202 protein-coding genes, 3 tRNA genes and 2 pseudogenes are annotated in these 230,686 nt (G+C 67.1%); 107 read left to right on the top strand and 100 right to left on the bottom strand.

Going from position 1 to position 230,686, the window contains the following annotated elements; all coding sequences use genetic code 11:
- Positions 1-119: 119 nt before the first annotated feature.
- Positions 120-212 (bottom strand) — tRNA-Ser (locus MF610_RS14420).
- A gap of 167 nt (positions 213-379) precedes the next feature.
- Here MF610_RS14420 and MF610_RS14415 point away from each other — a divergent pair.
- Complete coding sequence (locus MF610_RS14415; RefSeq protein ID WP_242198640.1) at positions 380-1,117, top strand: DUF1134 domain-containing protein; 738 nt, start codon at positions 380-382, stop codon at positions 1,115-1,117.
- 135 nt (positions 1,118-1,252) lie between these two features.
- On the opposite strand, the gene MF610_RS14410 is transcribed toward MF610_RS14415, so the two are convergent.
- Positions 1,253-2,584 (bottom strand): dihydroorotase, encoded by a 1,332-nt coding sequence (locus tag MF610_RS14410; RefSeq protein WP_242198620.1) that lies wholly within the window; start codon positions 2,582-2,584, stop codon positions 1,253-1,255.
- A 45-nt stretch (positions 2,585-2,629) separates the two neighbouring features.
- Between MF610_RS14410 and ygfZ the strand changes: the two genes are divergently transcribed.
- Positions 2,630-3,379 (top strand): CAF17-like 4Fe-4S cluster assembly/insertion protein YgfZ, encoded by a 750-nt coding sequence (gene ygfZ, locus MF610_RS14405; protein ID WP_242198617.1) that lies wholly within the window; start codon positions 2,630-2,632, stop codon positions 3,377-3,379.
- A gap of 382 nt (positions 3,380-3,761) precedes the next feature.
- On the opposite strand, the gene MF610_RS14400 is transcribed toward ygfZ, so the two are convergent.
- Together MF610_RS14400 and MF610_RS14395 are read right to left on the bottom strand one after the other, a co-directional pair.
- On the bottom strand, positions 3,762-4,208 hold the full coding sequence (locus tag MF610_RS14400; RefSeq protein ID WP_242198597.1) for a GNAT family N-acetyltransferase: 447 nt from the start codon (positions 4,206-4,208) through the stop codon (positions 3,762-3,764).
- A 19-nt stretch (positions 4,209-4,227) separates the two neighbouring features.
- The gene (locus MF610_RS14395) at positions 4,228-5,451 is read right to left on the bottom strand and encodes a threonine synthase (RefSeq protein WP_242199212.1); all 1,224 of its coding nucleotides are present in this window, start codon (positions 5,449-5,451) and stop codon (positions 4,228-4,230) included.
- 119 nt (positions 5,452-5,570) lie between these two features.
- On the opposite strand from MF610_RS14395, the gene MF610_RS14390 reads away from it, so the two are divergent.
- Positions 5,571-6,509 (top strand): 3-keto-disaccharide hydrolase, encoded by a 939-nt coding sequence (locus MF610_RS14390; protein ID WP_242198594.1) that lies wholly within the window; start codon positions 5,571-5,573, stop codon positions 6,507-6,509.
- Positions 6,510-6,642: 133 nt separating this feature from the next.
- Here the strand turns inward: MF610_RS14390 and MF610_RS14385 are convergent, their stop codons facing one another.
- From MF610_RS14385 to MF610_RS14365, 5 genes are all read right to left on the bottom strand, one after another.
- Positions 6,643-7,968 (bottom strand): Gfo/Idh/MocA family protein, encoded by a 1,326-nt coding sequence (locus tag MF610_RS14385; protein WP_242198576.1) that lies wholly within the window; start codon positions 7,966-7,968, stop codon positions 6,643-6,645.
- A 453-nt stretch (positions 7,969-8,421) separates the two neighbouring features.
- Positions 8,422-9,804 carry a methyl-accepting chemotaxis protein gene (locus MF610_RS14380; protein WP_242198573.1) on the bottom strand — a complete coding sequence of 461 codons (1,383 nt, stop codon included), beginning with the start codon at positions 9,802-9,804 and terminating at the stop codon, positions 8,422-8,424.
- 417 nt (positions 9,805-10,221) lie between these two features.
- Positions 10,222-10,689, bottom strand: a complete 468-nt coding sequence (locus tag MF610_RS14375) for a hypothetical protein (RefSeq protein WP_242198570.1) — start codon at positions 10,687-10,689, stop codon at positions 10,222-10,224.
- A 51-nt stretch (positions 10,690-10,740) separates the two neighbouring features.
- Positions 10,741-11,241, bottom strand: a complete 501-nt coding sequence (locus MF610_RS14370; RefSeq protein WP_242198566.1) for a hypothetical protein — start codon at positions 11,239-11,241, stop codon at positions 10,741-10,743.
- A 583-nt stretch (positions 11,242-11,824) separates the two neighbouring features.
- On the bottom strand, positions 11,825-13,783 hold the full coding sequence (locus MF610_RS14365) for an ATP-dependent nuclease (protein WP_242198563.1): 1,959 nt from the start codon (positions 13,781-13,783) through the stop codon (positions 11,825-11,827).
- Between the two features lie 283 nt (positions 13,784-14,066).
- On the opposite strand from MF610_RS14365, the gene MF610_RS14360 reads away from it, so the two are divergent.
- A complete protein-coding gene (locus MF610_RS14360; protein WP_242198560.1) occupies positions 14,067-14,426 on the top strand; it encodes a hypothetical protein in 360 nt (119 codons plus the stop codon).
- A 130-nt stretch (positions 14,427-14,556) separates the two neighbouring features.
- Here MF610_RS14360 and MF610_RS14355 read toward each other — a convergent pair whose 3' ends face one another.
- From MF610_RS14355 to MF610_RS14335, 5 genes are all read right to left on the bottom strand, one after another.
- Positions 14,557-15,255, bottom strand: coding sequence for a hypothetical protein (locus MF610_RS14355; protein WP_242198557.1), 699 nt, complete (start codon positions 15,253-15,255; stop codon positions 14,557-14,559).
- Positions 15,252-16,055 carry a hypothetical protein gene (locus MF610_RS14350; RefSeq protein WP_242198539.1) on the bottom strand — a complete coding sequence of 268 codons (804 nt, stop codon included), beginning with the start codon at positions 16,053-16,055 and terminating at the stop codon, positions 15,252-15,254. The genes MF610_RS14355 and MF610_RS14350 overlap by 4 nt, the downstream gene beginning before the upstream one ends.
- Positions 16,056-16,057: 2 nt before the next feature.
- The gene (locus tag MF610_RS14345) at positions 16,058-16,885 is read right to left on the bottom strand and encodes a hypothetical protein (protein ID WP_242198521.1); all 828 of its coding nucleotides are present in this window, start codon (positions 16,883-16,885) and stop codon (positions 16,058-16,060) included.
- A 44-nt stretch (positions 16,886-16,929) separates the two neighbouring features.
- Complete coding sequence (locus MF610_RS14340) at positions 16,930-17,808, bottom strand: 3'-5' exonuclease (RefSeq protein WP_056399254.1); 879 nt, start codon at positions 17,806-17,808, stop codon at positions 16,930-16,932.
- 112 nt (positions 17,809-17,920) lie between these two features.
- The gene (locus MF610_RS14335) at positions 17,921-18,718 is read right to left on the bottom strand and encodes a hypothetical protein (RefSeq protein ID WP_242198519.1); all 798 of its coding nucleotides are present in this window, start codon (positions 18,716-18,718) and stop codon (positions 17,921-17,923) included.
- 188 nt (positions 18,719-18,906) lie between these two features.
- Here MF610_RS14335 and MF610_RS14330 point away from each other — a divergent pair, with 188 nt between their 5' ends.
- Together MF610_RS14330 and MF610_RS14325 are read left to right on the top strand one after the other, a co-directional pair.
- Positions 18,907-19,221 carry an ArsR/SmtB family transcription factor gene (locus MF610_RS14330; protein ID WP_156347383.1) on the top strand — a complete coding sequence of 105 codons (315 nt, stop codon included), beginning with the start codon at positions 18,907-18,909 and terminating at the stop codon, positions 19,219-19,221.
- A gap of 9 nt (positions 19,222-19,230) precedes the next feature.
- Positions 19,231-21,972, top strand: a complete 2,742-nt coding sequence (locus tag MF610_RS14325; RefSeq protein ID WP_242198516.1) for a UvrD-helicase domain-containing protein — start codon at positions 19,231-19,233, stop codon at positions 21,970-21,972.
- A gap of 103 nt (positions 21,973-22,075) precedes the next feature.
- On the opposite strand, the gene MF610_RS14320 is transcribed toward MF610_RS14325, so the two are convergent.
- Together MF610_RS14320 and MF610_RS14315 are read right to left on the bottom strand one after the other, a co-directional pair.
- On the bottom strand, positions 22,076-23,893 hold the full coding sequence (locus MF610_RS14320; RefSeq protein WP_242198503.1) for a hypothetical protein: 1,818 nt from the start codon (positions 23,891-23,893) through the stop codon (positions 22,076-22,078).
- A gap of 181 nt (positions 23,894-24,074) precedes the next feature.
- Positions 24,075-25,067 carry a helix-turn-helix transcriptional regulator gene (locus MF610_RS14315; RefSeq protein WP_056399268.1) on the bottom strand — a complete coding sequence of 331 codons (993 nt, stop codon included), beginning with the start codon at positions 25,065-25,067 and terminating at the stop codon, positions 24,075-24,077.
- A 64-nt stretch (positions 25,068-25,131) separates the two neighbouring features.
- Between MF610_RS14315 and MF610_RS14310 the strand changes: the two genes are divergently transcribed.
- The 7 genes from MF610_RS14310 to MF610_RS14280 all read left to right on the top strand — a co-directional run bounded on the left by MF610_RS14310 (position 25,132) and on the right by MF610_RS14280 (position 33,382).
- A complete protein-coding gene (locus tag MF610_RS14310; protein ID WP_242198485.1) occupies positions 25,132-28,467 on the top strand; it encodes a TM0106 family RecB-like putative nuclease in 3,336 nt (1,111 codons plus the stop codon).
- Between the two features lie 217 nt (positions 28,468-28,684).
- Positions 28,685-28,963 (top strand): hypothetical protein, encoded by a 279-nt coding sequence (locus tag MF610_RS14305; protein ID WP_056399283.1) that lies wholly within the window; start codon positions 28,685-28,687, stop codon positions 28,961-28,963.
- A gap of 13 nt (positions 28,964-28,976) precedes the next feature.
- A complete protein-coding gene (locus MF610_RS14300) occupies positions 28,977-29,777 on the top strand; it encodes a DUF1883 domain-containing protein (RefSeq protein WP_242198483.1) in 801 nt (266 codons plus the stop codon).
- A gap of 120 nt (positions 29,778-29,897) precedes the next feature.
- Complete coding sequence (locus tag MF610_RS14295) at positions 29,898-31,316, top strand: DUF2235 domain-containing protein (protein WP_242198480.1); 1,419 nt, start codon at positions 29,898-29,900, stop codon at positions 31,314-31,316.
- Positions 31,306-32,109 carry a DNA/RNA non-specific endonuclease gene (locus MF610_RS14290; RefSeq protein ID WP_242198475.1) on the top strand — a complete coding sequence of 268 codons (804 nt, stop codon included), beginning with the start codon at positions 31,306-31,308 and terminating at the stop codon, positions 32,107-32,109. The genes MF610_RS14295 and MF610_RS14290 overlap by 11 nt, the downstream gene beginning before the upstream one ends.
- 53 nt (positions 32,110-32,162) lie before the next feature.
- Positions 32,163-33,014 carry a hypothetical protein gene (locus MF610_RS14285; RefSeq protein ID WP_242198471.1) on the top strand — a complete coding sequence of 284 codons (852 nt, stop codon included), beginning with the start codon at positions 32,163-32,165 and terminating at the stop codon, positions 33,012-33,014.
- Positions 33,011-33,382: a hypothetical protein gene (locus MF610_RS14280; RefSeq protein WP_242198468.1), complete on the top strand. Its 372-nt coding sequence runs from the start codon at positions 33,011-33,013 to the stop codon at positions 33,380-33,382. The genes MF610_RS14285 and MF610_RS14280 overlap by 4 nt, the downstream gene beginning before the upstream one ends.
- A gap of 125 nt (positions 33,383-33,507) precedes the next feature.
- Here MF610_RS14280 and MF610_RS14275 read toward each other — a convergent pair whose 3' ends face one another.
- The 4 genes from MF610_RS14275 to MF610_RS14260 form a co-directional block, all read right to left on the bottom strand.
- Complete coding sequence (locus tag MF610_RS14275; RefSeq protein WP_242198465.1) at positions 33,508-34,365, bottom strand: PDZ domain-containing protein; 858 nt, start codon at positions 34,363-34,365, stop codon at positions 33,508-33,510.
- A 267-nt stretch (positions 34,366-34,632) separates the two neighbouring features.
- Positions 34,633-35,379: an SOS response-associated peptidase family protein gene (locus MF610_RS14270; RefSeq protein ID WP_242198462.1), complete on the bottom strand. Its 747-nt coding sequence runs from the start codon at positions 35,377-35,379 to the stop codon at positions 34,633-34,635.
- Positions 35,312-35,647 (bottom strand): hypothetical protein, encoded by a 336-nt coding sequence (locus tag MF610_RS14265; RefSeq protein ID WP_242198459.1) that lies wholly within the window; start codon positions 35,645-35,647, stop codon positions 35,312-35,314. The genes MF610_RS14270 and MF610_RS14265 overlap by 68 nt, the downstream gene beginning before the upstream one ends.
- A 41-nt stretch (positions 35,648-35,688) precedes the next feature.
- The gene (locus tag MF610_RS14260) at positions 35,689-35,892 is read right to left on the bottom strand and encodes a hypothetical protein (RefSeq protein ID WP_242198456.1); all 204 of its coding nucleotides are present in this window, start codon (positions 35,890-35,892) and stop codon (positions 35,689-35,691) included.
- A gap of 136 nt (positions 35,893-36,028) precedes the next feature.
- Here MF610_RS14260 and MF610_RS14255 point away from each other — a divergent pair, with 136 nt between their 5' ends.
- Both MF610_RS14255 and MF610_RS14250 read left to right on the top strand, forming a co-directional pair.
- The gene (locus tag MF610_RS14255) at positions 36,029-36,259 is read left to right on the top strand and encodes a YozE family protein (RefSeq protein ID WP_242198452.1); all 231 of its coding nucleotides are present in this window, start codon (positions 36,029-36,031) and stop codon (positions 36,257-36,259) included.
- A gap of 116 nt (positions 36,260-36,375) precedes the next feature.
- Complete coding sequence (locus MF610_RS14250) at positions 36,376-36,564, top strand: hypothetical protein (RefSeq protein ID WP_242198449.1); 189 nt, start codon at positions 36,376-36,378, stop codon at positions 36,562-36,564.
- Positions 36,565-36,641: 77 nt separating this feature from the next.
- On the opposite strand, the gene MF610_RS14245 is transcribed toward MF610_RS14250, so the two are convergent.
- From MF610_RS14245 to MF610_RS14225, 5 genes are all read right to left on the bottom strand, one after another.
- Positions 36,642-36,794, bottom strand: a complete 153-nt coding sequence (locus tag MF610_RS14245) for a hypothetical protein (protein WP_242198445.1) — start codon at positions 36,792-36,794, stop codon at positions 36,642-36,644.
- A complete protein-coding gene (locus MF610_RS14240) occupies positions 36,791-36,955 on the bottom strand; it encodes a DUF6961 family protein (protein WP_242198440.1) in 165 nt (54 codons plus the stop codon). Before MF610_RS14240 ends, MF610_RS14245 begins: the two co-directional genes overlap by 4 nt.
- A gap of 197 nt (positions 36,956-37,152) precedes the next feature.
- Positions 37,153-37,347 (bottom strand): hypothetical protein, encoded by a 195-nt coding sequence (locus MF610_RS14235; protein WP_242198437.1) that lies wholly within the window; start codon positions 37,345-37,347, stop codon positions 37,153-37,155.
- 122 nt (positions 37,348-37,469) lie between these two features.
- Entirely contained in the window at positions 37,470-38,738 is a 1,269-nt protein-coding gene (locus tag MF610_RS14230) for a Y-family DNA polymerase (protein WP_242198434.1), read from the bottom strand.
- Positions 38,735-39,163: a LexA family protein gene (locus MF610_RS14225; RefSeq protein ID WP_242198431.1), complete on the bottom strand. Its 429-nt coding sequence runs from the start codon at positions 39,161-39,163 to the stop codon at positions 38,735-38,737. Before MF610_RS14225 ends, MF610_RS14230 begins: the two co-directional genes overlap by 4 nt.
- Positions 39,164-39,494: 331 nt before the next feature.
- Between MF610_RS14225 and MF610_RS14220 the strand changes: the two genes are divergently transcribed.
- Positions 39,495-39,974 (top strand): hypothetical protein, encoded by a 480-nt coding sequence (locus tag MF610_RS14220; RefSeq protein WP_242198428.1) that lies wholly within the window; start codon positions 39,495-39,497, stop codon positions 39,972-39,974.
- Positions 39,975-40,223: 249 nt separating this feature from the next.
- Positions 40,224-41,870, top strand: coding sequence for an Eco57I restriction-modification methylase domain-containing protein (locus tag MF610_RS14215; RefSeq protein WP_242198425.1), 1,647 nt, complete (start codon positions 40,224-40,226; stop codon positions 41,868-41,870).
- Here MF610_RS14215 and MF610_RS14210 read toward each other — a convergent pair.
- A complete protein-coding gene (locus tag MF610_RS14210; RefSeq protein ID WP_242198403.1) occupies positions 41,867-43,063 on the bottom strand; it encodes a phospholipase D-like domain-containing protein in 1,197 nt (398 codons plus the stop codon). The genes MF610_RS14215 and MF610_RS14210 overlap by 4 nt on opposite strands.
- 84 nt (positions 43,064-43,147) lie before the next feature.
- Positions 43,148-43,341, bottom strand: a pseudogene (locus MF610_RS14205) (IS5-like element IS711 family transposase); the annotation flags it as partial.
- Between the two features lie 270 nt (positions 43,342-43,611).
- On the opposite strand from MF610_RS14205, the gene MF610_RS14200 reads away from it, so the two are divergent.
- The gene (locus MF610_RS14200; RefSeq protein WP_242198399.1) at positions 43,612-44,451 is read left to right on the top strand and encodes a hypothetical protein; all 840 of its coding nucleotides are present in this window, start codon (positions 43,612-43,614) and stop codon (positions 44,449-44,451) included.
- Between the two features lie 28 nt (positions 44,452-44,479).
- Here the strand turns inward: MF610_RS14200 and MF610_RS14195 are convergent, their stop codons facing one another.
- The 5 genes from MF610_RS14195 to MF610_RS14175 form a co-directional block, all read right to left on the bottom strand.
- Entirely contained in the window at positions 44,480-45,328 is an 849-nt protein-coding gene (locus tag MF610_RS14195) for a GIY-YIG nuclease family protein (protein WP_242198396.1), read from the bottom strand.
- A gap of 76 nt (positions 45,329-45,404) precedes the next feature.
- On the bottom strand, positions 45,405-45,812 hold the full coding sequence (locus MF610_RS14190) for a hypothetical protein (protein WP_242198392.1): 408 nt from the start codon (positions 45,810-45,812) through the stop codon (positions 45,405-45,407).
- Entirely contained in the window at positions 45,809-46,030 is a 222-nt protein-coding gene (locus MF610_RS14185) for a type II toxin-antitoxin system RelB/DinJ family antitoxin (protein ID WP_242198391.1), read from the bottom strand. The genes MF610_RS14190 and MF610_RS14185 overlap by 4 nt, the downstream gene beginning before the upstream one ends.
- A complete protein-coding gene (locus MF610_RS14180) occupies positions 46,027-46,608 on the bottom strand; it encodes a hypothetical protein (protein ID WP_242198387.1) in 582 nt (193 codons plus the stop codon). The genes MF610_RS14185 and MF610_RS14180 overlap by 4 nt, the downstream gene beginning before the upstream one ends.
- Positions 46,609-46,616: 8 nt before the next feature.
- Positions 46,617-47,279: a hypothetical protein gene (locus MF610_RS14175; protein WP_242198384.1), complete on the bottom strand. Its 663-nt coding sequence runs from the start codon at positions 47,277-47,279 to the stop codon at positions 46,617-46,619.
- A 511-nt stretch (positions 47,280-47,790) separates the two neighbouring features.
- Here MF610_RS14175 and MF610_RS14170 point away from each other — a divergent pair.
- Both MF610_RS14170 and MF610_RS14165 read left to right on the top strand, forming a co-directional pair.
- Positions 47,791-48,792, top strand: a complete 1,002-nt coding sequence (locus MF610_RS14170) for a hypothetical protein (protein WP_242198381.1) — start codon at positions 47,791-47,793, stop codon at positions 48,790-48,792.
- A 77-nt stretch (positions 48,793-48,869) separates the two neighbouring features.
- On the top strand, positions 48,870-49,322 hold the full coding sequence (locus MF610_RS14165) for a nuclear transport factor 2 family protein (protein ID WP_242198378.1): 453 nt from the start codon (positions 48,870-48,872) through the stop codon (positions 49,320-49,322).
- Positions 49,323-49,602: 280 nt separating this feature from the next.
- Here the strand turns inward: MF610_RS14165 and MF610_RS14160 are convergent, their stop codons facing one another.
- Positions 49,603-50,370 (bottom strand): COG4705 family protein, encoded by a 768-nt coding sequence (locus MF610_RS14160; protein ID WP_242198375.1) that lies wholly within the window; start codon positions 50,368-50,370, stop codon positions 49,603-49,605.
- A gap of 181 nt (positions 50,371-50,551) precedes the next feature.
- Here MF610_RS14160 and MF610_RS14155 point away from each other — a divergent pair, with 181 nt between their 5' ends.
- The 5 genes from MF610_RS14155 to MF610_RS14135 are packed head-to-tail and all read left to right on the top strand — an operon-like array spanning position 50,552 to position 58,020.
- On the top strand, positions 50,552-51,529 hold the full coding sequence (locus MF610_RS14155) for an efflux RND transporter periplasmic adaptor subunit (RefSeq protein ID WP_242198372.1): 978 nt from the start codon (positions 50,552-50,554) through the stop codon (positions 51,527-51,529).
- Positions 51,529-54,636, top strand: a complete 3,108-nt coding sequence (locus tag MF610_RS14150; protein WP_242198369.1) for an efflux RND transporter permease subunit — start codon at positions 51,529-51,531, stop codon at positions 54,634-54,636. The genes MF610_RS14155 and MF610_RS14150 overlap by 1 nt, the downstream gene beginning before the upstream one ends.
- The gene (locus MF610_RS14145) at positions 54,633-56,009 is read left to right on the top strand and encodes an efflux transporter outer membrane subunit (protein ID WP_242198365.1); all 1,377 of its coding nucleotides are present in this window, start codon (positions 54,633-54,635) and stop codon (positions 56,007-56,009) included. The genes MF610_RS14150 and MF610_RS14145 overlap by 4 nt, the downstream gene beginning before the upstream one ends.
- A gap of 7 nt (positions 56,010-56,016) precedes the next feature.
- A complete protein-coding gene (locus MF610_RS14140) occupies positions 56,017-56,694 on the top strand; it encodes a response regulator transcription factor (RefSeq protein ID WP_242198363.1) in 678 nt (225 codons plus the stop codon).
- The gene (locus MF610_RS14135) at positions 56,695-58,020 is read left to right on the top strand and encodes a sensor histidine kinase (RefSeq protein ID WP_242198360.1); all 1,326 of its coding nucleotides are present in this window, start codon (positions 56,695-56,697) and stop codon (positions 58,018-58,020) included.
- A 303-nt stretch (positions 58,021-58,323) separates the two neighbouring features.
- Here MF610_RS14135 and MF610_RS14130 read toward each other — a convergent pair whose 3' ends face one another.
- Positions 58,324-59,469: a hypothetical protein gene (locus MF610_RS14130; protein ID WP_056399389.1), complete on the bottom strand. Its 1,146-nt coding sequence runs from the start codon at positions 59,467-59,469 to the stop codon at positions 58,324-58,326.
- A 147-nt stretch (positions 59,470-59,616) separates the two neighbouring features.
- Here MF610_RS14130 and MF610_RS14125 point away from each other — a divergent pair, with 147 nt between their 5' ends.
- From MF610_RS14125 to MF610_RS14100, 6 genes are all read left to right on the top strand, one after another.
- Positions 59,617-60,408, top strand: a complete 792-nt coding sequence (locus tag MF610_RS14125) for a hypothetical protein (protein WP_242198305.1) — start codon at positions 59,617-59,619, stop codon at positions 60,406-60,408.
- A gap of 113 nt (positions 60,409-60,521) precedes the next feature.
- Complete coding sequence (locus MF610_RS14120; protein WP_242198302.1) at positions 60,522-60,794, top strand: hypothetical protein; 273 nt, start codon at positions 60,522-60,524, stop codon at positions 60,792-60,794.
- Between the two features lie 151 nt (positions 60,795-60,945).
- Entirely contained in the window at positions 60,946-61,758 is an 813-nt protein-coding gene (locus MF610_RS14115; RefSeq protein ID WP_056399398.1) for a PDDEXK family nuclease, read from the top strand.
- A gap of 26 nt (positions 61,759-61,784) precedes the next feature.
- Complete coding sequence (locus MF610_RS14110; protein ID WP_056501214.1) at positions 61,785-64,091, top strand: hypothetical protein; 2,307 nt, start codon at positions 61,785-61,787, stop codon at positions 64,089-64,091.
- Between the two features lie 359 nt (positions 64,092-64,450).
- The gene (locus tag MF610_RS14105; RefSeq protein WP_242198299.1) at positions 64,451-65,326 is read left to right on the top strand and encodes an ATP-binding protein; all 876 of its coding nucleotides are present in this window, start codon (positions 64,451-64,453) and stop codon (positions 65,324-65,326) included.
- Positions 65,327-65,330: 4 nt separating this feature from the next.
- Entirely contained in the window at positions 65,331-67,214 is a 1,884-nt protein-coding gene (locus MF610_RS14100) for a TniQ family protein (protein ID WP_479687781.1), read from the top strand.
- Position 67,215: 1 nt separating this feature from the next.
- On the opposite strand, the gene MF610_RS14095 is transcribed toward MF610_RS14100, so the two are convergent.
- Positions 67,216-67,899 (bottom strand): hypothetical protein, encoded by a 684-nt coding sequence (locus MF610_RS14095; RefSeq protein ID WP_242198279.1) that lies wholly within the window; start codon positions 67,897-67,899, stop codon positions 67,216-67,218.
- 119 nt (positions 67,900-68,018) lie between these two features.
- On the opposite strand from MF610_RS14095, the gene MF610_RS14090 reads away from it, so the two are divergent.
- Positions 68,019-68,228 (top strand): ComEA family DNA-binding protein, encoded by a 210-nt coding sequence (locus MF610_RS14090; protein ID WP_242198276.1) that lies wholly within the window; start codon positions 68,019-68,021, stop codon positions 68,226-68,228.
- Positions 68,229-68,391: 163 nt separating this feature from the next.
- Here MF610_RS14090 and MF610_RS14085 read toward each other — a convergent pair whose 3' ends face one another.
- Positions 68,392-68,601, bottom strand: a complete 210-nt coding sequence (locus MF610_RS14085) for a hypothetical protein (protein ID WP_242198272.1) — start codon at positions 68,599-68,601, stop codon at positions 68,392-68,394.
- Positions 68,602-68,821: 220 nt separating this feature from the next.
- Positions 68,822-68,897 (bottom strand) — tRNA-Thr (locus MF610_RS14080).
- A gap of 162 nt (positions 68,898-69,059) precedes the next feature.
- Between MF610_RS14080 and MF610_RS14075 the strand changes: the two genes are divergently transcribed.
- The gene (locus MF610_RS14075; protein ID WP_242198269.1) at positions 69,060-70,187 is read left to right on the top strand and encodes a PAS domain-containing protein; all 1,128 of its coding nucleotides are present in this window, start codon (positions 69,060-69,062) and stop codon (positions 70,185-70,187) included.
- A 119-nt stretch (positions 70,188-70,306) separates the two neighbouring features.
- Positions 70,307-74,920 (top strand): NAD-glutamate dehydrogenase domain-containing protein, encoded by a 4,614-nt coding sequence (locus MF610_RS14070; RefSeq protein ID WP_242198266.1) that lies wholly within the window; start codon positions 70,307-70,309, stop codon positions 74,918-74,920.
- A 264-nt stretch (positions 74,921-75,184) separates the two neighbouring features.
- Here the strand turns inward: MF610_RS14070 and MF610_RS14065 are convergent, their stop codons facing one another.
- A complete protein-coding gene (locus MF610_RS14065; RefSeq protein WP_242198263.1) occupies positions 75,185-76,783 on the bottom strand; it encodes an alpha-L-fucosidase in 1,599 nt (532 codons plus the stop codon).
- A gap of 169 nt (positions 76,784-76,952) precedes the next feature.
- On the opposite strand from MF610_RS14065, the gene MF610_RS14060 reads away from it, so the two are divergent.
- The 4 genes from MF610_RS14060 to MF610_RS14045 all read left to right on the top strand — a co-directional run bounded on the left by MF610_RS14060 (position 76,953) and on the right by MF610_RS14045 (position 83,094).
- A complete protein-coding gene (locus tag MF610_RS14060; RefSeq protein ID WP_242198227.1) occupies positions 76,953-78,587 on the top strand; it encodes a DUF5597 domain-containing protein in 1,635 nt (544 codons plus the stop codon).
- Complete coding sequence (locus tag MF610_RS14055; protein WP_242198208.1) at positions 78,587-81,457, top strand: TIM-barrel domain-containing protein; 2,871 nt, start codon at positions 78,587-78,589, stop codon at positions 81,455-81,457. The genes MF610_RS14060 and MF610_RS14055 overlap by 1 nt, the downstream gene beginning before the upstream one ends.
- 113 nt (positions 81,458-81,570) lie before the next feature.
- On the top strand, positions 81,571-82,623 hold the full coding sequence (locus MF610_RS14050) for an aldose epimerase family protein (RefSeq protein ID WP_242198205.1): 1,053 nt from the start codon (positions 81,571-81,573) through the stop codon (positions 82,621-82,623).
- Between the two features lie 87 nt (positions 82,624-82,710).
- Positions 82,711-83,094 (top strand): hypothetical protein, encoded by a 384-nt coding sequence (locus MF610_RS14045; protein WP_242198202.1) that lies wholly within the window; start codon positions 82,711-82,713, stop codon positions 83,092-83,094.
- 283 nt (positions 83,095-83,377) lie between these two features.
- Here the strand turns inward: MF610_RS14045 and MF610_RS14040 are convergent, their stop codons facing one another.
- Positions 83,378-84,295, bottom strand: a complete 918-nt coding sequence (locus MF610_RS14040) for a TraB/GumN family protein (RefSeq protein WP_242198200.1) — start codon at positions 84,293-84,295, stop codon at positions 83,378-83,380.
- Positions 84,296-84,463: 168 nt separating this feature from the next.
- Between MF610_RS14040 and MF610_RS14035 the strand changes: the two genes are divergently transcribed.
- Positions 84,464-87,604: a TRCF domain-containing protein gene (locus MF610_RS14035; RefSeq protein ID WP_242198197.1), complete on the top strand. Its 3,141-nt coding sequence runs from the start codon at positions 84,464-84,466 to the stop codon at positions 87,602-87,604.
- Positions 87,605-87,645: 41 nt separating this feature from the next.
- A complete protein-coding gene (locus MF610_RS14030) occupies positions 87,646-88,410 on the top strand; it encodes an SDR family oxidoreductase (protein ID WP_242198159.1) in 765 nt (254 codons plus the stop codon).
- A gap of 49 nt (positions 88,411-88,459) precedes the next feature.
- On the opposite strand, the gene MF610_RS14025 is transcribed toward MF610_RS14030, so the two are convergent.
- Positions 88,460-88,747, bottom strand: coding sequence for a 4a-hydroxytetrahydrobiopterin dehydratase (locus tag MF610_RS14025; protein ID WP_242198156.1), 288 nt, complete (start codon positions 88,745-88,747; stop codon positions 88,460-88,462).
- 47 nt (positions 88,748-88,794) lie between these two features.
- On the opposite strand from MF610_RS14025, the gene MF610_RS14020 reads away from it, so the two are divergent.
- From MF610_RS14020 to MF610_RS14010, 3 genes are read left to right on the top strand one after another with little or no spacing between them, the layout of a single operon-like run.
- The gene (locus MF610_RS14020; protein WP_242198137.1) at positions 88,795-89,190 is read left to right on the top strand and encodes a metallopeptidase family protein; all 396 of its coding nucleotides are present in this window, start codon (positions 88,795-88,797) and stop codon (positions 89,188-89,190) included.
- Positions 89,187-89,750 (top strand): heme ABC exporter ATP-binding protein CcmA, encoded by a 564-nt coding sequence (gene ccmA / locus MF610_RS14015; RefSeq protein WP_242198134.1) that lies wholly within the window; start codon positions 89,187-89,189, stop codon positions 89,748-89,750. The genes MF610_RS14020 and ccmA overlap by 4 nt, the downstream gene beginning before the upstream one ends.
- Entirely contained in the window at positions 89,747-90,382 is a 636-nt protein-coding gene (locus MF610_RS14010) for a heme exporter protein CcmB (RefSeq protein ID WP_242198128.1), read from the top strand. The genes ccmA and MF610_RS14010 overlap by 4 nt, the downstream gene beginning before the upstream one ends.
- Before the next feature lie 136 nt (positions 90,383-90,518).
- Here MF610_RS14010 and MF610_RS14005 read toward each other — a convergent pair whose 3' ends face one another.
- The 13 genes from MF610_RS14005 to coxB all read right to left on the bottom strand — a co-directional run bounded on the left by MF610_RS14005 (position 90,519) and on the right by coxB (position 105,560).
- Positions 90,519-91,388 (bottom strand): class I SAM-dependent methyltransferase, encoded by an 870-nt coding sequence (locus MF610_RS14005; protein ID WP_242199208.1) that lies wholly within the window; start codon positions 91,386-91,388, stop codon positions 90,519-90,521.
- Entirely contained in the window at positions 91,388-92,782 is a 1,395-nt protein-coding gene (gene thrC, locus MF610_RS14000) for a threonine synthase (RefSeq protein WP_242198125.1), read from the bottom strand. The genes MF610_RS14005 and thrC overlap by 1 nt, the downstream gene beginning before the upstream one ends.
- An 11-nt stretch (positions 92,783-92,793) precedes the next feature.
- On the bottom strand, positions 92,794-93,402 hold the full coding sequence (locus tag MF610_RS13995; protein ID WP_242198122.1) for an SURF1 family protein: 609 nt from the start codon (positions 93,400-93,402) through the stop codon (positions 92,794-92,796).
- On the bottom strand, positions 93,399-93,782 hold the full coding sequence (locus MF610_RS13990) for a DUF983 domain-containing protein (protein ID WP_242198120.1): 384 nt from the start codon (positions 93,780-93,782) through the stop codon (positions 93,399-93,401). Before MF610_RS13990 ends, MF610_RS13995 begins: the two co-directional genes overlap by 4 nt.
- Positions 93,782-94,696: a cytochrome c oxidase subunit 3 gene (locus tag MF610_RS13985; RefSeq protein ID WP_242198116.1), complete on the bottom strand. Its 915-nt coding sequence runs from the start codon at positions 94,694-94,696 to the stop codon at positions 93,782-93,784. The genes MF610_RS13990 and MF610_RS13985 overlap by 1 nt, the downstream gene beginning before the upstream one ends.
- Positions 94,697-94,748: 52 nt before the next feature.
- Positions 94,749-95,282 carry a cytochrome c oxidase assembly protein gene (locus MF610_RS13980; protein WP_339328532.1) on the bottom strand — a complete coding sequence of 178 codons (534 nt, stop codon included), beginning with the start codon at positions 95,280-95,282 and terminating at the stop codon, positions 94,749-94,751.
- The gene (locus MF610_RS19090; RefSeq protein WP_277924127.1) at positions 95,279-95,413 is read right to left on the bottom strand and encodes a hypothetical protein; all 135 of its coding nucleotides are present in this window, start codon (positions 95,411-95,413) and stop codon (positions 95,279-95,281) included. Before MF610_RS19090 ends, MF610_RS13980 begins: the two co-directional genes overlap by 4 nt.
- Positions 95,410-96,309 carry a heme o synthase gene (locus tag MF610_RS13975; RefSeq protein ID WP_242198112.1) on the bottom strand — a complete coding sequence of 300 codons (900 nt, stop codon included), beginning with the start codon at positions 96,307-96,309 and terminating at the stop codon, positions 95,410-95,412. The genes MF610_RS19090 and MF610_RS13975 overlap by 4 nt, the downstream gene beginning before the upstream one ends.
- 169 nt (positions 96,310-96,478) lie before the next feature.
- Positions 96,479-98,773, bottom strand: coding sequence for a TonB-dependent receptor (locus tag MF610_RS13970; RefSeq protein WP_242198066.1), 2,295 nt, complete (start codon positions 98,771-98,773; stop codon positions 96,479-96,481).
- A 164-nt stretch (positions 98,774-98,937) separates the two neighbouring features.
- Positions 98,938-100,329 carry a DUF1501 domain-containing protein gene (locus tag MF610_RS13965; protein WP_242198063.1) on the bottom strand — a complete coding sequence of 464 codons (1,392 nt, stop codon included), beginning with the start codon at positions 100,327-100,329 and terminating at the stop codon, positions 98,938-98,940.
- Positions 100,326-102,101 carry a DUF1800 domain-containing protein gene (locus tag MF610_RS13960; protein ID WP_242198060.1) on the bottom strand — a complete coding sequence of 592 codons (1,776 nt, stop codon included), beginning with the start codon at positions 102,099-102,101 and terminating at the stop codon, positions 100,326-100,328. Before MF610_RS13960 ends, MF610_RS13965 begins: the two co-directional genes overlap by 4 nt.
- A 602-nt stretch (positions 102,102-102,703) precedes the next feature.
- A complete protein-coding gene (gene ctaD, locus MF610_RS13955) occupies positions 102,704-104,362 on the bottom strand; it encodes a cytochrome c oxidase subunit I (RefSeq protein WP_242198044.1) in 1,659 nt (552 codons plus the stop codon).
- Between the two features lies 1 nt (position 104,363).
- Positions 104,364-105,560 (bottom strand): cytochrome c oxidase subunit II, encoded by a 1,197-nt coding sequence (coxB, locus tag MF610_RS13950; RefSeq protein WP_242198025.1) that lies wholly within the window; start codon positions 105,558-105,560, stop codon positions 104,364-104,366.
- A gap of 204 nt (positions 105,561-105,764) precedes the next feature.
- On the opposite strand from coxB, the gene pyrE reads away from it, so the two are divergent.
- From pyrE to MF610_RS13910, 8 genes are all read left to right on the top strand, one after another.
- Entirely contained in the window at positions 105,765-106,346 is a 582-nt protein-coding gene (gene pyrE, locus MF610_RS13945; RefSeq protein WP_242199187.1) for an orotate phosphoribosyltransferase, read from the top strand.
- The gene (locus MF610_RS13940) at positions 106,343-107,071 is read left to right on the top strand and encodes a pyridoxine 5'-phosphate synthase (protein WP_242198022.1); all 729 of its coding nucleotides are present in this window, start codon (positions 106,343-106,345) and stop codon (positions 107,069-107,071) included. The genes pyrE and MF610_RS13940 overlap by 4 nt, the downstream gene beginning before the upstream one ends.
- Before the next feature lie 145 nt (positions 107,072-107,216).
- Positions 107,217-107,624, top strand: a complete 408-nt coding sequence (gene acpS / locus MF610_RS13935; RefSeq protein WP_242198003.1) for a holo-ACP synthase — start codon at positions 107,217-107,219, stop codon at positions 107,622-107,624.
- An 8-nt stretch (positions 107,625-107,632) separates the two neighbouring features.
- Positions 107,633-108,589, top strand: a complete 957-nt coding sequence (gene lepB / locus MF610_RS13930; protein ID WP_242198001.1) for a signal peptidase I — start codon at positions 107,633-107,635, stop codon at positions 108,587-108,589.
- Complete coding sequence (gene maiA / locus MF610_RS13925; RefSeq protein WP_242197998.1) at positions 108,586-109,224, top strand: maleylacetoacetate isomerase; 639 nt, start codon at positions 108,586-108,588, stop codon at positions 109,222-109,224. The genes lepB and maiA overlap by 4 nt, the downstream gene beginning before the upstream one ends.
- 42 nt (positions 109,225-109,266) lie before the next feature.
- Complete coding sequence (locus MF610_RS13920) at positions 109,267-110,181, top strand: hypothetical protein (protein ID WP_242197996.1); 915 nt, start codon at positions 109,267-109,269, stop codon at positions 110,179-110,181.
- Positions 110,181-110,693, top strand: a complete 513-nt coding sequence (locus tag MF610_RS13915) for a DUF2141 domain-containing protein (protein WP_242199183.1) — start codon at positions 110,181-110,183, stop codon at positions 110,691-110,693. The genes MF610_RS13920 and MF610_RS13915 overlap by 1 nt, the downstream gene beginning before the upstream one ends.
- A 12-nt stretch (positions 110,694-110,705) precedes the next feature.
- Positions 110,706-111,899 (top strand): glycosyltransferase, encoded by a 1,194-nt coding sequence (locus MF610_RS13910; protein WP_242197987.1) that lies wholly within the window; start codon positions 110,706-110,708, stop codon positions 111,897-111,899.
- 25 nt (positions 111,900-111,924) lie between these two features.
- On the opposite strand, the gene pepN is transcribed toward MF610_RS13910, so the two are convergent.
- Positions 111,925-114,513 carry an aminopeptidase N gene (gene pepN / locus MF610_RS13905; protein WP_242199180.1) on the bottom strand — a complete coding sequence of 863 codons (2,589 nt, stop codon included), beginning with the start codon at positions 114,511-114,513 and terminating at the stop codon, positions 111,925-111,927.
- Positions 114,514-114,610: 97 nt separating this feature from the next.
- On the opposite strand from pepN, the gene MF610_RS13900 reads away from it, so the two are divergent.
- The 3 genes from MF610_RS13900 to MF610_RS13890 all read left to right on the top strand — a co-directional run bounded on the left by MF610_RS13900 (position 114,611) and on the right by MF610_RS13890 (position 119,009).
- On the top strand, positions 114,611-116,284 hold the full coding sequence (locus tag MF610_RS13900) for a M20/M25/M40 family metallo-hydrolase (protein WP_242197983.1): 1,674 nt from the start codon (positions 114,611-114,613) through the stop codon (positions 116,282-116,284).
- Between the two features lie 145 nt (positions 116,285-116,429).
- Positions 116,430-118,040, top strand: coding sequence for a M28 family metallopeptidase (locus MF610_RS13895; RefSeq protein ID WP_242197929.1), 1,611 nt, complete (start codon positions 116,430-116,432; stop codon positions 118,038-118,040).
- A gap of 141 nt (positions 118,041-118,181) precedes the next feature.
- On the top strand, positions 118,182-119,009 hold the full coding sequence (locus MF610_RS13890; RefSeq protein ID WP_242197925.1) for a Rossmann-fold NAD(P)-binding domain-containing protein: 828 nt from the start codon (positions 118,182-118,184) through the stop codon (positions 119,007-119,009).
- Here the strand turns inward: MF610_RS13890 and MF610_RS13885 are convergent.
- The 3 genes from MF610_RS13885 to MF610_RS13875 all read right to left on the bottom strand — a co-directional run bounded on the left by MF610_RS13885 (position 118,919) and on the right by MF610_RS13875 (position 123,272).
- Entirely contained in the window at positions 118,919-119,830 is a 912-nt protein-coding gene (locus MF610_RS13885) for a DMT family transporter (protein WP_242197907.1), read from the bottom strand. The two genes, MF610_RS13890 and MF610_RS13885, sit on opposite strands and share 91 nt — an antisense overlap.
- Positions 119,827-120,828: a threonine aldolase family protein gene (locus MF610_RS13880; protein WP_242197888.1), complete on the bottom strand. Its 1,002-nt coding sequence runs from the start codon at positions 120,826-120,828 to the stop codon at positions 119,827-119,829. The genes MF610_RS13885 and MF610_RS13880 overlap by 4 nt, the downstream gene beginning before the upstream one ends.
- 284 nt (positions 120,829-121,112) lie before the next feature.
- Complete coding sequence (locus tag MF610_RS13875; protein WP_242197885.1) at positions 121,113-123,272, bottom strand: transglycosylase domain-containing protein; 2,160 nt, start codon at positions 123,270-123,272, stop codon at positions 121,113-121,115.
- Positions 123,273-123,410: 138 nt separating this feature from the next.
- Between MF610_RS13875 and MF610_RS13870 the strand changes: the two genes are divergently transcribed.
- Positions 123,411-123,773 (top strand): nuclear transport factor 2 family protein, encoded by a 363-nt coding sequence (locus tag MF610_RS13870; protein ID WP_242197881.1) that lies wholly within the window; start codon positions 123,411-123,413, stop codon positions 123,771-123,773.
- 401 nt (positions 123,774-124,174) lie between these two features.
- Here MF610_RS13870 and MF610_RS13865 read toward each other — a convergent pair whose 3' ends face one another.
- Both MF610_RS13865 and MF610_RS13860 read right to left on the bottom strand, forming a co-directional pair.
- The gene (locus tag MF610_RS13865; RefSeq protein ID WP_242197879.1) at positions 124,175-124,609 is read right to left on the bottom strand and encodes a DUF3291 domain-containing protein; all 435 of its coding nucleotides are present in this window, start codon (positions 124,607-124,609) and stop codon (positions 124,175-124,177) included.
- On the bottom strand, positions 124,609-125,175 hold the full coding sequence (locus tag MF610_RS13860; RefSeq protein WP_242197876.1) for an HNH endonuclease: 567 nt from the start codon (positions 125,173-125,175) through the stop codon (positions 124,609-124,611). The genes MF610_RS13865 and MF610_RS13860 overlap by 1 nt, the downstream gene beginning before the upstream one ends.
- Before the next feature lie 56 nt (positions 125,176-125,231).
- On the opposite strand from MF610_RS13860, the gene gluQRS reads away from it, so the two are divergent.
- From gluQRS to MF610_RS13830, 6 genes are read left to right on the top strand one after another with little or no spacing between them, the layout of a single operon-like run.
- Positions 125,232-126,131, top strand: coding sequence for a tRNA glutamyl-Q(34) synthetase GluQRS (gene gluQRS / locus MF610_RS13855; protein WP_242197873.1), 900 nt, complete (start codon positions 125,232-125,234; stop codon positions 126,129-126,131).
- A 9-nt stretch (positions 126,132-126,140) separates the two neighbouring features.
- The gene (locus MF610_RS13850) at positions 126,141-126,368 is read left to right on the top strand and encodes a twin transmembrane helix small protein (protein ID WP_242197871.1); all 228 of its coding nucleotides are present in this window, start codon (positions 126,141-126,143) and stop codon (positions 126,366-126,368) included.
- A gap of 4 nt (positions 126,369-126,372) precedes the next feature.
- Entirely contained in the window at positions 126,373-126,939 is a 567-nt protein-coding gene (locus MF610_RS13845) for a cob(I)yrinic acid a,c-diamide adenosyltransferase (RefSeq protein ID WP_242197867.1), read from the top strand.
- Between the two features lie 11 nt (positions 126,940-126,950).
- A complete protein-coding gene (egtB, locus tag MF610_RS13840) occupies positions 126,951-128,207 on the top strand; it encodes an ergothioneine biosynthesis protein EgtB (RefSeq protein WP_380870564.1) in 1,257 nt (418 codons plus the stop codon).
- Entirely contained in the window at positions 128,207-129,178 is a 972-nt protein-coding gene (gene egtD, locus MF610_RS13835) for an L-histidine N(alpha)-methyltransferase (protein WP_242197861.1), read from the top strand. The genes egtB and egtD overlap by 1 nt, the downstream gene beginning before the upstream one ends.
- The gene (locus MF610_RS13830) at positions 129,175-129,999 is read left to right on the top strand and encodes an endonuclease/exonuclease/phosphatase family protein (RefSeq protein WP_242197858.1); all 825 of its coding nucleotides are present in this window, start codon (positions 129,175-129,177) and stop codon (positions 129,997-129,999) included. Before egtD ends, MF610_RS13830 begins: the two co-directional genes overlap by 4 nt.
- Positions 130,000-130,043: 44 nt before the next feature.
- Here MF610_RS13830 and MF610_RS13825 read toward each other — a convergent pair whose 3' ends face one another.
- The gene (locus MF610_RS13825; protein ID WP_242197855.1) at positions 130,044-131,105 is read right to left on the bottom strand and encodes a DUF1176 domain-containing protein; all 1,062 of its coding nucleotides are present in this window, start codon (positions 131,103-131,105) and stop codon (positions 130,044-130,046) included.
- 87 nt (positions 131,106-131,192) lie between these two features.
- On the opposite strand from MF610_RS13825, the gene MF610_RS13820 reads away from it, so the two are divergent.
- The 3 genes from MF610_RS13820 (at position 131,193) to MF610_RS13810 (ending at position 132,734) form a co-directional block, all read left to right on the top strand.
- A complete protein-coding gene (locus tag MF610_RS13820) occupies positions 131,193-132,062 on the top strand; it encodes a 3-hydroxyacyl-CoA dehydrogenase NAD-binding domain-containing protein (RefSeq protein WP_242197852.1) in 870 nt (289 codons plus the stop codon).
- A gap of 65 nt (positions 132,063-132,127) precedes the next feature.
- Entirely contained in the window at positions 132,128-132,541 is a 414-nt protein-coding gene (locus tag MF610_RS13815; protein ID WP_242197850.1) for a hypothetical protein, read from the top strand.
- The gene (locus tag MF610_RS13810) at positions 132,534-132,734 is read left to right on the top strand and encodes a helix-turn-helix transcriptional regulator (protein WP_242197847.1); all 201 of its coding nucleotides are present in this window, start codon (positions 132,534-132,536) and stop codon (positions 132,732-132,734) included. The genes MF610_RS13815 and MF610_RS13810 overlap by 8 nt, the downstream gene beginning before the upstream one ends.
- 181 nt (positions 132,735-132,915) lie before the next feature.
- Here MF610_RS13810 and MF610_RS13805 read toward each other — a convergent pair whose 3' ends face one another.
- The 3 genes from MF610_RS13805 to MF610_RS13795 all read right to left on the bottom strand — a co-directional run bounded on the left by MF610_RS13805 (position 132,916) and on the right by MF610_RS13795 (position 135,116).
- Positions 132,916-133,218: a YggT family protein gene (locus tag MF610_RS13805; protein WP_242197844.1), complete on the bottom strand. Its 303-nt coding sequence runs from the start codon at positions 133,216-133,218 to the stop codon at positions 132,916-132,918.
- 61 nt (positions 133,219-133,279) lie between these two features.
- Complete coding sequence (argB, locus tag MF610_RS13800; RefSeq protein WP_242197840.1) at positions 133,280-134,176, bottom strand: acetylglutamate kinase; 897 nt, start codon at positions 134,174-134,176, stop codon at positions 133,280-133,282.
- A 283-nt stretch (positions 134,177-134,459) separates the two neighbouring features.
- Positions 134,460-135,116: a queuosine precursor transporter gene (locus MF610_RS13795; RefSeq protein WP_242197838.1), complete on the bottom strand. Its 657-nt coding sequence runs from the start codon at positions 135,114-135,116 to the stop codon at positions 134,460-134,462.
- A gap of 130 nt (positions 135,117-135,246) precedes the next feature.
- Here MF610_RS13795 and MF610_RS13790 point away from each other — a divergent pair, with 130 nt between their 5' ends.
- The gene (locus tag MF610_RS13790; protein ID WP_242197835.1) at positions 135,247-136,509 is read left to right on the top strand and encodes a NupC/NupG family nucleoside CNT transporter; all 1,263 of its coding nucleotides are present in this window, start codon (positions 135,247-135,249) and stop codon (positions 136,507-136,509) included.
- 98 nt (positions 136,510-136,607) lie between these two features.
- Positions 136,608-137,015, top strand: coding sequence for an Hpt domain-containing protein (locus MF610_RS13785; RefSeq protein ID WP_242197832.1), 408 nt, complete (start codon positions 136,608-136,610; stop codon positions 137,013-137,015).
- A 279-nt stretch (positions 137,016-137,294) separates the two neighbouring features.
- Here MF610_RS13785 and bfr read toward each other — a convergent pair whose 3' ends face one another.
- From bfr to purL, 4 genes are all read right to left on the bottom strand, one after another.
- Positions 137,295-137,783, bottom strand: coding sequence for a bacterioferritin (bfr, locus tag MF610_RS13780; protein ID WP_242197829.1), 489 nt, complete (start codon positions 137,781-137,783; stop codon positions 137,295-137,297).
- Between the two features lie 103 nt (positions 137,784-137,886).
- Complete coding sequence (locus tag MF610_RS13775) at positions 137,887-138,057, bottom strand: (2Fe-2S)-binding protein (RefSeq protein ID WP_242197826.1); 171 nt, start codon at positions 138,055-138,057, stop codon at positions 137,887-137,889.
- 82 nt (positions 138,058-138,139) lie between these two features.
- Complete coding sequence (locus MF610_RS13770; RefSeq protein ID WP_242197823.1) at positions 138,140-139,384, bottom strand: DUF418 domain-containing protein; 1,245 nt, start codon at positions 139,382-139,384, stop codon at positions 138,140-138,142.
- 41 nt (positions 139,385-139,425) lie between these two features.
- Positions 139,426-141,648 (bottom strand): phosphoribosylformylglycinamidine synthase subunit PurL, encoded by a 2,223-nt coding sequence (gene purL, locus MF610_RS13765; RefSeq protein WP_242197820.1) that lies wholly within the window; start codon positions 141,646-141,648, stop codon positions 139,426-139,428.
- Positions 141,649-141,890: 242 nt separating this feature from the next.
- Between purL and MF610_RS13760 the strand changes: the two genes are divergently transcribed.
- Positions 141,891-142,130: a hypothetical protein gene (locus MF610_RS13760; RefSeq protein ID WP_242197817.1), complete on the top strand. Its 240-nt coding sequence runs from the start codon at positions 141,891-141,893 to the stop codon at positions 142,128-142,130.
- 44 nt (positions 142,131-142,174) lie between these two features.
- Here MF610_RS13760 and MF610_RS13755 read toward each other — a convergent pair whose 3' ends face one another.
- From MF610_RS13755 to aroQ, 5 genes are all read right to left on the bottom strand, one after another.
- Positions 142,175-143,767, bottom strand: coding sequence for a phospholipase D-like domain-containing protein (locus MF610_RS13755; protein WP_242197814.1), 1,593 nt, complete (start codon positions 143,765-143,767; stop codon positions 142,175-142,177).
- A 246-nt stretch (positions 143,768-144,013) separates the two neighbouring features.
- Entirely contained in the window at positions 144,014-144,349 is a 336-nt protein-coding gene (arsC, locus tag MF610_RS13750) for an arsenate reductase (glutaredoxin) (protein ID WP_242197811.1), read from the bottom strand.
- 149 nt (positions 144,350-144,498) lie between these two features.
- Entirely contained in the window at positions 144,499-145,848 is a 1,350-nt protein-coding gene (gene accC, locus MF610_RS13745) for an acetyl-CoA carboxylase biotin carboxylase subunit (protein WP_242197808.1), read from the bottom strand.
- Between the two features lies 1 nt (position 145,849).
- Entirely contained in the window at positions 145,850-146,365 is a 516-nt protein-coding gene (gene accB, locus MF610_RS13740; RefSeq protein ID WP_242197806.1) for an acetyl-CoA carboxylase biotin carboxyl carrier protein, read from the bottom strand.
- Positions 146,366-146,410: 45 nt separating this feature from the next.
- Positions 146,411-146,845, bottom strand: coding sequence for a type II 3-dehydroquinate dehydratase (gene aroQ, locus MF610_RS13735; RefSeq protein WP_242199159.1), 435 nt, complete (start codon positions 146,843-146,845; stop codon positions 146,411-146,413).
- Positions 146,846-146,952: 107 nt separating this feature from the next.
- Here aroQ and thiS point away from each other — a divergent pair, with 107 nt between their 5' ends.
- The 3 genes from thiS (at position 146,953) to MF610_RS13715 (ending at position 148,966) form a co-directional block, all read left to right on the top strand.
- Positions 146,953-147,957, top strand: coding sequence for a sulfur carrier protein ThiS (gene thiS / locus MF610_RS13725; protein WP_277924123.1), 1,005 nt, complete (start codon positions 146,953-146,955; stop codon positions 147,955-147,957).
- Positions 147,958-148,046: 89 nt separating this feature from the next.
- Complete coding sequence (locus tag MF610_RS13720; protein WP_125653978.1) at positions 148,047-148,229, top strand: CsbD family protein; 183 nt, start codon at positions 148,047-148,049, stop codon at positions 148,227-148,229.
- Positions 148,230-148,342: 113 nt separating this feature from the next.
- Positions 148,343-148,966, top strand: coding sequence for a hypothetical protein (locus tag MF610_RS13715; RefSeq protein ID WP_242197803.1), 624 nt, complete (start codon positions 148,343-148,345; stop codon positions 148,964-148,966).
- 39 nt (positions 148,967-149,005) lie between these two features.
- Here the strand turns inward: MF610_RS13715 and MF610_RS13710 are convergent, their stop codons facing one another.
- Together MF610_RS13710 and MF610_RS13705 are read right to left on the bottom strand one after the other, a co-directional pair.
- The gene (locus tag MF610_RS13710; protein WP_242197800.1) at positions 149,006-149,671 is read right to left on the bottom strand and encodes an outer membrane protein; all 666 of its coding nucleotides are present in this window, start codon (positions 149,669-149,671) and stop codon (positions 149,006-149,008) included.
- A gap of 61 nt (positions 149,672-149,732) precedes the next feature.
- Positions 149,733-151,385: a thiamine pyrophosphate-binding protein gene (locus MF610_RS13705; protein ID WP_242199154.1), complete on the bottom strand. Its 1,653-nt coding sequence runs from the start codon at positions 151,383-151,385 to the stop codon at positions 149,733-149,735.
- 232 nt (positions 151,386-151,617) lie between these two features.
- Here MF610_RS13705 and MF610_RS13700 point away from each other — a divergent pair, with 232 nt between their 5' ends.
- The 3 genes from MF610_RS13700 to MF610_RS13690 all read left to right on the top strand — a co-directional run bounded on the left by MF610_RS13700 (position 151,618) and on the right by MF610_RS13690 (position 153,966).
- Positions 151,618-152,319 (top strand): CoA transferase subunit A, encoded by a 702-nt coding sequence (locus MF610_RS13700; protein WP_242197797.1) that lies wholly within the window; start codon positions 151,618-151,620, stop codon positions 152,317-152,319.
- Positions 152,320-152,453: 134 nt separating this feature from the next.
- Entirely contained in the window at positions 152,454-153,326 is an 873-nt protein-coding gene (locus tag MF610_RS13695) for a 5'-nucleotidase, lipoprotein e(P4) family (protein ID WP_242197794.1), read from the top strand.
- 4 nt (positions 153,327-153,330) lie between these two features.
- Complete coding sequence (locus MF610_RS13690; protein WP_242197791.1) at positions 153,331-153,966, top strand: CoA transferase subunit B; 636 nt, start codon at positions 153,331-153,333, stop codon at positions 153,964-153,966.
- Between the two features lie 386 nt (positions 153,967-154,352).
- Here the strand turns inward: MF610_RS13690 and MF610_RS13685 are convergent, their stop codons facing one another.
- Entirely contained in the window at positions 154,353-155,615 is a 1,263-nt protein-coding gene (locus tag MF610_RS13685) for an MFS transporter (protein WP_242197788.1), read from the bottom strand.
- 131 nt (positions 155,616-155,746) lie between these two features.
- On the opposite strand from MF610_RS13685, the gene leuC reads away from it, so the two are divergent.
- From leuC to grxD, 6 genes are all read left to right on the top strand, one after another.
- Entirely contained in the window at positions 155,747-157,183 is a 1,437-nt protein-coding gene (leuC, locus tag MF610_RS13680) for a 3-isopropylmalate dehydratase large subunit (protein ID WP_242197785.1), read from the top strand.
- A 123-nt stretch (positions 157,184-157,306) separates the two neighbouring features.
- Positions 157,307-157,936 carry a 3-isopropylmalate dehydratase small subunit gene (gene leuD / locus MF610_RS13675; protein WP_242197782.1) on the top strand — a complete coding sequence of 210 codons (630 nt, stop codon included), beginning with the start codon at positions 157,307-157,309 and terminating at the stop codon, positions 157,934-157,936.
- Positions 157,899-158,894 carry an NADPH:quinone oxidoreductase family protein gene (locus MF610_RS13670; protein ID WP_242197779.1) on the top strand — a complete coding sequence of 332 codons (996 nt, stop codon included), beginning with the start codon at positions 157,899-157,901 and terminating at the stop codon, positions 158,892-158,894. The genes leuD and MF610_RS13670 overlap by 38 nt, the downstream gene beginning before the upstream one ends.
- Before the next feature lie 428 nt (positions 158,895-159,322).
- On the top strand, positions 159,323-159,646 hold the full coding sequence (locus MF610_RS13665; RefSeq protein ID WP_242197776.1) for a DUF1476 domain-containing protein: 324 nt from the start codon (positions 159,323-159,325) through the stop codon (positions 159,644-159,646).
- Positions 159,647-159,889 (top strand): BolA/IbaG family iron-sulfur metabolism protein, encoded by a 243-nt coding sequence (locus tag MF610_RS13660; protein WP_242197773.1) that lies wholly within the window; start codon positions 159,647-159,649, stop codon positions 159,887-159,889. It begins immediately after the preceding gene.
- Positions 159,890-159,920: 31 nt separating this feature from the next.
- Positions 159,921-160,244: a Grx4 family monothiol glutaredoxin gene (gene grxD, locus MF610_RS13655; protein ID WP_242197771.1), complete on the top strand. Its 324-nt coding sequence runs from the start codon at positions 159,921-159,923 to the stop codon at positions 160,242-160,244.
- Positions 160,245-160,442: 198 nt separating this feature from the next.
- On the opposite strand, the gene MF610_RS13650 is transcribed toward grxD, so the two are convergent.
- Positions 160,443-160,727 carry a CsbD family protein gene (locus tag MF610_RS13650; protein ID WP_242197768.1) on the bottom strand — a complete coding sequence of 95 codons (285 nt, stop codon included), beginning with the start codon at positions 160,725-160,727 and terminating at the stop codon, positions 160,443-160,445.
- A 32-nt stretch (positions 160,728-160,759) separates the two neighbouring features.
- Complete coding sequence (locus MF610_RS13645) at positions 160,760-161,104, bottom strand: hypothetical protein (protein WP_242197765.1); 345 nt, start codon at positions 161,102-161,104, stop codon at positions 160,760-160,762.
- A 403-nt stretch (positions 161,105-161,507) separates the two neighbouring features.
- On the opposite strand from MF610_RS13645, the gene MF610_RS13640 reads away from it, so the two are divergent.
- The 5 genes from MF610_RS13640 (at position 161,508) to nadA (ending at position 166,319) form a co-directional block, all read left to right on the top strand.
- Positions 161,508-161,876, top strand: coding sequence for a BlaI/MecI/CopY family transcriptional regulator (locus MF610_RS13640; RefSeq protein ID WP_242197762.1), 369 nt, complete (start codon positions 161,508-161,510; stop codon positions 161,874-161,876).
- Positions 161,873-163,504 (top strand): M56 family metallopeptidase, encoded by a 1,632-nt coding sequence (locus MF610_RS13635; RefSeq protein WP_242197759.1) that lies wholly within the window; start codon positions 161,873-161,875, stop codon positions 163,502-163,504. The genes MF610_RS13640 and MF610_RS13635 overlap by 4 nt, the downstream gene beginning before the upstream one ends.
- 138 nt (positions 163,505-163,642) lie before the next feature.
- Positions 163,643-164,500: an MBL fold metallo-hydrolase gene (locus MF610_RS13630; protein WP_242197757.1), complete on the top strand. Its 858-nt coding sequence runs from the start codon at positions 163,643-163,645 to the stop codon at positions 164,498-164,500.
- Positions 164,485-165,201: a DUF4230 domain-containing protein gene (locus tag MF610_RS13625; protein ID WP_242197754.1), complete on the top strand. Its 717-nt coding sequence runs from the start codon at positions 164,485-164,487 to the stop codon at positions 165,199-165,201. Before MF610_RS13630 ends, MF610_RS13625 begins: the two co-directional genes overlap by 16 nt.
- Positions 165,202-165,323: 122 nt before the next feature.
- Positions 165,324-166,319, top strand: a complete 996-nt coding sequence (nadA, locus tag MF610_RS13620; RefSeq protein WP_242197751.1) for a quinolinate synthase NadA — start codon at positions 165,324-165,326, stop codon at positions 166,317-166,319.
- Between the two features lie 44 nt (positions 166,320-166,363).
- On the opposite strand, the gene MF610_RS13615 is transcribed toward nadA, so the two are convergent.
- A complete protein-coding gene (locus MF610_RS13615) occupies positions 166,364-167,170 on the bottom strand; it encodes a hypothetical protein (RefSeq protein ID WP_242197749.1) in 807 nt (268 codons plus the stop codon).
- 255 nt (positions 167,171-167,425) lie between these two features.
- Between MF610_RS13615 and MF610_RS13610 the strand changes: the two genes are divergently transcribed.
- Both MF610_RS13610 and MF610_RS13605 read left to right on the top strand, forming a co-directional pair.
- Positions 167,426-168,016 (top strand): DUF1826 domain-containing protein, encoded by a 591-nt coding sequence (locus MF610_RS13610; protein ID WP_242197746.1) that lies wholly within the window; start codon positions 167,426-167,428, stop codon positions 168,014-168,016.
- 42 nt (positions 168,017-168,058) lie between these two features.
- A complete protein-coding gene (locus MF610_RS13605) occupies positions 168,059-168,970 on the top strand; it encodes a LysR substrate-binding domain-containing protein (protein ID WP_242197743.1) in 912 nt (303 codons plus the stop codon).
- Here the strand turns inward: MF610_RS13605 and MF610_RS13600 are convergent.
- From MF610_RS13600 to MF610_RS13565, 8 genes are all read right to left on the bottom strand, one after another.
- A complete protein-coding gene (locus MF610_RS13600) occupies positions 168,880-171,825 on the bottom strand; it encodes an FAD-binding and (Fe-S)-binding domain-containing protein (protein WP_242197740.1) in 2,946 nt (981 codons plus the stop codon). The genes MF610_RS13605 and MF610_RS13600 overlap by 91 nt on opposite strands.
- On the bottom strand, positions 171,822-173,153 hold the full coding sequence (hglS, locus tag MF610_RS13595; RefSeq protein WP_242197737.1) for a 2-oxoadipate dioxygenase/decarboxylase HglS: 1,332 nt from the start codon (positions 173,151-173,153) through the stop codon (positions 171,822-171,824). Before hglS ends, MF610_RS13600 begins: the two co-directional genes overlap by 4 nt.
- Positions 173,154-173,166: 13 nt before the next feature.
- Positions 173,167-174,588, bottom strand: a complete 1,422-nt coding sequence (gene astD / locus MF610_RS13590; protein WP_242197735.1) for a succinylglutamate-semialdehyde dehydrogenase — start codon at positions 174,586-174,588, stop codon at positions 173,167-173,169.
- Entirely contained in the window at positions 174,585-175,781 is a 1,197-nt protein-coding gene (locus tag MF610_RS13585; protein ID WP_242197732.1) for an aspartate aminotransferase family protein, read from the bottom strand. The genes astD and MF610_RS13585 overlap by 4 nt, the downstream gene beginning before the upstream one ends.
- Before the next feature lie 249 nt (positions 175,782-176,030).
- The gene (locus tag MF610_RS13580) at positions 176,031-178,733 is read right to left on the bottom strand and encodes a TonB-dependent receptor (RefSeq protein ID WP_242197729.1); all 2,703 of its coding nucleotides are present in this window, start codon (positions 178,731-178,733) and stop codon (positions 176,031-176,033) included.
- A gap of 310 nt (positions 178,734-179,043) precedes the next feature.
- Positions 179,044-179,229, bottom strand: coding sequence for a hypothetical protein (locus MF610_RS13575; protein WP_242197727.1), 186 nt, complete (start codon positions 179,227-179,229; stop codon positions 179,044-179,046).
- A gap of 151 nt (positions 179,230-179,380) precedes the next feature.
- Positions 179,381-180,466, bottom strand: a complete 1,086-nt coding sequence (locus tag MF610_RS13570; protein WP_242197724.1) for an ABC transporter ATP-binding protein — start codon at positions 180,464-180,466, stop codon at positions 179,381-179,383.
- On the bottom strand, positions 180,463-181,536 hold the full coding sequence (locus MF610_RS13565; RefSeq protein WP_242197721.1) for a LacI family DNA-binding transcriptional regulator: 1,074 nt from the start codon (positions 181,534-181,536) through the stop codon (positions 180,463-180,465). Before MF610_RS13565 ends, MF610_RS13570 begins: the two co-directional genes overlap by 4 nt.
- Before the next feature lie 207 nt (positions 181,537-181,743).
- Between MF610_RS13565 and MF610_RS13560 the strand changes: the two genes are divergently transcribed.
- Genes MF610_RS13560 through MF610_RS13530 form a run of 7 tightly spaced genes read left to right on the top strand, consistent with a single transcriptional unit; the run spans position 181,744 to position 188,901 of the window.
- Positions 181,744-182,946, top strand: a complete 1,203-nt coding sequence (locus MF610_RS13560; protein ID WP_242197718.1) for a glycoside hydrolase family protein — start codon at positions 181,744-181,746, stop codon at positions 182,944-182,946.
- Positions 182,943-184,226 carry an ABC transporter substrate-binding protein gene (locus tag MF610_RS13555; protein WP_242197715.1) on the top strand — a complete coding sequence of 428 codons (1,284 nt, stop codon included), beginning with the start codon at positions 182,943-182,945 and terminating at the stop codon, positions 184,224-184,226. The genes MF610_RS13560 and MF610_RS13555 overlap by 4 nt, the downstream gene beginning before the upstream one ends.
- Positions 184,223-185,098: a carbohydrate ABC transporter permease gene (locus tag MF610_RS13550; protein WP_242197711.1), complete on the top strand. Its 876-nt coding sequence runs from the start codon at positions 184,223-184,225 to the stop codon at positions 185,096-185,098. The genes MF610_RS13555 and MF610_RS13550 overlap by 4 nt, the downstream gene beginning before the upstream one ends.
- On the top strand, positions 185,095-185,934 hold the full coding sequence (locus tag MF610_RS13545) for a carbohydrate ABC transporter permease (protein WP_242197709.1): 840 nt from the start codon (positions 185,095-185,097) through the stop codon (positions 185,932-185,934). Before MF610_RS13550 ends, MF610_RS13545 begins: the two co-directional genes overlap by 4 nt.
- 23 nt (positions 185,935-185,957) lie before the next feature.
- A complete protein-coding gene (locus MF610_RS13540) occupies positions 185,958-187,016 on the top strand; it encodes a glycoside hydrolase family 130 protein (protein WP_242197706.1) in 1,059 nt (352 codons plus the stop codon).
- Entirely contained in the window at positions 187,013-188,011 is a 999-nt protein-coding gene (locus MF610_RS13535; protein ID WP_242197703.1) for a DUF1861 family protein, read from the top strand. Before MF610_RS13540 ends, MF610_RS13535 begins: the two co-directional genes overlap by 4 nt.
- The gene (locus MF610_RS13530; protein WP_242197701.1) at positions 188,008-188,901 is read left to right on the top strand and encodes an aldo/keto reductase; all 894 of its coding nucleotides are present in this window, start codon (positions 188,008-188,010) and stop codon (positions 188,899-188,901) included. The genes MF610_RS13535 and MF610_RS13530 overlap by 4 nt, the downstream gene beginning before the upstream one ends.
- Before the next feature lie 271 nt (positions 188,902-189,172).
- Here MF610_RS13530 and MF610_RS13525 read toward each other — a convergent pair whose 3' ends face one another.
- The gene (locus MF610_RS13525; protein WP_380870565.1) at positions 189,173-191,419 is read right to left on the bottom strand and encodes a glycoside hydrolase family 3 N-terminal domain-containing protein; all 2,247 of its coding nucleotides are present in this window, start codon (positions 191,417-191,419) and stop codon (positions 189,173-189,175) included.
- A gap of 146 nt (positions 191,420-191,565) precedes the next feature.
- Here MF610_RS13525 and MF610_RS13520 point away from each other — a divergent pair, with 146 nt between their 5' ends.
- Together MF610_RS13520 and MF610_RS13515 are read left to right on the top strand one after the other, a co-directional pair.
- Positions 191,566-194,115: a TonB-dependent receptor domain-containing protein gene (locus tag MF610_RS13520; RefSeq protein ID WP_242197695.1), complete on the top strand. Its 2,550-nt coding sequence runs from the start codon at positions 191,566-191,568 to the stop codon at positions 194,113-194,115.
- Positions 194,116-194,172: 57 nt separating this feature from the next.
- Positions 194,173-196,218, top strand: a complete 2,046-nt coding sequence (locus MF610_RS13515; RefSeq protein ID WP_242197692.1) for a hypothetical protein — start codon at positions 194,173-194,175, stop codon at positions 196,216-196,218.
- Positions 196,219-196,240: 22 nt separating this feature from the next.
- On the opposite strand, the gene MF610_RS13510 is transcribed toward MF610_RS13515, so the two are convergent.
- Together MF610_RS13510 and MF610_RS13505 are read right to left on the bottom strand one after the other, a co-directional pair.
- Entirely contained in the window at positions 196,241-196,912 is a 672-nt protein-coding gene (locus MF610_RS13510) for a DUF6445 family protein (RefSeq protein WP_242197689.1), read from the bottom strand.
- On the bottom strand, positions 196,909-198,414 hold the full coding sequence (locus MF610_RS13505; protein WP_277924121.1) for a tryptophan halogenase family protein: 1,506 nt from the start codon (positions 198,412-198,414) through the stop codon (positions 196,909-196,911). Before MF610_RS13505 ends, MF610_RS13510 begins: the two co-directional genes overlap by 4 nt.
- A 92-nt stretch (positions 198,415-198,506) precedes the next feature.
- Here MF610_RS13505 and MF610_RS13500 point away from each other — a divergent pair, with 92 nt between their 5' ends.
- The 3 genes from MF610_RS13500 to MF610_RS13490 all read left to right on the top strand — a co-directional run bounded on the left by MF610_RS13500 (position 198,507) and on the right by MF610_RS13490 (position 202,506).
- The gene (locus tag MF610_RS13500) at positions 198,507-198,932 is read left to right on the top strand and encodes a DUF2946 family protein (protein WP_242197684.1); all 426 of its coding nucleotides are present in this window, start codon (positions 198,507-198,509) and stop codon (positions 198,930-198,932) included.
- Between the two features lie 116 nt (positions 198,933-199,048).
- Positions 199,049-201,148: a TonB-dependent receptor gene (locus tag MF610_RS13495; RefSeq protein WP_242197681.1), complete on the top strand. Its 2,100-nt coding sequence runs from the start codon at positions 199,049-199,051 to the stop codon at positions 201,146-201,148.
- On the top strand, positions 201,145-202,506 hold the full coding sequence (locus MF610_RS13490) for a PepSY-associated TM helix domain-containing protein (protein WP_242197677.1): 1,362 nt from the start codon (positions 201,145-201,147) through the stop codon (positions 202,504-202,506). Before MF610_RS13495 ends, MF610_RS13490 begins: the two co-directional genes overlap by 4 nt.
- A gap of 6 nt (positions 202,507-202,512) precedes the next feature.
- On the opposite strand, the gene MF610_RS13485 is transcribed toward MF610_RS13490, so the two are convergent.
- The 4 genes from MF610_RS13485 to MF610_RS13470 all read right to left on the bottom strand — a co-directional run bounded on the left by MF610_RS13485 (position 202,513) and on the right by MF610_RS13470 (position 209,479).
- Complete coding sequence (locus tag MF610_RS13485; protein ID WP_242197674.1) at positions 202,513-203,487, bottom strand: HAD family hydrolase; 975 nt, start codon at positions 203,485-203,487, stop codon at positions 202,513-202,515.
- Positions 203,487-205,544 (bottom strand): phosphocholine-specific phospholipase C, encoded by a 2,058-nt coding sequence (locus MF610_RS13480; protein ID WP_242197671.1) that lies wholly within the window; start codon positions 205,542-205,544, stop codon positions 203,487-203,489. The genes MF610_RS13485 and MF610_RS13480 overlap by 1 nt, the downstream gene beginning before the upstream one ends.
- 128 nt (positions 205,545-205,672) lie before the next feature.
- Positions 205,673-208,054, bottom strand: a complete 2,382-nt coding sequence (locus MF610_RS13475; RefSeq protein ID WP_242197668.1) for a TonB-dependent receptor domain-containing protein — start codon at positions 208,052-208,054, stop codon at positions 205,673-205,675.
- 168 nt (positions 208,055-208,222) lie between these two features.
- Entirely contained in the window at positions 208,223-209,479 is a 1,257-nt protein-coding gene (locus tag MF610_RS13470) for a DUF5690 family protein (RefSeq protein WP_242197665.1), read from the bottom strand.
- 335 nt (positions 209,480-209,814) lie between these two features.
- Here MF610_RS13470 and MF610_RS13465 point away from each other — a divergent pair, with 335 nt between their 5' ends.
- Complete coding sequence (locus tag MF610_RS13465; protein ID WP_242197662.1) at positions 209,815-210,810, top strand: ligase-associated DNA damage response exonuclease; 996 nt, start codon at positions 209,815-209,817, stop codon at positions 210,808-210,810.
- Between the two features lie 492 nt (positions 210,811-211,302).
- Here MF610_RS13465 and MF610_RS13460 read toward each other — a convergent pair whose 3' ends face one another.
- Complete coding sequence (locus tag MF610_RS13460) at positions 211,303-212,025, bottom strand: hypothetical protein (protein ID WP_242197659.1); 723 nt, start codon at positions 212,023-212,025, stop codon at positions 211,303-211,305.
- Positions 212,026-212,248: 223 nt separating this feature from the next.
- Here MF610_RS13460 and MF610_RS13455 point away from each other — a divergent pair, with 223 nt between their 5' ends.
- The 5 genes from MF610_RS13455 to MF610_RS13435 all read left to right on the top strand — a co-directional run bounded on the left by MF610_RS13455 (position 212,249) and on the right by MF610_RS13435 (position 216,882).
- A complete protein-coding gene (locus MF610_RS13455) occupies positions 212,249-212,683 on the top strand; it encodes a DUF3576 domain-containing protein (protein ID WP_242197656.1) in 435 nt (144 codons plus the stop codon).
- A 10-nt stretch (positions 212,684-212,693) separates the two neighbouring features.
- The gene (leuS, locus tag MF610_RS13450; RefSeq protein ID WP_242197652.1) at positions 212,694-215,234 is read left to right on the top strand and encodes a leucine--tRNA ligase; all 2,541 of its coding nucleotides are present in this window, start codon (positions 212,694-212,696) and stop codon (positions 215,232-215,234) included.
- On the top strand, positions 215,231-215,716 hold the full coding sequence (gene lptE / locus MF610_RS13445; protein ID WP_242197649.1) for an LPS assembly lipoprotein LptE: 486 nt from the start codon (positions 215,231-215,233) through the stop codon (positions 215,714-215,716). The genes leuS and lptE overlap by 4 nt, the downstream gene beginning before the upstream one ends.
- Complete coding sequence (gene holA / locus MF610_RS13440; protein WP_242197646.1) at positions 215,713-216,717, top strand: DNA polymerase III subunit delta; 1,005 nt, start codon at positions 215,713-215,715, stop codon at positions 216,715-216,717. The genes lptE and holA overlap by 4 nt, the downstream gene beginning before the upstream one ends.
- Positions 216,718-216,795: 78 nt before the next feature.
- Positions 216,796-216,882, top strand: a tRNA-Leu gene (locus tag MF610_RS13435).
- 25 nt (positions 216,883-216,907) lie between these two features.
- Here MF610_RS13435 and MF610_RS13430 read toward each other — a convergent pair.
- The 3 genes from MF610_RS13430 to MF610_RS13420 all read right to left on the bottom strand — a co-directional run bounded on the left by MF610_RS13430 (position 216,908) and on the right by MF610_RS13420 (position 222,627).
- Positions 216,908-218,413 carry a hypothetical protein gene (locus tag MF610_RS13430; protein WP_242197643.1) on the bottom strand — a complete coding sequence of 502 codons (1,506 nt, stop codon included), beginning with the start codon at positions 218,411-218,413 and terminating at the stop codon, positions 216,908-216,910.
- Positions 218,410-220,116, bottom strand: coding sequence for an Hsp70 family protein (locus MF610_RS13425; RefSeq protein ID WP_242197639.1), 1,707 nt, complete (start codon positions 220,114-220,116; stop codon positions 218,410-218,412). Before MF610_RS13425 ends, MF610_RS13430 begins: the two co-directional genes overlap by 4 nt.
- 120 nt (positions 220,117-220,236) lie before the next feature.
- Complete coding sequence (locus tag MF610_RS13420) at positions 220,237-222,627, bottom strand: glycoside hydrolase family 127 protein (RefSeq protein ID WP_242197636.1); 2,391 nt, start codon at positions 222,625-222,627, stop codon at positions 220,237-220,239.
- A 182-nt stretch (positions 222,628-222,809) separates the two neighbouring features.
- On the opposite strand from MF610_RS13420, the gene MF610_RS13415 reads away from it, so the two are divergent.
- The 3 genes from MF610_RS13415 to MF610_RS13405 are packed head-to-tail and all read left to right on the top strand — an operon-like array spanning position 222,810 to position 228,443.
- Positions 222,810-225,548, top strand: a complete 2,739-nt coding sequence (locus MF610_RS13415) for a TonB-dependent receptor (protein ID WP_242197633.1) — start codon at positions 222,810-222,812, stop codon at positions 225,546-225,548.
- A gap of 24 nt (positions 225,549-225,572) precedes the next feature.
- Positions 225,573-227,405: a methyl-accepting chemotaxis protein gene (locus MF610_RS13410; RefSeq protein ID WP_242197630.1), complete on the top strand. Its 1,833-nt coding sequence runs from the start codon at positions 225,573-225,575 to the stop codon at positions 227,403-227,405.
- Between the two features lie 3 nt (positions 227,406-227,408).
- Positions 227,409-228,443 carry a DUF2332 domain-containing protein gene (locus MF610_RS13405; protein WP_242197627.1) on the top strand — a complete coding sequence of 345 codons (1,035 nt, stop codon included), beginning with the start codon at positions 227,409-227,411 and terminating at the stop codon, positions 228,441-228,443.
- A 754-nt stretch (positions 228,444-229,197) separates the two neighbouring features.
- Here MF610_RS13405 and MF610_RS13400 read toward each other — a convergent pair.
- The 3 genes and pseudogenes from MF610_RS13400 to MF610_RS13390 form a co-directional block, all read right to left on the bottom strand.
- The gene (locus MF610_RS13400) at positions 229,198-230,091 is read right to left on the bottom strand and encodes a plasmid partitioning protein RepB C-terminal domain-containing protein (protein WP_242197624.1); all 894 of its coding nucleotides are present in this window, start codon (positions 230,089-230,091) and stop codon (positions 229,198-229,200) included.
- Positions 230,088-230,567, bottom strand: a complete 480-nt coding sequence (locus MF610_RS13395) for a plasmid partitioning protein RepB C-terminal domain-containing protein (RefSeq protein WP_277924132.1) — start codon at positions 230,565-230,567, stop codon at positions 230,088-230,090. Before MF610_RS13395 ends, MF610_RS13400 begins: the two co-directional genes overlap by 4 nt.
- 27 nt (positions 230,568-230,594) lie before the next feature.
- A pseudogene (locus MF610_RS13390) lies at positions 230,595-230,686 on the bottom strand (integrase catalytic subunit); the annotation flags it as partial.

Raw genomic sequence — 230,686 nt, 5'->3', positions numbered from 1 at the left:
GGCAAATCAATGCGGAATCATGCCGATCCTTACCGACTGAAAGCACACCCAACGCCAGCTAAAAATTGGCGGTTTTCTGCGGGTTTTAGGCGGTTTTCCGGACTTTCGGATCGCAAAATTGGCGGAGACGGAGGGATTCGAACCCTCGGTAGGAGTAATCCCCCTACGGCGGTTTAGCAAACCGCTGGTTTCAGCCACTCACCCACGTCTCCCAAGCGCGCCGTGCGGCTTGGAGAGCGGGCCTATAGCGGGGGATGTGGCGGTGATCAACTCCCTACGTTGATCGTAATTCGACGCCGGACGGGCGCGCGTTCATTGCAGGGACAGGCGCTTGGCGCCTATCGTGGCGACGATGGGCATGATTGCGGGGAGCCGAGCGATGAAATGGTTGATCGGGTGGATGGCACCCCTGCTGGTGCTGGCGGTGCCGGCGCAGGCACAGGTGCGCACCGTCGACCCCAATGACGCGATCGATGGCGATCTGGCGCCGCAACAGGCGCCGGCGCCGGTCCGTACGCCCGATCCGGTGCCGGCCCCCCGATCGACCGTGCCGCCGGCCTATCAGTCCGCGCCGACGCCCGTTCCGCCGGTGCAGCAGGGCACACCGAGTTCGACCGCGACGACCGCCGCCAATGACACGTTCGAGCGCGACGACCTGATCGGTGCGGCCGAAGGCGTGTTCGGGCGGGGTGCCGAAGGGCTGGCGGGGATCATCGAGAATATCCTGAAGGATCAGGGCAAGCCCAACGCCTATATCGCGGGCCGCGAGGCGGCAGGCGCGTTCGTGGTCGGGCTGCGCTATGGCTCGGGGGTGATGAACCACAAGGTCGAGGGGCAGCGTCAGGTCTATTGGACCGGACCGTCGGTCGGCTTCGACGTCGGTGGCGATGCGACCAAGGTCTTCGTGCTGGTCTACAACCTGTACGATTCGCAGGAACTCTACCGGCGCTTCCCGGCGGCTGAGGGGCGCGCCTATTTCGTCGGCGGCTTTTCGGCGAGCTATCTGCGGCGGGGGGATGTGGTGTTGATCCCGGTGCGGTTGGGCGTTGGTTGGCGGTTGGGTGCCAATGTCGGGTATATGCGGTTCAGCGAAAAGCAGCGGTGGCTGCCGTTTTAAGGCGCAGGGCGGTCCGCAACGGCGGGACTCGCCCCAGCCCGGCCGGCGGGCAACGCCCGACCGACGACGCGGGCTTTGCCCGCGGCGCTTAGGAAGCGTCACCCCGGGACGAGCCCGGGGTGAGGTTCCGGCGGCCTAGTCCCGCCGGAACGCGGTCGATTCGAACCGCACCGGCGCGCCTTGCGCTTCGCCGACCAGTTCGGCCTCCCACATCGCGGTCTGGCCGCGGACGATGGTGCCGACCGGACGGCCGGTCAGCGTGTCGCCGGTGAAGGGTGACCAGCCGGCGCGCGATGCCAGCCAGCTTTCCTCGACGGTCCAGCGGCGCTTGAGGTCGACGACGGTGAAGTCGGCGTCATAGCCGAACGCGATCCGCCCCTTGCCCGCGAGGCCGAAGATGCGCTGCGCCCCGGCGCTGGTCAGGTCGATCAGCCGTGCGAGCGTCAACCGCCCCTCCGCCACATGGTTGAGCAGCAGCGGTAGCAGCGTCTGTACGCCGGGCATGCCGCTGGGCGTGGCGGGATAGGTCTTGGCCTTTTCCTCGATCGTGTGCGGCGCGTGGTCGGAGCCGATGACGTCGGGCACGCCCTGGTTCAGCCAATACCACAGCCCGTCGCGATGTGCGCCGGAACGGATCGGCGGGTTCATCTGCGCATAGGTGCCCAGACGCGGATAGGCGTCCTCGCCGGCCAGCGTCAGATGCTGCGGCGTGACCTCGCACGAGGCGATGTCCTTGTTGCTTCCAAGCACTTCGAGTTCGGCCGGGGTAGTGACGTGGAGGACATGGACCCGGCGGCCGGCTTCGCGGGCGAGGCGCAGAATGCGGCGGGTGGCGATCAACGCGCTTTCGTCGTCGCGCCACACGGGGTGCGAAGCGGGATCGCCGCTGACCCGCTCGCCCTCGCGCGCGATCATCCGCATCTCGTCCTCGGCATGGATCGCCACGCGGCGCTGGCCGGAGCGCAGCACGCGCAGCAGGTCGTCATCCTCCGACACCAGCAGGTCGCCGGTCGACGACCCCATGAAGATTTTCACGCCCGCGGTGCCGGGCAGGCGCTCCAGCTCGGCCAGATGGTGCGCGTTACGCGCGGTGGCGCCGACATAGAAGGCATGGTCGCAATACATGCGACCCTTGGCGCGGGCGAGCTTGTCGGCGATCGCGTCCTCGGTATCGGTCGCGGGCTTGGTGTTCGGCATTTCGAACACGGCGGTCACGCCGCCCATCACCGCGGCGATCGATCCGCTGGCAAGGTCTTCCTTATGCTCCAGTCCGGGCTCGCGGAAATGGACCTGCGTGTCGATGACGCCGGGCAGGATGTCGAGGCCGGTACAGTCGATCGTCCGCCCGGCGTCGCCGGTCACGCCGATGCCGGCGATGCGGCCGTCGGTAATGCCGATATCGACCTGTGCCGGGCCGGAGGGAAGGTGGACGGTGCCACCGGTGAGCTTGGTATCGAAGGTCGCCACTGCCGCCTCTTGTAACCGGGGGATGCGCGGTCCTACCTGTTCGCCATGACCAATGCCACCCCTGCCACCGGCCCTGCAACCTGGCTGGCCGATCGTGCCGTGCTGCGCATCGCCGGCGACGAAACGCGCGCCTTCCTGCAAGGACTGGTGACGCAGGATTTGGGCGTCGTGACGCCCGATACGCCCGCGTGGGCGGCATTGCTGAGTGCGCAGGGCAAGGCGTTGTTCGATTTCCTCCTGTGGGCCGAGGGCGACGATATCCTGATCGACTGCGAGGGCGAGGTGGCCGATGCGCTGGCCAAGCGGCTGACGCTGTACCGCCTGCGCCGCGCGATCACGATCGAGCGGACCGAGCTTGGCGTCCACTGGTCGCCGGTGGGCGAGCAGGGGGTGGCGGACCCGCGGCTGGCGGCGCTCGGCCGGCGGTGGCTGGCGGCACCGGGCGACGCGGCGCACGGCTGGACCGAACACCGCCTGCGCCACGGCGTGACCGAGGGGCGGGCGGAGCTGGGCGACGGGCAGACATTGTGGCTGGAATGCAATGCGCGCGAGCTGCACGGGGTGAGCTTCACCAAAGGGTGCTATGTCGGGCAGGAAAATACCGCGCGGATGAACTATCGCTCGACGGTCAATCGCCGGCTGGTGGTGGTGCCGACCGATGTCGCGGGGCCGCGGACGCGGGTCGTGTATTCGGAACTGGGGCTGGCGGTCGAGCATCGTCGGGTCGACGATCTGGGCGAGGCGTTGCGGCCGGACTGGTTGGTGGCGGCGCTGGTCGAGCCGGCGGAAGGGTGATCGGCTTCGGCTGGTTGCGAACGAGGTCTAACCGTACCACGGCGAAGACCGGGGCCCGGTTGGGGGACGTCGGTACGGTACGGAAAAAGCGTTCCCAACTGGACCCCGGCCTTCGCCGGGGTGCGGGCTGAACGTCGACCGGCGTTCGACGGGGCCGAATGCAATCCTAGAGGTGAAGTGCGTCTCTTGCCACGCGTACCCCCGCGCAGGCGGGGGTTCAGAGCTCCAAACGTCGCTCTGTCGTTACCCTGGACCCCCGCCTGCGCAGGGGTACGGTTTGCATGTCGATAGGACGTAGTATGTTACGCGCGTAGCGCGGGACAGGAGCCGTTTGAGGCCCCAGCCTTCGCCGGGACGACGTTCCATGGCGATGGATCAGGACTTAGCCTAGGCGCAGCCTCCGCTCACACACCCCGTCTTCGCCAATCTCCTCGCCCACCACGACAAACCCGCTGCGTTCGAGGATCGCCTGCGACGCGCCGTTGGTGTCGATCACCGACGCGAACAGCGGGCGTTCGCGTTGTTCAGCAAGGAACATGGCGACTGCCGCTTGCCCGATCCCTCTGTGCCAGTAGTCGCGGCCGAGCCAATAGGCGATCTCCACGCGCCCTTCGGTAGGAAAGGCAGAGACATAGCCGGCGACCGCACCCTCGACCTCCACGGTCCGCGCTACGAACGCCAGTCCGCCAAGAATCCGCTCCCAATGCGCGTCGAACGCCCCGCGCTCCCGCGGCGTGAACCCGGCCATTGCCGCAGCATCCACGTCGCATTGGTGCGCGAAGAACACGGGCAGGTCTTCGGGGAGGACCCGGCGGAGCGTGACCGTCATCGAGCGCCGTGCACCACGGTCACAGCGCGTCGAAGTCGATCGGCGTGTGGCGGTCGAGCGTCGCTGTGGCGGGGGGCAGGGGGTATTTGAGACCCGTGGCGCAGTTGAACAGGACGACCTCCTCCTCCGCATCGACCTCGCCATCGCGCAAAGCTTGCCGGTAGGCGGCCAGCGTCGCACCGCCTTCGGGACACAGCAGCAGCCCGTCGCGCCGGGCGCAGTCGTCGACCGCCTTCAGGATCGCTGGGTCGCCGACCGCCAGCGCCTTGCCGCCCGATTGCCGGACCGCGCGCAGGATCAGGAAGTCGCCGACCGCGCGCGGCACGCGGATGCCCGCGGCGACGGTATGCGCGTCCTCCCAGCGTTCGGCATGTTCCTCACCCGCTTCGAACGCACGGACGATCGGGGCGCAGCCCGATGCCTGTACCGCATACATGCGCGGGCGCTCCGACCCGATCCAGCCGAGCGCTTCCAGCTCATCGAACGCCTTCCACATGCCGATCAGCCCGGTGCCGCCGCCGGTCGGGTAGAAGATCGCGTCCGGCAACCGCCAGCCAAGCTGTGCGGCCAGTTCGAGCCCCATCGTCTTCTTGCCCTCGATCCGGTAAGGCTCCTTCAGCGTCGAGAAGTCGAACCAGCGCCCTTCCGCCGCGCCCTTGGCGACGATCGCGCCGCAATCGTCGATCAGCCCGTTGACCCGCCACACCCGGCTGCCCTGCGCGGCGATCTCGCGCACGTTCACCTCGGGCGTGTCCTCGGGACAGAAGACGATCGTCTCGATACCGCAGCGCGTGGCATAGGCGGCGAGCGCGGCGCCGGCATTGCCATTGGTCGGCATCGCGATGCGGGTGACGCCCAGTTCCCTGGCCATCGCCACCGCCATCACCAGCCCGCGCGCCTTGAAGCTGCCGGTCGGCAGGCGCCCTTCGTCCTTGACCCAGACATTGCTGCCGCCGGCACGAGGAATGGGGATCAGCGGCGTTTCGATCTCGCCCAGGCTGACGATGTTTCCCGTGTGCCGCACCGGCAGCAGCTCGCGCCATCGCCACAGGTCGGTGTCGCGCGCCGACAGCGTATCGCGCGACAAGGCCGCGCCCGCCGCCGCCAGATCGTAGCGCACCAGCAGCGGCCGCCCGGCGCGCGACAGATTGTGCCGCGTGTCGGCGGGATAGCGCTCCCCCGTCATCGAACATTCTAGATGGGTGACGAAGGTCGGCCGGTCGGCGGTCAGATTTTCCTGCATCGGCGCAGTGTATCGCAGCGCGCGCGCCGGTCCAGCCATGAACGCCGTTCCCATGGTAGCGGTAACGCGCTACGAACGCTCGATAATCGCCTGCGCGGGCGGCAACAGGGGAGATGGCGATGCGGTTCGATCGGGCATGGGTGGTGGTGGCGATGCTGGCCGCGCCGGCATGGGCGCAGGAGTCGAAGGAACAGGCGCGGGCGATCGCCGGGGAACCGGCGGCGGCGCCGCAGCGGCTGAAGCTGACCGATGTGCCGGTGGCGACGGGGAAGGCGACTGCACTGTTCGACGGGCGCAGCCTGACCGGCTGGACGCCGTGGCTGGGTTATGCCGATCCGGCGATCACCTATCGCGCGAAGCCGACCGACAAGCCGATCGGGACCAGCCGCGATACCAGAGGCGACTTCGCGGTGCGGATGGTCGATGGCGCGCCTGCGTTGTGGGTGAAGGGCGAGACGTGGGGCAGCCTCGTCCACCGTGCCGATCTCAGCAATTACCACCTGCGGCTGCAGTTCAAATGGGGCGACCGGACTTGGGCCCCGCGCGAGACGCAGCCGCGGAACAACGGCCTGCTCTATCACACGCACGGCACGCCCGGCGAAGTGTTCGGGACGTGGCAACCCTCCGCCGAGTTCGAGATCATGACCGGGTCGACCGGCATGATCGTCGCGGTCGGCCCGAAGCTGCGCGGCCATACGACTGTGGCATTCGACCCGACGCTGATCGCGCCGCACCTGCGCTACCGAATAGGTGGCAAACAGGTCGATATCGTCAACGGCACGCCGACATGGAATGTCGAGGCGGGGCGCGACGCCGAACGGCCGGTGGGGCAGTGGAACACGCTTGACCTCTATGTCGTCGGGGACCGCGCGGTGCATGTCGTCAACGGCGTGCCCGTGGCCGAGGTCCGCGATCTGGCGACGATCGGCCCCGATGGTACGCGCCGCCCGCTGACGCATGGTCGCATCCAGCTTCAGTCCGAAGGGGCCGAGACGTGGTTCCGCGGTATCATCGTCGAACCGATCGCCACGCTGCCGAAGGTGGTTGTGGTGCGGTAAGGTTTATCGGCGGCCCGTATCCCCGCGTAGGCGGGGATCCAGGGTCACGGGCGTCGCGTTCGCCGCTCTGGACCCCCGCCTGCGCGGGGGTACGACAGGGGTGGGTCTTTGGCCGGGAGTAACGCCCGTCTGCCTATGCCGGCAAACGATAGGGCGCGCGGTAGCGCGGCGTGATCAGCGCATTCGCCTGCGCATCGTCCTTGAACTGCCCGGCCGTCGCGTCCCAATGCACCTTGCGGCCGGTACGCCATGCGACATTGCCCATCTGGCACACGATCGCGGTGTTCGCTGCCGATTCGATCGGGCAGGCGGGTGTCCGCGCGCGATCCTTCACGCACGCCACGAAATTGGCGGTATGCCGGTCGAGCCCCTCATCCGACGACTTCGTCACCGGTACGGCGCGGGTCAGCGGCTTGCCGTCGCTGACCTCGGGGATCACTTCCCATTTGCCGCGATCGACGATCAGCGTCCCCGTCTCGCCGATGAACGCCACGCCATGGTCGCGCCCGCCATAGGGCCCCTGACTGATGCCGACGGCATGTTCCCATTCGACCGAATAGTCGCCAAAGTCGTAGATCGCGGTCTGGGTATCGGGCGTCTCCATCGCCGAACCCGGATAGCCATAGGCACCGCCCAGCGAACTGACCGACCGCGGCACGCTGGCCTTCATCCCCAGCAGCGCGATGTCCATCAAGTGCACGCCCCAATCGGTCATCAGGCCGCCGGCATAGTCCCAATACCAGCGCCAGCTGAAATGGAAGCGATTGGGATTGAACGCGCGCGCCGGGGCCGGTCCCAGCCAGCGATCGTAATCGACGCCGGCGGGCGCTGCCTGGTCGGGCTTCGGCTCGACCCGCTTCATCCAGCCCATATAGGCCCATGCCTTGACCTTGCGCACGCGGCCGATCCCGCCGGCATGGACCAGCGCGATGGCGTCGGCCCAATGCTGGTTGCTGCGCTGCCACTGGCCCACCTGTACCACGCGGCCATGGCGTTGCTTCGCGGCGACCATCGCGCGGCATTCGGCGATCGAATTGCCCAGCGGCTTCTCGCAATAGACGTCCTTGCCCGCCGACATCGCGTCGATCAGCTGCAGCGCGTGCCAATGATCGGGGGTGGCGACGATGACCGCATCGACCGTCTTGTCGTCGAGCATGCGGCGGTAATCGTCGTACAGCCTGGGCGCGCGCCCGGTCGTCTTGCGCAGTTCGGCGCCACGCTCCGCCAGCACCCGCGCATCGACGTCGCACAGCGCGACCGGCACGACGTCCGCGCCCTTTATCATCGCGGTGAGATTGGCCCAGCCCATGCCCTTGCAGCCGATCAGCCCGACCTGCAGCTTGTCATTGGCGGACACCCGCCGCCGCTGCGCCGACGCGTTACCCAACGGAACAAGGCCGGCAACCGACGCCGCAACGCCCCCGGCGATCAGCGTACGACGATCGAAGCGCGCAGTCATGGCGGTCTCTCCCGATAGATAATCGGCTGAAACGTAACGGAAAAGGATCGTGCCGCAAGGTGGGAAACGGGCGGGCGGACCCAGCCGTCGATCGTCTGGCGGTGCGGTAGGCTTGGCCGTCAGTGTCAATACGGCTGATGGGTCAAGCGCTGAGGGCTTGGGAGTGACATGGCCCGACGCCAGCGGTCGCTTCGCCATGACGGGCGGCAGTTACTCGTGGTCCGCGGCTGACGTTGCCCAGGCAAACCGGTTCTTCGTGATGCGGATAAGCGACCGGAAAATCCTGCAGGAGGTTCCGTTGAAGTCAGGTGGTCCGAACAGCTTTCGGTTCACTTACTATCCGAGCGATGTCGAGCCGTTCGACATACGGGCCGCCGCCGCGATACGTGAAGCCAGAGCAGCTTATAATGAACCTTTGAGCGGGTGGCGTCCTTCGGCTGGATCGGAGAGAGGTTATCCCTGATCCTCGTAAGCCAGCTGGAGGACGCCCCAGTGCGCGCCGTTGACGTTGATCGACGCAATGACCTGCTTGAGCAGAACGACCCCGCCGTCTGCCAAAGGGCGACGATAGGCCTTCAAACAAAACTGCTTGGTGATCTTCACCTGCTGAGCGGTGTCGGGGAAATGAAAGAACAGGCCGGCACGCGAGTTCTCCTCGTTCCATGCCCTTTGGCCTTGGCGCTGGGGTAGAGAGCGCTCCGGCATCGCAACTGCCCCAAAGCATCGGCGATCGGTGAAGCTCATGCCGAACAGTCCGGGAAACTTCCTTGCGGCTTCCTGATGCGGGCGGGCCAGCGTCGTGATCAGCGCCATCGCAGGATGGGTGAAGAGGGGTGGATCGGAGCCTTCAACCGGACTGTAGGCATCACCCAGGATCGCATGCTTGTCCAGGCGGCCATCCTGAACCGCCTCGCTAAGGCCGTTAGATACCGCCAACGCTGCCTCAACGGCAAAGCGGATGTACGGTCGATCCGGCATATCCGCTCCGCTTTCGGCAAGCGTCTGCAACAGATCGTTTGTATCGTCACTTACCGAAGTGAGACGATCGGACAGGCGCTGGAGGCCCGACGCGTTGTCTGTGGAAGTTTCGGCGAGCTGGCCAAGCCCGGTCCTGACTTCGTCTACAGCTGACACGATCGACGCTACCCGGTCGCTTACCGTTCCGCTGTTTTGCTCGAGACCCTCCATCAACTGGCGGATCTCCGCTACACGCGCCTTTACATCCTGCGTTCCGGTGTGCGTCGCCTGCGCCTTGGAAACGCCCAGCTGCACACGGGATAGCATCGCTTCAGCCTGAGAGGTTAGCGCACCGATCGATGCACTGATGCGCGAGGTGGCCCTGGCGGTTTCCTGAGCCAGCTTCTTCACTTCGCTCGCAACCACGGCAAAGCCGCGTCCCGCGTCGCCGGCCCGAGCGGCTTCGATGGTGGCGTTGAGTGCGAGGAGGTTTGTCTGGCCGGCAATGTCGTCGATTGAGGCGGTCACCTTGCCGACGTCCTCGAGAGCTGCCGTGAAGGCGCCAAGACTTTCATGGATAAGGCTAACCTGACCGATCAGATCGAGTACATCGCCCATAGCCGTATCTATCTGAACCTGCGAATTGGCGAGCAGGCCATGAGCACCAGTCGTGGCGTCCAGCGATTGCTCTGCAGCGATCGATACGTTCTGTGCGTCTCGAACGAGGACATCGGTTTGCGATCCGAGATCGTCGATAGTGCCTGCCTGTGCGGTAACGCGAGTCGCGAGCTCAAAGATGTCGGCTTGCAGGTCCAGCGTCCTGATGCCCAGCTCACCTGATCGGCGGGCGGCTTCAGCGATCGTTCGATCAAGTTCCACGGCGTCTCCTTCCGAATACGCCGGTACGCATATAGCTTTAATGAAGCCCTACTGGGCCGTCTGTGCGGCTGGCTTGAGCGCCATTCTTGTTCGCGTCCGGTCGCGGACGTTCGCCACTGAACCCGCAAAAATGAGGGAACGTCGGAGGTGTCGAGAGCGGCGAATGTCCGCTAACGCATTGGTTACGCAGTTGTTCTTTAAGAAAGTGACACTGCTACTTAAGGACTTCGCAAGTGACACGAGCGTTTATAGCGGCTTAGCCGGAAAATTGCTACTTATGAAAAGCGGTTAGCGGAAAAAGTGCTACTTGGCACCTTCGCTGCCCCGACCCGACTGCGCCACAGGGCGACGCCACCGTGGCCATTACGGGCAGATCGGCGATGATCGGTCTGCTCTACGTCGTATGGTCGGATCTCGTCAGTCCAGTCCACACAGACCCAGGAAGGCATCGTCGAACTCCACCTTGGCATACGCATCTGGGGACTGGCGTCGGTAGGTGTGGAGGAGAACGCCACATTCATCGATCGTGCGAACGAGCGCCGGCTGAGGCAGGCCCGGGAGCAGCAGGACGAGTCGATGGTCCCCAAGCCTCGGCAGAAGCCTTGGATAGAGCTGAAGCTGGCCCATCCCACCGTAGACATCCGCGGCCGAATTACCCGTCTTGATCTCGACTAGGAGGGCACCGGCGGGCGCGGCAATGACCGCGTCTACTTCGTAGCCTGCAGCGTGCCTCGGCTTGTCGATCAGGATGCCAGCCGAACGAAGGAGAAGGGCGAGCTGCTGCCACACCTCGCCCTGCAGCCGCCGCACCTCCTTTGCATCGACCGCGATCCTTGGCCCGACGGTGTAGCCTTCAGCCTGCTCGTCACGCCCAAGTCCCTCCACAGGCGCGGTGTCCGGCAGATCGCCATCGACCTCGGCGTCGCGCAGTCGCGCCTAGGCGCAGCGATCGACGAAGCGGCCGGTCGCATCCCTGATGTCCTCCGCATCGACGTCCAGCCGCGTGACAATGTGCCACTCCCGCTTCTTCCCGCTGGTATCGCCGTTCAGGACGGGGGTCGGTTCAAGGTTTGTGAGACGACGAAAGTCAACCTCCAGGATGTGCGGATTACCCGCGATGGGCGAATTGAGCCGCCCCTGCCTTATCAAGAAGGGCGCTCCCTGCTCGTTGACGGCGATTCCCGTGGTCACGTTAGCGTTGCCTGGTGTGTCGGCCTCGTTGATCTGCACGGCCCAGTAACCGCCCGTCGGGTCGGTCCCAAGCGCCGTCCGCTCGCCCAAACTTTCGCTACGGTTGTCAGCTTGGTTGCGGAAGACGATGCGTTGCTCGGGCAGGCGCCATAGTAGGCCGTCCCTTACGCCAGTCTCTATGAGCGCTCGACGCCATGTCTCGAATCCATGACCGACGACCTTCGGGTCCGAACTCATCGTCAACATCGAACCGCTCCTCCGCATGATCGAAGTGGATCGTGCCCGACTATGACGGCACTCACCTTATCCACCGATACGAGGTTCAGCGCCCTGAAGATGTCGGACCGGCAAGGCGCCACCCTCGCGTCGCCACTCTCCGCAGACAGTTCAGCCGCCTCCAGGGCGTTGGCTATCTCTGCCATGTATGGCTGATCGAATTCAGCCCTCAGGGCGTCACGCCACGACGGCTCCACTAGCAAAGAGAACAGCTGGTCCGTGGAAGATGGCGTAGTCATGGCGCCGAGGTGCGCGGACGCAGGCGTACGATCAAGCCCTCCATTCCATGGAGGGCCAAACATGGACCGGTATGCCATCAACGACGACATTGAACATGTCTTCATGCCTGGCCGATTCACGGGAGTTCCCGGGACGACGTAGCTGGACTAGCAGACGATAAGCATCTCGCTCCGGGGCGCTGATTTCAGGCTCGATATCAGCTGCTTCGTAGCGATCGTCGCCATGATGCTCGGAAGCCGCCTCGGTGACGCCGTTTCCGACTCCACCGGAGCGCAGAACTTCGCTTTACATAGCAGCGATGCCGACGCTCCGATTAGGCGGTGACCGGCATTGGCGCCAGACACGCTTCCAGCAGTTGCCGAAGATCAGGCGCTACTTCGTGACCAGGCACGATGCGATAGGAGTTCAGCAGCTTGTCGTCGTGACCATCGGCCTTCACGACGACCTTCAAGGCCGCCAAGAGCTTCTTACCCTTGACGGTTTCCGGCCGGGCGCCGCCGGCCGCATCCCACAGCGCGTCCGAACTCGGTGAACCGCCGTTGGGGAAGAGTTCCCAGTTGACCACCTTCCGCTTGGCGAAGAACGTGTCCTTTGCCTGCCCGACCTTGGCGGCCGCTGCGACACGCCAGCCTTCGGCGACAGCCTCATCTACACCATAGATGGCCACGAGGTGGGCGGCAGTGCAGAAGTAGGCCTCGACGTCGCATCCGGCCGTAACCCATGCAAACGCGCCGTCCGTCTTGAAGCGTTCGGCCCACGTAGTTGCCTCGTCCGGCGACATGAAGTCGCCGTCCCGGTGAATGATCGCCTTGATCTTGAGCTGTCCGTCCACGAGCAAGCCGTTCAGCAGCTTGTCCTTCGGCAGGTTCTCGATGCCGAAGCAGCGGCACACCGCGAGCTGCCGGGACAGTTCGGGCCATTGACGCAGGATCGCACGAAGCGCCGTGTCGTCCTCATCCTCGACGAAGAACAACGCGGACTTGTCGAGGCCTCCCCAACCTAGGAGGCGACGGATCGCCTCGCCGTCGTCCGTCTCGATCCGGCCGTCGTTCATCCATACCAGCTTGACCGCCGGGCTTGCGCTCCGCGCGATGTGGGGGCTGTGCGTGGTCAAAATGATCTGGGTGTCCGTATCCGCCGCCGCGAGCTCAAGCGCCTCAATGAGCCTCTCCTGCTTGTCGGGATGCAGATGGGCATCAGGCTCGTCGATGAGCATGATCTTCGGCTCGAAGAGAATCAGATACGCGAAGATCTGGATGACCTGCAGCAGGCCGGTGGCCGCGGTCTCCAGCGGCCGGTTCTGATTGCCGAGGCCCGGAGACGTGTACGTGGCCGAGATGTGATAGTCTTCGCGCTCGTCGAACGACACGTCGACCTGAATGCCGGGATGCACGGTGCCGATGTAGGCGTTCAGCTGATCGAGCCGCGCCACGCCACCGTTTCCGTCGGTCTCGGTAACGCGTCGGCTGCGCAGGCTGAGCAGGATGTTCCTCAGCACGCCGCCGGCGTCGCCGCTAGCCGCCTGCCTGCGGAGGGACGGCTGCGCCAGGATGCTCTCGCGTTCGGACAGTCCGGCCAGGCCGGGTATGTAGGCGGTTATGAACTGGACGCGTTGCTTGTATGGCGTCACCGCCGCGCCGCCCTCCATGTAGGCGGTGATGCCGCCACGGTTGCGAGCCGCCCGGATCCTGACCGTCGCCTGCGAACGCTCCTCGCCGATCGGAACGTGACCGAAGATCACCTCCACCGGGGTCGAAGTCTTGTCCGTCTTGAGTTCGCTTTTGTGGGCGGTGCGCAGTGGCTCGCTACTCGGCAGGTAGTCGAGCCGCTCGAACGAGATCATCTCCGTGGTGTTCCGGTGGGCGATGTAGCTCGCCGAGCGTGCGGCCCAGTGAACCGCCTGCAGAACGGAGGATTTGCCCGAGCCGTTCGGGCCGACAAGGATTGTCACCTGCCCGAGCGGTATGACGGCTTCCTGCGTCGCCTTGAAGTTCCGGACGGTGATCGACTCCAGCCGGGTCCAACGTCTCGCCCGGGTGGAGCGGGTGTCGGTCACTCCGGTTGCCGGCTGCCCATCACCCATAGCTGCATCATAGGCGGGCTCAGGTATGTCACTGACGAAGGCCACCGTGCTTGTGAGATCGCCTGCATCTTTGAGAATCTGAATCTCATCCCCGGTTGAGATAGCCGTGGCCGCGGCCCGATCGACAACCGGCTCGACCTCGTTGATTTCGAGTTCAGACGCCGACACGGTTTGCTCGTCATCGTTCAAGTCAGTGCCCCCTCTCGCCGAGGTTGTAGGATCGGAAGTCAACACCGCCAATAGGATATCCGTAGAAGCTCGGACCGCCGGCCTTCCGAAGAAGAGAGATCTGCGACATGGATCCGCTCGGACAGCAACCCCCCGCAACTCCGTTTGAAGCCCGCCGCCCGTCCGGGTCCGCGAGCCAGCGGCCTTAATGGACTGATCGAGGCCGCCAACGTATTCGCTCAGGGGTCAGGCAGCCGATCCGCTGAACTTCGTATATATCAGCTCAGGTGGACTGGGCGGCCGTATGACCCGCTCAACCGCGACCAAGTGGATCGTCCCGGGATTCACCTACTTGGGCATGAGATTCGTCAACGGGCAGACCCTTTTTCACCCCGGACCGAACGGCGAGACTGCCGGTGTCACCTTCATCGCGCCTCGGGACGGCGACTATCGGTTCGTCGGGAAGTTCCAGATCACAGCAAGGTGCGGCAATAGGATCATTGCGGAAGCAAATGGGATACGCGCGCCGCTTGTCGACGGGGATCTGCCGTTCTCGTTCACGAAGCGACTGTCGAGAGGCGAGACGGCATCGTTCGTCGTCGATCCCAATAGGGATGCGGGTTGTGACGAAACATCGATCGAACTCACCGTGGATCGACAGTGATGCTCGGCAACGAGCCGAGCCGCCCACCTGCAGCAAATCAAAGGTATCCTGCACTTGGCCGGCTAGTTTCCGCACGGTCATTGGCCGGACCGATCGTGCCGAACCACCGTGCCCCCCTCCGGGTCGCTGGTCAGGGTCGCCACGGCATCTCGACGTCGACCCGGCCGACGTCGAATGAAAGCCGCGTCGAACCCGCGACCTGCGCCGCCCGCTCGATCACGAAACCACCCGCGCGCAGAAGCGGATGATCCACGACCTCGACGAGCGGACGCCCGACGCATGCGGCCGTGACGGTGGCGGGCAACGATCCCGCCAGCTTCAGATGCGCAGCACCCGCATGGGTCGACACTTCGTAGCCATCGCTGCGCAGGACGATCTCGAGGGAGTCACCCAGGATGGACGCTTCGATCCACTCTCCCGGTGCTCCTTCCGAGATGATCGCGTCACCGACCAGCGGCGTCAGGGGATAGGTAGACGTGCCGGGGTTGGCGAACGACGGGGACGGGGCGACCCGGCGAAACAATGGCGGGGACTGCGGACGGCGCCGCACCTTGCGCACCATCGTGCTCCCCGGCCACCGGTGGCCGGGCCGGATCCGCTGCAGCGCGGACCCGACGTCAGACCCGGCCATGGCCAGCACGTCAGGCACGATCGCCGACATGGAGTGGACCGTAGCGACCAGGTAGGAGCGGAAGCTCGCAAGGCGCATGGTCTCGACCAAACGGTCGAGCATCAGACCCTCCTTGCGCGCCCGGGCTCCGGCCGCGTCGCGGGCGAGCGTCCGCTCGTCGGCGATGGTCAGTTCGGCCATGCTCATATCGGCGATCATGCTTCACCTCCCGGCGCATGCGACGCCACGATCAGGCCGAGGAGGTGCTGCGTGAGCACGTCCGATCCCCTGCGGTGGGCGAGTTCACCCCAGTCGTCCCAACGGTGCACGCGCGTCGCCAACCAGCCGAAGAAGTCGTCGCGGACCTCGGCATCCGTGAACGACGTCGACCACGAGACGCGAAAGGTCGGCATTCGCACGCCGGCGCCGGCCGCCATGCCGGTCAGCGTGACGAGATGCGTTCGCCCGACCTGTTCGCGTGCGAAGAGATGGCGGCGGCGACCGATGGCCTGCTCGAAGGAGCGAAGCGCGCGGTCGCGATCCTCGTGAGCCGAGCCTCGGCCTCGCGCCACGACCGCGTCGACGACTTCCGGCAGGGGCAGATCCTCCCATTCCGGCTCGCGCGTCGCCTGCAGCATCAGCATGACCGATCGACCCTCGGTGCTGAGCGGTGCCTCCAGGCAACTGACCGGACGCCCAAATCTGTCAGCGGTCTCCAGCAGGCCGATGCTGGAAAGCCAGCACATGTAGAATCGCCACATGGCCATATCGCCGTCGAACAGGTCATGCCTGCGCTCGATGGTTCCGGTCCACGGGTCGTCGATCGAGGTCAGTACGCGCAACAGCAGCTCGTGCTGCTCCGGGGCGAAATGGATGTCGGGGAAGTCCATCCGCCCGTTCCAGAACGCATCGCGGACGCTGCGGAAGGTGCGTCCCTGCTCATCCTCCAGCTTGGAGCCGTTTGCGCGCAGCCACCAACCCCACGGCAGGTCCACGCCGGCACGGTTGCGATCCACCATGGTCAGCCCCCCTTCCGCGGATCGAGGCCGATAGCCGGAAGCGGCGGACCCTCGCGCGGCGGGACCGGCTTCCCGTCGGCGATGGCGCGCAACTGGGCGGCGAGGTTCGTGACCTCCCGCACCACGTAGGCGTCGTCCCGATAGACCGCCGCGGTCTCGGCCGCCAGGAACGACCGGGGGCGACCATCGGGGATCGGGACCTGGTCGTAGAGGTGGTTGCAGCCGAAGCCGAACCACCAGACGTGCCCGCCGCTCTCGACGCGATACTCGCTTCCGTGCCTCAGCGGCTCCCACATCTTCGGCGTCACCGGCACGTGGCAGATGCGGCGGGACTCCATGACGAGGCCGCGCTGCGGCGACGGACCGTCCTCGTCGCAGATGCGCGAATAGGTCAGTCCGCCGTGCACCTCGATGCCGAGGTCCGGCGCGACGGCGTCCTGGTCCCATCCCCAAAGCGGATGCCCTTCGGGAACGCCGACGTAGCCGCTGAGGTACGCCTCCTTCCTGTCGCGAAGCATGATGCACTCGTACCCGCTGGCCGGATCCCGCCAGGCGACCTTATCGGCCTCGCCAAGCCACGGGCCGGTCCCGCGCGGTTTGGCGCCATCGACGAAATAGATCTCGGCTGCCGGGATCGTCATGTCGCTGGTCGCGTATGGGCGGTCGGTCACGAGGGTGACGCCGTGCTCGCGGGCGACGCTGCCGCCGTCGCCCGGCAATTTCGCCAAGGCTCGGGGCGACTCTAGGATGGGCGCCAGTGACGTGCCGGTTATCGGTGTCAGCGCCGAACTGTTGGACTTGGGTGACGCGCTCTTCTTCTTGCCGGGCATGATGTTCTCCTTCGATTTTGGTCCGGGGGTGCGATCCTGCTCGCTCAGGCGAACCGTGTTCTCGGGGTGATGCGGACGAGTTCGGGACAGAGCGCCTTGGCGTTGGCCTCGACCGCGTAGACGTTGGCGGCGAGCCAGAACTGTTCGCCGACGAGGTCGTCGTCATCGACCTCCTTCGCCCACATCTTGATGTCGGCGAACCAGCGATAGCCACGGGCGCGCAACTGATCCTTGACGTCGAACGCGGCCCCGCGGGCACGGACCAGCCAGCTGGACCTGCCACCGCGCTCGATCATCTCAGCGAGCGCGGTGCGCCCTTCGGCGTCGCGTCCGCGCAGCATCTGGATCAGCGCGTCGACGTCCGAACTGGCGCGGTGGCCACAGTGGTAGAAGCCCGACTGCAGTAGCAGATACCCCAAGACGCGGCCGTCGAACCCGCGTGCGCGCCAGTCGACCTGGCGCATCGAGCAGCACCAGCTAAGGCCGCGCGCGTCCGGCAGGCGGTTCTCGATCCAGCGGCGGTCGAAGACCGAATTGTGCGCCACGACGAAGCTGGCCGACCTCAGCAGCCGGGTGGCGTCGTCGGTGTCGATCTCGCGACCCGCCACGTCGGCGTCGGTAAGCCCGGTGAGCGCGGTGATGTCGGGATGGAGCGGATCACCCGGATCCTCCCGCCATTCGAACGCCTCGTCGATGTCCGTGATGACGCCGTCAGCGTCGTACCGAAACCGGCGGATCGCCAGCTCGATGATCTTGCCCGTGGCCGGGTCGAGCCCGGTGGTCTCAACGTCCAGCGCGACGCCGACGTGACGACCGCGACCGACGCCGTCACCGGTCGGACCCTCGTGCAGGCGGAGCGGATGGAGGACGCGCGCGTCCCCGTTGCCGGCCGCGGGGCGGCCGACCTCGACTTGCAGATTCATGTCAGTCTCCCCGTGCTGAACAGCGCTGGGGTTGGATGGACGGTGCGATCTCGGTCAGCGATCGCCGGGCGATCTTGGCCGAAGTTGCACTCACACCGTCATCGCCAACCCGTCAGGCCTGGATCACCTGCTGGATGTCGACGGCGAAGGTGCGCGCCGCCGAGGACGCGCAGTCCTCGCCCATCTGCACGATCATCGCCGCCACGGGGCTCGGCACCAGAGCGATCACGAGCGGTGCCGAAGGATGGATGCCGAGGCGGATGTCCGCCGCATCGGCGAGGTCCGGGCCGAAGCGCCCGGCCAGACGCGCGCGCACCTCCGCCGCGCTCCGCGCCACCGAGGCGTGGAACGCCTGCAGCATCCGATTCTCGCGCGTCTCCGCGATGGTCGCGGTGAACAGGCGCAGGCGTGTCGAGCGGGCGACGGCGTCGCGGTCGCTCTGGCTCGATCCCCCGGCACCGGCACCGCCCCCGTAAAGGTAGTCGAACTCGCTCTCGTCGAAGTCGTCGTCCTCGCCGTCGCTCGCGAGCAGCGCGTCGACCGCGGATCGCTCGACATCCAGACCGAGCCCGAGACCGTGGACGAGGATGCCGCGCATGCAGGCGTCGCGGTCGCGACAGGCGTCGATGGCGGCGGCACCGTCGAACACGCGACGCGGCGAGAACATCCAGCTCATCGGATCGTGCCCGACCGCCTCGCGCTGGAACCGGCTCGCGGTCTCGGTCGCCACGAGGGCGACGCGGCCGATGGCGCGTCGCGTGGTCACGACCACCTCGTCGTCGTCGGCGTCGTCATCGAGCGGATCGGGGAACAGCGCTCCGATGCGTCCGATCGGTTTCTTTTCGAGGGCGGCGATACCTATTTCGGGTCCATGGCCGGCGTCGATGCGCTCGGCGGCAATCGCGTTCATATGTCACTCCATCGTCGCCGATGTCCGTCGGGCCGGCGGAGGCGACAGGCGCCGGCGCCACCGAATATGGAACCGAAACGAAATAATACAACGCTTCGCGAATTATTGTAGCGTTAGCGCCGTGCTAACGATATGAGGGAGTGCTTTGCATGGGGGCGGCGCCCGCATAGAACCGTGGAGTGGAAAAGATGCATGCCCTTCAAGTCATGTCGGCGCTGTCGCAGGCGAGCCGGTTCGCGGCGTTCAGCGCGCTCGTCGATGCGCTGCCCCAGGGAATGGCGTCGAGCGACATCGCCACCGCCATCGGGACGACGCCGAACACGATGAGCGCCCACCTAGCCATCCTCGAACGAGCGGGCCTCGTCTCGTCGGAGAAGATCGGTCGAAGCGTGATCTACCGTGCCGAGACCGGTCCGGCCGAGGGGCTCAGCGAATTCCTGGACCACGCGTGTCGACGCGGCAGGACTGCGCGCGGGGACCATCCTGTGACCAAGCCGCGGTAGGCGATAGAAATGCTGGGGCGTGCCCAGACCTACCGTCCGGGCATCTGGGCCCGCATGTTCGGCGGCGGCGCCTGGAAACTGGCTCTCGATAGCCGACATGACGCTCGCATGATGCTTGGCGGTGACGAGATCGCGTGCCTAGACATCACCGCCATCGACACTTCGAAGGCGCTGCTTTGGCATACCGTTGAAATCAGGACGTCGTCACGGATTGAGGCGCTGACCGGTCTGACAGGCAATGCCGCTCGACGTCTTCGGGACGACCTGCTCGCATTCGTGAATGGTCACCTGGGCAGGCTGATCGATGACGACAAGGAGCAATTGCGCGAGGTCGACAGGATCGTTGGCGCCATGGTCGACGCCCATCGGCAGTATTTAGCGCAGTCCGACATCGGCCGCGCCATCGCCGCCGTGCCGGGAGACGTAGCGCGGGCCTTGTCCCATCCCCTGTTTGATGCCGCGCTGATCCCCGCCACGGTACGGCGCCATCTGCCGAATGCGATCGGCCTGCTCACCGATCCCGATGCGCGCACGAAGTACAACGAAGCGTTCGTCACCCATGAATTAAACACCTTTGGAGCTTTCTTCGATGGTCTCGGCGAGTTCCCTCTTTCGGATGAGCAGCGCGAAGCAAGCATTCGGCTGGAGGATAGCAATCTCCTCGTCGCGTCAGCCGGTTCCGGGAAGTCGGCGACGATGGTGGGCAAGGTCGCCTACGTACTGGAAAAGCAGTTGCACGAACCAGGCGAGATACTCGTCATGGCATTCGGCAAGCCGGCGGCCGAGGAACTCAAGGTGCGGATCGCCAAGCAACTTGGACTGGAGCCGGGCGATCTGAAATGCCGGGTCACCACCTTTCACGCGCTCGGGCTGAGCATAATAAAGGAAGTCGAAGGACGGCCCCCGCAGATGGTGAACTGGGTCGAAAGCGCGACCGGGGAGGCGCGCTTCGTCGATGGCATCATCAAGGACTTGGTCGAGAACGATGAGGATTTCCGCAGGCTTTGGGTTGAGATCCTCCTATTGTACCCGAAAGCGCACATCCCGCCGGCGGAATTCAAGACGCCCGAGGAATACCGCGACTACATGGCGGACAACAACGGCAAGCGCCCAAAGGCGATCGCGACCCTTTCGGGCGATTACGTGCAATCGCTGGAGGAAATGCGCATCGCCAACTGGCTATGGATGCATACGGTGGATTTCCAGTATGAGCGCCAGACCCAGACCATGGACGAGGATGGAAGCCCACGCTGGCTGAAACCGGATTTCTACTACCCGGCGACGGGCACCCTCCACGAGCACTTCGCCATCAACGCCAACGGTACGTCGCCGTTCGAGAACTACGTCGAGCATGCGAACCTGAAGCGCGCCGGATACGCCAGGATCGGTGCCGATCTCTTCGAAACCACTTCGGCGCAGGCAAGTGACGGCTCCCTGCTGGACCGGTTGCGCGACGAACTCGTCGATCGGGGGATCCAGTTGGCCGAAAGGTCGGCCGACGATACCCTGAGGGCGGCGGCCCCGCTCGTGCTGGCCCACTACCGTAAGATCATCGGTGTCTGCATCAAGCACATCCGCGCAAGCGACCTCACCCTGGACATGCTGCTGGAGAAGGCGAAGTCGCTGCACGACCGCAACCGCGCCGAGCGCTTCGCCAAGGTCGTTACGAAGATCACGGACGCCTACACGCGCAGGCTGGACCAGCAGCGTCGCATCGACTTCGACTCAATGATCGGAGATGCCGTCAAAATGGTCGAGACCGGTCGCTACCGCAGCCCGTTCTCGCTCATTCTCGTCGACGAGTTCCAGGACATATCGGATCCCCGCGCCAAGCTGATCAAGGCGCTGAAGCATCAGAAACCGTTCACGAAGCTGTTCGCCGTCGGCGACGACTGGCAGTCGATCTACCGCTTCACCGGCTCCGACCTCACGATCTTCACCCAGTTCGAGACGAACTTCGGGGCGTCGTGGCAGGGGCGGCTCGAGCGCACGTACCGCTGCAACCAGATGCTGGCCGACGCGGCCGCGTCCTTCATCCAGCGGAACCCGGCGCAGCTGAAGAAGACGGTGCGGTCCTCGCGTCAGGCGATTCCGCGCTCGATCCGTGCGATCCCGGTCAAGACGGGTAAGAACAAGTCAGCATTCGCCGATGCCTGCCATAGGGTTCTCGACCGCCTGGACACCTTCCTGTCGGGGAACGCCGAACAGTGGCGGCGCCACGATGGGGAGAAGCTGAAGGTGCTAGTGCTGTGGCGCTACAACCTGCTCAACCCGTTTCACGGTAATTCTCCAGAGTTCGCTAACATCGTCGTGACCGGCAAATCTTTCCACAGTTCGAAGGGCCTGGAAGCGGACTACACGATCCTGCTCGACGTTAGCGAGGGCGACTACGGGGTACCAAGCCGCATCGAGGACGACGAGCTGCTGAACCTCGTGATCCCACGCCCGGAGACGTTCGAGTACGCGGAAGAGCGACGACTGTTCTACGTCGCGCTGACCCGGGCCAGCCGCGGCACGTTCCTGCTCTACGATCGCGATCAGCCGTCCCGCTACATCGCGGAACTATGCGATCTCGCAGGTGACGACGTCCGGTTCGAGAGCGTCGATGGAACAAGGCTGTGGCAATGCCCGGTCTGCATAACAGGCGAACTGGCGGACCGGATAGACGAAGGGGGTGCGACCGTGATCGGCTGCAGCGCGCACCCACGATGCCACTACGACCGACCAGGCACACCGGCCAGGCTGGGATAGTCGCGATAGCGCTCCAAACCGTGTGGTTCGAAATGCCACCGATCGACATTGCGCTAGTTCCGGCAGGACATCATGCTCCCGGACACTCCGAATGCAGCGCCAATCAGGGCCGGCAAACAACGAACCCGACGGCACCAATCTCGGCACACGACGAGAAGAAACCTGCAAGAAGCCAGTACAGCTGCACGAAGTGCGGCCTCGGCGCTCCGCCCGCTCTTACCGCCGCGAACGCGGCCTCCACATCCATCCGGCTGAGAGACGATGTCACGATGAGCACTCGCCGCTGGACGTCCGGTGCCCCAGTCGCGTCGGCGATCTTGGCGGCCACCTCGTCGCGCGTGCCGCCGCGGATCCGCTTCCGGATGTCCGTGACGACGCCGCCGTTCGCATATGCCGCGTCCCAACCGTCATGCTTCGACGTCATCCTGTCGCCCGCCATGCCCAGCCGTCCGAGGTTCTTGATCCCTTGCCCGACGGCATCGTGGAAGGCGGATGCGCTCAGGGACGGCGCGCCATGCTTGGCGTGGTAGAAGCTGATCGTCACCGGGGTGGTCGCGGTCGCCACCCCGATGAAGTCCGCCCACTCGTCGCCCAGGTCGTCGCAGACGAGGACGTCCTCCCGCGCGATCGTATCCACGACGGTCCGGAACACCGACCCCGGCGAGAATTGCGTCTGTCCGACCGCAAATCCTCCCTTCTCGCTGGTCGTCGCGGCGAGTGCGGGCTCGGCGATCAAGTGGCGCATAAACGTGGTACCTCCACCGACGATGTCCTCGTCCCGGAACAACGATCCCTGGACGTAGGCCAGCGCGTGATCGCTGAAGAGTACCACGAACATGTCCTCGGCATCGATGTGGCGGACGATGGGGACCCGCTTCGGATCCTGGCCGACGCCGAACGACGCATCCTCCACGAAGACACCTGCCAGAAGCGGACGCTCCAGCCCCCTGAGCGCGATCCTCGCCTTGTTGAACCTCAAGGCGCCCGCAACCACGCCAGCCTCATCGAGCAAGTCGTGATGACCTGGCGATGCCGCCGGCCGCACTTCAAAACTGACAGCGAGGTCTGCGATGATCGCGTCCACATCGGCCCTGCCCAGTTCGTGCCATAGACCTCCGTTCTCACGTACGAGGCGGATGCGCTCGTCGCCCTCCCATATCGCATCGGCCAGAGCCATGGTGTCCACCGCGAAGTAGGTCGGCAGCACACCCGTCGCGATGCCGTCGAGGTCCGCGGGGCGCGCGAACCGGGTGATGAAGGCCGATGCGTCGGCGCCGTCCGCTAGGAGGTCGACGATGTCACGAACCCAGGCGATCGCGCCGACGAGATCCGCCTTCTCGGCACGCATCGCGATCCGGCCGGTACTGGGTGTCGCGGTGTAGCTCCCCCCATCGCGCCGCACACGGTAGTTCTGCGGGATGAATCGGCCGGTGCTGGCCGAGGCTATCGCGTTCTCGAGGTCTTGCGACTCGAGCGTCTTCGATCGCAACGCCAGCCTCGACGTCGTCATATTGCGGAGACTCAGGCGCTCGAATACCGCATCGTGCCGCGCGATGGCCGTCTCGACGCGCCGACGCCCGATGGGAGCGAGGTATGCCTTCCGGAACGCCGCCGTCGCATCAAGCCCCGACCTGAGGATCGCCACGGTGGTGCCGATCTCGACCATGAGAAGGAACCCGTGCACCCGGTCGACCTTGCCGCTGCCCTCATCCAGGAATGGCACCGGGCGGTCGTGGGCGAAGCAGAGCGCCGAATAGCGAGCGTCACCGTCCAGGTTCCGCTCAATGCGAAACACCGGCCGCGCAGCGTTTACGGCATCCGCAAGCAACTCATCGAACATCGCACGAACCGCCTTCTTGGTGATCCGCTTCACACGGCGGGAGAAGTAGGCGCCACGCGCCGAACGGAGCTGGTCGATCATGACCTATAGTCTATCTGTGCCATCGAGGAATGGAACGGAAATTATGGCCAACGGTCAGACGCGAAGATCGTGGACTTGCGGCGTCACTGACCTTCGGCCCGGCGGACGGGTCGGCACTGCGATCAACGCCGATGAGCTGATGTCCTTTATATCTCGGCGCATCGAGTACAGCGGTGAACGGTCATGGTAGCGCTGGGAACCGCCGCCGGTGTCCCTCCACCATCTCCCGCAAGGCCAAAGGGGCGATCACCTCGACCGCATCACCCCATGCGTATAGGTGCCATGTCATCTCCAGATGACCCGATGCCATGAACCGCACTATCAGCGAGCCATCGGCCATCTCCTCAGTCGTCTGCGTCGGATGGAAGACGAACCGCCTGGCATGCGCGGCCGCGTCGGATGTGAACCGCCAGACCACCTCGCCGAACTCGTCCGCGCTCTCGTAGGAGCCGAAGCCCTTCTCGGCGTGGCGCTTCAGGCTGAACCCGGGATCGATCTCGCACATGCCATCGAGCAGGTCCGCACGCTGGATCTCCTCCACCCGGTAGTGCCGCAGGTTAGCCTGCGGACCCTTGGCGGTGTCGCGGGCGACGAGGTAGCGGCGCACCCCGAGAAGGAGACCGTGCGGCGCGACCACCCTCTCGTGCGGTTCGTCCTCGTCCCGTCGCCGATACATGATCCGTAGCAGGTTCGGCCCCTTCAGCGCCTCGTAGATCGCCTCGACCACCCCTTCATCCGCGGCGGGCCGGGGACCGGGACGCGCCGCATGGCCGAGCGCTTCGAGAACCGCCTCCGTATCGACGTCCAGCCGCGTCCCCTGCTCCGGGGGGATCAACGCGCGGACCTTGCGTTCGAGACCGCGCGCATGCGCCGCCTCCTTCCTGAGCCCGGCCATATCGAGCTGGGCGATCGCCTCCGCGAGCGCGACAAGTTCGTCGGCCGACGGCGTCAGCAGCGGCGCGATGGCGCGCGCCGGGATAAGCCATCGTGCGCGACGATCCTCATCGACGCGGCGCTCGGTTTGCGGGAACGCGGCCTGCAAGGCGTCCGTCATCCGCTGAGCGGTTCGTTCCGAGCAGGCGAACTCCTCCTCGATCTCCATCAGCGACACACCCCGCCGCCGCGTCGCCATCATAGCCAGACGCAGCAGATCCTGACCCTTCGCGAACGACATGGCGACTCCACGACAGCTTCTGTCACCCCTATGTGCGCTGAATAGGCTCGAAGGGGAACGACCGATGCGACTGCAGGACGGCGAGATCAGGCTTTCGGCTTCGGACCTCATGCGGTTCAAGGGTTGCCGCCACGCGACCACGCTCGATCTCCGATACATGGAGTTCCGCGACATCACTCCCGCTGCCGATGGCGACGAGGCGGAACTGCTCCAGCGTCAGGGCGATGACCATGAGCTTGCCTTCCTCGCGGAGCTGAAGCGATCCGGCCGCTCGGTGGTCGAGGTGCCGAAGGACGGGATCCCGCTGGAACGGTCCGTGGAACTAACGCGCGAGGCACTGCTGGCCGGGCCAGACGTGGTGTTCCAGGGCGCGCTCCTCGGTGGCGCCTGGGGGGGATACTCGGACTTCCTGGAACGGGTCGATCGCCCGTCCGGCCTCGGCCCGTTTTCATATGAGGTCGTCGACACGAAGCTGAAGCGCAAACCCGACCCCAAGCACGTCCTCCAGCTGGCCCTCTATTCGGACCTGATCGCCGCCGTGCAGGGCGCCCAACCCGAGGCGGCGCATCTGCAGCTGGGCGACGGCTCGCGCTTCACGGTGCGGCTCGCCGAGGTGTCCGCCTACGCGCGGCACGCCCGCACCGTGTTCGAGACATTCCTTCGCGAACGTCCCGTCACCCGGCCGGAACCGGTGTCGGCATGCGCGCTCTGCAGATGGAAGAACCACTGCCGAGAAGAATGGGACCGCAACGACAGCCTCGCGCTCGTGGCCGGCATAACAAAGATACAGCGCGCGAAGATCGAGGCGGCGGGCATCACGACGCTGACCGGACTCGCCAGCCATGCCGAAAGGATACCCAGGCTGGCGCCCGAGACGCAGGAACGCCTTCGCATCCAGGCACATCTACAGATGAAGCGTCGCGCCGGCGGACCGCCCGGCTTCCATCTGCGCGACTTCGTGCCAGGCAAGGGCTTCGGCCTGCTGCCCGAGCAGGATGACGGCGACATATTCTACGACATCGAGGGCGATCCCTACCACGAGGGCGGCCTCGAATACCTTCACGGCATCTGGTACCGCGAAGCAGGCGAGTGGACCTTCCGCGCCTTCTGGGCGCACGACCGCGAGGCGGAGGCGCGCGCCGTCGCCGAACTGCTCGACTTCCTCGTCGACCATCTCCGCCGCCACCCCCGGGCCCGTATCTACCACTACGCCAACTATGAGATCGCGGCGTTGCGCCGCCTCACGGCCGAGCACCGCGTCGGGGAGGCGGCGATGGATCAGCTCCAGCGCGAGCGGCGCTTCGTCGATCTGTTCAAGGTGGTGTCCGGCGCGCTGATCGCTTCGGAAAAGGGCTATTCGATCAAGGACCTCGAAGCGTTCTACATGGAGAAGCGCGACGCCGACGTCGCGACCGCTGGTGCCAGCGTCGTCTTCTACGAGAAGTGGCGGGAGACCGGCGACGACGACCTGCTCGCCAAGATCCACGACTACAATCGCACCGACTGCATCTCGACCCAGCTGCTGCGCGACTGGCTCGTCCGCGACGTCCGCCCGACGGATATGCCCTGGCCGCAGCTGGGTGACGTTCCCAACGCCGGCGCGCTGTCCAACGTCGATGCCGAGGACGCCGAGATCGAGGCGCTGCGCTTCCGCCTCGAACCCGTGCGGGCGCGCCTCGGCGACGCGGTCGCCGATCTGCTGCTCGACCTCAACTTCTTCCACAAGCGCGAGGACAAGCCAGCATGGTGGGCGATCTTCGATCGCCTGGCGCAGGAGAGCGAGGAACTGATCGACGACCTCGAATGCATCCAGGGGCTGGAGGCGATCGCACCGCCGGTTAAGGTCACGGCCAAGTCGTTCGAGCGGACCTACCGCTTCCCGCCGCAGGAGACGAAGCTGCGCTCGGGCAAGAAGCCTTGCATCAAGCCGGCGGCGATGCCCGAGGACATCGACCTGCGCTCGATCGATACCGACGCCAACACGCTGGTGCTGCGTCGTTCGACCTCCAAGGGGCCCTTGCCCGATCACCTGGACCTGATCCCGGCCAAACCGATCGCGAACGGCACCCTGCGCACCGCGATCGCCGCGGTCACCGACGCCATCATCGCCAACGACGTGCGGGCGCGACCGGTGGAGCAGCTGCTGTCCCAGGCCCAGCCCCGCTTCCTCGATGGCCCCCGGCCTGGCGGCGTGATCGATCCCGATGGCGATCTGCCAGCCCAGACCGCAGCAGCAATCGCGGCGATGGACGGAACGATCCTGGCGATCCAGGGGCCGCCCGGCACCGGCAAGACCTACGTCAGCGCACTTGCCATCGTGAACCTGGTTCGATCCGGTCGCCGCGTCGCCGTGTCGTCGAACAGCCACAAGGCGATCGGCAACTTGCTGGAGGCGGTCGCTGCACGTGCTGCGGCGGAAGGCATACCCTGCCGGATCGCCCAGAAATCGACCGGTGATGGCGACGAGGACACCCATCCGGGCATCGTCATGGTTTCGGACAACGACGCGCCCGAGATCGCCGCCGCCCACGTCGTCGGCGCCACCGCGTGGCACTTCGCCCGATATCCCGCCCCCGAGTTCGATCATCTCATCGTCGACGAGGCGGGGCAGGTCTCGCTCGCCAACATCATGGCCATGTCTCGCGCCGCGCGGAACATCGTGCTCGTCGGTGACCCCATGCAGCTGCCGCAACCCCTCCAGGGTACGCATCCCGGTCGCAGCGGCGAATCATGCCTGGAATACCTCATCGACGGGCACCGCATCGTCCCGGGCGATCGCGGCATCTTCATGCCGATCAGCCGTCGCATGCATCCGGCGGTGTGCGGATACATCTCCGCAGCGGTCTACGAGGAAAGGCTGCAGTCCGACGAGGCAGCGGGGATGCAGACGCTGACCGCCCTCGACGGCATGTCTATGATCGGTGCCGGCGTCAGAACCATTACCCATACGGGACGATCGCAGGTCAGCCCCGAGGAGATCGAGGCCATTCGTGACCAGATCACCCGGATCCTCGGTGCGACCTATCGCGGTCGCGACGGCGCATCCCGCATCGTCCATCATTCCGACATCCTGGTCGTCGCGCCCTACAACGCGCAGGTCAACGCATTACGCGCGGCGCTGCCGCCCGCGGTCCGCGTCGGCACGGTCGATCGATTCCAAGGTCAGGAGGCGCCGGTGTGTCTCGTCTCCATGACCACCTCGAGCGGCGAGGAACTACCGCGCGACATCGCTTTCCTGTTCTCGCTCAATCGCATCAATGTCGCCGTTTCTCGCGCGCAGGCATCGGCGGTCGTCTTCGCCAGCCCACTGCTGCTCGAGACGCCGTGCCGGACTGTACAAGAGATGACGCTGGTCAACGCGTTGTGCCTGCTGCGCGAACATGGGGGCAATGCGTTCTGACTCGGGTCGCGGTTCGCCGCACCACCCCTCCCGACTCGATGATTGATAACCTCCAAATTCTGCCATGGCGGCTTGAACCGGGAAGCGTCCGACCGAACGCGCAGATGACGTCCATGGCGAAAGGCGAGATCATTCGTGTCATCGCACGAGTGGGTGACAGGTTCTGACATCCTTGCATGCGAATGTCACGATCGTGGATCGCATAGGAGATTCGGTCGTGAACCTGGGTGGCATCGAGCTTCGGCACATCGTGGACGTGGATGGACAACTGATCGGCATCGACGCCGAGATGATCAACGCGTCCTGTCTCCTTCGCCGGGCGGCCCGTGGCCACGACCGGCGCCTCTTCCTGCTGCGCGCCGGCGAGCGGATCCCTGTCATGCCGCACCAGCACATCCGTCTCAACGAGGAGGAGGTTCTGTTCTTCGAGACGATGCCGGCGCCGACGGTTCTTGCATACGCCGCGTCGCCCTTGCCCACCCGCCTGGCTGCATAAAGGACCGACGAGGATGAACTTCACCCACTACAATCTCGGCCACGTCGAGCGCGGCAGCGTCGTCGCCGTCACCCTGCAGGGCAGTGCCGCCAATGTGCGCCTGATGGATGGGTCCAACTTCAGCAACTACAAGGCCGGCCGGCAGCACCGCTACGTCGGCGGTCTGGCCAAGCAGTCGCCCGTCAGACTGCAGATTCCCAACTCCGGGACATGGCATGTCACGGTCGACATGCAGGGAATGCGCGGCTCCGTCAGGTCCAGCATCAACGTGATCCCCGCAGCAGCTCTGCGCCCGCTGCCGACCATCAACGAGGCGCCGCTGCGCAGCATCCCCACGCTCGTCCGGGACGCCGAGGAGGAACTCGCACCAACGCCGGAGGCACCGGACGGGCGTGTATTCGACGTCTTCATCTCGCACGCCTCGGAGGACAAAGACGAGATCGTACGGCCGCTCGCCAACGCGCTCCGTGATGCCGGCCTGTCCGTCTGGTACGACGAGTTCGAACTCAGGATCGGCGACAGCCTCCGGCGCAAGATCGATCGTGGGCTCGGCAGCAGCCGTTTCGGTGTGGTGGTGCTCTCCAAGTCGTTCTTCGGGAAGGGGTGGCCGGAATACGAACTCGATGGCCTGGTGACGAAGGCCGTCTCCGGTGATCAGGTGCTGCTGCCGATCTGGCACGACGTGACCAAGAAGCAGGTGATCGGCTTCTCCCCGTCTCTCGCAGACAAACTGGCGCGTAGCACGGCGACCCACACCGTCGAGGAGATCGCAGCCGAGATCGCCGACGTGGTCGGACCGACGGGGGCAGCGTGAGTGCGATCCACCGACATCGGGAGATCCCCCGTCGCCGGACTCACGGAACGGGGCGGCGACCGGGATCGATCGACGCCTTGGTTACCCAAACGATGGGTCCGGGCGGCATGATAATCTACGATGATGTGGGAGAAGGCTGACATGGCACGAAACATCGTCATATTCTCGGACGGCACCGGTCAACGGGGCGGCGTGCTCGTCGACGAGCGTCGTAGCAACATCTACAAGCTGTATCGCGCGACCCGGGTCGCGCCCGACAGTTGCGTCAATCCCGCCGACCAGACCGCGTTCTACGATGCCGGCCTCGGGACCCTGCCCGGCGGCATCGACTCACCGGCTGCGCTCGCGCGATCGCTCTACAACCTGGCCAGCCAGGCGACCGGCATGGGGATCACGCGGAACATCGTAGAGTGCTACGCCGCACTCGTCCGCCTGTGGCGGCCTGGCGACCGCATCTTCCTCTTTGGCTTCAGCCGCGGCGCATATACGATGCGGTGCCTAGGCGGCGTCCTGAAGCTGTGCGGCGTCCCGACGACCGGAGAGAAGGGCGCGCCGCTCAAGCGCGATGCATCTTCCGCGCTGAAGATCGCGAAGGAGGCGGTCGCCGTCTACAACTACACGAACTCGCGGCCGGAAAGTGATCGGACCGATCGGCAGAAGGAACTGCTTGGTCACCGCGCGCTATTGGCGGCGCGCTTTCGCAAAACCTACAACTCAGGCGGTTCGGGGGGCGGAGACGCCCGTCCCTGGTTCCTCGGCGTGTTCGACACCGTCGCGTCCTTGGCCAACCCGGTCGCCATCGCAATGCTGACGATGATCGCCTTGGTAATGGTCGCCGCGTGCAGCGTCGTCGCATACTGGGTCACGGGCGAATACTGGCGGTGGTTCGGCATCATCACCGCCACGCTCACCGGCATCGGTCTCGGCTTCAACATCGCCTCCCGCTTCAAGGTTGCCTTCGGGCTGCCGGGCATCCGGTGGTGGCGGACGATCCATTTCGCCAGCGCACGGATGAAGATGTACGACACCGAACTGGACGAGAAGGTGCAGTATGCGCGGCACGCCTTGTCGATCGACGAGGCACGTGCATCCTTCGCCCGCGTCCCATGGGGCATCCCTGGCCAATGGCGGGGTGGCGACCCAGCGTGGTTCGAGCAGCTGTGGTTCGCTGGCAACCATTCCGACATCGGTGGCAGCTATCCAGAGGACGAGTCGCGCCTCTCCGACGTGGCGCTCGACTGGATACTCGGTGCCGCCAGCGCGGTGGGCCTGAAGTACGATCCCACCGTCCTGCGCCTCCATCCCGATGCGCTCGGCATGCAGCATGACGAGACGCGCGGCATCGTCTTCCGCTTCGCGAGGAAGAGGCTGCGCACCTTGAAGACGAATGCGCCGCTGCATCCGTCCGTCCTAGATCGCCTGGCGGCTGACGAAGTGGATCAGTTCGGGCTGTCGGCGCCGTATCGCCCGGAAAACTTGCGCACCCACGACAATGCGAAGGGCCATTACACCGTCAAGGATGTTCCGCATGCCCAGTGACACCATCGGATCATTCCGGTCGATCCTGTTCGCAACGATACTGGTCTTCGGACAGTGCCTACCTGCGCGTGCGGCGCAAGCGCGGAACACCGGCGAACTCCATACCTTCCACTGCCTTCACGGCTGTCCGATCGGGGCGGCTGACATCGACGACATCGTTGTGCGCGAGATCTACACGCTCGCCTCCAACGACCTGACCAAGATGGCAGACTGGGTCGCGTACCGAGTGACACCGACCTCCATCGGCCCCTCGGGCGATCGCAAGTGGGCAGCGGATCCGTGGCTCGATCCCGACGAGGCGCTCGAACCCGACGACTACGAGGGCGCACCACGAGCGCTGGGTATCGACCGCGGTCATCAGGCCCCGCTCGCAGGTCAGTCGGGAACGCCCTTCGCAGCCGACACCAACATCCTGTCCAACATCACGCCGCAGGGTGCGGCGTTGAACCAAGGAGCGTGGCAGCGCCTGGAGGCGCGGGAGAACGATCTCGCCCGCGCGGAGAACATCGCCGTCTATGTACTGACCGGGCCGCTATTCGAACGCGTTGTCGCGCCGATGCCGAAAGCGGATGAGCGCCACCGCGTTCCGTCCGGTTACTGGAAGGTCCTGGTAACGCAGGACGGTCGAATGGCCGCCTTCATCATGGATACGGCCGCACCGCGTGCGCTCGACCACTGCGCCGCGCAGGTGGCGCTCGACGAAGTCGAACTGCGTTCGCGCCTCGGTCTATTCCCGAGGCTGGATAAGCGATCCTTCTCCAACCTGTCGCCGTATCTGGGGTGCCCAGCATGAGAACCGGCTCGTTGCATCTCGTTTGTCGATCGTCCTTCCGGCGGTTCCGGGCCATGATCCTGCTGCCGGCCCTATTGACTGCGTCGTGCGCGACCACGCCGTCCGCCGACCTGAACGGTTTCGGCCGGGCGGCGACGGGACTGCAGGCGGACGTGGGCACCACGTTCACCGAGGCGAACAGGATCGCACGCTCGGTCGAGGTCGATCGCTTCGTCCGGTCAGGCGCCATCGGCCTGTCGGAGCGTCGCTTCCCTCCGGCCGTTCCACCCGAGATCGCGGCCCGCTGGCGAGCGGCGCTTGGGGATCTTGCGCGCTACGGCAACCTGCTGGCGACGCTGACGGACACCGGTCGCGGTGGCGTGCAGACCGACGCCTTCAGGCAACTGGGGACGCAGCTGAACGCCGGCTCGACCGGAGCCGACCTTGATGCAGGGATCACCGCCGGCTTCGCGGCGCTGGCGGGCGCGCTGGTGGACATGAAGGCGCAGGCGAGTGCACGCGACATCCTGCGGCGAACGGATCCGGACGTCCGCAAACTCCTCGTTGCCATGGCCGACGCCGTCGGTGCCGACGATGCGCAAGGCCTGCGCGGGACGGTGGCGTCGAACTGGACCGCGGCACTGTCCGCATACCAGCGCACCTACGCGGTCGCTGCCACCGACAAGGCCGATGCGAGGCAGCGCCAGATCGTCTCCGACTATCTGACCAGCATCGACAGGCGCGACGCGCAGCTCGACGCGCTGGCAGGACTTCGATCGTCTCTTCTCGGCCTTGCTGACGCCCATACCGCTGCCGCCGCAGGATCGCGGCGCCCCTTCGACGAGGTGCTGAAGGACGTGAATGAAAGGGTCGCGCGGACGGAAGCCACATACCGGGCGGTCGAGAAGGCGGGAGAGACGCGATGACGAATGGCCACGGCGGAGTCCCGATGGATGGGGAGAACCCGGACCTGAAGGCCATGCACCGCGACCTCATCGCCTTGGTCAGGCGGTTGGAGGAGTCGGTCGACTCCGCCCCGACCGCTGCGGCGATCGGGGCGATCTCCGATCAGATCGTCGAGGTGAACGCCCGCGTGACGGCGGCCGGACGCTTGTTGCTGGCGGCACAGACGGAGGAGATATCGCGGCACGCTTGCGCGGTATCAGCCGCCATTCCCGGGATCGAGGACGAGATCGAGGATCTGCGGAGATACGAGCGTGTGGTTCGCAGCATCGCCACCGTCCTCGACGTAGCCGACGAGGCGATCCGTGTGGCTACCATGGTCTGCCGCTGAGATCGTAGGATGCGCGGATGGAGCCGTTTTCATCGCCGGTGCCACGTCGGATTCGACGGGGAAGGTCGTCAGCCCCCGACAGCCCCGGATCGCCGAGGGCCACGTAATCGCCGTCGAAGACCGCATCAGCGTGCCAGCAATTTAACCTTCTGCTGATCGAATTCGGCTTGGGTGATGAGCCCGTCAGCCTTCAGCTTGCCGAGCTTGGTCAATTCATCGGCGACGGATAGCTCAGAGGCATTGGCCATGGTCACTGCAACCGGCGTCGCGGCCACCGCGACCACCTCCTCGGCGTATGCCTGACGGTATGCCCGCGTCACGGTCAGTTTCAGGGGCTTGCCGTCGTGCAATACGTCCATGCCGTAAGTGGGCGTCTTCGCCGCCTTCGCCAACGAATCCTGGAAGTCGTCGCCGTCCTTGAAGCGCTTGCCCGCTATCGAGGTGATCTGGTCGCCGACCTGCACGCCTGCCTGTGCAGCGGCTGAACCATCCTGCAGCGAGGTGATCCGCATGCTTGACGTCTTTCCGCTCCGAACAGGCTCAAGACCGACGCCGAGGAATGCGTGGTTGGGGAACGTGGTGCCCTTCGGTAGCTTTCCGCCCGCCGCACTCATGAAGTTCATCGCCCCGTTGTGGAACTGAGGTCCTGAGAAATCTGTGCGCTTCATCTGGCCGAAAGCCATCTGGAGCTCCATCCACCCCGACGCTTGCACGCGAGAAACGCCGGCGACGGTGGACACCGTGTACTTGAAGAAACGTCGCGGTGGCGTCGAGTAGCTGTTGCCCATCAACAGCGTGCCCATCAGCGACTGGCCAAAATTCATCGGCGCTTCGCACACGACCTCCGTGCTAGTCGATGAAGTCACGCTCCAGCTGGCGTCGATGCACTTGGCCGACAGCTTGCCGATCACCTCGGTTGGTGGTTCGGCGAAGAGCATCTCGGTGGCACCTGTCGGCGTCACCGCGAAGAATTCGTCCGCCATTGCTGGCGATGACGTCAGAACGGCGACCGCCACAGCGACCGTATGCATTGCTCGCATTTGTAATTCATCCCCCTGCGCCGGATGTCCCCACACCCGCAATACCGCAGTACACAAGCGGATCGCCGAAGACGCAAGACGAATCCTGCTATGACCGCCGCCCGGACTTCCATTGTGGTTTCCGGTGACCACCTTAACGAACTCCCTTCGGCTCTCTGTCGAAGGAATCGAACGGCAAATGGCTGGCCGGGCTCACATGACGCCGGTTGATCATTCCATCGACATCAACTGCGACGGATAGCCGGACTGCAGCTGCAGGACGTCGTCGATCGACCCGCCTAGCCACCGCTCGTGATCCTCGGCCATCAGGATGACCGGCATGGCCTTCGGGTGCTTCGGCGCGACCAGCGGGTTCGGCTCGGTCGTGCAGAAGGCGTAGACCCGGTCATGATCCTGGTCGGTCTTCCAGACCCCCGCGAAGCACGGCGCGTCCTGGTCCTCGACCGTGAACCACCAGTTCGTGTCGCCTGGCCCGGATCGATCCGCCGCCGCCTTGGGTTCGGAGAAGCGCGTGAACGGCACGAGGCACCGGTGCTCGCTCCTCAGCAGCCACGGCTTCCACATGGTGTTGCCGAGGTTGCGGGCGTTGGTCCACCAGTCGTAGAGGAAGGGCAGCTCGCCCGCCTTCGCCGGGCGCTTGCGGGGCTTGCGGGTCGGGAACCCCCACTTCATCGTGCTCAGCACCCGCACGCCATCCTCCTCGCGGACGACGTATCCCGGCTTGCCCGGCGCGGCGTACGTCTTCTCGACGACCAGTTCGTTGCGCGGGTCATCAATGGCGTCGAAGCGGTCCGTGTATTCCCAACGCTCGACCCTGAGATTGTAGAGGTTGCACATCGCCGAGAAGGTGATGCCGCGCGCGCCGGAGTCAATGCAGGCCCGGCGACCGTCAGGACCGGTAGCGGGATACGAGCCGCTTCCAGGTCGCCTCGTCGGGATACGGCGGTTGCCGATCATCGGGCCGGTCACGCGTGATCTCGGCCCTCGGCCGCACGACGGCGTCGCGCTTCGCCTTGCAGCCGGTGCAGTACATCCGCCGATAGGCCCCCGGCAGACAATCGTCCCAGCCCCGACGCTCGTACATCCACCAGAGCGCCACGGCGTCGAACGACCGCACGTGCCCGCAGATGGGACAGGTCAGCCTGATCGTGCGTCGGTGCAGCGCGCAGTGCTGCAGCGTCCGCAGCCGCCGATCGGCATGATCGAGATCGTCGCCGTTCGCCACGAAATCCCACGACGCCGTTCAGCGGGCGGTCGATCGCAGGATCAGAGTACGACGGACAGCAGCAACTGCTCGCCGGGCGACGCCAGGACGCACCGCGCCTGCTGCGCCGCTCCGACGGCCTGCCGGTAGTGGACCGTCCCGAACCGCTCCGCCTCATCGAAGCCGACCGGCGTCCACTCGTCGCCGGGGTAGCACTCGTCGTAGATCGCGCGCGCAGCCGCACGCAGTTGCAGGTCGTGCTGCATTGTATCGCTCCAGCATGTCGAGTCGCCGTCCAGGGCGGCATCCAGTTAGGTAATCCCAAGCCGCATCGATTCGCAAGAACATTGCAGGAACATCCGTCAGGTGCGATGCACGATCCGACGATTCGGGAGGACGACGATGACCGGCGACGACGACCAGGGCGAGAAGCCCGCCTTCGGCAGATGGCTACTCACCCAGCGCGATCGCGGCGACTGGGTGGACGGCATCGCGGACGCCGCCCGGGCGGACAGGACGTTTCCTAGGAACGGCGATCCCGAGGACGTTCGAAAGCACCTGAGGTCGCAGCAGGCGGACGGCGATGCGATCGCCGCGATCGACGACGCGGAGAGCGATTGGATGGCGCTTTGAACGGCGGCGGGACGCGCGCCGCTCCGCGTCTGGTGCCGACCGGGCACGAACCCGCTGCGGACGCGATCGACGTAGGCGACGACGGGGCGGCCGGAACGGTCCGATGGAGCGTCAAGGTGGACACGGTCACCGATGCCCTCCTTCGCATGCATATCGCCCATAACCCGGGAACGGACTTCGATACGCTGGTCGAGCGGGCGGTGAACCGAGAACTGGATCGCCTGGCGCTGATCGAGGCTGAGCGCAGCAGGACACTTAGGCCGTCAGAGGACATGTGGACGATCACGATCCCTGTCCCGAGATGATGGCCGGCCAGCGCAATCCCTAGCCTCGCGGCGGCTGGCTTTCCTCGGGGGTCGTGTCCGGGTTTGGGTCGGCGGGCCTATCCGAAGCCGAACAGAGCGACGCCGCCGATCACCAAGGCTAGGACGAGGGCCATCGCGTTGACGATCAACCGCCGCCAACGGACAGGCTTGGCATCGCGCCGGATGCGCTCCTCCCAGTCGCCGTACAGTTTCTCGCCGGCACGGGTCACTGGACCGTGCCCTGTCGCAGGCTCTGATACGCCGAGGCTATCGCCTTGAACCTTTCCACACCGGCGGCGTCACCGGCGAGCGCGAGCGCGCCCACCCGGCTGGCGATCCAAACAGGCGTGTTCTCGCCGTGCGCCTTCTCGATGGCCAGCGCCTCGGCCATGCGTTCCCGATTCGGCGTCATACCGGATACGAACCGTGCGGAACCGCAACCGGCTCGGCGCGGCGATCTTCTGATCGGGGTTTCATTCTCGACGTATGACGGAGGACCGAAAGCCAAGGCAAGGTCATTCACTGACCGAGACAGGTCATCATGATCGTCGCGCCGGTGATGGGGCGGCCCCAAGCCGCCCCGGCTGATCATTTCACCGGCGACGCGCCAGGCGTGCCGCACTTCGCGAACTTCCCCTTGGCGTCCTTGCACTTAATCGGCTTCGCCGCCGCCTTCTCGGAGCACTTCACGAACTTGCCTTTGCCGTCGCGGCACGGAGCAGCGGATGCGGGCACCGCGGCAAGAGATACCAAGGCGGCTGCGGCGAGGATCGACTTGAGCATGGCATCACTCCTTCACGGCCTTGATCGGCCGACAGCAACCTAGCGCAGCGGAACCGCTGAGACCAAGTACCGACCCGCTGCGCGCTGTTCCAAGGTCCGTCCGACATTGCGTCCGGGATGCGTCACCGTGCCGAAACAACCGGCACCTCATCGATCCGCGTCGTCCATGCCGGGGACTTGCTGTCCGACCGCGCCTTCCACCCGCGATGGAAACCCTGCGCCCCTGGCACCGCCGTGAAACAGCCGAACCGACCGTTTACCTCGTCGAGCGCCGTCATCAGGCGACCACGGCGTTCCACGTCACCTTCGAACAGGGTGCGCGGACGCAGGTCCGCCGGGACGAGATCATCCAGCATGATCCCCGCCTTGGTGTAGGCGTGCCCATCGCGCCACGCCGCCTCGACGCCCCGCCGTGCCGCCGCCAGAAGTTCGAGCGAATCGTCGGTCATAGGGTGAAGCGACAGGCGACGACTGCCGTGATGCTGGGGTCGGTCCCGCTTGTGCGGGTTGGTGTGGAAGAAGACCGTGATCTGCCCCGCCACCAGTCCATGGGAGCGCAGCTTCTCGCCCGCCCGCATGGCATACTGCGCGACGGCGCCCATCAGCGTCTCGAGATCGACGATCGGGGTCCCGAAGGATCGGGTGACGGCCATGCCCTTCCGCTGCGGCTCGACCATCTCGACGGCGCTGGCCGCGACGCCCTGCAGTTCGGCGACGAGGCGCTCGAGCACTACCGTGCCGAGTCCGCGGGCCTGCTTCATCTGCATGTCGCGCAGGTGACCGGCCGTCACGACGCCCAACGCCGCCAGTTTGGCCGCCGTCGCCCGTCCGATGCCCCACACGTCGCCGACCGGAAAGCGATCCAGCACGAAGCCGCGGATCGCGTCGTCACGCAGGTCCGCCACGCCGTCGAACAGCGGGTTCTTCTTGGCGGCCGCATTGGCCAGCTTCGCCAGCGTCTTCGTCGGCCCGATGCCGACGCAGGTCGGGATCGTCGTCCATCGCTGGACCTGGTTCCGCATGCCATTGGCGTGGGCGACGAGGTCGCGGTCGCCGAACGGCGTCAGGTCGAGGAACGACTCGTCGATCGAGTAGATCTCCACCTCGCTGGCGAAGTCCTCGACGGCGGCCACGACACGGCGCTGCATGTCGCCGTAGAGCGTGTAGTTGGACGAGCGGACGACCACCCCATGCTTGTCGAGCCTGTCGCGGATCAGGTGGATCGGGTCACCCATCTTCACGCCCAGCGCCTTGGCCTCGTTCGACCGCGCGATGGCGCACCCGTCGTTGTTCGACGCGACGACGACGGGGACGCCGACCAGCTTCGCGTCGAACGCCCGCTCGCAGCTGACGTAGAAGTTGTTGCAATCGATCAGGCCGATCGCGGTCATGCCCGGTATCGACGGGCCAACGCGACCACGACGCCCCAGATCTCCACGTTCTCGTCGATACGGATGGCGTCATAGCCCTCCGCCTCCGGTACAAGCCACATCCGATCGCCGCGGCGGCGCAGCCGCTTCATCGTCCGGTCGCCGTAAACTAGCGCAACGACGATGTCCCCGGGCCGCGCGTCCACGGCTCGGCTGACGACGACGAGGTCGCCGTCGTTAATCCCCGCATCGACCATCGAATGGCCCGCGACCCTCATGACGTAGCTCGCCGCCGGATGGTCAACCAGCCAGGCCGCTAGGTCGATCGGCTCCTCCATGTCGTCCTGGGCAGGCGACGGGAAGCCGGCTGGCGTGGTGCAGACGAACAACGGCACCTCGCAGGCGATCACGTCGAACGGCACGTCATGCAGGATCACGGTCGTCATGGGCATGGTTCCAAACGCTGGTTTGGAGGCGTTGTAGGACGACGCGAACAGATTGAGAACAAACTAAAGCGATGTCTTTGTTCTGATTCTATTAGATCAGGTCCACCATACCGCGCCTGACCGGCGCCTTTGTGTAGCGGATATGACGCTTGCGAGGGATTAAGGGCGGGACGCGGCACCGCATGATCCGCCTTATCGTCAAGGGCCGGACATGATGTGGAACTGTCGGGTGAGGGTGGTCCGCCCTGACACAACACCCACGCCGAGAACAAGAAAAATCGCTTGATCTACTATTTCTACTCGAATAACTAATTCGGCTAGGAGACGACTCATGAACCATCGCGCCATCGAGATTGATTTCGACGTCCACAAGCGGATCGAGGCCGAGCGGAGCAGCTTCGCTGAGAGCGCGAACGACGTGCTGCGCCGGCTGCTTGGCATCGGCGCTACATCGGCCCTGGTTCAGGATCCGGCACCCGCGGCAGCGGCCCAGGCTGATGATTTCGGTCGCGCTTGGAATGGCAAGGGAGTGACCCTGCCCGGGGGTACGCAGCTGCGGATGGACTATCGTGGGCAGGTCGTCACCGGCGTTGTCCGCGACGGAAAGTGGCTGATCGAGGGCCGGGAATTCTCGAGCCCGTCCGGTGCAGCTGGTGAGATGTGCCGGACGAAAAGCGGCACGAAGACGTCGTTAGATGGCTGGCGCTACTGGGAGGCGAAGCGCCCCGGCGACGATAGCTGGACGGCGATCAGCACCATGCGCCCCGAGCATGGTCGCATAATGGCGGACATCGTCAACATCGACCTATAACCCCTCCCCGGTGAACGATCGGTCGAAGATCGTTCACCGGGGAGGGTCAACCGGCCTTCGAAGTCTTAGATTGCCATCGATTCCGTCAGTGGGTTAAGGTCGCCCCGACTGCACGAGGCTCGATGGTGGCGAAGCCCGGCGCTCTACGTTGTTCGAGTCGAGTTCGGTGGAGGCTTCAACCTCCGCCCGTACTCAGGGATTCGGGGATCGGGATGCCGGGATGACGCCGCCCTCGATGAGGGAATGACTTTGAAGTTTATCGCGGACCAGACCTCGCAGAAGCTGAGAGGCGGGTACTACACTCCGCTGGATCTAGCCGCCTTCATCGCATCCTGGGTGAAGGAGATCGGGCCGAAGCGCGTGCTCGAGCCGAGCTGCGGTGACGGTGCGTTCTTCCAGGCGATGGCCAATGTGAAGGGCTTCGCGCGGGCCGACTTGGTCGCTTTCGAACTCGACAACGAGGAGGCCGGCAAGGCGTCCCGCCGGGCTACGGAGCTGGGGCTCAAGAAGGCCAGTGTCCGCAGCGAGGACTTCCTCGGGTGGGCGCTCGACAACATGGACGAGGGTGGCGAGCGCTTCGACGCGGTCGTCGGCAATCCCCCGTTCGTGCGGTACCAGTTCCTGCCGCCGACCTTTCAGACGCGCTCGGAGGCGATCTTCAGTGAGCTGGATCTGAAGTTCACGAAGCACACGAACGCCTGGGTGCCCTTCATCCTGGCGTCCATGGCGCTGCTGCGTCCGGGTGGCCGGCTGGCCATGGTGGTGCCGGCCGAGATCATCCACGTCACGCATGCCCAGTCATTGCGCAGCTACCTTGGCCGGCAATGCCGCCGCCTGGTGATCATCGATCCGGAAGATCTGTGGTTCGACGGCACGCTGCAGGGCGCCGTGATCCTGATGGCCGAGAAGCGCTCGAGCGCGACCCAGAAAGAAGAGGGGCTTGGGATCTATCCGGTTCGCGGCCGCGAATTCACGCGCATGTCGCCGTCGGCGATCTTCGAGGCACCGAAGTCCATCAACGGCAAGACCGTCGAGGGCAAGTGGACCAGGGCGTTGCTGGATCTGGAGGCGCGCTCCCTCTTCGACGAGATCGAGGGCCACCGCGACGTCTACAAGTTCAACGACATCGCTCGCGTCGACGTCGGCATCGTGACCGGCGCCAATGCCTTCTTCCTGGTCTCGGACGAAACGGTGGAGGAGTACGGGCTGCAGAAGTATGCGCACCCGATGTTCGGTCGCAGCGGGCATTGCCCCGGCGTGATCTACGACGAGCGGCAGCACGTCGCCAATTCGGACAAGGGCACGCCGACCAACTTCCTGTGGTTCGACGACGCTCCCGCCAAGATGGCGAAGGGTCCGAAGCGCTACATCGAAATGGGCGAGAAGCAGGAGCTGCAGACCCGCTACAAGTGCCGGATCCGGACGCCATGGTTCAAGGTGCCGTCGGTCTACTCGACCGAGGTCGGCATGTTGAAGCGGTCGCACGACACCCCGCGGCTCATCCTCAACACGCTGGGTGCCTACACGACCGATACCGCCTACCGGATCCGGACGAACGGCATCGCTGGCGAGCACCTGGTGGGCTGCTTCATCAACCCCCTGACGGCGCTGAGCGCCGAGCTCGAGGGCCGCCACTATGGCGGCGGGGTGCTCGAGTTGATCCCATCGGAAATAGAGCGGCTGATCATCCCGACGCCGGACGTGAAGGTGGACCTGGTCGATCTCGACCAGTCGATCCGTACCATGCCCACCCACGTCACTTTGGAGAAGCAGGGCCGTACGGTGCTTGGTGCTCTGGGACTGTCGAAGGCGAAACAGGATGCGACGCTGGACGGGTGGCGGAAGCTGCGGGATCGCCGCCACCGCACGTCCAGCGATGACTTAATCAACGCCTAATCGATCTCGATCATGAACTTCGTCGGATCGGCGAGGTCACGGTAGAGCGACATGGCGCGGCCGATCAGGTCGGGGCGCTTCACCTCGGCGGCGACGTCGCCCCACGACAGGCGCGTCATCGCGTTTTTCTGCTTGTAGGACGTCGTGTCCGTGCTGGTCGTGTGCCGGATCTGCATTTCGAACGAGCCGTAGTCGATGCCCTTGAGCACGACTTGGAACGTGCCGGTCGCCTCGTCGACGGTCACTGACCTCGGCGTCCAGGTCAGTGCTGGAAAGACTTCGTCGCGGAAGTAGTGACGGTGGTCGACCTCTGCACCCAGCAATCCCTTGTCGAGGTTGATCGATCCAGTCGGGTTCGTGTTGCTCCCAGTGGGAATGGTCAGGTCGCGCTCGGTCAGATCCTTGCTCGTCCAGACGTGTTCGAACGAAACGCCTGTGCTGCCTACCACGGGCGCGACGACCGGCGCAGCGGCACCGGCAGGAACAGCGATGACCGGCACCGGTGCAGCGGGCGGCTTCGGCGCGGCGGCTTTCTTCGGCGGCTTCTTGATCGCCGGTACGGCCATCTTCATGCGCGGCGTGGGATCGCTGCTGCCTGGCTTGGCCGAAGTGCCCGGCTTCGGCGGCGGCATGTTCGTCTCGTCAGCCAGCAAGCCAGCCGCGAGCAGCGCGTCAAGCCGCTTAATCTTCTTGATCCGGAAGATGTTGTCCGGATGCGCCGCCGTCATTCCATCGAACTGCGCCTCGAGATCTTTAAGGAACTTGCGATCATCCTTGTCGCTCGGATTGAAGTCGAGGACCACGCCCGCCTCGATGTTGTTGTTGAGACCGCCAAGCGTGAGGTTCGCGCTGCCGATCGACAGGCGTGCCAGCTTCTTCCCGCGAACATAGTAGAGCTTCGGGTGGAACAGCAGGTGCCGCGTGCCGGTGTCGACGGCGTGAAGCGCCACCCCGGCGTCAAACAGGCGCTTCATGCCCTGGTACGAAGTGATGTCGTTCCGGATGCCGGCGAAGACGGTGGCCGTGCCCACGTGGGGTGCCATTTTCGGCGCGATTTGGTCCACACCGCTTTCCATCAGGAAAGCGACGCTGATGATCGACCTTTGAATGTCGGCGACGTCGAATAGCTCGCGTACCACGTCGCCATGGGTGCGGGCCGTCAGCCCCTGCAGAATGAATTCATGTGCCGCCAACGGTGGTCTCCCCTCTATCAGAGTTGGTGCGGCCACAGATCGCTCAAGTCCAGCCAGATCGCATGCTCTGAGCTGCGTCTGCATTTAGCGTAGCCAGATCATGGCGCATGCGAGATGGACGAAGCCCATGAAGGCGGGGATCGTCTTCTCGCAGCGCAAAGCGATGCGGCGGAAGCGCTTGAGCATGTTGAAGAAGCATACAACTTTGATGGGCATTCTTTGTAGAGCCGTCAGTCGATGGGTGGTTTTCGAGTGCAGCTGGGATTGACCTTGGGTGCCCTCGAAGCAGGCAGCAGCTTACGTCTTGCTCGTACAGGCTCCACCTTTTCAGGAATTGGAGCCTCCGACAAACCTGGGGCGGTCAGTCCAAGCGATTGGAGGCATCAAGTCAACAACGCCGAAACCGTCGAATTAACTGCGGCAAGCCCCGTTGACGAACGCGCCCGTCCCGGTCGACAACGCCGCTGCTGGCGCTAGACGGGGGGAGTCAGCGATCGCTCTGAGGAGGGCTTTGGCTGTTGGGACATGATGTAACCGCTAGCGACGGCTTGCTGGCCGTGACGCTGGGCATCCTGGTGGCCGCCGCCGCTGCGGCGTATGGTAGCGCGGATGCCCAGAAACGACGCGCCACTCCGCGCTCGGCTGCACGGCCTACACCGAAGCCCGATCCCGTCGGCAACCTTGTGGGCGCGATCGCACTCAACCAGTTGCGCGAAGGCGAGACGCTGTTCGCCGCGTGCGAACGGTCGAGCTTCAAGACGCTCGCCTGGGCTCTGGATGGCGTGCGGTCCAGGATTGCCCTGGAGAAGGGCGAATACGAAACCGAAGCGGAGTTCGCGACCCGCCGCCGCAAGCTGGAGGACGTGCTGAACGGCGGAGCCCAGCTGGTCGTGTGCCAGCCGCTCGACGACAACGAGGACGCGCCGTTCCGCTACGATCCCGAGCGAGAGGTGTTCACCGGCACGTTCCTGACGCACCAAAACGTCTGGCGGGACGTCAAGCGCACCGGCAGCTACGTCTCCAAAACCCGCATGGGCGTGCGCGCCACGGTTCGATCCTCGGTTCAGCTCGAATACGATGTCGACTTGGGCTCCACCCTACGCGACCGGCGGCCCGCCTGCCTGAAGGGCAGCTACCAGTTCGAATACACGGTTGCGATGCCACGCGCGGACGCACCGCTGCTGAAGGCGCGCGGCTACCTCGTCTTCACCGGAAGGCTGCTGGCACCGTTCATAGCCCGCGACGACACCGCCGGTTCGCCGACGCTGGACGATCCGACCGACGTCTACGAGCGGTCGCTCGCGGTGAACTTCGAGCCTGCACAGGTGGCGGTCGTGGGACCGGCCGGTGCGCCTGCGTGGACGTGTCGGATTGCCGAGGGCGACTGATAGCCGCCACTCGGCGCACCACCGCGTATCAACCCAGTTCTGGCAGCAGGACGCCGGCATCCTCCAGCACATCGTTTCCCAACGCGGAGACGATGAAACCGAGGCCCGCCTCGGTCAGCGCCAGCGTCTCAGCGCCGACCGTCGGATCGGCGACCGTCGCCATGCCGCTGGACAGGATGTCGCGACCGACGCCGTTCTCGATTGCCATTGCGATGCCGTCCACGCTCATGAGGCGGGGGACGACCGCCCCGGGCTGAAGCAGCACGTGGTTCGCGACCGCCGACGCGGCGAGCGCCGCCGCCTGACGAGGACTCATGGCGAAGTCCGTCCGGTTCGCGTGGAGCCGCTCCGGCTTGAACCGACTTAGCGGCTTGACCGGCACCGACTTGACCTCACACAGCGTTCGGAACCAGAGGTTCGCCGCGCGCCGTTCCTCGTCCTCGGCCTCGCCCCACAGCGACTGCCGCCGACGCTCGCGCGACTCCTCGGACGGGTTCGATGCACCTTCGCCACCATCCGTCTGGTTCGTCAGCGGACCCCGGCGCTGGTCGTGACGACCGAACAGCGCGATGAGGTGCCGTTCGCGCGCATGTGCCTCCTGCTCGGTCGGGTACGAGCTATCGATGCAGTAACCCACCGCCTCACCACGGCGGTGCATCGCCCGAAGCAGATTCAGCTTGTGCGTCAGGCGGTCGGTGTTCCGGGCCTCCGCCTCGTGGTGGAAGCACCGGTGCCGCACACCCTTGCCGACGTAGAACGGCGTGCCGTCAGCGCGACACAGGACATACACGTAGTGCGGTGCCGACCTCAGCAGCCGTTCACGCGCCGCCGCGACGTTCTCGACAAGGCCGTCCAGCAGTTCGAACCACGCAGTCACGGCTTCCACTCCTCCGATCAGTATGGCGACAGACACCCCGGTGCGTCGCTACGCCCGCCGGTGTCCTCACCCAGCCCTATTCGGCGTCTGGCGACCACAACGCTCTCCATGTCGTCATCGCAGGCGACGTTTCGAACTCGATCTGAAACGCGCCATCACCAATTTGGTCGTACATCCCTCGACCTGCCATGGTGACCGTGGCGCCGCCCAAAGCCATGCCGATGATCGTGACGACCGCGCCTGAGCCGATCCAGACGTCGGGTTCGGGCGTCGCGCGGGGGCGGACGATGCAGTAGTAGCGCAGCTCGGACGCCCGCGGTCCGTCATTCACCTCGGGCAACGCCTCTTCACGACCTTCCTCGATTGCAAGGTCGAGCCCGTGGAATACCTCAAGACGACCATCGTCCAGAAGGACGACGACGTGGGCACCATCCAGGTGCCGCATGATCGAGGTGTCAAAACCTTCACATTCGGCGACGCTCATCGGTCTTCGCGGTTGCGTCCAGTGCGCATCATCGTGTCGGTGGCCACGTTGGCAAACGATGGCACAACCCGCATGGGGATCAGCCCCGTCGGCATCGACCCATGCTTGGCCAGGTGGACGAACAACATGCGGACGGCCGCCTCGTTGGTCAGGCCCGTCCGGTTGAGCACCTCGGCAACCTCCGTCTCGAGGACGGGATCGACTGGAATGGAGATCATGCGTCCATCATAGGCCGATCCGCCGCGGCGCGCAGCAGCCTCATCTGCTCCCACTTCTCTGATAGCAGCCACTCGCGCGTTTCCGGCCAGTCGGCGACCACGGGCCGCGGCCCCCCGTCGTCCACCACCGCAGCGATCAGGAATCCGTGGCCGTCGTCGAAGAAGCCGAGCGCCCATCCCGGTTCGACCTTCGTCCACTCATCCCCCGACCGCCAGCGACAACCGTACATCGGGATCGCGCAGAGCCGCGTCGCTAGATCGTCGGCAAACCCCCGGAGCATCTCCGCCCGATCGATGGACACGTACGTCATCCTGGTATCGGTCGACTTCGACGTGACGCCGAGCGTCATGTCCATCCACTCGATCCCTAGCCCACCTCGGCCCCAGCGACGCGCCATGACGCGGCTGCGCTCACCGAGATTCACGAACCTCGGGACTTCGCCGCGGTGACCGACCTCGTCCGGCATGTCCAGCCGCCCCGCCGTCAAGATCGTCCTGCACATCGCACCGTCACCCCATTGTCGACCATCGTCGGTGAGGTCGGCGGTCGCCGTCTCCCGTGCGATGGCGAAGATCATTCCGTCGATCAGGCCGCCCGCAGCCAGCGCATGTGGCTGTAGCCGCCGACCGACGCGAAGCCGCTGTGACGGAAGCAGACGGTCTCCCCGTCGCTTTGGAAGCATGCCCCGCCCTGGATCGGCGTTCGCCGGGCATCACCATTATCGGCGCCGTCAGCTGCGCGTGTCGTCAGGCGACGCGACGAAATCGCGACGATCTCCACACGGGCGCCCTGATGGGGCACCACGCCGGCGATGTGTTCCAGCACGTCGCCTGGACGAGCCTGCCGAGTGAATTCCGCAAAACTGAGTCGCGGTTGCAGCGATGGTGCATCCCGCAACGCCGCCGCGTGCAGTGACGGGTCGATCTGGGTGCTGGTGTAGAGCGAGACGTTGCGAAGTCCGTGATGCGGCTCCCAATCGTGGCGCGTGAACCGTTTCAGTTCGGCATCGATGAGGCGCCGCGCGGCAGAGCCTTCCTCCCGAACCGACAGGTCGGCTGTGGGGTAGCCCAAGATCGAGACGGTCAAGCTGGAGTGGTACCAGTCACCGCCACAGCGCATCGCCGCCTTCATGCCCGGAAACGTCTCCGCCAGATGCGCCTTGATGCGCTTCAGCAGGTCGGCCCTCTCTTCACCTTCGCGATAGAGGTCGCCGCGAAACTCATGCGCGGTGTGGATATCGGTCTTCAAGGGCTGGTCCCCGGTGGTGGAATCGAGACGGGCGTAAAGCGCATCCGTTGACGATCCGTTGCCGAGCGCCTCCGACCTGTGGTCACTACCATTCGCTGATCGGGCGATCCCGACGTGCGACCAGAATCTCGACCGTGCAGACCACATCCATTGATCGTGCCCGGCCTGTAACCGGGACGACTGACGCGGTCTCCCACCCGCCGGGCCATGCTTCGTTGAATGGGCACATGATTTAAGAACCACGCTTGGCTGAGCGTCCCGAACGGCTACCGGCAGGCTCCGTCTAGGGCCTGTGCCCGGCTTGGCGTCACGACGGCCGCCAACCGGCGGGCGATCGATCCGCAACCTGAGCGTCCACGACGCCGGAATGCGGCGGATGCCGGCATCCGCATAGGCGCCGCCTAGTCCGCCAAGCCGACGGAGAGACCGAGAGCCATCAGGCCGGACCTGCGGCCGCGGCCTACCGCGCCGATGCGACGACGCATCCGACATCACGATTGGAGTGGAAAAGATGGTAGAACCCGAGATCGCGGGCGGCATTGCCGTGTCTGCAACGGATGACCATTCGGCCGCACCGCCCCCCGCGTCGGACGACGGCGACATCGATCTCTCCGGTGTCGACCCCATGCGTCGTGTCGAGGTCCGTCTGCGGATCGCCGTAGTGAGGTCGTTCGTCGCGCTCGCCGCACCCGACGACAACGATGTGCGACGTCACGCCGCGATGCTCGACCTCAGCATCAACCAATTCAAGGCGCTGGTACGCGCATGGCGGTCCCAGCCGTCCGCCGACAGCGTGGCCCAATCGGGACGGTCGAAGGGCAAGCCGCGTCCGGTCGGCCCGCGGCAGCTCGACGCGGAGGTGAAGGCGACCGCCGAGGCCGCCATCGCAGGGCTGAGCCCGACCGCGACCATCGCCCAGGCGACCGCGGCGGTCGCAGCCGCCTGTGAGGCGCGGGGTCTGGCCGCGCCCAAGGCGACGACGGTCTGGAAGATGATGATCGCGGCGCGGCAGATGCAGGTCGATCCCGCCGGATGCGGCGTGGTCGTCGTCGGCCGTTGCTGGATCCGGCTCCCCGTGCTCGACGGCGACGACCTCGTCACGCCCTCGGTCGCGCTCGTCGTTCGCGCCTACGACGCCGCGATAGTCGGGGCCTCGATGCGTTCCGATGCCGCCACTGACGCCGCACTGATCGCGCTCGCGCGCGGTCGATCAGATCTGAAGACCCTTGAGATCGACGAGCGCATGATCGGTTCCGATCCGGGCGCTGCGGGGGCGATCGGGCAAACGTCCCCTGCGTCGACGATCCGACGCCGGCTCTCGCGCGTCCTGGGCAACCGCATCGGCAAGGTGCAGCCCATCTACAAGGCCGGTGCGGAGAGGGGCCCCGAACGCCTGCTGCGCTCGCGCAAGGACCGGCCGCTATCGAAGGCGGACGCCGCCGCCGTCATCCGCGCCGCGATCGCCGCCCACAACGCAGAGCGTAGCATGGGTGGGGCCATCTGGATCGACTAACCGCCCGCCAGCGTGTTCAGTTCTGTTGCGATGCCCCCCTAGCAGAGCCAATATGGGAAAAGCGCATCGGAGAAGACATGATGTACAGGATCGCCGCACCGCTTTTGGCTCTTGTTGCCGCAACACCTGTGTACGCACAGCTTGCTCCTGGCGTTCAAATGCTGCCAGAGATCGGCCAAGCCTACGGGCGGCTGGGCAAAGCGATGATGGCGCACGATGCAAATGGCGTCAGGACGGTCTGGGCTGATGACTTCGTGGTGAACTCGCCAAACAACACGGTCCTCCAACGTGAGGAGGTCATCGCGGTGATGGAGCGTGATTTTCTCGACTACCGGGACTTTCGAAAGCACATCACCTTCGTCGGCGAGAAACCCGAGGTGACGATCGTCATGGGATACGACACGATGATCCCGATCAATGGACCAGGTGCAGGCAAGCAGGTCACGCGGCCATTCACGGATATCTGGGCGAAGCGTACGGGGGGCTGGCAGCTTATCGCTCGTCAGGCGACGATCGCCTTTGCGCGTTGAACTGTTGGCTCCAGTCGATATGACTCGCCGTTCCACGCACGAGTGACTCGCAGGACCGCTCCCTGCCCGTGACTTCCGGTAACTGCCCGCCAGGTTTTGGTGGGCGCCAGACTTCGATCGGACATTCCCCCATTCCCTTAACTCCATGTCGACCAAGCCATTTTGGGAAAACGGTTTCGGGAACGGGTTTTGGGAAAACGGGCCTAATGGGAGCGGATCGACTGAGTCGTCGACATGGTCGTCTCACTGGCCGTTCCCAATCGGGAACTGCGCGATCATCTCAGACAGCGGTATTGCCATGTCGGCCCGGGCGCTGAGGCAGCAGCAGGACAAGCAGAATGACGGCAGCGATCAACACGATCGATGCCACCGGCCGGCTGAAGTCGAGACCACCCTTGGCGACCGGCTTGTCGAGAAAATCGCCCACCGCCGCGCCGAGCGGCCGGGTCAGGATGAACGCCGCCCAGAACAGGATCACTCGATCGGTTGACGTGCGCAGGTAGAGCAACGTCAGCACCAGCAGACCGGCACCGAAGACTATCGCGGCCCCAAGATAGCCGAGCCCGCCCGTGTCGGCGAGCCAGTCCCCGAGCGCGGTTCCCAACGTCTGGGAGAAGGTGATCGTCAGCCAGTAGAACAGTTCGGCGCGCCGGTCCTGAATCGCGTCGGCGTCGATCCGTCCCATCACCATGCGCCAGGTCGCGAGGGATGCCAGCACCAGTGCCAGCAGCAGGAGCGAGCCGCCCGTATAGCCGATCCCGAGCGAGCGCGTCGCATAGTCGGCCATCGTCGTGCCGGCGGTCGTGGAGGCGATGATCGTCGTCCAGTAGAGCAGCGGGTGGAAGCGGCGGGCGACGACCTGCGCCGTGACCAGCGCGAGCAGCAGCGCGGCGAAGATGCCCGTTGCCGCCAGATAGCCCAGCCCCATCGTCATGCTGAGCGTATCGCCACCCGTCTCGCCGAGCGTGGTCGCGAGAATCTTGATGATCCAGAAGCCGAGCGTGACGGCAGGCACCTTGCCGTCCGACCAATGTATCTCGCTGCGCATGGCCGCATGTCCCTTGCCAACAACCGATGGCGCACCGACAGGCTGCCGCGCTCCACAACTGGTGTTCAGGTCAGCGGTCCCTTTCCGAAACGCAAGTCCATCGCGGACCCCGACCCGTGACATTGGGACTTTGTATAGTCGGCTCCAGCGGCCCCCATCGTTGCGCGGCTAGGCCCCCACGATGCGCCAGACCTTCCTTTTGATCCCGATCCTGCTCGCCGGCTGTGGTGAGCAGGCCGCCAAGCCGCCCGCGCCGCCCGCCCATGCCGAAACGATCGCGGATGAGAGCGAGCTGTTGAAGCTAACCCTGACCCCCCAGGCGCAGCAGCGGTTGGGCATCGCGCTGGCGCGGGTGGGTGGCGGATCGGCCATGGCGACGCGCGAGGTGGCCGGCGAGATCGTCGTGCCGCCGATCAGCGCCAACGGCGTGCCGGTCAATTCGACCACCAACCTCCAGCAGATCGGCAGCCAGCAGGCGGCGGCCGACGCCGAGCTGGCGCGTGCCACGGCACAGGCGCGGCTCGCGCGGATCGCGCTCGATCGCGCCGCGAGCCTGGTGCGCGAGGAGGCGGGCAGCGTGCGGGCGCGCGACGAAGCCGCGGCGGCATTGGCCGCGGCGCAGGCGGCATTAGGCGCGGCGCGGCAGCAGCGCCGGCTGCTTGGACCGGCGGTCGCCTCGCTCGGGGCGCAACCCGTGCTGTGGGTTCGCGCGTCGGTGTTCGGCAGTGATATGGGCGAGGTGCGCCGCGAAGCCGCCGCCACGGTCCGCACCCTCGGCGAAGGTGGTGCCCCCCGTTCGGCGCGCCCGGTGCAGGCACCACCCTCGGCGAACACCGTGGCGGGGACGGTCGACCTCTATTACGCGGTCGACAATCGCGACCGTGCCTTCCGGGTCGGCCAGCGCGTGTCGGTCGACCTGCCGCTCGCGGGGCAGACGGAGGGCCTGTCGGTGCCGTCTGCCGCGATCCTGCGCGACATTCATGGCGGCGAGTGGGTCTATCAGAAGACCGCGCCCGATACCTTCGTCCGCCAGCGTGTCGAGGTGGCATCGGAGAGCGGCGGACGGGCGCTGCTGGCGCGCGGACTGTCCACTGGGGCGCAGGTCGTGACCGATGGCGCGGCGGAGCTGTTCGGCACCGAGTTCGGGGCGGCGCACTGATGCTTGGCCGGCTCGTTCATTTCGCGCTGGCGCAGCGCGTCCTCGTCCTCGTCCTCGCCGCGCTGCTGGTGGTGCTCGGGGTCCGCGCCGGGCGCGACGTGCCGCTCGACGTGTTTCCCGAGTTCGCGCCGCCGATGGTCGAAATCCAGACCGAGGCACCGGGTCTGTCGACCGAGGAGGTCGAAAGCCTCGTCACGGTGCCGATCGAGACCGCGGTCAACGGCGTCCCCGGCCTCATGACGCTGCGATCCAAATCGGTGCTGGGCCTGTCGTCGGTGCAGATCCTGTTCGAGCGCGGGTCCGATGTGATCCGCGCACGGCAGATGGTCGGCGAGCGGATCGCGCAGGTGCAGCCGCGCCTGCCGCTCGCGGCGCGACAGCCGGTGCTCATGCCGCCGCTGTCCTCGACCAGTCGCGCGATGAAGGTCGGACTGTCGTCGACCAAGCTCGACCAGATGCAGTTGTCCGAACTAGTGCGCTGGACGATCCGGCCGCGGCTGATGGCGGTGCCCGGCGTCGCCAACGTCGCGGTCTGGGGCCAGCGCGACCGGCAGTTGCAGGTGCTGGTCGATCCCGACCGCCTGCGCGCGGCGGGCGTGACGCTGGCGGAGGTCCGCGCCGCAGCGGGCGATGCGGTGCTGGTCGGGGGCGGCGGGTTCGTCGACACCCCCAACCAGCGGCTTGCGGTGCAGCAGACGGGCACCGTGCAGACCGCGGCCGACCTCGCCCGGGCGATCGTCAAGCAGGCGGGCGAAGCGCCGGTCAGGATCGGCGACGTCGCGCGGGTGGTCGACGGCTTCAATGCGCCGATCGGCAACGCGATCATCGACGACGGCCCCGGCATCATGCTGATCGTCGAGAAACAGCCTACCGCCAACACGCTGGAGCTGACCCGTGCGGTCGAGGCCGCGTTCGCCGAGCTGAAGCCGGGCTTGAAGGACGTGAAGGTCGATACGACCATCTTCCGGCCGGCGACCTTCATCGAACGCTCGATCGACAATCTCACCCGTGCGCTGATGATCGGCTGCGCGCTGGTGGCGGCGGTGCTGTTCCTCTTTACCCGCGACTGGCGGCAGGCGACGATCAGCCTCGTTGCGATCCCGCTGTCGCTGCTCGGCGCGGGGCTGATGCTGCTGTGGTCGGGTGCGACGATCAACGTGATGATTATCGCCGGCCTCGTCATCGCGCTGGGCGAGGTGGTCGACGATGCGATCATCGACGTGGAGAATATCGCGCGCCGGCTGCGGCTGAACCGCGAGTCCGCCGATCCCAGGCCGGCCTTCGCGGTGGTGCTGGCCGCGTCGCTGGAGGTACGCTCGGCGGTCGTGTTCGCCTCGCTGATCGTGATGCTGGTGTTCGTGCCGATCTTCTTCCTCGGCGGGGTGGCGGGCACCTTCTTCCAGCCGCTTGCCATCGCCTATGTGCTGGCAATCGGCATGTCGCTGCTGGTCGCGCTGACCGTGACGCCGGCGATGTGCCTGCTGCTCCTGCCGAACGCGCCGCTGACCGAGGAGCGCGACACCCGCATCGTCGCCGGGTTGAAGCGTCGCTATGTCGGCTTCCTGCCGCGCGTCGTCGGGAGACCGACGCTGGCGGTCGGGATCGTGGCGGGCGGTTTGCTGCTCGCCGGGGTCGGCTATGCAACCTTCAAGGACCAGTTCCTCCCCGATTTCCGCGAGACCGACTTCCTGATGCACTTCGTCGAGAAGCCGGGCACGTCGATCGAGGCGATGGATCGTATCACGATCCGGGCATCGAAGGAGCTCCGCTCGATCCCCGGCGTGCGTAACTTCGGGGCTCATATCGGTCGGGCCGAGCAAGCCGACGAGGTGGTTGGCCCCAACTTCACCGAATTGTGGATCAGCCTAGACGAGAATGCCGATTACGATGCGTCGGTGAAGCGGATCAAGGAAGTGGTCGAAGGGTATCCCGGCCTCTATCGCGACGTGCTCACCTATCTGCGCGAGCGGATCAAGGAAGTGCTGACGGGTGCCGGCGCCACCATCGTCGTGCGTATCTATGGCCCCGACCAGGTGGAGCTGCGCGCGGCCGGCGCGCGTGTTCGCGATGCGGTCGGCGGCATCCAGGGCGTCTCCGACCTGAAGCTGGAAAGTCAGGTGCTGGTCCCGCAAATCCGCATCCGCCCGCGGCCTGCCGAACTGGCGCGGCTTGGACTTACATCGGGCGAGGTCCGCCGACAGGCGCAGGTGCTGGTCGCGCAGGCCAAGGTCGGCGAAATCTACCGCGACCAGCGCGCGTTCGACGTGGCGGTGTGGGGCGAGCCCAAGGTGCGGAACAGCGTCCATGCGCTCCGCGACCTGATGATCCAGGCACCCGTCACCGGCGCGCCGGTGCGGCTCGGTGATATCGCCGATATCGAGATCGCGCCCGCGCCCAATGAGGTGAAGCGCGAGAACGGCCAGCGCCGCCTCGACGTGACGATGAACGTCGCTGGCGCGGACCTCGGCACCGTGGCGCAGGCGGTTGACGCCGCGGTTGCGAAGGTGCCGTTCGCGACCGGCTATCACCCGCAGGTGCTGGGCGAATATGCCGCGCTGAAGGAATCGCGCGGCCGGCTCTGGAGCATCGGCGCGCTATGCCTTGTCGGCATCCTGCTGCTGGTCTGGATGGAGTTCCGCTCGCGCCGCATCACCGCGCTGGTCGCCGTCAGCCTGCCCTTCGCGCTGGTCGGGGGCGTGGTCGCGGTCGCGCTGACCGGCGGGGTGCTATCGCTGGGGTCGCTGGTCGGGTTCGTCACCGTCATCGGCATCGCCGCGCGCAACGGCATCATGCTGCTATCGCACTATCAGCATCTCGAACGCCACGAGGGGATGACCTTCGGCCGCGAACTGGTGCTGCGCGGCGCGGAAGAGCGTCTGGTGCCGATCCTCATGACCGCCGCCTGCGCCGGCCTCGCGCTGGTGCCGCTGATCGTCGCGGGCAACGCGCCGGGGCACGAGATCGAGCATCCGATGGCGATCGTGATCCTGGGCGGCCTCATCTCCTCGACCGCGCTCAACCTGCTGCTGCTGCCCGCGCTCTATGCCCGCTATGGCGAGGAACGCGCCGTGCCGCCTGCCACCGCGCACAAGGAGGCGCTGGCATGATCCGCCGCCTGGCCCCCGCCGCAGCCCTGCTCGCGTCCGCCTGCATGAGCGTGCCCAAGCCGCCGCCCACCGTGGCGCCGGCCAGTGCAACCGGGGCGTTCGCAGCGCTTCCGGTGGCCTCGATCGCGCCCGTTCCCGACGAGTGGTGGCGGCTCTACGACGATCCTGTGCTCGACGGATTGGTCCGCTCGGCCCTGATCGCCAACGCCGACCTGCGCGTCGCCTATGCCAATCTCGACGGCGCACGCGCGGCCTTGCAACAGGCGCGGGCGGCGCGGTTGCCGCAGACGACGATCGAGAGTGCGCTCGGCGTCGACAATCCCGCCGGACAGCCGAGCGCGTCGGGCAACGTGCCGACGACGGATTACGATATCGCCGCAACCGCGAGCTGGGACCTCGACCTGTTCGGCCGGCTGCGCTCCGCTGCGACCGCGGCGGACGCTGATGCCGAGGCGCAGGCGGCCGTCGTCGACGGGCTGCGCGTTGCGGTCGTCGCCGATACCGTGCTGGCCTATGTCGACCTGTGCGGATCGACCCGCGCCATCGCGACCGCGCGCGAAGTCGCCGCGGCGCAGGATCGATCGGTCGGGCTGGTGCGCGAACAGCTCCGCGCGGGCGAGGTGTCGCCGCTGGAAGTCTCGCAGGTCGCGACGATCGCCGCTGCCACCCGTGCCGCCATCGCGCCCCTCGAGGCGCAGCGCGCTAATGCGCTGTACCGGCTCGCCACGCTGCAAGGCCGCCCGCCCGCCGAGGCCCGCGCCTGGCGCTTCACCTGCACCGCTGCGCCGCGCTTGCGCGGAGCAGCGCCGGTCGGCGACGGGACCGTGCTGCTGCTGCGCCGCCCCGATGTGCGCGAGGCGGAGCGCCGCCTTGCCGCTGCGGCCGCGCGGATCGGAGTGGCGCGCGCGGACCTCTACCCTCGCGTCAATCTGGGCGGGGCCGTTGGGCTGCTATCCGGCGGGATCAGCGCGGCGGTGACCCCGCTCGTCAGCTGGGCCTTCCCCAATCAGGCACCAGCGCGCGCAAGGCTGGAACAAGCCCGCGCGACCGAGCGCGCGGCACTGGCCGGATGGGACGTGGCGGTGCTGCGTGCGCTGCGCGAGGTCGAAACGGCGCTGGCGACCTACGACGCCGAAACCCGTCGCAACCGCGATCTGGCGACCGCCTCGCGCGAGGCGCAGGCCTATGCGCGGCGCGCCGCCGCGCGTGTCCGGCTCGGCGACGCGCCCGGCCTGCTCCAGGTCGATGCGCAGCGCGCGACCGCGTCGGCGACGCTGCAACAGGTCCAGTCCGATCTGGCGGTGTCGCAGAACGAGGTTGCACTGTTCCGTGCGCTGGGCGGCGGTTGGCGAACCGACGCGGCTGCGCGATAATCGGGCAATGCGGATATTGATCGTCGAGGATGATAGCGACACCCGCGCCTTCGTCGCGCAGGGGCTGGGCCAGGCCGGGCATCAGGTCGCGGTCAGCGAGGATGGCCGCGACGGGCTGTTCCAGGCGACTGGGGGCGGGTTCGATGCGATTGTGGTCGATAGGATGCTGCCTGGCCTCGACGGGCTGGCGCTGGTGAAGGCGTTGCGCGCGGCCGGCGATGTCACCCCGGTTCTGATGCTGACCGCAGTCGGCGGGATCGCCGATCGCGTCGAAGGGCTGGAGGGCGGTGCCGACGACTATCTGGTCAAGCCCTTCGCCTTCTCCGAGCTGGCCGCCCGCCTCAATGCGCTGGCGCGCCGGCCGGCACCACGCGGCGATGACACGCATCTGCTGCGAGTTGACGATATCGTTCTCGACCTGCATCGCCGCACTGTCGAACGCGATGGCCGGCGCGTCACCTTGCAACCCCGCGAGTTTGCGTTGCTCGCGGAGCTGATGCGCAACCCGCGCCGGGTGATGACGCGCACCATGCTGCTGGAGCGGGTGTGGGATTTCGATTTCGATCCGAAGACCAACATCGTCGAGACGCATCTGAGTCGACTGCGCTCTAAGCTCAACGCCGGCTTCGACGCTGATGCAATCGAGACGGTGCGCGGTGCCGGCTACATGATCCGGGGCGAATAGATGCTCGCCCGCCTCTGGCGCTCGACCTTCGGCATCGTTGTGCTGGTCGCGCTGGCGTTCAGCGCCGCGACCTTGGCAATCGGTGCGGTCGCCTATGAGGTGACGCACGAGGCACTGGAGGAGCAACTGGACCACCGGGTCGCGGTGGAGACACGCGCGCTTGTCGCAGAAGCGCGCGAAGGTGGTCTGACGGCGGTGTCCGAGGCGATCCGTCTGCGCGAGGATGCGCGCAACGAAGCCAGCCTCGATTATTTGCTGATCGATCGCGCCGGCCGGACGATTGCGGCGACGATCATCCCGCTTGCAGCACCAACGCCCGGTTATCAGGAGCATTTCGGGTTCCGCCGCGGCGATGCGACCGGCGTCGGTCAGGCGCTCGTAACGCCGCTGCGCGGCGGGATGCTCGCCGTCGTTGCTGATCGGCGCGACCTTGCCGCGATTGACCGGACGCTGGCGTCGCTGTTCGCGACCGCGCTGGCGGCGATGCTGGCGCTGGGCATCGGCGCGGCCGTGCTGGTGGGATGGCTGACGCGGCTTCGGCTGTCGCGCATCGATGCCACTGCGCAGGCGATCATCGCCGGCGACCTGACGCAGCGGGTGCCACGCGACGGTTCGGACAGCGAGTTCGATCGCCTCGCCGCCACGCTCAACCGGATGCTCGACCGCATGGCCGCGCTGATGGACAATCTGCGGCAGGTATCGACCGACGTGGCGCACGACCTGCGCACCCCCCTTACCCGCCTGTGCAACCAGCTTGATTGCGCCGCGGCCGGGGACACAGACGCGATCGAGGCGGCACGGCGGCAAGCCGACGATTTGCTGGAGATATTCGCCGCGCTGCTGCGCATCGCCGAAGTCGAAGGGCTGGCTGAACGTCGAGCGTTAGGATCGATCGACCTGTCGGCGCTGCTGGAGGACATGGCCGAAACCTATCGCCCCGACTTCGAGGCCGGCGGCCACCTGTTATCGACGGATATTCCGGCCTGCTTGCGTGTCGAGGGCGACCGCCGTCTGCTGGCTCAGGCGCTGTCGAACCTGTTGGAGAACGTGTTGCGCCACACGCCGCCCGGCACCACAGCCACACTGGCTGCGACGGCGACGCAGGATGCGATCGAGGTGACGCTGGAGGATGACGGCCCGGGCGTTGCCCCCGCTGATGAAAAACGCCTGTTTCAGCGTTTCGCGCGCGCCGAGGCGTCACGCACCACGGACGGACATGGGCTGGGCCTTGCCCTGGTTCGCGCCGTTGCCGTCGGTCATGGCGGCGATGCCCTTCTGTCCCGATCCGAGCGGGCCTTCGGTGTCACCATACGGCTCCCCAAATAGAGCGAGAGTCGCTGGCGGTCGGCTTTGGGGTTCTCGAAACCTGAGTGAACGACGGCTTCTGAGAAGCCGCAAGCTTTCCCGTTTGACCATCGTTTTCAAGAATGCTGGTCGAGGTCGGCACGCCGCAATGAGGAGTCACTCGCGCATAAAGTGGCGAGCCATATCGACTGGAGCCAACATTGAGCACGCAAGCGGGAGATATCCGACCGTCGCAACCTTACCCGGAACACGTGATGATCGAGACCCTGATCGGGTCCGCCTGACAGGGCCGATGTGCCACCTCCGGTTGAATAGCGAGTCAGGTCAATTCGAACCGCCCGCCAGCGTCCTCAGCGCGACGAGAAGATCGTCGGGCAGGGTCGCGTCGGGTGCCGGGGGAAGCAGCGCACGACGATCCGCGTCGTGCTCGTCGAGCTGGACCGCGAGGAAGGCGTCCGCGTCCGCCGGATCGAGGCGGAGGCTGCGATCGGCGACCTTCGGCGCACGCGCGTCGTCCGGAACCGTCCGCCCGTACCACATGTCCAGACGGCCGAGGCGATCACCCACCGCCGGTTTCAGGTAACGCCCGAACCGCTTCGGGCTGGTCGACGGCTGCACCGGTGCCTTCACTCCGGCGGACGCCATCCGGGCCTGAAGCGCCACCCAGTGGTCGGCGTCCAGCCCCGCGACCAGCGCCATGCGCGCCACGGCCTCGACCCACGGCAGTCCGTCGAAGAGGCCGGCGTCGATCCGGCGCAGCGCGTCCCCCGCCGCGGCCGCATAGCCGGCCCGACTGTCCGAGACGTCGCCGAGCGCCGCCCCCAGCAGCAGCTGGCTGCCACGGTCGAGCACGGCGAACAGCGTGTAGGGCGAATCGTCCGGACGCAGCAGCGAGCACGCACCGCAGTCGAACTGGATCTCGTTGCCCAGCTGACCCTCGACCTCGCGGCGGCGGAGCTCGTCCTCGACCACGCGACGCAGCATGCTCGTACCGACCTTGCCCCCGCCCGCCTCCTCGAACGCCTGACCCAGGTCCATCGCCATCTGCCTCACGCTCCCGGTCGGCCACTTGCCGATCACCCGAGCCACGATCCGCTGGAGGGCAACCTCGCGGGGATCGGTGCGGCGGGATGACTTGGCGAAGGTTCCGAGCGAACTGAGCGACCTGGCTTCACGCCAGGCTTTGGCCATCTCGAAGAAGCGGTTCAGCGACACGCCGGCATCGGCCGCGGCCTGGGCGGGCGGGATGTCCCCCTCGCCGTCCTGCCATCGCGCGAGCGTCTTCAGGCGCTGCATCGCCTTGGCCCGGCGTTCCATCGACATCGCCGCCCACATGGCAACCTCGGCCGGGGGCGGCGGATCGCCGAGGAAGGGGATGAGCACCGTGTGGCCCGCATCGTCACCCGATTCGGCGGAGCCCGTCCCCGGTCCGGCCGAGCCGTCGTCATCGTCGCGCAGATCGTCATTCATGACCGCGTTCTAGCCGCTCACGAGAGGTCGCGCCACCTTTCTGCACATTTTTCGACTGTCGGAAGACGTTTTTGCACAAGTACCGATTGACACTCCTGGACGGCCCACCTAGTTGGCGGCCTCCACCCAGTCGAGGATTGTGCAAAAATGATTCGCCATCTCCAGAAAGAAGCCGACGTCGCCCGAGCCTCAACGTGGCGTCGGCGCCGACGCATTCAAGAGTCGGCGACCCGCCTGCCGTCGCACAAGCCAGGTCCGGTCGATTGGAACGATGTCGTTCGCCCCGTCCCTGAAGCGGTAGACCCGATGCCGCGAAGGCTTCCCGCGAAGAAGTCGCCCGCGAAGAAGTTGCTTGAGACCGTACCCGCCGCGGTCGCGGAGAACGTCCCCGTCATCCTGAAGCTCATCGAGCGCATTCCGTCCGGCACCGACCCGCTGCGCGACGTGGCGATCTTCAACATCCTCACCGGAATGGGCGGGAAGCCATCCGGGCCGATGACCGCGATGCTCGTCGGAGATCTCGCGGAACGCATCGCCAACGGTTCGATCCGCCTGGATCACGGGGACGGCCACCGTCGGCGCAGGACAGGCGGATGGGAGGCTCCGCACCATTTCGAGGAGATGAAGACATATGTGATCGATCGCGTCCGCGAGGCGCGCCTAGAAGAACCGAACATCTGCGCCGCCAAGCCGTACGAGATGGTTTGCCTCCTGGCGCAGGCAATGCGCGTGCCGAACACCCTCCGCGACAACGATCGATATATCGACGCCGTGTGGACGGCGGGGCATGACGCGGTGTTGGGCCGCCGCCCGACCGCCCGCAGGCTCATGACAGTGCGCGAGGCGCTTTATCTCCGCGAAGTCACGCGGGCGCGACGCCGGTGGAACCGCGGCGTGAGTGGCCCGGTCCGCACGGCAGGTTCCCCAACGGAAACCTGAGCGAACGCCACCGCTCCGCCCGCCTGCAATCGACCTTCCGCGCCGAGCACGAGATCGATCGCCCAGCCCAGCCAAGCGCGGTCCAGCCCAGCCCAACCCGAAGGAACACGACCATGAAGACCATCCGCATGTCCGCTTCGACCGAGAACCGCAACGCCCGCAAGGCGATCACCGCCCTCGGTGGCAACCGTGGCCGGGGGGTGAGGATCCCCCAGGAAATGCAGATCGTGAGCGGCCGGCGCCTGCGTCGCGCAAACCGGTCGGGGAAAGCGCAGATCGGCACCTTCATGCTCGAGGACGATGGCACGCTCCGTCACCTGCCCGTCAACCTGAAGGTCGACGTAGACCCGTACACCCGCCTGATCACAGCCTGGTACGTCGGCTGATCCGCTCGGGCCGCACCAGACGGGGCGGCCCGGCATCCTGGATAAGGATGTCGCACCCTCGGGACCTGCGTCCCCCGCGCCATACCTCCCTGCGGACGGCCGCCGCCGCAGACACCCACCGCCGCACACCCCCGCCAAGACGGAGAACGCAGTGCCACACCAGTCCGAGGTCTTCCCGAAGACGTTCCCCGATGAGGACGAGGGCGGCCGTCGTCTCACGTTCGTCGAGCACGGCTCCGACGCGGCGGCGGCGGCACGGATCGGCGCGCGCATCTACGTGGCGGACGACGGCGGCCCGATCCGCACAATCATGGGCGACGCCCACCGCCACTACACCGGGGAAGAGCATTCGGCGAAGACCGGGCTCTCCAACCCCTACGAAGGCGGCACGGAGCACGCCCTCATCGTCGACAGTGAACTGCGTCCTTCGGTCCTGGACTACCGGACGCAAGGGGCGCGCCTCCGCTACCCATATGGCGGCGGGCGGGCCGAGTGGATCATCGACCACCTGCGCCACGTGCGCGGTCCGGGTGGAGACCATGTGGAGGCAATCGAGTGCAAGCCCGACGTCTCCTACCTCGCCGACCCCGAGGAACGCGCCAAGCTGGAGGCCGCATTCCGCGTCGCCGCCGCGATCGGCTGGCGTCCGCGCGTCATGTACGAACGCCAGATCCGGGGCGGCGGCGAGCGGCAGATCAACTTCGGCCACATCTACGCCCATCAGACCGCGACAGTGCCCGGAGACCGCCTCGACGCCTTCGAGGAATTGGTCCTGCGCACCCCGGACACGACCTTCCGCGAGCTGCGCGAGGCGCTCGACCCCGATCGTCGTCGAGGGACGGCGATGGCGCACGCCCTGATCTGCCGCGGCCGCGTAGACGTCGACCTCGACCTCCACCTCCATGGCAAATCGCGCGTGCGGCTGCTGCCCGAACCCGCCTTCACCTCCCTGATCCGCTTCTGAGGCCCGCTGTGAGCACTCTGACCAGGATGATCGGCTCGCTGTTCGTCGCGGATGGGCGCGAGTGCGTCTATCGCGGTTCCGCGATCAACGGCCGACACATGGTCGGGGACGGCGCGGGCTGGATGTTCGAGATGCCCGATCCGGTCACCGGCATGCCGATGTGGCCGACGACGGCCCAGTTCATCGACGCCATGGCGACCAAGCGCCTCGTCCTGCGCTCGGACCCGCTCCAGAGCGCCGTGCGCAACCGTGCCCGGCGCAAGGAGATGACGCGGGAAGATCTCGTCAAGGCACAGACGAAGGACGGTTCGAAGAGGCTGCGCGACCGTTGGTTCACGCTTCGCGAGGACGCCATCAAGAAGTGGCACGCGGGCGACGGATGCGCTCTCAGCAAACGCGGCATCGATGCCTGGTTCGAGGACAATTACGACGTCGCGGCGCTGAAGGCGGAATATGGCCGCCTGCCCAGCGACACGACCTTTCGCACCTGGGTTCGCACCCGCGGCCTTCCGAACGACTACCGGCCCGCCGACTTCGCGTCGGAGAGCGGGCTTGGTCCGCGTCGCCGCAAGATCGACCCCGTCGTCCTCGCGATCATCAGACACTGGGCGCTGAGCTTTCACTCCAAGCCCAAGCAGTTCGTCAACACCTACTTCCGCAAGGCCAAGGACGACGTCGAGCGCTACGTGCTCGGCAAACCGCTGGAGATGTTCCAGTTCCAGGAGGCGCTCGCCAAGCCGGCGAAGAAGAAGAAGATGTGCACGCGGCGCATCTTCACCAACGAGGTCGGGAAGGCGAAGAGCGCCAAGGGTCTGGGCATCGCCTACAACCAGGCGGCGGCTCGACAGCGGTACGGCGGCGGTGGTGTGGCCCAGGAGCCGACGCGCTTCCTGGAATACGTCCAGATCGACGACACCCCGTTCCCGATGGTCTTCGTCATCGATGCGGTGCGCCGCTTTCCCGTGGGCGTTCCGACCGTCACCATCGCGCTCGACGTCTTCACGCGGGCGATCGTCGGATGGGACATCTCGTTCGATCCGCCCGGCCACGCGACGTACATGCGGACGCTGCTCAGCATCGCCACCCCGAAGCGGATTCCCGAGGGGTTCGAAACCTTTCCGGACCTGGCCGAAGTAGGCGGCAAGATCGTCGGTCACGCCGTCCTCGACCACGCAAAGCACCAGACCGCACGTTCTGCCCAGGATGCGGGCGGCGACATCGGCCAGGCGGTCAGGGCCGCCGGCAGCAAGGAGCCGACCCACAAGCCGCACGTCGAAAGTTGCATCGGCACGCTCGAGAACATCCTGCGCGAGATGCTTCCGGGTGGCACCTGGGACATTCCGCTGATGCGGGAGTTCGATTACGATCCGTCAAAGCAGGCGATCGTGACAATCGAGCAGTTCCGGTCGATCTTCGCCATGGTCGTGGCGAAATACCACACCCACGATCACTCGGGTCATGGCGAGCGCCCGCCGCTAGACGTCTGGACTGAGCAGCGCAACGCCCACGGGCTCGACTGGGTCTACGACATCGATCAGTTCGAGCGCGCCATCGGCAACGTCTACTACCCCAGCTTCCGCGGCGCGGGCGCGGTGATCGAGGGCCTGAGCTACGGCGGCGACGACACCGACGAGCGCTACCCGTATTCCAACGTCGAGATCCTGCACCATCTGGCACTAGCCCGGGGTACGTCGTCGCAGACCAAGAAGCCGACCTACAAGAACGTCAAGATCAAGGTCGACCCGAACGACATCGGTCGCGCATGGCTTTTCGACGAGCATCTGGTCACCTACGTCCCGATCCCCTGCACGATGCGCCGTTACTCCGATGGACTGCCGCTCTGGCTGCATCTGAAGATCAAGGCCTTCGCCAAGGCGCGCGGCCTCGCGTTCGCCGAGGAGAACGACATGCTCTCCGTGCGCGAGAGGTTCGTCAAGGAGGTCGATGCCGTCCTTCCAGCCGCCGGGGTGGCCGATCGCCACGCGGCCGCCCGGCTCGCCGATTCCACCGAGGGACGCGCCTATCTGGGCGATTCCGTCGAGGTGCTGCGCGTCGCCGGATCGGTTTCGGGGATGGAGAGCAGGATCATGCACGACCTGCGGACCAACACTCGCGGCGACGCCACCCGGATCGCGCCGCGCTCGTCGAACCGTGGTGGCGCCAACGCTGGCGGAAAGCGCGATCGGCGCGGGACCCCGGCACCCAACCAGGACCAACCCGAGACCACCCCGGCCCAGCAGGAGAGGCAGGACCGGGAGGACGCCGCCTACCTCGCCCGCAGGCTGGACCCGGGCGGGTCGGACGCTGGCCACCAGTGGCAGGGCTACAAGTAAACGACAACGTGAAGGGAAGGACGACGATGACCAACGCCTCGAAGAAGAGTCAATCCGCATCCGACGCAGCCCTGCCGGACACAGCACCCCCGCCGCCCCGTCGACGCACCCGCTCCAACACAATGCCATCAAAACATGGCACTAGGAGTCGCGCGTCGAGTGCCGGGGTCACGCGGTGCGTAGAGCCGGACGAGAATGCCGTCGACGATTGCGTCACCGGCGAAGAGCCGACGCCGAACATGTCGTCGGATCTCACCTCCGTGTCGACGGAAGCGGCGCCGGCGCAACCGGCCTTGCCCGCGACTCCTGCGGTCCCGGTAACCGCTCCATCATCCCTGGCCCAGATCGCAGGAGAGGGCATGGCGGCGTTCGAGAACATCGTCCTGCCGACGCCAGCACAGGTCGAGTGCATCCGCCAGATGGACACGCTGCGCATCATGGGCCTGTCGCAGCCCGCCGGCCAGCAGCGCCGTGCGTTCCGCTACCTGAACCAGTCCGGCTCGGGGAAGAGCACGTGCGCCAAGCTGCTCAAGCGGCACGTCGAAGGCCAGCCTGGCAGGGATCCTCGGAAGAAGCCGATCCTCCACGTGACGCTGTCGACCACGGGAACGCCGAAAAGCCTGGCCACGTCGATCCTCAACGAGGTCGGTGACGGCTACTCCACCCGCGGCGAGGCGGAACTGCTGCTCGAGCGCGTCAAGACCGCCCTCAACGAGCTCGAGGTCGAGCTCCTCGTCATCGACGAGCTGAACCACTTTAAGCAGAAGCACCTCGCCGAGGACGCCGCGAACACCATCAAGAACATCCTGACCATGGGATGGGTGCCGATCGTCCTGATGGGCACGACGGACGCGCAGACGCTCTTCACCCGCAACCGTGAACTCAAAAACCGTTGCCTCCCGCAGGTCGTCCTGCAGCCGTTCGTCCACACCGACGCGGGCAGTCGCGAGGTATGGACGCAGTTCCTCCACCAGATCGACCTGGAGCTGGTCGGTCGGGGTGTCATGAAGGAACTGTCCGGGCTGGGTGAGCCCACGCTGGCGAAGGACCTCTGCGAGGCGAGCAACGGCCTGATCGGCGAGTTCCACAACATCGTCCTAGCCGCGCTCGAGGCGACGCTGCTCGCGGGGGAGCGGTTCATCGGCCATGCCCGCCTCATGGCCGCCATCGACGCCTGGTGCATCCAGGACGGCACCATCGACCACAACCCGCTTCGCCTGCGCGTGAGCGGCTGACGCGATGCCCGGCCCCGTCCTCCTACGCGTCGCGCCGATCACTGGCGAAAGCCTGATGAGCCTCGCCACGCGCGCCGCGGTCCGCAACGTCCTGCCCTCGTCGCACGTCATCCTCGAGCAGGTCGGGGCACCGCACGCGCAGAACCCAACCGCCGCGATCGCCCCTTCGCTGGACAGGGGCCTGCTCGCGCACATCCTCAGGGTGTCACTCGAGGAGGTGGTCGATCGCTATCACCCGTCCGCGAACGACCCGGGCTTCATCGAGTTCTTCGGCGCCGCCGTCCGCGTCGACGAGATGACGTTCCGGCGCCGCCGCTTCTCGCCGGCGAGCATCGGCATCAGCCCGCACGTCCGGGCGCTCTGGTCGCTGATGATGGTGCCGTGCTGCACGGAGACCTGGGAATACCTCGTCGATGCATGCACCTGCGGGACGGTGCAGGGTTGGCGGCAGGCGTGGAGCCTCCATCGCTGCGACCGCTGCAACACCCGGTTGGACAGGCAGCCGGCCGATGTGGTGGACGGTCCGCTGCGCGATGGGCTTGGCTTCCTCATCGGCCTGCTCGATCCGGACCGGGACCGCCGCAACGCCGCCCGAGCGATGCTGCCGCCCGCTCTCGCCGAATGGGACGGCGGCATGGCCTTCGAGCTCGCGCTGGCGCTGCTGCCGCTGTCCCCGACGGGGTATCGCCTGAAGCGCGGCGCGGCCATCCCGTCCGGTGACCGCAGCCGGTACGCGACCGCGCTGGCGGAGGCGGCGGGCCTCGTCCGCAGGTGGCCGGACTCCCTCGTCCCGGCTCTCCAGGCGGCGGTCGCGACCCGCTCGAGGTCGCGCGCCAATGTCCGTTATACCGGCACCGCGGACTACATCCCGGCGCTGGCCAGCGACATCCTGCCGCCGACCGTCCGCACCGCCATCGAGGACGCGTTGGCCCCGATCACGGCGGAATCCGGCGGGACGCCGGCCGGACAGATCGGGATGATGGACGCGGCGGCGCTGATGGGCCGGCCGCTCCAGGTCCTCGCGCCCGCGCGGCGCGACGGTCACCTGCAGACCCGCATCTGCATCCGCGCCAACCGCGTCTTTCCGACCCTCGATCGGGCGGAAGTGGACCACATCCACGACTTCGCTGCCAACCGCATCAGTGCGGAGAAGGTCTCGGATAGCCTCGACCTGCCGGCCTACGCCATCACCCAGATCGCAGACGCGCGTGGCATATCGGTCGCCGACCACCCCTACGTCATCGCCCACTACGTCGATCCGCAGCTGCACCGGGCGGAGTTCGCCCGCTTCAAGGCCACACTGCGGGCGGCGGCGCTCCCGATGGTCGTGGATCCAGAGGCCTCCGCCGTCGCGCCGGATGAAGACACGCCTCTTGTCAGCCCGATCGTCGACCCGGTCGCGCTCCACCGGGCCGCACGCGCCATCGGCGGCGGCTTCAAGCCGTGGGGCATCATCGTGGACCGCCTTCTGGACGGCACGATCGCGTTCACCGCCACCGGCGACCGGATGGGGAGGATCGGGATCGGCGTGCGGGACGCGCGTTCGCTGCGCACGCTAGCCTTGGTTCCGCCCACCGTCCTGCCGCCGACGTGCTCGCAGCGCGACGCCCTCGAGATCCTCAACCTGCCCGGCAAGCATGCCCACCTGCTGCAGGAGTTCGCCGATGCCGACGACAAGTGGGAGATGGACTGGGAGAAGGTGCTCGCGCTGGCGGCGAACCGTATCACGCTCACCGAGCTGTGCGCACGCACCGGGGTGAACAGCGTCAGGCTGGAGAAGTGGCTGGACGAGGAGGGATGCCCCCGGTCCGATCGGTTCGGCTGGTGGCGGACTGACGCGCTAGACGCGATCAGGCGCATCCCCGCTATCGCAAACGCTGCGGAATAACCTACGGTTTCGGGCCGAACCTACCCGCCGGTCGCTTCGACAGCCCTCGACCCGTGTAGATCGTGAAGCTGACGACCAGGAGGATCAGGCCGCACATCACCTCATACACCGTCAGCAATTGCGGCACCCAGTGCCTGGCCACGAAGCCGCCGCCCCCGCTCGTCGTGATCGTCAGCGCGCTGTAGGTCAGCAGATCATTGAACGAGACCGGCCGCGGCGCGCCGCATTGCCACATGTCGGCAGGCAGCAGCGCGTAGAGGACGGAGAAGTTGAGGATCAGTTCGGCGTAGCTGTTCAGCGCAAGACGCACACGGGTCGGCCACGCCAGCGCGCTCGACGGCCGTCGGTTGATCCGCAGTTTGTCGAACGCGTCTAGATAGAAGGCCAGGAAGACCTCGTTGCATCGTCCGAGGAGATACCAGGTCAAGAGTCCAAGGATTGGCCACCACGTGCCCCAACTGGGGTGACCTGTGCCCCGCCACGTCAGTATGAACGTCGCGACCGCGAGGGTGATGCCGACGATCAGGTAGGTGCAGTTCCTCCGCTTGATCAACGTCGCCCTGGCCAACCGCCGGAGACCGCGCTTCTGCCAGTCGGCGAGAGCGTATGTGGGCGAAAGCGCCGTGAGCAGGATGGTCCGAAGATTCACCACCCCATGTATCCATTCCTGGACGCCGTGCGCCACCCGGGTCTCTCCGCCATAACGGAAATCTCTTCGTATTCGATGGTTGAGCGACGGATACGGATGAGATTGATCGGCCGTGGGTCGATAACACACTGGAACGAACCGAGGAGACAAGTCGGATGAGCAGCAACAGCACCCCGGTCGACGTGAACACCGCGTCCGCCGACGAACTTGACGCTGTCGCCGGCCTGCGCGGCCACGGCCCAGAGGTCGTCCGCTACCGGGAGGAGCGGGGTGGGTTCACCGACCTCCGCCAGTTGGACGAGGTCCCCGGCCTGTCTGGCAAGGTCGACGGGAGCAGCACCCCCCTCACGGTCGGGGACGCCTGAAAACGATGATCACCCGCACTTGCGATATGTAGCCATTATCGCGGCCGCATCGCGGGCGGTCGGTCGATTTACGACCGACCGCCCGCCCCTTTTGCATCGTACGTTGATATCAGCATATCCGGGGCGGACACCGCCGCCTCGAACACGTCGATTCGCATCTAGCTCAGGCTCCCGTGTCATGCCGCGGTGGCCGTGTCGCGATGACGCCATTCGGTATGATCGTCTCGCCAGTCAAAGGATTCGTAGGCGCCCGAAAGAATTCCGGGTCGATCTCCTTCAAAACTTCGATCAACCGACGCCAGTCCTCGTCGGACATACCTTGAACCGTGCGCAGCGCCGCTGTTACGCGGTCGGGATTTTCAGATTCTGGCATTTTGTTACTCCTCATGTTGTAGCTGAACTATACATGATGCAGTCACGCGGTGTCGAAATTGAAATGCGCCGGAGCGTCGCTTTCGGCGAAATCGCCGAACTATACGCTGGCGGCTTAGGACCAATACTTCCGATCCCGAGTCATCGCATTGCCGACTTCGGCCTCCAAACTTCGCTAAAGTAGCAAAAGCGAAGACGCTAAGTAGCAATGTCAGAAAGGGTGGTGCCGCTTACAGGACTCGAACCTGTGACCCCCGCATTACGAATGCGATGCTCTACCAACTGAGCTAAAGCGGCGCAGGCGGACTTGCCGTCTGGAGGCGGGCGCTTACCAGTGGGCGGGGCGGGTGGCAAGCGTCTTTGCGCGCGGCGTCCGCGGCCACGCGGCTTTACCGGACGTTTACCGTGTCGCGTGCACAACCCGGCGCCATGGGGCGGAGTGCCCACAAGGATGCAGCTATGGACATCGTGCGCGGATCGAACGAGCAACCCGGCGGCGACGATCGCGAAGGCGTCGGCGGTGACGTCGTGGCGGTCGGTACCGATGAGCGGCGCATGCATGTCCGCGCCTATAATTACTGGGTGTCGCTACTGGGCGGGCGGCCCTGCCCGCTGATCGACGCGCTGGACCCGGCGGGCATCGCCGATTTCGGGCCGAACAGCGTGCTGCTGGATTGTACGCAGGGGCATGAGGATGCGACGATCCGTTTCCTCGGCCATGCGCTGCGCGAGGAAAGCGGGACCGATTCGTCGATCGTCCGGCTGCGCCAGGTGCCGCCGCGCTCGCTGCTGTCGCGGCTGACCGACCATTATCTGCAGATCATCGCCAACCGCGCGCCGATCGGGTTCGAGGCCGAATTCGTCGGCCATCGCGGGTTTCCGATGCTGTATCGCGGCATCCTGATGCCGTTCTCGTCGGACGGCGAGACGATCGACTATCTCTATGGCGTCATCAACTGGAAGGAAGTGGTCGATACCACCACCCAGTCGCAGCTGGCCGCCGAGCTGACCGAATCGCGCCGTGCCGCACCGCGCCGGAGCGAACCGGCCGCGGCGTGGGCCGACGGGCCGAGCGCCGTGCTGGCCGAACCGGCACCGCCGCGCTCGCTGGTCGATCGGCTGGTAGAGGTCCGCCGGCTGGCCGAGTCGGCACGCGGCAGTGGCGATTCGTCGGCCGCGACGCATGCCGCGCTGGCCGAAGCCTATGACTTCCTGCTGGCCAGCGAGGGCGAAGCGGCAGGCTATGCCGCGATGCTGGTCGGCGCCGGGGTCGCCGTCGATCCGCGGGCGCCGGTCGATGCGCTGGTGCGGCTGACCTTTGGCAGTCAGCATGACGGCCATGCCCGGCTGCTGGCGCGCGCGCACCGCGCCGGGGTGGGTGCAGGCGAGCTGATCGAATGGATCGAACGTACCGCCGGCCGCCCGGCAGCGAACGTACCGCCGGTGACCGTACCGATCGCGGCGGGCGAAAATGACTATGTGCTGTTGCTGGCGCGGGCGGTCGACGCCGGTTCGGTGCAGATCGTCGGACGCGTCGATGGCGAACCCGCCATGGTGGAACAGGCACGGCGTCAGCTAGGGCATTGAAGTGCATTCGATAAACCGGGCATATCCCCGGTTCGTAATATAATTACCGCACTGCGACATTTTGTTCGCAACCGCCACAAGGGTTGAGCCGGCCGGAAAGCCGTCGCATAGCCCCGCCCATGACTCCGCAAAGCAAGCTCGCCCGCCCCCTGGAAACGCTGCTGGTCGACAGTGCGCTCCCCGGCGAAATCGAAGGTCTGGATGCAGCGGCCCGCGCCGATGCTGCGCAGTTCGTGGCGGCGACCGCCGCGCACCGCTCGCCCGGCACGGTCAGCGTCGCGCTGGAGACGCTGGCGCGGGGCGAGCAGCGGCGGATGCGGCTGGCGGTGGTCAACGACGACATGCCGTTCCTGGTCGATTCGATCGGTGGCACGATCGGGGCGCATGATGTCGCGATCGACCGCATCCTGCACCCGGTCGTCACGGTCACCCGCGACGCAGCGGGCACGCTGACGGGGATCGCCGGCGAAGGACGACGCGAATCGATGATCTATATCGAGATGGAGCGTGCCGATGCGCGCGTCCGTCACGCGCTGGTCGCCGAGATCGAACACAATCTGGAGCACGTCCGCGCTGCCGTGACCGACTGGCGCGCGATGCAGGCGGCGATGCAGGCCGATGCCGCGCGGCTGACCGCCGATGCCGCCACCGCAGAGGATGCGGCGTTGCTGAGCTGGTTCGTCGCGGGCAACCTGACGCAGCTGGCGCATGAACGCTGGTCGCGTGACGGGACGGTGTCCGAGCAGCTGGGGCTGTCGCGGGCGCGGCTCGACGTGCCGCTGCTGGCCGATGCGTCGCGGCAGCGGGCGATCGAATGGTTCGATGCGGGCAATGTCCAGCCGCTGCTGCTGAAGTCCAACTGCATTTCGACCGTCCACCGCCGTGCGCCGATCGACCTCGTGCTGGTGCCGATCCGCGACGGCGATACCGTGACCGGCATGTCGATCCATGGCGGGCTGTGGACCAGTGCGGCGTTGCAGGCCGATCCGGCCGAGGTGCCGGTGCTGCGCCGTAACCTTTCCGAGCTGCGTGCGAAGTTCGGTTTCGATCCGTCGGGCCATGCCGGCAAGGCGCTCAGCCACGCGATCTCGACGCTGCCGCACGACCTGACCACCGCCTTCCACCCCGAATCGCTGGAACAACTGGCGCTGACCGCCATGTCGGTGGCCGATCGCCCGCGCTCGCGGCTGGTGCTGATCAAGTCGGCGCTGGGGCGGCACCTGTTCGCGTTCGTGTGGCTGAGCCGCGACGATGTGACGACGCAGCGGCGGCTGTCGATCGGCGACATGCTGGCGCAGGCGTCGAACGCGTCGATCCTGAACTGGTCGATCGCGATGGAGGATGGCGAGGCGGCACTGATCCGCTACGTCCTCGACCTGCGGCAGGACGGGCGGATGCCCGATGCCGCCGATCTCGACCAGCGGATCGAACGCATGGTGCGCGGCTGGCGCCCGGCGGTTGAGGGCGCGCTGAGCGAGCTGGTGCCTGAGGGGGCGACGCGGATGGCGCTTCGCTTCGCCAATGCCTTTCCGGCCAACTATCGCAATTCGAACCTGCCCGACGAGGCGGCGCGTGACATCGTGCGGGTGGCGGCGCTGACCGATGCCACGTCGCGATCGGTGCGGATCGTGTCCGAAGGCGGCGACCGGATGCGGATCAAGGTCTATCGCCGCGGCGGCGCGCTGCCGCTGTCGGATGCGGTGCCGGTGTTCGAGAATTTCGGTTTCCGCGTGATCGAGGAACTGCCGACCCGGCTGGAGGATGACGAAAAGAGCTTCATCCACGACTTCGAGGTTGCGGTCGCATCGGGTGCCGCGCCGAAGTTCGACGTGGCCACCGTCGAGCGCGCGATCGAGGCGGTACTGGAGAACCGCGCCGAAAACGACGCCTTCAACCGCCTGACCGTCGAAGCGGGGATTGCGCCGGCGGCCGTCGTGCTGCTGCGCGCGTGGTTCCGCTATCTGCGGCAGACGGGGGTGAGCTACAGCCTCGCGACCGTGGTCGATGCGCTGCGCCGTGCGCCGGGCGTCGCCACCGCGCTGATCGAGCGGTTCAATGCCGCGCATGATCCGTCGCGGTCGGACCGCGAGGCGGGTGTGGCTGCCGCCGATGCCGCGATCGAGGCGGGGCTGGACGCGGTGTCGGCGATCGACGACGACCGCATCCTGCGCAGCTATCGCGGGGTGGTGGCTGCGACGCTGCGCACCAACGCCTTTGCGCCCGCCGCCAACGAAGCGCTGGCGTTCAAGCTCGACAGCGCGAAGGTGCCGGGGCTCCCGAAGCCGCTGCCGTGGCGCGAGGTGTTCGTCTACAGCCCGCGCGTTGAGGGCATCCATCTGCGTGCCGGGCCGGTGGCGCGCGGTGGCCTGCGCTGGTCCGACCGACGCGACGATTTCCGTACCGAAATCCTGGGGCTGATGAAGGCGCAGCGCGTCAAGAACGCGGTGATCGTGCCGACCGGCGCGAAGGGCGGCTTCTATCCCAAGCAGCTGCCGGCGCCGTCGAACCGCGACGCGTGGATCGCGGAAGGGACGGAAAGCTACCGCATCTTCATCCGATCGCTGCTGTCGATCACCGACAACATCGTCGACGGCAAGGTCGTGCATCCGGCCAGCGTCGCGATCCATGACGGTGAAGACCCCTATTTCGTGGTCGCGGCGGACAAGGGTACCGCGACGTTCAGCGACGTCGCCAACGCGCTGGCGCTGGAACGCGGCTTCTGGCTGGGCGATGCGTTCGCGTCGGGCGGCAGCGTCGGCTACGACCACAAGGCGATGGGCATCACCGCCAAGGGTGCGTGGATTTCGGTGCAGCGCCACTTCCTCGAACTGGGCACCGACGTGCAGACGGACGCGATCGACGTCGTCGGGTGCGGCGACATGTCGGGCGACGTGTTCGGCAACGGGATGTTGTTGTCGAAGGCGATCCGGTTGAAGGCGGCGTTCGACCATCGCCACATCTTCCTCGACCCCGCGCCCGATGCGGCGGCGAGCTGGACCGAGCGCGACCGGTTGTTTGCATTGCCGCGCTCGAGCTGGGCCGATTACGACCCGTCGCTGATTTCGGAAGGCGGCGGCGTGTTCCCGCGCTCGGCCAAGACGATCCCGCTGAGCGAACCGGTCCGGGCGATGCTGGGCGTGATCGAGACGGAAATGGAGCCGAGCGCGCTCATTTCGGCGATCCTGCGCAGCCCCGTCGACCTGATCTGGTTCGGCGGCATCGGCACCTATGTGAAGGACCGCGCCGAAAGCCATCTCGACGTCGGCGATCCCGCCAATGACCGTATCCGTGTCGACGCACAGACGCTGCGCGCGAAAGCGATCGGCGAGGGCGCGAATCTGGGCGTGACGCAGGCGGCGCGCATCGCGTTCAGCGCCGGCGGCGGTCGGATCAACACCGACTTCATCGACAATTCGGCGGGCGTCGATTGTTCGGATAACGAGGTAAACATCAAGATTGCGCTCAACCGCGAGGTGATCGAGGGGCGGCTGGCGCAGGACGACCGCAACGCATTGCTGGCGCGGATGACCGACGATGTCGCGCATCTGGTGCTGGAGGATAACCGCCTCCAGACGCTGGCGCTGTCGGTGATGGAGAATGACGGGCCGGTCGCGGTGCCGAGCTATGTCCGGGTCATCGAGATGCTGGAAGCGGCGGGCAAGCTCGACCGCGTGGTGGAGGGGCTGAGCGCCAACGACGACTATGTCCGCCGTGCGCAGGACGGGCGGGGCCTGACCCGGCCCGAACTGGCGGTGCTGCTCGCCAGCGTCAAGCTCGCACTGCAGGAGGCGATCGAGCACGCCCCGATCGCGACCGATCCCGACATGGCGGGCGACCTGCTCGCTGCCTTCCCCAAGGAAATGCAGGAGACGCAAAAACAGGCGATCCTCGATCACCGGTTGCGCGGTGAGATCGTCGCGACGAAGCTCGCCAACCGCATCGTCAACCGGCTGGGCGTGCTGCACGTCTTTGAACTGGCGGAGGAAGAGGGCGAGGCGCTGGCCGATATCGCGGCGATGTTCGTCGCGGCCGAGCGGCTGTTCGACATCGACGCGCTGTACGACCGGATCGAGGTGGCCGACATTTCGGAACGCGCGCGGATCGCGTTGCTCGACGAAGTGGCGGTCGGCGTGCGGTCGCAGATCGCCGACCTGCTGCGCGCCTTCCCGGCGGGGACCACTCCGGCGCATGCCGTCGCGCATCTGCAAAAGGGGGTGGCGAGCCTTGCCGGGCAGACCAGTTCGCTGCTCCGCGCCGAGGCGGCGCAGCAGCGCGACCGGATCGCGGGCGTGTTGCAGGATGCCGGCGCACCGCAGGACCTTGCCGGACAGGTCGTGCGCCTGTTCGAGATGGACGGTGCGGTCGGCCTCGCCGATCTCGGCCGTCGTCTGAAGCTCGACGAGACGAAGCTGACCCAGTCGTTCACCCATCTCGGCTTCGCGCTGGGGCTGGACTGGGCGCAGGCGGTGGCGGCGCGTATCCAGACCGGCGATCCGTGGGAGCGGTTGCTGATCGCCGGCCTCGCGCGCGATTTCCAGCAGCTGCGCTTCGATTTTCTCAACCGCAATGCCGGCAAGGACCCGCAAGCGGCGGTCGAGAAGTGGCTGGAGGCGAACCGCGACCGCGTGGCGCAGTTCGCCGCGCTGGTCCACCGTGCGCGGCAGGCGCCGGTGGCGGGCGCGGCGATGCTGGCGCAGATCGCCGGTCAGGCGCGGGTGTTGCTGGCGCGGTAATCGCTGCGTCTCTCCGTATCCCCGCGCAGGCGGGGATCCAGAGCCAAAGTCGCTGGCGTTAGCGATTGTCGTCCTGGATCCCCGCCTGCGCGGGGGTACGGGTTGGCCGGCTCGCGACGACCCCCTATTCCCCAACGTTACCCCAGCGAAGGCTGGGGTCTCCTGCGGCGAGGCGCGTGCTTCGTTACCGGGAGATCCCAGCCTGCGCTGGGATGACGTTTGTGGCGGGCTGGAATGACATTTGCGGCAATGGCAGGGGAGGCGCTACACCAACCCCACCCCCTCCAACCGCACCACCGGCAACATCGCCCCGGCCGGCGCCGGCGGCAGGGTGAGCGTCAGCCCCTCCGCCGTCCGCTGCATCCCGACACTTCCCCCGCCAAGCAGCGTCGCCCGCTCGATCCGCCCCGCCGCCTGCGCACCCAGCGCCGCGATCGTCACCGGCGCATCCGGCCAGCCGAGCAGAATGGCGTTCAGTGCTCCGCCTCCCGTCGTGAACCGCACATCGCGCGCGCCCAGCTTGTCGATCTGCCCTTCGTTGAACATGCCGCCCGCCAGATCGGTCGGCCCTTCGCCGAACATCCGCCACGGCCGCGTGCCATAGATCGCCGATCCATTGACGCGCAGCCATGCGCCGATCTGGTCGACGATCCGCTCTTCCTCGCTGTCGATCGATCCGTCGCCGCGCACCGGCACCGACAGCAGCAAATTGCCGTTCTTCGACACGATATCCGCCAGCCGCTGGAGCACCGCGCGGGCCGGCACGTAGGACTTCTCCTCGAACCGCCTGCGGTTATAGTGCCATTCGCCGATGCAGGTGCAGGTCTGCCACGGCTCGGCACGCAACCGGTCGGAAAAGCCACGCTCGACATCGTCGACCAGCACCTGTCGCTGGAACGCGGTCAGCTGCTTGGCGGTCAGCACTACGTCGGCGCGGCCGGTACGCTTCGCGGCATAGTTGTAGTAATGGGCGATCGCCTCCAGCCCGACGGGACCGAACGGCACGCCAAAATCGTCGAAATAGACGAGGTCGGGATCGTAGCGCTCGACCAGCGCCTTTTGCCGCGCCAGCCAGTTGGCGACGAAGCGCGGGTTGGCGGCGGGCGCGAATTCCATCCACCGCCCGCTGGTCGCACCGGCCCATGCGTCCATCTGCGCCTTGGTCGTGAAGCCGTCGGGTGCGGCCATCGTCGCGCCGGTATAGAGGTCCTGCGGGTCGAGCCCGTCCCACCATGTGCCCCGGCCATCGACCTTGGTCAGGCGCGCCGCGTCGTAACGCTGTCCGGCGCGCGGCCCTTCCGGATCGTAATTATAGGCGACCTGATACCAGTGCCATGCATGGCTGCTATGGTTGCTGACGCCGAAGCGCAGACCCTCCGCCCGCGCCGCACGTTGCCAGCCGGCGACGATGTCGCACTTCGGGCCGACACGGGTGCTGTTCCACGGATGCGGGCTGTCGAACAGGTCGAGATTGTCGTGGTGACACGCCATGCCGACGAAGTAGCGCGCGCCTGCCGCCTTGTAGCGCCTGACCAGCGCATCGGGGTCCCACCGCTCCGCCTTCCACTGGCCGATGATGTCAAGGAAGCCGGTATCGGCGGGATGGCCATAGCGTTGGAGGTGCAGGTCGTAGGGGCCGCGCCCCTGTTCGTACATCTGCCGCGCATACCAGTCGCCCGCCTCGGGCACGCATTGCGGCCCCCAATGCGCCCAGATGCCGAACTTCGCGTCGCGGAACCAGTCGGGCACGCGGTAGCCATCGGCGAGCGACGACCAGTTGGCGCGTAGCGGCGCTGCCTGTGCGGCGACCGGGCCGGCGGCGGCGATCGCGGCGGTGCCGCGCAGGAACTGGCGTCGTTGCATCCCATTCCCCTCCTTATGACGGCCGGCTATCCCGGTCCGAAGTGCACGATGGTAGCGCTAAGAATTATTTGTATGACATAGCTACACCCGGTAAAGAATGGTGACAACGCTGTCGGCATCGGGCGAACCGCGTGCCGGAAAATGCGGACCGGACGTAGGAAGGGGGCATATGGCAACGTGGCGCACATGGGCGGTTGCAGGCGCGGCACTGGCGATGGTCGCGACGCCGATCGCGGCGATGGCGCAGCGCGCGCTGCCGCAGCTGGTCGCGAAGGATGGCCGCCACGCGCTGCTGGTCGACGGCGCGCCGTTCCTGATGCTGGGCGTGCAGGCCAATAATTCGAGCAACTATCCCGAGGTCCTGCCGCAGGTCTGGCCGATGGTTGACCGGCTCCACGCCAACACGCTGGAAATCCCGGTGGCGTGGGAACAGATCGAACCGGTCGAGGGCAAGTTCGACTTCAGCTATCTCGACGCGCTGCTGCCGCAGGCGCGGGCGCATCGCGTGAAGCTGGTGCTGCTGTGGTTCGGGACGTGGAAGAACACGTCACCTGGCTATGTGCCGGCATGGGTCAAGACCGACAATGCCCGCTTTCCCCGGATGCGGACCAGGGAGGGCAAGACGCATTACGCGCTGTCGCCGCACGGCGAAGCGACGTTCGAGGCCGACCGCAAGGCGTTCGTCGCGCTGATGCGCTACCTTAAGGACCACGACCCCGACCACAGCGTCATCATGGTCCAGCCGGAGAACGAGGTCGGCGTGTACCAGCAGGCGCGCGACTATTCGCCCGAGGCCAATCGCCTGTTCGCCGGCAACGTGCCGCCCGAACTGGCGAAGCAGACCGGCAGGCGCGGCAACTGGACCCAGGTCTATGGCGACAATGCCGAGCCGGCGTTCAATGCGTGGTACACCGGGCGCTATATCGATCGCATCGCCGCGGCGGGGAAGGCGGTGCTGAACCTGCCGATGTACGTCAACGCCGCCGTCGGCAATCCGTTCGCCCCGCCGGGCAAGTCGGGCGGGGCGAGCGGTGGGCCCGATTGGCAGACGATCGACGTGTGGAAGGCCGCGGCGCCGCACATCGATGCAGTGGCACCTGACCTCTACACCCGCGATGCGAAGAACTATCTGAAGTTCCTCGACCATTATGCGCGGACCGACAATGCGCTGCTGGTGCCGGAAACGGGCAACGCCGCCGATTTCGCGCGCTTCCTGTGGCCGACGCTGGGGCGTGGCGGCATCGGCTGGGCGCCGTTCGGGATGGATGCGACCGGCTATTACAACCACCCGCTGGGCGCGGTGACGCTGGACGATGCGACGCTCGAGGCGTTCGGCAGCAAATATCGGTTCCTGAAACCGATGGCGCGCGGCTGGGCACGGATGGCCTATGCCCATCCCGGCTGGGGCACGGCCAAGGGTGCGCCGGACGAAGAGCAGACCAGGGTCATGGGCCGGTGGCGCGTGTCGGCCAAATATGGCGAATGGCAGTTCGGATCGATGGATTCGCCGTGGCTGAAGGCCGAACCGCCCGCCGCCGCCGCGCAGCCGGTCGGCGGTGCCGCGGTGCTGCAGATCGCGCCCGACCAGTTCCTCGTCACCGGCACCGACGTGCGCGTCACCTTCGATGTGGCCGACAAGGCGCGGGGCGATACCGCGATGCTGATCAAGGTCGAAGAGGGCACGCTCAACGATGACGGCAGCTTCCGCGCGCGCCGGGTGATGAACGGCGACCAGACCGATTACGGATTGAACTTCACCGCCCAGCCGATGCTGCTGCGCGTGACCATGGGAACGTACCGCTGATGAAGACGCTTCGCTGGACCTTGTTGTCGCTGGCCCTGTCGGCCTCGTTCCCGGCGCTCGCCGCCGATGTCACGAAGGTGCCGGGCGGCGTGGTCGTCACCCCCGATGCCGGCCCTGCCAAGCGGGTGCGGGTGCTGGTCTATGGTCCCGACCGCTTCCGCGTGACGGCAGTGCCCGATGCCAGCCTCGACACGCCCGACAGCCTGATGGTGACCGCGAAACCGGCGGGCGATTTCACCGTCAGCCAGGCCCGCGGTGTCGTGGTGGTGAAGGCGGCGGGCGGATCGGCCGAGATCGACCTGGACGACGGGCAGGTGCGCTTTCGCGATGCGGTGGGCAAGCTGACGCTGGAGGAGGCACCGCGCGCCGGCTTCGTGCCGGCGACCGCCGGCGGCGAGAAGTTCGTCGCCGTCCGCCAGCAGTTCAACCGCGGCACCGACGAAGGGCTCTACGGTCTGGGCCAGCACCAGAACCGGCAGATGAATTACAATGGCGAGGACGTCGAACTCGCCCAGCACAATATGGACATCGGCATTCCGTTCGTCGTGTCGACGAAGAATTACGGGGTGCTGTGGGACAATAACGGCATCACCCGCGTCGGCAATCCGCAGCCGTACCGGCTGGTGGGGGAGGGGATGCGCGTCACCTCCGACGGCAAGCCCGGCTGGCAGGCGCAATATTATCTCGGCGACCGGCTGGCGGTGACCCGGACCGAGCCGACGATCAACTACCAGTTCATCAAGGACCAGGCGAACTGGCCCGCCGCCGCCAAGGCGCAGACGGTCGCGCCGACGACGGGGCAGAATACTGCCGGCAATGCGGTGCAGACGCAGAAGGTCGTCTGGACCGGCACCGTCATCCCCTCGGTCACCGGCATTCAGAAATTCCGGCTCTATTCGTCGAGCTATGTGAAGGTCTTCGTCGACGGTAGGCAGGTGCTGAACCGCTGGCGGCAGAACTGGAACCCGTGGTTCCACAATTTCGACCTCCCCATGACCGCCGGCAAGGCAGCGGAAGTGCGGATCGAGTGGGAGCCGAATGCGGGCTATATCGCGCTGTTCCAGAACGATCCGCTGGCGCAAGCCGACCGCCATTCGCTGTGGTGGTCGTCGGACGTCGCCCATGCGCTCGATTATTACTATGTCGGCGGCAAGAACATGGACGGCGTGATCGCCGGCTATCGCGCGCTGACCGGCAAGGCGGCGCTGATGCCGCGCTGGGCCTATGGTTTCTGGCAGAGCCGCCAGCGCTACAACACGCAGGACGAACTGCTGGACGTCGTGCGCGAATATCGCAAGCGGCGCCTGCCGATCGACAATATCGTGCAGGACTGGTTCTACTGGCCCGAGGACCAGTGGGGCTGCCACTGCTTCGATACCAAGCGCTTCCCCAAGCCGCAGCAGATGGTCGACGAAATCCACGTCAACGACGCGCGGATCATGATTTCAGTGTGGCCGAAATTCTATCCGAACACGAAGAACGCGCAGGAACTGGCTGCCAAGGGCTATCTCTATCAGGGCAACTTGTTGGCCAAGGAACGCGATTGGGTCGGCAAGGGCTATCTCAACACCGACTACGACCCCTATGCCCCCGAGGCGCGCGCCATCTATTTCCGGCAGATGAAGGAGGCGCTGGTCGACAAGGGCTTCGATGCGTGGTGGATGGACGCGACCGAGCCGGACATCCATTCGAACCTGTCGATCGAACAGCGCAAGGACCGGATGGGCCCGACCGCGCAGGGGCCGGCGGAGGAATTCTTCAACAGCTATCCGCTGGTCCATGCCGAGGGCGTCGCCGACGGCCTGCGCGTCGCAAAGCCCGATGTGCGGCCCTTCATCCTGACCCGGTCGGGCTATGGCGGTATCCAGCGCGCCAGTGCCGCTTTGTGGTCGGGGGACGTCGCGTCGCGCTGGGACGATCTACGCGATCAGATTTCGGCGGGCGTCAACCTGTCGATGTCGGGCGTGCCCAACTGGACGCACGATATCGGCGGCTTCGCGGTCGAGGATCGCTATAGCAAGAAGGACCCGGCGCATCTGGCCGAATGGAAGGAACTGAACCTGCGCTGGTTCCAGTTCGGCGCGTTCAGCCCGCTGTTCCGCAGCCATGGCGAGACGCCGTTCCGCGAAATCTACGAACTGGGCGCCAGCGACCCGGCGCTGTATCAGGCGCTTGGGCATTACGACCGGCTGCGCTACCGACTGCTGCCCTACATCCTGTCGCTCGCCGCCGAGAACTGGCACCGCGACGGCACGATGATGCGCGGGCTGGTGATGGACTTCGCCGCCGATCGCAAGACTTGGGGGCTGGACGACCAGTATATGTTCGGGTCGGCGTTCCTCGTGGCACCGGTGACGCAGTTCGGCGCGCGCAGCCGGCAGGTCTATCTGCCCGCCGGGGCCGACTGGTACGACTTCGCGACCGGCGCCTATCTGAAGGGCGGGCGGACGGTCAACGCCGCCGCACCGCTCGCTACCATGCCGCTATATGTCCGCGCCGGATCGATCGTGCCGACGGGTGCGGAGGTGCAATCGACCGCCGAGCAGCCCGACGGTCCCTATGTGCTCCACGTCTTCACCGGCAAGGACGGCGCCTACACGCTGTTCGAGGATGACGGCCTGAGCGAAGGCTATCGCAAGGGCCAGTCGGCACAGGTGCCGGTGACGTGGAGCGAGGGCAGCAAGACGCTGACCATCGGCGCACGGCAGGGGAGCTTCCCCGGCATGGTCGCCAAGCGGGCGATGTCGGTGCGCTTCCACACGCCGGGCAAGGCGGTGGCACCGGACTTCGCGGACAATGCCGCGACGACGTTCGTGTATGACGGGCGGGCGGTGAGCGTGCCGTTGGCGGGGCGGCCGGTCATTCGCTAAAGGTCGTCACCCCAGCGAAGGCTGGGGTCTCCCGCGGCGAGGCGAGCGCCTGTGCAACGGGGAGATCCCCGCCTGCGCTGGGATGACGTGTGTGGCGGAGACAGGGAATCGGTATGGCAGGAGCACAACGCATCCCCTTCGGCACGCTGGACGACGTCCCTGCCGAAGCGATCGAGCTCACCGCCGGCGCACTGTCCGCGCGCGTCCTGCCGCTCGGCGCGACGCTCCAGTCGCTCTGCGTACCCGACCGCTCCGGCACCTCGGCGGACATCGTGCTCGGCTTCGACGACGTGCAATCCTATCGCGACCGTCCGTCGTGGTTCGGGGTGACGGTCGGCCGCTATGCCAATCGCATCGCGGGCGGACGGTTCACGCTCGACGGGCGCGACTATGTGCTGGAGACGAACAACGCGCCCAACCACCTGCACGGCGGATCGGACGGGTTCGACCAGCGGTTGTGGGAGGTGGCGGACGTCGGCAGCGACGATGCGGCGGCATGGGCCCGGCTGACGCTCACCAGCCCCGATGGCGATGCCGGCTATCCCGGCACGCTGCACGCCAGCGCGACCTATATGCTGACGCCCGACGCGCTCACGATCGACTATGCCGCGACCAGCGACGCGCCGACCATCGTCAACCTGACCAACCACGCGTTCTTCGACCTGAGCGGCACCGGCGATGTGCTCGACCACCGGCTGACGATCGAGGCGGACGCGTATCTGCCGGTCGACGCCACCTCGATCCCGACCGGCGAACGCCGCGCCGTGGCGGGGACGCCGTTCGATTTCCGGGACGCCCGTGCCATCGGCGAACGCGTGCGCGACGGGCGCGACGGGCAGATCGCGATCGGACGCGGCTACGACCATAACTATATCGTGCGCGGCGATGTGGGCGTGCTGCGTCCCGCGGCGGTGCTGGTCGATCCGGCATCGGGGCGGGTGATGACGCTGTCGATCACCGCACCGGGGTTGCAACTCTATTCGGGCAACTTCCTCGGCGGTGCCGAGCCGGGCAAAAGCGGGCGGCTGTATCGGCAGGGGGATGCGGTGTGCCTCGAGCCGCAGGCGTTTCCCGACACGCCGAACCGGCCGGACTTTCCCTCCGCGCGGCTCGATCCCGGGGAGACATGGCACAGTGCGATGCGGTTTGCGTTCACGACCGCCTGAAACTTGCCGCGCCGCGACAGGCGTCGTTGCAATGAAATATAACGTTGCTTGACGAAGCGGGTTGCGTTTGCGAACGCCTTTAACCCTATGAAGCACCCCCTTCTCCTCGCCGCCACCGCCGCGGCCTTCGCCCTTTCGGCCTGCGGTCAGCAGCAGCCGGAGCAGCTCGACACCCGCGCGCCCGATCCGCTGGCATCGCAGCTCGCCAACCGCGCCCCCGTGGAACTGCCCCCGCCCGTCAAGGCGAGCGTGACGTTCCGCTGCAAGGACAACAGCCTTGTCTATGTCGACTTCTTCGAAGGCGACACCCAGGCCAATTTCCGCGCCAAGCAGGATTCGGCCCCCGTCCGGCTGAAGACCGAGGAAAAGGGCAAGCCGCTGGTCGCCGAGGGCGGCTACAGCCTGACCGGCACGCCGAAGACGATTACCCTGACCCAGCCGGGCAAGACCGCGCAGACCTGCAACGCCTGATGATTTCCGACCGCGGCCTCCTTCCGGGCCGCGGTCGTAGCGAACGTGCCTGACGGCCGGCGGAGCGATCCGCCGGCCGTTTTGTTTTGGACAGGGGTATCGGTCGCCCCGGGTCAAGCCCGGGGTGACGGCGTGAGGGACGGCGAAGTTGCCATTCGCCGAAAGCGTCACCCCAGCGAAGGCTGGGGTCTCTCGCCGCTCCTGTCCCGCGCAATCACGGGGAGACCCCAGCCTTCGCTGGGGCGACGCTGGTGGCTGGCAAAAGGTGCGTGCCGGGAACCCCTCAATACTTCACCCGCGTCGCACGCAGCTTGTAGCGCTTGAGCGCGTCCTGCACGCTGCCGCTGCCCGCCAGATGCCCCGCACCCACCGCGACGAACACCGTGCCCGGACGCTTCATCCGGTCCTCGATCCACTTGGCCCAGCGCGCGTTGCGATCGGTCAGCAGCACGCGCTTGAGTTCGGGCGACACGGTCATCTCTTCGTTCATCGTCGCGGCCAGCGCGTCGGGATCGCCGCGGCGCCACTGGTCGACCATCTTGTCGATCGACGTGCCCGCGGTCGGCAGTTCCTTGATCGTCTCGGTCAGGAAGGTGACCTGTGCCGCGTCGGACAGCGAATCGAAGAATCCGAACTGCTGCTCCAGCGTTTCGAGGCCGGTGACCGGCTTGCCCGCCACCTTGGCCGCTTGCGAGATCGCCTGTTCCGCACCGCTCGCCGGATCGTAGCCCTGCTTCTGCAACGTCACCAGCGTCAGCGTCGACGCGGCGAACCACGGGTCGAGCTGTTCGAGCGCGCCGGCCGGCAGCCCGGCATCGGCGACCGCCTTGGCATAGGCCGGACGTTCCGCCTCGGGCAGCTTTTCGCTGAGCTTCGGGCCGGTGACGTTCACCGCCGACTTCATTACCGCCGCCTGCGCCTGTTCGGGGGTCGGCATCGGGATTTCCAGCACGACCTCGTTCGACTTGTCGAATGCGGTGCGCACCGCGTCGTCGAACCACGACAGGCCGGGCTTCAGGACGTGGATCGTCCCGAACAGATAGATGGTCGTGTCCTTGTCCTTCACGACCCACAGCGCCGGATCGGCTTCGTCCGCGGCCATCGCGGCGGGCGCGGCGGGTGCCTTCGCGGTCTGGGCCCAGACGGGTGCGGCGGTCAGCAGGCTGAACGCGGCGGCATAGCGCAGCAGGATCGAGGACATGCACATCTCCATGGCGCCGGTGGCCGGCGGGTCGTGTCCGTCATAGCAGCGCGGGGGGAGCGACGACAGGAGATTTGCCGTTCGTCGATATGGCAGGAACGTCCGGGTGCGACGCTTCGTTGGATGTTTCTATGGACCTTGTTTCAGGGCCTTGCCGGGAATTCCGCCATGTCGAATGCCACCGCCCCCGACCGATCTGCGCAAGTGGGACGGCGGACCGCAACCGGCCCCGTCGCCGCCCAGCTGGCCCGTGCCGTGGCGGAACGATCGCTGCTGTTCATCGCGTCGGACGAGGTGCGCGCCGCGGCGATCGCCGACCTGCTTGCCGCATTCGTCCCCGATGCGGAGGTTGTCCATCTGCCCGCCAGCGACGCGCTGCCCGGTGACGATGCGCCGGCCTCTCCCGGCAACGCCGGCGCGCGGGTCGCGGCGCTGCGCCGGTTGCGGATCGCCGCTGCGGACGGGCGTCGCTTCGCGTGCATCACCACGCCGGAGGCGACCGCGCTGCGCATCGCCGCGCCGGGCGATTTCGACGCCGCGCCGCCGGTGCTGCGTCCCGGCGATGCGATCGACCTGACCGGCTTTGCCGCGCGGGCGGTGGAGCTTGGCTATGTCATCGACGACCGGGTCGACGAACCGGGCGAGGTCGCGGTGCGCGGCGGCGTGATCGACATTTTTCCCGCCGATGCAATGGGACCGATCCGCATCGCGGTGGAGGATGGCAGCATCACCACGATCCGTCGCTACGATCCGGTCACCCAGCGCGGTGATGCCGATCTGGACGACGTGACCATCGGCCGCGCGGCCGAACCGGCTGCGACCGACGGTGTCGCGCTGCTCGACCATGTGCCCGGTGCCGCGGCGGCGATGGATGGTGACGCCGCCGGACGGCGCGCGCGCTTCCTCGATCTGGCGCAGGACGCCACCCGCCGCCGTCGCCGCGATGCCGCCGCGCTGATCGACGGTGATGCATGGGATGCGCTGCTCGACAAACGCGAAGCTATCGCCTTGACCGATGCCGCCGAACCGCCGCGCTTCGTGACGGAGCGCGCACCGGCGCGTGCGTTCGGCAAGTTCGCGCGCGAGGTACTGGACGGCGGGCGGCTGGTGCTGGCGGGCAGTCCGCGCGACCTGCGGTTCCTGCGCAAGAAGCTGGCGACGCTCGGTCGCACCGAACCGTTGACGATCGCGACTTGGGACGAAGCGGTCGCCGCCGCCCCGGGCAGCGCGATGCTGCTGGTCGCGCCGCTCGATCGCGGGTTCGTGGCCGATGGCGTCACCGTGGTCGCGGGCGGCGACCTGCTCGGCGGGCGCGCCCGCGGCGACGAACTGGCAGCGGCCAGCGCCAATCCGATGTTCGCCGAAGCAGGCGAACTGCGCATCGGCGACGTGATCGTGCATGAGGATTTCGGCATCGGCTGCATCGCCGGGCTGGAGACGCTGCCGGGCGACGCCGGCGACGCGATCGTGCTGGACTATGCCAAGGGCGCGCGGCGGCTGGTGCCGGTGATGGAGGCCGATCGCATCTGGCGCTATGGCGCCGACGCCGATGCGGTGACGCTCGACGCGCTGGACGGGGCGAGCTGGCAGAAGCGGCGCGGCGCGATCGATACCGCGATCGCCGAGAGTGCGCGCGAACTGGCCGCGATCGCTGCGAAACGCGACGAAGTGCGGGTCGAGGCCGTCGAGTCCGATATCGCCGCCTATGAACGCTTCGCCGCGGGTTTTCCCTTCACCGAAACCCCCGATCAGGCGCGGGCGATCGCTGCCGCGCACGACGATCTGGCAGCGGGCAAGCCGATGGACCGGCTGGTGATCGGCGATGTCGGCTATGGCAAGACCGAGGTTGCGTTGCGCGCCGCCGCGATCGTCGCACTGGCCGGCCGGCAGGTCGCGATCGCCGCGCCGACGACGGTGCTGGTCCGTCAGCATGTCGAAACCTTCCGCCGTCGCTTCGAGGGCACCGGGATCGAGGTCGCCGGCCTGTCGCGCCTGTCCGACGCGGCGGAAAAGAAGCGGGTGAAGGCCGGCCTTGCCGACGGATCGATCGGCGTGGTCGTCGGTACGCAGGCGCTGGCGGGCACGGGCGTCGCGTACCACGACCTCGCGCTGGTGGTGATCGACGAGGAACAGCGTTTCGGCGCGAAGGACAAGGCGCGCCTGCGCGACCTGGCCGACCATGTCATGACGCTGTCGGCGACGCCCATCCCGCGCACGCTGCAAAGCGCGCTGATCGGGCTGCAGCAGCTGTCGGTCCTCGCCACCCCGCCTGCGCTCCGCCAGCCGATCCGCACCGCCGTCGCCGATTTCGACGAGGTGACGGTGCGCACCGCGCTGCTGCGCGAACGCAGCCGTGGCGGGCAGAGCTTCGTCGTCGTGCCGCGGATCGAGGATATCGCCCCGCTGGAGGCGCGGTTGCGCAAGCTCGCGCCCGCACTCGACCTGATCGTCGCGCATGGCAAGATGCCCGCGGCCGAGATCGATGCGGCGATGGTCGGCTTCGCGGAGGGCGACGGCGACGTGCTGCTGGCGACCAACATCATCGAGGCCGGGCTGGACGTACCGCGCGCCAACACGATGATCGTCCACCATGCCGACCGTTTCGGCCTGTCGCAGCTGCACCAATTGCGCGGCCGGGTCGGGCGCGGCGGGCGGCGCGGGCAGGTGTTGCTGATGACCGATCCCGACCACACGATCGCTAATGCGACATTGAAGCGCTTGCGCACGTTGCAGGCGTTCGACCGGCTGGGCGCGGGGTTCGCGATCAGCGCGCGCGACCTCGACCTGCGCGGGGCGGGCGACCTCGTCGGTGAGGCGCAGGCCGGGCACATGAAGCTGATCGGCATCGACCTCTACCAGTATCTGCTCGGCCGGGCACTCCGCGCGGCGCGCGGCGAGAGCGTCGACCGCATCGTCCCCGAACTGCATCTTGGCATCGCCGGCCGCCTGCCCGAAACGTGGATTCCGGAGGCGGAAGTACGCCTGATGCTCTACGGTCGCCTCGCCCGGATCGAGGACGAAGGCGCACTGGACCGGTTCGAGGAGGAGCTGGAGGACCGTTTCGGCGCGCTGCCCGAACCGGCGCGGCTGCTGATCGAGCTGGCCCGCGTCCGGCTGCTGGCGCGCGGAGCGGGCGTGGCGAAGGTCGATGCCGGTCCCGCCGCGATCGCGCTGACCCCGCAGCACAAGGGCGCCGCACCCAAGGGCCTGACCGAGAAGAACGGCCGCTGGATCATGCCCGCGCGGATCGACGATCCTGGCGAGCGACTGACCAAGGTCGGCGAGGTGCTGGAGGCGGTGGCGGCGTAAATCTGCTGGCGCTGCGATGCGCGCTGTCCAATGATGCGCGGATGACGCACTCCATCTTCATCACCGGCGGCGGCTCGGGCATTGGACGCGCCGTGGCACAGTTGTTCGCAAGTCGTGGCTGGCGGATCGGACTGGGCGACGTGAACGCCGCCGGCCTTGCCGAAACCGCAGCGCTGCTGCCGGACGGTACGGCGACGTTCGTGTTCGACGTGACCGATCGCGCCGGTTGGGATGCCGCACTGGCGGAGTTTGCCGCAGGCGGCGGGATCGACGTCCTGTTCAACAATGCCGGCATCGCCGCGGGCGGCGTCTTTGCCGAGATGACGCCCGCGTCGATCGAGCGGACCATCGCCATCAACCTGACCGGCGTGGTGCACGGCGCGCAGGCGGCGCATCCGTATCTGAAGGCCAGCGGCGGCTGCCTGCTCAACACCGCCTCGGCGGCGGGCATCTACGGCACCGCCGGCGCGGCGGTCTATTCGGCGACGAAGTTCGGGGTGCGGGGGCTGACCGAGGCGCTCGACGGCGAATGGGCGGCCGACGGTATCCGCGTACGGTCGCTGATGCCCGGGTTCATCGACACGCCGCTGCTCGACGCGACGTTGGCGGGCACCAATTACAATGTCCGCCAGCAGGTCCGCGCCGCGGGTCTCGAGTTCACGCCGGTCGACGTCGTCGCGCAGGCGGCATGGGACGCGGTGTACGGGGACGCGGTCCACACGCCCGTCGGCCCGACCGCCAAGCGCATGCGCTTCGCCGCGCGCTGGATGCCGGGGAAATTGCGCCAGCAGATGCGGCGGCGGTAACGCGGCACCCTGTCGTCCTTCCCGCCTGCGCGGGGATGACGAAATTCGCTTACTCGACCAGCGCGTCGATCGCCTGCGCCATGTCGATATCGCGGTCCGACAGCCCGCCCGCATCGTGCGTCGTCAGCAGCACGTCGACCCGGTTGTAGACGTTCGACCATTCGGGGTGATGGTCGGCCTTTTCGGCCAGCAGCGCCACCTGCGTCATGAACGCGAATGCCTGGCTGAAATTGTCGAAGGTGAAGCTGCGGACGATCGCATCGCGCGCGGCATCATGGTCCCAGTCGGGCAACCCGTCGAGCGCATCGGCGCGTTCGGCTTGGCTCAGCGGTTCCATAGACCCTCCCTTGTATCTTCGTGGTCCCAGCGCCTATTGCTTCCCCTATGTCCGATCAAGCGCGAACCGCCCCCAGCGCCGCCGAGATGGAAGCGTTGGCGCGTGCCGCGCTGGCGCGGATTCCCGAACCCTTTGCCGGCCACCTGTCCGACATCGTGCTGCTGGTCGAGGAGTTCGCCGATGACGAGATGCTGGCGGCGATGGAGATGGAGCCGTATGAGCTGACCGGCCTGTATCATGGCAGCCCGGTTGGCGATAAATCGGCGTTCGACGGCATGCGCCTGCCCGACCGCATCCACCTGTACCGCCAGCCGCTGCTGGCCGAATGGTGCGAGACCGGCGTCGATCTCGGCGACCTGATCCGCCATGTCGTGGTGCATGAGGTCGGCCATCATTTCGGCCTGTCCGACGACGACATGCATGCGCTGGAAGACGCCGATTGACGCTGACCTTTACCGAGGTGACGGGCGCGCGCGGCGGGCGGGTGTTGTTCGCCGGCCTGTCGTTCGCGCTCGGGCCGGGCGGGGCGTTGTGGGTACAGGGGCCGAACGGGGTCGGCAAATCGACGCTGGTCCGCATCGCCGCCGGGCTGCTGCCCCCCGCCGCGGGTAGCGTCGCACGCGGCGGGGCGGTGTCGATGTTGGCCGAAGCCGCGGCGCTCGATGCGCAATTGCCGCTGGCACAGGCGCTCGGTTTCTGGGCGCGGCTGGACGGGACGCGCGACCGGTTGCCGAGCGCGATGGCGGCGATGGGGATCGATCCATTGGCCGATGTACCCGTGCGGATGCTGTCGACCGGACAGAAGCGCCGCGCGGCAATCGCCCGGGTCGTCGCGTCGGGCGCACCGTTGTGGCTGCTCGACGAACCGGCCAACGGGCTTGACACCGCGTCGCTCGACCTACTGGAAGCGGCGATCGCAGCGCATCGCGCAGGCGGCGGCGCGGTGCTGGTCGCCAGCCATGTGGCCGTAGCACTGCCCGATGCGCAGGTGCTGGCGCTGTGATCGCGCTGATCGCCCGCGAGTTGCGCATCGCGTGGAGCGGCGGCGGGTTGTTGTTGCCGGTCGCGTTTTTCCTGCTGGTCGCGACGCTGTTTCCGTTCGCCATCGGGCCCGATGCGGCGTTGCTGGCGCGGATCGGCGGCGGGGTGGCATGGGCAGCGGCGCTACTGGCGGCGCTGCTGCCGATCGAGCGGCTGGTCGCGCACGATGTCGATACCGGGGTGGTCGATCAGCTGGTGGTGCGCGGGTGGAGCGAAACCAGCATCGCCGTGGCCAAGACGATCGGCCACTGGCTGGGCTTCGCGCCTGCGGTGATGCTGGCGGCCGCACTGTCGGCAGCGCTGCTCGGGATCGACGGCACGACGCTGATCGCGCTGGAGGTCGGGCTGCTGCTCGGCACGCCGGGGCTGGCGGCACTCGGTGTGGCGACGGCGGCACTGGTCGCCGGGCTGCGAGGCGGCGGTGCGGTTGCGGGGCTGGTGATGTTGCCACTGGCGCTGCCGCTGGTGATCTTCGGTGCTGGCGGGATCGAGGGCGGGGCAGGGGCGCTCAAACTGCTCGCCGCGACCAGCCTGTTGCTCTGCGTCGGCGGGCCAATCGTGGCAGGCGCAGCGCTACGGATCGCACGCACTTAAATCCTCCCCATACCATGGGGAGGGGGACCAGCCGCAGGCTGGTGGAGGGGCGACGCCGCAGGCGCTGCGTTTGCGGCGTTACCCCTCCACCACTCGCTTGCGCGAGCGGTCCCCCTCCCCGCGGAGCGGGGAGGATTTAGTCCCTACGCCACCGCGCGAAAATCGCCGTCGGCAACGTCAACCCGCGCGTTTCCTCGCGCACGCCCAGCTCGCCGCACTCGACCGTCCCGCCCAGATCGCCCAGCGACTGGCGCAGCAATTCGCCGATCGCCAGCGCCGACATCCGCACCGCATACACCGTCAGGAACAGGAATCGCGACTCGCTGTCGAGCAACTGCCGGCAATCGGCGATCATCGCGGGCAGATGCTCTTCGAGCTTCCACACCTCGCCATTCGGCCCACGCCCCCATTTGGGCGGATCGAGAATGATACCGTCATAACGCCGCCCGCGCCGCACCTCGCGCGCGACGAACTTCGCGGCATCCTCGACCAGCCAGCGCACCGGCTTGTCGGTCATGTCCGACAGCGCGGCATTGCTTCGCGCCTGCTCGACCGATTTCTTCGACGCATCGACATGCACCACCCGCGCGCCCGCCGCCGCCAGCGCCAGCGATCCGACGCCGGTATAGCCGAACAGGTTCAGGCATTCGGGATCGCTCGCCCCGTCCAGCCGCCCACGCATCCAGTCCCACACCGGCGCCATGTCGGGAAAGAACCCCAAATGCCGGAACGGCGTGTTGCTCGCCGAAAACCGCACCTCGCGCCATGTCAGCGGCCAGTCGCGCGGGGGCTGCTTGAAGAACTGCCAGCGCCCGCCGCCATCCTCGTCCGATCCCGGCACGAACTCGCCATGCGCGTCCCACTCGGCCAATGCCGGCGCCCACATCGCCTGCGGTTCGGGGCGGATGAAGCGGTACGGACCATAGCGTTCGAGCTTGCGGCCATGGCCGCAATCGATCAGCCCGTAATCGTCCCACGGTTCGCCGATGAGTGCGATCGGGTCCATCAGGCGCGGGGGCTCGCGCGTTCGGCGATCCATGCCGTCACCGCCTCGAACGTCGCGGGCAGCGTGACATAGCGTTCCTCGCGATCGAACAGGTCGCCAACGCGGGGCGGCAGCGACGCGCGAGTGCCGATCGCGCGTTCGACTGCGTCGGGAAATTTCGCCGGATGCGCCGTCGCCAGCGTGACCATCGGCGCGTCGATCCCGCTGTCGAGCGCGGCGGCCAGCGCGATCGCGGTATGCGGATCGATCGTCTGCGCGGCGTTGTCGCACGCCCAGCGCATCGCCTGCGCCATGCGGTCGCCATCGACCCGCGCGCTGTGGAACAGTGATGCCGCGCCTTGGCTCTGCGCATTGGTCAGCCGCATCGCGCGGCGCCCCTCGAACCCGCGCATCTGCTCGCCCAGCGCCACCCCGTCGCGCCCGCCCAGATCGTAGAGCAGCCGTTCGAAGTTCGAGCTGACCTGGATATCCATCGACGGCGTCGCGGTCGGCGTCACCGTCGCGCTCGAATAATCGCCATTGGTCAGTGCGCGGTGGAGGATGTCGTTGACGTTGGTCGCGACGATCAGCTTCGCGATCGGCAACCCCATCTGCGCCGCGACGTACCCGGCGAACACGTCGCCGAAATTGCCGGTCGGCACCGAGAAGGCGATTGCCTTATCCGGCCCGCCCAGCCGCACCGCGGCGTAGAAATAATAGACCACCTGCGCCATCAGCCGCGCCCAGTTGATCGAATTCACCGCCGACAGCCGGAACCGTCCGGAGAAGGCAGGGTCGTTGAACATCGCCTTCACCAGCGCCTGCGCCGTGTCGAAATCCCCTTCGATCGCGATGTTGTGGACGTTGGGCGACAGCACCGTGGTCATCTGCCGCCGCTGCACGTCGGACACGCGGCCCGCCGGGTGGAGCATGAAGATGTCGATATGCTCGCGTCCCGCCACCGCGTCGATCGCCGCCGACCCGGTATCGCCGCTGGTCGCGCCGACGATCGTCAGCCGCTGCGTCGTGCCGGTCAGAAACTTCTCGAACAGCAGTCCCAGCAGTTGCAGCGCGACGTCTTTAAAGGCGAGCGTCGGCCCGTGGAACAGTTCGAGCAGCCACTGGTCGTGGTCGATCTGCACCAGCGGCGTCACCGCGGCGTGGGTGAACCGGCCATAGGCGGTCTCGCACAATGCGCGCAGTTCGGCCTCGCGCAAGCTATCGCCGACGAAGGGCAGCATCACCCGCACCGCCGTCTCGGCATAGCTGAGGCCCGCCAGTCCGGCGATTTCGTCACGCGTCAGCGTCGGCCATGCATCGGGCAGATACAGCCCGCCGTCACGGGCCAATCCGGCCAGCGTCGCGCCGGCGAAGTCGAGGGTGGGCGCGTCGCCCCGGGTGCTGACATACCGCATGGGGGCTGCGGTTAGCGGCTGCGGCGACGAAGTGCCAGCAAGTATATGATGACCGCCGCCAAGGCGAAGGCGAACCACTGGATCGCATAGGCCATGTGGTTGTCGGGCAGGCTGGCCGGATCGGGCCGGCGGCTGGCGGCGAGACCGGGCGCGGCGCGATCCGACACGATCATCGGCGCGGGCGGCGGGGCGTGGCCGCGCAACCGGTCGAGCAGCGTCGGCCCGCCCGGCGCATGGCTGAGCGTGCCCGCTACCGCGCCGCCGGCCCAGACCGGGCGCAGCTTGGGATCGCTCGCCACGCCCATATCGACCTGGAACCGCTGGCCGGTGGGCGACACGCAGGTAGCGATGTGACGATAGCCCGAAGTGCCTTCGGTGGTCCGGCCGGCACCCATCGTCCAGTCGACGACCCGTGCGCACTCCGCCGTCACTCGCGCGAACAGCAGGTCGTCGGTGATCCGCGCCGGCAGCGGCTGGGCCGGGCGGTCGAGATTGGCGACCGCATGCGCGATCAGCACCGCCTTCTCGGCACGGCGCTGCAACTGCCACAGACCGAGCGCCACCATCGCGGCGACGGCGATCAGGACGATCAGCGTCGGGAGAACGGGCAGGCGCTTCATGGGCGGGGGTCGATGGTGCCTTCGCGTGCGGCGTTGCGATATTCGAGCGCCAGCAACATGCCCTTGGCGACCCGCAGCGATCCGACCACGCCGCCGATGGTCAGCGGCACCCACAGCACGACATGGACCCACCATGGCGGTCCGACCTTCAGGTCGAGCCAGATGGCAAGCACGGTGACGATCCCGCCGAGGATCAGCGTCAGGAACGCCGCCGGGCCATCGCCGACATTGAACGCAGCGAAATCGAGGGTGCAGGCGCTGCACCGGTCGGCAAAGGCAACGGGGCCACGAAACAAGGTCGTGGCCCCGCAGCGCGGACACAGGCCGCGTACGCCGCAATCGAAAGGCGCAGGCCCGCCCGCGCCCGTCTGGTCAGGCATCAGCCACCATGGATCGGCGCGCCCCAGCCGCCCCACACATAGATGACGACGAACAGGAACAACCATACCACGTCGACGAAGTGCCAGTACCACGCCGCTGCTTCGAAGCCGAAATGCTGCTTGGGCGTGAAGTCGCCCTTGTACGCGCGGATCAGGTTGACCGCGAGGAAGATGGTGCCGACCAGCACGTGGAAGCCGTGGAACCCGGTCGCCATGTAGAAGGCGGCGCCATAGTTCAGTCCCTTGAACGGCATCGGCGCGTGAATGTATTCATACGCCTGGATGCACGAGAACAGCGCGCCGAGCAGGACGGTCAGCCACAGCCCCTTCTTGACGCCGTCATTCTCGCCCACGCCGATCGCGCCCCAAAGGCCCTTCAACGCCCCGCCGCGCTGGTTATGGATCAGCGCATGGTGCGCCCACGTCACGGTGGTGCCCGACAGCAACAGGATGAAGGTGTTGAGCAGCGGCAGTTCGAAGGCATTGAGCACTTCGAGGCCGGCCGGCGGCCACTGCGCGGTGACGGCGGTATCGCCCGCCTCGATCAGCGACGTGCCGCCGTCATGGCTCCATTGCACCGCCGCGGGGAACAGCGAGAAGTCGAACCACGACCAGAACCAGCCGACGAAGAACATCACTTCGGACGCGATGAACAGGATCATGCCATAGCGCAGGTGCAGCTGCACCACCGGCGTATGGTCGCCCGCCTTCGCCTCGCGGATGACGTCGGCCCACCAGAAGCCCATGCAGGCGAGCGTGGCGATCAGCCCCGCGCCGAACACCAGCCCGCCCAGCGCCGCCTCGTTCATCCACATGACGCCGCCCGCTGCCAGCGCGAACGCGGCCAGCGAGCTGGCCAGCGGCCAGATGCTCGGGGGAAGGATGTGAAAATCGTGGTTCTTCGCGCCTGCCATCATCCGTCCCTAACGCTGTCGCGCCTGTACCGGCGCGTGAATGGCTGCGACCCTAGCTCTTCGTCGCGCCCGAATCCACCGGGTAAAATGTGTAGGACAGCGTGATCGCGCGAATGTCCTTCGCGTCGGGATCGTCGTGGATCTTGGGATCGACGAAGAAGATGACCGGCATCCGCACCTTTTCGCCGGGCTGCAGCGTCTGTTCGGTGAAGCAGAAGCACTGGATCTTGGTGAAATATTTGCCGGCTTGGGATGGCGTCACGTTGAAGGTGGCGGTGCCGGTGACCGGCCGTCCCGACACGTTTTTCGCGGTGAAGAACGCCATGTCGCGCGCGCCGATATCGACGGTTTCCGATGCGCGTTCGGGCTTGAACTCCCATCCCAGCGCCGGGTTGGTATTGGCGTCGAAACGCACCACGACTTTGTCGCCGATCCCGCCCGGCGCCTCTTGCCCCCGCTGGGTCGTGCCGTTGAAGCCGGTCACCTGGCAGAACATGCGGTACAGCGGCACGCTCGCGAAGCCGACCCCGGTCATGCCGACCACGGCAGCGGCGGACAGCAACGCGGTGCGCAGGTTGCGGGTCACGCGCCCATGCCCGCCCGAATCTTGACGATGGTGATCGCGAACATCAGCACCACGAACGCGCCGAGCAGCCACGCCATCACCTTCGCACGCTCGCGCTGCCGCGCGCGGATACGGTCGTCATGCTCGCTCATAGGGTCACCCACCGGTCGACGACCAGCGCGCCGAACATCGCAAAGAGATACAGGATCGAAAAGGCGAACAGCCGCTTTTCGGGCTTCATCTTGTCGTCTTGCGCCGTCGTGCGCGTCGCGACCTGCACCGCCAGCACGCCGAACGTCGCGGTCAGCAGGCAGGCGACGATGCCGTAGATCGGGCCCGTCAGCCCCAGCGGCCACGGCGCCACCGCGACCGCCGCCATCGGGATCGTGTACAGCCCGATCTGCGTCCGCGTCACCCGCTCGCCCGCGACCACCGGCAGCATCGGCACGCCGGCATTGGCGTAATCGGTCTTCACGAACAGCGCGAGCGCCCAGAAATGCGGCGGGGTCCACAGGAACACGAGGCTGAACAACAGGAACGGCAGCAGCGCGATATCGCCCGTCGCCGCCGCCCAGCCGATCAGCGGCGGAAATGCCCCGGCCGCGCCGCCAATGACGATGTTCTGCGGCGTGCGGCGCTTCAGCCACACGGTGTAGACCAGCACGTAGAACAGGATCGATACGGTCAGGATCGCGGCGGCGGCGATGTTCACCGCCAGGCCCATCAGCACGACCGAAAAGATCGCGAGGCCGACGCCGAAATGCAGCGCCGATTCGCGGTCCATCCGACCGGCGGGCAGCGGGCGACCCTGCGTCCGCTTCATCTTGGCGTCCAGATCGGCCTCATACCACTGGTTCAGCGCGCCCGCGGCGCCCGCGCCCAGCGCGATGCACAGCACGGCGGTGAAGCCCAGCACCGGATGGATCGGCACCGGTGCCGCCAGCATCCCGCACAACCCGGTGAAGACGACCAGCGTCATCACCCGCGGCTTGGTCAGGGCCAGGAAGTCGCGCCAGTCGGCGGGCAGGGTAATCGTCTGCGCGGTCATCGCCGCTGTATAGAGTGTTGCGGGGGCGGGGGAAAGCATTGCCCGCGTCGTCGTCCCGGCGCAGGCCGGGATTCATTGTGTCGGGTGCTATCGATCGAACCGCGACCCTCCCCCCTCCATGGATTCCGGCCTGCGCCGGAATGACGAGCGGGGGGAGGGCAGGGACCTGTTACCGGAACCGACCCGACAACGACACACCCACGATCCGCGGATCGTTGAATACCGCCGCCATATAGTTCTCGATCACGCCCTTCAGGTTCTTTTCGTTGGTGATGTTGCGCGCGAACACCGATAGCTCCCACGCGTCCGACGGCGGGGCATAACCGATCTTCAACCCGCCTTCGAAGTTGCCGTTCGCGGTGAACTCGCGCGCCCGGTACAGCGTGAACTGGGTATAGCCCTGCAGATTCCAGTCGGTCGCGATGAACACCCGGCCGCCATCGTTCAGCGGCTGGTCCCAGCGCGCGGTCAGGTCGACGGTGTATTCGGGCGCATTGGGCAGCGGCTCGCCGTCGATCTGCGCGAACACGTTGCTGCCGACGCGGATCGTCGGGTTCTCGACGGTGCAGACCACCTGTCCGTTCAGCGCGCAGACCTGCGCGAACACCCGCTTGTCGCGGATCGCCGAATGCAGCCAGCTGCCGCCCAGACCCAGCGTCAGCTGAGGCACCGGCTTCCAGTCCAGCTCGGCCTCGACGCCGTACGCCTGCGCCTTGTCGGCGTTGAACAGCACGCCGTTGCCGAACGAATCGTTGCCGTTCAGCTGGATGTCCTTGACCCGGTAGCCGAACACCGTCGCGTTCAGGCGCAGCGTGTTGTCGAGCAGGCTGCTCTTGAACCCGGTTTCGAACGACAGGATCGTTTCCGAATCCGCCGTGGTGAAATCGGCGTTGAACACTGCCGAGCGCCCCTGGATCGTCGGCCCGCGGAACCCGCGCGCGACGCGCGAATACAGGTTGAAATCGTCGCTCGCCTTGTACAGCAGGCTGACGTCCCAGCTCGGCTCGGTCGACGACAGCTTGACGTCGGTGCGCCCGCGATAGGTGACGACGTTCGCCGCGGTATTGGCGGTCTTCACCAGCCGGGTACGCTTGGTATCCTCGGTGATGCGCGCGCCGGCGGTCAGCGTCAGCCGGTCGGTGAAGTCGTAATGCGCCTGTCCGAACGCCGCCCACGACGTGTTCGTATCGCGCAGCCGTACCCAGTTGTTCGGGTTACGCGCGGCGGTCGTCAGGAAGAAGGCGCGCTGGTAGAATTCGGTGACGTCGCGATTGTCGAAATAGAAGCCGCCGACCTGGAACCCGAACGGGCCGGTGCCGGTGCTGGCAAGGCGCACTTCCTGCGACCATTGGTCGAGGTCGCGGATGTTGCCACGGCTCTGACCGAAACCGTTGGGCACGCCGTTCACCGGGAAGAGGGCAGCAGCACCGCCATCGGTATCGCCGCGGCTCGACCCGCTGGTCGTCTCGTACGCGGTGATCGAGCTGAGCAGGACCGGGCCGAAATCGAACCCGACCCGTGCCGACGCACCATAGGTGTTGTACGCCTGCGGGTTGTTGCCGCCTTCGTCCAGCGCCACACGGTCGCGGGGTTCGGCCGACACGTCGTTCGATCCGCGCTTCAACGCCGCCCGGTGGAACACGGTCGAGGTGCCTTCGTACCAGCGGGCATGGCCCGACAGGTCGACGGTGATCGCATCGGTCGGCTGCGCACGGACCTGTAGCCGCAGGTTGCGGTCGTCGAACCCGCCCATCGCGTTCTTCTTGGGCGTCTGGGTATTGTCGGCGCTGAACCCGGCATAGGTATTGTCGATCCAGTCGTCGCGGTGCTGGACCAGTGCCGACACGCGTACCATTAGCCCGTCGGCGATCGGCCCGCCGACGCCTGCATCGAAGCTGGTGCTGTTATAGGTGCCGACCGACGCCTGCGCCCGGCTCTGAAAGGTGTTCGACGGGCGGATCGTGTCGAACTTGATGATGCCTGCCGTCGTGTTGCGCCCGAACAGCGACCCCTGCGGCCCGCGCAGCACTTCGACCTGTGCGACGTCATAGACCGGGTTCGACTTCAGCACGACATGTTCGAGGATGACGTCGTCCTGGATCACCGTCACCGGCTGCGACGCGCCGAGATAGAAGTCGATATTGCCGAGGCCCCGGATGTAGAAGCGCGGGAAGATGCGGCCGGTGGTCGTCTCGGCATAGAGGCCCGGGATGCGGCCCGACAGCGACAGCAGCGTATCCTCGCCGCCCGACTGGAACTGGCGCAGGTCGTCGCCCGATGCGACGCCGACCGACAGCGGCGTGTCCTGCAACCGCTCCTCGCGGCGTTCGGCGGTGACGACGATCTCGTCCAGCCCGGCTTCCTCGACGGCGGCGGGAGCGGGCGTCGCGTTGGTCTGGGCGAACGCCGGGCTGGCGAGCGTGATCATGGCAGCGCCGGCGAGCAGCGGCAAACGGGTCTTCATAACGGTTCCTTCCCTGCGGACGACCGCCTGCCCAAACACGTAAGGCCGCCCGGCGATTCCCCCGAACCACCGGACGGTGTTGTTTCCCTGTGTGGCAGGCCGTCCTGCCCCGCGCGCTAGGCGCACTCTATTTCAATACGATGACAATCGTTTGCCCAACGCGCTCAAACGAAACCCTGCGACCAGCTCGACCGGTCGTAGTTGCCGATATTGGGCAGCACCGTCGTCAAATCGCCGTCCGATACCCCGAACCAGCGGGCCAGCGTCGAGGCATATTGGTCGACCGACATCGTCGGGATCAACCGGCCCTGTCCGACATCGTCGTTGGTGTTGTGGCCGATCGCCGGCGCGGTGCCGTAGAGGCGCTTGCCCTTCACCGCGCCGCCCATGACGAAGTGCATCGATCCCCAGCCATGGTCGACGCCATTGCCGTTGGTCGCCAGCGTCCGTCCGAAATCGGACCCGGTAAAGGTCGTGACCTTGTCCGCCACGCCCAGCGCCTGCGTCGTGTCGTGGAACGCGCGCATCGCCGCGGCCAGCCGCCCCAGCAGCACCGGCTGGGTGGAGGCGAGGTTGTCGTGCAGGTCGAACCCGCCCATCGATACGAAGAACACCTGCCGCTTCGCGCCGATCTCCCCCGACACCGCGATCATCCGCGCGACCATGCGCAGCTGGTCCGACAGCGCATTGCCGGTCGGGAACAGGTTGAAGCCCGCTTCCGGCACACCGGCCAGCGCGTTGGCCAGCTGTGCCTGGGTATCCATCGCCCGCTTGTTCACCCGCGCATATTCCGATGCGAACATATGTGGGTTGGTTTCGGTCATCAGCCGGCCGAGCGTCGCCGCCGCGGTCGCCGATCCATAGAGCGAGGTGCCCCCGCGCAGCAGCGCCACCGGCCCGCCGGTGCCGACATTATACTGGATCGCCTGCCGCCCGGTCAGAAAGACCGCGTTGCCCGACGCGTTGATACAGGTCAGCGTCGCCGCGCCGTTACCCGACTGATACAGGTCGCCGATCCGCCCGCCCCAGCCCGATAGCGCGCCTTCGGGGCTCGACGCCTGGAAAAAGCTCTGCTGGTCGTTGTGGCTGAACAGCTTGGGCGGCACCCGGACCGAACGGTTGAGATATTGCGCACGCGTCGTCGGCTGGACCAGCGTGCCGACGTTCAGCGCCACCGCCAGCCGCCCGGCATCGAACAGCGGGTTGAGCGGCGCCATGGCGGGGGCAAAGGCATAGGCCCGCCCGCCCAGATCGGCGCTCGGCACCAGCGCCGTCGCCTGCAACGCATCGCGGGTCAGCGCCAGGCTGCCGCGCGCCGTGGTGTACAGCGCGTGCGAGGTCGGGTCGTACGGGACCAGCGTGTTGTAATGGTCGTTGCCGCCGTTCAGGAACACGCAGACCAGCGCCTTGTAGTCGCTGGCGGTCGCCGCCGCTGCCTCGCCGATCGCGCCCAGCGTGGTGACCAGGGGCGCCGCGACGCCGGCCATGCCGAGTGCCGCCGAGCGCCGAAGAAAGGCGCGGCGCGATACGTCGTTCAGGATCGTCGGAGCGTTCATTTCAGCACCAGATAGTCGGGCGAGGCGAGGGTCAGCAGGATCGCGACCCCCGTGCGGTTGAGCGTGGCGTTGGTCGCGGTCAGCGGGATGCTGTCGACCGCGGTGCGGATCGCGGTGACGGTGGCCCCGCGCAACTGTCCGGCGGCGAGGATCAGGTTGACCTCGTCGACCAGCTTCTGGCTGTCCGATGCCAGCGCCATCATCGGCGCATAATCGGCCTTCACGTCGCCGGTGCCGCCGCCGACCACCGACTGCATATAGTTGATGTACGCGATGTTGGTCTGTTCGCTGGCGATCTGGAATTCGGGGGCGACCATGCCCGCCTGCGCCATTGCCGTGCCCGGCGGGGTATAGCCCGGCCGGACGAAGCCGAAGACGCTGGGTGCGCGGCCGATCGACTGGCCCAGCCGCTGCGTCGTGCTGGTCGTGTCGCCGATCGCCCATGCGTCGCTGGGGGATGTCACCCCGAATGCCCGTGCCCAATTGGTGAAGCGCTGCACCGGATCGCGCAGCCGCCCGCCGCTGGTGCTGGCGAGCGCCGCGGCATCGTCGCGCGCCTCGGGATCGAGCAGGATCGCGCGGATCACCGCCTTCATGTCGCCGCGCACGCCGCTGCCATTGTTGGCGAACACTGCGGCGACCCGGCCGACATAGCCGCGGCTGGGGTTGGACGTCACCATCCGCTGGATCAGCTGGCGCGACACGAACGGCGCCACGTTGGGGTGGCGGAACAGGATGTCGAGCGCGGCATCGATCGCAGCGAACCCACCGCCCGACACCGTCGCGCCGAGGAAGGTCGCCGATCCGGTCTCGTTGGCCGACGCGGTGATGGTCAGCGGCTGGCGCATCCGGTCGGGGGTGGTGTTGTCGCTCGTCGCGAGGTTCAGCCCGGTGAACACCCGTGCCAGCTGCGACACGTCGTCCTGGGTATAGGTTTCGAGCGGAACGCCGTTCGACGTGCGTACCGTCCCGTCCTGTTCGAGCTGATATACGCCCAATGTGAATAACTGCATCAGCTCGCGTGCGTAATTCTCGTCGGGCAACTGGCCGTTCGCATTGGCCTTGCGGCTGCCGATGAAGCTCAGGAACGATCCCATCGCCGCGTTGCGCGTGATCGCGCCCAGCAGGTCGCGATAGTTTCCGAACGCGTGGTCGAGCAGCAAATCGTTATACGCCGCCATCGCAAAGGCGCGCCACGACAGGTTGATGCCGCCGATGCCGACGACCATGAAGTCGAGCAGTGCCAGCGCGACCCGCTGGCGCAGCGGATCGCCGCCCGCGATCGCCTGTCGCCAGACGCTGGGGTCGTAGCCGTTCTGGCCGTTGATGTTCGCGGAGTTGCTGGCATCGTTATAACTTTTGGACACCAGCCAGTCCCAATGGCTGGTATCGCGCGGCCGGACGAATTGCGCGTCGATCCAGCCGGCGATGCCGCTGTTGAGCACCGAATCGATCGACGACCGGGTGGCGCCCATCGTCGCTTGGGCAAGCAGGCGGCTGGCCCCTTGCGCCGTCAGTGCAGCGGTGGTCGGGGATGGGCTGGGGGTCGGTGTCGGCGTCGGGGCCGGCGCAGGGACCGATACCAGTCCGCCGTCACCGCCGCTCGACCCACCCGAATCGCACGCGGCCAGCAACGCGGCGGCGGCGATCACGCTTCGCCGGTCGATCGAGGTGCGTCGCGCGGCGGCCGTCGCCGGTAATTCGGCGATCGACAATATTTCCGAAATCGTAACCGGACCATCGCCGTCGATGGTCGCGTCGTCGCCCAGCATCGCAATCCCCCAGACCTATGGTCCGGTGGTAGCGTGCTTATGGTTGGGGAATAATTAACGCCGGCAATCGATTGCGGCCAACGGAAGTAAACGATGCGACGACCATTTGGTTCCGCATGATATCTATATTCGTTGCGTAGTCGTACCAACCGGTAAAAAGCAGTTCGGAAAGGTCGTTGCGTGTCCGTTAGTGTCTATATCTACTTTCAAATACGGTCCGACGCCATATAACGTCACCCCAGCGAAGGCTGGGGTCTCCCGCGGCTCCTGCGGTGTGCCTCACCGGAAGATCCCAGCCTGCGCTGGGATGACGTCCGGTTTAACCGGGAAGCATCAACTCCGGGCCGGATCGACCTTGAGGCTTTCGGCACACCATGACCGTCGTATCGGATCGGAACGCCCGCCTTCTACATCACTCCGGACTTGATCCGGGGTCCCGCTTCTTTTCCCGCCGCAGTGGAAAGCGGGATGCCGGATCACGTCCGGGGCAACGACCCGACCGGCGGCTGGCAGGTCGATCCGCCCTACGCCTCCCCGACCCCCAAAAGAAAAACGCCCCGGATTGCTCCGGGGCGTCGTTCGTTTCGAAGGTCGTCGCCGGATCAGTCGATCTTCGGCAGCGTCTCGAACTGGTGGAACGGCGGCGGCGAGGACAGCGTCCACTCCAGCGTCGTGGCGCCTTCGCCCCACGGATTTCCCTCCGCCTTGCGTCCCGCCATCAGCGAGATGACGACGTTGACGAAGAAGAACACCATGCCCAGCGCCATGATGGCATAGCCGGCCGAGGCGATGTGGTTGAAGAAGGCATAGGCGTCCGGATAGTCCGGGTAGCGCCGCGGCATGCCCTGCGTGCCGAGGAAGTGCATCGGGAAGAACATGACGTTCACGCCGATGAAGAACACCCAGAAATGCAGCTTGCCGAGCAGTTCGTTGTACATCCGGCCCGACATCTTCGGGAACCAGTAGTAGAAGCCGGCGAACAGCGCGAACACCGCACCCAGCGACAGCACGTAGTGGAAGTGGGCGACGACGTAATAGGTGTCGTGCAGCACGTCGTCGACACCGCCATTGGCGAGCACCACGCCGGTCACGCCGCCGACGGTGAACATGAAGATGAACCCGATCGCCCACAGCATCGGCGTGGGGAAGCGCAGCGACCCGCCCCACATCGTCGCAATCCACGAGAAGATCTTGATGCCGGTCGGCACCGCGATCAGCATGGTGGCGGCGGTGAAGTACATCTTGGTGTTCACCGACAGGCCGGTCGTGAACATGTGGTGCGCCCACACGACGAAGCCGACCGCGCCGATCGCGACCATGGCATATGCCATGCCGAGATAGCCGAACACCGGCTTCTTGCTGAACGTCGCGACGATGTGGCTGACGATGCCGAAGCCCGGCAGGATCATGATGTACACTTCGGGGTGGCCGAAGAACCAGAACAGATGCTGGTACAGCACCGGATCGCCACCGCCGGCGGGATCGAAGAAGGTTGTGCCGAACTTGCGATCGGTCAGCAGCATCGTAATCGCCGCGGCCAGCACCGGAAGTGCCAGCAGCAGCAGGAACGCGGTGACCAGCACCGACCACACGAACAGCGGCATCTTGTGCAGCGTCATGCCCGGTGCGCGCATGTTGAAGATGGTGGTGATGAAGTTGATCGCACCCAGGATCGACGACGCACCGGCGAGGTGCAGCGACAGGATCGCCATGTCGACCGACGGGCCGGGCTCGCCATAGGTCGACAGCGGAGCGTACACCGTCCAGCCGGTACCGGCACCACCGCCGAAGAACGCGCTGCCCAGCAGCAGCGAGAAGGCGGGGATCAGCAGCCAGAACGAGATGTTGTTCATCCGCGGAAAGGCCATGTCGGGCGCACCGATCATGATCGGCACGAACCAGTTGCCGAAGCCGCCGATCATCGCCGGCATGACCATGAAGAACACCATGATCAGGCCGTGCGCGGTGATCAGCACGTTCCAGAAATGGAGCGCCTGGTCGCCTTCATGGCCCGACAGCCATGGCAGCCACTGGATACCCGGTTCGGCCAGTTCGAGGCGCATCAGCCCCGAGATCGCCCCGCCGATGATCCCCGCGACGATCGCGAAGATCAGGTACAGCGTGCCGATGTCCTTGTGGTTGGTCGACATGAACCACCGGGCGAAGAAGCCCGGCTTGTGGTCCGCATCGTGATGGTGCGTGTCATGGCCATGCCCGTGCGCGTCGAACGCATTGTGGCCGGAAAGGGCGGTATCGGTCATCTTACTGGTCCACATTGCCGACGCCGCCGCCGTTGCCGGTGGCGCGCTGGGTGGAGGGAGAGGCGGCTTCGGTCGCGTTGACGACCGGCGTGCCGGCGTCGCTGGCGGTGTTGCCCGCTTCCGACGTGGCATCGGCGGTATCGGCGCCCGGCTGCGGGATCACCGCGTTGCTCGGCGCTGCGGCTTCCGCCGCGCCGGGCAGCGTGCCGCCCTTGGCGCGGATCCACTGGTTGAACTGCGCCACCGGCACCGCTTCGACCGCGATCGGCATATACGCGTGGCGCGCACCGCACAGCTCGCTGCACTGGCCGAAATACAGGCCCGGCTTTTCGATGGTGAAGCTGGTTTCGTTCAGGCGTCCGGGCACCGCGTCGAGCTTGATCCAGAACGCCGGGATCGCCCAGCTGTGGATCACGTCGGTCGCGGTGGTGATCAGGCGGATCGGCACGCCGACCGGCAGCACGATGCGATTGTCGACCGCCAGCAGGCGGGGACCGTCGGCATCGGTGCGGAACCGCTGTCCGGCCGAAACCTCGTTCTTTTCCTTCAGCATGTTGGCAGTCACCGACACGCCGCCATAATCGGGATATTCGTAGGACCAGAACCACTGGTTGCCGATCGCCTTCAGCGTCACCGCATTGTCGGGCGCGGGCTTGAACTGGCGCGCGAGCAGCCCGATCGAGGGCACCGCGATTAGCGCGAGGATCAGCACCGGGGCTGCGGTCCAGATGATTTCGATCGTCGTATTGTGCGACGTCTTCGACGGGACCGGGTTCGCCTTCTCCCGGAACCGGATCGCGACATAGGCGAGCAGGAACAGCACCAGCAGCGAGATGGCGACGATCACCGGCATCAGGATGTGGTTGTGAAACGCCTTCGCCTCGCGGCCGTTCGGCGTGAACTGCTGCTGCAGGTCGACCGCCCGGTCGGACGGCTGGCCGACATGGTCGGTCGCGATCATCCGCGGCGATCCGTCGGCGTTCAGCGTCGGGTCCTGCACCGCCGCCGGGGCGGGGGCTGCGGCGGTCGCGGCGGGTGCCGCCTGTCCGGTCGGAGCGGCGGCGGCCGATCCGGGGGGCGGTGCGCCCGCCTGCGGCGCCGTCGCCACCTCGGCCGTACCCGGCGTCACCGCTTTCGGCGCGGCGGCATGGGCGCCACCCGCCAGTGCGGCGGCCGCCGCAAGTACCAACATCCTCATCCCAATGCTTCGCATCGTGTCGTGTCACCCCGTTATAGGGCACGCGGTACGCTTCTGAACTGGCGTGGTCGCGTGCGGCGGGCGTTTGGAAACCCTAACTGACCGGGCTATACGCGGCATGTCGTCCCGCCTCAAGCGATGGTTGCGAACCGTCCCGCGCCGGGCGTAGAGGCGGGCGCGACGGCAACGGGCTGGGCAGGCAAGATGAACGACGACGCGATCCTCGACGAATTCCGGCAGGCGCAGGCGCTGCTGGAGGGGCATTTCATCCTGTCCTCGGGCCTGCGCTCGTCGCGCTACCTGCAATGCGCCCGGGTGCTGATGGACCCGCGCCGTGCCGCCCGGCTGTGCGACGAACTCGCCAACCGCCTGCCGGCAGAGGTACGTGCGCGAATCGACGTCGTGATCTCGCCGGCGATGGGCGGGGTGATCGTCGGGCATGAGATGGGCCGCTCGCTGGGCGTGAGCGCGATGTTCCTCGAACGGCCGACCGGTACGTTCGAACTGCGCCGCGGCTTCCGCATCGATCCCGGCACCGGCGTGCTGATGATGGAGGACGTGGTGACCACCGGCCTGTCGTCGCGCGAAGCGATCGCCGCGATCGATGCGGCCGGGGGCGAGGTGGTGGCCGCCGCGTCGCTGGTCGACCGCTCGAACGGATCGGCCGACCTCGGCGTGCCGTTCTTCCCGCTGATCCGCCTCGACGTGCCGAGCTATCATCCCGACGCGTTGCCGCCCGAACTGGCGGTGATCCCGGCGATCAAGCCGGGGAGCCGCGCGGCATGAGCGGCCCCTTGCGGCTGGGCGTCAACATCGATCACGTCGCGACGGTGCGCAACGCGCGTGGGTCGGGCTATCCCGACCCGGTCCGCGCCGCGCTGCTGGCCGCCGAGCATGGCGCCGATGGCATCACCGCCCATCTGCGCGAGGATCGCCGCCACATCACCGATGCCGATATCGCGCGGCTGTCGACCGAACTGACGCTGCCGCTCAACCTCGAAATGGCGGCGACCGAGGAGATGCTGGGCATCGCGCTGCAGCATCGGCCGCATGCCGCGTGCATCGTGCCGGAAAAGCGCGAGGAGCGCACGACCGAGGGTGGGCTGGACGTCGCCGGGCAACAGGACAAGCTGGCGCCGATGGTGCAGGCGTTGGCCGACGCCGGCGTGCGGGTGTCGCTGTTCATCGAACCCGACCCCGCACAGATCGCCGCCGCCGTCGCGCTCAGCGTACCGGTCGTCGAGCTGCACACCGGGCGCTATGCCGAACTGGCGGGCGAGGCGCAGGTCGCCGAACTGCGCCGCATCGCCGACGCCGCCGCGCTGGCGGCGAAGAACGGGATAGAGGTCCATGCCGGCCACGGACTGACATTCGACAATGTCGTGCCGATCGCGGCGATCCCGCAGGTGCGCGAGCTCAACATCGGCCATTTCCTGATCGGCGAGGCGGTGTTCGGCGGGCTGGGCCCGGTCGTCGCGCGGATGAAGGACTTGATGGAGACGGCACGGTGAGGGGGGATTCCTCCCCGGCACGGGGAGGGGAACCAGCCGCAGGCTGGTGGAGGGGGCTGTCCTCGTCCACGGCGGTTGCAGTTGGGGATATCCCCCTCCACCACCGCTTCGCGGCGGTCCCCCTCCCCGTGCCGGGGAGGATGTCATGATCATCGGTCTCGGCTCCGACCTCTGCAACATCGAGCGCATCCAGTCGTCGCTCGACCGCTTCGGCGACCGTTTCCTCCAACGCGTCTTCACCGAGGTCGAACAGGCGAAGGCGGCCAAACGCCCCTTCACCCGCGCCGGTACCCTCGCCAAGCGCTTCGCTGCCAAGGAAGCCTTTTCCAAGGCGGTCGGCACCGGCTTTTCTCGCGGCGTGTTCATGCGCGACATCGGCGTGGTGAACGCACCGTCGGGGGCGCCGACGCTGCACCTGACCGGTGGGGCAAAGGCACGGCTTGACGCGATGATCCCGGCGGGCCACGTCGCACAGGTGCATCTGACGATGACCGACGATCATCCCTGGGCCCAGGCGTTCGTCATCATCGAAGCGGTGCGTGAGACAGAGTAGGACGTTTGATGGCCGATCATCTGGCGCTGGAGGACGACGTCCCCGCGCCGTCGCAGCCGACCCCCGCCACCGCGCATCCGGCGCCGCGCCGCACGCGGCTCGACTGGAAAGGCGAATTGCGCGGGCTGTTCTGGCTGCTGCTGGTGGTGCTGGGCTTCCACAGCTTCATCGCCAAGCCGTTCTACATCCCGTCCGAATCGATGCTGCCGGGGCTGCGCGTCGGCGACCGGCTGGTCGTCAGCAAATATGCCTATGGCTGGTCGTTCGTATCGCCGACCATCCCCAATCCGGTGGCGATGTTCCGCGACATCGTGCTGCGCCAGCCGCAGGAGACGTGGAGCGTCCAGCTGCCCGCGTGGCATGGTCGCCTGTGGGGTTCGATGCCCGAACGCGGCGACGTGGTGATCGTCAAGCCGCCGGGCAGCAACACCGACCTGATCAAGCGCGTCATCGGCCTGCCGGGCGACCGGCTGGAGGTGGCGGGCGGCGTCGTTTATATCAACGACGTGGCGATCCCGCGGAAAGCGATGGGCGACGCGATGATCCCGGTCGACGCCAACACCAAATGCGATCCGATCCAGTATCCTGGCGCACTGGTGCGGACCGACAAGGGTGCGTTCTGCCGCCTGCCGGTGTTTCGCGAAACGCTGTCCAACGGCCGGCAGTACGATACGATTGACTTCATCCAAGGTTCGCAGGGTGACAATTTCCCGGCGATCATCGTTCCGGCGAACCATGTCTTCCTGATGGGCGACAACCGTGACAACAGCGCCGACAGCCGTTTTTCGGAAGCCGAACGGGGGCTGGGCGGGCCGGTGCCGTGGGAAAATATCGGCGGGCGTGCCGAATTCATCACCTTCTCGCTCGACGGCACCACCAGCCTGAACCCGGCGACATGGTTCAGCTCGTTCCGCAGCGGGCGGGCCGGCACGTCGCTGGTCCCGGCGAGCGAGCCCAAGCGGTGAGCGGCTACACGCTCTACGACTATCCCCGTTCGTCGGCGGCGTATCGCGTCCGCATCGCGCTGAACCTGAAAGGGGTGGCGTGGCATGGCGTGCCCGTCTCGCTGTTGCAGGACGAACAGCGTTCGCCCGACCATCTGGCGCGCAACCCGCAGGGATTGATCCCCGCGCTCGACATCGGCGGGGGCACGATCCTCACCCAGTCGCTTGCCGTTCTCGACTGGCTCGACGCGACCCATCCCGCACCGCGCCTGTTTCCCGTCGATCCGCTGGAGCGGGCCCGTGCGATGGCCTTGGCGCTGGTGATCGTCGCCGACATCCACCCGATCGACAATCTGCGCGTGCTGCGGCGACTGGAGGCGCAGTTCGGCGCCGATGCGGCGGCCAAGGCCGACTGGTATCGCCACTGGATCGCCGAGGGGTTGGGAGCGCTGGAGGCGGCGGCACCGGCCGAGGGGTATTTCGGCGGGGATGCGCCGGGCGTGGTCGATTGCTGCCTCGTGCCGCAGCTCTACAATGCCCGCCGCTTCGACCTCGACCTGTCACCCTTCCCACGGCTGGTGGCGATCGATGCGCGCGCGGCGGCGCTGGCCGCGGTGCAGGCGGCGCATCCCGACGCGGTGGCGCCGACGGCATGACGCTGGCCGAAGACGCTGCGAGCGGGTAGGACGTCGCGCGACATGGTAACCGATGCCGAACCCGCGGGCGGGCGTCCCGACCTTGCCGGACTGGAGCCGCTCGAACGGTTGCGCCCGCGCTGGCCGCGCATCCTGGGGGCGCTGCTCTCGGGGCTGATGATCCTTGGGCTGGCATGGGAGCTGTTCGACCATGGCTGGGCCGGGGTCGAACTGGCCGCGCCGGATTCGCCGTGGTTCTATCTGTTCTTTGCGCTCGCCTATTTCGCGCCGCCGCTGTTCGACTTCATCATTTTTCGGCGATTGTGGCGGCTGCCGTTCGACGGGTTCGGCGCGCTGGTGCGCAAGCGGATCGCGAACGACGTCGTCATCGGCTATTCGGGCGACGTGTTCTTCTACGCCTGGGCGCGCGCCCGGTTGAAGATGGTCACCGCCCCGTTCGGCGCGGTGAAGGACGTGACGATCCTGTCGGGCATCGCCGGCAACATCGTGACGGTGGCGATGCTCGCGGTCGCGCTCCCCTTCGCATTCGAGCTGTTCACCGCGCCGCAGCTGCGGATGCTCGCATGGTCGGCGGCGGTCGCGGTCGGCATTTCGGGCGTGCTGCTGCTGTTCTCGCGCCGGGTGTTCTCGCTGCCCGGTGCCATGCTGCGCTGGATCTTCGGCGTGCATGCCGCGCGGCTGGTGCTGGGGTCGCTGGCGTTCGGCATCGCCAGCTATTTCGCGATGCCCAATGTCTCGTTCACTTGGTGGCTGTTCCTCGCCGCCGGGCGGCTGGTGGTGGCACGCCTGCCGCTGTTGCCGAACAAAGACCTTCTTTTCGCCAACTTCGCGATTATGTTTATCGGGCATGGCGAAGCCCTGTCCGACCTCGTCGCATTCATTGCGACGCTCACCCTTTTCACCCACGTGGTGCTGATGGCGGCATTCGGGCTTCCTGCGCTCGCAAGGAAAGAATGATGAAAATGCCCCTGACGCTGCTCGGCGCGGCGTTGCTCGCGGCCAGCCCCGCCGCCGCCCAGTCGATCGGCAGCGATGCCGCCGCGTGCAACACGAACCAGGGTCCGGCGATCCGCGTCAACGTGGTCGGCCTGAAGGATCGCACCGGCCGGCTGAAGCTCGAACTCTATCCGGCGAACGAGGATGATTTCCTGAAGGACGATCGCGACCTGCGCTCGGAGGGCAAGTTCTTCCGCCGGGTCTGGGCCGACATGCCGGCATCGGGCGGGGTGCAGCTGTGCATCCGCGCACCGTCGCCCGGCCGCTACGCGCTGCTGTTCACCCATGACCGCGACGGGCGCAACAAGTTCAATTTCATGCGCGACGGCGCCGGCTTCCCCGGCCAAGCGAAGCTCGGGCGGGCGCGCCCCAAGCTGGCGCAGGCGATCATCACCGTGCCCGCCGGCGTCACGACCACGACGATCCGTGCCCAGTATCTGCGCGGGCTGGGCGGTTTCGCCCCGCTCGGCTGAGCGACCCGCCCGATGCGCGTCGTCGACGTCAACGAATTCTACTCGCCGACCGGCGGGGGGGTGCGGACCTATATCGATCACAAGATGACGATCATGGCCGAACTGGGCCATGAACTGATCGTCATCGCCCCGGCCAGGGAAAACTCGGTCGAGGAACGTCCCGGTGGCGGGCGCATCCATTGGGTGAAGGCGCCGACGCTGGTACTCGACCCCAATTACGGCATTTTCGTCCGCGGCGGCGCGATCCACCAGCTGCTCGACGAACTCCATCCCGACGTGGTCGAGGCGTCCAGCCCGTGGCGTCCCGCGACGATCGTCGCCGACTGGCCGGGCGATGCGGTGAAGGTCTATTTCGCACACAACGATAATGTCGGCGCCTACCCCCTGCGCTGGTTCGAACGGCTGGCCAGCCGCGAGCGGATCGAGGAGGCGTTCATGTGGTGGACGCGCTACATGAAGCGCTATCTCGACCGGATGGACGCTTTCGTCACCAACGGGCCGGCACTGGAGAAGCGCCATGCCGCGCGCGGGCTGACGGTGCATGCGTCGATGCCGCTCGGCATCCAGCGCGGTTTCTTCTCGCCCGAGCATCGCGACCCGGACCTGCGCGCGTCGCTGCTCGAACAATTGGGCCTGCCGCCCGAGGGGCATCTGCTGCTGGGGCTGGGGCGGCACCATGCCGAGAAACGCTGGCCGATGATCTTCGACGCGGTCGAAATGGCAGGCGAGCATCTGCCCGTCGGCATGATCCAGATCGGCAGCGGGGTGCACACCCGCCGGCTCGAACACCGGTTGAAGAACAGCCCGCATATCAAGCTGTTCCGACCGGTCTACGACCGCGTCCGCCTCGCGCGGATCATGGCGAGCTGCGACGCGCTGATCCATGGGTCGGATGCCGAACCGTTCGGGCTGGTCGGGCTGGAGGGGCTGGCGTCGGGTCTGCCGCTGATCGTGCCCGACGAGGGCGGTTGTGCCGAGATCGCCGAGCCCGACTTCGCCGAAACCTACGCCGCGCGCGATCCGCGGTCGGCGGCGGACGCGATCGAGCGGCTGTTCGCGCGGGATTATGATGTGGTGAAAGCGGCAGCCAACGCTGCGGCGACGCGCGTCCGCACCGACCGCGACCATGCGGTCGACCTGATGCGCTATTACGAAGGGCTCGTAGCGGAAAAAGCGCAACGCTTCCCGGAGTGGTTCGCCAGGTAATTACTCCCCGTACCGGGGAGGAGCTTTACGACAACGACTTCCCCACCTGCTCCAGCATATCCTTCGACAGCCCCGGCACCGCCATGATCCGGTCCAGCTCCGCCCGCATCCGCTCGCCCCGTGCGCGGTCGAACCGGCGCCAGCGGCCCAGCGGCGGCAGCATCTTGGCGGCGGTCTGCGGGTTGATCCGGTCGAGCGCGATCAACTGGTCGGCCAGGAAGCGGTAACCGGCGCCATCCGCCCGGTGGAACGCCTTCTGGTTCATGCTGAACGCGCCGATCAGCGCGCGGGCGCGGTTCGGGTTGGTCAGCGTGAAGTCGCGGTGCCCGGCCAGTTCCGCGACCTGTTCGAACGCATCGGCGCGCGTCGACAGCGCCTGCGTCGTGAACCACTTGTCGAGCACCAGCCCGTTGTCGCGATAGCGGTTGTAGAAGATGTCGAGCGCGGCGATGCGGTCGTCCGAATCCGAATTGACCAGCGTCATCAGCGCGCCCTGCCGATCGGTCATATTGTCCGCCTCGCCGAACTGGGCAAAGGCGATGGCGTCGGCGTCGCTCGCCCCCGATGCGGCGATATAGCCGAGCGCGACGGTGCGCAGCCGGCGCTTGCCCTTGGCATCGGGCGTATACTCGAACGCTTGCGCTTCCGTCGCGGCATAGGCGGCGCGCCATTCGGGCAGGAGCGCACGGCCGATATCGCCGCGCAACGCCTCGCGCGCGGCGAAGATCGCGTCGGGATCGACCACGCCCATCTGGTCGCCGATGAAGCTGTCGGATGGCAGCAGCACCGCTTCTGCCACGAACGCGCGGTCGAGCCGGTCGTCGGTCAGCGTGTTGGCGATGGCGTCGATCACCGCGGCGTGATCGCCGTGTCCGCTTGCGACCGAGGCGACCAGCGTATCGAGCATCAGCTGCTGCATCGCCTCGTACCGCGCGAACGGATCGTCGTCATGCGCGCTCAGGAAGGCGAGGTCGGCCGAGGTCCGGTCGGTCTCGACGATCACCGGCGCCGAGAAGCCGCGATTGATCGACAGGACCGGACGTTCGGTCACCGTCTCGAAGGTGATCGTCGCCGCATCCTCGTCGAACAGGAACAGGCGTTCGTCGCTTAACGGCCGGCCGGTTTCCGCGCCGAACAGGCGGAGTTTCAGCGGCAGGACCATCGGCTGCTTGTCCGCCTGTCCCGGCGTCGGCGGCACGCTCTGGCGCAGCGACAGCGTGGCGCGGCCGCCGCCGGGCACATGGTCCAGCGTCGCCGACACCCGCGGCGTACCCGCCTGTTCGTACCAGCGGCGGAAAGCGACCAGGTCGACGCCCGAGGCGTCCTCCATCGCCACCACGAAATCCTCGCACGTCGCCGCGGTGCCGTCATGGCGGCTGAAATACAGGTCGGTGCCGGCGCGGAACGCGGTGTCGCCCAGGATCGTGGCGATCATCCGCACCACTTCCGCGCCCTTGTTATAGATGGTGGCGGTGTAGAAGTTGCTGATTTCCTGATATGCATCGGGCCGGATCGGGTGGGCGAGCGGCCCGGCATCCTCCGGAAACTGCGACGCGCGCAAACTGCGCACAACCTCGATCCGCCTGACCGCAGCCGACCCCTGGTCCGCAGAAAATTGCTGGTCGCGCAGGACGGTGAACCCTTCCTTCAACGACAGCTGGAACCAGTCGCGACAGGTGACGCGGTTGCCCGACCAGTTGTGGAAATATTCGTGCGCGACGACCGCGGCGACGCCGTCATAGTCGTAATCGGTCGCGGTATCGGGGTCCGCCAGGATGTAGCGGCTGTTGAAGATGTTCAGCCCCTTATTCTCCATCGCCCCGAAATTGAAATCGTCGACCGCGACGATGTTGAACACGTCGAGGTCATATTCGCGGCCATAGACGCGCTCGTCCCACGCCATTGACGTCTTGAGCGCGCGCATCGCATGGTCGGTCTTGGGCAGGTCGGGCGCGCGGACCCAGATGCCGAGCTCGACCTCGCGCCCCGATGCCGTCACGAACTGCGCGCGATTGGCGACCAGATCGCCGGCGACCAGCGCGAAGAGGTAGCAGGGCTTGGGGAAGGGGTCGTGCCATTCGGCCCAGTGACGCCCATCGTCCAGATCGCCCGCCGCGACCGGATCACCGTTCGCCAGCAGCACCGGGAAGCGCGCCTTGTCGGCGGTCATCTTCACGCGGTAGCGGGTGAGGATGTCGGGCCGGTCGGGGAAGAAGGTGATGCGCCGGAACCCTTCTGCCTCGCACTGGGTGCACAGATTGCCGCCCGAGGCATAGAGCCCCATCAGCTGGGTATTGCCGGCCGGATTTATTTCGACCTCGGTCACGATTTCGTGCGCGTCACCGGGCAGATCGAGGATCAGCGCACCGTTTTCCAGCCGCCAGTCGTTGCGAGCCGCCCCGTCGACCGCGACCGCCAACGGGGTCAGCCCGTCGCCGTCGAGCCGGAGCGGCCCGTCGCCGTGGCGCACCACCGACAGCGTGGCCCGCACCCGTGTGACCGCGGGGTCGAGGTCGAATTCCAGAGCGATTTCCGGGACCTGCCACACCGGCGCGCGATATTCGCTGCGCCGGATCACGGGCGGGACCATCGGGCTACGCGTCGCATCGACCATCATCATCCTCGACTTTCAATCTGCCACCGGGCCCGCGTTGCGTGGGGCCGCGGCACAAGCTACGCCTGTATCTATGATCGCTTGTCGAAGGATTCCAATGTTCCGTCCAGCCTTGTTGCTCGGTCTTCTCATCAGCACTGCCGCGGTCGCACAGGATGCGCCGCCGGCCCCCGCTCCCGCCGCCCCCACCGCCGCCGAGATGCAGGCGCGCAATACCGAACTGAACGCCGTCCTGCCGCCGGCACAGGCGGCGATGAAGGCGCATGTCATGTTCCTCGCGAGCGACGCGATGCGCGGGCGCGATGCCGGGTCGCCCGAATATGATATCGCCGCCAACTACGTCGCGTCGCAATTCTACGCCGCCGGGCTGCGTCCGGCCGGCGACGCGGGCAGCTATCTGCAGCGGGTGCCGCTGATCCGCATGAACGCCGCCGACAAGGGCACGCTGAGCCTGAACGGCCAGCCGCTCACCTTCGGCGCAGACTATCTGCCCGGCGTCGATCCGCGCGCGGCGGAAGCGGCCTTCAACGGACAGGTCGTCTATGTCGGCTATGGCATCGTCCGCCCGGGCCGCGACGATTATGCCGGCCTCGACGTGCGCGGCAAGATCGTGGCGCTGGTGCGTGGTGCGCCCGAAGGGCTCGACAGCGAGGAATCGGCGCATTTCGGCGGCATCCCGACCAAGGCGGCGATCGCGAAGGCCAAGGGCGCGGTCGGCGTGATCGCGCTCCAGACCCCGGCGGTGGCCGAGCGCATGTCGATGGCGAAGATGGCGGCCGGCTATCAGAGCCCGAGCGTCAGCTGGGCCGAAGCGAACGGCACCGGCCATGTGATGGGCGGCGGCGTGCCGACCATCGCGACGCTCAGCCCGGCGGGTGCCGAAAAGCTGTTCGCCGGATCGGGCACGACATGGACCAAGGCGGCGACGGCGCTGTCGGGCAAGGGACCGTTCCGTGGTCTCGCACTGAAGCCCGCCCTCGCCGCGACGCTGAAGACCGAGATCAAGCCGCTGCCGAGCTACAACGTCGCCGGTATCCTGCCCGGCAGCGATCCCACGGTCGCGCCGGAAACCGTCGTGCTGTCGGCGCATCTCGACCATGTCGGCGTGGGTACGCCGAACAAGAAGGGCGACACGATCTACAACGGCGCGATGGACAATGCGGTCGGCATCGCCTCGCTGATCGAGGAGGCGAAGCGGTTCAAGGCGGCGGGCAAGGCGCCGCGCCGCTCGATCCTGTTCCTCGCGGTCACCGCCGAGGAAAAGGGGCTGGTCGGATCGGACTATTTCGCCAACAACCCGACGATCGAGAAGGCGCGGATCGTCGCCGACGTCAATCTCGACATGCCGATCATCACCTACAAGTTCACCGACGTCATCGCGTTCGGCGCGGCGCGCTCGACGCTGGGCGATATCGTGAAGCGCGCGGCGGCGACGGCAGGCGCGACCTTCTCGCCCGATCCGATGCCGGAAATGGCGCTGTTCGTGCGCTCGGATCACTATCGTTTCGTGCAGCAGGGCGTGCCGTCGGTGTTCCTGTGGCCGGGCACGTCGGGGCCGGGCAAGGCGGCGGTCGATGCGTTCTTCGCCAACAACTATCACCAGCCGTCGGACGAAGTGGTGCAGGGCCCGCCGATCGACTGGGAATCGGGCGAACGCTTCATCAACGTCAATTACCAGATCGCCCGCGACATCGCCGACGCCCCACAGCGTCCGGCGTGGAACAAGGGCGATTTCTTCGGCACGCTGTATAACGGGTACGGCGCGAAGTAAGCGGGGCGGGGATTCGCCCCCGCTTCCGCATACCGTCGCCGCAGCGCAGGCTGGGGCATTCCCGTGGTGGACGTTGCGCTTCGCCACGGGGAGATTCCAGCCTGCGCTGGACTGACGATTTTTGCGCGACCCAAAGGAATTGTCGATGCGTGCCCTGCTCCCCCTGTTGCTACTGGCGGCGCCTGCCACCGCCCAGACCGCGCCGCTGACCCCGGACGAAGCGGCGATGCGCGCGCATGTCGCGTTCCTCGCGTCCGACGAGATGAAGGGGCGCGAGCCCGGCACGCCCGAATATGACCGCGCTGCCGCCTATGTCGCGCAGCAGATGCAGACCGCCGGACTGCAACCGGCGGGCGATGACGGCAGCTACCTGCAAAAGGTCCCGCTCGCCTCCGCCGTGCCGGTGGGGCAGGGCAGCCTGACCGCCGCCGGGCGGCCCGCGCTCGCCTTCGGCACCGATTACCTGACCTCGACCAGCTTCCTCGACCCCGATTTCAAACGGACGGGCGAGGTGGTGTTCGTCGGGCGCGGGGTGGTCGATCCGGCGCACGGGATCGACGATTATGCCGGGCTGGACGTGCGCGGCAAGATCGTCGCCTATCTCTATGGCGCGCCTGCCAGCCTGCCGAGCGAGATCCGGGCGCATCTGGCCAGCGGCGATACCAAGCGCGCCGCCGCGGCGACGCATGGCGCGATCGGCGTGATCCAGATCGAGAATACCGAACAGACGCATCGCTATCCGTTCAGCTATCTGATGTCGATCTATCGCAGCCCGCGCATGACGTGGGTGGCGAAGGACGGCCGCCCGCATGTCGCCGGTGCCGCGGCCCCCTCGATCGCGTCGCTGAGCGCGGCGGGCGCGGCCAGGTTGTTCACCGGATCGAAGCTCGACTGGGCGGCGGTGGTGAAGGCAGATGCCGCCGGCCAGCCATTGCCGCGCGGCACGACCGGCGTGACCGTGACCAGCCGTCAGCGTTCGAAGGTCACCCGCTTCGCCAGCAGCAACGTCGTCGGCGTGCTGCCCGGCAGCGACCCGGTGCTGAAGGGCGAATATGTCGCGCTGTCGGCGCATCTCGACCATATCGGCATTTCGACCGATCCGACGCTGCCCAAGGGCGCCGACCGGATCAACAACGGCGCGATGGACAATGGCGTCGGCACCGCCGCGATGATCGAAGTGGCGAAGCAGTTCGCCGCCGATCCACGCAAACCGCGCCGCAGCCTGATTTTCGTCAGCGTGACGGCGGAGGAAAAGGGGCTGATCGGCAGCGAGTATTTCGCCACCAACCCGACGGTGCCGAAGGGGGCGATCGTCGCCGACGTGAATCTCGACATGCCGATCCTGTCGTACCGGTTTCAGGACATGGTCGCGATCGGCGCCGACCATTCGACCGTGGCGCAGGCGGTGGCGCGCGCGGCGGGCAAGCGCGGTATCTCGCTCAGCCCCGATCCCGAGCCGGAAGAGGCGATCTTCGTCCGGTCCGACCATTACAGCTTCGTCAAGGCGGGCATTCCGGCGGTGTCGCTCGACACCGGATGGAAGGGACCGGGCAAGGCGGCGGTCGCCGACTTTCTGGAGCATCGCTATCACCAGCCGGGCGATGACATGAACCAGACGTTCGACTGGACGGCGGGGCGGATGTTCGTCGCGATCAACCACGACATCGCCCTCGACCTCGCCGACGCGACCGAACGGCCGAAGTGGAACAAGGGCGATTATTTCGGGGTGCTGTATGACGGCTATGGCGCAAAGTGATCCGCGCTACGCTTCCAGACCGGTTGCCAGAAACGTCATCCCAGCGGAGGCTGGGATCTCCCCATGGCCGAAACGCGCTCCTTGCCGCAGGAGGCCCCAGTCTGCGCTGGGGCGACGCTATGGACGGATTGCGCTAAGCCGATGCGCCTCCTGATCTTTGGGCTGGGCTATGCGTCGCGTGCGATCGCCGCGCGGCTCGAACCGCATGGCTGGCGGGTCGTCGGTACCACCCGCGACGGCCGCGACGGCAGCATCGCCTTTGCCGACCACGACCGCATCCGGTTCGAGGGGCGACAGGCGACGGCGATCCTGTCCAGCGTACCGCCCGATGCCGACGGCGATCCGGTCCTCGCCACCTATCGCGACGTGTTGACCGGACCGACGCTCGCCTATCTGTCGTCGACCGGCGTGTACGGCGATGCCGATGGCGGCTGGGTCGACGAGCGCACACCGATCGCCGGTCGCCGCGCCAATCGCAACGCGGCGGATGCGGCATGGCTGGCGCTGGGGGCGCGCGTGTTCCGCCTGCCCGGCATCTACGGCCCCGGTCGCTCGCCGCTAGACCGCGTCGCTGCGGGCGAGGCGCACCGCGTCGATCGCCCCGGACAGGTGTTCAGCCGCATCCATGTCGCCGACATCGCCGAGGGGGTCGCGCGGGGCCTGTCGGCGCCGGCCGGGGCATATAACCTGTCCGACGATTGCCCCGCGCCACAGAACGACGTCGTCGCCTATGCCGCGCAGCTGCTGGGACTTGCGCCGCCGCCGTTCGTGCCGCTGGAATCGCTCGGCCCGATGGCGCGCGCTTTCTATGCCGAGAATCGGCGTGTGGCGAACGGGCGGGCGAAGCGGGTGCTGGGCTGGCGCCCGGCCTATCCCGACTACCGGTTCGGCCTGCGCGCCTTGAGCGCCACCACCAGCCCGGCCAGCGCCAGCAACGCGCCGCCGCCCGCGAGCGGCGACCAGCGGTAACCTTCGAACAGCGTCGACAGCAGCATCGCGATCACCGGCACGACCACGCCGTTATACGCCGCCTTGGCCGGGCCGATCGTGCGGATCAGCCCGTAATACAGGGTGAAGGCGACCGCCGAGGCAACGATGCCGAGGTACAGCAACCCGCCGACATAGGACCAGCGCCAGTCGAACACCGGTGCCCCGACCGTCGCGCCGGCATAAGCCGCGTCGATCGCCGCGCCGATCAGCATCGATACCCCGAGCAACGGCACCATCGGATAGGCTTTCGCGGTCGAGGTCGCCTGCATGACATTGGCGACCGACGCGGAAAACACGCCGGCCAGCGCGATGGCGAGCCCCAGCACCACCGCCGAACCATTTTCGGGATGTTCGCGCGCCTCGTGCAGGAACAGCAGCGCGACGCCAGCGAGCGCGATCACCGACCCGACCAGCAACTGCCGCCCCATCCGCTGGCCGAGGAAGATGCGCGCGAGGAGCGCATTGGGCACCACCAGCAGCGCGTACATCAGCGCGACCAGCCCCGACGTCACATATTGTTCGGAGCGGTAGACGAAATTGAAGTTGAGGCAGAACTGCGCGAAGCCCAGGCCCAGCGCGAAGAGCAGCCCGCGGCGGTCGAGCGCGATGCGGTCGCCGCGCCACCATGCCCAGAGCAGCATCGTCACCCCGGCGATGACGAAGCGATAGGTGACCGACCACGACGCCGGGACCACGCCCAGTTGGTCGCGGATCACGATCCACGTCGATCCCCAGATCAGCGTGACGATGAAGAAGGGGATCAGGACCGCCGGGGTCGCCGAACGCGGGGTTCCGCTCATAGGTTGGCGATCGCCTGCGCGAGTGGGGCGACGGTCGCCGTATCCTGGTCCCACGCCACCACCAGCCGCGCCTGGCCGGCGCCCCAGTCATAGAAATCAAACCCTTGCGCGCGCAAGGCGGTGGCCTCCTCGGCGCTCAGGCGCAGGAACACCTCGTTCGCCTCGACCGCGTGGACCAGCCGGTCGCCGGCGGCCCGTGCCAACATCGACGCCCCGATGTTGGCACTGCGGGCATTGGCCAGCCACACGTCACCCTCCAGCATCGCCAGCAACTGCGCCGCCAGAAACCGCCCCTTCGACGCCAGCAACCCCGCCCGCTTGCGCCGATAGTGCGCAACCTTCGCCAACTCCGGCCGAAAGAAAACCAACGCCTCCGCCGACATGCCGCCATTCTTGATGAAGCCGAACGACAACGCGTCGACACCGGCTTTCCACGTCACGTCGGCAGGCATGCAGCCCAGATGCGCAACGGCATTGGCGAACCGCGCGCCGTCCATGTGCAGGCCGAGACCGCGTGCCTTGGCCAGATCGCCGATCGCCGCGACCTCATCGGGAGTGTAGACCCGCCCGGCCTCGGTCGCCTGCGTGATCGAGATCGCGTGCGGCTGTACCTGATGCACGTCGTTGCGGATCGTCGACAGGAACGCCGCGATCGTTGCGGGCGAGAGCTTCGCGCCGTTGCCGTCCAGCAGCATCAGCTTGGCGCCGTGCGTATAGAATTCGGGCGCGCCGCCCTCGTCATTCTGGATATGCGCCTCGCGGTGGCACACGATGCCGCCATGCGGCGGGCACATCGCGGTCAGCGCGAGGCAGTTGGCCGCCGTGCCCGAGGGAACCCACAACACCGCGACCTCGCAGCCGAACAACTCGCCGAACCGCGCGTCGAGCCGCCGGCTCAGCGCATCGCCGTCATAGGCGGTGTCCTGCCCGTTCGCAGCGACGATCGCGTCGAGGACGGCGGGACAGGCAGGGGCGGCGTTGTCGGAAAAGAAGCGCATTGCAGCGTGTTGGCGGTGCAAGGGGCGGGGGTCAATGCCGGTTGCCGCACGCGAGCGGTGGACTCTTCGTCACCCGGGCCTTGAGCGGGGGGGCCGCTTCTCCTCAAGGGTTGCAGAAGAAGCGGGACCCCGGATCAGTCCCGGGTGACGGTTTGGTAGGGGCGCGCGATATCTCTCTGGTCACTCCCGCGGAGGCGGGAGGCCATATGCGCTGGCGTTCACGGTCATGTCACGGGCGTGGCGGCTATGGATTCCCGCCTGCGGGGGAATGACGAAGAGGGGCGTTATTGCTCGTCCTCCTCCGGGGCGCGCCGCTCCTCGGGCGGTACCGGCTCATCCTCGCGGCGGCGGCGTTCGCGCGGGTCGAAGCGGACCTGTCCGTCGCGGTCGAGCGAGACGTCGAAGCCCAGGCCCTCGACCGTTACCGGCCCTTCGTCGGGAATGCCCAGCACGTCCTGTACCGCGTCGATCGCATTGTCGATCGGTTCGGGTTCGGGTGCTGGCGCCGGGATTGGGTCGCGGATGTTCAACGCCTGGCGCATGAAATCGCGCCAGATGCGCGCGGGCAGGCCGCCGCCGGCCAGCCCCGGATTGGGCGTGTTGTCGTCATTGCCCAGCCACACCCCCGCGACGATCCCGCCGGCATAGCCGACGAACAGTGCGTCGCGATTGTCCTGCGTCGTGCCGGTCTTGCCGAACGCATCGACCGGCAGGTTGGCGGCGATGCCGGTGCCCTGCCGGATCGAGGCGGCGAGCAGCGTGCGCATCCCTTCCAGCTCCTGCCGTGACAGCGTCCGCCGGGTCGAGCGCAGCCGGTCGAGCCAGCTCGGTTCGTTCGCTTCCGCCAGCCCGCGCGGGATCACCGGTGCCTCGCCTGCCGCTATCGCGGCATAGGCGCTGGTGAGTTCGAGCAGCGATACCGTCGAAGTGCCGAGCGCGATGGAGGCTTCGTTGGCGATCGGCGTCGAGATGCCGAGATCGCGCGCGGCGCGGATGACGTTCTTGACGCCGACTTCCTTGGTCAGGCGCGCGGCGGCGACGTTGCTCGACCGTTGGAACGCGCGCTCCAGCGAGATCGTGCCGAGATAGCGCCCGTCGCTGTTGCGCGGCTTCCATTCGCCGATCGTCACCGGTTCGTCGAGTACCTCGCTGTCGGGGGTCAGCCCCGAACGCATCGCGGCGAGATAGACGAACAGCTTGAACGTCGACCCCGGCTGGCGCCGCGCCTGCACCGCGCGGTTGAACGGGCTGGTGCCGTAATTCTTGCCGCCGACCATCGCGATCACCCGGCCGTCGGGGCGCATCGCGACGATCGCGACCTGCGTCTGCTTCAAGCCGGCGTTGCGCACCGCGCGTTCGGCGGCACGCTGCATGCGGATTTCCAGCGTCGTCGTGACCTTGCGATCCGCCCCAACGCCGCCTTCGCGGTCGCGCGCCTGTGGCAGGACCCAATCGGCGAAATAGGTGCCCGAGGGCAGCGTGCTGTTGTCGGTGACGCGCAGCACCGCGGGCTTCACCCGGTTCGCTTCGGCCGGGGTCAGGTAGCCGGCCGCCTCCATCGCGCCGACGACCACCGCCTGCCGCGCACGAGCGCCCTTGAGGTTGCTGGTAGGCGCCAGGCGCGACGGCGCCTTTACTAGTCCCGCCAGCATCGCCGATTGGCCGACGGTCAGGTCCTTCGGCGCGCGGCTGAAATAGTGGCGCGCGGCTGCGTCGAGGCCGTACGCATTGTCGCCGAAATAGGCGTTGGACAGATACCGGGACATGATTTCGTCCTTGGTCAGCCACGCCTCCAGCCAGAAGGCGATCAGGACCTCGCGAATCTTGCGTGCTGCCGTCCGATCCGAATCGAGGAACGCGTTCTTGGCGAGCTGCTGCGTGATTGTGCTGGCGCCCTGTCGCACGCCGCCCGCCGCGGTGTTGGTCCACATCGCCCGCGCGATACCGCGCGGATCGATGCCCCAATGGGTGCGGAAGCGGCGGTCCTCGATCGCCATGAAGGCTTCGGTGACGTGCGCGGGCAGCTTGGTCGCGTCGACCGGCTTGCCGATGTTGGCGCCGCGCTCGGCGATCGGCGTGCCCTCCGCCGACAGCAGCGTGATCGACGGCGGGGCGGGCGGTTCGAGCGATTTGGAGAGCGGCGCGGTCAAAGCGAGCCAGCCGATCGCGATCACCAGCAGGACGATGAAGACGCCGAAGCCGCGCATGATCCAGCGCAGCCACCAGCGCAAGGGCCGCTTTTTCCCCGGCGAAACCGGCGCAGACGGGGGAGGCGGCGGATCGCCGGCACCGGGGAAGCTGCGGTCGTAGTCGGCCAGTGCCTCGTCGAACGCCGCCAGCCGCCGCCGCCGTTCCAGCGCGTCGCCGGTCAACGGGGTCGACAGGCGACCGATCCGGCTGGGATCGATCGGGCCGGAGGGCGGGGACGGGGGATCGTAAGCCATGGTACTGACCGTGTATTATCGGTCTGATACAGCCTCGGCAAGCGCGGTTGCGGCGGGGTGAGGGTGCGGGGCGGACGGTGTCCGGAACCACACGGGCGCACCGAACGCTAGGGGCCGGTAATGTTTGGGAGAATCGCCGTGGACGACGATCGCATCTGGAACTTCGAGGAAAGCCTGTGGACCGCTGACGCGGCCCATTACGAGGAATCGGTCGACGACGAATGCCTGATGGTGCTGCCGAGCCCGCCGTTCGTGTTCACCGGCCGTCAGGCGATCGACGCGGTCAAGGACACGCCGCGCTGGGAACAGGTGTCGTTGACCGAACGCCAGGTCGCGCGACCGCAGGAAGGGCTGATCGTCGTCGCGTACAAGGCGGAGGCGCACAAGGGTGGCGAGGCGTACGTTGCGTATTGTACTTCGACCTATCGCTGGATCGAGCATGAGGTTTGGACGGTCGTGCAGCATCAGCAGACGCCGCCGCTGACGTCGAAGGGCGGGTGAGCAGCGCTTGGCGTCGTCATTCCCGCGCAGGCGAGAATCCATTGCCGCTGACGTTTGCGAACGAGTCGTCGCCGTTGCGTGTATCGGTCCCCGCCTGCGCGGGGACGACTGGGGGGGCGGATACGTCGCCCCAGCGCAGGCTGGGGCCTCGAGCGGCTCTTGCCCCGTGCTGTAACCGGGAGATCCCAGCCTTCGCTGGGATGACGTTCTGGTTCGATGAGGCTGAATGGCACCTTCGGGTCGATCCCATCGTCATCCCGGACTTGATCCGTGGTCCCGCTTCTTCCTTCCGACCGCAGTAGGAAGCGGGACCCCGGATCAAGTCCGGGGTGACGGGAAGGCAGGCGTTTTGCTCCAGACGACAACGATCGCGTGGGTGACGTTCGAAGGTCGATCCGCCCCTACCGCCCCACCGCCGTCAACATGACCCCGCTGGTCGTCCGCGGCGGATCGAACGTCATCGGATCATGCCCTACGGCCGGATGATGCACCTTCGACACCCGGCCTTCGTCGCGCATTCGACGGTCGGCCTCTTCCCATGTAGGCAGGGTGGTGTCGTCCTGTGTCCAGTGGGCGATGCTCGCCTGATCGCACCACCGCAGCAGCTTTGGCATCGCCCGGCGGTGCGGCCCGGTGGTCATGTATGCGCGCATCGTCGCGGCATCGTCCCACAGCGTCATCGTCCAATAGGTCCGCCGCCGATCGGCCAGCATCCGTCCGCCGAGATAGCCGTCGGCCCGCTTGACCTGCCGCGCGCTCGACAACGTATCGATCAGGAACGCGGGCAGGAAGCGTACCGCGCGGATGCGTAGCCGGGTGATGCTGACGAACGGCATCAGGCCTCCAGCTCGACGTCCCAGTACAGCCAGTCGTGCCACGTTTCGTGCAAATGGTGGGGCGGGAAGCGGCGCCCCTGTTCCTGCAGCTGCCAGCTGGTCGGGCGGATCGGCTGAACGTGAAGCGGCATCGCCGCCTGTTTGGGCGTCCGGCCACCCTTGCGCAGGTTGCACGGGGCGCAGGCGGTGGCGACATTCTCCCACGTCGTACGGCCGCCCTGTGCGCGGGGGATGACGTGATCGAAGGTCAAATCGTGCGTCGCGCCGCAATATTGGCAGCTGAACCGGTCGCGCAGGAACAAGTTGAAACGGGTGAACGCCGGGAATTCCGACGGCCGCACATATTGCTTGAGCGCGATCACCGACGGCAGTTTGATGCGTGCGGTCGGGCTGCACACTTCGCGGTCATATTGGTCGACGATGTCGACCCGGTCGAGAAACACGGCCTTAACCGCTGTCTGCCATGGCCAGACGCTGAGCGGGTAATAGCTCAACGGCGTATAGTCCGCGTTGAGCACCAGCGCGGGACAGCCATCGGGATGGCGGAGGCGATCGGGATGGTACATGAAGTCCCCCTCGCGTAAACGTCGCCGCCGATATGATCGGCAACGATGACGCGGACATGACAGCACGGGGCAATGTCGAAAGTCAAACCGGCGCGGTCGTCACCCGTTTCGCACCGAGCCCGACGGGCGGGCTGCATGCCGGCCACGCGCTGGCGGCGATCGAATCGCACGACCGCGCGCGGCGGGTCGGCGGGCGGTTTCTGCTGCGGATCGAGGACATTGATGCGGGGCGCAGCCGGCCGGAACATGTTGCGGGCATCCTCGCCGATCTGCGCTGGCTCGGCCTCGCCTGGGACGGCGAGGTCGTGTTCCAGTCGGCGCGGATGGCGCGCTACGCCGCCGCGCTCGACCGGTTGCGCGGGCGGGAGCTGATCTATCCGTGCTTCTGCACCCGCGCCGATATCGCGCGCGAAGTGGCGGCCAGCGCGTCGGCGCCGCATGGGGTCGATGGCGTCGTTTACCCGGGGACATGTCGGCATGTCCCGGCCGATGTCGCTGCGGCGCGGATGGGGGAGCCGCATGCGTGGCGGATCGACATGGCGCGGGCGGTGGCGCGGGCCGGGCCGCTTGACTGGTATGACGAGATCGCCGGGCGGGTCGTCGCCGATCCGCTGGCGCAGGGCGACGTGGTGCTGGCACGCAAGGATGCCGGGACCAGCTATCATCTGGCGGTGACCGTCGACGATGCGGCGCAGGGCGTGACCCATGTCGTGCGCGGGCTCGACCTGTTCGCGGCGACGCATGTCCACCGGCTGTTGCAGGCGCTGCTCGCGCTACCAGTACCGGTGTGGCGGCATCATGCGCTGCTGCTGGGGCCGGATGGGCAGCGGCTGGCCAAGCGTAACGGCGCGCCGACGCTGGCGGCGTTGCGCGCGAGAGGTGTCGACGGGTGTGGCTTTGCCGACGCGGTGCGTGCCGGCACGCTACCCATTGGCTTTACGATGGCGAATGCCTAGCTTGACCGCATGAACACTTTCCTCGTCCTGTTGCTGATCGCGGCGATGATCGCAGTCGTCGTCGCGCTGATCCGCGGCATCGTGTCGTTCCTGGCACAGGGGTCCGCCGAAGTGCGCGGCGAAGGGCCGAGCGAACATGCGATCAAATCGAACAAGATGATGCAGGCGCGCGTGTTGTTTCAGGCGATCGCAATCCTGATCGTCGTCGTGCTGCTGTTCATGGCCGGCCGCACCTGACCCCGTGGTAAAGCTGACGAAAATCTACACCCGGACCGGCGATGGCGGGACGACCGGGCTGGTCGACGGATCGCGCGTGGCGAAGGACGCCGCGGTGATGCAGGCGATCGGCGACGTCGACGAGGCCAATTCGGCGCTGGGCGTGGCGATCGCCGCGCTGGGCGGTCATCCGGACACCGCGACGCTGCTGACGATCCAGAACGACCTGTTCGACCTGGGCGCCGATCTGGCGACGCCGCCGGCGATCGAGGGCGCGCTCCGGATCGTGCCCGGACAGGTGACCGCGCTGGAGACGGCGATCGACCGGGCCAATGCAGGCTTGTCGCCGCTGACCAGCTTCATCCTGCCCGGTGGATCGACGGCGGCTGCCGCGTTGCATCTGGCGCGGGCGATCGTGCGCCGGGCGGAGCGGTCGGCGGTGGCGGCGTCCCATGACGCGGCGTTAAATTCGCATCTGCTGGCCTATCTCAACCGGCTGTCGGATTTTCTGTTCGTTTTTGCGCGACTTGTGAACCAAAGCGCCGGCGGAGACGTTCTATGGGTACCGGGCGGGGAGCGTCCGAAACCCTAGGAGCGATCATGATGCGAGCGACACCGGCCGATCGGTCCGATCCTGCGCTCGTCCATCGCTACCGTGCCGTCCGATCACTGACCGACGATCTTGCCGCGCCGCTGTCCGACGCCGATGCCACCGTGCAGTCGATGGACGATGCATCGCCGGTCAAATGGCACATGGCGCATACGACGTGGTTCTTCGAAACCTTCGTCCTGCGCGATCATGTGCCGGGCTATACGCTCCACGACGAACGCTTTCCGTTCCTGTTCAACAGCTATTACGAGGCCGAAGGGCGCCGCCACGCCCGTGCGCGACGGGGGATGATCACCCGCCCCAGCCTCGACGAAGTGCGTGCCTATCGTGCCGCGGTCGATGCGGCGCTGGTCGCGGCGTTTCCCGAGCTTAGCGATGCGGCGCTGGAGCTGGTGGCGTTGGGCTGCAACCATGAGGAGCAGCATCAGGAATTGCTGCTGACCGACATCCTCCACCATTTCAGCGAGAACCCGCTCGAACCCGCGATGTTCGCGCCCGAGCCGAAACGTCCGGTCGCGGTACCGTCGCCGATCGGCTGGATCGAGCATTCGGGCGGCATCGCGCAGGTCGGCCATGGCGGAACGGGCTTCGCGTTCGATTGCGAGGGGCCGCGCCACGACCAGCTGCTCCACCCCCATGCGATTGCCGACCGCACCGTCACCAACGGCGAATGGGCAGCGTTCATCGCAGACGGCGGCTATGCCGATGCGCGGCTGTGGCTCGCCGATGGCTGGGCATGGGTGCAGGCGAACGGGATCGATGCGCCGCTCTATTGGGAACGCCGCGATGACGTCTGGACCCGCTTCGGGCTGGACGGGCGGCGCGCGATCGATCCCGCCGCGCCGGTGACGCATGTCAGCTTCTTCGAGGCCGATGCCTATGCCAGCTGGGCCGGCGCTCGCCTGCCGACCGAGTTCGAATGGGAGGCCGCCGCCGCCGCCCATGACCCGGCGGGCGGCAACCAGTTGGACCACGCCCATGCGGTCGAACCGCGCCCGTCGGCGGGTGGCCCGGCGTTCTTCGGTGATGTGTGGCAATGGACCGGCAGCGCGTACCGGCCGTACCCGCGCTTCCGGACCGTCGAGGGCGCGGTCGGCGAATATAACGGCAAGTTCATGAGCGGGCAGTTCGTCTTGCGCGGATCGTCCTGCGCCACGCCGCGCGGGCATTCGCGCGCCTGCTACCGCAACTTCTTCTACCCCCATCAACGCTGGCAGTTCACCGGCGTCCGGCTTGCAAAGGATCTGTGATGCTCAGGAGCGACGACGTGCCGATGGCGACCCGCACCGATCCCGCGTTCCGCGCCGATGTGCTGGCCGGGCTGTCGCTGTCGCAAAAGGCGATCCCCGCGCGCTGGTTCTACGACCGCAAGGGGTCGGAGCTGTTCGAGGATATCACCCGCCTGCCCGAATATTACCCGACCCGTGCCGAAACCGCGATCCTCAGGACGATCTGCCCCGAGCTGGTCGGTGCAGTCGGTGACGGGGTGGCAGTGGTCGAGTTCGGGTCGGGATCGTCGGTCAAGACGCCGATCGTGCTCAACTGCATCGAACCCGCCGCCTATGTCCCGATCGACATTTCGGGGGAGTTCCTGCGGGCGTCGGCGGCGACGCTCAGCAGCCAGTTCCCCGGCCTGCCGGTGCTGCCGGTCGAGGCCGATTTCATGCACCCCGTGCCGCTGCCGCCGCAGGTCGCGGACATGCCCAAGCTGGGTTTTTTCCCCGGATCGACGATCGGCAACATGGAGCCGCTGGCCGCCGGCACGCTGCTGCGCGCGATGCGCGACTGGCTGGGCGAGGGCGCGATGCTGCTGATCGGGATCGACCGGGTCAAGGACGAGGCGACGCTGGTCGCCGCCTATGACGATGCGGCCGGGGTGACAGCGGCGTTCAACCTGAACCTGCTCGACCGGATCAACCGCGAGCTGTCGGGCACGGTGCCGGCGGACGCCTTTGCGCACGAGGCGCGCTGGAACGACGATGCCGCGCGGATCGAGATGCACCTGCGCGCGACGCGCGACGTGGAGTTCACGGTGGACGGCCGGTCGTTCGCGATGCGTGAAGGCGAGACGATCCACACCGAGAACAGCCATAAATATGGTGACCGCGACGCGCGGCTGCTGTTGCGCTGTGGCGGATGGACCCCGGTACAGCAATGGTGCGGCGACGGCACGTTCTGCGTGATCCTCGCCGAAGCGCGGCCGGTGCCGATCGCCCCGTGATCCGGTTCTTCGTTGCGATTGCCGTGTTGACCGCTGCGCTGCCCGCCGCCGCGCGCGACCTGACCGTGATGAGCCTCAACATCCGCCTGCCCGCCGACGGCGACGGCGCGAACCGGTGGGAGTTACGCCGCGACCTGACTGCCGGGACGGTCGGACGCGCCAATCCCGACGTCATCGGGACGCAGGAATTGTTCAAGCGACAGGGCGACGATCTGGTCGCCCGCCTGCCACGCTATCGCTGGATCGGGGTCGGACGCAGCGGCACCGGCAAGGCCGATGACGAGCATATGGGCATCTTCTACCGCGCCGACCGGTTGACGGTCGAACGCTGGGGTAATTTCTGGCTGTCGGACACGCCGGAAGTGCCGGGCAGCATCAGCTGGGGGCATCCCTATCCACGGATGGTGACGTGGGCGATCTTTCGGGAGCGGGACGGCAAGCGGTTCGCGATGTTCAACACGCACCTGCCCTATCGCGCCGAGGACGAGGCGGCGCGCGAGAAGGGCGTGGCGCTGCTGGCGTCGCGGATACCGGGGATCGCCAGCGATTTGCCGGTCGTGGTGACCGGCGATTTCAACACCGTGCCCGACAGCGCGACCCATCGGCGGTTGGCGCAGGAGCTGACCGATGCGTGGACCGCAACGCGCCAACGTAGCGGGCCGGAAGCGACCTTCCATGGCTTTACCGGCAAGCCTGACCGGCGGATCGACTGGATTTTCACGCGGGGCTTTACGCCACTGTCGGTGACGACGATCGATAGGCGCAAGGGGAATGTGTTTCCCTCGGACCATTATCCGGTCGTGGCGACCCTGCGGCATTGATCCCCGGACCAAGTCCGGGGTGACGTTACCCAGTTACTACAGGTTTAGCGGATCACTTGCGCGGTCCACGTCCGGATGAAGTCCGGATTGCCGCGACATTCGTCCATTACGCGCTGCTCGATCAGGCGGAAGCGCGTGCCGTCCCACGCATAGCGCTGGACCACGCCGCAATCGCCGAGCCCGCGCCCCTTGGCGAAGGTGTCGAGGATGCCGTCCTCGAACGTCGCGTTATAGGCCAGATCACCGTCCGAATCCCCCGCGACCGGCGTATCGAACGAGACCGGCACCGCCGCGCCGCGCTCGATCACGAACAGCGCGGACAGGACGTTATACGCCCCTTCCGCGCAGGGCACGATCGCCAGCGTGCGCGGGCCGTCGAGCGTCTTGGTCGTGACGTCGGGCAGGTCGTCGTCGTCGCACTCGGCCATCTCACGCATGCGGGTGACGAGCAGCGGGTCGAGCAACGCCGCCTCGCCCCGGATCGTCGCGACGCGGACGATCGGCAGCGGCGGGGCGGGGCGGGTGTCCGGCTTGGTACCACGAGCGACGATCGCGCCGGTGGTACCGACGCGTCCCTGCCGGTCGTCGATCCAGCGCAGCGCCGCCGATGCGCCAGTAAGCGGCAGGGTCGTGACAGTCTCGCCCTTGGCATCGATCAGGGTGAGGGTTCTGCCCGCCGCCAGCTTCGCGGCGAGCGCCAGTGCCGGTGCGCCGGTCAGCACGATAGCCTCGTCCTGCTGCGTGCCGCCGCGCGCGACCGCTTCGCCATCGACCTGCGCGGTCAGCGGCAACGCGATCGTCGCCTGGCTGCGCAGCCGGATCGAGACCGGGGCGTCGGGGCCGGGACCGCGTTCGATCGACAGGGTGAGCGCAGGGGCGTCGCCCTCCTCCGGCATCAGCGATCCTGCCTGACAGGTGCCGCCATTGTCGCAACCGACCGCCCAGTCGCCGAATTGGGTGAGCGGCAGCGGGCGGGGCGGGGTCGCTGTGTCGGTCGCCGGCGTGACAGGCGTCGGCGATGCGCTGGGCTGCGGTGCGGGTGGCTCCGACGCGCCGTTGCAGGCGAGGAGCGTCAGCGGCAGGGCGAGGGACAGGAAACGGCGCATGGAGGTGCGATACCGGCATGCACGCCCGATCGAAAGCCGCTATTGCCGCGTTCGAGCCGTACAACGGCAGCGTAGAGAGGACGAACGATGAAGACGATTGGCGTGATCGGCGCAGGCCAGATGGGGGCGGGCATCGCCCAGGTATCGGCACAGGCGGGCTATGCGGTGCTGCTGTCCGACGTATCGGTCGAGCGGGCGCAGGCGGGCAAGGACGGTATCGCCAAGCAGCTGGCGCGCGCGGTGTCGAAGGAGAAGATCGCGCAGGCCGATGCCGACGCCGCGCTGGCGCAGATCACGCCGATCGGCGATCTGGCGGCGATGGGCCCCTGCGATCTGGTGATCGAGGCGGCGACCGAGCGGGAAGCGATCAAGCGCCAGATCTTCGAAACCGTCGGCAAGGCGTTGTCCGATACCGCGATCCTCGCCAGCAACACCTCGTCGATCCCGATCACCCGGCTGGCGCAGGCCGCGCCCGATCCGGCGCGCTTCATGGGGGTGCACTTCTTCAATCCCGTTCCCGTGATGGGCCTGATCGAACTCATCCGCGGCCTTGCCACCAGCGACGCGACGGTCGCGGCGGTCGAGGCGTTCGGGCAGAGCCTGAACAAGCGGATCGTCCATGCCAACGACGCGCCGGGCTTCATCGTCAACCGCGTGCTGATGCCGATGCTGAACGAAGCGTGCTTCGCGCTGGGTGAGGGCGTGGCGACGATCCCCGATATCGACGCGGCGTGCCAGCTGGGGCTGAACCACCCGATGGGGCCGTTCACGCTGGCCGATTTTATCGGGCTCGACACCTGTCTGGAGATCACCCGCGTCCTGTTCGAAGGGACCGGCGATCCCAAGTTCCGGCCCGCGCCGCTGCTGGTCAAATATGTCGAGGCGGGTTGGTATGGCCGCAAGGTCAAGCGCGGCTTCTACGACTATTCGGGCGCGGAGCCGGTGCCGACTCGGTAAAGGACGCTTGACGTAAAGCAGGCTTGTCATGTAAAGCGTCCTTCACAATAGTGGAGGACGCTTCGATGCCCGTATCGCCGGAAATCAAACGCTATACTGTGCGCCTGTTGAGCGTGATGACGCTGTACGGCGTTACGCTGGTCGGTGTGAACCTGTGGTTCCGCTACGCGACACCGACCGGCGTGTTGGCCTATGTCGCCGCCGTGCTGCCGGCGGTACCGATCGCGCTCGTCTTCGTCGTGATCGGCAAATTGCTGGTCGAAATGCGCGACGAATATATCCGGGCGCAGATGGTCCACGACCTGTTGATCGTCACCGGCGCGACCTTGTCGATCACCACCGCGTGGGGGTTTCTTGAAGGGTTCGGCCTCGTCGCGCCCACGGCGCATTACTATGTCGCGACACTGTGGTTTGCCTTGCAGGGCGTCGCCGCCTGCGTACGCGGCATCCTGCGGTCGCGGGAGCGGTCGGTTGGATAACCACCTGCGTGCGCTGCGTGCCGCACGCGGCTGGTCGCAGCAGCATCTGGCCGAGCGGCTGGAGGTGTCGCGCCAGAGCGTGAACGCGATCGAGACGGGGCGCTACGACCCTTCGCTGCCGCTGGCCTTTCGCATCGCCGAGCTGTTCGAACTGGCGATCGAGGATGTGTTCGTCAGTCCCTCGCGGGGGTGAGGCGGATCGGCAGGCCGTTCGCTATGCAAGGCAACTGTTCCATTCCTGACGTCACTCCCGCCCGGGCGGGAGTCCATATCCGCCAGCGTTGCGAATCCCGCCAAAACGTCAGCGTTTATGGATTCCCGCCTGCGCGGGAATGACGAACATTCATGATTACCGCTGGATGTCGATCAAACCGCTAGATGAACGTGGCCACCGTCGCGCGGTAGATCGCGGGCAGGATGATGCCCTGCAGGATGCCGATCAGCACCAGCACCACAAACGGCGCGAAGTCGAGCGCGCCGAAATCGGGCAGGATTCGCCGGATCGGGCGGTAGATCGGTTCTGTCACCGTCTGAAGCCCGCGATAGAGCGAGCGGATGAAGTCGTTATGCGTGTTGATGACGTTGAACGCGATCAGGATCGACAGGAGCGCCTGTACGATGATGATCCACCACACCACGTTCAGCAGCACCTGAATGATATCGAGCAGGACGTTCAACGCATCGGGCCTTTCGCGAGTTCGCTTCGACTATAGGGACGCGAGGGCGCCCGTCCAACCCTCAGGCGTGAACGAGGGTGCCCGCACCCTGTTCGGTGAAGATTTCGAGCAACATGCCGTGCGGTACGCGCCCGTCGAGGATCACCGCCGCATCGACGCCCTGCGCCACCGCCGCCACGCACGTCTCGACCTTCGGAATCATGCCGCCCTTGATCGTGCCGTCGGCCTTCAGCTCGGCGATGCGCGTTGCGTCGAGATCGGTCAGCAATTCGCCGGTCTTGTCGAGCACGCCGGCGACATCGGTCAGCAGGAAGAAGCGCGACGCCCCCATCGCCCCGGCGATCGACCCGGCCATGGTGTCGGCGTTGATGTTGTAGGTCTCACCATCGGCGCCCAGCGCGACCGGCGCGACGACCGGGATGAAGCCGTCACGCGCGAGGCTGTGGAGGATCGTCGGGTCGACCGCGACCGGCGTGCCGACAAAGCCCAGGTCGACATGGCGTTCGATCCCCTGCGCCCGGTCGGGCTCGCTGCGCCCGACCTTTTCAGCGGTGACGAGGCGCGCGTCCTTGCCCGAAATGCCGACCGCCTTGCCGCCGGCCTGCGCGATCCAGGCGACGATTTCCTTGTTGATCTTGCCCGCCAGCACCATTTCCGCGACCTCGGCGGTGGCGGCATCGGTAACGCGCAGGCCGTCGACGAAGCGCGACTCGACGCCAAGGCGCTTGAGCATCGCACCGATCTGCGGACCGCCGCCATGGACGACGACGGGATTGATGCCGACCTGTTTCAGCAGCACCACGTCCTCGGCGAAGTCGCGCGCCAGTTCGGGGTCGCCCATCGCGTGGCCGCCATATTTCACCACGAAAGTGCGACCGGCATAGCGTTGCAGATAAGGCAGCGCCTCGGTCAGCGTTTCCGCCTTGGCGAGCATCTTCGGATCGGGTGCGTTGGTCATGGCGCGCGCTTTAGCGGGGTCGGGGTTTGGAAGGAAGAAGCTGGTTCACGCGAAGGCGCGGCGGCGCGGAGTGAATTTTTCGCGCAAAGGCGCAAAGGACGTAAAGCGGTTGTGGAGCGGGCTGGGTCGGGCTGTTCGGCGCAGCCTATTCGCTCTCGGCGGCCGGTGAGGGAGAGCCGCTATCGCGGCGGACGCAACATCTCAGGGTCCTTTGCGCCTTTGCGCGAAAAACCTCTTACTTCTTCTCCGCGCCTCCGCGCCTTCGCGTGAAACCGAATCCTTCTTACCGCGCCCGGTCCAGCCACCGCCCCAACCCGACGAACGCGTAGATCAGCGGCGGGACGAGGACGATCGACAGCGTGACCTTCGCCAGCATCTGCCCGACGACCAGCTGTCCGATCGGGAACACGCCGTAAAAGGCGACGGTGATGAAGATCAGCGTGTCGACGATCTGCGACAGCACGCTGGAAATGGCGGCGCGCAGCCACAGCAGCTTGCCCTGTCCCCGCTTCAGCCAGCCGAAGATCGTGACGTTCAGCGTCTGCGACACGCCATAGGCGACGATGCCCGCCATCCAGATGCGCAGGTTGGAGCGCATCACGAGGTCGAACGCGGCCAGCCGGTCGGCCTCCATACTGGCCGCGGCGGGCAGTTCGAGGACGATCGCGACCAGCAGCATCGAGGCGAGCAGCGGCAGGAACCCGAACCACACCAGATGCTTGGCCCGGACCGCGCCGTACAGTTCGGCGACCGCGCTCGACACCACGACCAGCAGCAGAAAGGCGAAGATGCCCGCTTCGACCGCCAAGGGGCCGATCGCGACCTGCTTGTTGCCCAGCACGCCCGCGATGCAGACCATGCCGCCATAGAAGATCGAGAAGATGAACAGCGCGCGGGGGATGGTGATCGTGGCCGGCGCCGACGGGGAAGGGGTCGTCATGGCCCTTGCTAGTCCCGAAATCGGCCGATGGCAAAAGCGTTTGTCGCCGCTGGCGTCGCGGGCACCGGCATGGCATGTCGGGGCGGTTTGGGCCGTCCGGGGCGGGCGGCGGGGCAGGGTAAGTGCTTACATGACACGTTTTTTGATCGGCATCGCCGGCATCGTCGTGATTCTGGGGATTGCCGTCGCATTGTCGACCAACCGCCGGGCGATCCGGCTGCGCGTCGTCGGCGCGGCGTTCGCGTTGCAGGTCGGGATCGCGGTGCTGGTGCTCTATACGCCGTGGGGCAAGGGCGTGCTGGGCTTCCTGTCGGGCGGGGTCGCCAATCTGCTCGCCTATGCCAATGCGGGCACGTCGTTCCTGTTCGGTCCGCTTGCCCGGCCGGACATCGGCGGGCAGAGCTTTGCCATTGCCGCGCTGCCGGTCATCATTTTTTTCGCGTCTTTGGTGTCGATCCTCTATTATCTGGGGATCATGCAGCTGGTGGTGCGCTGGATCGGCGGCGGCATCGAAAAGGTGATCGGCGTCAGCAAGGTCGAATCGCTGTGCGCCGCCGCGAACATCTTCGTCGGCCAGAGCGAATCGCCGCTTGTCATCCGCCCCTATCTGGCGGGGCTGACCCCGGCGCAGCTGTTCACGGTGATGACCAGCGGCATGGCGGGCGTCGCGGGCACGATCCTCGCGGCTTATGCATCGATGGGCATCCGCATCGATTTCCTGCTCGCGGCCAGCTTCATGGCGGCACCGGGCGGCATCCTGATGGCGAAGATCATCATGCCCGACACGCCCGAGCCGGCGGCGGGCGAACTGCCGCTGGGCGACGACCGCGAGGCGGAAGCGATCGCGCTGGCCGAAGCGACGCATGACGAGGAACGCCCGGCCAACATCATCATGGCGGCGGCACAGGGTGCGCAGACCGGCGTGAAGCTGGCGGTCGCGGTCGGCGCGATGGTGCTGGCGTTCGTCGCGCTGGTGGCGCTGGCCAACGGGCTGCTCGGCGGGATCGGCAACTGGTTCGGGGTCGCGGACCTCAGCTTCCAGCGGCTGCTCGGCTATGTCTTCGCGCCGGTCATGTACCTGCTCAACGTGCCGTGGAACGAGGCGGGGATCGCCGGCGGGCTGTTCGGGCAGAAGGTCGTGCTGAACGAATTCGTCGCCTATATCTCGCTGGGCGAGGCGAGCGGGCAGCTGTCGACGCGGACGATCGCGATCATCACCTTTGCGCTGTGCGGCTTCGCCAATTTCTCGTCGATCGCGATCCAGATGGCGGTGACCGGCAGCCTGGCGCCCAACCAGCGGCCGATGATCGCCAAGCTGGGCATCCGCGCGCTGGTCGCGGGCAGCCTCGCCAACCTGATGTCGGCGGCGCTGGCGGGGTTGCTGTTGAGCTGAACCGAGCGCGCCATAAACGCCTTGTTTACGACGTCGACGCTAGAAAAAGCTCGATTGCGCCGGACGCGGCGTGGGGTTGAGTAACGGGGACGGCGAGCATGAACGACGAACTGATCGATCAGCGGGTGCTGGCGGCGGCACGCGCCGAACTGGGCGCGAATTTCGTCCGGATTCTGGGATATTTCCGCGAGGACGGCGTGAAGTCGGTCCGCGCGATCGAGGCGGCGATGCGCGACCAGAACGCCACGGCGATGGTGCTGCCCGCGCACACGCTGAAAGGCGAATCGCGTCAGTTCGGCGCGGAAATGCTCGCCGATCTGGCCGAAGTGATCGAGACGATCGCGCGCAGCTGCGTCGAGCTGCGCGATGTGCCGACCGAGGCGCTGGAGCATGTCGCGCGGCTGCGCCCGACGTTCGACGCGACGCTGGCGATGCTCGACCGCGACACCAACCCGCTCGCCACCCGCCGGCCGACGGGATTCGGCAAGCGTCCCGTCGCGTTGTAGGTTTCTAGGGGCGGCTCGACAATCGCTTGATCGGACGCAGGACGACCGTTCCGCGCCCCGATGGTCGCTCCCGCGCAGGCGGGAGTCCGTATGCGCCAGCGTCGCGGCTCCAGCCGAACCGTCGGCGTGTATGGATTCCCGCCTGCGCGGGAATGACGAAGTCGCTGGAGCGGTTCCTGTCGAGCGCCACCACCGGTAGATCCCGGCATTCGCTCGGATAAATATTGTTGGTTAGGGTCGATTTGCCGACCGGCCGCGCGAAGCGGCCGGTCGGTGGGATCAGGCGTGCTTGTCGAGTTCGGCGACCGAGTTGAGCTGGACATAGTTCTGGATGCCCATGCGCTCGATCATCTCGAACTGGGTTTCCAGCGTGTCGACATGCTCTTCCTCGTTCGACAGGATCTCGGCGAACAGGTCGCGGCTGACGAAATCGCGGATGCTTTCGCAATAGGCGACGGCTTCGCGCAGCTGCGCCACCGCTTCGACCTCGATCGCCAAATCGGCCTTCAACACTTCTTCGACCGTCTCGCCGACGCGCAGGCGGCCGAGCAGCTGGAAGTTGGGCAGGCCGTCGAGGAACAGGATACGCTCGGCCAGACGGTCGGCGTGCTTCATCTCGTCGATCGATTCGTGGCGTTCGAACTGGGCGAGCTTATGGACGCCCCAATGGTCGAGCAGACGATAGTGCAGCCAGTATTGATTGACCGCGGTCAGCTCGTTGCGGAGTGCCTCGTTGAGGAACTCGATAACCTTTGCGTCGCCCTTCACGTCGTTCGTCCTTCATCTGATGATGGACGGCCCATACGCGGTTTGGCCGCGTAACGACAGCGGAAAAATGGCGGAAATCCGTGGGTTTCAGCAGGTGCGAACGCTATGCAGCCGCACGCTCCGCATCGATAATGGCTCGCGCGAACGGCACGCACTGGCCGCATTTCGCCTGGCATCCCAGCGCGCGATACGCCTGGCAGGCGCTGCTGGCGCCGCCCCGTGCGGCCTCCCGCACGTCGCGTTCTTTCAAGGCGTTACAGACGCATACGACCATGTTCGACCCTCGCTCCGATGGGCCAGCTTATAATGGTAGTGAAAGTCGTTCGCAAGAACTGTTGCGGGTAATTCGCATCAACTCATCGTTTCGGTCGGCTCGATGGGACGCGGAGCGTTTGCCGTTGCCAGCGGGCGAGGCTGCGCCACAACCATTCGAACGGGCCGTAGCGGTAGCGGGCGAGCCACCATGGCGACCACGCCAGCATCCCGGCGCACATCGCGATCACCGGTAAATAGAGGGTGGCCCGCGACCACATGCCGAACTGGCCCAGCCCCCAGCCGTAGAAGACGAAACACATGACGATGCTGCTCGCCAGATAGTTGCTGAGCGCCATCCGGCCGACCGCGGCGAAACGCGCGACAATGGCACCGCCGCCGCCGGCGATCAGCAGGATCGCGGCGGCATAGCCGGGGATCATGACGGCGCGCAGCGGCGGGGGGAAGGCGAAGGCGCCGAGGATCACCGTGCGGGCGTCGAGGCCCTGCCCCAGCATCCACGCCAGAAGCAGGGCGTAGCCCGTGCCGCCCATCGCGATCCCGATCACCGCCCAGCGGCGCAACCGCACGCGCGACCATGCGCCGGTGAGCATCCCGCTGCGCAGCGCCGCCATGCCGAACAGCATGTACGCCAGCGTTTCGAAACCGATGAAGACGGTATTGTAGAGCGTCGTCGCCAGCTCGGCGGCATTATGCTGGAGAATGCCGGCATAGCCGCCCCGGAACAGTGCGATTTCCTGCGCCAACAGGGCGGGCGCAGGAATGCCGAAGCCGTTTTCGAAATCGCGCAGGCCCTGTGCCGCCGCTGGCGTGTCCGCGCTCTGCATCGCAACGAACGACAGGGCGATCGCGCCCAGCAACAGCCATTCGATCGCCGCCAGCGCCACGCCGCACGCCACCATCCGCCGCACCGAGCTGTGGCGGAAGCCATAGGCGACGCTCCCGACCAGCGCATAGTGCATCAGGATATCGCCCGTCCATAGCAGCGTGGCATGGGCGAGGCCGAGGAAGAAAAGCCACGCCATCCGCCGATAGTGAACCGCCGCCGGGTCCGCCCCGCTCGCCTCTGCCCGGTCGACGACCAGCAACAGCGAGGCGCCGAACAGGAACGAGAACAGCCCGCGCATCTTGCCGTCGAACGCGATCATCGTCGCGGCATAGGTCCATAGGTCCGCCGGTCCTTCCAGTCCCCATGCGTACGGACTGAACCGCGCGGTGTCGGGCAGCGCGAAGCCGAGGATGTTGACGAATAATATGCCCATCACCGCCACCCCGCGCACGACGTCGAGCGTGACGATGCGGTCGGCGGCGGGGCGGGGGTCGGTCATGGCAAGCCCCTGCCCGATCGTGCGGGCAGGGGGAAGCATGCTCAGGCGAGCGCGCCTTCGCTGCCCATCAGCGCGGGGAAGAAACCTTCATGCGCGGTACGCAGGTCGTCGAGCGAGACGGCGAAGTCGCCATCGGTCAGTTCGAAGATGATGCGGCTACCGATCGTCCGGCCGATCGGCTCGGCATCGACCCCGGCCTTTTCCGCGCCCTGCAGAAATTCGAGCAGTGCATGGTCGTGGACGGTGACGATGTAGATGCCCTGATCCTCGGCGAAGAGCGAGCGGGCGATGTCGTCGAACGGCAGCTTGCGGTCGAGGATCGCGCCGACCTTGCCGGCCAGCGCCATCTCCGCAACGGTTACCGCGACGCCGCCGTCGCTGACGTCGTGGCAGGCGGTGATCTGACCCGACAGGATCGCACGGCGGATATAGCCGCCGGTGCGGCGCTCGCCGTCGAGGTCGACCGGCGGCGGCGGGCCTTCCTCACGGCCGTGCAGTTCGCGCAGCCACAGCGACTGGCCGAGCGACCCGGTACGGTCGCCGACGCGCAGGATGATGTCGCCGGTCTGCTTGAACGCGATCGTCGCCGACTTTTCCCAATCGGTGAGCAGCCCGACGCCACCGATCGCCGGGGTCGGCAGGATCGCCGAACCGCCGCCGGTCGCCTTCGATTCATTGTAGAGTGACACGTTGCCCGACACGATCGGGAAGTCCAGGGCGCGGCACGCTTCGCTCATGCCGTCGAGGCAGCCGACGATCTGGCCCATGATCTCGGGGCGCTGCGGGTTGGCGAAGTTCAGGCAGTTGGTGACCGCCAGCGGCGTCGCGCCGACCGCGGTCAGGTTGCGATAGGCTTCGGCGATGGCCTGTTTCCCGCCTTCGACCGGATCGGCGAAGCAATAGCGCGGGGTGCAGTCGGTGGTCATCGCCAGCGCCTTGGCCGTGCCATGTACCCGCACCACCGCCGCGTCGCCGCCGGGACGCTGCACGGTGTTCGCACCGACCATGTGGTCATACTGTTCCCAGATCCAGCGACGCGACGCGATGTCGGGCGACCCCATCAGCGCGAGCAGATCGGCGGCCGGATCGGTGCATTCGGGCACGTCGGCCAGCGCGGCGGGTTTGGGCGTGGGCACATGCGGCCGGTCGTAGAGCGGGGCTTCGTCGGCGAGCGGGGCGAGCGGGATGTCGGCAACGACATCGCCCTGCCACTTGAGTACCATACGGCCGGTGTCTGTGACGTGGCCGATGACCGCGAAGTCGAGTTCCCATTTGTCGAAGATCGCCTTGGCGAAGTCCTCGCGGCCGGGCTTCAACACCATGAGCATCCGCTCCTGGCTTTCCGACAGCATCATCTCGTACGGGGTCATGCCGGTTTCGCGCTGCGGCACGTCGTCCATGACCAGTTCGATGCCGACCCCGCCCTTCGACGCCATTTCGACCGAGGAGGAGGTGAGGCCGGCGGCGCCCATGTCCTGGATCGCGACGATCGCGTCGGAGGCCATGAGTTCGAGGCACGCCTCGATCAGCAGCTTTTCGGTGAAGGGGTCGCCGACCTGCACGGTCGGGCGCTTTTCTTCGGCATCCTCGCCGAAATCGGCCGAGGCCATGGTCGCGCCATGGATGCCGTCGCGGCCAGTCTTCGACCCGACATAGACGATCGGATTGCCGATGCCCGACGCGGCCGAATAGAAGATCTTGTCGGTGTCGGCGATGCCGACGGTCATCGCGTTGACGAGGATGTTGCCGTCATAGGCCGGGTGGAAGTTAACCTCGCCACCGACGGTCGGTACGCCGACGCAATTGCCATAGCCGCCGATGCCATGGACCACGCCCGCGATCAGGTGGCGCATCTTCGGGTGATCGGGCCGGCCGAAGCGCAGCGCGTTGAGGTTCGCGATCGGGCGTGCGCCCATGGTGAATACGTCGCGCAGGATGCCGCCGACGCCCGTCGCTGCACCCTGATAGGGTTCGATATAGGACGGGTGGTTGTGGCTCTCCATCTTGAAGATCGCCGCCTGCCCGTCGCCGATGTCGATGACGCCGGCATTCTCGCCCGGACCGCAGATGACTTGGCGGCCGGTGGTCGGGAGCTTCTTCAGGTGGATGCGGCTGGACTTATAGCTGCAATGTTCCGACCACATGACCGAGAAGATGCCGAGTTCGGTCAGGTTCGGCTCGCGTCCCATCGCGTGCAGGACGCGCTCATATTCCTCAGGGGAAAGGCCGTGTTCGGCGACGATCTCGGGCGTGATCTGGGTCATGGCAGCGCCTCTAGCGTGGCAAGGCGAACGGTGCCAGCCGGTTTGTTCCGAGACGGGTTTGTAACACGCCAGCAATGTTGCGTTGCAGAATTGGTACAGTATCGGAACAAAAATGCCGCAACGCACGTATAACGTTTCGGAGAACCGATGATCGTGGGAACCCATCATAGCGCCAAGCGTCGGTGGCCCGCGTCGCCGAGCTCGGCGCAGCATGGCATCATGCCGAGTAAGGGAGAATCTGAATGGTTTCGAAGTTTCTGACGGCGATTGCCGCCACTTCGCTGGCCGCAGCGCCGGTCGCCGCCAACGCCGCGCAGAACGCGTCGGCGCTGTCGGTCGCGAAGTCGGTCCGCGCGACCGCCCCGACCAAGGGTGGCCAGAAGCTGGCCGGCGGCGGCATCGTGTTCGCGCTGCTGGCAGCCGCGATCGTTGCCGGCGGCGTCATCATCGCCGTCGACAGCGACGATTCGGACAGCAACTAAGTCCGGGTTGGCGGGGCGTCCCTGCGGCGCCCCGCCCGCTTCTTCTAGTGCGGCGGGTTGTCGCGCCGTTTCCACGCCTGCCACAGCATCATGCCGAGCAGCGTACCGCCCGCGACGGTACCGCCCACCGCCACCGCGGTCATCACCGGCGACAGGCTGTTATCCGCGCGATGCAGATGCGGGCGATGCTTCACCAGCTTCTTGAGCAGCGGCGTCCGCCGCGACAGCGATTCGAACATCTCGTCCGGACCTTCGGGATCGAGAATCTTGTTGTCCGCCAGCCATTCGGTCACCGCACCGAGGTCGGGGATTTCATAGGGTCGTAGCGAGCGGCCCTCGCCCCGCAATTCCTCGATCGTCGCGATCAGCGATCCGGTGCGCGCCAGCGTCGTTTCGACCGTCTCGCAATCGACCCCCAGATGCTCGGCGAGCAGCGAGTCGCGGATGCCGGCGATGGTGCGGCGTTCGTCGGCATTGGCGTGGCGCGTCGCATCGACGGTCACGTCACATTCGGTGTCGAGCCGCAGCGAACGGTTGTTGAAGTTGGACGAGCCGACACGCAGCAGCTGGTCGTCGATCACCGTCACCTTGGCATGGACGTAGATCGCGGTGCCGCCGGCGGTGAAGGGGTGGTAGAGCCGCAGCCGGTCGTGGCGGTCGCGTTCCTTCAACGCCTGAAACAGCCGGGCCCGCGCCGAATCCATCGCGACCGGTTCCAGCCAGCCCTCGGCCGTGGTCGGGTTGACGATGACGATCTCCGGACCGTCGGGTTCGTCGAGCCGCTTGGCGATCGCTTCGGCGACCTTGCGCGAGGCGAAATACTGGCTTTCGGCATAGAGGAAGCGTTCGGTGCGGGCGATCAGGTCGAGATACAGCGTCTCGATCTCGTGCACCGGTTCCTGATCGGCCATTTCCGGAATGGTGCGCGCGACGGCGACCTCGATATCGGTGAAGTCGGCCTTCAGCCCGGTCGGCCAGCAACCGCCGGTGTCGGTGGGGGCGGGCAGCTCGTCGCCGCCCGAGATCGCCCAGCGGTGACGGCACATCTCGCCCAATGCCGCCGCGACCGGGCCTTCGAGCGCGGTCGTCACATCGTGCCACGGTTGATAGGGGGTACCGTCGGGCTCGATCCGGCGGGGATCGTTGTCGCGATGCTCGCGCGTGTCCCAGCGGTCGACGGTCATGTCGATCCCGCCGCAGAAGGCGACGTCGTCGTCGATCACCACGACCTTCTGGTGATGCGATCCGGCGACCGGATGATGGCCGTCGAGGCGCAGGTGGACCTGCGGGTCCTTGATCCACTTCGCGATGCGGACCAGCGTCTGGCCGTGGAACAGCGTCTTGATCGCGCCGGTGTCCCAGCGCAGGATATGCACCTGTAGCCCCGGCGTCCGGCGCACCAGCCAGCTGATAAATTCGCCCACCTTTTCCGGGCCTTCGGTCGCGGCATCGGTCTTGAAGCGGATGCGGGCGTCGAAGTCCCAGCCGATCAGCATGATCTGCTTCTTCGCCTTGAGCATCGCATCGCGGGCATGGGTGAAGTAGTTATCGGCATCGACCAGCACGGTCGCGCGCGTGGCGCGCTCGATCCGCCAGCAGTTGCGACCCGGTTCGAGCGGTGGGGTGTGACGCGCCATGTGCGTGCCATGGCACCCTATCGTGACGGTTCCAAGCGATTGCGGCGGGTTAGGCGGGGTTTCGGTGGCCAAAGTTCACGAAGTTCACACTCGTGCGCTGTTTGTGGCGCGGGTGCAGGGGCGCGGTGGCGGACGATGGGAAAGAGCGGAAGCGCGAGGCTGGCAGGGTGGGGGCGTGTAGGAAAGGGGGGCCTTTGCATGTTACGTCACCCCACCTTGACCCGGGGCGACGGTCTGGACAGGCGGCTACAGGACCTCGTGCACCCGCTCCGGCGGGCGGGCGATGACGATGCCTTTTTCGGTCTCGACGATCGGGCGTTCGATCAGGATCGGGTGTTGCGCCATCGCGTCGAGGATTTGCGCGTCGGTGGCGTCCTTGAGCGATTTGGCTTCGGGCTCGTTCGCGCGCAGTGCTTCGCGCGGGGTGAGGCGGGCGCGATCGAGCAGCGCGGCGAGGTCGTCGCGGGTCGGCGGGGTTTTGAGATATTCGACGATGCGCACGTCGTCGCCCGCTTCGGTCAGCAGCGCGAGCGCGGCGCGGGACTTCGAACAGCGCGGGTTGTGGTAGATCGTGGCGTGCATTCTTTCCTCCCCGGTACGGGGAGGGGGACCGCCGGCGCAGCCGGTGGTGGAGGGGGTTGGCCGGCTCCACCACCGTTGCGTTCGCGGCGATCCCCCTCCACCATGCTGCGCATGGTCCCCCTCCCCATGAAATGGGGAGGAGTTTTAGGTCAGTCGTTTTTGGCCAGCCACTCTTCCAGCCACTTGATCGTGTAGTCGCCGGCCTGAAATTCGGGATCGTCGAGCAGCGCCTGGTGGAGCGGGATGGTGGTCTTCATTCCCTCGATCACGAATTCCTCCAAGGCGCGGCGCAGGCGCATCAGGCAGCGTTCGCGGGTCGTGCCGTAGACGATCAGCTTGGCGATCATACTGTCGTAATAAGGTGGCACCTTGTAACCGGCGTACAGGCCGCTATCGACGCGGACGTGCATGCCGCCCGGCGCGTGGAAATGCTTCACCGTGCCCGGCGACGGCGCGAAGGTGCGCGGGTCTTCGGCGTTGATGCGGCATTCGATCGCGTGGCCGTGGAAACGAATCTGTTCCTGCTCGCACGACAGGCCGTGCCCTTCGGCGACGCGGATCTGTTCGCGCACGAGGTCGAGGCCGGTGATCATCTCGGTCACCGGATGTTCGACCTGCAGGCGGGTGTTCATTTCGATGAAATAGAACTCGCCGTCTTCCCACAGGAATTCGATCGTGCCGGCGCCGCGATAGCCCATATCGGCCATCGCCTTCGCACAGATGTTCCCCATGCGGTCGCGGTCGGCCTGTCCGAGGACGGGCGAGGGGGCTTCCTCCAGCACCTTCTGGTGGCGGCGTTGCAGCGAGCAGTCGCGCTCGCCCAGATGCACCGCGTGGCCATTGCCGTCGCCGAACACCTGGAACTCGATATGGCGCGGGTTGCCGAGATATTTCTCCATGTAGACGGTGGCGTCGCCGAACGCGGCCTTCGCCTCGCTGCCCGCCTGCTGCATCAGCGTTTCGAGCTGGTCCTCGGATGCGCAGACCTTCATGCCGCGGCCCCCGCCGCCCGATGCCGCCTTGATGATGACCGGATAGCCGATCGACGCGGCGATCGCCTTGGCTTCCTCGACGTCCGCGATCGGGCCATCGGAGCCGGGGACGAGCGGCAGGCCGAGCTTGCCGGCGGTACGCTTCGCCTCGACCTTGTCGCCCATGACGCGGATATGCTCGGGCTTCGGGCCGACGAAGATCAGGTTGTGCAGCTCGACGATCTCGGCGAACTTGGCGTTTTCCGACAGGAAGCCATAGCCCGGATGGATCGCGTCGGCGCCGCTGATCTCGGCGGCCGAGATGATGTTGGGGATGTTGAGATAGCTGTCGGTCGCCGATGGCGGGCCGATGCAGATCGCCTCGTCCGCCAGACGCACATGCATCGCATCGGCATCGGCGGTCGAATGGACCGCGACCGTCTTGATGCCCATTTCGTGGCACGCGCGGTGGATGCGGAGCGCGATCTCGCCGCGGTTGGCGATCAGCAGTTTCTTGATGTCGGGCATGTTATTCCACGACCACCAGCGGCTGGTCGAATTCGACCGGCTGGCCGTTCGACACGAGGATTTGCGTCACGGTGCCTGCCGCCGGGGCGACAATCGGGTTCATGACCTTCATCGCTTCGACGATCACCAGCGTGTCGCCCGCCGCGACCTTTTGTCCCACCGCGATGAACGGCTTGGCTTCCGGATTGGCGGCGAGATAGACGGTGCCGACCATCGGCGAGGTGACCGGCGGCACGGCGCTGACCGGCGCGACGGCGGCACCGGCCTCGATCGTGGTCGTCGCGGCGCTGGCAAGCTGCGGGGCGGGCTGCGGCGCATAGGTCGGGGCGTAGCTCGGCGCTGCCTGTACCGGCGCGGGCTTGCGCACGACGCGGACCTTGCGTGCGCCGTCCTCCACCTCGACCTCGGTCAGGTCGGTTTCATCGAGCACCTGCGCCAGCGCGCGGACGAGGTCGATGTCGACGCGCATCGCGTGGCTGGTGAACGGCGTTCCTTCGCCCTGATTGTCGTCTGCCATGGTAACCCCCAATGGTATCTTTAATTATAAAAAACCGCGCCCTTGTCAGATGCGGGCGGCCGCTTCAAGCGCGACCAGATAGGAAAGCGCGCCGAATCCCGCCACCGTGCCGCGCGCCGCGCGCCCGACATAGCTGATGTGGCGAAAGTCCTCGCGGGTATGCGGATTGGACAGATGGACCTCGATCACCGGGGTCTTCACCGCCTTGATCGCGTCGTGCAGCGCGATCGACGTGTGGGTATAGGCGCCGGCGTTGAGCAGCACCGCCTTCGCGCCCTCCGCCTGCGCCTCGTGCAGCCAGTCGACCAGATGGCCTTCGTGGTTCGACTGGCGCAGGTCGATCTGGAGGTCCAGCTCGCGGGCGCGATCCTCCAACATGCCGGCGATGTCGTCGAGCGTGTCCGATCCGTAGATTTCCGGCTCGCGCAGGCCGAGCAGGTTCAGGTTCGGGCCGTTGAGGACGAAGACGGTGGCGGGCAACGGGGTGCTTTCGGTTGCGGGGGCTGTCACGCGCTCCCTATATGCAGCGCACCATAGCCGGACCGGGCCCGGTAAGTCGAGAGAACGGCGCGCCCAGAGGAGACGACATGCATACCGACGGTACCATCAGCATCATGGTCAATGGCGACCATATGCGCGTTCGCGACGGCATCACGCTGGCCGAGCTGACCGCGCAGATCGGACTGGTGCCCGAAAAGGTCGCGGTCGAGCGCAACCTCGAGGTCGTGCCGCGCTCGACGCTGCAGCAGGTGAAGGTCGAGGATGGCGACGAGCTGGAGATCGTGCACTTCGTCGGCGGCGGCGACCATGTCGCGACGATCGACGGCGATACGTGGAGCGTGGCGGGACGAACGTTCCGGTCGAGATTGATCGTCGGCACCGGCAAGTACAAGGATTTCGAACAGAATGCCGCCGCGGTCGCGGCATCGGGCGCGGAGATCGTGACCGTCGCGGTGCGCCGGGTGAACGTCAGCGATCCCAAGGCGCCGATGCTGACCGACTATATCGATCCGAAGAAGATTACCTACCTGCCCAACACCGCCGGCTGCTTCGATGCCGACAGCGCGATCCGGACGCTCAGGCTGGCGCGCGAGGCGGGTGGCTGGGACCTCGTCAAGCTGGAAGTGCTGGGTGAGGCGCGGACGCTGTATCCCGACATGGTGGAAACGCTGCGCGCGACCGAGGTGCTGGCCAAGGAAGGCTTTCTGCCGATGGTCTATTGCGTCGACGATCCGATCGCCGCCAAGCGGCTGGAGGATGCCGGCGCGGTCGCGATCATGCCGCTGGGCGCGCCGATCGGATCGGGGCTGGGCATCCAGAACCTCGTCACGATCCGGTTGATCGTCGAAGGCGCCAAGGTGCCGGTGCTGGTCGATGCCGGGGTGGGACAAGCGTCGGACGCGGCGGTGGCGATGGAGCTGGGTTGCGACGGAGTGCTGATGAACACCGCGATCGCCGAGGCGAAGGACCCGGTGCTGATGGCCGCGGCGATGAAGGCGGCGGTCGAGGCCGGGCGGATGGGCTATCTGGCCGGGCGGATGCAGCGGCGGCGCTATGCCGATCCGTCGAGCCCCCTGGCCGGTCTGATATGAATTAAGTTTAATGGAACCGTCGGGCGAGCTGACGCTTTGTATAATCGCAATCCAGCGGGGGAAACCTCGCCAACCGACAGGAGCCATTCATGGGTGAATTCACCGACAAGCTCGCCGCTGCAGGCAACAAGGTCGCCGGCAACGTGAAGGAAGCCATCGGCAAGGCGACCGACAACGAGCGCCTGGAAGCCGAAGGCGAAGCGCAGCAGGTCAAGGGCACCGGTCAGGACGTCAAGGGTAGCGTCAAGGGCGCGCTCGGCGACAAGATCTGAGCTGACGGACACCGCGTACCGCCGATGTATGGCGGATGGTGTCTGAAGGGGCCGCTCCGGGAAACCGGGGCGGCCCTTTTCCTTTTGGCAGGTGTGTCCGATAGGGTCGGACGATGACCGATGGCGTCGAAGATCAGAAACGGGTGGTGGTCGAGCGGCTTTATGCCATGTTTGCCGCGCCCCCGCCGTCGCGGATCACCGGCTGTCGATGCTGCCTCGATTCGCCCAAGGTGGCGCGATTGCTGCGCACCCCGCTGCGCGCGATCGATCGCGAAACCTTGTGGTGGTATGCCTGGAAGGCGTTCCTGACGGTCGGCGACGTGGCCGATTTCCGCTATCTGCTGCCCCGCATCCTCGACGTGTCGCTCCGACATCCCGGCGATGCGGTCGATGTCGAGATCGTGCTCGGCAAGTTGCGGCTGGCGGGATGGGCGCAGTGGAGCGACGACGAACGCGCAGCGATCATTGCGGCGATCGACCTGCTGTTCGATCAGGCTGTCGCGACGGTCGACGATCCGGACGATGGCGAACTGGCAGTGTTCGAGGTCGAGAGCGTGCTGTGTGGCGCGGCGCGCGCCGATCTCGATCCGGTCCGCTGGCTCGAACGATTGTCGCAGAGGCTCCGACAGAGCCTGCACGCGCGGCTGTCGGGTGCGCCGAACGGATTCTGGGAGGATGCGCCGGTCGGGCTGGCGGCGGCACATGACTGGTTGGCGTGCCGTCCGGTGGACGATTGACCCCGTGCCGCTCCGATCGAACGGAGCGGCACGGATGGGTCAGAACCGATAACCCAGTCCGGCGATGACATGGTGGCGTTCGGCGCCCGTTTCGATCCGCAAATTCCCGAGCGTGCCCTTGTCGGCGGCGTAGTTGGTGTAGAGATATTCGAGCTTGCCATAGGCGCGGCTGGTCAGGCCGAATTCGCCGCCCGCGCCCAGATGGAAGCCGTCGAGGCGGGCCATGTTACGGGTGTCGTTGCCCGGCGTCAGCAGGTCGCGCTGGTCGCGGCGGAATTCGCCGTTGCTGTAGCCACCCTTCAGATACACCAGCGCATTCGGCCCGGTGACGAAGCCGATGCGTCCGCCGACCGAGACTTCGCGGCCCGCCTTGGTACAGTCGCGCGCGATCGCCCGCGTGCCCGAAAACAGGTCGTCGCAGGTTTCGAAGGTCGATCCCGACAGCCCGGCATAGAGGCCGACGACCGACGCGCCCGACAGCACCATGTCGTAGCCGACTTCGCCGCCATAGGTGACGCCGCTGTCGCCGCTGCTGATTTCGGTGCGCTGGCTGCCGTCATGCACCTCGGTCACGGCGTCGAGCCGGTCCCAGCCGACGCGGACTTCGATGCGGGGGCCAAGCGGGGTGTCGACAATGCTTTGCGCGGCGGCGGGCGAAACGGCGGCGGCAAGCGCGGCGGCGGTGATGGTCGCGACGGTCTTCACGAAATTCCCCCGGAAAGCTGGTTCTGCCGCCGGGGGATAGGGCGAAATCGATACGATAGGTTTAACGCGACCGGATCGCGGCGATCGTCGTGCCGTGGGTGATGACGTCGATATCGGTCCGGCAGTGGAGCAGCCGCACGCCGGTCTGTGCCAGCGCGCGGTCGAGCGCCGGGGCGAACTGTTCGGTCGTCTCCACCGTGTCGGCCCAGGCACCATAGGCGCGGGCGAGCGCGGCGAAATCGGGGTTGGCGAGGGCGGTGCCGCTGACCCGCGTCGGATATTCGCGTTCCTGATGCATGCGGATCGTGCCGTAGCCGCCATTGTCGATCAGGATGACGAGCAGGTTGGCGCGGTGCTGGACCGCGCTCGCCAGTTCCTGTCCGTTCATCAGGAAGTCGCCATCGCCCGCGACCGCGACCGCCAGCTTGTCCGGTTCGCGCAAGGCTGCGGCGACGGCGGCGGGGGTGCCGTAGCCCATCGCGCCGCAGGTCGGGGCCAACTGCGTGCCCGACCAGCCATAGTGCCAGTAGCGATGCCACCAGCCGGAGAAATTGCCCGCGCCGTTGCAGATGATCGTGTCGTGCCCCGACAGGCGTTCGCGCATCGCCGCGACGCAGGGGCCGAGGTCGAGGGTCACGTCGCGCGGGGCGGGGGTGGACCATGCCTGCCATTCGGCATGGGCTTCGGCGGCGGCGGGCAGGGGCCGTGCGGGCGGGTCGGCGCAGGCGAGCATGGCGGCAAAGGCGAACGGATCGGCGGCGACGGCAAGGTCGGCGTGGTATACGCGGTCGAGTTCGGCCGGGTCGGGGTGGACATGGATCAGCGTCTGCCCCGGATGGTCGGGCGTGACGAGGGTGTAGCCGTCGGTGGTCGCTTCGCCGAGGCGGGCGCCGACGACCAGCAGCAGGTCGGCGGCCTTGATCCGCTGGACCAGTTTGGGAGACGGGCCGTAGCCGAGATTGCCGGCCCATGCCGGATGGTCGTTGGCGACGGCGTCCTGTCGGCGGAATGCGCCGGCGACGGGAATGCCCCAGCGCTCGGCGAAGGTGGCGAAGGTTGCGCCGGTGGCGGCATCCCAGCCTGCCCCGCCGACAATCGCCACGGGGCGTTCGGACGTGCGCAACGCGGTCAGGAGCGCACCGAAGTTGGCGGGGTCGAGCGTGGTTTCCAGTTTCGCGAGCGGCGGGCGGTCCTGCGCCACCGCCTGCTCGACCAGCATATCCTCGGGCAGCGCGATCACCACCGGGCCCGGCCGGCCGGAGGTGGCGGTGCGCCATGCCCGCGCGACATATTCCGGGATGCGCGCCGGATCGTCGATGCGCAGCACCCGCTTGGCGAGCGGCGCGAACATCGTCAGGAAATCGACCTCCTGAAACCCTTCGCGGTCGCGCATGCCGCGGTCGACATCGCCGATGAACAGCAGCATCGGCACCGAATCCTGCATCGCGACATGCACGCCGATCGACGCGTTGGTGGCGCCGGGGCCGCGGGTGACGAAGGCGACGCCGGGCCGCCCGGTCAGCACGCCGTCGGCGCAGGCCATGAAGCCGACGCCGCCCTCCTGCCGACAGGTCACCAGGTCGATCGCGGGCGTGTCGTGCAGCGCGTCGAGCACGGCGAGGAAACTTTCGCCCGGCACGTGGAAGATGCGGTCGCAGCCCTGCGTGACGAGGGCATCGACCAGGATACGGCCACCGGTGCGCGAATCTGTAATTTCCGCAGGCTAACCGCGGGTGGTGCGGGGTGCCAGTGCGCGGTGCCGGTGGCGCGGGTTTCGACCTTCGTCCCTGACGATACGTCACCCCGGATCAAGTCCGGGGTGACGGTGGGGGCAGTCGTACCGATCGGGAACGATCGTGCCGGTCAAGTTGAAGCGCGGTTCAGGTTCTTGACCCGCCCGCGCGCCCATGCGTAATCCCTCGGCCAAGGCTGTTGGGAGAGTGGCGATGAAGAAGCTGTACCCGAATGCGGAGGCGGCGCTGGATGGGCTGCTGCACGACGGCATGACGCTGTGCGCCGGTGGGTTCGGCCTGTGCGGCATCCCCGAACGGCTGATCGACGCGATCGAGGCGTCGGGGGTCAAGGGCCTGACCATCGCCAGCAACAATGCCGGGATCGACGGGCAGGGCCTCGGCAAGCTGCTGCGCAGCCGGCAGGTGAAGAAGATGATCTCCAGCTATGTCGGAGAGAACAAGGAGTTCGAGCGGCAATATCTGTCGGGCGAGCTGGAGGTCGAGTTCTGTCCGCAGGGGACGCTGGCCGAACGCTGCCGTGCCGGCGGGGCCGGGATTCCGGGCTTCTATACCAAGACCGGGGTCGGCACGCTGATCGCCGAGGGCAAGGAAGTGAAGCAGTTCGACGGGGAAGACTATATCCTCGAACGCGGCATCCGCGCCGATGTGGCGATCATCAAGGGGTGGAAGGCCGACGAGGCCGGCAACCTGATTTTCCGCAAGACCGCGCGCAACTTCAACCAGCCGATGGCGACCGCGGCGAACATCTGCGTCGCGGAGGTCGAGGAAGTGGTGCCGGTCGGGTCGCTCGACGCCGATGCGATCCACTTGCCGGGAATTTACGTGAAGCGGATGATCGTCGGGGCGCCGTACGACAAGCAGATCGAGTTCCGTACCGTGCGCGAGCGGGTGTGATGCGGCGGGCCTGTGCCGCTTCTTCCCGTCATCCCGGGCTTGACCCGGGGTCCCGCTTTTTCTCGACCGCAGAAGAAGAAGCGGGACCCCGGGTCAAGTCCGGGGTGACGAGGGGGGTAGGCCGGGCGCTGACCGTGGGCACCGCGGCCTTCGCGCTGTCGGGCTGCGTCGTCGCGGTCGGGAACCAGTCGGCGCCCGTCGCGCCCGCGACGGTGTCGGGCGTGCCGGCGGGGATGCAGTATCTCTATGGTTCGGGCGAGGCGGCGGCGGCGAGCCGGCAGACCTATTCGGCGCTGGTCCGCTATGTACAACAGTACCAGCGCGATCGCACGACGCTCAGGCGGATGCCGTTGCAGGCGGTGCTGGCGCCGAACGCGACGCTGGCGATGCCGACCCAACTTGCCTGCACCGGCAAGTCGGCGGTCGTGTTCGACGTCGACGAAACCGTGCTGCTCAACACCGGCTACGAATATTCGGATGCGCGGGGCGGGCTGACGTACGATGCTGCACGCTGGGAACGGTGGGAGCGATCGGACGGCCGTGCGACGCGGCCGGTGCCGGGGGCGGTCGAAGGGCTGGCGGCACTGCGCGCGGCGGGCGTGACGGTGGTGTTCAATTCCAACCGGAACGCGGCGACCGCATCCTATACCGAAGCCGTATTGAACCGCGCCGGCCTCGGCCCCGCCAGGCATGGCGAGACGCTGTTCCTGAAGGGCGATGCGCCGGGCGGGTCGGGCAAGGACGCCCGGCGGGCGTTGATTGCATCGCGCTATTGCGTCGTCGCGCTGGTCGGCGATCAGCTGGGCGATTTCAGCGACCTGTTCAACGCCGGACTGAAACCCGCCGAGCGGCGGGCGGCGGCGGATTCGCCGGCGATCGTCCCTCTCTGGGGCAATGGCTGGTTCCTGCTGCCCAACCCCGTCTATGGCACCGCGCTGGCCGGTGATTTCGACGACGTCTTTCCCAATGATCTGCGCTGGAGCGATCCCGGCGCGCGCAAGGAGTAACCCCATGGCCTGGACCCGCGACGAGATGGCGGCACGCGCCGCGCGCGAGCTGAAGGACGGTTTCTACGTCAATCTGGGCATCGGTATCCCGACGCTGGTGGCGAACCACATCCCCGACGGCGTCGAGGTGACGTTGCAGTCGGAAAACGGGATGCTGGGCATCGGCCCGTTCCCCTATGCGGGCGAAGAGGACCCCGACCTGATCAACGCCGGCAAGCAGACGATCAGCGAGCTGCCGCAGTCGGTCTATTTCAGCAGCGCCGACAGCTTCGCCATGATCCGCGGCGGGCATATCGACCTGACCGTGCTGGGCGCGATGGAGGTGTCGGAAAAGGGCGACATCGCGAACTGGATGATTCCGGGCAAGATGGTGAAGGGCATGGGCGGGGCGATGGACCTCGTCGCCGGGGTCAAGAAGATCATCGTCGTGATGGAGCACACCTCGAAAAACGGCGACCCGAAGTTCATTCCCGAATGCACGCTGCCGCTGACCGGGCTGGGGGTGGTCGACATGATTGTCACCGACCTGGCGGTGTTCGCTAGGCCCGACCATGCGAGCCCGTTCCGGCTGATCGAATGTGCGCCGGGGGTTAGTGCGGACGAGGTGCGGTCGAAGACGACGGCGGCGTACGAGGGGTAATTTGGCCCCTCCACGAACGTCATTCCAGCGAAGGCTGGAATCTCTCGCGGTGGGAATTTGCGCTCACCACGGGGAGACCCCAGCCTTCGCTGGGGTGACGCTGGTTTCGGGGATGGAATAAGAAGAATCGGTTCACGCGAAGGCGCGAAGGCGCGAAGGAAGAAGGTAGTTTTCGCGCAAAGGCGCAAAGGACGCAGAGGGGTTGTGGGCGCGGCGGTCGCGGTCTGTCCGGCGCAGCCTATGTTCCTGTTGCAATGAGAGCAGGAGGCCGCTGGCGCGGCGGGACTTTGCCACGGACGCAACCCCTCTGCGTCTTTTGCGCCTTTGCGCGAACCCATTCTTCTTCTCTTCGCGCCTCCGTGCCTTCGCGTGAAAACGAACTTCTTCTACCGCTCCGCCGTCTCCGGCATCTTCCACCACAGCAACCCCAGCCCGATCGCGGCGATCCCCGCCAGCAGCAGGAACGCCGCGTCATACCCGCCGCGGACGATCATCACGCCCGCCAGCGTGGTGCTGAGCGCGCCGCCGAGGCCCTGCACCGTCGCCACCGCGCCCTGTGCCGCATTGAACCGCCCGGTACCGCGCATGATCGCCGCGACCACCACCGGCAGCAGCGCGCCGAAAATCCCTGCGCCGATGCCGTCGAGCAGCTGCACGCCCAGCAGCCATGCCGGCGCGTCGGCGACGGTGTAGAGCACCCCGCGCGCGACCAGCACCGCCATCCCGACCAGCAGGATCGGGCGATGGCCCCAGCGATCGGCGTTGCGGCCGACGACGATCGCGACCGGTACCATCACCAGCTGCGCACCGACGATGCACGCGGCGACCAGCGACGTCGCCTGTCCCGCACCGACCTCGCGGCCGAGCAGCTGCCCGACCGCGGGCAGCATCGCGGCGTTGGCGAGGTGGAACAGGAACGCCGCCCCGGCAAAGATCGCCAGCGCCGGGTTGCCGGTAAGGGTGCGGACCAGCGAGGGGGCGGGGTCACACGATTCGTCGGCTTCGCCCGGCTTGCCCTCGCACCCACGCGCGACGTCGTGGTCGATCGCGTCGCCATCGACCCACAGGATCGCGACGATGCTGCACGCCGCAAGGATGCCCATCAGGTAGAAGACGACGACGGGGCCGAACTTCCACGCCAGCAGCCCCGCCAGCGCGGCGGCGACGGCGTTGCCGGCGTGGTTGAACGCTTCGTTGCGGCCGACGCGGCGAGTGAATGCCCTTGGGCCCACGATGCCGAGCGAGATTGCGGCGATGCCCGGCGCGAACACGGCGCCCGCCACTGCCGCGACGGACTGCGTGGCGGCGACCATGAAGAAGCCCGACACGATCGGCAGCGAAATCGACGCCAGCGTCACCAGCAGCGCGGCGACGACCAGCAGGCCGCGCTTGGCCTTTATCCGGTCGACCAGCGCGCCGGCCGGTGTCGTCGCCAGCAGCCCGGCGATGCCGGCGATGGTCATCACCATGCCCGCCGTCGCCTCGTCCCAGCCATGCGTCGGTCCGCGGACCGAGACGAGGTAGATGGCGAGATAGGGGCCGAGCCCGTCGCGGACGTCGGCAAGGAACGCGTTCATCGCGTCGAGCGCACGGGCGTTGCGGCCATGAGCAGGGTCGGGATGATGCGGCATGGCGTTCGATCCCGTCACCGGCGGAAGGATCGCGGGGGAACGTGGCGCGGGTGCAAAGGGTCCATGCTTCGGATACGGAATATCTATGTATTGGTAATAAAATGTCGTGAGAGCTTCCGTCGCCGCCTGTTTTCGGTTAACGCGCGGACATGAACAGCGCTCCGCAGACCCTGTATGAGAAAATCTGGAACGATCACGTCGTCGGACGGCGCGACGATGGCACCTGTCTGATCTATATCGACCGGCACCTCGTCCACGAGGTCACCAGTCCGCAGGCGTTCGCCGGCCTGCGCGCCGCCGGGCGGCGGGTGCGGCGGCCCGAGCTGACGCTGGCGGTGCCCGATCACAACCTGCCGACGACGCGGCGGGTGGATGCGCAGGGCAACCGCCTGCCGATCGCCGATCCGGCGAGCGCGCAGCAGCTGGCGGCGCTGGAAACGAATGCGCCGGAGTTCGGCATCCGCTATATCGACGCGACGGCGGCCGAGCAGGGGATCGTCCATGTCGTGGGTCCCGAACAAGGCTTTACGCTGCCGGGCACGACGCTGGTCTGCGGCGACAGCCATACCAGCGCGCACGGGGCGCTGGGGGCGCTGGCGTTCGGGATCGGCACAAGCGAGGTCGAGCATGTGCTGGCCACGCAGACGCTGTTGCTGCAGCAATCCAAGACGATGGAAATCCGCGTCAACGGGACGCTCGGCTATGGCGTATCGGCCAAGGACGTCGTGCTGGCGATCATCGGCAAGACCGGGGCGGCGGGCGGCACCGGCTATGTCGTCGAATATACCGGCGAGGTCATTCGCGGCCTGTCGATCGAGGGGCGGTTGACGGTCAGCAACATGTCGATCGAGGGCGGGGCGCGTGCCGGGCTGATCGCGCCGGACGAGACGACCTTTGCCTATCTGAAAGGGCGGCCGATGGCGCCGACCGGAGCGGATTGGGACAGGGCGGTCGATTATTGGCGGACGCTGCCGACCGATGCCGGCGCGCGCTATGACAAGGTGGTGCAGCTGCACGCCAGCGACATTGCGCCGTCGCTGACGTGGGGGACGAGCCCCGAGGACGTCGTGCCGATCACCGGCGTCGTGCCGTCGCCCGACAGCTTCGCCGATCCGTCGAAGCGCGTCGCGGCGCAGAAGTCGCTCGACTATATGGGCCTGACGCCGGGCACGCGGATGCAGGATGTACCCGTCAGCTATATCTTCATCGGCAGCTGCACCAACAGCCGGATCGAGGACCTGCGCGCCGCCGCCAGCGTGGTGAGGGGGCGGCAGGTCGCCGGCGGGATCAAGCAGGCGCTGGTCGTGCCCGGATCGGGGCTGGTCAAGCGGCAGGCGGAGGCCGAGGGCCTCGATCGCATCTTTACCGAGGCCGGCTTCGAATGGCGCGAGCCTGGCTGTTCGATGTGCCTGGCGATGAACCCGGACAAGGTGCCGCCGGGCGAACGCTGCGCTTCCACCAGCAACCGCAATTTCGTAGGACGGCAGGGGCCGGGGGCGCGGACGCACCTGTTGTCGCCCGCCATGGCGGCGGCGGCGGCGGTGACCGGGCGGCTGGCGGATGTACGCGAACTGGTGACGGAGTAGGCATATGAAGCGGGTTCTGGTCGCGTTGATCGCGGGTGCGGTGTTGAGCGGGATGGCGGCGGCCTATGCGTCGGTGCGCCCGGCGGTGGCGAAGCCGGCCCCGCCGCAGGACAAGCGCGCCTGATGGAGCCGATCGTCCATGTCGACGGGCGCGCCTATCCCTGGGGTGCCAAGAATATCGATACCGATATCATCATCCCGGCGCACTGGTTGAAGACGACCACGCGCGTAGGGCTGGGCAAGGGTGCGTTCGAAAGCGTGCGGGCCGAACCCGGCAATCTGTTCGACGACCCGCGCTATGCCGGGGCGCCGATCCTGATCGCGGGCGAGAATTTCGGCTGCGGCTCCAGTCGCGAACATGCCGCATGGGCGCTGACCGACATGGGCGTCCGCGCGGTGATCGCGCCGAGCTTTTCCGATATTTTTTCTGGAAACGCGATCAAGAACGGGATCGTGACGGTCGTGCTGCCGCAGGACGCGATCGACCGGCTGGTCGAGGTGGCGAAGGAGCAGCCGATCGCCGTCGATCTGGAGACGATGACCGTCACCACGCCGTTCCAGGATCGGTTCGCCTTCACCCTCGACCCGTTTCGTCGCCAATGCCTGATGGAAGGGCTGGACGAGATCGGCATGACGCTGGCACAAGATACCGCGATTTCGAAATACGAGTCCGGCGTGTCCAGTGCGCGACCGTGGCTCCATCAGGAGAGCGGGAATGCGGGCACTATTGTCGAGCGAGCCGGGCGGCCCTGACACGCTGACCATCGGCGAACTCCCCGACCCGCAGCCGGGCAAGGGACAGGTCGTCGTCGCGGTAAAGGCGTGCGCGGTCAACTATCCCGACGTCCTGATCATCGAGGACAAATACCAGTTCAAGCCGCAGCGGCCGTTCGCGCCGGGTGGCGAAGTGGCCGGCGTGATCGATAGCGTCGGCGAGGGCGTCGGGGGCTGGACGGTCGGCGACCGGGTGATCGCGGTCACCGGGCACGGCGGGATGGTCGGCAAACTGGCGGTGCCGGCCGCGGCGCTCCACCGCCTGCCACCAAACCGCAGTTTCGAAGATGGTGCGGCGCTGCTGCTGACCTATGCCACCGCGATCCATGCGCTGGTCGATCGCGGGCGAATCGCGGCGGGGCAGACGTTGCTGGTGCTGGGCGCTGCCGGCGGCGTCGGGCTGGCGACGATCGAGCTGGGCAAGGCGTTCGGCGCGCGGGTCGTGGCGGCGGTGTCTTCGGAGGAAAAGGCGGCGGCGGCGCGGGCGGCAGGGGCGGACGAGGTGGTCGTCTATCCCTATGCCCCGCTCGACAAGGCGGCGTCGAAGGCGCTGGCCGACGCGTTCAAGGCGGCGGTCGGCGGGCAGGGCGCGGACATCGTGTTCGACCCGGTCGGCGGCGACTATGCCGAACCGGCGCTGCGGTCGGTCGGATGGGAAGGGCGTTATCTGGTGGTCGGGTTCCCGGCGGGTATCCCGAAGCTGCCGCTGAACCTGACGCTGCTCAAGAGCTGCGACGTGTGCGGCGTATTCTGGGGCGCGTTCGCGATGCGCGATCCGGCGGCGAACGCGGCACATGTCGCGACTCTGTTCCGGCTGTGGGACGAAGGGGCGATCGCGCCGAAGGTGACGGGCTCGTTCCCGCTGGAGCGCGGCGGAGACGCGATCGCGGCGCTGGCCGGGCGGGCGGTGATCGGGAAGCTGGTGGTGGTGCCTTAAGGGTTTTCGCGCGGCGGTGCGAAGAAGAAGGGATCTTCGCGCGAAGGCGCGGAGGCGCGGTGAAGAAGTAGAATATTGGTTCGCGCAGAGACGCGGAGGCGCAGAGAGATAGGGTGCCGGGCGACGGCGGGTTGTCCGGCGAAGCCTTTCTCCTAGCTGCTACATGGGCTGAAGGCCGCTGAAGCGGTAAATGCTCTCTTGCAAACGCAACCTTTCTGCGCCTCCGCGCCTTCGCGTGAACGATCTTCTTCTCGCGCACCGGGCAAGCGACAGTGGCAGTTCGGGGAGACCCCGGCCTTCGCTGGGGTGACGTACTGGTCGGGTGCGGCCATTGCGACAGGCGACACGTATACGGCTGTCGCGTGCGGACGTTGCGCGGAACCCGGCTGCATCCTATCTCCGGCAGGAGGGATGAGTAGGGGAATGCCATGACGACGTTCGACGACCGGGAACGCGCTTTCGAAGCCAAATTCGCCCGCGATGGGGAAATGGCGTTTCGCGTGACCGCACGGCGCAACAAGCTGCTGGGCCATTGGGCCGCCGAACGCATGGAACTGACCCCCGCCGAGACCGACGCCTATGCGACCTCGGTCGTGCAGGCCGATTTCGAGGAAGTCGGCGACGAGGACGTGATCCGCAAGCTGATCTCCGACCTGGCCGCCGCCGGGGTGGATTGCGACGAGGCGACGATCCGCCAGGCGATGGCCGATTGCGACGTCGAAGCGCGCCGCCAGTTGCTGGAGAGCATGTAAATGCCGATGGAGGCACAGGCGATCGAGGCGCTGATCGTCGCGGCAATTCCCGACGCGGTGGTCGAGATCACCGATCTGGCCGGGGACGGCGACCATTATGCCGCGCGGGTGGTGTCGGAAAGTTTCCGTGGGCTACCGCGCATTGCGCAGCAGCGCGCGGTCTATGCGGCGCTGGGCGGGCGCATGGGCGGTGAACTGCACGCATTGCAACTGACGACCGGCGTCCCCACGCTACAGGCATGAAGCGCCCCCGGGCGACAGCAAGGATATGACGATGACCGACGACAGCAACGCCCGTATCGACGCGGTGGTGAAGAGCAACCCGGTGGTATTGTTCATGAAGGGCAGCCCGCTATTCCCGCAATGCGGCTTTTCCAGCCGCGCGGTGGCGATCCTCAATCATCTGAACACCGAGTTCGAAAGCGTCGACGTACTGCAGGACCAGGGCATCCGGCAGGGGATCAAGGCCTATTCGGATTGGCCGACCATCCCGCAGCTGTACGTCAACGGTGAGTTCGTCGGCGGATCGGATATCATGATGGAGATGTACGAGAGCGGCGAGCTGGCCGAATTGCTGGGGGACGGCAAGGCTGCCTGAACCACCTGTTCCGTTCAAGCAAAAAGCCCGGCCGCAGCGACGCGGTCGGGCTTTTTCGTTTAGGGGCCAATCTCTCCGAAACGTCACCCCGGCGAAGGCTGGGATCTCCCGGTGACGGCGCGGGACAGGCGCCGCTTGAGGCCCCAGCCTTCGCTGGGGCGACGTTTCCGTGTCAGTGGGTCGAGACCCCCTGCGCGGTTACTTGCCGCGCAGCGTGTTGATGACCGCGAGGCCCAGCACTCCGCCCAGCGCCGCCGATGCGAACGGACGGTCGCGCACGAACTGGCGGACCTGATCGATCACCGGGCGGAGCGTGTCCTCGATCGTGTCCTTCGCCTCGCCATAGCGCTGCTGGACCTTGCCGCCGAGCTGGTCGGCTTTGCCTTCCTCGCGAAGCGTCCGGTCGCCGGTCGCGGTGCCGACGCCTTCCTTCAACTTGCCGCCAAGGTCGGTGGCGGCGCCGGTCAAGGTATCGGTGTTCATGTGCGAATCTCCATGGTAAATGAAAAGCGGGATCAGAGCGCCGGCGGGTTGGTCGCGACGCCGCAACCGGCCGCGGCCTTGGCGACTTCCAGCGGAACCTTGGGGTCCTTGACCGCGCCGGCGGCGCGGACGAAGTCGCCGATGGTCAGCCGGCCCGGCGTGGTATCGCCTTCGCGCGCGGCACGGGCGGCATTGCCCAGCTGCTGCAACTGGCCGAGCGACAGGTTCGCTTCGAGCCGGTCGCCGACGCATTGCGACTGGTCGGGGGCAAAGCCATAGCCCTCCAGCGAGGACGCGATGCGCGCCGACGGATTTACGCAGGCCGTTGTGGCAAAGGCCAATATCATGCCCGTGGCAAATAGTCCTGCGGTACGCATCTGTCATTCCCCTGTGGTCAGGCGCAATGAACCCGGCAAGTCGATGATGTATCCGTAGTATTCGTGCACTATACTACCCGGCGATCGGGGGTAGATCGTCCGGAAAGTCTTGGGCGACACGGGACGAACGGCTTGGCCAGCGGTCGGTTCGTAGTCTGGGGGACCCGGGGTGGGCGGACCGGCGACTGGAGGAGGTGCCGGTCCGCCCGAATTGAAGCGCGAACGCATCGGGTATCTTCAACCATGCAGGCGTCGTGCCAGTTCCGCAACGCGGCGGTTTCTGCGGGTTGCGGCGGTTAACGGCCATGCACCATGACGGGCAGGTGTAAGCGATACCGACAGGTCGCGGGTCAATAAAAGATTACGCTTGTAAACGCGATGACCACGGGTGTAGTCATGCGCCATGGCCGAACGAATCAGCGATGCCGAACACTCCGTCATGGAAGTGCTCTGGGACAAGAACCCGCTCACCGCGCAGGAAGTGGTCGAACGCGTCGCCCCGGCGCGCGACTGGAGCGCGAACACCGTCAAGACGCTGCTCGGACGGCTGCTCGCCAAACAGGTGATCGGCGCGGAGGAGGACGGGCGGCGCTATCGCTATCGTCCGCTGGTCGCGCGCGAGGAATATGTCGCGGGTGAATCGCAGAAGTTCATCGACCGGCTGTTCGGTGGCAGCCTGACGCCGCTGGTCGCGCACCTGGCCGAACGCGACCAGTTGAGCGCGAAGGAAATCGACGAGATCGAGGCTCTGTTGAAGGCGCTGAAACAATGATCGGATGGGCGGTGGAAACGATCGCGGCGACGACGCTGCTGATGCTGCTGGTGCTGGGCCTGCGCGGCCCGGTCGCGCGGCGCTTCGGTCCGCAGGCGGCCTATGCGCTGTGGGCGCTGCCCGCGCTGCGCATGATCCTGCCGCCCATTCCCGACGCATGGCGTCCGGTCGACATCGCGCCGATCGGCGCGGCGACCGATCCCGGCGTCATCATGCTGGGCGTGCCGGTGGCCGAGGTGCCCGCACTGCCGCAAGGCTGGGGGATGGCCGAGGTGCCGCTGGCGGTGATCGGCCTGTGGCTGCTGGGCGCGGTCGCGTTCGTCGCGTGGCATATCGTGCAGCACAACCGCTTCTGCGCCAAGGTGCTGGCATCGGGCCGGGCGAAGGGCGTGGCGGGCGGCCATGTCCGCATGATCGAGACGCGCCATGCCGCCGGGCCGCTCGCCTTCGGGGTGTTCCAGCGCTACGTCGCGATGCCGGTCGATTTCCGCGAGCGCTATGACGAGCGCGAACAGGCATTGGCGCTGGCGCACGAGCTGGGCCACCATGCCCGCGGCGATCTGCTCGCCAACTGGTTCGCACTGGTGGTGCTGGGGTGCCACTGGTTCAATCCGGTCGCGTGGCGCGCGTTCCGGGCGTTCCGTGCGGACCAGGAAATGGCGTGCGACGCGATGGTGCTGGCCCGTGCCACCCCGCAAGTCCGCCACGCCTACGCCACCGCCATCGTCAAGTCCGCGCATGGCCAGGGGCTGTCGGCCGCCTGCCACCTGCATGGCGTCCATGAGCTCAAAGGGAGACTGATCATGTTGTCGAAGCATCGGGTGATGTCGCCCGCCACCCGCCGGATCGCCGGCGGTGCCACGCTGGCGCTGGCCGTGATCGGCCTCGGCATCACCGCGTCGGGGACGCAGGCCGCCGAGACGCTGCGCGGCAAGGTCGAGGATGCGACCGGCGTCGAGATTGCGAGCGTAGAGGCGAAGGCGGCAGCGGCACTCGCTCCGGTGGCGGCGATCGTTCCGGCACAGGCGGCGACGCTGCCGGCGGTGCCTGCCAAGCCCGCAAGCCCTGCGCCGATGCCGGCGCCGGCCGTGCCGGCGACATCGCCCGCTACTCAGCCGGCGATGCCGACCACCATCATGGTGAAGCGCCCCTTCACGCCGGGAACGCCTGCCAATGGTGCGGTCCGCAAGATCGTCGTCCAGCAATATGACGGCGACGGCAAGCTGCTGAACCAGAGCGTCAACGAAATTCCCGACATCAAGATCGTCAACGCCAATTGCGGTCCGGGTACCGAAACCAGCACGACCCGCAACGAGGGTGGCAAGCAGATCACCGTCATCTGTACCGACCGCATCCGCGTCGTGGCCCGAAACGCGCAGTTCCAGGCCGAACAGGGCGCGAAGCTGGCGGCGCTGGGGGCGGCACAGGCGGCGCGTGGCGAGGCGCAGGCGGCGCAAGGGCAGCTTTATGCCAGACAGGGGCTGCGGGCGGCCCTGGCCGGGCTGCGTTCGAGCCGCGCTTCGATCGCCGCGAACCAGGACATGCCGGCCGGTGCCCGCCGCAGCGCATTGGAAGGCATCGACGAAAGCATCCGTGAAATCCAGTCCGAGATCGACTCGAAGGACTGACACCGGGTCCGCGGACGTCCAGCCCCGTTCGTCCGCGGCAGGGCCGGTCGGCACTCGTGCCGGCCGGCCCGTCGCCGTGTCCAATGGGCAGGGCGCCTGCCTTGCATCGCACCGCCCCAGCCGCCATCTCACGTCACAATGGCCGACTTTCCCCCCGGTATCGCCCAGCCGCTCGAACCGCTGGTAACGCGCGTTCTGGCGCGCAATGCATCGCCCTATACCCACACCGGCACGCAGAGCTTCGTCGTCGGCGGCAGCGGGGCGGTGGCGATCATCGATCCGGGTCCGGTCGACGACGTGCATCTCGACGCACTGCTGGCCGCGGTCGGTGACCGGCAGGTCGCAGCGATCCTGTGTACCCACACGCACCGCGACCACAGCCCCGGCGCCAGACCGCTGGCGACAAGGACCGGTGCGGCGATCATCGGTTGTGCGCCGCTGACGATGGACGACGCCGGCCCGCGCGCCGACGCCGCGTTCGATATCGACTATCGCCCCGACCGGGTGCTGGCCGATGGCGAGGCGGTGGCGGGCGACGGCTGGACATTGGTTGCGGTGGCGACGCCGGGGCATACGTCGAACCACCTCGCCTTCGCGCTGCCCGAGACGGGTGCGTTGTTCAGCGGCGATCATGTCATGGGTTGGTCGACGACGATCGTATCGCCGCCCGATGGCGACATGGGCGACTATATGGCCAGCCTCGACAAGCTGCTGGGGCGTGAGGACCGCATCTATTATCCGGCGCATGGCGACGCGGTCGATAATCCCAGGCGGCTGGTGCGCGGCATGCTGGGCCACCGCAAGCAGCGCGAAGGACAGATCGCACGTGCGATCGAACGCGGCGTCCACGAGGTGCCGGCGATGGTGGCGGCGATGTATGTCGGGCTGCACCCCAAGCTGCTGGGCGCGGCGGAGCGGTCGGTGCTGGCGCACCTGATCGACATGCAACGCCGCGGGATCGTGCGGCAGGAGGGTGCGACATGGCATCGCAGCTGAGGCCGCAGGCGATCCGCCTGATCGTCGCCACCGTCGTGCTGCTGGCGCTGGCGATCGGCGGGTGGATGGCGTGGCAGCGCTATCAGGAACGCTATGTCGTCACCACCGAACCCGATAGCGGGCAGGCGGTGACGCGGATCATCACCGCGCGGCTGTCGGGGGCGAGCGCGCTCAAGGTCGCGTCCCTGAGCGGCACGTTGCAGGCGAGCGCCAGCGACACGCGCGGTTTCGGCTGGCTGCGGTCGGATCAGGTGGTGAAGATGCCCTATGCCGTCGACTATTTCGTCGATCTGGGCGGGATCGGCGAGGGGCAGCTGAGCTGGTCGGCCGACACCCGTACGCTGGTGGTCGACGCCCCCGACGTGACCGTCGCCCGTCCGAACATCGATGAAGCGGCGCGGACGCTGGTCGAGACGCACGGCGTCTACGTCACGCGCGAGGCTGCGGCGGCATTGGGCCAGCGCGTGTCGGCGGTGGCGCAAGCGCGGGCCGAACGCGAGGCGCGCAGCCCCGAACGGCTGGCACAGGCGCGCGAACTGGCCCGCGCGAGCCTTGCGCGGGTGCTGGCGGCCCCGCTGGCGGCGGCGGGCGAGAGTGACGTGCGGGTCGTGGTGACGTTCCCGGCGGAACGCGGCGCGCGCGGCGGCGAGCGCTGGGACGTGTCCGCCCCGCCAGCCGAGGTGCTGGGCAATCGGCGATAGCACATAAGGCTGATTTCACCCGTACCCCCGCCTGCGCGGAGGTACGGCTACAGCGCACGTTTGAAGCTCGACTTGCAGACACACTACGACCGACCTAGGTGCAGGGTCACAGGGAGACGATGATGAACGCGCGCACCGAATTGCCCACCGGCACCGACCTGCTGGCCGAGATCGACCGGCTGCGCCGGGAGCGCAACGCCGTCATCCTCGGCCATTATTACCAGCGGCCCGAGATCCAGGACCTGGCGGATTTCGTCGGTGACAGCCTCGACCTCAGCCGCAAGGCGGCGGCGACCGATGCCGATGTCATCGCGTTCTGCGGCGTGCGCTTCATGGCGGAAACCGCAAAGATCCTGTCGCCCGACAAGACGGTGATCCTGCCCGACATGGACGCCGGCTGCTCGCTGGAGGACAGCTGTCCGCCCGAACAATTCGCGGCGTTCCGCGCGCAGCACCCCGATCACATCGCGCTGACGTACATCAACTGCTCGACCGAGGTGAAGGCGCTCAGCGACATCATCGTCACGTCGTCGTCGGCGGAAAAGATCCTCGCGCAGCTGCCAGCCGACCAGAAGGTGATCTTCGGTCCTGACCGCAATCTCGGCGGGTATCTCATGCGCAAGACCGGGCGCGACATGCTGTTGTGGCCGGGCGTGTGCATCGTGCACGAGGCGTTCAGCGAAACCGAGTTGTTGAAGCTGAAGGCGCAGTACCCCGATGCCCCGGTCGCGGCGCATCCCGAATGCCCGGCGATCATCCTCGACCATGCCGATTATGTCGGGTCGACCAGCGGCATCCTGTCCTATGCCAGCGAATTCCCCGGCGACACGCTGATCGTCGCGACCGAGCCGCACATCATCCACCAGATGGAAAAGGCGCTGCCGCACAAGAAGTTCATCGGCGCGCCGGGGGCGGACGGGAACTGCAACTGCAATATCTGCCCGTATATGGCGCTCAACACCTTGGAAAAGCTGTACATCGCGCTGCGCGACCTGAACCCCCGGATCGAGATCGAGGAAGGGCTGCGGCGACAAGCGAAGGTGTCGCTCGACCGGATGCTGGCGATGGCGAGCGGCACGGTAGGGCTGGGCGACTTGGGACCGCTACGCGCCGGCTAATCTCCACGTCGCCCCGGGCTTGACCCGGGGTCTGGCTTCTTCTGCTACGATGGTCCGCCCTGCTGTCCCAGCCAGTGCCGCACGCCGCCGCGCGACAGGCCGATCAGTGTGCCCACCACCAGCAGCGCTGCGGCCGGCACGGCGAGCGCGGCCAGCGTCGCCGCCTGTCCGCCCGCCGCCCAGATCGCAGCGAGCGCCCACAGGAACACCAGCGCATAGGGCGGGCAGCCGCGCGTCGCGATTAGCGCCCATGCCGCGATCACTCCCGCGAGCAGCAGCAGCGCGGCGGCGATCAGCGGCGTGGCATCGCCGCCGTCGACGCCGATAAAGCGCAAGGTCGCGGCGATGTTCACGATCGACGCGACCGTCAGCCAGCTGGCCAGCGCTGTGAGCGGTAGCGCCGCGCACCAGCGCTCGCCGGCCGAGAAACCGTGCGGCCATGCCGGAAGCGTGCGCAGCGTCGCGATCAGGCAGGCCAGCGTGAACAGGATGATGATTACCGATGCCACACCCAGCCCGAAGCCCTGCGTATAGGCCGCCCACAGCGCATTGCCGAGAAACGCCCCGGCGGCGGGCCAGCGCAGACGGGCGAGCAGCGGGTTGCTCCGCTGCCGTGGCAACGCCTGATACACCGCGAACACGATCGTGCCGGCATAGAGCGCGCCCCAGATCGCGAACGCCCAGCCCGCCGGAGTGACGAGCGTACGGACGCTGTTCGACTGGTCGCCGATCGGGCGGCCGATGCCGATGCCGGGCAGCAACGTGGTCAAAATCTGCACGATCGCGCACAGGATCGGCAGGGCGCGGGCGAGCGGCGAGGCGTCGCCGGTGCGGAGGGCGGTGGAGGGCATGAGGGACGAACCCAGCGACCTCCGGTTCGGTTGCGCCTGGCTGGAGCCGCTGTTCCAGCGGGGGTGTGGAGCCGACCCTTGCGAGCGATACCCGCGGATATCGCCGGCCCTTGCGAACCTTCGAGAAGGGCAGCGCCCGCCAAACCTTGCCGCACCCCCGCCTGCGTGGGGTACGGTGGACAAATTTACGCGCACTTGCCGACCTAGTCTCGTTTAGTATAGTGATGTTATCACGTAACATAATGAGATATCGTGATGCTACACCCTTTCCCCGATCATGTCCGGCTCGTCGGCCGGATCGACGACCTCGCCACCATTCGGTTGCCCGCGGTCAATCTGGCGATCTGGCAGCGCGACGGGACGCCGGTCGTCGACGATCTCGACACCGTCGACGACGTCGCGGTGACGCTAATGGTCGATGCGCTGTCGGACGGCCTGCCCGAAGCGCTCCGCGCGGCGGGGTATGCCGATGCGGCACTCGGACGCGATATTGTCGATCTTGCCACGCAGTTCGCGGCGCTGATGGAGAGCGCCGCGGTCGCGATCCGGCTGGAGGTGATCGAGACCGATGCGTGCCGCAAATTCCACGCCGACTATGTCACCGCGCGGCTGATCTGCAGCTATGTCGGGCCGGGCACGCAGTGGCTCGATACCGGCGATGCGGCGGCGCTGGCAGGCGGCAGCGATCCCGCGACGCTCACGCTGCGGCAGGTCGCGACCGGCGACGTCGCCTTGTTCAAGGGGCGCGGCTGGTCGGAGGATGCGCCGATCGTCCACCGATCGCCGCCGGTCGCGGCGACCGGCGAGCGGCGGCTGGTACTGGTGATCGATCCACGTGACCCCTGATCGCTTGCGCTTGCACGGGGAGGGTGTCAGCGTCCGCACGTCATGCCGACCGATCCCCCCGACGTGCATCGCCGCGAACTGCCGCCGCTGCCCGCGCTCGCCAGCTTCCTAGCGGCGGTCGAGACCAGCAGCTTTTCGCGCGCGGCACAGCGCATGGCACTGACGCAAAGCGCGATCAGCCGGCAGATCGCGCTGCTGGAGGACTGGCTCGGCACGCCGCTGTTCGAACGGCGCGGGCGGCGGGTGACGCCGACCCCGGCGGCGATCGCCTATGCCGCGGCGATCGGCCCGGCGGTCGAGCGGGTGCGCAGCGCGACGCGGCGGTTGCTCCTTCCTCCGGACGACCGCGCGCTGACCATCGCGACCTTGCCCAGCTTCGGGATGCGCTGGCTGGCGCCGCGCCTGCCAGGGCTGACCGCGCGCCATCCCGAATTGCTGGTGAACTTCGCCGCGCGCTCCTATCCGTTCGATTTCGGCGAGGAGCGCTTCGACGCGGCGATCCATTTCGGGCTGCCCGACTGGCCGGGGGCGGACCATGCGCTGCTGTTCCACGAGGATGTCGTCGCGGTGTGTTCGCCCGACTGGCTGGCGCGGCACCCGGTGGCGCACCCCGCCGACCTGCCGCCGGCCGCGTTGCTGTCGCTGGAGGCGCGGCCCGATGCGTGGGGGCGCTGGTTCGCCGCCGCGGGGCTGGCCGATGCGACCGCGGAGGGGCCGGTGTACGAACATTTCCTGATGCTGGCCCACGCCGCAGCGGCGGGGATGGGGGTGGCGCTGATCCCGTCGTTCCTGATCCGCCCCGAACTGGCGGCGGGGACGCTGGTCACGCCGCTTGCCGTGACGCTCAGCGCGCGCGAGGCCTATTATCTCGTCTGGCCGCGCGGGGGCGTGCGCAGCCCGTTGTTCGACCGGTTCCGCGACTGGCTGCTGGCCGAGGCCGCCTCCGAAGCCTGAAGCCGCCGGTCGATAGCCTCGACCGGGTGCAGCGGGCGGCGGCCGGTCATCCGCTCGGTCTGGCACCGGCACGAAAAACCGGTGGCGAGCATCGCATCGTCCTGCGTCACCGCCGCCCAGCTGAGCGCGAAGATGTCGCGCGACAGCTGTTGGTTGCGTGCTTCGTGCCCGAACATCCCGGCCATGCCGCAGCATCCGGTCTTGGCCGGTGCCGCGACGATGCCGAACCCGGCCAGCGCCTCGGCCCATTGCGTCAACGCCTGCGGGCGCAAGGCCTGTTCGGTGCAATGGCCCAGCAGACGCAGCGGCTGCGGGTCGGGCGTGAGGGGTGGCACGCGACCGGCGCGCACCGCGTCGGCCAGCACCGTCTCCAGCCCGGCGACGTCGATCGTCCCGCCCGCCGCCTCGGCATATTCCTGCGCGAACATCAGCGCGGTGGCGGCATCGATCCCAACCAGCCGGACGCCGGTATCGGCCAGCGCCCGCGCTTCGGCCATCCGCGCCGCCGCCACCGTCACGAAGCGGTCGCGCATCCCCAGCAGGTGCAGCACCTTGCCATTGCGCCGCGGCGGCACCCGCCACACGCGATAGCCGCACGCGCTCAGCACGCGCGCGGCGGCCGCGATCACCCCACGGTCGAAGCTGGCGGTAAAGCTGTCCTCGACCAGCACGACCGTGTCGGCGCGCGCCTCGGGCGACAGCGCCGCCAGCCATTCGGGCTTCGCGACCGGTGGCAACGGGTCGCGACCGGGCGAGAAGGCGGGCAGGTCGATATAGCCGAGCGTGCGCGCCACCCCGGTGCGCGCAACCGCATTGGCGAGGCGCGGCATCCGCCGCCCCGCGGCCAGCATCGCCTCCATCCGGGCGACGATGTGATGGCGCAGCGGTCGGGTGCGTTTCGCCCAATGCCGCTCGGCAAAGCGCGACGCCATCGTCGGCACGTCGACCCGCACCGGGCATAGCGTCGTGCATGCCTTGCACGACAGGCAAGTGACGAGCGACGCCCGCGTATCGCGTTCGATCACGGCGTGATCGGCACGTTCGGCCGGGGTCGGATCGACGATCGAATCGAGCCGCGCCCATTCGCGCAGCAGCGCCGCGCGGCCCTTGGGCGATTGCGCCCGGTCGCGCGTCGCCTTGTACGACGGGCACATCAGGTCCTGCGCGCTCCAGCCGAAACAGGCGCCGTTGCCGTTGCATGCGACCGCGCGGTCGAACGCGTGGGCATGGGGGGCGTCGATCTGGCGGTCACTTTCTCCACGAAACGGTACGCCGTCGATCCGGTCGATCGGCTGCCCGGCGGGCGCGGCGAGCTTGCCGGGGTTCAGGCGGTTGTCGGGGTCGAACGCGGCCTTCAACCGCTGCAATTCGGGATAGAGGTTGCCGAAGAACAGGGGCGAAAACTCACCGCGATAGCCGCGGCTATGTTCTCCCCATAGCAGCCCGCCATAGGCCTTGGTCAGCGCCGCCACCGCGTCGGAAATCGGCCGGATCAGCGCCGCCTGTGCTGGATCGCGCAGGTCGAGGAACGGGCGGACGTGCAGGCAGCCGACATCGGCATGGCCGAACATGCCGTAGTTGAGGCCGTGGCCGTCGAGCAGCGCGCGGAACTCGGCGACGAAGTCCGCCAGCCGCTCCGGCGGCACGGCGGTATCCTCGACGAACGGCACCCCCTGCCGTGCGCCGCCCAGCCGGGCGAGCAACCCGACCGACTTCTCCCGCAGCGTCCACAACTGACCGATCGCCGCGTCGTCGCGCACGATCCGGCAATCCCCCTGCGGCCCGATCGCAGCGAGCCGGGCAAGGCCGGCGTCGATCGTCGCATCGTCGTCGGCGGTGAACTCGACGAAGTTCATCGCGGCGACCGGCGTGTCGCTGCCGCCCAGCAACCCCTCGACGCTCGCCCAGATGATGTCGTCCTGCGCGACGCCCAGCACCTTGTCGTCGAGGATCTCGATCGCGACCGGATCGGCGGCGATCAGCCGTTGCACGTCGCGCATCGCGGCGTCGAACGCGCCGTAGCGGATCACCGCCAGCGCGCGCTTCTTCGGCTTGGGCGCGACGCGCAGCGTGATCGACCGGGTCAGCGCCAGCGTCCCCTCCGACCCGGCCAGCAGATAGCCGAGGAAGAAGCGGTCGGCGTCCACATCCCACGTCTTTTGCAGGTTATAGCCGGTCAGCCCGCGATTCATGGTGGGAAAGGTCGCGGCGATATCGACGGCGCGGGTGGTGACGATGCGCAGCGCCTCGCGGTGGATGTCCGCGACGATGCCGGTACCCGTGGCGATCCGCTCCGCTTCGGCCCGCGTCATCGGTTCGGCGCGCCATTCGGTGCCGTCGGACAGTACCAGGTCGAGGGCGACGATATAGTCCGACGTCTTGCCCCAGCGCCGCGACCCCTTGCCCGACGCATCGGTCGCGACCATCCCGCCGATCGTCGCGCGGCTGGCGGTCGACACCATCGGCGGGAAGAAGCGGCCATGGCCCCCGAGGAACGCGTTCAGCTGGTCGAGGACGACCCCCGGCTCGACCTCCACGGTGTCTGTTTGCCGGTCGAACGCGCCGATGCCGCGCATATGGCGCGCGAAGTCGACTACGATGCCGTCATTCAGCGATTGCCCGTTGGTCCCGGTATTGCCGCCGCGCGCGGTCAGCGGCAGGCCGGTATTGCGCGCCGCGCGCACCAGCAGCGCGACGTCCTCAGCAACGCGCGGATAGACGATCGCGGCCGGGCGGACCTGATAGATCGAATTGTCGGTCGCCGCGACCTGCCGCGCGCCGAGGCCCGCTTCCGCATCGCCGGCAAACCCCGCCACCGTCAGCCGGGCGAACAGCGCATCGACTGCTTGCGTCACGCCGCGTCGCGCAGACCGCGATGCAGCGCGACGATCGAGTGCGCCTCGGCCGCGGCATAGAGCGCCAGTTCGTCATGCACCGGGCCGCCCAGCGCCGCCTCGAACGCCGCCTGCGCCGCCGCCGCGCCATAGCTTTGCGTCGCCGCACCGCCGAGGTTCGACTGGAAGATGCCCGCGGCGCTGACTGGCAGGAAATCCTCATACACCAACGGCACCGCGCGCACCGCTCCCGCCGCGATCCAGTCGCCCAGGTCGCCGGCCAATGGTGCGCCATCGACGGCTTCGTAGCGGAAATAGGCGAGGCCCTGTTCGCGCAACCCCTCGATCGTGTCGGGGAAGTCGGCAAACGCCTCCGCCAGCCGCTGCGCATAGTCGCCGCTGCCCTGCCGCGCCTGTGCCAGCAGCCGGTCGTACAGCGCACGCCCCATGGGCGTCAGCGCGGCGCCGCGCTGTTCGATTTCGCCGAAGCGAGCGGTATGCTGGCCGGTCTGGTCGCCGGGGAAGGTCACGGCTTCCTCGATCGCCTTGAAGCTGGTCTGGCGCAGCAGGATCGGTACGCGCCGGGGTGGCGGGCCCTCGATCACCGCCTTCGCATCGATCCCTCGGCGTTCCATCTCCGCCTGTGCCGCGTCGATGTCGAGCGTGCGCGGGGTCAGGTGGTTGATGTGGGGCCCACGGAACGACACGATATCGGCGATCAGCCGGTGCGCCGTGTTCAGCCGGGTATAGCTGCCCGCATCCACCCGTGCATCGCCATGCCAGCGGAAGGTTTCGAGCAGTGCGGCGACGAAGCGGTCGGCATCGCCGTCGTTCAATCCACCCTGCGCCTCGGTGCGCTCGATCAGGGCAATCGCCTCGTCGGTGAAGATGCGCCGGGTCGACAGGATCGCCGCCGCTTCGGCACGCAGCGCGTCGTCCTCGATCAGTTCGAGCCGCAGCAGCGAGGTGAAGACGCGGAACGGGTTGGCGTTGAGCGCCGCCGCCTCGATCGGGCGGAACGCGGTCGAATGCACCGGCACGCCCGCCACCGACAGGTCGTAATAGCCGACCGGGTGCATCCCCATCACCGCAAAGGCGCGGCGCAACATCGCCAGTTCGGCGGGCGTACCGACGCGGATCGCGCCGTGGCGCTCTACATCCAGCCGGCCGAGTTCTCCCGCGACCGCCAGTTCCGCCGCCAGTTCGGGCCGTTCGGCGAGGGTGCGTTCGTTCACCTCGGCGACGATCGACAGCAGGTCGCCGTAGAGTGGCACTTCGGCGCGGTACATCGCCGACATCGCTTCGGAAAAGCGGGTGCGGATGGCGTCGCAGGACGTGAAGTCGGTCATCATGGTTCCAGGATCAGGCGGCGGGAGCGCGCAACATCGGGCCTAGCGCACCGGCATTGCCCGCGGCGCTGTCCGCCTCGAAGCTCGCCATCGGATAGGCGCAGTAATCGGCGGCGTAATAGGCGCTGGGGCGGTGGTTGCCCGAATCGCCGATCCCCCCGAACGGCTGCGCCCCCGCCGCACCGGTGGTCGGGCGGTTGCGGTTGACCACGCCGGCGCGCGCCTCGACTACGAAGCGATCCCACAGCGCGTCGTCGGTGGTCAGCAGCCCGGCGGACAGGCCGAAGCGGGTGTCGTTGGCGGCGGCGATCGCGGCGTCGATGTCCGCGACCCGGCGGACCTGCAGGACTGGAGCGAAAATCTCTTCGTCGGGCACGGCGATGCCGGTCACGTCGAGCAGCGCGGGGGTGACGAACGCGGCGCTGCGCCCGACGACGCCACCGAACTGCACGATCGCGCGGGCACCGGCGGCCAGCAGCGCGTCGACCTGTCGCGCGGCGGTCGCGGCGGCGGCGTCGGAAATCAGCGGCCCGATATAAGGATTCTCGTCCCAGCGCCCGATCGGCAGCTGCGGGATCAGCGCCGCGACCGCATCCACCACCGCATCGCCGAATGCGCCTTCGGGCACGATCAGCCGCCGCGCGCACGAACAACGCTGGCCGGTGGTGACATAGGCCGACTGGACGATCGTCGCCGCGATCTCGTCCACATCGCCGTCCCACGCGATCAGCGGGTTGTTGCCGCCCAGTTCAAGCGCGAGGATGACGTCGGGCCGATCGGCAAAGGCGCGGCGAAAATGCGCGCCGGTTGTCGCCGATCCGGTGAAGAGCAACCCGTCGATCTCCGCCGCGACCAGCGCCTCACCGGTTTCGCGCGCGCCCTGCACGATGTTGAGCACGCCGTCAGGCAAACCGGCGTCATGCCACGCCGCGACCATCGCCGCGCCGACCGCCGGGGTCAGCTCGGACGGCTTGAACACCACCGTGTTCCCCGCCAGCAGCGCAGGCACGATATGGCCGTTGGGCAAATGGCCGGGGAAATTATACGGCCCCAGCACCGCCATCACCCCGTGCGGACGGTGGCGCAGCACCGATTGCCCGAACGGCATCGCGCTGTGCTTGTCACCCGCGCGTTCGGCCTGTGCGGCGATCGACAGTTCGACCTTGCCGACCATCGTGCCGACTTCCTGCGTGGTTTCCCACAAAGGCTTGCCGGTTTCGCGTGCGATCAGTTCGGCGAGCGCGGTGGTGCGTTCCTTGAGCAGCGCGGCATAGGCACGCGCCACGGCCACCCGCTGTTCGACGGTCGTCCCGCGCCAGTCGCGAAACGCCGCCCGCGCCCGCGCCACCGCTGCGGCAACATCGTCGCGGCTGGCGGTGGGGCCGGACCACACCGTCTCGCCGGTCGCGGGACAGGTCGAGGTCAGCAAGCTCATGCCGCTTCCTCCATCTGTCCGCGTACCGCAACGCACGCCGCTTCCAGCCGATCGACCGCCTCGGCGATCTCGGCGGGCGTAATCAGCAGCGACGGCAACAGCCGCACGCAATTCTCGCCACCGCCCGCGACGAGGATGCCGTGATCGCGCGCCACTCCCATGAACTCGCGATTGTTGGGGATCATCTTCAGCCCGATCAGCAACCCCTTGCCCCGCACCTCGGCGATCACGTCGGGGAAGCGGCTGCGCAATGCCTTCAGCCGGTCGAAGAAGTCGGCGCTGGCGGCGCGGGCGCTGGCCAGCGTCGCCTCGTCGGCGATCGTATCGAACGCGGCGATGCCGACCGCCATCGCCAGCGGATTGCCGCCGAAGGTCGTGCCGTGCACCCCCGGCGTCATGCCCTTGGCGGCATCGGCGGTGGCAAGGCACGCGCCGACCGGGAAGCCCGATCCCAGCGCCTTGGCCAGTGCCATGATGTCGGGCGCGGCGCCGTCGAACCACTGGTGCGCGAACAGGCGGCCGGTGCGGCCCATCCCGCTCTGCACCTCGTCATGGATCAGCAGCACGCCGTGGCGCCGGGTCAGTTCGCGTAAGCGCAGCAGCCATTCGCCCGACAGCGCCCGCGCGCCGCCTTCGCCCTGGACCGGTTCGACGATCACCGCCGCGGTGGTCGGCCGCGCGATCGCTTCCTCAAGTGCTGCCGCATCGTCGAGCGACAGCTGGACGAAGCCCGGCAGGCGGGGTCCACATCCCTCCATATAGCCGGCATTGCCCGACGCGTTGATCGCGGCATAGGTGCGGCCATGGAACGACCCGGCAAAGCCGATGACGTCGATCCGCTCGGGCTGGCCGTTTGCATGGTGATGGCGGCGCGCGGTCTTGATCGCGCATTCGACCGCTTCGGTACCGGTATTGGCGAAGAACACGCAATCGGCGAACGACGCATCGACCAGCCGCTGCGCCAGCGCCTCCTGCCCCGGAATGCGGAAGATGTTGGAGACATGCCACAGCTTGCCCGCCTGTTCGGTCAGCGCGGCGACGAGCTTGGGATGGGCATGGCCCAGCGCATCGGTGGCGATGCCCGCGACGCAGTCGATATAGCGCCGCCCGTCGGTATCGATCAGCCAGACGCCCTCGCCACGATCGACCGCGATCGGCGCGCGATTGTACAGGTTCATCAGCGGATCGGTCATGACGGCTCCTCATTCGCGTCGGGAATGCGCCAGCACGCCCGTATGCGCCCTATTGGAACCGGTCGGGCGTCGCGACAAACGCAATGCGCTCATCTGCTGATGCGAATCGGTAATGAGTGCCAAGCCACATGCTGCCGTACCCCCGCGCAGGCGGGGGGCCAGAGCCCGGCAGAACAACGGCCTGCGTGTGCCGCCCTGGACCCCCGCCTGCGCGGGGGGACGATGGGTCGTCGGCAGTCCGCTGAGCCCCTAAAAATTCAACCGCACGCCCAGCGCATAGCGCGGCCCATAGGTTTCGAACGAAATCACCCGCTCCTTGTACACCGAATAGAGGAAGGTCTTTTCGTTGAAGAGGTTCAGCCCCTGCGCGAAGAACGTCACCTGATCGTTCAGCGCATAGTTGATGCTCGCATCCCAGATGCCATAGGCGTCGACATTGACCGGTTGTCCGCGATTGCCCTGCTCCGTCTGCTGATAGGCATTGCGATAGTTGTACGCGATACGCGCCTGCAACGGGCCCTTTTCATAGAAGGCGACGGCGTTGTACGTGGTGGCGTCGGGATCGACGAGGCTGATATTGGCCTGCACGCCCAGCCCATCGAGCGGTTCGGGCAGGCCGGTAAAGGTGTACTGGCCCGAAAACTCGATCCCGCGATAGCTGCGGCTGCCGATATTCTCCGGCCGGGTCCGGCGGAAATCGAAGCCCAGCACATCGATCGTCGTCGTCGTCGATTCGGAAATATTGTCGAGGTCCTTGGCGAACAGCGCGACGCTCAGGAAACTGGAGCGGTCGAGATACCAGGTCAGCGCCGCGTCGTAATTCCACCCGATCATCGGTTGGAGGCCGGGATTGCCGTCGGTGATCGCCCGTTCGCGCGGCCGCGGGTTGATGTTGCGGATGAGCAGCAGGTCGCTGAGCGTCGCGCGGGTCAGCGTCTTGGCGACCGCCGCCTGGAACACGACGTCCTCGAACACATCCAGCTTGAAGTTGGCGCTCGGCAGGAACTGGCCATAGGACCCGGTTTCGGTGATCGGCTGCGGCGCCGACAGGTTGACGACCGGATCGCCGCCGCCCGGCGGGGTGGTGATGCTCAGGATTTCCTGCCCCACCCCGCGCGAGGTGACGTCGGTGCGGGTATAGCGCAGCCCGATATTGCCCGACCACCGCCGCGTGCCGAAATTGCCGCCTAGCGACGCCTGCAGATAGCCGCCAATGGTACGCTCCTGCGCCGAACCGCTGTTGCCCGGCACCGGGATGACGCCGAAGGTCCCGCCATTGGCCGCCAGCGAGGCGCGCGCCGCGGCGGGATCGGCCAGCTGGTTGATCGCCGCATCGGACAGCAGATATTTGGCGAGGTCGGCGGCGGCATAGGTCGGATAGTCGCTGTCGAACATGCCCGAGCCGAGGAAGTTGGTCCCCTCCGCCGTGCCGGTGAACACGCTGCCCGGGATCGACACGCCCGCGCCGCAATACAGGCATTGCAGCGCATCGGGCGTCTTGAACGAGAAGCGCGCCTTCTTGCGGTCCGAATAGTTCACCCCGCCCGAAATGCGGGTGAGGATGCCCATATCGGCATCCCATTTCAGGTTCGAATTGACCTGATAGATTTCGTCGGAAACGCTGACGCCTTCATAGGTCAGGAACCCGGCGCGAGCGTTCGACGTGTCGAGGATGTTGCCCAGACCGGTATAGACCGGCAACCCGTTCCCGCCGATCGTGAAGCGTACGCCGGCCGGCGAATAGCTGGGCGTGGCGAGGTTGCTTTCGAACCATGCCTGGTTGCCGCCGGTCTGGTCCTCCGCCTTCGACCACGAAAAGTCGAGCGTACCGGTCAGCCGGTCCGATGGCTTCCACGCGAGGTTCGCACCCGCCTGATAGGTGGTGGCGAGGCGCGGGCGGATTTGGTTGGTGAACATCGGCCCCGACGAAATGCCGGTATAGCTGGTGACGGTGTTGTTCTCATCGACCGTCGCCGCAGTCACGTCGCCCGGACCGCCGAAAACAAAGAACACCTTGTTGTCGTCGTTGACGTCCAGCTTCGAATACAGCCCGTCGAGCGTCAGCAGCAGCGTGTCGGTCGCGCGCCACTGTGCGGTCAGCAGGCCCGACAGGCGTTTGCGGCTGGTGCGGTTGTTGCCATATTCGGCATAGGTCGGGATCGACACCCCGCGAAACTCGGGCGTGCCGTCCTTGTTCAGGTCGAGATTCTGGTTCGCTTCCCACCCGTCGGTGAAGATGCGCTTTCCCTGAATCTTGCGGTCGATGTACGAGAACGCGCCGAGGATGCCGAAATCGCCGCCGCCAAAGGTCGTGCTGAACAGCCCGGTGGCCTGGGGCGAGAATTGCCCGCGCAGCTTGTCGTAATTGGCCTGTCCCGACAGCGACACCTTGGTGCCGGTGAAGTCGAACGGCCGCGCGGTGTACATGTCGACCGTCGCGGCGATGCCGCCTTCGATCTGCGCGGCGGTCGGCGTCTTGGACACGTCGACGCGGTTGATCAGTTCGGCGGGCAGGATGTCGAAGCTGAACTCGCGCCCCTGATTTTCGGTCGCGAGGATGCGGCCGTTGTACAGCGCGGTGCTGAACGCGGGGCCGAGGCCGCGGACGGTGATGAACTGCCCCTCGCCATTGTCGCGGGAGATGGTGACGCCGGGAATGCGCTGGATCGCCTCGGCGATATTCTGGTCGGGCAGCTTGCCGATATCGTCGGCGACGATCGAATCGACGATGTTGTCGGCGTTGCGCTTGATATCGACCGCGCGACGCAGGCTTTCGCGCAGGCCCGTGACGATGATGTTGCCGTCCTCGGCCGGCACCGCCGCGTCCTGCACCGTGCCGGCGGGCGGCGCGGGGGTATCCGCGGGCTGCGTCTGCGCCGATGCCGCCGGGGCGGACAGGACGGTGGCCATCCCGGCCAGGCTGAGCAAGCGGAACCGCGTTACGGATTTCATGCCGAATCCTCTCCCTATCGCTTCCGGTTGGTCGTGGCCGTTCGTGCGGCCATCGCTGCGGAAGGAAGCGCTAGGTTTAACGATCAACCTGTCGGCCGGCAAGCGGTCTTGTGCGCTAACGTACGGTGGACATTGGAAGGTTGGGCGCGATTGGTTTTTTGTTGCCCCGGAGTAGCTTGAGACCCCGCGAAAGCCGCGCGCTCAACCACAAATCCACCGTACCCCCGCCTGCGCGGGGGTACCGTAAAGCTCGGGTAATGAGGACTTTCGCAGAAAGCCCCGGATCACGTGCGGGGAAGCAGGGTAGTCCCTACGCCAGCTGCCACACGGCATAGCCGGTGAGCAGCACCGCGGCCGCCGCCGACATGCCCAGCAGGACATAGCCGAGATAGGTCATCATCGGCGGGTTTGGCCGCTGCATCCGCTGGTTGCGGGATGCCGCCGACAGGATGAAGCTCGCCAACAACCCATAGGTGAACACCGCCGTCTCGACCATCGTCCGTCAGATCCCTTGCAGCCTGTGCGGACGCCGCCCGGCGCACCGCTTGTGCGGCTAAAACATAGCTTGCCTTGGCTAGCAATCGGTTAAGGCGGAACCGATCGTCCGGTTGCGTCGTTCTACCCTGTTCGCCTGCGCCGTATCCGTCCTAGGCGGCGCTCGCGACCGCCTGTCCGGCGGCATCGAACACCAATATCCGCGCCGGATCGGCATGGAGGGTGACGGTGCCGGTGATGGCGTGATGCCCGTCCAATTTCGCGCGGAACGCCTCGCCCGTCGCCAGCTGGCCGTAGAGATAGGTCGAATGGCCCAGCGCCTCGACCGCCTCGACCGTCATCGGCAGTGGGGTCCCGTCGGCACCCGCTTCCAGCCGCAAATGCTCGGGCCGCAGCCCCAGCGTCGCGCGATCCTCCACGCCCAGCGCAGGACCGCAGTCGCAGGCGAAGCGCAAGCCCCCGGCGGTCTCGAACCGCGTCGTCGTGCCCTCGCGTCCGACGACGGTCGCGTCGAGCAGGTTGATCCGCGGACTGCCGATGAACCCCGCGGTGAACACGTTGGCCGGGCGGTCATAGACCTCCAGCGGGGTGCCGACCTGCGCGATCTCGCCCTTGTCGAGGATCACCAGCCGGTCGGCCAGCGTCATCGCCTCGACCTGATCGTGCGTGACATAGATCATCGTGGCGCCCAGCCGCCGGTGCAGCGCCGCCAGTTCGTGGCGCATCCGCACGCGCAGGTCGGCGTCGAGGTTGGACAGCGGTTCGTCGAACAGGAAAATCTCGGGATCGCGCACGATCGCCCGGCCGATCGCCACCCGCTGCCGCTGTCCGCCCGACAACTGGTGCGGCATCCGGTCGAGCAGCGCGTCCAGTTCCAGTATCTGCGCGGCATGGGCGACGCCTTCCGCGATCTTCGCCTTGCCGACCTTCATGTTCTTGAGGCCGAAGCTCAGATTCTCGGCAACCCTCATGTGCGGGTAGAGCGCATAGGACTGGAACACCATCGCCACGCCGCGGTCCGACGCCGGCACGCGCGTCACGTCGCGATCACCGATGCGGATGCGGCCGCCGCTGACGCTCTCCAGCCCGGCGATCATCCGCAGCACAGTCGATTTCCCGCAGCCCGACGACCCGACCAGCACGACGAACTCGCCCGCCGCGACGGTCAGGTCGATGCCGCGGATCGTCTGCGTGCCCCCATAGGCCTTGGTCAGCCCCTCCAGCACCAATGCGCTCATTCGGTCAGCTCCCATGCCGCCGCGCTGCTGTCACCCGCAACGAACTGTGCCGCGATGCGGATCGGCGTGCCCGCCTGTACCGGGGCGCACAGCAATGCTTCCGCCGCCTTGCGCCCTTTCTCGAACGCGTTCTGGCGCACGGTGGTCAGCTTCATCCCCTCGGACGGGCGGCCGGGCGGGTCGATTCCGTCATAGCCGGTCACCGACATGCGCCGCGGCACCGACAGCCCCAGCGCCTGGCACCGCGCGACGACGCCGTGCGCCAGCCGGTCGGAAAAGCACACCATCGCGGTCAGGTCGTGCCGACGCCGCAGCAACCGGTCGACCGCGCGCTGCCCGCCGTCTTCGTCATTGGGCGTCTCGCACACCAGCACGCCGTCAGGCGCGACGCCCGCCGCCTCAAACGCGTCCCGGCACCCCAATACGCGTTCGTGGACGACATGATTCTCGTCCGACACGTCGTGGCCGAGCGTAAATATCTCGCCATGATCCTGCGACCACGGAAAGGTGACGATCGCGATATGGCGATGGCCCAGCGTCAGCAGGTGCGACACGACCTCTCGCATCATCGCGCGGTCGTTGGTCAGGACGCTCGGCAATTCGGGCGCGTCGAAGTCGACGACCACCGTCGGCAGCCGGCGGGCCAGCGCCTTGCGGATCGTCGGATGGCTCTTGTACGGCGCGTTGAGGATATAGCCGTCGACGATCGCGGTCAGGTTGTCGAGCCGTTCGGGATGCTTGTCCTTCAACGGAATCAGCACGATGTTCGCGCCTTCCTCCTCGCACACGGAGGAGATGCCGCGCAGGAACGCGATGTCGTGCGCGTCGGTGAACGCATAGCTCAGCTGGTCGTTGAACAGCACGCCGATCGCGCCGCAGCGTCCGGTGCGCAGCGACCGCGCCGCCGGGTTCGGCCCCTCGTAATGCACCGTGGCGGCATGGGCGAAGATGCGGTCGCGCAGCTCCTTCGACACCTTGGCCGGGTTGTTCCACGCGTTCGACACCGACGTGTGGGTAACGCCCAGGTCGGATGCGATCGATTTGAGCGTGGCGCGTTTCGCGCGGGCCATGGCGTCCTCTCCGGGTGGCTGTTCCACCGTCTCGGGTCCTGCCTAACCCGCCGCCTTGACAGCTGCAACCGCCAATGTTTAACGATAAACATATCCACCTGGAACCGCCGGGGGTGCAGGAGAGGAGCGATCCCGATGGTCGGCAGGAAGACCTTGCGCGTTCGATCGCTTCTGTGCGCTGCGCTGCTGGGTATCACGGCGCCGGTCATGCTGCCGGTCGCAATCGCACAGTCGACCGCTTCCGCCACCATCCCGCGCGTCAACCTCGCGCATCTCGATCATCTCTATGCCGAAACCACGATCGGCAGCGAGCGGGTCGGAGTGGTGCATATCTATAGCGAGGCGCCCGATTTCCGCTTCGCGATCGAACCACGCGAGGGCTTTACCTGCGTCGACGACGTGGCGCGCGCGATCGTGCTGCTCGCCGCCACGCCGCGCCCCGATGCGCGGCGGCTGCACCAGATCGATCTGCTGACGAAGTTCGTGCTGCGGATGCAGGCGGACAATGGCTATTTCCACAACTTCCTGTGGGGTGACGGTCGGATCAACCGCGAATACCGCACCTCGCTGGCCGAACTGAACTGGTGGTCGCTGCGCGCGCTCTGGGGACTGGAGGCGGCGCTGCCGCACCTGCCTGCCGCTACCGCCGCCCGGGCCCGGACGGCGGCCGATCGCGTCGTCGTCAATCTCAAGCGCGACCTGCCGGTGGATGCGAAGGGCACCACCAGGGTCGCCAATATCATCGTGCCGACGTGGCTGCCGCTTGAATCAGGCGCCGATGCCGGATCGACCGCGCTGCTCGGCCTGTTGCCGCATTACCGGCGGACCAACGACGCGGCGACGCGTGCGCTGATCGAGCGGATCGGCGAGGGGATGCTGGTGATGCAGGCGGGCGACGCACAGCGCTTCCCGCACGGCGTGCATCTGAGCTGGCGCAACCAGTGGCATGCGTGGGGCAATGCGCAGGCCTATGCGCTGCTGCGCGCTGGCAAGCTGCTCAACCGCCGCGACTTCATCGACAGCGCCTTGCGCGAGGTCGATCATTTTTACCCACATCTGCTGAAGGCGGGAATGCGTTCGGCCTTCACGCTGGAGAATATGGGCGACGGCTTCGCGGCCCCTCAGGCGCAGCGCTTCCCGCAGATCGCCTATGGCATCAGCCCGATGATCCTCGCCGCGACCGAAGCGTATCGTCAGACCGGCCAACCGCGCTACCGCACCACCGCCGAACGGCTGGCGACTTGGTTCACCGGCGCCAACGATGCCGGCCGGGCGATCTACGATCCGGCCAGCGGGCGCGTGCTCGACGGCATCAATGGCAAGGGATCGGTCAATCCGAATGCGGGCGCGGAATCGACGATCGAGGGGCTGTTCGCGCTGACCGCGCTCCACGGCACCCCGCTGCCGTGACCAGCCGGCGCGACGCCTTGGCGCTGGCGCTGGGCGGCATGGCGTTGCTCGCCGGCTGCGGTGGCCAGCGCGCGGAGCGGCGCACCGACCGCATTCAGTTATGGGTCGCGCCCAATGCGGCGGAGGAGAGCTTCTGGAAGGTCGCTGTCGCCAAATGGAACGCGGCGAAGCTCGGCCTGCCGGTATCGTTCACCACCATCCCGACCGCGGGCAATTCGGAGGATACCGTGCTGTCGGCGCTGGTCGCCGGGACCGAGCCCGATCTGTGCACCAACATCTTTTCGGGCTTCGCCATGCAACTGGCCGCGCTGCGACAGGTTGCGGACCTCGCGTCGATGCCCGGCTACGGCCCCCTGCTGGAGCGGCGGCGCATGCGCACGATCATGCCCGGCTGGACGCGGGGGGAGCAGGTCGTCGCGCTGCCGATCTATTCCAGCCCGACGCTGATCTGGTGGCGTGCCGACCTGCTCGAACGCCACGGCCTGTCCGCGCCGCCCGTCACCTACGACGACGTGTATCGCTTCTGCGAGCGCTATGGCGTCCGTCAGTCGCGCTATGGAATGCAGGTGCTGGCCGGTCGGGACTGGCGTGATCGCTGGTTCGACTTCATTTCCTTTTATTACGCCGCATCGAACGGACAGCCGTACCTCGCCGACAACCATGCGCTGTACGACAATGCCGCCGGGGCGCAGGCGGCGGGCTTCATCGAACGGATGTTCCGGCAGGGCTGGACCGCACCCGATTTCGATGCGGAGGAACCGCTGGTGTCGGGGCTCGCGGCGGGCGCGGTGCGAGGCCCATGGGATATCGAGCGGTTCGCGGATATCTATCCGGATACGCTGGCCCGGATCGCGGTCGGGCCGATGATCGCGCCGGTCCGCTCGGCCGGCCCGGGATCGACCTTTTCCGACAGCAAGGGCGTAGTGATCTTCCGCAGCAGCCACGTGCAGCGTGAGGCGTTCGCGTTCCTCAGCTGGGTGCTGGGCGAGGAGGCGCTGAACCTGTTGTGGTTGCAGCGTACCGGCCTGTCGCCCGCGCGCGACGATTTGCTGACCAATCCCGCCTTTGCCGACTATTATCGCGGCAACCCGCTCGCGCGCGCCTATGCCGATCATGTCGCGACCGCGCGGCCGCCCGCGCTGTCGGAACATACGATCGATATCCAGAAGATCATGAGCGCGCGGCTGGTCGAACCGCTGATGCTGGGCACGACCGCGCCCGCCGCCGCACTGGCCGATGCGGTCGCGCGGACCGATCGGATGCTGGAGGTACAGGGATGACGATGCGTTGGTCGCGCGAGGCGGTGATCGGTGCGGCGCTGGCCAGCGCCTATCTGCTCTTCACCGCCGTCTTCTGGGCTTATCCGTTCTTCTGGCTGGCGAAGCTGTCGGTGACGCAGTGGCGCTTTTTCGACGAACCGGTGTTCACGGGCGCGCGCAACCTGTTGCTGACGGTGCAGGACCCGCAATTCCTGCAAGCGTTGTGGAATGTCGTGCGGTTCCTCGGCTTCTATCTGCCGATCGCGTTCGGCGGCGCGTTGATCGTCGCGTTCGGGTTGCAGCATGTCGGGCGAGGCAAGGCGTTCGTGGCGCTCTGCTTCCTGCTGTCGAACGTGTCTTCGGGGGTCGCGTTGTCGCTGGTGTTCGCCAAGGTGTTCAGCTCGACCGGGCCGCTCAACGCGATGCTGTTCGAGTTGGCAGGGGTGCGGGTGCCGTGGACCAACGACCCGACGCTGGCGTTGCTGGCGATCGCGCTGGTCGTCGCGTGGAAGTTCGTCGGCTATTACGGGCTGATCCTCTATTCGGGGCTGCTGGCGATCCCGAAGGAAATCTACGACGCAGCGCGGCTCGACCATGCCGGGCCGTGGACGCGCCTCATGCGGATCACATTGCCGATGATGAACCCGCAGCTGATGATGGTGCTGACCTTCGCGATCCTCGTATCGTTCGGGTTGTTCACCGAACCGTTCATCATCACCGGTGGTGGCCCCAGCGACAGCACGTCCACGCCGCAGATGATGATCTACGAAACCGCGTTCCGCCGCCTGCAACCCAGCCATGCAGCGATGATGAGCATCCTCGTCGCGCTGGTCACCTATGCGCTGGTGCAGCTTGCCCGGCGGCTGTTCGAACGAAAGGTCGTGCTGGCATGAAGGCGTTCCTGTCGAAGCGGACGCCCGGCGGCTGGGCGGCGACGATCGCGATCTATGCGCTGGCGCTCAGCTGGCTCTATCCGTTCGCATGGATGGTCGCCGCGTCGCTGAAACCCGCGGCGCAAATCTACAATACCGGATTGTTCGAGGGCGATTTCACGCTCGACAACTTCGCCTTCCTGTTCGCGACCGCCGACAAGCTCGACCGGCCGTTCCTGGGAGCGCTGGGCGTGTCGGCGGTGGTGACGCTGACCGTCACCGCGTCGGTGCTGCTGACCTCCGCCTTCATCGCCTTCGCGCTTGCCCGGATGCGGTTTCCGGGGCGAAAGCTGTTCGGCGATTTCCTGCTGCTGCAGATGGTCATCCCGACCAGCATGTTCATCCTGCCGCTGTTCGTGCTGGTCAAGCAAATGGGGCTGCTCAACACGCTCGGCGCGCTGATCCTGCCGTCGATGATGTCGGGCTGGGGCATCTACATGATGTCGCAGTCGTTCCGGACCATGCCGGAGGAGTATTTCGACGCCGCCCGCCTCGACCGCGCCAGCCTATGGCAGACGGTGACGAAGATCGTCGTGCCGCTGAACAAGTCGATTATCGCCATCGTCGCGCTGTTCACCTTCACCGGCACCTGGGACAATTTCCTGTGGCCGCTGATCGCGATTTCCGACACCGACCGCATGCCGCTGTCGGTGCTGCTGGCGACGTTCAGCAAGCAATATGGCGGCTATGCCGGGCCGGTGATGGCGGGCGCGGTGTTGCAGACGCTGCCGCTGGTGCTGCTGTTCCTGCTGTTCCGCCGCCATTTCCTCCAGGGCATGTCGCTGTCGCTGAAGTGACGGCCGCTATACAAGGATTCCCGATGCTACAGCGTTCCCCGCGCAACCCGATCGTCGCGCCCGAACATGTCCGCCCCAGCCGCCCCGACTGGCAGGTCGACGGCACGTTCAACCCCGGCGTGACGACGTTCGGCGATCAGACGATCCTGCTGGTCCGCGTCGCCGAAAGCGTCGCCGGCGTAGGGGCGGGCGAGGTGCGCGTGCCGGTGCTGGAGGAAATCGATGGCGCATGGACCTGCACGACGCGCGGATTTCGCAGCGACGATCCGGCCTACGACTTTTCCGACCCGCGCATGGTGCGGTCGCGCGCCGATCCGCGCGACGTGTTCCTCACCTCGCTGTCGCACCTGCGCCTCGCCCGCAGCAGCGATGGCGAGACGTTCGTCGTCGACGACGCGCCGTTCCTGTTCCCCGCGAACCGCAGCGAACGCTTCGGGTGCGAGGACGCGCGGATCACCGCGATCGAGGGGCGCTGGTACATCAACTATACCGCCGTCTCCGACCTCGGCATCGCCACCGCGCTGGCGGTGACCGACGATTTCGTGACCGTCGAGCGGCTGGGCATCATCCACGCGCCGGACAATCGCGACGTGTGCCTGTTCCCGCGCAAGATCGACGGACGCTATTGGTGCCTCCATCGCCCGGCGCCGCTGCATCTCGGGCGGCCCGAAATCTGGATCGCCAGTTCGCCCGACCTGCTCCACTGGGGCGACCACCGCCACCTCGCCGGCCATGTGCCGGGCGGCTGGGAGGGCAACAAGATCGGCGGCGGTGCGCAGATGATGGAGACGGATCGCGGCTGGCTACAAATCTATCACGGGGTCGATGCCGACCAGCGCTACCGCCTCGGCGCGCTGCTGCTCGACCTGAACGACCCGCGCATCGTCCGCGCGCGGCTGGCGGTGCCATTGGCCGAACCGGCCGAGGCATATGAGGTGCGCGGCTTCTTCGACAATGTCGTCTTCAGCTGCGGTGCGCTGGTCGAGGGCGACCGGTTGCGCGTCTATTACGGCGCCGCCGACCGGGTGATGGCGCTGGGGACGGTGGCGCTGCCCAATCTGTGGCGGGCGATGGGAGTATGACGATGCACGACCAGAATATTCCCCGCGTGAAGACCCGCTACGCTGCCTATGCCGACCGCCCGCCACAGGGGCGGACGGGGCGGCTGGTGTTTGCCGGGGTCGATGGCCTCGACGTCTACAACATCTCCGCGCCGTTCCCCTCGGCCGGCCGAACGGTGATCGCCGGACGGGTCGAGGCGCGCGACAGCGAACATTCGACGGCGATCTTTTTCGAGGAAGCCGACGGGGTGTGGCACCCGATCGACGGCGCGCCGCGCTTCGCGCTCCAGGACCCGTTCGTCACCATGATCGGCGGCGAGCTGGTATTCGGCGGGGTCGAGGTCCGCTTCGGCGCGGGTGAGCCCGAATGGTGGACGGTCTTCTATCGCGGCCGCGACATCTTCGACCTGACGCCGTGCTTCGCCGGGCCGCTCGGCATGAAGGACATCCGCCTGTGCGAACTGGCCGACGGTCGGGTCGCGGTGTTCACCCGGCCGCGGGGCACCAAGGGCGGGCGCGGTACGATCGGCTATACCGAGGTTGCGTCGCTCGACGCGCTCACCGTCGCGGCGATCGACGCCGCGCCGATGCTGACGGGCATGTTCCACCCGCTCGACTGGGGCGGAGTGAACGAGGCGCATCTACTGGCGAACGGCGAGGTCGGGCTGATCGCGCACATCGCCTATTTCGAGGACGATACGATGTACAGCGCGCGGCATTATTACGCCGTGGCCTTCGTGTTCGATCCGGCAAGCCATGGCTGGCGCGACCTGACCGTCCTCGCCGGGCGCGACCAGTTCGCCCCCGGTGCCGCCAAGCGCCCCGATCTGGTCGATGTCGTCTTCTCCTCGGGCATCGAGGTGACGGGCGACGTCACCCGCCTCTATGCCGGCACGTCGGATGCCGAGGCGCACTGGGTCGAGATCGCCTATCCCTTCGACGTGCCGCTCGCCCGCGCCACCGCCGCCAGCGACGTATCGTCGTTGATCGCGCCGGCCCGGCGGCTACAGGCATGACCATGCTCACCATCGATCCTGCCCCCCGCGCGCTTGGCGCCAGCGATATCCTCGTCTCGCCGCTCGCTTGGGGGATGTGGCGGTTCAAGGGCAGCGTCGCCAATGGCCGTACGCTGGTCGAGGCGGCGCTGGATGCCGGCATCACGCTGTTCGACACCGCCGATATTTATGGCACCGACACGCCCGCCGGCTTCGGATCGGCTGAGGCGCTGTTCGGCGACGTGCTGGCGGAAGCACCCCAGTTGCGCGACCGGATGGTGATCGCGACCAAGGGCGGCATCCGCCCGGGCAATCCCTATCGCTCCGACGCGCCCTATCTCCGCCAAGCGGTCGACGACTCGCTCGCCCGGATGCGGATCGAGCGGATCGACCTGTACCAGATCCACCGCCGCGATTTCCTGACCCATCCGCAGGAGGTCGCTGCCAGCCTGACCCGCATGGTCGCGGACGGCAAGGTGCGCGCGGTCGGCGTATCGAACCACAGCCCGGCGGAGGTCAACGCGCTGCAGGCGTTCCTCGACCACCCGATCGTCAGCACCCAGCCCGAATTCTCGCCGCTGCACACCGCCCCGCTCTACGACGGTACCCTCGATCAGGCGATGGCGCGGGGCATGACGGTGCTCGGCTGGTCGCCGCTGGGCGGCGGGCGGCTGACCGATGGCAGCCATCCGGCAGGCGCGCTGCTGGCCGAACAGGGCGCGCGCTTCGGCGTCGATGCCGCGACCGCCGCGCTGTCGTGGAGCATGGTCCACCCTGCGCGGATCATCCCGATCGTCGGATCGCAGACGCCCGATCGCATCCGCGCCGCCGCCGATGCGGTGCAGGTCGGGTGGACCCATGCCGAATGGTATGCGGTGCTGCAGGCGGGAATGGGCGCGGGGTTGCCGTAAGGGAAGATACGCGCTCCCCAAACCCATCGTCACCCCGGGCTTGACCCGGGGTCCCGCTTCTACCCGCCGCCAGAAGAAGAAGCGGGACCCCGGATCAAGTCCGGGGTGACGGTAACGAGGGTGTGATCTATTGGCGGGGAAACACCACCCCAGCGAAGGCTGGGGTCTCAAGCGGTTCCTGCCGCGTGCTACAACCGGGAGATCCCAGCCTTCGCTGGGATGACGTCTGGTTGCTACCGGGGGACGATGGCCGGGTCGATGACCAATCCTCTCACCGCACCTCGAACGCACCCTGCATCTCGACCCCATCGCCTGCAACCACCCACAGGTCGAACGCACCCGGCTCGACACGCCAGCGCCCGTCGCTCGCCACCAGCGCCAGTTCCCGCGCCGCGATCCGCAGGTCGATCCGCCGCGTTTCCCCCGCCGCCAGCGTGACCCGCACGAACGCCTTCATCTGCCGCACCGGGCGCGTCCGGCTGGCGACGCGGTCGTGCAGGTCGATCCGCACCAGCGTCGTGCCCGCCCGCTTGCCGACATTGCGCACCATCACCGACACCGGCACGTCGGCCCCCGTCGCCACCACCGCCGGCACCGACAGGTCGGACAGCGCGAAGCGGGTATAGCCCATGCCCGATCCGAAGGGGTACAGCGCGCGGTCGGGAGCGTCGCGCCAATGGCTGCGCCCCGGTGCCATCGGCTGATCGTCGGGCGGGGGCCGCCCGGTGCTGCGCCGGTCGTACGACCAGGGTTGCTGCCCGCTCGTCAGCGGAAAGCTGACCGGCAGCCGCCCGGTCGGCTCGACCCGTCCGAACAGGATATCGGCCACCGCCGGCCCGGTCTGTTCCCCGAGGAACCACGTCGCCAGCAACGCTGGCGCGTCGCGTACCGCGCCGCTGAGCGCCAGTGCGCGACCATGGCGCAGCAGGACGACGACCGGCTTGCCCGTCGCCGCCATCGCCTCGGCCAGCGCCTGCTGCGCCGCCGGCACGACGATCTCGGTCCGGCTGTTGCCCTCGCCCGACATGTCGCCGCCTTCACCGATCGCCAGCAGCACCACGTCGGCCGCCTGCGCCGCTGCAACCGCCCGCGCGGTCCCGCCGGGCAGGGGTTCGGTCACGCCGCTGCCCGCCTCGACCGTCAACAGTGCCGGATCGGCCATGACCCCGCGCAACCCGCTCGCCACGTCGATCCCGTCCTTCGCATCGCCCGCGAACGACCATGGCCCGTTGAGGTTCGCCTTGTCCGCCCCGAACGGCCCGATCAGCGCGATGCGCTTGCCCGCGCGGGGCAGCGGCAGCAGATCGCCATCGTTGCGCAGCAGCACGATCGATCGCGTCGCGACCTTGCGCGCCATCCGCTTGATGGCCACGCTCCCGGTCTCGCGTCGCTCGGCCCGCGCATCGATCGACCGGAACGGATCGTTGAACAGCCCCAGCCGCTCTTTCAGCGTCAGCACCCGTCGCACCGCCTGATCGACCGCCGCGACCGGTACCCGTCCGCTTTCGACCAGTGCCGGCAGGTGACGGACGAACAGCCCGCTCTGCATCGACATGTCGATCCCGGCGAGGATGGCGAGGCGCGCGGCATCGGCCTCGTCGGCGGCGATGCCGTGGGCGATCAGTTCGCGGTCGGCGTCGTAATCCGACACGCACACGCCCTGAAATCCCAGCTCGCCGCGCAACAGGTCGGTCAGCAGCGGGCGGTTGGCGCTGACCGGTACCCCGCCGAAATCAGTGAACGACGCCATCGTCGCGCCCGCGCCTGCGGCAAAGGCATCGAGGAACGGCGGCAGGAACGTCTCGCGCAGTTCGGCCGCGCTCATGTCGACTGCGGCATATTCCATCCCGCCGCGCACCGCGCCATAGCCGACGAAATGCTTGGGCGTCGCCAGCAGCGCATCGGCGCGGCGCAGGTCGCTTCCCTGAAACCCCCGCACGCGCGCGGCGGCGAGCAGGCGGTTGAGCAGCACATCCTCGCCCGCACCCTCCGCCACCCGGCCCCAGCGCTGGTCGCGCGCGACGTCGACCATCGGCGCGAAGGTCCAGTGGAGCCCGCCCGCCGCCGTCTCGCACGCGACGGCCCGCGCCGCGCGTTCGCTAAGGTCGGCGTCGAATGCCGCCGCCTCGGCCAGCGGGATCGGAAAGATCGTACGGCAGCCGTGCAGCACGTCGGCGGCGAAGACTAGCGGGATGCGCAGCCGGCCGGCCAGCGCCGCCTCCTGCGCGCGCCGTGCGCCCGCGACGCCGTACCCGTTGAACAGCATGCCGATCCGCCCGGCGCGGATATCGGCCAGCATCGCCTCTCCCCCACGCGGATCGACCACCGGATTGAACACCGCGCCGACCGGGCGCACCTCGTCGTTGAAACAGCTGAGCTGTCCCGCCTTTTCGGCCAGCGTCATCCGCGCGATCAATGCCTCGACCCTGTCGGACGCGGCATGCGCCCGTGCCGGCAGCAGCGTGGCGGTACCCGCCAGCAGTGCGGCGCCTAACACGTTCCTTCGACTGAGCGGCAGGGATCGCACCGATTGTTGCCCGTCCGCCACATCCCGGCTCCGATCTGATTGTCGCCTGTATACCATGATTGCAGGCCGATTGGCCGAGGTCTAGTTGTAACCGGTTCCCGGCATACCGGGGCGCACGACAAGGGTGGAGAGGGATCATGCTGACATTCAACCGCTTCGGCGCGCGGGCGGCGTTGCTGGCCGGCGCCGCACTGCTGCCGGTCGCCGCCTCGGCGCAGACCACACCGGTCGCACCTGCCGCGACACCGCCGGACGATGCCGCGACCGCGACGACCGACGAGGATGCGCAGGACGTGATCGTCGTCACCGGCACGACCTCGCGCGACCGCCCGCTCATCACCGCTTCGGCCGATATCACGCTCGCCGACCGTGCCGATATCGACCGCCGCGCGCCGCGTTCGACCGCCGACATGCTCGAACTGGTCCCCGGCATCTTCGTCGAAGCGACCGCCGGTGCCGTCTCGAACAACTATTCGGTCCGCGGGCTTCAGGGCGGCGGCCAGCGTTTCGTACAGCTGCAGGAAGACGGTATGCCGATCCTGTACGGCGGCGGCGGTGCCGACTTCTTCTTCGACCAGGACCTGACCATCGATCGCCTCGAAGCGGTCAAGGGCGGGTCGTCGGGCGTGCTGACCGTCAACGGTGCCGGTGCGACGATCAACTTCATCTCGAAGCGCCCGAACTTCAAGGAAGCCGAAGGGGCGGCGCGCGTCACCGCCTATAATTACGGCATGAAGCGCGGTGATTTCTATTATTCGCAGCCGCTGGCCGAAAACCTTGCCTTCAATATCGGCGGCTATGTCCAGTCGAGCCCGGGCGTGCGCGAAAACCCGTTCGACTATGCCGGATGGCGGTTGAAGGGGATGCTCGAATATCGCTTCGACGATGGCGGCTATGCCCGGTTGTCGGCCAAGGGTGGCGATGTCGAGAACGCCTATTACGCGACGATGCCGTACCGCTTCGACGGTGGCGAGATCCGCGGCATTCCGGGGCTCGATACGCAGGACGGCAATGTCGGCGGCGATGCCTTCGCCAATATCGCGGTGCCGGTATCGACCTTCGCGCATCCCGGCGGCTTTCGCGAATTCCGCTATCGCGACGGGATCAAGGCAAAGACCGCGCAGGTGCGCTTCGACATCGAAAAGCCGCTGAGCGACACGATCGACCTGTTCGCACACGCCCGCTATCTGAAATATTCGTACGACTTCAACGGCCTGTTCCCCGGGTCGGGCACGGGGAACGCCGGGCTGACCACCGCGCAGAACTATCTGACGCCGGGTGCCAATTCGCCGATCAACGACCTGCTGACGCTGGGCGCGCGGGCGTTCCCGAACACCGTGCGCTTCGGGATCAAGGACCTACGCACCGGCGTGGTGCTGGGGCAGAACCAGACCGCGGAACTGGGCGCGCTGAACGGCAACGGCTTCCTGCAGCGCACCGTGCTCAACCACGATTATATCGACGGGCGCGACTTCGGCGCGAATGTCGGCGGGCGGTGGGAGGTCGATACCGGCAGCTTCAAGAACTCGCTGACCGCGGGCGCGATGTATTACAACGTGAAGCGTGCGCAGGACCAGTCGGCGACCGCCAGCGTCGTCAACGGCGTGCAGACCAACAGCGACATCTACGACATCGTCGCGCTGGATGCCGGCAACAACGTGATCGGCACGCTGTCGGACAACGGCCTCGTCTCCTATGGCGACTGGGGTGCGGGCATCCGCGACCGCAAGGATTCTGCGGTGTCGCTCTACGTCAACGACGAAGTCGCGTTCGGCAACCTGCGCGTCGATGGCGGCGTACGCTGGGAAAGCGACGACGCGACCGCACGCGACGGCAACGCGCTGGCGGTGAACCAGCCGGTACCCGCCGGTGTCGGCGGGGTGGTGCGCAACGTCGGGTCCAGCTTCGATGGCACCTACACGGTGCGCCAGCGCACGCAGCGCAAGGCATCGTGGACGGTCGGCGCGAACTATCTGCTGACGCCGAACTTCTCGGTCTATGCCCGCTATGCCAACGGGTTCCAGACCAACAATGTCGACCCGATCACCACGATCGAGCTCTACGAAGCGGGCGTCCGTTACCAATATGGGCGCATCTTCTCGGGCTCGGCCACCGTCTTCCGCACCAATTTCGACAACCAGAACTATAATTTCGCCAACCCCTCCAACCCCTCGCAACAGCAAAATCTGAACGCCGATCTGCGGACCAAGGGTGTCGAGATCGATTTCGTGGTGCGGCCGACGACGTGGTTCTCGGTCGACTTCCAAGGTGTGTTCCAGGACCCGCAGCTGCTCAACCTAGAACTCGACGGCGTCGATCAGGGCGCGGCGTTCGAGGGCAATCGCCCCGAACGTACACCGGCGCAGCTGTTCACCATCCTGCCGACGCTGACGCTGCCCAACGGGGTCGGCGATATCTATGCCCGCTACAAGTTCGTCGGCAAGATCTTCGCCGACAACGGCAACGGCATCGCGCTGCCCAGCTATGGCGTGACCGGGATCGGCGTGAACCTGAACCTCAGCCAGCGGGTGCAGCTGAACCTGAACGCCGACAACGTGTTCGACGTGGTGGGACTGACCGAGGGCAATCCGCGGCAGGGGCAGACGCAGGCGATCACCGACGGCTTCTTCTACGCCCGCGGGATCGTCGGCCCGACCTATGGCGGGACGCTGACGTTCCGGTTCTGAACGTCCGGGGGTGCCGTGGCGGACCCATGGCACCCCGATAGTGAAGGGGTTTGGCGCATGAAGACCGTGGTGCGGTGGATGCTGGCCGGCGCGATGCTGGCGGGAACGGGACTGGCGGTGGCGCAGCGGCCGGCAAGGGCGCCCGAGCTCGCCTATCAGCTGACCGAGGGGCAGAACCTCAACGCCTTCGTCCGCGAGGGGCCGGTCGCAGCGCACCTGCTGCTGCGCAACGGCACCGATCCGCGCATCCTCGTCGCGTTTCCGGCGGGCAATAGCGGCGTCGGGCTGTGGTTCCAGAGCGTCGCGCGCGCCGCGACGTGGCGCCTCGAACAGCCGCCGCACCCGACCACCGCGCCCGGTATCGCCGGACCGCAACCGGCGGTGGTCACCATCGCCAGCATCGACGCACCCGAACTGCGCATCAAGCAGGCGGTGCTGTCCAGTATCCGTTTCCTGCGCGATTACCAGTCGGTCGGGCGGTTTCCGAAAGAGGTCGGGGTCGATCCGGTGATCGTCGGCAACAGCATCCGCTGGAGCCGCGCGCGCCTCGACGGCAAGCCCGGTTACCTGCTGCAGGTCCGGCTGTTGTCGGGCAGCGTCCGGAACGGGGCGATCGTCGCCGATGCCGGCCGCCCGATCCGGATGGAGATCACCGCGTCGAGCGGCGAGACGCCGCTGACCGGCCTTGCCCAGAACGAATTGCTCAACGCCCGCGCCGCCAACGATCCCGGTGCGCGCAACGCGCTCCGCTTCCTGAGCTACCGCGAGAAATTCCTCGCCGGGTCGTGGCGGTTCCAGACCTATTTTGGGCGCGACACGCTGATGTCGCTGCGCCTGCTGATGCCGGTGCTGCAACCGCAGGCGATCGAGGCGGGGCTGGGATCGGTGCTCGCGCGGCTCGATGCGCGCGGCGATGTCGCGCATGAAGAGGGCATCGGCGAGTTCGCCGTGGTCGACCGGCGCCAGCATGGCGGCAGCGGCGATGCGGCGGTGCTCGATTATGCGATGGTCGACGACGATTACATGCTGGCGCCGGTCGCGGCGGCCTATCTGCTGGACCACGGCGATGCCGCTACCGCCCGCGCGTTCCTCGACAGGCCGCTGGTCAGCGAAGGCATGCCCGGCACGACCGCACCGGTCGGCAAGGCGCTGGTGCGCAACCTGCGCTTCGTCCTCGATACCGCGCGTCCCTTCGCCGACCGGCCGGACTATGCGCGGCTGATCGCGATCGGGAAGGGCCGGTTGACCGGGCAGTGGCGCGATAGCGAGGAAGGGCTGGGGCGCGGGCGTTATGCCTATGACGTCAATGCGGTGTTCGTGCCCGCCGCGCTGGAATCGGCCGCGCGATTGCTGCGTGCCGGGTTGCTCGACCGCTATCTGACGGCGGAGGACCGTGCCGCCCTGACGCGTGCCGAAGCGATGGCGACCGTCTGGCGCGACCGCGCCCCGGCGATGTTCCGGGTGTCGCTGCCCGCTGCACAGGCCAAGCCGCGGATCGAAGGCTATGCGCGCAGCCTCGGCATTCCTGCCGCGCCGGCGGTGGCGTCGCTCGGCACCGCACCGTTGACCTTCCACGCGATCGCGCTCGACGATGGCGGACGGCCGATCCCGATCGTCAACTCGGACGAAGGCTTCGCGTTGATGTTCGCCGAACCGTCGGCGGCCGATCTCGACACCTATGTCACCGCCGCGATGCGTCCGTTCCCTGCCGGACTGATGACCGATATCGGCATGCTGGTCGCCAATGCCGCGCAGACCGACGCCATGGTGCAGGGGCGCTTCACCCCCGCCGCCTATCACGGCGCGGTGGTGTGGTCGTGGCAGCAGGCGCTGTTCGCCGCCGGGCTGGAGCGGCAACTCGCCCGCCGCGACCTGCCGGCGTCGACCCGCGCGGTGCTGACGCGGGCGCAGGCGACGCTGTGGCGCGCGATCAACGCGACGCGCGCGACGCAGAGTTCGGAGCTGTGGTCGTGGGCCTATCAGGGCGGCCGCTACCGGGTCGTCGCGTTCGGCGCGGGCAAGCAGGACGTCGATGAATCCAACGCCGCACAGCTGTGGAGCACGGTCTATCTGGCGGTGCAGCCGCCGCGGGCGGTGCGGTAACGGTTGATCGGACGACGTCACCCTAGCGCAGCAGCAGAAACGCCGTAACCGTCAGCCGCCCCTCCGCCGGATCGTCGGGCAGTGCCGTATCGGGCGGGATCGCGCCGCTGTGGAGCAGGGCGCTGCGATAGATCACCGCCCGGTTGCTCCGCGCATGGACTGCCGAGAGCTGTTCGAACTGCGCGGTGGAGCCGGCGATATAGGCGGGCGAGGGCGCGTGTTCGCGGACCTCACCTGACACCGCGTCCAGATAACCCGGCGCCCGTGCGGCATCGATCGTCTCGAACCCGGTGGTCCGGTGGCGGTAGAAGGCGGTGCCGCCCTGATCGTCACTCAGGTAGTGGACCAGTGCGATACGCGCCGGGTCGACCGCGTCGAAATGGGGAAGACGTTGTTCAACCGACAGCCGGTCGGGCGGGGTCGTCACGATCGAGAAGCTGGCATCGAGCAGCGCGATTCCGCCGCGATGGCCGAACACCTGCGTCAGCACCGTCGTCAGCGACGGGCGGACCGCGTCGAAATAACCGGGTGGCAGGTCGGCGCGGATGCCGGGATAATGGTTGCGGCCCGGAACGAAGGTGGCGGCAGCGGCGAACCGGCGCAGCGCCTGCGGATCGGGATGGAAGTGATCGACGATTGCGATCGGCTGTCGCTCATCGCCGATCCGCCGCGCGACGATGTCCGGCGGGGTCATGCCGCCCCGATCAGTTGCGCCAGCGCGGCATCGTGCAGCGGCAGCGTCGGCGCAGCGCGTGCGATCACGTCGGCGATCTGACGCACCTGCGCGCGATTGGTCGCCGCGTCGATCGTATCGGCGAGCGGGTTATAGCCGATGGCGTGGATGCCCTGACCGTTCAGCACCGCCAGCCAGCTCGCCTCGCGAAACAGGTCGTCGGGTTCGAGGATCAGCCGTCCCGAGCGACGATATTGTTCCTCGCGCGCGACGAGGGTTTCGGGGAGCGGCATCGTCCGGCAATGCTGCCACAATGGTTCATCGCGGCCGCGAGTCGCGTGATAATGGAGGATCAGGAAGTCCTTGATCCCGTCCATGTCGCGCGCGAACACGGTGTTGAACCGGTCGGCCAGCGCGGGGTCGCAGTTGCGGTCGGGGAACAGCGTCAGCAGCTTGGTGATGCCGCTCTGGATCAGGTGGATGCTGGTCGATTCCAGCGGTTCGAGGAACCCCGACGCCAGCCCGATCGCCACGACATTGCCGCGCCATGGCCGCCGCCGGGTGCCCGCAGTGAAGCGCAGGAAGCGCGGTTCGGCCAGCGCTTCGCCATCGAGATTGCCGAGCAGCGTCGCCGCGGCTTCGTCGTCGGACAGATAGTGGCTCGCATAGACATAGCCGTTGCCGGTGCGATGTTGCAGCGGGATGCGCCACTGCCACCCGGCCGCCCGCGCGGTGGAGCGGGTATAGGGCGTGGTCTCGGCCACCCGCGCGCACGGCACCGCTACTGCCCGGTCGCACGGCAGCCAGTGCGACCAGTCCGCATAGCCTTCGCCCAGCGCCTCGCCGATCAGCAGCGCGCGAAAGCCCGAGCAGTCGATGAACAGGTCGCCCGCGATCCGATCGCCGCGGTCGGTCGTCAGCAGGCGCACGAAGCCGCTCTCGCCGTCGCGCTCGACATGGTGCAGCATCCCTTCGATCCGCGTCACGCCCGCCGCTTCGCTCAACCGGCGTAGATAGGCGGCGTACAGCCCGGCATCGAAATGATAGGCATAGCCCAAGGTCGACAGGATCGAGCGGGCATCGCCGGCCGGTTTGGCGAACCGGCCCTGCGCCGCCAGTTGCGCCGCCAGCGACAGCGCGGGCAGGGGCACGTCGAGCCCGTCTGCCTGCGCCTTCAACCAGCGATGGTGGAAGGCGACACCGGGCAGCGCCGCACCGAACTGACCGAAGGGATGGAAATAGCGATGGCCGGGCGCGGTCCAGTCGACGAACTCGATGCCCAGCTTGAACGTCGCCCGGGTCGCGCGCAGGAATTCGCCCTCGTCGATGCCGACCAGTTCGTTGAACCAGTGGATCGTCGGAATCGTCGCCTCGCCGACCCCGACCGTCCCGATCGCTTCGGATTCGAGCAGCATGATCGCGACGCTATCGCCGAAACTGCGCGACAGCGCCGCCGCCGTCATCCACCCGGCGGTCCCTCCTCCCAGAATGACGACCCGTCGGATTCGGTCCGGTGCTTCCATGGGCCGATGCTAGCCCGCGCGCCGGGCGTTGAGAACCGCGAAGCGCGGACGCGTGGCATGACAAGCCGATCCTGCTCGGCTAGGGCAGGGGCGTGCTTCGCCTCCGCCGCCTTATCCTGACGCATAACGCATTGGCAGTGTTCGCGATTTGCGTCGCGCTGCTGATGAAGGCGCTGATACCCGCGGGGTTTATGCCCGCGATCGTCGACGGCCGCTTCGTCATCGCGGTGTGTTCCGGTACGGGGCCGGTCGTGGCACCGCCGTCGATGGCCGGAATGCCGGGCATGGCGGCGCATCATGGCGGGCACGACCGGCATGGCGAACAGCATGACAACAAGCCGCAGCCCTGCGCCTTTGCCGGGCTCCAGTCGCCGTCGCTGGCGGCGGCGGACCCGGTCGTACTGGCGATCGCGGTCGCCTTCGTCCTCGCGCTTGGGTTGCGCATCGTCGTGGCGCTCCCTGCGGCGCTCCCCGCCCATCTCCGTCCGCCGCTGCGCGGGCCGCCCGTTACCGCCTGATCCCGTCCGGTCCGCGTCGCCTTCGTGCGCGCGTGCCGACACCTGCCGCAGCCCCCCACAATCCCGCCGATCCGGGCGGGGCGCGGGGCTGCGTCGCGATCATCAGGGGTAGTTTCATGAAATCCTTTCTGGCCGCATCGACGGCCATGCTCTGCCTTGCGCCGTTCGCGCAGGCGCAGGCGCAGGACGGCGCGGAGCGTCGCACCGGGCAACGCGACGAGACGATCGTCGTCACCGGTACCAAGAACGCCGAATTCGGCAGCAAATCGGGCATTCCGCTCGACCGGGTGCCGCAGGCTATCCAGGTCCTCGACGACGAGGAATTGATCGAGCGCGGGGTGCGCAGCGTCGGCGACGCGTTGCGCGCGGTGCCGTCGGCCAATGTCGGGGGCAGCCGCGTGTCGCGTTACCAGAGCTTCGGCCTGAAGATCCGCGGGTTCGTGGCGGACCAGATGCGCAACGGCATCCGCCAGCGTTACTATGAGGACGTCGACGCCTCCGCGCTGTCGAACATCGCGCGGATCGAGGTGCTGAAAGGACCGTCCGCGGTGCTGTACGGCCAGTCGGGGGTCGGCGGCATCCTGTCGATCGTCACCAAGCAGCCGACCGATCGCGCACAGGCGACACTCGCGCTGACCGGCGGCATGTACGGACAGAAGATGGCGACGGTCGATGTGTCGACCCCGATCACCGATACGCTGGGCATTCGTATGACCGGGGAGGTCGAGCGGTCGGGCACCTTCGTCGACTATCAGGCGATGGACCGCGAGAATGTCGGCGTCACGCTGGCATGGCGGCCGAGTGCCACGGTATCGGCGCATCTGGTCGCCGAATATGTCCGCCGCACCACCGCCAACAATCCGGGGCTGCCGGTGGTCGGCACGGTACGCGGCAACGGCGTCGGCACGGTGCCGCGCGGCGCGTTTCTGGGCGAGCCGAACTTTACCGACCTCGTCGCCGACGCGCCGTTGATCCAGGCATGGGTCGCGTTCGACATGGGCGCGGGCTGGGCGCTGACCCCGCGCTTCCAATATTCGGAGTTCAACACCTCGCTCGATCAGGTGCGCTTGCTCGCACCCGTCAGCGGCCAGCCGACACGCATCCAGCGCAACGGACGGCGCGGGCGCGAGGCGGATCGCTATTATATCGCGCAACTCGACCTGACCGGCCATGCGACGACGCTGGGCATCGACCACACGGTGTTGTTCGGGATCGAACACAGCGCCGAGCGCCCGACCTTCCGCCAGTTCGATATCGCCCCAGGCGATATCGCGCCGATCGACGTGCTGAACCCGGTCTACAGCTACGCGACCCGCGCCCCCCGGCTGGCGTTCAGCTTCTACACGCAGGGCAAGGTCGACGGCTTCGCAGCCTACGCGCAGGACCAGATCGCGCTGACCGACGCATGGCAGGTGGTCGCCGGGGTACGGCATTCCTCGTTCGACTATGACAATCGCCGCACCACGCCGGGCGGCACGACTCGCGACGCCGACACCATCGCCAACACGACATGGCAGCTGGGTACGACGCTGCGGCTGGGAAGCGGCTGGTCGCTGTTCGGCGGCTATAACAAGGGGTTCGATATCGACCCCGTCGTCGGATCGCGCAGCCGCGACGGATCGCCGTTCCGCCCCGAAACCTCCGATCAGGTCGAGGCCGGGTTGCGGCTGACCCGCGACCGGCTGCGCGCCAGCCTGTCCGCCTTCCGCATCCGCCGCAACGACGTCGCGGTCACCGATCCGGTCGACGCGAATTTTCAGGTACAGGAGGGGCAGTTGCGGGTGCAGGGCGTCGAGGTCGAGGGCGAATGGATGCCGGTCGACGGCTGGTGGCTGCAAGGCGGCTATGCCTATCTCGACGGACGGGTCACGCGGACGACGACGCCCGCGCTACAGGATGCGCGGCTGGGCGATACGCCTGAACATACCGCCACGGCAGCGACGCGGATCGCGCTGGGGCCGGTCGAGTTGCGCGGCGGTGCCTATTTCGTCGGGCAACGACGGCTGGTGAACGGCAGCGCGGTCGTGCTGGACGATTACACCCTGTTCGACCTGGGGCTGGGGACCAGCATCGGTGCCGTGCGGATCGATGCCGCCCTGACCAATGTCGCCGATGCCACCTATTACACCGCCAATGGCGGCGCGAACTTCGTCTATCCGGGCGATCCGCGCACGCTGTCGGTCCGCCTCGGCTATGCGCTGGGAGGGCGGCGATGAGCGATCCGCGGCTGTATCGCACGATCTGGCGCTGGCATTTCTATGCCGGGCTGATCGTCGCGCCGTTCCTGCTGATCCTGAGCGTGACCGGCGCGATCTATCTGTTCAAGGATGAGCTGAACGACGCGCTGATGCCGGAATTGCAGATCGTCGCGCCGGTCGCCACGCCGGTCGCACCGTCGCGGATGATCGCGGCGGCGGTCGCGTCGGTGCCGGGGGTGCCGACGCGGATCGACCTGCCCGACGCGTCCGACCGACCCGCCAAGGTGTGGATCGATGCCGCCACCGGCGAACCGCGGCAGGTGATGGTCGATCCGGCAGCGGGGCGGGTGCTGGGCAGCTATGTCTATACCCATACGCTGGTCGGGTTCGCCGATGTGATGCACGGGTCGCTGACCTTCGGGCCATGGGGCGATGCGGTGGTGGAGCTTGCCGCCTGCTGGGCGCTGATGCTGATCGCGTCGGGGCTGTTCCTGTGGTGGCCGCGCGGGCGGCGGTCGCTGGCGGGCGTGGTGTGGCCCCGGTGGCGCGCGCGCGGGCGGATGTTCTGGCGCGACCTGCATGCGGTGACGGGCGTATGGAGCGTCGCGCTGATTGCGTTCCTGTTGCTGACCGGACTGCCATGGGCGGTGGTGCAGGGGCCGCTGGTCCGCGGCGCCTTTACCGCGCTGGGGATCGGCAACGAAGCGGCGCGCTTCGGCCATGTCGCGCCGCAGAGCAGGCCGATGGGCGCCCTGGGTGGGATGCCATGGAGCCAGGAGGCGATGCCAATGGCGGCATCCGACCCGGCACATGCCGGCCATGGCGGCGGGGCTGCGCATGCGGCGATGCCCGATCCTGCCGCCGTCGCCAGGACCGATGCCATCGCCGCGAAGGCGCAGGCGGCGGGGATCGTCGGCGGCTATCGCCTGTACCTGCCGTCCGGACCCGCCGGCATCTACACCGTGCTGGTGTCGCCGCGCCATCCGGAGGGGCAGCGGACGTTGCAATATGATCGCTGGTCGGGGCGGCTGCTGGGCGAGAACGGCTGGAATCGCTACGGCATCGGCGCGAAGGCGGTCGAGCTGGGCGTGCAGATACACATGGGCCGCTATTTCGGGCTGCCCAACCAGTTGCTGATGCTGTTCCCCTGCATCGCGATCGTGCTGCTGGTGGTCAGCGGGGTGACGATGTGGTGGCGCAGGCGACCCAAGGGGCGGCTGGCCGCGCCGCCACCGGTCAGCGGCGCGCGACTGCGCGGGGCGATCACGCTGCTGGTGGTGGCGGGCGTCGTGCTACCGCTGTTCGGGGCGTCGCTGCTGGTGTTGGCGATGGTCGACAGGATCGTGGTGGCGATCCGGCGGCCGGCGATGGCCTGACGCCGGTCATTCCACCGGTGCGAGCGTCCGCCGGTCGACCACCACCCAGCGCCGCGCCGCATCGCCGCCCCTGGCGGTCGCCGCCGCGCGCAGCCGCGCGGTGGTCGGGGCGTCATGGTCCATCCACAGCCGCACGCCGCCCGAATGGAACAGCATCGGCCAGTCGCTGCCGCTGTCGCCCGCGACCAGCATCGGGCGGCGCACCGGGTCGATATAGGCCTGGATCGCGGCGACCTTTCCCTCCTGCCACGGCAGCGGCGACCACAGCGTCGTGCTCGGCACCAGCCGCGCGCGGTTCGCCCAATAGCCGGGCCGCATCGCGGTGCCGGCGGCGATATCGCGGCGGGCGGTCGATGGCGTGCCGTCGGACCCGGACAGCAGCATCGACGTGCCGATCACCCGTTCGGGCGGGATCGACAGGCCGTAGCGTGGGTCGGAGGCGACCATGCGCACCACTTCCTCCTGCGACGCGCTGACGACATAGACCGCCACGCCTTTCGCCTGCAGCGCGCCGATCAGCGCGCGTTGCGCGGCGTAGACGCGCGGTGCCTCGATCGTTTCCGTCACCGTCTTGCCGTCGCGGACATAGCGGACCGGGATCGGCCCGCGATGGGCGAGCAGCGCGTCGAACCGCTGCTTTAGTACCCCGAGCGGCTGGCCGGCAAAGACCTGCGCGCTCCATGGCAGGCACAGCTTCGCATCGAAGTCGCACAGGCGGCGATAATAGCCGTACAGCGTCTCGCCGGGCAGGACAGGGATCGGGCGCAGCGCGGGGTCGAGCGTCGCGATCGACAGCCAGCCGCGCTGTTCGAAAAAGGCGATGCCGGCCTCTTCGATATCGCTGCTCCACAGCGTGCCGTCGGCGTCGAACACGGCATAGTCGCCGGGCCGGGCGGCGGCGACCGCGCGGTCGAGATCGGCCTGCGCCGGGGCGGGCCACGCGCCGGCCAGCGCCAGCGCGATCAGGGGCAGGGCGGCCATCAGGAGATGCTTTCGACGAAGGGATCGCTGACGCTCGCCCGGCCGGGGCGGTCGTGCCGCCCAGCAAGGCGGCGGCGCCAGCCGGGCGCAGCAGAGTGGGTCAGGGTGACGTCGTACCAGCCGAGCGCGTGGTCGAGCGACCAGCGATGGCGGCCGGGCGTCAGCGCCTCTTCCGACGCGCCGCCGCCGGGGGCGAGGCGCCGGACACGCAGGCCCGGATCGCCGCGCGGCACGGTGAGGGTCAGGCCGGGGTCGCCGACCGTCCAGACGACGGGTGGCACCGCTTCGTCCCGCTGTCCGGCCAAATGCCGGTGAAAGCCGTTCGGCCCCAGCACCCACAAATCGTAGCGTCCGCCGGCGTCGTAGCGCCACTGCGCCTCGATCCGGTCGCCTGCGCCGACGACATACCGGCGCGGCGGCTGGTCGAGCGCGGTGCGATCATAGACATGGAACACCGCGCCCGCGCCATCGGCGGCGAAGCGCAGCGCGAGGCCGTCGGGCAGCAGGCGTTCGGTGACGTCGAGGCGATAGGGCAGTGGGCGCGAGCGGCGGACGCCGGCCTCCTGCCATGGCGCGGCGGGCGTCGCGGGTGCGTCTGGGCTGATCTGTCCCTTCAACGCGGCGGCGCGGCGGGCGTCGGCGGCGGGATCGGGCAACGGCGGCGTTGCGGTATTACGTCCGGCGAAATCGAACGCGCTGGTCAGGTCGCCGCAGACCGCGCGACGCCACGGCGCGATGTTCGGTTCGTGGATACCGAACCGCGCCTCGAGAAAGCGGATCACCGACGTGTGGTCGAAGGTCTGCGAATTGACCCATCCGCCGCGGCTCCATGGCGACACGACATAGAGCGGCACGCGGGGGCCGAGACCGTAGGGGCGACCGCGATAGGCGGGCAGGTCGATCGCGGCATCGCCGCTGCTCGGAATGTCGTGCCATGCGCCGGTGAGGTCGACGGTCGACCCGCCGAGCAACTCGCCGCCGCTCCCCCGGGATGGCGGCGCGGGCGGGGGCATATGGTCGAAGAACCCGTCATTCTCGTCGAACATCACCAGCAGCACGGTGCGCGCCCACACCTTCGGATCGGCGGTCAGCGCGTCGAGGACGCGCGCGGTATAGTCCGCGCCCTGTGCCGGGCTCGACGGCCCCGGATGTTCCGATCCGGCGGCGGTGGCGATGACGTAGGACACTTGCGGCAGTCGCCCGGCGAGGACATCGGCCTTCAGCATCTCCGGCCCGCGGGTGGTGAGCGCGCGGTCCTTCAGCACCGGATCGCCGCGCCCGGCATGGGCGTCGCGGAACGCCGCGAAGCCGGCCAAAGGATTGTCGGTGAAATTGTCGGCCATGTCCTGATAGATGCGCCAGTCGACCCCGGCGGCCTGCAACCGCTCGACCGTGGTCGTCCAGCGATAGGGATCGGCGGCGCCGCCCTGTTCGACGAAATTATCGTGCGAATTGCCGATCGCCGGGCCGCCTTGTCGCCCGGCGGGATCGTTGGTGCCGCTCCACAGGAACAGCCGGTTGGTGTTGGTCCCGGTCTGCACCGCGCAGTGATAGGCGTCGCAGAGCGTGAAGGCCTCGGCCAGTGCGAACTGGAAGGGCAGGTCGCCGCGACGGTAATGACCCATCGCGCGCGGATGCTTGGCCTCGGGCCAATGCGCCATGCGGCCTTCGTCCCACGCGCGCTGCGCGTCGGGCCAGCTGTGCGGCGTGCCCTCCATCCGCATCAGTTCGAACTGTTTTGCGGTGTCGAGGTGGAAGGGGGCAATGGTGCGCGGGCCGTGTGCGCCGGTGCGGTCGGTCTGTTGCCAGACATTGCCCGCCACGGTCGGTACGGGAAAGCGGTCGCCAAAGCCGCGCACGCCGCGCAACGTCCCGAAATAATGGTCGAAGCCTCGATTCTCCTGACACAGGATCACGACATGCTCGACATCGGCGATGGTGCCGCTGCGCCGATCAGGGGCGATCGCCGCGGCACGCGCGATCGACGCCGGCAATGCCGCCGCGCCGGCAAGGGCGGCACCGGTGGACAGGAGGGTGCGGCGCGACAGATCGACCATGGGAATCTTGTCATCCTTATCGTCGTCTCCGCGCAGGCGGGGACCCATATGCGCCGACGTAGCGGATCAATGCGAAACGTCGGCGGCAATGGATCCCCGCCTGCGCGGGAATGACGAAGGTTCGTACGTTAGAAGTCGAACGTCAGCGCGGCCGTGACGGTGCGCGGCGTGCCGAGGAACGCCGACCCGCCATCGGCCCCGGCCAGATAGCGACGATCGGTCAGGTTGGTCGCCTGCACCGTCAGCGCCATCCCCTTCATCACCGCGTTCACCTGCCCCAGGTCGACCCCGGCATAGGCGTCGACGGTGGTGAAGCCGGGCGCGGTCGCCGTCCCGTCGCTGCCGATGAAGCGGTCGCCGACAAATTTCGCCGCGCCGCCGACCTTGAAGACGCCATGGACGTAATTGGCCGCCGCGACCCACATGTTGCGCGGGGAATTGATGACCTGCCGCCCCGGCGTGACGCCGATATCAGCATCCTGCGCGGCGTTGCCGGTGCCGAGATAGGTGGCGTGGTTGTAGGTATAGTTGCCCGACAGCGTCAGCCCCTGCGTCACGCGATAGGCGAGCGCCGCCTCGATCCCCCGGCTCTTGATGCCGCCGACGTTCAGATAGACGCTGTCCTGTTCCTCCAGATAATCGATGCCGGTGACGAGGTTGGCCGAGATCGACTGGATGCGGTTGCTGAACTTGATGTCGTAGGCGGTGAGCGACGCCTTCACCCGACCGGTCGAATAGCGCGCGCCGATTTCGAGGTTGTTGGCGGTTTCGGGCTTGATCCGGGCAATCACCTCGCGCGGTTCGCCGAGCGGTCCGTTGCCGATCGCGGCGAAGTTCTGCGAATAGCCGGCGAACGCCTCCAGCCCGTCGATCGGCGCGTGATAGACGATGCCGGTCGAGATCAGCGGGCGGCTGTTCGAATGCAGTTCGGTCACGGCGCGGTCGTTGAGCAGCTCGGCACGACGCTGGTCGAGGAAGAACTGCTTCACGCCGAACCGCGCGGTCAGCGGACCGAAGGTGACCGCGTCCTCGACATAATACATCAGTTCGTCGAGGTCGTAGTCGGTGCTGAACTGCTGGTAATAAGGCTTGCCGTCGAACGCCGGGCCGACCAGCGCATTGGTCACCTTGTGCCAGTCGCGCAACTGGTTCGCGCGGCCGCGTTCCCACCACAGCCCGCCGCGCAGCGTATTCTCGATCCCGCCAAAGTCATGCGTCCAGGCGGCATCGGCGGTCAGGCCGCCGCGGTCGTTTTCGTAATGCGTATGGCGATACGACATGACCGGGGTCGATCCTGCCGCATAGCAGCTGGCCGAATATTCGGCCGGGACCAGCGCCGTGCCCTGACAGCCGGTCAGGAACGTCGCCTTCGCACCGGTCGGCGTCACGAAATAATAGCGGCCGAGATTGCCGCCGCCGATCATGGTCGGCTGGCTGCCGGTGAACTCGCTCTCCGGATTGCCGGTGCCGTCGTTGCGCACATCGACCAGATACGGCGGCGCAAAGTCGCCGCGCCCGCGCATCCGGTGATAATAGCCCGCGCCCGACAGCTTCACTTCGCCGAGATCGGTTTCGGCACGCAGATAGCCGAACAGGTTGCGCCGCAATGCGCGCGAGGTCGAGCGATAGCCCTGATCGATGTAGGGAATGCCGGTCCAGTTGTCGGTATAGGCATCGTGGTTCGGATCGTTGGCGAACATTTCCGGGCTGACCGAACCGAATTCGGCTTCGTCGGCATCGTCATAGCTGACCCAGCCGGTCAGCTTCACCCGGTCGATCCGGCTGACGAACTTGGCATCGAGATGGTCGCGGCGGGTTTCGCCCGATCCGCCGATCCAGTCCTTCACGCGCGACGTGGAGGCGCTGACGAACGCGCGGGTGTCGCCGGCGAACTGGCCGGTGTCGACGCGGCCATAAATCTTGCGCGCGCCGAAATCGCCGCCGGCCAGCGTGAAGCGGTAGCGCCGGTCGAGCGTCGGGTCGCTGGTAACGTAATCGAGCGTGCCGCCCAGCGCCTCGTTCGAGCGCGACGAGATATCGGCGGTACCTTGCGACACGATCACGGTCTTCAGGTCGAGCACTTCGAGATAGCGGTTGGCGCGCGATCCGCCGCCATAGCCCGATCCGCCATTGGGCAGGCCGTCGATGGTCGATCCGATCTGCTGGCCGCCACCGCCGCCCGAACTGAAGCCGCGGATGCTGATCGAGGTCGCCCAGTCGGACGAGCCGAACGCATCGCCCTCCGCCACGAACACGCCGGGCAGTTCCTTGATAACGTCGTTGACGCTGGTCAGCGCCGATTGCCGGTCGAGCATCGGCTCGGTCACCTGCGTGTTGGCGAAGGTCGTCGCCTTGCCGGTCACGACGATCTCGCCGCCCGATCGCGTGTCGTCCTGTCCCGTGCCGCCCGACTGGTCGGTCGTTGCCGCATCGGCCGGGGCGGTCTGCGCCTGGGCGTGCGTCGTCATCGCCGCGATCGCAAGGATCGCCGCACCCGTCATCCACTTCATGCTGTCTCCCCTGCGGCGTCGCCGCACGTTCCCGGCCGCTGTCGGCCCCCGGCCGTGCCTCTGGCAGCAGACGATGACATGTGTGTGACTATTGATGATTCGTTTGCGTTATTCGTGTGAAACTAGCGGAGGAGTGTGGCATGTGATCGTCACATCCACAATTGAACATCATTTCTCGTGGGTATATTGACCGAAAAACCACGTTCCTGACACCAGCGTGGCGATGGCGAGCAGCGTTCCGGTCGCCAGTGTCGCACTGGCGAAGAAGTCCAGCCAATGCGCGCGGTCCTCCGCCAGTTCGCGCAGCAGCAGCAGCGCGACGCTGCCGACATAGCCGAACGAATCGGCGACATAGATCAGGAAGCCGGCATTGCCGGGCGATCGGCTGAGCGACATCATCCGGTCGAACAGCACCGCACTGAACGGCGCATAGGCGCTGTAGATGCCGATGCCGACCAGCACCATCCACGCGACCGGCCCGACCGCGCCCAGCCGGAACGCCAGCGTCGCCGCGCACAGCGTGACCGCGCCGAACAGGATCGCGGCATGGATCGCCAGCATCGCGCGCACATTGCTGCGCACCATCGCCAGCAGCGCGAGGCCGGCCAGCACGACGATCGTCACCGGAATTTCGGTGAGCGAAAAGATCGCTGCGGGCATGCCGGTGCCCAGCTCGCTCCACAGTTCGGCGGCGAAATTGTCGCGGAAATCGCGCAGCGCGGCGAGGATGGTATAGCCGGTGACCAGCGCCGCCAACGGCACGGCATGAGTCCGCAAATAGGCATGGCGCGCGGTGCGGTCCATCGCCACCCGCTCGCCGCGTTCGGCCCGGTCGCGGGCATCGGGCGGCGGCGTGCGGGCAAGCACCGCCAGCGCCACGACCAGCACCGGCGCGAACAACAGCCCGGCGACGGCCGGCATCCAGAAGGGCGATACGCCATGCTGCACCAGCAGCGCGCCGGCGGTCTTGGTCGCGCCCGACGACAGGATGAAGCTCGCGGTCAGCATCGCCGCCAGCAATTCCGACACCCGCCGCCCCTCCAGATAGCGGAAGACGAGGCCCCAGATCATGCCGAGCGGCAAGCCGTTGAGGAACAGGCACAGCGGCCCGAACCGCGCGGGCAGCAGCGCGAAGCCGAGCAGCGCTATCCATGACGCGCCGACCAGCGACAGGATCAGTCGCGCCCGCCGGTCGCTGGCATGTTCGGCGACGATCTTCACGCCGAGCATCTTCGACAGCGCATAGCCGATCGCCTGCGCGATGATCAGCGTCGCCTTGTAATCCAGTCCCGCCAGCAGCATCGGCTGGTCGGCAAAGGCGACCGCCATCACCGGTTTGCGAAAGGCATACATCGCAAAATAGACGCAGAACGCGGCCAGCCCCGCTGCGAGCAACGTCGAACGGGAAGGGGCGGGCGTCGGCAAGGTCTGGCAATCGCTACGAAACAGGCCGCGCCGTATCGCGGGGATATGTCGGTTCGATGACCCGGGGGAGGCCGCCTTGCCCATTCCCTGTGCTCGACGTCGCACCCAGCGCAGGCGGGGGCGGACGCCGCGGCCGAGCTTTCCGGCGTACCCCCGCGCAGGCGGGGGTCCAGAGCCAAACAGCTCGACGGTTACGTATGGTACCGTGGACCCCCGCCTGCGCGGGGGTACGTCCAGTGAAGTGGCGGCCCCCGAACGGCGGGGTAAGTTCCGACGAACCATGTCAGCCCGACACCGCCCTTGGCACGCCCCCGGCTACGCCCCATCTCCCTCGCATGGCCCTTGCCCGCTGGATCACCCCGCACCCGACCGGCATTCACCTGCCTGCGATCGATGTCTGGATCGACCCGTCCGAACCGGTCGCGCGCGCGCTGGTGACGCATGGCCATGCCGACCACGCGCGGGGTGGGCACGGGCAGGTATGGGCTACGCCCGAAACGCTGGCGATCATGGCGACGCGCTACGGTCCGCAGAACGGCGTGCCCGTCGCGTATGGCGAAAGCGTGCGGATGGGTGACTATGACATCGCGTTCGTCCCCGCCGGCCATGTGCTGGGATCGGCACAGATCGTATTGGACCATGGCGGCGAACGCGTGGTGGTGTCGGGCGATTACAAGCGCCGCGCCGACCCGACCTGCGCGGCCTTTCAGCCGGTGCCGTGCGACGTGTTCGTGACCGAGGCGACCTTCGGCCTGCCGGTGTTCCGCCATCCCGAGACGCGCGACGAGATCGAAAAACTGCTCGCGGCGCTCAGGATGGAGCCCGAACGCTGTGTGCTGGTCGGCGCCTATGCGTTGGGCAAGGCGCAACGGGTCATTGCCGAAGCGCGAGCGATGGGGTTCGACGATCCGATCTACCTGCACGGCGCGATGCAGCGGCTATGCGACCTCTATGTCGAACTGGGCGTCGACCTGGGCGAATTGCGTCCCGTAGCGGGGGCGACGAAGGCGGAGTTGCAGGGGCGGATCATCGTCGCGCCGCCGTCCGCACTGGGCGACCGCTGGTCGCGGCGCCTGCCCGACCCGATCACGGCGATGGCCAGCGGCTGGATGCGGGTACGCCAGCGCGCACGGCAACGTGGCGTCGAACTGCCGCTGATCCTGTCCGATCATGCCGACTGGGACGAACTGACCCAGACGCTGACCGAGATCGCGCCGAAGGAAGTGTGGGTGACCCACGGCCGCGAGGATGCACTGGTACACTGGTGCATGACGCGGCAGATCAAGGCGCGGGCGCTCGATCTGGTCGGGTTCGAGGATGAGGATGATTGAGTGGGGCGTACTGCAGGTATTCCGGGTCAGAAGACGCTTCTGCCTAGTAGCGGTCGCGTGAAGCCACGGGGCTGTCGGCGCTGCTTCAATACGGGCCTTCGACAAGCTTGGTCCCTGCGCAGCACGAATGGTTCCACGCAAAGTCTACACCCAAGAGATCGCAGCCTTCGCAGGATGGCGGGCGTTCCGAAGCGACCGGGGCGTGCCGCCAGCGCATAGGACAAGGACGTGTCGGGACCTCCGCCGCGCCTGCCGCATACGTCATCCCAGCGCAGGCTGGGATCTTCCAATTACGAAGCGCGTGCCTAGCCGCGAACGACCCCAGCCTTCGCCGGGGTGGCGATATGCAGAATGTCGTCGTCACCAGCCCATAAGCCGCAGGATCGTGCGCGTTGCAGCGTCCGTTAAAACAAGTTGCGCCATCGGAGCGGCACTGGCCCTAATCGATCACAGCGACGAAACATCCCGGTCCCCCGGGAAATGCCGTCCGACTCAGAACCGGAACGCGGTACCCACATAGACCGCCTGGCTTTCGCGGCGATCGGGCGCGACGCGCAGCATCCGCTCGCGATCGGTGCGGGCGCGTGCGCCGGCGGTCACGTCGAGGTTGCGGGTCAGCTTGTACGACCCGCCCGCATCGAGCGAATAGCCCGACGTGTCGGTGATCATCTTCGGCTGGTCGATCGAAGCGTGATCGACATTGGCGGTCACGCGGCCGCTGAGCTTGCGCGGCGTGTAGGGAATGCCCAGTGCCAGCGGATCGCGGGTGCCCGGCTGGCCGAGGTCGAGCCGGGTCAGATCGCCCGACAGCGCCATGCGCTTGAGGCCCGATGCCATGCCCAGATTATAGGCGACGGGGTTCAGCGCCGGCATCGTCGTGACCGCGGCGACGCGGTCGGTCGGGCGTTCGGCCTGCAACGTGGCGCTGCGCACCGCGACCTTGATCGCGCGGCTGCCGATCACGGTGCCTTCGGACGGCGTGAACTGAAATCCGGTCGGGTTGAGCGCGGTGCGCGACAGGGCCGCTGCGAGTCGCGGATCGGCCGAGGCGGGGGTGAACGACCCGAAACCGCCCAGCGGCATCTGGCCCATGTCGATACGCTTCAGGACGCGCGGCGCGCGCTGTTCCTGCGCGAACAGGGCAGGCGACGCACCAAGTCCGGCGGCGAGCATTGCCCCCAGTCCGATACCAGCCAAAATCCTGCGACCCGTCATGTTTTTCCTCACTCCCCGCTAATGGCGCTAACACGATTCGGTTGCCTGTATCCACCGCATCCGGTCGCTTTCCCCGCCAGTGTTGCATCGAACCCACATATTTGTCGGACCAACTTTGCACCCCGCATGGAACCCCCACGCACCAACCCGCTTGCCGGGTCCGCGCCACCTCCTATAGAAGCGGCGCGAAATGCCATGTTGGCCTGTAGTCAAGGAACCGCCGATGAACCGCCCGCTGCTGATCGCGTTGCTGGCAACGCTTGCCCTGCCGATGGCCGCGTGCAGCGGGGGCAAGGGGCGCGTGTCGGGCGACCTTGCCGCGTCGAAGGTGACGACGATCGGCGTGAACAGCTATCTGTGGCGCGCCAGCCTCGACACGCTGTCGTTCATGCCGCTGACCCAGACCGATTCGAACGGCGGGGTCATCGTCACCGACTGGTACGTCAATCCGGCCACGCCGACCGAGCGGACCAAGGTGACGGTCACGATCCTCGACCAGGACCTGCGCGCCGATGCGCTGCGCGTCGCGGCGTTGCGTCAGGTGAATCAGGGCGGTCAGTGGATCGAGGCGCCGGTCGCCGCCGCCACCGTGCAGAAGCTGGAAGACATCATCCTCACCCGTGCGCGCGACCTGCGCCGTGGTGCGGTCACGGGCTGATTCGACGACCATGACTCCGCGTTTTTCGCCGGCCGAGGCCGATGCCCGCTGGCAGGCCGCATGGGACCAGGCGCAAACTTTCGTCGCCGACGACCACTCGTCCAAGCCCAAACGCTATGTGCTGGAGATGTTCCCCTACCCATCGGGGCGCATCCATATGGGGCACGTTCGCAACTATACGATGGGCGACGTGCTGGCGCGGTTCCTGCGGATGACCGGCCATGAAGTGCTCCACCCGATGGGGTGGGACGCGTTCGGCATGCCGGCCGAAAATGCGGCGATGGAAAAGAAGGTCCATCCGGGCCAGTGGACCTACGCCAATATCGCCGCGATGAAGGCGCAGCTGAAGCGCCTGGGCCTCGCGTTCGACTGGTCGCGCGAGTTCGCGACCTGCGATCCCGACTATTACGGGCACGAACAGGCGCTGTTCCTCGAACTGCTCAAGGGCGGCCTAGTCTATCGCAAGGAATCGGCGGTCAACTGGGACCCGGTCGACATGACCGTGCTGGCCAACGAACAGGTGATCGACGGGCGCGGCTGGCGGTCGGGTGCGCTGGTCGAGAAGCGCAAGCTGTCGCAGTGGTTCCTGAAGATCACCGACTTTGCCGACGACCTGCTCGCCGGGCTCGGCAGCCTCGACCAATGGCCCGACAAGGTCCGGCTGATGCAGGAGAACTGGATCGGCAAGTCGGAAGGGTTGCAATTCGCCTTTTCGCCGGTCGCGCCGTTCGACCAGGGAATCGAAGTCTATTCGACGCGTCCCGACACGATCTTCGGCGCGAGCTTCGTCGCGATCGCCGCCGATCATCCGATCGCGCGGGCGCTGGCCGAGGGTAACGCCGAAGCCGCCGCCTTCATCGAGCTGTGCAAGCAGGGCGGGACCACCGCCGCCGAGCTGGAAACCGCGGAAAAGTTGGGCTTCGATACCGGCTATCGGATGCGGCATCCGTTCGGCGCGGGCGTCGAACTGCCGGTCTATATCGCGAACTTCGTACTGATGGACTATGGCACCGGCGCGGTGATGGGCGTGCCGGCGCACGACCAGCGCGACCTCGATTTCGCACGGAAATACGGCCTCGACGTCCGCCGCGTCGTTGCCGATGGCGAGACGGTCGATCCGGTGTTCGAAGGCACCGACGCCTATACCGGGCCGGGCAAGCTAGTGAACTCCGACTTCCTGAACGACATGGACGTCGCCGCCGCCAAGCGCGCGGTGATCGACCGGGCCGAAGCGGGCGGCTGGGGCAAGGGCACGACGGTGTGGCGGCTGCGCGACTGGGGCGTCAGCCGCCAGCGTTACTGGGGCACGCCGATCCCGATCGTCCATTGCGACGCGTGTGGCGTGGTGCCAGTCCCGACCGAGCAACTGCCGGTGAAGCTGCCCGACGACGTCTCGTTCGACATTCCGGGCAACCCGCTGGATCGTCATCCTACGTGGAAGCATGTCGATTGTCCGGCGTGTGGCGCTCCGGCGCGGCGCGAGACCGACACGCTCGACACCTTCGTCGATTCGTCATGGTATTTCATCCGCTTCGCCAGCCAGCCGGATGACAAGCCGTTCGACCGGGCGGTGGCGGAAAGCTGGCTGCCGGTCGGCCAGTATATCGGCGGGGTCGAACATGCGATCCTTCACCTGCTGTACGCGCGGTTCTGGACGCGGGCGCTCAACCATGTCGGGCTGATCGATTTGAAGGAGCCGTTCGCCGGCCTGTTCACGCAGGGCATGGTGACGCACGAGACGTATCAGGTGAAAGTCCCGCTGGCGCAGGGCGATCAGCAGCCGGTCAACAAGCAGTACGCATCGCCTGCCGAGATCGAACGCCGTCCCGGAGGGGTGTTCCTGAAAGGGACCGAAGTTCCGATCGAAGTCGGCCGCGTCGAGAAAATGTCGAAGTCGAAGAAGAATACGGTCGATCCCGAACCGATTCTCGATCGCTACGGCGCCGATGCCGCGCGCTGGTTCATGCTGTCCGACAGCCCGCCCGAGCGCGACCTGCCGTGGAGCGAAGCCGGCATCGAAGGCGCCGAACGCTTCGTCAAGCGCGTGTGGAAGCTGATCGCCGCGCACGAGGCCGGCGGCACCAGCCCGACTGCACTGACCCGCATCGTCCATCGCACCATCGCCGGCGTCGCCGACGACATTACCGCGTTGCAGTTCAACAAGGCGGTGGCCAAGCTCTACACGCTGTTGGGCGAGGCGGAGAAGGCGAAGGGCATGTCGGATGCCGACATGGACGCGCTGCTGCTGCTGATCAGCCCGATGATCCCGCATCTGGCGGAAGAGGCATGGTCGCAATTGGGCCGTCCCGGCCTGATCGCCGATGCCGCCTGGCCGTTGGTCGATGCCGCGATGCTGATCGATGCCGAATCGACGATCGCGGTGCAGGTCAACGGCAAGCTGCGCGACACCATCGTTCTGCCCAAGGGCGTGGCGAAAGAGGATGCCGAGGCCGCCGCGCTGGCGAGCGAGAAGATCGTCCGCGCGCTGGAGGGCAAGGCACCGCGCAAGATCATCGTCGTGCCCGACCGTCTCGTGAACATCGTCGCATGATCCGCGCCGCCGTCCTCGCCACTGCACTGCTGCTCGGTGGCTGTGGCCTGCGTCCGCTCTACGCCGGGGGCGAGGGCGGGGTGGTGCGCCAGACGCTGTCGGGCGTCGAGGTCGCGCCGATCGCCGGACAGAATGGCTGGTTGATGGCCAACGCCTTGCGCGACCGGCTGCGCGCCGAGGGGCCGGCGCGCTACCGCCTCGAAATCCGGCTCGACGACGATATCACCGGCCTGGGCGTGCGGCGCGACGATTCGATCACGCGCGAGCGGCGGACGCTGCGCGCGCGCTATCAGCTGATCGACCTGTCGAACGGCGCGGTGACGCTCGACGCGACGGCGGGGTCGGATGCCGGCATCGACGTGGTGCGGTCCGAATATGCGACGATCGCGGCGGAGCGCACCGCGCTCGAACGGCTGTCGGTGATCGTCGCCGACCAGATCGTGACCCGGATCGCGGTGACGCTGCCCAAGAACGGCTCGTGAAGCTCCGGCCCGAGCAGGTCGCGGCCAAGCTCGACCGGCCCGGCCCCGATATCCGGCTCTACCTGTTCCACGGCCCCGACACTGCGGGTGCGCTGGCGCTGGCCGCGCGGCTGGCAAAGGGCGTGGGCGAGGGGGCCGAACGCGTCGACATGGACGGTGCGATGCTGAAGAGCCGCCCCGGCCTGCTCGCCGACGAAGCCGCGTCGCTGTCGCTGTTCGGCGATGCCCGCTGCATCCGCGTGACGGGCATGGGCGAGGAGTCGGTCGAGGCGGTGACGTTGCTGCTGAACGCCGAGCGGGCCGGCAATCCGGTCGCGGCGATCGCGCCGACCGTCAAGGGCACGTCGAAGCTGGTGAAGCTGGTCACCGCGTCGCTGAACGCAGTCGCGGTCGCCTGCTACGTGCCCGATGCGGCGCAGGCGGCGAAGCTGGCGGTGACGATGGCGCGCGACCATGGCTTGCGGCTGCTGGGCGACGTGCCCGACCGACTGGCGGCAGTGACGGCAGGCGACCGCGCGGTGCTGGCGAGCGAGATCGAGAAGCTGGCGCTGTATCTCGACGCCTCACCCGAACGGCCGCGCGATGCCGATGGCGAGGCATTCGATGCGATCGGCGCGTCGATCGCCGATGCGGAGCTGGGGGGGATCGTCAGTGCGATGATCGCGGGCGACGCGGCGGCTGCGGCGCTGCCCGAAATGCCCGGGGGGGCGATCCCGCTGCTGCGCGCGGTCGCCCGGCGGCTATTGTCGCTGGCCGAGATGCGCGGCGATATCGACGATGGCGAGAGCGTCGACCGGGTGATGGAGCGCCACCGCGTGTTCTTCAAGGAACAGCCCGCGACCGCACAGGCGCTGCGCCGCTGGGATGCGCCCCGGCTGGCGCGCGCGCTGGAGCGAATCCGCGATGCCGAACGCGCCGCACTTTCGGGCAGCGGCCTTGGCGAAGTGATGACCGCCGCCGAAGCGATCGCCATCGCGCGGGCGGCGGCGCGGGGACGATAAAAGCATTTGCGCGAGGCTCCGGGCGCTGCTAGGGGCACGCTCCTGCCAGCCAAGGGGGCGACCCCAAGGTGTTCACGTGCGGTCGTGGCGGAACTGGTAGACGCGCAACGTTGAGGTCGTTGTGGCCGAAAGGCCGTGGAAGTTCGAGTCTTCTCGACCGCACCATTTCCCGTTCCGTGATCGGAACGGGCTACCCCCCAGCTTTGTCGGCTTTGGTGCGATCGTGCACGAGCAGCGGCTGCAGATCGCGCAGCAGCGGGCGACCGACGGTCGTGGGCGCGCGCAAGGCTGAGTCGCGCAGGGCGATCTGTACCGCGCAGCGCGTCGCTGACGTCTCCTTACCCTGCAACGCCCGCTCGATCGTGATGGTCGGCAGCTTGGTCCGGGCCGCCATATCATCGACGATCGCAGTCGGAATGGCGAAGGTATAAGTCGTATCGGTCAGCGGCCGGTCGCGTGCATACAGGACGACGGCGCGCAGTAACTCCTGCCGCCGGTCGCCAATCGTCGACACCATGGCAAGGCCTGGTCGCATCAGGTTCACATTTTCGCAGGGGACCGGCGATACTCGCTGCGCCGCGCGCATCTGATCGACATCCCACCGCGTAAGTTGCAATAGTATCGGATCGGGCAGGCTCGACAGGCCGTGCCTAACCCATTCGTCCGTCAGTTGCTGTCCGATATAGCTTGCCGTCGTGCCGGCCGAAAAATCGGTGGCGGCCTGTGCGATCGCTTGGGCCAGCGCTGGATTGGCCCTGCGAACCTCGTCGATGCCGCGTCCGGTCATCGCCTGCGCGATTTCTTCGGAAGTGGCGTGGACCGCCGGAGGCGTGTCTGGATAATGTGTGCCGCTGAGCGCAAAGCGCAGGACAGTCACGACAATGACGATCGCGATCCACCAATAGGTGCCGTTAGGTGATCCGGCGGGTTTGTCCCATTTGGCAACCCGCGCCGGGTTCAGCCATTCCTCGGCCAGCGGATAGCGTCCCCGTACCGCCGAGAGCAGATTGCGCACCGCGCGACCCGTCACGAGCCATTCCGCCCGTCCGGTGTCGGTGCGGGTAACCTCACGCCATGCCCGGTGAAACCGATGCTTCGGATCGCTGACCAACGCCGCAAACCGCGTCGCGCCGATCCGTTCGACGACGGCGTGGGCTTCTGCCGACAGCGCATAATCGTCGCGCCTGTCGATCCAGCCAAACGTCGCCGCCGCCGGTTCGAGCAACGGGTCGGAGCGGGGGACGCTTGCCGACAGCGTCTCGGCGAACCAGCGTTCGGCCCCTGCCGCGAAATCCAGTTGCTCCAGCCTTGGGTCGGCCAGCAGCGCGCGGCCGTGATGGTCGATCTCGGCGAGTTCGTCAGCGGTCGGGGGCGCGTCATGGCCGGGGAACAGCAGGGCTTCAAGCGCGTGGAAATGCGCGTTCATCGCCTCGGCCAGCGGATCGGGTTCGGGCTGCGGTTCGGGCGCGACCGGCGGCGGGGGCAGGTCGTCCGCCATCATCGGCTCGACCGCGACCTGCGCCACCGGGTCGGCGGCCCGGGCCAGCGCGGCGTCGCGGGCATCGCGCAGCGCCTCGAACGCGTCCGGATCGGCATCGACGTCCATCGCCTTCAGCCGCGCGGCATAGGCGCGGCGGATCGCGGTACGATCGGTGGTGGGGTCTAGGTCGAGCGTGGCCCAGATGCCGCGCTTCACAGAAACCGCTCGCCTTCGATCTGGTCGAGCACCGCGCCGAACGCCTTGCGCGCCTCGCCGATGATCCGGTCATCCTGCGTCGCCAACGCCCCTTCGAACTGGCCTATCATCTGGCCGATCGCCGCGCGGGTATCGCCGAGGAAGGATTCATACGCCCGCCGCGCCCGCGCCAGCAGCGCGACATTTTCCGCATCGTCGCGCGGATGGACTTTCAGCGCGGCCAGCGCGGCGCGGCGCTTTTCCAGCTCGGCAGCATCGGGCGCGTCTTCGTCGTCGACGATTACCAGATTGCGGGTGACCCCGGTCTCGGCGACGCTGACGTCGATTTCGAGCAGCCCCGAACTGTCGTAGCTGAAGCGGCATTCGATGCCGACCGATCCGGCGGGGCCGGGGGGCACCGGCACGGCGATCTCGCCCAGCTTGACGTTGCCCGACACCTCGCGCGCTTCGCCCTGATATACGCCGAACTGCACCCTCCGCTGCTGGTCGGAGAGCGTCGAGAAGGTGGAGACGCGGCTGATCGGCACCGCCGAATTGCGTTCGATGATCGGCGCGAACAACCCGGTGCGAAACCCGCCGCGCCCGTCGGGCTCGCTGGTATCGACGCCCAGCGTGAACGGGCAGACGTCGGTCAGGCGGATTTCGTCGAGCCCGGCGTCGCGCGCCAGCAGCCCGGCCTGCACCGCCGCGCCCATCGCGACAGCATGGTCGGGGTGGACCGTGGTCGCGGGGAAGCGACCGAACATGCGGGTGACCGCGCGGCGTACGATCGGCATGCGCGTGGCACCACCGACCAGCACCACCTCCGACAGCGTCGCCGCCGCGATGCCGCTGTCGCGCAGCGAGCGCAGGACGGGCTCGCGTATCCGCTGGAGCAGCGCGGCGGCATGCTCCTCGAACGCGGTGGCGGTGACCGGGGCGGTCAGCGTCACGTCACCGGCGGTCACGGTCAGGTCGGCGGCGTCGCCTTCGCTCAGCGCCCGGCGGCAGCGCTCCGCCGCCTGTGCCAGCAGCGCTGCGGACCGGTCCTGCGGCAGCTTGCCGAGCAGGCCGTCGGGGTCGAGCGCGGGGCGGGTCAGGTCGATCAGGCAGTCGTTGAAATCGTCGCCGCCCAGCCGGTTGTCGCCGGCCGAGGCGCGCACTTCGATCACGCCGTCGAACATCTCGACGATCGACACGTCGAAGGTGCCGCCGCCGAGGTCGAAGACGAGGAACGGTTCGCGGTCGGCGCGGTCGGCGATACCGAATGCCAGCGCGGCGGCGGTCGGTTCGTTGATCAGGCGCTTGATCGGCAGGCCGGCAAGGTCGCCCGCACGCCTCGTTGCCTTGCGCTGGCGATCGTTGAAATAGGCGGGGACGGTGACGACGGCGCCGGTCACCGCTTCGCCGGTGAACGCCTCCGCATCGCGCTTCAGGCTGGCGAGGACCAGCGCCGACAGCGCCTCGGCATCGTAATCCTGTTTCGCCAGCCGCGCGGTTTCGCGCGTGCCGATCCGCCGCTTGAAGCTGGTAACGGTGCGGTCGGGATGCGTCGCCATCCGGTCACGTGCGGCACGGCCGACCAGCACCGCGCCGTCGTCGCCGAGGCTGATCGCCGACGGGGTCAGGAATTCGCCCAATGCATTGGGCACCATGACGGGCGTGTCGTCGCGCCAGATCGCGCAGGCGCTGTTGGTCGTTCCCAAATCGATCCCGACGATCATCTATCCGCCTTCGTTGGCATGCCCGGCCCCGATGTAGCGGATGGCGAACGGCTGGCAACGCTCGATCGGATCAAGTCCGGGGTGACGAACCTTTGTGGGTATCGCGAAAGATCGATCCCTTCAGACCGGGGTCACCGGCGCGGCATCGCCGGCGGTCAGCATCCGCACTTCGTAGATCACGCCGTCACCGCGCGTCGCGGTCAGGCCGATCGTCGCATGCGGCCGGCCCTGTGCGCCCGCCGACGGGATCGGATAGTCGAGCGCGACATAGCGGTCGACTGCCGGTCCCGTATGCGTCGCGGTGGCCAGGCGGGTGCCGTCGAGCGTGATGTCGATCGCGCGGTCGATATCGCGACCCCACACCAGCAGCCGCAACACTGCCGGACCCGGCCGCCGCGCCAACGTCAGCGTCAGGGTCTGCCCCGGCTTGATCCGTCGCGCCGAACGTCCCGCCCAGTTGACGACCTCGCTGCCGCCGGCCTCCACCGCATGGTCGCGTTCGGGCTGCATCTCGCCCATGTACAGCGTGTCGACGGTGCGCCGCGCCAGCGCCTGCGCCTCACCCTGCGCGCGGACATAGTCGCCGCGCGCCGCCGCCCAGCGTGCGGAAGTGAAGGTCGGCAGATAGACTGCCGTCCGCCGGTCCCATTGCGCATAGAAGGGGCGGAGCGTCAGCGGCTCGCCCAGCACGCCGGTAGTGGTGAAGCTGTCGTCCGGTCCGCGCCTCAGCCGCGCGGTGATCGGCCCGTCGGCGACCAGCGCCGGGCCGATCCCGGCGAATGGCTGCGATTCCGGCCCCAGATCGGCGGCAAGCACCAGCGGGCCATAGGTGAAGGCGACGACCGAAGGATCGTCGGGCGTCGCTTCGGTGGCAAGTGCCATCGGCAGGGTCAGCGCGATCGTATCGCCGCTGCGCCACACCCGTTCGAACACGGCATAGCCATCGCGCACCGTCGGCGTGACCGACGCGCCGTTGATCCGGAGCGTCGGATTGCTGGCCCAGCCGGGCAGGCGGACGGCGATCCGCTGCGCCCGGCGAGGGGCGCGACGGACGGTCAGCGTCGCCTGTCCCTTGCGCGGCATCGCGGTAGCGAGGTCGATCGCCAGCCCGCGCTCGCGCCAGTCGAGCTGCGAAGGGATGAACAGGTTCAGGTAGAGGGTGGTCGGATCGCTCCACCAGATCGAATCGGCGTGCTTGGCATGGCTTTCCATGCCCGACCCGACACAGCACCAGAAACTGTCGTGCGCGCTGGAAAAGGTCCGCCGCGCACCCGCCGCCAGCGGCATGAAATAGACGAAGCGCCCGTCGCGCGGTCGCTGGTGCGCCAGCATGTGATTGAGCTGCACCCGTTCGTAGAAGTCGAACCAGTGCGCCATGGGCTGCCAGCCATAGAGATGGCGGGTGAGTTTCAGCATGTTGTAGCTGTTGCACGCCTCGCACGTCGCCTCCGACAGGCGGTGCGACAGCTGGTCGGGCTGGCCGAAATGTTCGCGTTCGGAATTGCCGCCGATCGCATAGCTGTGATGCCCGGTGACGCGGTCGTGAAAGAAGCGTGCGGTCGCGGCATGCGCCGGCGCGCCGGTCAGCTCGTACAGACGGGCGAGGCCGATTACCTTGGGTATCTGCGTATTGGCGTGCAGGCCGGCCAGCCTGTCTTGCCCGGCGGTCAGCGGGTCGAGCACCGCCTTGTGCCGGATTTTCTCCGCCATGCGCAGCCAGCGGACATTGCCGGTCAGCGCATAGGTATCGGCATAGCTTTCGTTCAGCCCGCCATGTTCGGCGGCCAGCACGCGCTGCATCTGTGCATCGCTCAGCGGCTCCAGCACATCGGCCAGATAGCCCGCGACCCCCAGCAGGATCGGCATCGCTCGCGGGTTGCGCGCGAGGACATGGGCATCGACCAGCCCGGCATGGACCTTGTGCCACGTATAAAGTGGTACCCAGCCGCCGTTCAGGTCGAACCCGTTGCTGCGGATATCGCCCCGGCGCAGTTCCTCGAACACGGTCTTGCCATCGACCGTCCTGCCGTCGCGCTCGACGGTGGTGCCGCCCAGATAGCCGTCGCCCTGCGCCGCCTGAATCCGCGCCATTTCCGTAAGCGCATGGTCCAGCCGGGCCGCGATCGCCGCATCGCCGGTATTGGCGACCAGCAGCGCACAGGCCGACAGCCAGTGGCCTAGGCTGTGCCCGGCGATCCCCTGCGCCTCCCACCCGCCATAGACCGGGGCGGGGGCGGGCAGTCCGGCCGAGACGTAGAAATTGTGCAGCAGCCTTTCGGGGTCGAGGTCGAGCAGATAGGCGCGGTTGGCGGCCTGTGCATCGGCAAAGGGGGATGGTGTCAGCCGGACATGGCGTGCCGGCACCGGTTCGACCCGGCGGACGACGGGCGCTGCCGCCAGCGCCGATGCGCCGAGCGGTAACAGGCTGGCCCCCACCAGCAGCGTTCGGCGGCTGAGCGCGATCGCATCGCCGCAGCGACCGGAGGGTATGGGAACGGCATCGATCGGCATGCTCGGCTTCTCCCCCCACGCGCCCGAAAAGCCGCGAACTGGGCACGTCGAATTTGTCGGAGTTTTATGGAAGGGTCAATCTGCGGCGGCTGGATGCCGGGATATTAACCAACTGGTATCTACCTGCACAGTATACCGCCGCTTGCAAAAAAGGGACGTTGGGTCCGGGGGGATGGGCAAAGATGCGTAACTGGGGGTATCTGCTGGCGGCCACTGCCTGTGTAACGGTAGCGGCACCGGTCGGCGCGCAAGGGCTGCGCGGAGTCGTGCCATCTGCGGGGGAAAAGGCGGATACCAAGCCGGCCGCCGAAGCGTCGGCCAACACGTCGGACATCGTCGTTACCGCGACCCGTCGGTCGCAGCGGCTGTCGAACGTGCCGATCGCGGTCAGCGCGTACAGCACCGCCGCGCTCCAGAATTCGGGCGCGACCGATATCCGACAGATGACGCAGCTGGCCCCGTCGCTGATCGTATCGTCGACCGGATCGGAAGCGAACGCGACCGCCCGTCTGCGCGGCATCGGCACGGTCGGCGACAATCCCGGCCTCGAAAGCTCGGTCGCGGTGTTCATCGACGGCGTCTATCGCAGCCGTACCGGTTCGGGCCTGAACGACTTGGGCGAGGTCGAGCGGATCGAGGTGCTGCGCGGGCCGCAGGGGACGCTGTCGGGTCGCAACTCGTCGGCCGGCGCGATCAGCATCTACACCAAATATCCGTCGTTCAAGTTCGGCGGCTATGGCGAGGCGACCTACGGCAATTTCAACGCCGTGCGTCTCGCCGGCGCGGTCACCGGCCCGATCATCGACGACAAGCTCGCCTTCCGCATCGACGGTGTCTATGGCAAGCGCGATGGCTTCTACCGTGATGTCGTCAACGACACTGACTACAACGACCGCAACCGCTATTTCGTGCGCGGGCAGTTGTTCTTCCGCCCGACCGACGATTTCTCGATCCGGCTGATCGGCGACTATACCCGTCGCGACGAAAAGTGCTGCGGCGCGGTCTATATCGATACGCAGGAAAAGCTCGACCCGACGCCGGGCGTGCCCGGCGACTACGTCCCCGCCGCGCAGAACCGCATCGTGTCGATCATGCGCAGCCTGGGCGGGGTGCTGCCAAGCGACGGCGACCCGTATAATCGCCAGATCGCCAATACCCGCGGCCGCGCCTATAGCAACGTGACCACCGATTATGGTGGCTCCGCCCGCATCGGTTGGACGTTCGCCGATATGCAGCTGATCTCGATCACCGCCTATCGCGAGTACAAGGCCGGCGGGGCGGCGGACGTCGATTACGGCAATCTCGACATCGCCTATCGGCCCGACGACGGCAACGCGTATCGCGAGTTCCGCACTTTTACCCAGGAAACGCGGCTGAGCGGCGGGTTGTTCGACAACCGGCTCGACTGGATGGTCGGCGGCTATTACGCGCACGAAAAGCTGGAGGTCGTCGACAATCTGCGCTTCGGTGCCGATTACGGTGCGTTCGCCGCCTGCCGGGTGGTCGCGACGATCAATCCGCTCGAAGCACTGCGCAGCCCGCGTGCCACCGGCTGTCTCAGCGCGGTCGGTCGTGCCGCGCTGACCCCGGCGGTGGGGACGCAGATCATCGCCGGCATCGACCGGCTGAGCACGCTCAACGATCTGGGCTCGATCCGCGACGTCTATGACCAGACCAGCAGCAACTATGCGTTCTTCACGCACAACATCTTCAAGCTGACCAAGACGCTGAGCCTGACCGGCGGCCTGCGCTACACCAACGAGCGCAAGCATCTGGACGCGAGCTTCGTCAACAACAACACCGTCTGCCCGGCACAGCAGGCGGCGTTGCGTCCGCTGCTCGGCAGCACCAACGCGACGCTGCGCACGCTGGCCGGCGGCATCATCACGCTGACCTGCACCGGGAACTCGACGTCCGCGCTGACCGGCGTGCCGATCGAGGACTCGCTCCGCGAAGGGCAGGTTACGGGTACGACGGTGCTGTCGTGGAAGCCGGTGCCCAGCACGCTGCTCTATGCATCCTATGCGCGCGGCTACAAGGCGGGCGGCTATAATCTCGACCGATCCGACCTGTCGGCGACGGTGTTCGCCACCCCGACCGCGGCGGCGGCCCCCAACCTGCGCTTCGATCCGGAAACGGTGCAGGCGTTCGAGATCGGCGTGAAGTACAGCTCGCCGAAATTCACCGCCAACCTGGCGGCGTTCCGTTCGGCCTTCCGCAATTTCCAGCTGAACACGTTCAACGGCACGAACTTCATCGTCCAGAACATCAGTTCGTGCGACAATTCGCTCAGCGGCGCAGACCGCGACAACGATTCGTCGACCGGTCGCTGCACCGGACGGGTGGGGTCAGGCGTCATCACCCAGGGGATCGAACTGGAAGCCGGCGCCTATCCGGCAGCGAACGTCGCGTTCAACCTCGGCTACACCTATGCCCATACCCAGTATCGCAACAACCTGGTCGGCAGCGAATCGGGCGAGCCGCTGAACGCCGCGCTGTTCCTGCTGCCCGGCAACCAGATGTCGAACGCGCCGCGCCACACCATCACCAATTCGGCGGTTTGGACGCCGCCGGTCGGACGCAACCTGACCGCGCTGTTCTATGTCGATAGCCGGCTGACCAGCGACTATAATACCGGCTCCGACCTGTTCGCCGAAAAGCGGCTCGACGGTTTCTTCCTGATGAATGCCCGCATCGGCGTACGCGGTCCCGAACAGCGCTGGGCGATCGAGTTCTGGGGTCAGAACATCCTCGACACCGATTACCAGCAGGTCGCCTTCTCCGCGCCGTTCCAAGGGGCTGGCAGCGTATCGCAGGTAACGCGCTTCGGCGCGCCTGCCTTCGGCGTCGGCAATGCGGTCATCTCCTCTTACCTGGCCGAACCACGAACCTACGGCATTACGCTGCGGTCGCGGTTCTAATTCGCGCAACGGATCGTCAAACCGATGAAGATACCTCGTAAGCTCGGCCTGTCGTTCCTGACGATCTGTGCCTCCGCCGCCGTCGTGATGCTGGTGTTCTTCGCCAGCATCATGCTGATCGATCGTTCGACCGAGCAAAACAACCATAGCAGCGACGTGTATGCGAAGGCGTTGACGCTGGAGACGGCGATCCTGCGGCAGAACAGCCAGTTTCGCGGGTTCCTGGTCACCGGCGACGTCAGCTATCTCAAATCCTATGACGAGGCGCGCAAGGAGTTCGACGATACCGCCGCCGAACTGTCGTCGCTGCTGACCGTCGCCTCCGAACGGGAACAGTTGGCCGAGGCGCGGCGCGAAACGCTGGCGTGGCGGCGCAACTGGGGCGACCGGCTGATCGCGCGGGTCAAGGCGGGCGACCGCGACGCAGCGCAAGAGGAAGTGCGCGGTGCGGGCGCGGCGGTGCTGGTCAGCAAGATCGCATTGCCGCTGCGCGCGCTGCGCGCGACCGAGACCGAGGCGATGGCCGCCAATGCCGAAGCACAGACGGGCGCGATCCGCGCCGCGCTGATCGCACTGGCGATCGGCAGCATCGCGCTGATCGGCATCGCGATCACGCTGGCGGTGATGCTCAGCCGGCAGATCGCCCGGCCGATCACGACGCTGACCCAGGCGATGGCCGACCTCGCCAATGGTCGCCACGACATCGCGGTGGAGGCGGCGGGCCGCACCGACGAACTGGGCGACATGGCGCGCGCGGTGCTGGTGTTCCGCGACACGGCGGCGGCGAAGGTCACCGACGACCGCGACCGCGAAACCGCGATGATCGCGATCGGCGGGGGGCTGCGCAGCCTGTCGCAGGCCGATCTGACCGCACGGGTCGCCGACGTACCCGCCGCGTTCCGCACGCTGTCGGACGATTTCAATCTGGCGACGTCCAGCCTGAACCGCGTGCTGGGCGATGTGCGCAACAGCGTGCATGCCATCAAGCATAATTCAGGCGAGATCAGCCAGGCCGCGATGGATCTGGCCGAGCGTACCGAGCGCGAGGCGGCGGCGCTGCAGGAGTCATCCTCGGCGCTGGACGAAGTCACCCGCTCGATCCGCGACGGAGCCGGCGCGGCGATCGGTGCGAGCAGCGCGATGGCCGACACCCGCAATGAAGCCGAACGTGGCGACGCGGTCGTGCGACAGGCGATCGCGGCGATGCACGGCATCGAACAGGCCAGCAACGAGATCGCCGAGATCATCAGCCTGATCGACGGCATCGCGTTCCAGACCAATTTGCTGGCGCTGAACGCCGGGATCGAGGCGGCACGCGCAGGCGAGGCGGGCAAGGGCTTCGCGGTCGTCGCCTCGGAAGTCCGCGCGCTGGCGCAGCGTTCGGCCGATGCCGCGACCGAGGTCAAGAACAAGGTCAAGGCCGCCTCGACCCATGTCGCTTCCGGGGTCGAACTGGTCGTGCAGACCGGCGAGGCGCTGGGCCGCATCATCGAGCGCGTGGCGAGTGTCGGCACGTCGATCGATTCGATCGCGCAGTCGTCGGATCACCAGGCGACCAGCCTCGGCCAGATCAACGTCGCCATCGCCGAAATGGATGCGATGACGCAGCAGAATGCGGCAATGGTCGAACAGACCTCTGCCGCGGCGCGCCAGCTGGTGTCGGAGGCCGAAGCACTGGCCCAGTCGGTCGCCACCTTCGCGATCGACGCCCCCGACGCCGACGCCGACCCGGCACCGGTAGCGGAGAACGTCACGCCGATGCGTCAGCAGCGCGTGGCCCGTCAGCAGCGCCGCTGGGTGGCGCCGCCCGAGCCCGCGCCGCTGAAGGTCGCCAATGACGACTGGGATGCGTTCTGATCCATGTCCGGACCATTGGCGTATCAGGCACGGGTCGTCCGCGACCTGGGATCGACGTTCGTCGCCGCCATTCTCGAGGCGGGTGAGCGTCAGTTGCACCGCGCACCACAGACCGCGCGGTTGATCGCCAAGTGGCCGGGTGACGCCGCAGCCGATGCGTTGGCAATGCGCTTCAACGGCGCGCTGCACGCGCTGGCGCGCCGCGGCGATCGTCCGGCGCTGAGCCGACTCTACGCCAGGCAGGACGGTGATTTCGATGCGGTGATCGGCGACACGATCGCCGATGCCGACGGCTTCGTCGCCGAATGGATGCGCGAGCCGCCGCAAACCAACGAGGTCGGTCGGACCGCGGCGATCATGGCGGCGCTGATGACGCTGCGCACGCATGTCGACCTGCCGGTCGAACTGATCGAGCTGGGTGCCAGCGCCGGGCTGAACCTGAACCTTGCCGAATATGCCTTTGATCTGGGCGGGGTCCGGGTCGGCCGCGAAGGCTCACCGGTACGGATCGCGCCCGAATGGCGCGGCGGCCCGCCGCCCGCGCGCGCCGTGGAGATCGTCGCGACGCAGGGGGTCGACCTGCGCCCGCTGGCCGCCGCCGATTCGCAGGCGCAGGAGCGGCTGATGGCCTATGTCTGGGCGGACCAGCCCGACCGCGCCGAACGACTGGCGCATGCGCTGACCATCGCCCGCGATCGTCCGCCGGTGATCGCCTGCGACGATATCGCCCGCTGGCTGCCCGAGGTGCTGGCGCAGCCGCCGGCCCCCGGCATCTGCCGCGTCGTCGTTCATGCGATGGTCCTGCAATATTGCAGCGCCGCCACCCACGCGACGGTCGCCGCGGCGTTGGGCGCGGCCAGCTATCCGGTGGCGCGGATCGGTTTCGAATGGACCGAGGCGCGCGATGCCGTGCACCTGACGCTCACCACCTATCCCGACGGCACCCGCCACCATCTGGCGACCTGTCACGCCTATGGCCACTGGATCGACTGGCATGGGGACGGCGCGGGCTCAGCGGCCAAGGTGGATCGCCAATAGCACTACCGTCATCCCCGCGGAGGCGGGATCCATAGAGGCGACGGCATCGACTCCATCGCGAACCGTAGCGGTTATGGACTCCCGCCTGCGCGGGAATGCCGCAAAGGGCGGCAACCGGTTGATTATCGATAATGCTTGGGTAAAGCAGGCAACCGCCTTCTCGACAGCCGCGAAGCTGCTCGAACCGACTAGGGTTCTGGCGGCATACCGAATGTTCCGGAAAGGTCGTGTCCTTTGACACATAAACCTGACCGCTCACGTCAGAACAGAACATGATCTGTCAAAACCAGCTGACAGAATTGTTGACCGATCACGCAATTTTTTGACAAGATTTTGTCCTAGACGATCACCCAAGCCCCTGCCCTCCGGCATCTCGCGTGGCGGATTGGCGAATTATGGGGTCGAAGCAGTAGCAAGCAGCGCCTGGTACGAGCGGCATGGTGGCAATTGACTACCCGGCGGCTTCGCGCCCCGATGTACTCTCGCTCACCAACAAATAACATGGCCGCGATTTATCACTGACCGAGGTTGAAGCCCGTAGCTAACGCACCGCACCTGATCGCGCTTGCCATTCCGATCTTCCGCCAGAGCATGTTGAGACATGACACGGCCCCGTATCATCCTGATGATCGTGCGATGGCCAAGTCGGGTGCCGCCCTTACCATTTTTGGCAAGACGCTCACCTAGGCACGCCCGATGCGGGCCAAAGCTGTCGCCGCCTCTCTTAACTCCGCTATGAAGGGCGAGGCTTCAGCTACGCTGCCTTCTGCAGATCGCTCAATTTTTGAAACTCTGTGAGAATGTCGGCGTGATGCTGCGCCAAGTAGCGGACTATGCGGACGTTACCAAGCAATCGGTTCACGTAGCCGGCTGCAAGCATCAGGTCGAACTGATCAGAACTGTACGTCTGCTCAACCGCGCGCAGCTGCCGGTCGACGTTCTCGCTTTCGCGCTGCATTGTCGCCACCTGATCCTCGGTTAGGCCGGCCATGCGCCGCGGCTTGCCGGCGACGAGTTGATCATCGGGTGTGGAGGCGACTAGCGAACGGGCATAGCTTACCGAGAACCGGTTCATAGTGACCATAGCCATGGCGGCTTCGACTTGGCGGACGGGCTTCATAAAACGAAGCTCGGTGAACACGTGGATGGGCACGTGCCGGTCTTTAAGTAGCTCAGCCGCCTCAGGGCAAATCCCAACCAACAGGTTCCGCTTCTTTCGAATGCTGGCAATGTCGACGTTCAGCGCCCGCGCGAGCCTTTCCTCAGATACCCCCTTCTTGACCGCGTTCAGGATCATCCGATGCTCTTGAATGGTCGCGATCCGGCTGACTCGCTTGTTATAGGTGAAGGCTTCGTCGTCGGTCGCAACTAGGCATACGAGCTCAGTGTCGCCGCGCTCCCGCACGATCTCAACACGCAGATGTCCATCAAGCAGATGGTAGCGTTCGGGATCGGTTGCATCTCGAGCGACCACGGGCGGCTCGATGATACCGACCTCGGCGATGGAAGCGGCGATCTGCCCGTACTTTACCGACTTCTTCACCGACGCGGAGATCGTGCGAAGCGGCATGATGCAGTCAATAGGAATGCGAAGGCTCGCCTCCTCAAAAGCCAGCTTGACTGGGATGGCCGTGTGCCGACTGCTCACGACGAGGCTTCCTTGCGATCAAGGTGCAATGCGAGATTCTCGGGCATGGTCCCGAGCCCCTCATCCTCGATTAGGGCCGTAAACTGCTCGCTGAGACTAAGCCGGCGCAGCGCCTCGGTAACAAGGAGAAGTCGGTCACGTGCAACGTTAGCCCTTCGGATCAGGCCGCGCTTCCGATCGACGTCTTCCTGGTATGCACGGATCAGCGCTGCCGGCGACAGTTTCTGGTTAACTGGCGGCTTACCGGTCTGCTGTCTTAGGTGCTTACCACGCCGGCGCCGCTCTTCGACGATGCGTTTTGCCGCCATCAGCTTACGTCCGCGCAGCGTTCCCTTTTCATAAGCCAGTTGAAGAGCACGCTGTACGTCGTGATCTTCCGCCTCAGCGATATCAACGGCAACGCTTAATGGAATAGTCCGCGCTTCGACCGAACGTAGCAAGCGCTGTTCGCCTTTTTCGAGGAGGCGACTGAGCAGCCCCCACCGTGTGGTCCGGGTTGTTAGTTAGTGCATTGTCGTCTCCGCCGCCATTGCCGGACGTAGGTGCAGCGAAGCGGAACCGGAGGCCGGCAATGGCGGTGTCGCCGTGTCGGGGG

Source organism: Sphingomonas hankookensis (assembly GCF_022664465.1).
Lineage (GTDB): Bacteria > Pseudomonadota > Alphaproteobacteria > Sphingomonadales > Sphingomonadaceae > Sphingomonas > Sphingomonas hankookensis.
This window is presented reverse-complemented; position numbering and strand designations above follow the sequence as displayed.

Coding starts and splice junctions, on each gene's coding strand:
- MF610_RS14325 (WP_242198516.1), top strand. CDS start 19,231: ATGCTGGGGCGTGCCCAGACCTACCGTCCGGGCATCTGGGCCCGCATG.
- pepN (WP_242199180.1), bottom strand. CDS start 114,513: ATGGTCGATGCGACGCGTAGCCCGATGGTCCCGCCCGTGATCCGGCGC.
- MF610_RS14355 (WP_242198557.1), bottom strand. CDS start 15,255: ATGATCGCCGATATGAGCATGGCCGAACTGACCATCGCCGACGAGCGG.
- MF610_RS13465 (WP_242197662.1), top strand. CDS start 209,815: ATGGCCCTTGCCCGCTGGATCACCCCGCACCCGACCGGCATTCACCTG.
- MF610_RS13610 (WP_242197746.1), top strand. CDS start 167,426: ATGCTACACCCTTTCCCCGATCATGTCCGGCTCGTCGGCCGGATCGAC.
- MF610_RS14085 (WP_242198272.1), bottom strand. CDS start 68,601: ATGCCAGAATCTGAAAATCCCGACCGCGTAACAGCGGCGCTGCGCACG.
- MF610_RS14075 (WP_242198269.1), top strand. CDS start 69,060: ATGGACATCGTGCGCGGATCGAACGAGCAACCCGGCGGCGACGATCGC.
- MF610_RS13505 (WP_277924121.1), bottom strand. CDS start 198,414: ATGGAAGCACCGGACCGAATCCGACGGGTCGTCATTCTGGGAGGAGGG.
- MF610_RS14125 (WP_242198305.1), top strand. CDS start 59,617: ATGATTCGCCATCTCCAGAAAGAAGCCGACGTCGCCCGAGCCTCAACG.
- MF610_RS13495 (WP_242197681.1), top strand. CDS start 199,049: ATGAAATCCTTTCTGGCCGCATCGACGGCCATGCTCTGCCTTGCGCCG.
- MF610_RS13965 (WP_242198063.1), bottom strand. CDS start 100,329: ATGAACGCTCCGACGATCCTGAACGACGTATCGCGCCGCGCCTTTCTT.
- MF610_RS13785 (WP_242197832.1), top strand. CDS start 136,608: ATGAACGACGAACTGATCGATCAGCGGGTGCTGGCGGCGGCACGCGCC.
- MF610_RS14415 (WP_242198640.1), top strand. CDS start 380: ATGAAATGGTTGATCGGGTGGATGGCACCCCTGCTGGTGCTGGCGGTG.
- MF610_RS13715 (WP_242197803.1), top strand. CDS start 148,343: ATGACCGATGGCGTCGAAGATCAGAAACGGGTGGTGGTCGAGCGGCTT.
- MF610_RS13455 (WP_242197656.1), top strand. CDS start 212,249: ATGAACCGCCCGCTGCTGATCGCGTTGCTGGCAACGCTTGCCCTGCCG.
- MF610_RS13770 (WP_242197823.1), bottom strand. CDS start 139,384: ATGACCGACCCCCGCCCCGCCGCCGACCGCATCGTCACGCTCGACGTC.
- MF610_RS13615 (WP_242197749.1), bottom strand. CDS start 167,170: ATGCCCTCCACCGCCCTCCGCACCGGCGACGCCTCGCCGCTCGCCCGC.
- MF610_RS13640 (WP_242197762.1), top strand. CDS start 161,508: ATGGCCGAACGAATCAGCGATGCCGAACACTCCGTCATGGAAGTGCTC.
- MF610_RS14065 (WP_242198263.1), bottom strand. CDS start 76,783: ATGCAACGACGCCAGTTCCTGCGCGGCACCGCCGCGATCGCCGCCGCC.
- MF610_RS13700 (WP_242197797.1), top strand. CDS start 151,618: ATGAAGAAGCTGTACCCGAATGCGGAGGCGGCGCTGGATGGGCTGCTG.
- MF610_RS14030 (WP_242198159.1), top strand. CDS start 87,646: ATGACGCACTCCATCTTCATCACCGGCGGCGGCTCGGGCATTGGACGC.
- MF610_RS14360 (WP_242198560.1), top strand. CDS start 14,067: ATGACCCGCTCAACCGCGACCAAGTGGATCGTCCCGGGATTCACCTAC.
- MF610_RS14190 (WP_242198392.1), bottom strand. CDS start 45,812: ATGAGCGTCGCCGAATGTGAAGGTTTTGACACCTCGATCATGCGGCAC.
- MF610_RS14320 (WP_242198503.1), bottom strand. CDS start 23,893: ATGATCGACCAGCTCCGTTCGGCGCGTGGCGCCTACTTCTCCCGCCGT.
- nadA (WP_242197751.1), top strand. CDS start 165,324: ATGAACGCGCGCACCGAATTGCCCACCGGCACCGACCTGCTGGCCGAG.
- MF610_RS13510 (WP_242197689.1), bottom strand. CDS start 196,912: ATGACCCCGCCGGACATCGTCGCGCGGCGGATCGGCGATGAGCGACAG.
- coxB (WP_242198025.1), bottom strand. CDS start 105,560: ATGAGGATGTTGGTACTTGCGGCGGCCGCCGCACTGGCGGGTGGCGCC.
- MF610_RS13480 (WP_242197671.1), bottom strand. CDS start 205,544: ATGGTCGATCTGTCGCGCCGCACCCTCCTGTCCACCGGTGCCGCCCTT.
- ctaD (WP_242198044.1), bottom strand. CDS start 104,362: ATGACCGATACCGCCCTTTCCGGCCACAATGCGTTCGACGCGCACGGG.
- MF610_RS14230 (WP_242198434.1), bottom strand. CDS start 38,738: ATGACCGCGATCGGCCTGATCGATTGCAACAACTTCTACGTCAGCTGC.
- MF610_RS13545 (WP_242197709.1), top strand. CDS start 185,095: ATGAAGGCGTTCCTGTCGAAGCGGACGCCCGGCGGCTGGGCGGCGACG.
- leuS (WP_242197652.1), top strand. CDS start 212,694: ATGACTCCGCGTTTTTCGCCGGCCGAGGCCGATGCCCGCTGGCAGGCC.
- MF610_RS13635 (WP_242197759.1), top strand. CDS start 161,873: ATGATCGGATGGGCGGTGGAAACGATCGCGGCGACGACGCTGCTGATG.
- MF610_RS14350 (WP_242198539.1), bottom strand. CDS start 16,055: ATGGTGGATCGCAACCGTGCCGGCGTGGACCTGCCGTGGGGTTGGTGG.
- MF610_RS13985 (WP_242198116.1), bottom strand. CDS start 94,696: ATGGCAGGCGCGAAGAACCACGATTTTCACATCCTTCCCCCGAGCATC.
- MF610_RS13520 (WP_242197695.1), top strand. CDS start 191,566: ATGCTGACATTCAACCGCTTCGGCGCGCGGGCGGCGTTGCTGGCCGGC.
- MF610_RS13485 (WP_242197674.1), bottom strand. CDS start 203,487: ATGGCCGCCCTGCCCCTGATCGCGCTGGCGCTGGCCGGCGCGTGGCCC.
- MF610_RS14165 (WP_242198378.1), top strand. CDS start 48,870: ATGATGTACAGGATCGCCGCACCGCTTTTGGCTCTTGTTGCCGCAACA.
- arsC (WP_242197811.1), bottom strand. CDS start 144,349: ATGCACGCCACGATCTACCACAACCCGCGCTGTTCGAAGTCCCGCGCC.
- MF610_RS13890 (WP_242197925.1), top strand. CDS start 118,182: ATGCGCCTCCTGATCTTTGGGCTGGGCTATGCGTCGCGTGCGATCGCC.
- gluQRS (WP_242197873.1), top strand. CDS start 125,232: ATGACAGCACGGGGCAATGTCGAAAGTCAAACCGGCGCGGTCGTCACC.
- MF610_RS14295 (WP_242198480.1), top strand. CDS start 29,898: ATGATGTGGGAGAAGGCTGACATGGCACGAAACATCGTCATATTCTCG.
- MF610_RS14055 (WP_242198208.1), top strand. CDS start 78,587: ATGAAGACGCTTCGCTGGACCTTGTTGTCGCTGGCCCTGTCGGCCTCG.
- MF610_RS14100 (WP_479687781.1), top strand. CDS start 65,331: ATGCCCGGCCCCGTCCTCCTACGCGTCGCGCCGATCACTGGCGAAAGC.
- MF610_RS13820 (WP_242197852.1), top strand. CDS start 131,193: ATGAAGACGATTGGCGTGATCGGCGCAGGCCAGATGGGGGCGGGCATC.
- MF610_RS14035 (WP_242198197.1), top strand. CDS start 84,464: ATGTCGAATGCCACCGCCCCCGACCGATCTGCGCAAGTGGGACGGCGG.
- MF610_RS14060 (WP_242198227.1), top strand. CDS start 76,953: ATGGCAACGTGGCGCACATGGGCGGTTGCAGGCGCGGCACTGGCGATG.
- MF610_RS14140 (WP_242198363.1), top strand. CDS start 56,017: ATGCGGATATTGATCGTCGAGGATGATAGCGACACCCGCGCCTTCGTC.
- MF610_RS14370 (WP_242198566.1), bottom strand. CDS start 11,241: ATGTTGACGATGAGTTCGGACCCGAAGGTCGTCGGTCATGGATTCGAG.
- MF610_RS13560 (WP_242197718.1), top strand. CDS start 181,744: ATGCTGCCGGTCGCAATCGCACAGTCGACCGCTTCCGCCACCATCCCG.
- MF610_RS14240 (WP_242198440.1), bottom strand. CDS start 36,955: ATGGCCGAGGCGCTGGCCATCGAGAAGGCGCACGGCGAGAACACGCCT.
- MF610_RS13540 (WP_242197706.1), top strand. CDS start 185,958: ATGCTACAGCGTTCCCCGCGCAACCCGATCGTCGCGCCCGAACATGTC.
- MF610_RS14045 (WP_242198202.1), top strand. CDS start 82,711: ATGAAGCACCCCCTTCTCCTCGCCGCCACCGCCGCGGCCTTCGCCCTT.
- MF610_RS13875 (WP_242197885.1), bottom strand. CDS start 123,272: ATGGCTTACGATCCCCCGTCCCCGCCCTCCGGCCCGATCGATCCCAGC.
- MF610_RS13975 (WP_242198112.1), bottom strand. CDS start 96,309: ATGACCGCGCAGACGATTACCCTGCCCGCCGACTGGCGCGACTTCCTG.
- pyrE (WP_242199187.1), top strand. CDS start 105,765: ATGAACGACGACGCGATCCTCGACGAATTCCGGCAGGCGCAGGCGCTG.
- MF610_RS13815 (WP_242197850.1), top strand. CDS start 132,128: ATGCCCGTATCGCCGGAAATCAAACGCTATACTGTGCGCCTGTTGAGC.
- MF610_RS14290 (WP_242198475.1), top strand. CDS start 31,306: ATGCCCAGTGACACCATCGGATCATTCCGGTCGATCCTGTTCGCAACG.
- MF610_RS13755 (WP_242197814.1), bottom strand. CDS start 143,767: ATGGCGCGTCACACCCCACCGCTCGAACCGGGTCGCAACTGCTGGCGG.
- MF610_RS13460 (WP_242197659.1), bottom strand. CDS start 212,025: ATGACGGGTCGCAGGATTTTGGCTGGTATCGGACTGGGGGCAATGCTC.
- MF610_RS14260 (WP_242198456.1), bottom strand. CDS start 35,892: ATGCAGCACGACCTGCAACTGCGTGCGGCTGCGCGCGCGATCTACGAC.
- MF610_RS13910 (WP_242197987.1), top strand. CDS start 110,706: ATGCGCGTCGTCGACGTCAACGAATTCTACTCGCCGACCGGCGGGGGG.
- MF610_RS14185 (WP_242198391.1), bottom strand. CDS start 46,030: ATGATCTCCATTCCAGTCGATCCCGTCCTCGAGACGGAGGTTGCCGAG.
- MF610_RS14385 (WP_242198576.1), bottom strand. CDS start 7,968: ATGACTGCGCGCTTCGATCGTCGTACGCTGATCGCCGGGGGCGTTGCG.
- MF610_RS14390 (WP_242198594.1), top strand. CDS start 5,571: ATGCGGTTCGATCGGGCATGGGTGGTGGTGGCGATGCTGGCCGCGCCG.
- MF610_RS14090 (WP_242198276.1), top strand. CDS start 68,019: ATGAGCAGCAACAGCACCCCGGTCGACGTGAACACCGCGTCCGCCGAC.
- MF610_RS13660 (WP_242197773.1), top strand. CDS start 159,647: ATGCCGATGGAGGCACAGGCGATCGAGGCGCTGATCGTCGCGGCAATT.
- accB (WP_242197806.1), bottom strand. CDS start 146,365: ATGGCAGACGACAATCAGGGCGAAGGAACGCCGTTCACCAGCCACGCG.
- MF610_RS13790 (WP_242197835.1), top strand. CDS start 135,247: ATGACACGTTTTTTGATCGGCATCGCCGGCATCGTCGTGATTCTGGGG.
- MF610_RS14005 (WP_242199208.1), bottom strand. CDS start 91,388: ATGGACCCGATCGCACTCATCGGCGAACCGTGGGACGATTACGGGCTG.
- MF610_RS13795 (WP_242197838.1), bottom strand. CDS start 135,116: ATGACGACCCCTTCCCCGTCGGCGCCGGCCACGATCACCATCCCCCGC.
- MF610_RS14130 (WP_056399389.1), bottom strand. CDS start 59,469: ATGAATGACGATCTGCGCGACGATGACGACGGCTCGGCCGGACCGGGG.
- MF610_RS13405 (WP_242197627.1), top strand. CDS start 227,409: ATGTCCGGACCATTGGCGTATCAGGCACGGGTCGTCCGCGACCTGGGA.
- MF610_RS13570 (WP_242197724.1), bottom strand. CDS start 180,466: ATGAGCGCATTGGTGCTGGAGGGGCTGACCAAGGCCTATGGGGGCACG.
- MF610_RS14330 (WP_156347383.1), top strand. CDS start 18,907: ATGCATGCCCTTCAAGTCATGTCGGCGCTGTCGCAGGCGAGCCGGTTC.
- MF610_RS13515 (WP_242197692.1), top strand. CDS start 194,173: ATGAAGACCGTGGTGCGGTGGATGCTGGCCGGCGCGATGCTGGCGGGA.
- MF610_RS13530 (WP_242197701.1), top strand. CDS start 188,008: ATGACCATGCTCACCATCGATCCTGCCCCCCGCGCGCTTGGCGCCAGC.
- MF610_RS13995 (WP_242198122.1), bottom strand. CDS start 93,402: ATGAAGCGCCTGCCCGTTCTCCCGACGCTGATCGTCCTGATCGCCGTC.
- MF610_RS13860 (WP_242197876.1), bottom strand. CDS start 125,175: ATGTACCATCCCGATCGCCTCCGCCATCCCGATGGCTGTCCCGCGCTG.
- leuD (WP_242197782.1), top strand. CDS start 157,307: ATGGAGCCGATCGTCCATGTCGACGGGCGCGCCTATCCCTGGGGTGCC.
- MF610_RS13940 (WP_242198022.1), top strand. CDS start 106,343: ATGAGCGGCCCCTTGCGGCTGGGCGTCAACATCGATCACGTCGCGACG.
- MF610_RS14395 (WP_242199212.1), bottom strand. CDS start 5,451: ATGCAGGAAAATCTGACCGCCGACCGGCCGACCTTCGTCACCCATCTA.
- thiS (WP_277924123.1), top strand. CDS start 146,953: ATGCATACCGACGGTACCATCAGCATCATGGTCAATGGCGACCATATG.
- MF610_RS13760 (WP_242197817.1), top strand. CDS start 141,891: ATGGTTTCGAAGTTTCTGACGGCGATTGCCGCCACTTCGCTGGCCGCA.
- MF610_RS14050 (WP_242198205.1), top strand. CDS start 81,571: ATGGCAGGAGCACAACGCATCCCCTTCGGCACGCTGGACGACGTCCCT.
- MF610_RS13575 (WP_242197727.1), bottom strand. CDS start 179,229: ATGGTCGAGACGGCGGTGTTCACCTATGGGTTGTTGGCGAGCTTCATC.
- MF610_RS13535 (WP_242197703.1), top strand. CDS start 187,013: ATGACGATGCACGACCAGAATATTCCCCGCGTGAAGACCCGCTACGCT.
- MF610_RS13565 (WP_242197721.1), bottom strand. CDS start 181,536: ATGGCCCGCGCGAAACGCGCCACGCTCAAATCGATCGCATCCGACCTG.
- MF610_RS13915 (WP_242199183.1), top strand. CDS start 110,181: ATGAAAATGCCCCTGACGCTGCTCGGCGCGGCGTTGCTCGCGGCCAGC.
- MF610_RS14040 (WP_242198200.1), bottom strand. CDS start 84,295: ATGTCCTCGATCCTGCTGCGCTATGCCGCCGCGTTCAGCCTGCTGACC.
- MF610_RS13425 (WP_242197639.1), bottom strand. CDS start 220,116: ATGATCGTCGGGATCGATTTGGGAACGACCAACAGCGCCTGCGCGATC.
- MF610_RS13850 (WP_242197871.1), top strand. CDS start 126,141: ATGAACACTTTCCTCGTCCTGTTGCTGATCGCGGCGATGATCGCAGTC.
- MF610_RS13415 (WP_242197633.1), top strand. CDS start 222,810: ATGCGTAACTGGGGGTATCTGCTGGCGGCCACTGCCTGTGTAACGGTA.
- MF610_RS13475 (WP_242197668.1), bottom strand. CDS start 208,054: ATGAAGTGGATGACGGGTGCGGCGATCCTTGCGATCGCGGCGATGACG.
- MF610_RS13880 (WP_242197888.1), bottom strand. CDS start 120,828: ATGCGCTTCTTTTCCGACAACGCCGCCCCTGCCTGTCCCGCCGTCCTC.
- MF610_RS13665 (WP_242197776.1), top strand. CDS start 159,323: ATGACGACGTTCGACGACCGGGAACGCGCTTTCGAAGCCAAATTCGCC.
- MF610_RS13865 (WP_242197879.1), bottom strand. CDS start 124,609: ATGCCGTTCGTCAGCATCACCCGGCTACGCATCCGCGCGGTACGCTTC.
- lepB (WP_242198001.1), top strand. CDS start 107,633: ATGGCCGATCATCTGGCGCTGGAGGACGACGTCCCCGCGCCGTCGCAG.
- MF610_RS14020 (WP_242198137.1), top strand. CDS start 88,795: ATGTCCGATCAAGCGCGAACCGCCCCCAGCGCCGCCGAGATGGAAGCG.
- MF610_RS13420 (WP_242197636.1), bottom strand. CDS start 222,627: ATGCCGATCGATGCCGTTCCCATACCCTCCGGTCGCTGCGGCGATGCG.
- leuC (WP_242197785.1), top strand. CDS start 155,747: ATGAACAGCGCTCCGCAGACCCTGTATGAGAAAATCTGGAACGATCAC.
- MF610_RS14155 (WP_242198372.1), top strand. CDS start 50,552: ATGCGCCAGACCTTCCTTTTGATCCCGATCCTGCTCGCCGGCTGTGGT.
- MF610_RS13585 (WP_242197732.1), bottom strand. CDS start 175,781: ATGACCGATCCGCTGATGAACCTGTACAATCGCGCGCCGATCGCGGTC.
- MF610_RS13885 (WP_242197907.1), bottom strand. CDS start 119,830: ATGAGCGGAACCCCGCGTTCGGCGACCCCGGCGGTCCTGATCCCCTTC.
- MF610_RS14345 (WP_242198521.1), bottom strand. CDS start 16,885: ATGCCCGGCAAGAAGAAGAGCGCGTCACCCAAGTCCAACAGTTCGGCG.
- MF610_RS14315 (WP_056399268.1), bottom strand. CDS start 25,067: ATGTCGTTCGCGAAGGGTCAGGATCTGCTGCGTCTGGCTATGATGGCG.
- astD (WP_242197735.1), bottom strand. CDS start 174,588: ATGAGCTTGCTGACCTCGACCTGTCCCGCGACCGGCGAGACGGTGTGG.
- egtD (WP_242197861.1), top strand. CDS start 128,207: ATGCTCAGGAGCGACGACGTGCCGATGGCGACCCGCACCGATCCCGCG.
- MF610_RS14120 (WP_242198302.1), top strand. CDS start 60,522: ATGAAGACCATCCGCATGTCCGCTTCGACCGAGAACCGCAACGCCCGC.
- MF610_RS13645 (WP_242197765.1), bottom strand. CDS start 161,104: ATGCGTACCGCAGGACTATTTGCCACGGGCATGATATTGGCCTTTGCC.
- MF610_RS14300 (WP_242198483.1), top strand. CDS start 28,977: ATGAACTTCACCCACTACAATCTCGGCCACGTCGAGCGCGGCAGCGTC.
- MF610_RS14225 (WP_242198431.1), bottom strand. CDS start 39,163: ATGACGACCGTGATCCTGCATGACGTGCCGTTCGACGTGATCGCCTGC.
- MF610_RS13900 (WP_242197983.1), top strand. CDS start 114,611: ATGTTCCGTCCAGCCTTGTTGCTCGGTCTTCTCATCAGCACTGCCGCG.
- lptE (WP_242197649.1), top strand. CDS start 215,231: ATGATCCGCGCCGCCGTCCTCGCCACTGCACTGCTGCTCGGTGGCTGT.
- MF610_RS13550 (WP_242197711.1), top strand. CDS start 184,223: ATGACGATGCGTTGGTCGCGCGAGGCGGTGATCGGTGCGGCGCTGGCC.
- MF610_RS14145 (WP_242198365.1), top strand. CDS start 54,633: ATGATCCGCCGCCTGGCCCCCGCCGCAGCCCTGCTCGCGTCCGCCTGC.
- MF610_RS14285 (WP_242198471.1), top strand. CDS start 32,163: ATGATCCTGCTGCCGGCCCTATTGACTGCGTCGTGCGCGACCACGCCG.
- MF610_RS13690 (WP_242197791.1), top strand. CDS start 153,331: ATGGCCTGGACCCGCGACGAGATGGCGGCACGCGCCGCGCGCGAGCTG.
- argB (WP_242197840.1), bottom strand. CDS start 134,176: ATGACCAACGCACCCGATCCGAAGATGCTCGCCAAGGCGGAAACGCTG.
- MF610_RS13720 (WP_125653978.1), top strand. CDS start 148,047: ATGGGTGAATTCACCGACAAGCTCGCCGCTGCAGGCAACAAGGTCGCC.
- MF610_RS13895 (WP_242197929.1), top strand. CDS start 116,430: ATGCGTGCCCTGCTCCCCCTGTTGCTACTGGCGGCGCCTGCCACCGCC.
- MF610_RS14310 (WP_242198485.1), top strand. CDS start 25,132: ATGCGACTGCAGGACGGCGAGATCAGGCTTTCGGCTTCGGACCTCATG.
- MF610_RS14400 (WP_242198597.1), bottom strand. CDS start 4,208: ATGACGGTCACGCTCCGCCGGGTCCTCCCCGAAGACCTGCCCGTGTTC.
- MF610_RS13970 (WP_242198066.1), bottom strand. CDS start 98,773: ATGAAGACCCGTTTGCCGCTGCTCGCCGGCGCTGCCATGATCACGCTC.
- MF610_RS13670 (WP_242197779.1), top strand. CDS start 157,899: ATGCGGGCACTATTGTCGAGCGAGCCGGGCGGCCCTGACACGCTGACC.
- MF610_RS14070 (WP_242198266.1), top strand. CDS start 70,307: ATGACTCCGCAAAGCAAGCTCGCCCGCCCCCTGGAAACGCTGCTGGTC.
- MF610_RS14335 (WP_242198519.1), bottom strand. CDS start 18,718: ATGAACGCGATTGCCGCCGAGCGCATCGACGCCGGCCATGGACCCGAA.
- MF610_RS13650 (WP_242197768.1), bottom strand. CDS start 160,727: ATGAACACCGATACCTTGACCGGCGCCGCCACCGACCTTGGCGGCAAG.
- MF610_RS14170 (WP_242198381.1), top strand. CDS start 47,791: ATGGTAGAACCCGAGATCGCGGGCGGCATTGCCGTGTCTGCAACGGAT.
- MF610_RS19090 (WP_277924127.1), bottom strand. CDS start 95,413: ATGAGCGAGCATGACGACCGTATCCGCGCGCGGCAGCGCGAGCGTGCG.
- hglS (WP_242197737.1), bottom strand. CDS start 173,153: ATGACCGACTTCACGTCCTGCGACGCCATCCGCACCCGCTTTTCCGAA.
- MF610_RS13605 (WP_242197743.1), top strand. CDS start 168,059: ATGCCGACCGATCCCCCCGACGTGCATCGCCGCGAACTGCCGCCGCTG.
- purL (WP_242197820.1), bottom strand. CDS start 141,648: ATGACCCAGATCACGCCCGAGATCGTCGCCGAACACGGCCTTTCCCCT.
- ygfZ (WP_242198617.1), top strand. CDS start 2,630: ATGACCAATGCCACCCCTGCCACCGGCCCTGCAACCTGGCTGGCCGAT.
- MF610_RS14255 (WP_242198452.1), top strand. CDS start 36,029: ATGACCGGCGACGACGACCAGGGCGAGAAGCCCGCCTTCGGCAGATGG.
- MF610_RS13625 (WP_242197754.1), top strand. CDS start 164,485: ATGGCATCGCAGCTGAGGCCGCAGGCGATCCGCCTGATCGTCGCCACC.
- MF610_RS13580 (WP_242197729.1), bottom strand. CDS start 178,733: ATGAAATCCGTAACGCGGTTCCGCTTGCTCAGCCTGGCCGGGATGGCC.
- MF610_RS14150 (WP_242198369.1), top strand. CDS start 51,529: ATGCTTGGCCGGCTCGTTCATTTCGCGCTGGCGCAGCGCGTCCTCGTC.
- MF610_RS14160 (WP_242198375.1), bottom strand. CDS start 50,370: ATGCGCAGCGAGATACATTGGTCGGACGGCAAGGTGCCTGCCGTCACG.
- MF610_RS14110 (WP_056501214.1), top strand. CDS start 61,785: ATGATCGGCTCGCTGTTCGTCGCGGATGGGCGCGAGTGCGTCTATCGC.
- MF610_RS13825 (WP_242197855.1), bottom strand. CDS start 131,105: ATGCGCCGTTTCCTGTCCCTCGCCCTGCCGCTGACGCTCCTCGCCTGC.
- MF610_RS14280 (WP_242198468.1), top strand. CDS start 33,011: ATGACGAATGGCCACGGCGGAGTCCCGATGGATGGGGAGAACCCGGAC.
- MF610_RS13775 (WP_242197826.1), bottom strand. CDS start 138,057: ATGGTCGTATGCGTCTGTAACGCCTTGAAAGAACGCGACGTGCGGGAG.
- MF610_RS14270 (WP_242198462.1), bottom strand. CDS start 35,379: ATGATCGGCAACCGCCGTATCCCGACGAGGCGACCTGGAAGCGGCTCG.
- MF610_RS14105 (WP_242198299.1), top strand. CDS start 64,451: ATGGCGGCGTTCGAGAACATCGTCCTGCCGACGCCAGCACAGGTCGAG.
- MF610_RS14275 (WP_242198465.1), bottom strand. CDS start 34,365: ATGGCGGACGAATTCTTCGCGGTGACGCCGACAGGTGCCACCGAGATG.
- accC (WP_242197808.1), bottom strand. CDS start 145,848: ATGCCCGACATCAAGAAACTGCTGATCGCCAACCGCGGCGAGATCGCG.
- MF610_RS14135 (WP_242198360.1), top strand. CDS start 56,695: ATGCTCGCCCGCCTCTGGCGCTCGACCTTCGGCATCGTTGTGCTGGTC.
- acpS (WP_242198003.1), top strand. CDS start 107,217: ATGATCATCGGTCTCGGCTCCGACCTCTGCAACATCGAGCGCATCCAG.
- MF610_RS14340 (WP_056399254.1), bottom strand. CDS start 17,808: ATGAATCTGCAAGTCGAGGTCGGCCGCCCCGCGGCCGGCAACGGGGAC.
- MF610_RS13630 (WP_242197757.1), top strand. CDS start 163,643: ATGGCCGACTTTCCCCCCGGTATCGCCCAGCCGCTCGAACCGCTGGTA.
- MF610_RS14025 (WP_242198156.1), bottom strand. CDS start 88,747: ATGGAACCGCTGAGCCAAGCCGAACGCGCCGATGCGCTCGACGGGTTG.
- MF610_RS14220 (WP_242198428.1), top strand. CDS start 39,495: ATGAACCATCGCGCCATCGAGATTGATTTCGACGTCCACAAGCGGATC.
- MF610_RS13960 (WP_242198060.1), bottom strand. CDS start 102,101: ATGCTGGGCGACGACGCGACCATCGACGGCGATGGTCCGGTTACGATT.
- MF610_RS13410 (WP_242197630.1), top strand. CDS start 225,573: ATGAAGATACCTCGTAAGCTCGGCCTGTCGTTCCTGACGATCTGTGCC.
- MF610_RS14180 (WP_242198387.1), bottom strand. CDS start 46,608: ATGATCTTCGCCATCGCACGGGAGACGGCGACCGCCGACCTCACCGAC.
- egtB (WP_380870564.1), top strand. CDS start 126,951: ATGCGAGCGACACCGGCCGATCGGTCCGATCCTGCGCTCGTCCATCGC.
- thrC (WP_242198125.1), bottom strand. CDS start 92,782: ATGCGGTATGTCAGCACCCGGGGCGACGCGCCCACCCTCGACTTCGCC.
- MF610_RS14235 (WP_242198437.1), bottom strand. CDS start 37,347: ATGCTCAAGTCGATCCTCGCCGCAGCCGCCTTGGTATCTCTTGCCGCG.
- MF610_RS13920 (WP_242197996.1), top strand. CDS start 109,267: ATGGTAACCGATGCCGAACCCGCGGGCGGGCGTCCCGACCTTGCCGGA.
- MF610_RS13490 (WP_242197677.1), top strand. CDS start 201,145: ATGAGCGATCCGCGGCTGTATCGCACGATCTGGCGCTGGCATTTCTAT.
- MF610_RS13990 (WP_242198120.1), bottom strand. CDS start 93,782: ATGCCTGACCAGACGGGCGCGGGCGGGCCTGCGCCTTTCGATTGCGGC.
- grxD (WP_242197771.1), top strand. CDS start 159,921: ATGACCGACGACAGCAACGCCCGTATCGACGCGGTGGTGAAGAGCAAC.